The sequence below is a fragment of the Romboutsia sp. 1001713B170207_170306_H8 genome (assembly GCF_015550495.1).
Classification (GTDB): domain Bacteria; phylum Bacillota; class Clostridia; order Peptostreptococcales; family Peptostreptococcaceae; genus Romboutsia_E.
On sequence record NZ_JADNAX010000001.1, the window covers coordinates 230,687 to 461,372 of the forward strand.

The window sequence follows — 230,686 nt, forward strand, 5'->3', positions numbered from 1 at the left end:
AGGATAATCATGGATATAACTTTAATATTAAAAGTTGCAGGTGTAGGAATATTAATATCGGTGCTTAACATGGTTTTAGAGAAGGCAGATAGGAAAGACTGGGCAACTTTTACTAACTTAGCAGGTGTAATTATAGTTTTAGGAATAGTATTAACTGAAATAAGTGATTTATTTAATACTGTTAGAACAATGTTTCAGCTTTACTAAAGAGGAGGGATTATCTTGGAAGTAATGCAGTTAGTAGGTATTGCTATAATTTCTACAACCCTCTGTTTAGTAATAAAAAAAGATAGACCAGAAATCGCAAATTTTATAGCTATAATTACAGGTGTAATTATATTACTATCTGTAATATTTAAATTAAACTTTATCATAGAGGGAATACAAGATTTAGCTAATAAAGCGAATATACCCAATATGTATATAACTTTAATAATAAAATTAATTGGTATTGCATATATTATGGAGTTTGCTATTCAACTTTGTAATGATTGTGGAGAAAAAAATATAGCATCAAAGTTAGAGTTTGGAGGAAAAGTGATAGTTATGACTATGTCATTCCCTATACTTTTATCAATAGTAGAAATGATATTAAATATAATACCATAGGAGAATGATTACTTATGAAAAAAAATAAATTAGTTATTTTTATTATCTTATTTATTGTATTTAATACATTTACAATGTGTTTTGCACAAGATAATGAAAATAGTGAGGATTACAAAGGAGCCCAAAGCAGTATTGATTCTTATATAGATAATCAACTTAGTAATATAAATATAAGTGAAATAGAAAAATATATAAGAGAAGATGTTGCGGTTCAAAATATAGATTTAAAACAATTTGTAAAAGGCCTAATTAGTGGAGAAAATAATATATTAGATTTATTTGATAAAGATAAAATCGTATCTACAATATTTAGTGAGTTTAAAACGAGTTTAAGAGTAGCAACTATAATTTTAGTACTAGCTTTATTATCTTCTATATTAAAAAGCTTAGAAAACTCATTTTCATCAGGAGATATAAGCAAAATAACAACTTATATTATATTTATTACTATGGTATCTCTTACTTTGATTGGATTTAAGGATGTCTTAAGTATTTGCTATAAAACTATAGATAACACAATCGAGCTAATGCAAGTATTAATGCCAATATTAATAACATTTCTAACTTTAATGGGATTTTCAATAACATCAACAGCTTTAAACCCAATATTTTTAGGTGGAGTAACTTTAATAAATATTATTTTTAAAAAGTTTATGTTTGCATCTATAACAATAGCATTTTCAGTTCTAATAATAAATAATTTATCAAAAAGTATAAAGTTAAATAAACTAGCATCTTTCATAAAAAATATAAATATAGTTACTATAGGAGCTATGTTTACTGTGTATTTAGGATTAGTATCTATTCAAGGAATATATGTAACCAGCTTTGATAAGTTTAGTGTAAAAACAGCTAAATTTGCAATTGGAAATTTTATTCCTGTAGTTGGAGGATTTGTATCAGATTCAGTAGATATATTACTATCTTCATCTCAACTTATAAAAAATGTTTTCGGAGGAATAGGACTAGTTTTATTAGTTGGTATTTGTTTAATACCAATTATAAAAGTATTATCAGTAATAGTGGTATATAAGGCAGCTGCAATTGTAGTAGAGCCTGTAGGTGAAGATGGAATGTCTAGTTTTTTGAATGATGTATCAAACTTAATGATTATAATGCTTGCTTGTGTAATTGCTATTATGATTATGTTTTTTGTTACTGTTGCAATACTAACATCAATAAGTGCAGTAACTCAATAGGGGGGAACTTTATGATGGAAGGTTTGAAGTCGTGGATTATAACAATTTTGATAGGTGCATTTATAGTAGGTATAGTCGATATGATATTACCAAAATCTAAAATGAAACCATATATAAGTGTTGTAGTAAATTTTATATTTGTATTTATAGTTATAACTCCCATAATTAATTTTTTCTCAGGAAACACTTCTTTAGAAGATAAAATCTTAAAGGTAATGAGCGACTATAATAAAGAATATTTAGAAAGTAGCAATAATCTTGCAAGTAAAAGCGGAACTAATAGTTTAGTTAATGGATATGAAGATGGGTTAAAAGAAGTGTTAAAGTTAAAGCTAGACGAATATGGATATGATCTAGAAGATATAGAGTTTGACGGATCGGATATTAGTAATATAAAACTAAAAGAAAAAAATATTAGTAATAAAAGTGAAAAAGAGGACATACAATCTAATGAAAAAGAAAAAACTGAACAAGTATTTAACGAAGATGAAGGTGATAAAAAAGAATTAGAAGGAAATCTAAAAGAAGATGAACTTAAAGAAGACTTAGTCAAAATACTTGATGTTTCAATTGAAACTATAGAAATTGATTAATAGGGGTTGAGTAAATGTTTAAAAACTTAAATGAAAAAGATAAAAAAAAGATATACTCTCTATTATCTTTGGGAATTATTTGTGTACTAGCTTTAATAATAATATCTTGTATTCCTGATAATAAAAATATAAGCGACAATAATGATACATCACAAGCACAAGAGCCAAATACACAAGAAGTAAAATCTAGTGAAGAAGAAGATTTAGAAAAAAAATTGCAAAAAATATTATCTAAAATTAGTGGAGCTGGAGACGTAGATGTAATGATCACATTTGAATCAAGTGAAGAACAAGAACCAGCATATAATAGCAATACTACAACTGAGACAACTCAAGAAAAAGACTCTCAAGGTGGTGAAAGAACAGTTACAACTGAAAGTGAAAATAAAACAATCATAACTTCAAGTTCAAATACTCCAATTATATTAAAGACTAACGAAGCTAAAGTTAAGGGTGTAATAGTTGTTTCAAGCGGAGCAACGGATTCTAAAGTAAAAGAAACGCTTTATAGTGCAGTCCAAACAGCATTACAAATACAAGGGCATCAAGTTGAGATTTACTCAAAATAAATAAATATATATATAACCGGGGGGATAAAAATGAAATTTAATTATAAAAACAGAGGATTTGTAGTAATAACATTATCAGCTATGTTAGTTGTTGTTGGGGTGGCAAATTATCAACTTAGCAAGAAGTCAGCGTTAGGTGTTTCAGAAGAATTTAAAGCTTATGAACAAGCACAACTAGATAAAAACTCAGATAAGAGTGATAGTACAGAAGTTGATATAGTAGATAGTAATTCAATTAAAGAAAGTGCTGATACTACGGATACTAATACTAGCCAAGTTGAAGAGAAGGTAACTGAAACAAGTAAAGAGATAGAAGAACAATTAACATCAGAAGCAAATATGCAAAAATCTTCATACATATTAGACATGAAAATGACTAGAGAAAAACAAAGAAATGATTTAGCAGAAGACTTAAATGAAATGATAAACAATCCATCAACATCAGAAGAAACAAGAAAAGAAGCTTCTGAGATGAAATTAAAATTAGTTAAAGATCAAGAAACTGAATTAAAAATAGAAAACTTGTTAAGCACAAAAGGATTTGAAAATGCTTTAGTATACATAAATGATGATGTAGTAAATGTAGTCGTAAATGAAAATGAATTAGAAAAAGAAGATGCAGCTAAAATATTTGACTTAGTAGCAGAACAATCTGGTGTAAAATATGAAAATATAAAAGTAATGAATAATAAAAGTGAATAATATTATGTAAAAAATCATATTGATTAGAAAAATAATAAAGTGGTTAATATATAAATATATTATAGTTGAAAATAATCCTCAGAATTTACTGAGGTTTATTTTCTTGCAAAGTTTAATAGTATTTGGTATTATAAATATAAAATAGTTCCTTAAATAGGGGGTAAGTATTTATCATGGAAAATAATAATTTTGGACAAGTTAAAATATCTAATGATGTAATAGCTACTATAGCAGGCCTTGCTGCACTAGAAGTTGAAGGCGTAGAGACTATCACAACTTTTACGGACAAACTATTAAAAAACAATAATGGTGTAAAGATACAAATAGAAGACGAGGACGTTAACTTAGATATAATGGTATTAATAGATTACGGAATATCAATACCAGATATAGCTTTAAAGATACAAGAAAATGTAAAAAATACTGTTGAAACAATGACAGGATTAAAAGTTTCTCAAGTAAATATACATATTCAAGGAATTAGCTTCAAGAAAGAAAAAACTGAGCTAGAAGAAGCAAGGAAAGAAGCAAAGATTGCAAAAAAAGAAGCTAAGAAAGAAGAATCTAAGAAAAATTAATATGGACCCTCTGAAAAATCAGAGGGTTTTTTATTGCAAAACGTATATAATAAAGACTGAAGGAGGATTTGACTGATGAAAAAAGAAAATATATCAAGAAAAGTAACTAGTAGAGAATATACAATGAAATTAATCTACCAAACTAGCATAACAAAAGAGGACGTAGAGGATTTAGACATGTTAGTTGATCAATTCATAGAAAATAATGAAGAATACATCTTAAATAGATATGAGGAGTTAAGACTACAACACTCAAACAATCCAGAGTTATGTTTAGATGGTATAAATATAGACGAAGCAATAGATAAAGAATACATAAAGAAAATATGTGTAACATTAGAAGAAAAAAATGAAATGATAGATGCTTTAATTAACTCTAATGCAAAAAACTGGACGGTAAATAGAATAGCAAAAGTAGACTTAGCTATATTAAAATTAGCTATAGCTGAAATAATTGCAATAGATGATGTACCACAAAAGGTTTCTGTAAATGAAGCGATAGAACTTGCAAAAATATACTGTGATGATAAATCTCCTAAATTTATAAATGGTATATTAGGAAGCGTTATAAGTGAACTTGAAGCAAAATAATATAATAATCGGAATTGATACTAGCTGCTATACAACTTCTATAGCAGCTATATCTTTAGATAAAGAAGTAATATTTAATAAAAAAATAATGCTTAAAGTTAAAGATAATTCAAATGGATTAAGGCAAAGTGAAGCTGTTTTTCAGCATATTAACAATTTAGGTGAAATAAGCAGTGAAATAAGTTCTATAATTGAAAAATATAATGTATGTGGTATATGTGCATCAACAAAACCAAGACCAGTAGAAAAGTCATATATGCCTGTTTTTACTGTTGGTAGTAATTTTGGAAGATTATTTAGTACCTTAAATAATTGTCCTTTTTATGAAACTACTCATCAAGAGAATCATATTGAGGCAAGCCTTTTAACTAATATGATTAAAAATAAAAATAAGTTTTTATCTGTACATATGTCTGGAGGAACAACTGAAATTCTTTTAATAAATAATAACGGTTTAAATTATGATATAGAAATAGTTGGTGGAACTAAGGATGTAAGTTTTGGACAGCTTATAGACCGAATCGGAGTTAAAATGGGATATAAGTTTCCAGCAGGAAAATATTTAGATGAAAATGCTATGAATTGTAATGAAAGAATAGAATATGGACTAAAGACATCTGTAAAAGAAGGATATATGAATTTATCTGGTATAGAGAATCAGATAAATAAAATTATAAATGATTATAACCAAGAATATATAAGTAAATTATTATTAGATACTATATCTAGAAATATAATAAAATCTATATTATATATAAGCCAAAAGTGCAATGTAGATGAAGTTGTGTTTGCAGGTGGAGTATCTGCAAGTAAATATGTATCTAATAAGGTTAAAAATGAATTAAGGAAGAATAAAATAGAATCATATTTTACTAAAAGTGAATATTCAACTGATAATGCAGTAGGATGTGCAATAATAGGTTTAAAAAACTTTTACTTAGGAGAGTAGATATGAAATTAAGAGCCTTAGATATAAGTGAAGCAAATTCATATATAAAAAGAATTCTAATAAATGACCCAATATTATATAACCTTAAAGTAAAAGGCGAAATATCAAACTTAAAAATACATAGCAGTGGAAATGTGTATCTTTCGTTAAAAGATCAAAACTCTAAGTTAAACTGTGTTATATTTAAAAATAATTATGATAAAAGTATGGATTTACATGATGGTATTAAAATAATTGCTAGTGGATACATATCTGTTTATGAAAGAGATGGATCTTACCAATTATATATAAACTCAATTGAAATAGAGGGAGTAGGAAATCTTTATATAGAATTTAATAAATTAAAAGAAAAATTAAGTAAAGAAGGTTTATTTGATCATAGATATAAAAAAGCCATACCTAAAATACCAAAAGCAATAGGTGTAGTTACTTCTCCTACAGGCGCAGTAATAAGGGATATAATAAATGTTATAAAAAGAAGGTATCCTAAAATTGATATAAAGCTATATCCAGTAAATGTACAAGGAGCCAATTCTGCAAATGATATTTGTGAAGGAATTAAATTTTTTAACAATATGAAAAATGTAGATACTATAATTGTAGGTAGAGGTGGAGGATCAATAGAAGAACTTTGGTCTTTTAATGAAGAAATCGTTGCTAGAGAAGTGTTTAATTCTCAAATACCAATAATATCAGCAGTAGGACATGAAACAGATTTTACAATATGTGACTTTGTATCTGATATGAGAGCTCCGACTCCTTCAGCAGCAGCAGAAATAGCAACCCCATCTTTAAATGATTTAGAGTTTAAATTAAATAATATAAAAAATAGAATGAATAAATCTTTAAATAGCCAGGTTCAAATAGATAAACATAGGTTAAATTCAGCCTTTGAAAAGATAAATAATTACCTAGAATCATACATAATAAAAGATAATATTATACAATTAGACAAAATATATGATAAAATAAATTTTGAAGTCGAAAATAATCTTAAGTTTGAGAAGCAAAGATTAGCTAATACTGGAGCTATACTTCATAACTTGAGTCCGCTATCTACAATAGATAGAGGATATAGTATAGTTCAAAAAGAAGGTAAAGTTATAAATAGCATTAAAGAAGTAAAATTTAAAGATGATATAGATATAATATTAAAAGATGGAAATGTAGAATGTATTATAGAAAAAATAATAAGTAAAAAAGAGGTATAGATATGGATTTAACATATGAACAAGCTTATACAAAATTAGAAGGAATTTTAGAAAAGCTAGAGTCTAAGGGTGCAAGCTTAGATGAATCATTAAGTTTATATGAAGAAGGAATAAGTCTTTATAAATATTGTAATAAATTACTGGAAGATGCTCAATTAAAAATAAGTAAATTTAATGCCCTAGGAGTAGAAGAAGACTTAGATATGAGGGAGGAATAAGTATGGAATTCAAAGAGTCTCTAAAAGAAAAATCTAAATATATAGAATCTTTATTAAATGAATATATGCCAAAAGAAGAAGGATATCAAGCAACTATAATGAAAGCTATGAACTATAGTTTAAAAGCTGGTGGAAAAAGATTAAGACCAATTTTAACTTTAGAGGCTTGTAAAATAGTAGGAGGAAATGAAGAAGATGTACTACCATTTGCTGTAGCTATAGAAATGATACATACTTACTCACTAATACATGATGACCTTCCAGCCTTAGATAATGATGATTTAAGAAGAGGAAAACCTACTAATCATAAGGTTTTTGGAGACGCAATGGCAGTTCTTGCTGGAGATGCACTTTTAAATTACGCTTTTGAAGTAATGTTATCTAATTCAATAAATAAAGAAAATCCACAAAAATACTTAAGAGCAATTAACGAAATTGCAAAAAGTTCGGGTATACACGGTATGATAGGTGGACAAGTTGTAGATGTTGAAAGTGAAAATAAGACAATATCTAAAGATAAATTGGATTTTATCCATTTAAATAAAACTGCTGCGATTATTATTGGATGTATGAGGGCGGGTGCAATAATAGGTAATGCTAATGCAGAAGAATTGGAAAAAATAACTAGATATGGAAGGAATATAGGATTATCATTCCAAATAGTTGATGATATATTAGATATAATTGGCGATGAGTCTAAGCTTGGTAAACATGTAGGTAGTGATATAGAAAATCATAAGTCAACATACCCATCAATACTAGGGTTAGATGAATCAAAATTAGTTGCGAAACAACTTATTGATGAAGCTAAAGAAAATATTAAAGGTTTAAAAGAAGACAGTGGATTTTTAGATGGTTTGGCCGATTATATCATAGATAGAGAGTATTAAGGAGGAAAAATGAACTTTTTTTCAGAAATTTTTAGCAACAAAGTTTTAGGCATAAGTATATTCGCTTGTTTTTTAGCTCAATTCATAAAAATATTTACAGGAAAATCAAAACGTATAGATCTAGCTAGAATACTTACATCTGGAGGGATGCCGAGCTCTCATAGTTCTTTTGTAACAAGCTTGGCAACATTAGTTGGGTTAGAAAGAGGATTTAACTCTACAGACTTTGCAATAGTTGTAGTATTTGCTTTAATTATAATGTATGATGCATCTGGAGTTAGAAGAGCAGTAGGAAAGCAAGCAACAATATTAAATCAAATAGTAGATGATGTACATCATGGAAAACATATTGAGCAAGAAAAGCTAAAGGAGTTGATAGGACATACTCCTGTAGAAGTATGGATGGGGGCTATATTAGGAGTATTAGTAGCTCTAGTGATGGCATAAAATTGAAAAAAATAAGTTTATATGATATAATTTCTAATGTTTTATAAATAAGTTATAAAATGAATATATCTTAGGCAATAATAAGATATATTCATTTTTCTAACTACATAGAAACTATATGTGTTATTTGGTCTTCTATGGAAGACTTTTTTATATATAAGGGAATTATAAAAAATAGTATAAAGTATTTATTAGTTATAAATAATCGGTTTTATAAAATAAATCAAATAAAAGGTGAAGGTAAATGTATAAATATTTAGATAAAGTAAACTGTCCTAAAGACATAAAAAGCATGACAAATGAAGAACTAGATATACTTGCTAAAGATATAAGAAAATTTTTAGTTAAGTCAGTTTCTAAAACTGGAGGACATTTAGCATCTAATTTAGGTGTAGTGGAATTAACACTGGCTCTTCATAAGGTTTTTGAAAGTCCAACAGATAAAATTATCTGGGATGTAGGACATCAGTCTTATGTACATAAAATCCTTACAGGAAGAAAGGATAGTTTTGATACATTAAGACAATTTGAAGGCTTAAGTGGTTTTCCGAAGGAAGTAGAAAGCCCTCACGATATATTTGATACAGGTCATAGTAGTACATCTATTTCAGTAGGTTTAGGAATCGCATGTGCAAGAGATATAAAAAAGGAAGATTTTAATGTGATTTCAGTTATAGGAGATGGTTCAATAACTGGAGGTATGGCTCTTGAGGCTTTAAACAACTTAGGTTATTTAAATACAAACATGATAGTAATACTTAATGATAATGAGATGTCAATAGATAAAAATGTAGGAGCTATGTCTAGATACCTATCAAGTATAATAAGAAATTCAACTATGAATAAGGTAAAAGATGAAGTAGAAAAAATATTCACGGTTACATCTGCAGGTAATTTAATATATAAAACAGCAAGCAAAGTAAAAGATAGTATTGTAAGTCAATTTACACCACAACAATGTGAATTATTTGAGGCTATGGGAATAAAATACTATGGACCTATAGATGGACATAATATTAAAGAACTTACTGAAATATTAAATAAAGCTAAAAATAAGCAAGGTCCTGTTTTGCTTCATGTAATAACTAAAAAAGGTAAGGGCTATAAATATGCAGAAGAACAGCCGGATAAATATCATGGTGTTTCAAAGTTCGATATAAAAGAAGGTGTAAAACCATCATCGACCAAGTCTATATCTCAAGCTGTTGGTGAGAAGTTAATTAATATGGCAAAAAAAGATAATAAAATTGTAGCTATAACTGCTGCAATGCCATCAGGTACAGGGTTAGATTTATTTGAGAAAGAATTTCCAAATAGATACTATGATGTAGGCATTGCAGAACAACATGCCGTTACATTTGCCTCAGGACTAGCAAAAGAAGGAATGAAACCTTATTTTGCAGTGTATTCAACATTTTTACAAAGGGGATTTGATCAATTAGTACATGATGTATGTATAACTAAAAAAAATGTTACTTTCTTAATTGATAGAGCTGGTTTAGTAGGAAATGATGGTGAAACTCATCATGGAATGTTTGATTTAAGTTACTTAAATATTGTTCCTAATATAACTGTAATGGCTCCTAAAGATAGTAAAGAATTAGAACTAATGATGGATTTATCTTTAGAAGTTAATGGACCTGTTGCAATAAGATACCCAAGAGGAAATGCTTATTACCTAAATAAAGGAGAATATAATAATTTAAAAGTCGGAAAGTATGAAGTTATAGATGAAGGTGAGGATATAGCTGTATTAGCAATTGGAAATATGGTAAAGCATGCATTAGAAGCAAAAGAGTTGCTTATAAATGAAAATATAAATCCTACTATAATTAATGCTAGATTTTTAAAGCCTATGGATGAAGAATTACTTCATAAAGTATGTAAAGAACATAAAAAAATAATAACAATTGAAGATAATACATTATCCGGTGGTTTTGGAAGTAGAATAAATAACTTTATTATAAATAATAATTATGATGTTAAACTTGAAAATATAGGAATTAATGATACCTTTGTAGATCAAGGTAATTCAGATAAGCTGTATGAAGCAGTAGGTTTATCACCAAAATGTATTGCTTCTAGAATAAAAAAATTATAGTGTGGAAGGTAGTTTTATGAAAAAAAGAATAGACGTATTATTAGTAGAGCAAGGATTTTTTGAAAGTAGAGAAAGAGCAAAGAAAGCTATAATGGCAGGTCTTGTTTTTGTAGATAATCAAAGATGTGATAAAGCTGGTGTAGATGTAAAAGAAGACGCCAAAATAGAAGTAAAAGGCAATCCTATACCTTATGTTAGTAGAGGTGGATTAAAGCTTGAAAAAGCAATGAAAAACTTTGGACTAACACTAGATGGAAAGGTTTGTATGGATATAGGTGCATCAACAGGAGGATTTACAGATTGCATGCTTCAAAATGGTGCGACAAAAGTATTCTCTATAGATGTTGGATATGGTCAGCTTGCTTGGAAATTAAGACAAGATGAAAGAGTTGTTTGTATGGAGAGAACAAACATAAGACATGTTACTATAGAAGATACAAAGGAATTTGCAGATTTTGCATCTATAGATGTTTCTTTTATATCTTTAAAATTAGTTTTACCTAAAGCTAAAGAATTAGTTAGACCAGGAGGTCATGTAGTTGCTTTAATAAAACCACAATTTGAAGCTGGAAGAGAAAAGGTCGGGAAAAAAGGTGTTGTAAGAGAAAAGTCTACACATATAGAGGTAATAGAGATGATATCTGAGTTTGCAGTGGGAATAGGATTCTCTATATTAGATTTAGATTACTCACCTATAAAAGGTCCAGAAGGTAATATTGAGTACTTAATATACTTACAAAATTCAAATGATGGATATGAGTTTAATAAAGAAGATTATGATAAAAAAGTATTAAAAGTAGTTGAAGATTCTCATAATTTAAATAAATAAAAATTATACTTAAATAAAGGGGGATTTTAAAGTGATCCTTGAATTGTATATGAAAAATTGTGCCTTAGTAGAAGAATTAAGGTTAATAATTGATGAAAATTTAAATATATTAACGGGAGAAACTGGTTCAGGTAAATCCATAATAATAGATGCTCTAGGTTTATGCTTAGGCGAAAAATATGATAGATCGTTTTTGAGAAAGGGTACAGAAAAAGGAATCGTTGAAGCTATATTTTCTTCAGAGAGTGTTCACTTAAAGGGTGTTCTTGATAAATATGATATAGAGCTAGATGAAGATAATTTACTAGTTATAACTAGAGTAATATATAGCGATGGAAAAAGTGTAGCTAGAGTTAACGGTAGAACTTTAAAGCTATCAGTTTTAAAAGAAATTGCAACTACTCTAATAGATATTCATGGTCAACATCAAAATCAAGCTTTATTTAATAAAGAAACTCATTTACAATTTTTAGATTTATTTGGTGAAAATGAATTAATAGATTTGAAAAATGAGTATAAGGATATGTATCAAGAATACACTAAAGTTAGACAAGCTCTTAACAATTTAACTGAAAATAAGGATGATATGCAAATACAAAGAGAAATAGACTTATTAAAGTTTCAGATAAATGAAATTGAGTCAGCTAATTTAAGCAAAGATGAGTATGAAGATTTGCTTAAGCAAAGGGATGTATTTAGAAATAGTGAAAAAATATATAGTAATTTAAACTTAAGCTATCAACATTTATATGAAGGTAGTGTAAATGCTGTAGATTTAATAGGTAATGCATCTAAAGAATTAAGTTCTATTTCGGAATATGATAAAGTATTAAGTGAATATAATGAAAATGTTGAAAGAATAATGTACGAACTACAGGATATATCTAGAGAAATAAGAAATTATAAAGATAGCATAGATTTTGAACCATATGAATTAGAGCAAATAGAAATAAGAATAGATGAAATTAATAATTTAAAAAGAAAATATGGAAACTCAATAGAAGAAATATTTGATTTTTATGAAAAAACTAAAGATAGATTAAATGAAATTTTAAATAGAGATGAAAAAGTGGATCAACTAAAGAAAGAAATACTTAAACTTGAAAAAATACTTAAAAATAAAGCTGAAAATTTAAGTATAGCTAGAAAAAAAGTTGCGTCAAATTTAGAAGAAGTACTTCTAGTAGAGTTAAAAAGTTTAAATATGAAAAATGTAGTATTTAAAGTTAACTTTGAGGATTGTAACTTTACTTCAGAAGGTAAAGATGATGTGGAATTTATGATATCATTTAACCTTGGAGAAGATATTAAGCCAATATACAAAGTTGCATCTGGAGGAGAAATGTCTAGATTTATGTTGGCATTTAAAACTATATTAGCAGATATAGATCAAATAGATACATTAGTATTTGACGAGATAGATACGGGTATAAGTGGTATAGCAGCGCAAATAGTAGGTGAAAAGTTATCACAAATAGCTAGGAAAAAACAGATAATTTGTATAACTCACTTACCTCAAATAGCAGCAAATGCAGATACTCATTATTGTATAGAAAAAAATACATCGAATGAAAGAACATTTACAAGTATAAGAAAACTAGATCATATCCAAAAACGTGATGAAATAGCTAGACTTATTGCAGGTAGCAATATAACTGAAAAAACAATAGAACATGCCAGTGAGATTATAGAATTGGCAAAAAAATAAGGAGTATTAGATACTCCTTATTTTTTATAATTTAAGTTATAAAATAATCAGTATTTGCATAAAAATTTACAATTAAGGAACTATAAAAACATAAATAGAAAATTTAGGAGAATACAAATGTTAGATGTGAAAAAAAATATTAAGTTTATATGTCGTACTCTATTTATGTTTTTTATTATAGGCATCTTAATGTATTTTAGTACGAATAGTGAGAATTTAAGTATAGAAACTATAAATGCTCTAAACAGTGATATTGATAAAAAATACGTATATCCATTAGGTAATGTTGTTGGTATTAGAGCAAGTACAGATGGAGTTTTAGTTATAGGATACGAAGAAGATGATATTGAGTATATAGGAGGGCTTAAGATTGGAGATATTATAAATAAAATAAATGGTGAAAATATTGATAATAGTCGCGATGTATCTAATATACTTAATAATTTAAAGGCTGATGAAATAAAAGTAGGATTTATAAGAAATAATGAATATAAGGAAGAAAATATTAAAGTTAAATATGAAGATAATACATATAGATTAGGATTATGGGTTAGAGATAAGGTTTCAGGCATAGGTACTATGACCTTTTATGATCCAAGTAGTGATACTTTTTTTGCAATAGGTCATGCTATTACAGATGTAGATACGAATAAACTTTTAAAAATAAAAGAAGGATATTTGTATAATGCGAATAATTTAGATATTATAAAGGGAAATTTACAGACAGTTGGTAAAATAAATGCAGAATTTGATTTAAGTCAAGCAATTGGTGAATTTAATAATAACTCTAATTTTGGAATTTATGGAAATTTATTAGGAAAGGCAAAGGTGAATAGTAATATAATAGAACTAGGAAAAGAAGAAGATGTAAAAATTGGAGATGCTGTAATTCTTTTCGAAGATGAAAATAGAAATATAAGAACATATGATATAGTAATAGAAAAAATAATATCTAATAATAGCTTAGATAGAGATATGGTGATAAAGGTTACTGATAAAGACTTGATTAATTATACAGGTGGTATAGTTCAAGGTATGAGTGGAGTTCCAATAATACAAAATAATAAACTTATAGGCAGTATAACTCATGTTTTTAAGAATAATCCGAAAAAAGGATATGGCATTTTTATAAGTGAAATGATACAATGAAAAATAGAAGAGAAAATTTAAATTATTATGAAGGATTATAATTTTACTATGTCGAATTATATTTTAGAATAAAAATAGATTTTCTGTAGGTAAAAGAGAATGTTTTATTAATGGGGGGAATTTTAGTGAACGAAAAAATAAAAATAGTTTTAGCTGATGATAATAAAGACTTTTGTCAAGTTTTAAAGGAATATCTATCAAATGAAGATGATATAGAAATCTTAGGGATTGCTAAGGATGGAATTGAAGCATTAGACTTAGTTAAGAGAACACAACCAGATTTATTAGTACTAGATGTAATAATGCCACATTTAGATGGATTAGGAGTTATAGAAAAATTAAATGCAATGGACATACCAAAAATGCCAAAAATAATAGTTCTATCTGCAGTTGGTCAAGATAAGATAACTCAAAGTGCTATAAATTTAGGTGCTGATTACTATATAGTAAAACCTTTTGACTTTGTAATATTTATAAATAGAATAAGAGAGTTAGTATCTAATAAGACTGCTCATATAGAGCCTAAATCTAGAGTTAATAGCGATATACAAATGACTAGAAGTGATTTTGTTAAAAATTCTGGGAACATAGAAACAGAGATAACTAATATAATACATGAAATAGGTGTACCAGCTCATATAAAAGGATATTTATATTTAAGAGAAGCTATAAAAATGGTAATAGACAATGTTGAACTTTTAGGAGCAGTAACAAAAGAATTATACCCAAGTATAGCTAAGAAGTTTAATACTACACCAAGTAGAGTAGAAAGAGCTATAAGACATGCAATAGAAGTTGCATGGAGCAGAGGTAAGGTAGACACAATAAATCAATTATTTGGTTATACTGTACATAATACAAAAGGAAAACCAACAAACTCAGAATTTATAGCTATGATTGCTGATAAATTAAGATTAGAACATAGTATGGTAAAATAATTTTATATATTTAGACTAAATAAGCCTTCTCATAAAAGAAGGCTTATTTTTTAGTATAAAGCATAAAATAAGTGTAGAAGTGTTAGTAAAATATTTAAATATTCCATATAATTAATAACATTAAATGAAAATCAAGGAGATATAAAATGGAAATTTATTTACCCCAAAAAGTTAAATTTATAATAGATAAGATGTATGAAAATGGATATGAAGCATTTATAGTAGGGGGATGTGTAAGAGATAGTATACTTGGAATAAAGCCTAATGATTATGATATAACTACCAATGCCCAGCCAAAAGATATAATCAATATCTTTAAAGATTTTAAAATTATAGATAATGGTATAAAGCATGGTACTGTAGGAGTTATAATAGATAAGGAAATATATGAAATAACTACTTATAGAATTGAAGGTGAGTATGAAAATAATAGAAAGCCTAAAGATGTAGAATTTACTACAAATATTTATGAGGATTTAAAAAGAAGAGATTTTACTATAAATGCAATAGCATATAATGATAAAGTAGGAATAATAGATAAATTTGATGGAATAAAAGACTTAAGAAGAAAAGTAGTACAAACAGTGGGAAATCCAGATGAAAGATTTAATGAGGATGGATTAAGATTAATAAGAGCTATAAGATTTAGTAGCAAATTAAACTTTACAATAGAAGAAAAAACATTAAAGAGCATATATAAAAATGCTGATATTATAAAAAAGATAAGTAAGGAAAGAATTACAGAGGAATTTTCTAAGATGGTTTTAAGTGATAATCCTCAAAATATAATTCTTTTATATAAAACTGGTATATTTAAATCAATAGGAATTTATTCATACATTAGTGAAAATGGATATAAAGAGTTTGAATCTAGCTTAAATTTATTAAAGTTTTGTCCAAATAATTTAGTAGAAAGAATGGCAATGTTAGAATATATAATTAAGCAAAATAAAGTTCCTTCAAGAAGCATAATTAATACATTAATTTATTCTAACAAATTTAAAGATGAATGTGGAAATATGGTTAATTATATGTTAATGGAATATGATAACATAGATTCTGTAAATATAAAATTAATTTTAAATAAAGTTGGTCCAAAGCTTTTACTTAAAGCTTTAGAATTAAAAAAGGTATTTTATAAAAATAACTTATATAATACTAAGAGCAATTCTAATATAAAAGAAAAAAATTTTATATTAGATAATATTATAAATAGAGTTATAAAAATAGAACAAAATAAAGAGTGTTATAAGTTAAAAGATTTAAATATTAACGGAAGGGATTTAGAAAATATTGGATATAGAGGCAAAGAAATAGGTGAGAAATTAAATATATTATTATCTAAAGTTATGTCAAATCCAAAATTAAATGAAAAAGAAATTCTTATAAATTTAGTTTAATCTGTATATGAAATATTAAGGTATTGAATATAAAAATGATAAATGTAAAATTTAATAAATGAGTATATAAAAATGTACGAATTTTAGCTAGTGTATAAAAAAATGTTAAAATATTTCTTTTATTGATAAATAATGCTATAATGTAATTTGATTTTAAAAGATATCGGAGGTTAAAATATGAGAGTCGAAGCCCCTATTAAGGTAGATAGAAAGACTAAAAGGCTTGCGAAAAGACTTACCGGAGGAGAAATTGCAGTAATAAATCACATGGATATCGATGAAGTTGCTGCCAACTCTTTAGTAGAAGGAAAAATTAAGCTAGTTATAAATGCAGCACCATCTATAAGTGGTAGGTACCCTAATAAAGGGCCAGGAATATTAACTGAAAAAAACATACTGATAGTTGATAATATAGGTGAAGAGTTATTTAATGAACTAGAAGAAGGTCAGGTTATAGAAGTTATAGATGGGCAAATTTATAAGGATGGAAAACTTGTAGGAAGTGGTGAACTTTTAGATAAAAAAGCTGTTTCACAAAAAATAAAATTAGCATATGAAAACTTAGGAGTTGAATTAGATAAGTTTATAGATAATACAATCGATTATGCAAAAAAAGAAAAAGGATTTATTTTAGGAGAAGTAGAAATTCCGAAAGTAAAGACTGACTACAAAAATAAACATGTCCTTATTGTTGTAAGAGGTCAAGACTATAAAGAAGATTTAAGTGCAATAATATCTTATATAGAAGAAATGAAACCAATACTTGTAGGAGTAGATGGTGGAGCTGATGCTTTACTTGAATTTGGATACACTCCAGATGTTATTGTTGGAGACATGGATAGTGTAACAGATGAAGCCTTAAAAAAAGCAAAAGAAATAGTTGTACATGCATATACTGATGGTAGAGCACCAGGACTAAAAAGAGTTCAGGACTTAGGATTAGATGCTATAGTTTTCCCAGCTCCAGGTACAAGTGAAGATATAGCTATGCTTACAGCATATGAATATCAGGCAGAACTTATAGTAGCTGTAGGAACTCATTCAAATATGATAGACTTCCTTGAAAAAGGTAGAAAAGGTATGGCTAGTACTTTTTTAGTAAGATTAAAAATAGGATCAAAACTTATTGATGCAAAGGGTGTTAACTTATTGTATAGAAGCAGATTAAAGCTAAAGTATATATTTGCATTAATATTAACAGCTTTATTTCCAATATTAATAGTTGCATCTTTTTCACCGAGTGTGAAACAATTTGTACATTTAATGCAGCTAAAGTTTAGGTTATTACTACAAATGTAGGTTTAGGAGGATTAAGATGCATATAAATATGAAGTATTATATAGTAACAATAGGTGCTATATTCATATCACTAGGAATAGGTATATTAGTAGGTTTTAATTTAAATTATGATCAAGAATTAAGTAAACAACAAGCTCAAATAATAGATGATTTAGATGCTAAATTTGAAGATTTAAGAAAAAATAATAATGAATTAGAGGCACTATTAAAAGATACAAATGCAGAATATGATGAATTAGTAAATTATATTAATAATAATTCAGACAAACTAATATCAGAAGAACTAACGGATCAAAATATAGGTATAATATCTATAAATAATAATATAAATAACGAATATATAGAAAATTGTATAGGTAAAGCAAATGGAAATATAGTATTTAATATAAATTTAAATAGTAATATAACAGATAAAACGACTTTAAAAGAAATATCAACTAAGCTTGGTACAGAAATTAATAGTACAGAAGAATTAATAGCTTATATTTCTGATTGCTTAAAAGATGATAATTCAAAAGAAACATTAGAATATTTACAAGAATTAAAAGTTTTAGATTTAAATAAACTAGAAGATAATTATAGTGCATATACATCAGTAGTATTAAGTTCTGATGGAAATGCCAAAGATAATGAAGCTCAATTTGAATCAATAGACAAATTATTAATAGAAAAATTAAGAGAAGAAAAGAAAAATTTAGTTGCAGTAGAAAGTTTAGATACTAAAACATCTAATATAAAATTATATTCAGATAATAAAGTTACTACAATAGATAATATAAATCAAGGTAGTGGTCAACTAGCATTAGTGTTAGTTCTAAAGGATGGAAATGTTGTAGGCGATTTTGGAGTATCTGATACGGCTACAAGTTTAATACCATATAAGAAATAAGAAGGAGAGATAACTATGAATCCTTACATAAGTATAATAGTACCTGCTTATAATGAAGAATCTAGAATAAAAAATACATTAGAAGCTATAAAGAATATAAAAGAAATAAATGAAATAGTAGTTGTAGATGATGGATCAAGCGATAATACTACAAAAGTAGCATCAGAAGTTAACAGTGAAAAAATTGTAGTATTAAAATTAGATAAAAATAAAGGTAAAGGATATGCATTAAACTATGGTCTTAAAATAGCCATGAAGAATGCAGATATTATAGGATTTTTAGATGCAGATTTAGGTAGCTCAGCAAGTGATGTAAAAAAACTTATAGACCCTATATTAAATGATGAAGCTGATGTAGTAATAGCGAAATTCCCACCTGCAAAGAAAAAAGGTGGATTAGGATTTGTAAAGGGCTTAGCAAAAGATTCTGTATTTGAAATGACAGGTGTAGAATTAGACGCAACTTTATCAGGGCAAAGGTTATTTAAAAAAGAAGTTTTAGAAAAATTTAATGAGATACCATTTGGTTATGGTGTTGAAGTTGGTATGACCATAGATATATTAAAATATGGATATAAGATAAAAGAAGTATTAGTTAATATGACTCACAATGAAACTGGAAGAAATTTAAAAGGGTTTATTCATAGAGGAAAGCAATACTACCACATAAAGAAAGTTCTAAAGCAGAAAAAGAAAGAATGGAGGTAGTTAATTTTGAATAATTATATACTTTATATAGTATTGTTTTTAGTAGGTTTAATAGGTACATATGCTATTATTCCTTTATTTAAAAACTTACTTATAAATAGCAATGTTGTTAGACCAAATTATAAAAAAGATATGATACCTGTAAGTATGGGTATTGTATTTTTACCAATGATTATTATAAATAGTATAATACTAATTTATTTTACTAAAGATCCTAGAAATTTATTATATGTATTCGTATTTATATTTGGAATGATATCAATGTTCTTTGCAGGTATATTAGATGACATTATAGGGAATAGAGATGTTAGTGGATTAAAAGGACATTTCAAAAGTCTTTTTAAAGGAAATCTAACAACTGGAGGATTTAAAGCTGTATTTGGTGGATTTATAGGTATTTTAATATCATTATCTATTTCTAAGAGTATACCAAATATAATTATAAATACTCTAATAATAGCTTTATCAACAAATTTAATGAATTTATTGGATTTAAGACCAGGAAGAGCTATAAAAGTATACTTAGTAATTATAATATCAATATTTATAACACTTACAGGATATATAAAGGTTTTACCATTACTTATACTTCCTAACGTATTAGCTTACTTTAATTTTGATTTAAAAGCGAAGGCTATGATGGGAGATACAGGATCAAATGTGCTTGGAATATCTATAGGTATACTAATGGTATTTGGATATTCTTTTAATATTAGGATTATCTGGTTAGTATTTTTAATTTTAATACATTTATTAACTGAAAAATACTCATTAACTAAAATAATAGAGAATAATAAAATTTTAAACTTTATAGATAAGTTAGGAAGGTAATCTTATGATAAGTAAAAGAATTGGTATAGTGGAAGAAATAATTGATAAAAGTGAAAATATAGATGATATAAGAGTTAATATAAATGGAAATATCCAAAAAGCATATAATTATCCTAAAATGAGTGGAGAAGTTAATGTAGGAGATGAAGTTATATTAAATACAACTGCTGTGGAACTAAGTTTAGGAACAGGTGGTTACCACTTCGTTATATCTAACTTAAATAATATAGAATCAAGCTTTACACCAGGTGGACATATTATGAAATTGAGATACACACCATTTCAAGTAAAAGTTGATTCAGTAGAAGAACAAGAAAGTAAATATCATGACTTAATAGAAGGTTTTAAAAGCTTAGATAATATGCCTGTTGTGGTAGGAACTTTACATAGTATGTTAACTCCATTTGTAGCATCTTTTAAAAGAAATAATCCTAATAAAAAATTAGTGTATATAATGACTGATGGAGCAGCACTACCTATATATTTAAGTAAAAATGTAGAGTCTTTAAAAAATAAAAAATTAATTGATGCAACAATAACTATAGGTAATGCATTTGGTGGTGACTATGAATGTATAAACATATATACGGCTTTAATAACTGCAAAAGAAGTATTAAATGCAGATGCAGTGTTTGTTAGTATGGGACCAGGGATAGCTGGAACAGGAACAAAGTACGGATTTACTGGTATAGAACAAGGTCCTATTTTGGACGCTGTTAAAAAACTAAATGGAAATCCAATTGCAATTCCTAGAATTAGTTTTGCCGACAAAAGAGAGAGACACAAAGGAATATCTCATCATAGCATTACAGTTTTAGACGACATTGTAAATGTGAAGGTGAATATACCTATAACTAAATATGGTGATGATAGCCTAGATAGAATTAAGGAGCAAATAAAGAGTAATAAATTAGATAGTAAGCACAACATAGTATATATCAATAACGATAGAACTAAGGAGGATCTAGAGTTCTTTAATCTAAAAGTAAGAAGTATGGGAAGAAATTATGATCAGGATAAGGAGTTCTTCCAAGCTGCAAGTACAGCAGCATATTACTTAATGGAGGTTTGTTATGATAGAGGAAAAGACTATTAGTAGTGACAGGGTATATACGGGGAAAACAATTAGTTTAAGAGTGGATACTGTAGAAGTACCGAACAGAGGTTACCAAAAAAGAGAAATAGTTGAACATAATGGGGCTGTAGGCATAGTTGCTATAACTAATGATAAAAAAGTTATATTAGTAAAACAATTTAGAAAAGCTATAGAAAAAGAATTATGGGAAATTCCCGCAGGTAAAATCGAAATAGGTGAAAATCCTAAAGAATGTGCTATTAGAGAATTAAAAGAAGAAACAGGGTATAGTGCAGAAAACATAAGATTAATTCATAAGTTTTATACATCTGCAGGATTTTCTAACCAAAAAATATATATTTTTTTAGCAGAGAATCTTATACCTGGAGATACAAATTTCGATGAAGATGAAGTTATAGAAGTTAAAGAATTTGATATTAATGATGTATATAATATGATAGAAAGAAATGAAATTGAAGATGCAAAAACTTCAATTGGAGTGTTAATAACAAAAGAATTAATATAAAAGGAATAACCTCCTCTTCTCTTACATAGTATTTTGTAGGATACAAGAGGAGGTTATAAATTTGAGAAGAACGTATGGAAGAAAAGTTTATTATGAGGAACTTAATAAGAAAATAATATTAGTTGGGATTTTATTTGTAGTATTCGTTATTATTGGGACATGCTTAAATAAAGTGTTACCAGGGTATGAAAACTCTATTAATGAATCTGTTAAATCTATTGAGAGATATTATAGCTCTAGAGAAAGCATAGTTATTAAAGATGTTATATTGTCAAATTTAAAATTAGACTTTAAATTTATGTCTATAATAGGTATACTTAATTTATTGGTAGTAACATTTCCAATATCAATTTTAATTTTTATGCTAAAAGGAGTATCAATAGGCTATACTATAAATAGCTGTATATTATTTTTAAAATATAAAAGTATAAAAGTTTTATTTGTAATTCTAATTAAGAATTTTGCATTAATTCCTGGTGCAATTATGCTTTTATTAATCTCATTTAATTATGCAAAAGAATTTATTAAAGCATTTAAAACTAATAATAAAAATAGCATGATATTTTTATTAAAACGATATTTATTAAATTTAATAATAATAATAATAGCTACATTATTTTTACAAGTAATATCAAACTTGATATTTATTAATATCTTACAATTCCTAGTCAAATAAAAGGAGTTTACCATGGACGTCGTAAAGGAATACATAAAATATATAAAAACTAAAAAAAAATTATCTGAGAATACTGTAGCATCGTATTTTACAGATATAAAAAAATATGTAGAATATTTAAATAGTAAAAATATAAATTTAGAAAATGTAGGGGAAAATGATATCATAGCATATTTGATAGAATTAGAAAGATGTAATATATCTGTATCAACTATATCAAGAATGATATCATCGATTAAATCTTTTCATGAGTATTTATTTTTTTATGGAAATAGTGATAATGACCCTGCTAGAAATATAAAAAAACCAAAGGTAAAAGTACAAAATGTAGATGTTTTAACTGAAGATGAGATTGATGCTTTATTAAATTTTACAAAGCTAGATACTCCAAAGCAAATTAGAGACAAAGCTATATTTGAAGTTTTATATGGAACTGGAATAAAAGTATCTGAACTAGTAGAAATGAATATGGTGGACTTTGACTTAGATATTGAATATATATATTGTAATTCTGGAAAGAATCAAAGAGTTATTCCTATTCCAGATATAACCAAAGTATATTTAGAAAAATATCTAAAAGAAAGCAGGCCTAAATTAGCTAATGAAAATGAAGATGCTTTATTTGTTAACTCTTTAGGAAATAGATTTACAAGACAAGGTCTTTGGAAGATTATAAAAAAATATGCAGTACAAGCTAATATAAATAAAAATATAAACCCTAGCATGCTTAGACACTCATTTGCAATTCATCTTTTAAATAATGGTGCAAATATAGCTGTGGTTAGTAAAATATTAGGGAATTCAAATTTATCAAGTTTACAAAGTTATATAAATCATATAAATAAAAACATTAGAAAAGAAATGAAAGAAAAACATCCTAGAACATAAGCTATGAAGGAGGACTAAAAATGAATAGAGTAATATGGATGGTAATTGATAGTGTTGGTATAGGAGCACTTCCTGACTCTGAAAAATTCGGAGATAAGGGTGTAAATACTTTAGGAAATATAGTAAAAGAGTGTAATGATATAAGTATCCCTAATTTAAGAAAGTTAGGTATAGGAAATATAGATGGAGCAGATTTTATAGAAGATGAAATAGAACCAATTGGAGTTTATGGAAAATGTGCAGAATTATCTCAAGGTAAAGATACTACAACTGGACATTGGGAAATGACGGGAGTATTAGTTGAAACTCCTTTTAAAACATTTGAAAATGGTTTTCCAAAAGAGATAATAGATGAATTTGAGGCTAGAACTGGAAGAAAAGTAGTTGGAAATAAGCCTGCTTCTGGAACAGCTATATTAGATGAGTTTGGTGAGCATCAAATAAAAACAGGTGATGTTATAGTATATACATCAGCAGATAGTGTATTCCAAATAGCTGCAAATGAAGAAGTTATACCACTAGATGAATTATATAAAATGTGTGAGATAGCTAGAGAAATAATGATGGGAGATAATGCAGTTGCCAGAGTAATTGCTAGACCTTTTATTGGTAAAAAAGCAGGCGAATTTACAAGAACTTCTAACAGAAGAGATTATTCTTTAAATCCATTTGAACCTACAGTATTAGATAACATAAAAGAATCAAATTTAGATGTTATAGCGGTAGGAAAGATAGAAGATATATTTAATGGACAGGGTATAACTGAAGCTGTACACACAGATGATAATATGCATGGTGTGGATGAAACTATAGGTTATATTAAAAAAGAAAATAAAGGTTTAATATTTACTAATTTAGTTGACTTTGACTCTAAGTTTGGTCATAGAAGAAATGTAAATGGATATAAAGAAGCATTAGAAGAGTTTGATAGAAGAATACCAGAAATAATTGGTGCCATGAAAGAAAGTGATATACTTATAATAAATGCAGATCATGGAAATGATCCAACTTATAAGGGTACAGATCATACAAGAGAATATATACCACTACTTGTATATGGAAAAAATATAAATAAAAATGTTAATTTAGGTATAAGAGATAGCTTTGCAGATATAGGTGCAACAGTTACTGATATATTAAATGTTAAAATGCCTAAGGTAGGTAAAAGTTTCAAACAAGACATAATGAAATAAAAATTGGAGGACATACAAATGAAAAACATGTTTGATAAGGTACAAGAAAGTGCTAACTTTATAAAAGAAAAAACTAGCATAAATCCACAAATAGGATTAATTTTAGGATCTGGATTAGGAATACTAGCAGATAAAATAGAAAATCCTGTAAAAATTAACTATAATGAAATACCAAACTTCCCAGTTTCTACAGTAGAAGGACATGCTGGTTGTTTAGTTTTAGGAACGCTTGAAGGAAAGCAAGTAGTTGCTATGCAAGGTAGATTCCACTATTATGAAGGATACTCTCAAAGAGAAATAACTTTCCCAGTAAGAGTTATGAAAGCTTTAGGAGTGGAAACACTTGTAGTAACTAATGCTGCTGGTGGGGCTAATAAAGACTTTAAACCAGGAGATTTAATGATAATAAAAGATCATATAAACTTAAGTGGTAGCAATCCATTAGTTGGACCAAATGATGAAAGATTTGGACCAAGATTCCCTGATATGTCAACAGCATATCAACCAAAAAATGTAGAATTAGTAAAGGAATGTGCTAAAGAATTAAATATGGAAGTTCAAGAAGGTGTTTATGCATTCTTCAGTGGGCCAACTTATGAAACACCTGCAGAGGTAAGAATGGCTCAAATTTTAGGTGCAGATGCAGTAGGTATGTCTACAGCTCCAGAAGTTATAGTAGCATCACATTCGGGAATGGAAGTTGTTGGTATATCTTGTATAACTAATATGGCAGCAGGTATACTTGATCAACCTCTTGATCATGAAGAAGTTATAGAAACTACTCAAAAAGTAAAATCAGAATTTTTAAGTTTAGTTAAAAAAGTTGTTAATAAAATATAATAGAAACTATAAAGCTCTAATATTAGTTTAAATACTAATATTAGAGCTTATAGTTATTAATAGACCATAGAATTTTAGGAGAGTAATATGAGAATTTACGATATAATAAGGAAAAAAAGAGATAATCATGAACTTACTAAAGAAGAGATAGAGTTTTTTGTTGACAAATATTCAAAAGGCGAAATACCAGATTACCAAGCATCTGCTTTATTAATGGCTATTTACTTAAATAAAATGAACAAAGATGAAACTGTTTATCTTACAGAAGCTATGATGAATTCTGGAGATGTAATAGATTTATCAGAAATAGAAGGTATAAAAGTTGATAAGCATAGTACTGGAGGAGTTGGAGATAAAACTACAATTGCTTTAGCGCCATTAGTAGCAGCATGTGGTGCTCCAGTAGCCAAGATGTCAGGAAGAGGACTAGGGCATACAGGAGGGACTTTAGATAAGCTAGAATCAATACCTGGATTCTCAATAGAAATGGAAGCTAAAAAATTCATAGATTCTGTAAATAAACATAAAATAGCTGTATGTGGACAAACTGCAACTATAGCAGTAGCTGATAAAAAGATGTATGCTCTTAGAGATGTTACTGCAACAGTAGATAACATATCTCTTATAGCTGCAAGTATAATGTGTAAAAAATTAGCATCAGGAGCTAATGCAATACTTTTAGATGTTAAAACTGGTGATGGAGCATTCATGAAGACTTTAGATGACTCATTTGATCTAGCTAAAGCAATGGTTGATATAGGTAATGGAATGAATAGAGAAACTATAGGTATGATAACTGACATGGATGAACCATTAGGATTTGCAGTAGGTAATTCATTAGAAGTAATAGAAGCTATAGAAACATTAAAAGGGAATGGACCTAAAGATTTTGTTAATTTATGTGAAACTCTAGGTGCATATATGCTAGTTTTAGCTAAGACGGTGGATACATTTGAAGAAGGTATAGAAAAAATAAGAGAAGCAATAAGCTCAGGTGCAGCACTTGAAAAATTAAAAGTATTTATAGAAAATCAAGGTGGAGATAAAAATGTTGTAGATAACTATTCATTATTCCCACAAGCAAGTATAAAGGTTGAAATTAAATCTCCAACAAATGGATATATAAGTAAGATAGAAGCAGAAGAAGTTGGAGTATCAGCAATGATTTTAGGTGCAGGTAGAGAAACTAAAGAAGATATTCTTGATTTATCAGCAGGTATAATACTTAAAAAGAAGGTAGGAGACTATGTAAATGAAGGTGATATACTTGCTACTATGTATTTAAATAAAGAAGAAAAGTTAGAATCAGCTAAAGAAAGATTTATAAATGCATATACAATAGTAGATGAAAAAGTAGAGCCTAAAAAATTAGTTTATGGTGTAGTAACAAAAGATGGAATAAAAAAATTCTAGATAATTGATTATAAGAAGCCTAACGTGTAAAAAATAACGTTAGGCTTTTATTATTATATAAACCTAAAATATATTTCTTCGACAAATTTATTGAAAATTTTCATGCTTAGATTTATAATATAAAGGATATAAATATATATGAGGAGTAGATTACCCATGAATTTAAAAGATAATAGACTAAAAATAGTAGGGATAACTTCTATTATATTGGTAATTATTATAGGGGCTTTTGTAATTTATGAAATTGGACCTTATAATAAAAGTAATAAGAAAAATATAGTCGTTGATATACCAACTGGTTCAACATTGAGTGATATATCAGATATATTATATGAAAATAAATTAATTAAAAATAAAGTATTATTTAAAGTTGTTGTTAAGTTGAGTAATGATGCCCAGTCTATAAAAGCTGGTAAGTACTTAGTAAATCAAACATATTCTAATAAAGACATATTAGAACTTTTAGTTTCTGGAAAAATTTATAATGATGGCATAAAAATAACTATACCGGAAGGATCTACATCTAAAGAAATAGTTGACATTCTTATAAATAAAAATATTGGAGAAGAGTCTAAGTATGAGGATTTAATAAATAATCCTTCAAAATTCTATAGTGAATATAACTTCTTAAAAGAAGATGATATAAAATCATTAGAAGGTTTTTTATATCCAGATACCTATTATTTTAAAGAAGAAGATAGTGAAGAAAAAGTAATATCAACTATGCTTTCAAGATTTAATAAAGAATACACACAAAAGTTAGTAAAAAGACAAAAAGAACTAAATATGACTTTACAAGAGGTTATAAATATTGCATCTATAATTGAAAAAGAAGCTGTATTAGATGAAGATAGACCATTGATAGCAAGTGTATTTTATAATCGATTAAAAATAGACATGCCTCTTCAATCAGATGCAACTATACAGTATATATTTGATGAAAGAAAAAAGATTGTAACTTATGCAGATTTGAAGATAGATTCTCCATATAATACTTATATAAATAGAGGATTACCACCTACACCAATTTCAAGCCCAGGTATTAAGTCAATAAAAGCTGCCTTATATCCTGAAAAAACAGATTATCTATACTTTGTTGCAAAAATAGATGGTGGAAATAACTATAGTACAAATTATGAAGATCATCTAAAGTATGTTCAAGAATATAAAGATGCAAGAGATAAACTACAAAAAGAAGATGATAAAAATACAAGTACAAATTAACGTAACCAATTAGTTTTGATTTAATGCAAAGTTTATGGATTATGCCTTATATATTAAGGCCTAATCCTATTAATTTATAAGGAGTGAATTTAATTGAGTAATATAGTAAACGATTTAGTAGAAGAATATATAAGAACTACTTTGAAGGATAAAGAAGGTTTATTAAGAGAATTAGAAATTTATGCAGCTGAACATAATGTACCAATTGTACATAAAGAAGTTTCGGACTTATTAAAAGTATTATTAAAAGTAAATAAGCCAAATAGAATATTAGAAGTTGGATGTGCAATAGGATATTCTTCTATACTTTTTGCAACAACAGTTGGACAAGACGTAAAAATAACTACTGTTGAAAGAAATGAAGCTATGATAGAAAAGGCTAAAGAAAATATTAAAAGGGCTGGATTTGAAAATAATATAACTATATTAGAAGGGGATGCAGAAGAATTATTGGCAAATGTAGAAGGTGAATTTGATATGATATTCTTGGATGCAGCAAAAGGTCAATATAAGTTATTTTATGATATGATTATAGATAAATTAAAGGTTGGAGGACTTTTAATATCTGATAATATATTATACAAAGGAATGGTCGCACATGATGACTTTGTAGTTAAAAGAAAAAAGACTATAGTAAAGAGAATGAGAAATTATCTTGATTATATATGTAATTGCGATTACTTAAGTACATCTTTAATACCAATTGGAGATGGTGTAGCGCTTAGTTATAAAGAAAAATAGAAAGGTGAACAAATATTATGATAAATAAAGTTGAATTACAAGCCCCCGCAAGGGATTTAGAAACATTAAAAATAGCATTAGAAGCCGGTGCAGATGCTGTATATATTGGAGGAGAATCTTTTGGAATGAAAACATCATCAAAAGATTTTACAAAAGAGGATATAATAGAAGGTGTAAATTTTGCTCATGAGAGAGGTAAAAAAGTATATGTAACTATAAACTTACTTCCTCATAATCAAGATTTTATAGGATTAGAGAAATACTTATTAGAACTAGAAGAAGCTAATGTAGATGCATTAATAATTTCTGAGCCTGGAGTCTTAGAAACTATAAATAAAGTAACGCCAAATATGAAGTTATATTTAGGAACTCTAGCAAATGTAAACAATTATGCAACAGCAAATTTCTGGTATGACTTTGGGATAAGACGAATAGCGGTATCTAGAGAGTTATCTCTTAAAGAAATACAAGGAATAAAAGCAAATATACCATTTGATATGGAAGTTGAAGCATTTGTACATGGTGGAATGTGTATGTCATATTCTGGAAGAAAATTATTAACAAGTTATATATCTACAAGAGATATAAATCTTTATTCAGAAGATAAGAAATATAACTTAGTAGAAGAAAAGAGACCTGGAGAATATTGTCCTGTTTATGAAGATGAAAATGGAACATTTTTCTTTAGCTCAAGAGACTTATGTATGATAGAATTTATACCAGAGCTTATAAAATCAGGATTAAGTAGCTTTAGTATAGAAGGTAGAAAAAAAGATGCTGATTATATAGAAAATGTAGTTAAAGCATATAGAAAAGTAATAGATTCATTCTATGAAGATCCTGAAAATTATAAATTTGATGAATCGATAATGAATGAAATAAGAAAAGGTAATAAAAGAGAATATACGACAGGATTCTATCTAGATGAAACTAAAATTTATGATGAAGAGTATTTTAAAAGTATAAAAAAATAATTTAGACATAGATTATGTATCACATGTTAAGGAGAGAAATAAAAATGAAAACTAATAAGAGACCACTTATAATTGGAATAACAGGAGGAACAGGATCTGGAAAAAGTACAGTATGTAAATCTATAATAGAAAATATACCAGAAGAAAATATATCTGTTTTAGAACAAGATGCTTACTACAAAGATCAAAGTCATCTAAGTTTTGAAGATAGATTAAAAACTAACTATGATCATCCGCTTTCTTTTGATAATAAACTTCTTATACAACATATAGAAGAATTATGTGAAGGTAAGAGTATAGAGAAGCCGGTGTATGATTATGAAGTTCATACAAGAAAATTAGATGAAACTATAACGATAGCTCCAAAAGATATAATTATAGTAGAAGGTATAATGATATTAGAAGATGAAGCATTAAGAGATAAATTAGATATAAAAATATACGTTGATACAGAAGATGACATAAGAATACTTAGAAGAATTCAAAGAGATATAAAAGAGAGAGGTAGAACTGTAGACTCAGTTATAGAACAATATTTAACTACAGTTAAACCAGCGCATGATCAGTTTATAGAGCCATATAAAAAATATGCGGATATAATAATGCCAGAAGGTGGTCATAATCAAGTTGCTATAGATATAGTAATATCAAAAATAAGAAGTGAATTAAATTTAACATACTAAAATAAGTATTAACCCCTTAGAATTTGTCAAAAATGATAAATATCTAAGGGGTGATTTTATGTCAAGAATAAAAGGTCCATTATCTATAAAAAGTAGAAGTCGCATAAAGAGTGTATTCTTAATTAGTTTGATAATATATGGCTTTTTAATTTATAGGATCTCATATATATCAATATTTAAAGGTGAAGAATACTCTAATAGAGTAGAGCGCCAAAGTACTGAAAAAGTAAGTTTAAATAGTGGAAGAGGTATAATTTATGATAGAAATAATGTTAAACTTACTGATACAGAAAAAGAAACAGTTTTGCTAATTCCTAATAAAATTTTAAGTGGGGATCATGATAATATAAACTTAATAAAAGAAGCAACTAATCTTAGTGATGAAGATATATACAAAGCTGTTCAAGATCAACTATTGTCTAACATAATAGAGATTGAAGTAGATAAAATTAATAAAGATAAAACTGAAGATCTTGAACAACTTGGAATAATAATAGAAGAAAAAACTATAAGATACTCTGATAAAAATCTTTTAACTCACACAATTGGATATTTAAAAAAATTTGATCAAAGTGCCCAAAGTGGTATAGAAAAAAATTTAGATGATATTTTAAAAGATAATAATGAAGAATATGTTTCTGTATTTAAAGCAGCTGATTCTGGGAAGAGTCAAGGTTTGGATATTTTAGATGGAAGTATAAAAACTGTAAAAGATAATGATACAGATAAACATATAAAACTTACAATCGATTCTAAAATACAAAAAATAGTAGAAGATGTAGTTGATAAAGAATCTAATCCAACAGCAGTTGTTATATCGGATATTGAAACAGGAGAGATACTATCTATATGCTCAAGACCTAATTATAATCAAAATAATATAGCTAATTATATTAATAGTACAAATAGGGAATTGGAGAATAGAGCTATATCAGTAACGTATCCACCAGGTTCGGTATTTAAATTAGTTGTATTATACGCTGCTTTATCAAATGGGATTATAGATGATAGTTATACGTATAACTGTACAGGTAAAACTACTATAGGTGATACTGAAGAAATACTGCACTGTCATAAAGCTGATGGTCATGGAATAGAATCATTAGAAGATGCATTTGCAAATTCTTGTAATCCGGCATTTTTAGATATAGCTATGAAAGTTGGTAAAGAAAAAATAATAGAGGCAGTGAAAACACTTCATTTAGATGAATCTGTAGGAATTGGATTAGAAGAGGAAGTATCATCTAATATACCTGATGAAATTTCTATACGAAATTTGGCTATAGGTCAAGCTGATATAGAATTTACACCTATACAAATAAATCAACTAACACAAATAATTGCTAATAATGGTACTTATAAGCCCTTATATATGTATGATAGTATAATTAATAATGATAAAAATATTATAAAAAAATTCCAAAATTCTAAGAGTGAAGAAATTATATCACCATATATAATGACAAAAATAAAAGAAATTATGAAATCTGTTTCAAAAGATGGAACAGCTAAAGAGCTTAATGACCTAGATAGTGGATGTGGAGTTAAAACAGGAACAGCTCAAAGTAGTCTTAATGGTGTTTCTATAACACATGGATGGATTACAGGATTTTATCCAAGTGATAATGCTAAGTATGCAATAACTGTCTTAGTAGAAGGAACAGAGAATGAAAGTAAATCAGCAATACCTATATTTAAAGAGATTTGTAATAAAATAAATAAGTAATATTTTAAAGAATAGTAAACTTACTCATCCTTGAAACATATAATTTAAAATGATATATGGTTAAAAAGGGGGGAGGCAGTTGACTATTCTCAAATCATTTGAAAAACCATTAACCCCTGAAGAAGAAGTATACTATTTAACTAGGTTTAAGCTAGAAAATGACGAGTCAGCTAAGGAAGTATTAATTGAAAGGAACATGAGATTAGTAGCTCATATAGCTAAGAAATATAACAACTCTACAGAAGATCAAGATGATCTTATTTCTATAGGAACAATAGGACTGATAAAAGCTATAGAAACATATAATGTAGAAAAAGGCACTAGATTAGCAACATATGCATCTAAATGTATTGAAAATGAAATTCTTATGAATATTAGAACTAATAAGAAGAATAAGTTTCAAGTATCACTTCAAGATCCAATTGGAATGGATAAAGAAGGTAATGAAATTAGTTTAATTGATGTTCTTGGAACAGATATCGATTATGTTGTAGATCAAGTTGAACTAAAGGTTGAAATAAGTAAACTTTATGAAAATCTAGAAAAAATTTTAACTGATCGAGAAAAAGAAATAATCAAGTTAAGATATGGTTTAACGACATCGGGTTATAAGACGCAAAGAGAAATTGCTCAGAAACTTGAAATATCTAGGTCTTATGTTTCTAGAATAGAAAAAAGAGCATTAAAAAAACTTAGAAAAGAACTTAAAACAGAAAAAAGCCTTGAATAAGGCTTTTTTTTGCTTTAAATCAAGAATTGACAAATTATTTGAAATCATTGTGCTAATATTACATATATATTTATAAATATTGAGTTTTAAAAAATATATAACAATATTTATTTTTTTTACTTATTATATGAAATAAAACTAAAAAATAATACTTAAATTTTATAAGGTGGGAATGAGGATGAACTTATATGAATATAGAGAGGTACTAAGTTTATTAAATACTATAATATTAATTTCTATTGCCACTCTATCTATAGGAAGATGTTTTTTGAATAAAAGTATAATATTTATGATAGTATCTTTAATTTACTGTGTAGAAGTATGTGTAAATATCTATATAGGCATGCAGTCTATAAATAAAAGTAAATTGTACATAATTGCTGCTATTTTTATAATAAAAATATTGATGATTATATTATTTTATAAGAAGATAAATTTTAAATTATACTTAAATTTTATTATAGCTATAGGATATTTATTTTCTATAATATCATTAAGTGCTAGTTATGAATTAAGTTTAATAATCAGTATTATATCAAATTTATTATTAATACATTTAGGAGTAATAAACAATATAAAAAAACTAAGGATAAGTGTAAGCAAAAATAAACATAAACTAAAGCTTAATAAAAAATACATATCGAAGTCAATCAAGGAAATAGAATCAGAATCTAATCTAAAACAGAATCTCAACGAAAAAGTAATGACATTAAACTGTAAAATAGAAAGTACAATTGAAGCTTTGAATATACCTATATTTGTATTGAATAGTGAATTAGACTATATATATGGAAATAAAGAATTTGAAAAGTTTTTAAAAGAAGAAGATATTAAACTAAAAAAAGAAAATGTATTAATAAGCTTTAAAGAAAAGTTAATTAATTTCGATGATATGTTAAACAATATAAATTTTGCTAATCATGAGATTAATAATATAGTAAAACTTAAAACCTACGATAACAAAATTTTTAAATTTACTTGTAATTTAGACATTATAAATGATAGAGAATTAAAAATATGCTTATTAGAAGATATAACCAAAGATATAAATATAAAAAATGAATTAAAAGAAAGTGAAACGAAATATAGGAAGCTCATGGATATAATTAATGATGGTGTAATAATTCATAGTATAGACACTATTAATTATTTAAATGATAAGGCATTAGAATTATTTAATATAAATAAAAATATGGATAAAGTGCTTCTAATAGATGATATAAAAAATAATATAATTAAAAAACATAGAAAAGAATTTTTACAAAATATAAACTTAGTAAAGTGTGGGAAAGAAGAAAAATCAGTTTGCAAAATAGAAACTGAGCATGGAAAAATTATTGAGTTTATAACAACACATATAACTTTAAATAATACAAATATGATGTTAAGTATAGCTGTAGATATTACAGGATTAGAAGAAGTTAAAAATCAATTAGAAGAAAGTGAAAAAACATATAAATTGCTTTTGCAAGCTCTTCCAGAAGGTATAGTAATAATAGATAAAAAGACCAAACTACACATATATAGAAATAGGTCTATGATAAAAATATTAAAGTCAGTAGGAGCAGACAAGTTTAATGAAATTATAAAAGAATATATTGATAATGGCGACTATGGAAAGTTTAAGAGATTTCGTCTAGACAATGATGAAAATGCAGATATTTCTATAGCTATAACTGATTCTAAAGAAGATAATAATCTTGTTTGTGTTGCGAGTATGCTTGATGATGAATATAGAGCAGAGCAAATGAAGGAAAAATTAAATGAAATGAAAGATAAGTATAAATTTAAAACAGAATTCTTATACACAATGTGTAATAATTTAAAAAAACCTATTAATACAATATTCGAAGTTAATAAGATTTTGCAAAATAATGAATCAAGAAAAGAATTTAAATATATAGACAATTACTCTAGAGTTGTTAGACAAAATTCTTATAGATTAAAAAGGTTACTAAATAATATAGATGAAATAAGTAAGATTGAAAATGGAACCTTAGATATGAATTATAGTAGATGTGATATAGTTAAATTTATAGAGAATATAGTTAGGCTATCTAGAGAATACGCAAAGTATAAAAATCTAGAAATATTATTTATAACTAATATAAAGAAAAAAATAATATTAATAGATAAAAGTAAAATAGAAAAAATTATTTTAAATTTATTATCTAATTCAATAAAATTTACAAACAGTAATGGAAAAATAATGGTATCAGTTAATACCGATAAGGATAATATAATTATTTCTGTAGAAGATACTGGAGTTGGAATACCAAGTGAAAAAATCGATACTATATTTGAGAACTTTGAACAAGTTGATACAACTCTATCTAGAGGTGCTGAGGGAACTGGTGTAGGATTGGCATTAGTTAAGCAGTTAGTAAAAGCGCACAATGCTAAGATAAATGTATATAGTAAGGTAGGTTGTGGTAGTAAATTCGAAGTCATATTAGATAACAATAAAGTTATTGAGTTAAATGAAGATAAAGGCAAAATAGATAAAAGTACAGATATAGAAAATATTGATATAGAATTTTCGGATATATACTTTGACTTGGGTTCGTGATGATTATTAATTAAACTAGAAGGGGAAATGGGATGTGTAGATATTTAGATATAATTAATGTATCAATTTTTCTTACAAGTTTATACATATTGAGCAGTAATTTAGTGAAAGGTCAATATAAAAATATAATTTTTCAGTCAGTTATGCTTTTAAGTACAGTTTTATTAAAGTTGTATAATATTTTAAATAAAATTTCATTTTATAGAAGCGTTAGTAACTTAATAGTACTGACATTTTTAGTAAATTTAGAACTTTATAAAATACATAATAAGTATAAGGACATTGTATTAGCTCTAAATTATTCATTGATATTGATATCATTATTTTTACCATACTATATAAATGATAATTTATATAGTATGGTTATAAATATTTACGTCTTAATAACTAACTTGTATTTATTTTCTATTTATATATTTAATGAAAAATTTCATATAAAATACATGCTTCATTTTATGTATATTATAGGTATATTTTTAGAATTAATTTTAAAAGAAAATATGTTAATAGAAAATATAAATTCAATACTAGTGTTGGCTTGTAGTATTTATATTTTAATGTATATTTTTAAAGTATATGTAAAATTATATTACGATAAAAGCGTAGATATTATTAGTAAGTTAAATAGATCAAACATAAATATTAAAATTCATGATGAAAAATTAAATATGAAGAAGTCTACTAATAAAAATACAAGTGAAATGATAGTAAAAAAAGAAAATATATTAAATTTAATGTTAAAAGGCTCTCAAAAAACTATGTTTTTAATAGATAATGAAGGTTATATAACTAACGAAGATAGTAGTTTTTATGATATATGGAATGAATATATTAATTACGAGTATAACATTAGTTTAGAACTTTTTTGTAAAAATAGTTTTGCTCATGATGATAAACTTATATATAATATTGAAAAATCTAGAAGTAGCTATAGAGAAATTGAAACTGAAATTAAAGATAAGAATGGTAGGACTTTTACTTGTAGATCTATACCAGTTAAACTAAATAACAATTCAACGGGTGTTATTTGTATAATGAAAGATGTAACTTCTAGAAAACAAATAGATATGAAAATAAAAGACAATGATACTAAGTATAAAAAGATAGTAGATAATATGCCTTACTCTGTTCTTATAGCTAATAAAGATGAGATTATATATAATAATAATAAAAGCGAATATATTGATTTTAATCAAGAAAATATAAAAAATATAATATTAGGTCAATGCTCAAGTGAAGAATTATACTATACGTATAGCGATGGTATAGATACTTATTTAAATATAGATAAAGTAAATTATATTGAAGGTGAGGAGTACAGAACACTATTTGTAATTAGAGATATAACTAGCTATAAAAATTTATTAAAAAAATTGGAGAGAAGTAAAAAGAAATATGAATCATTAGTAAATATAATTCCAGAAGGAATATATGTTTTAGATTTTGATAGTAAAATGCTTAAGTATGCAAATAAAGCATTTTTCAATATGATAGGAAGCAAAGAGATAACAAATGTAGATATAGATAGCATAAACAAAAATATGATTATGACTTCAGGAAGTATAAATGGTAATGTTAAATATAAAAGAGATACTCTAAATGATCAACATGGAAACGAAATTAATATAGAATGTGGTGGAATGCTTTTAGATATAAATAAAAAAATAAAAATGATTGGTATAGTTAGAGATATTACAGAACAAATAAAAGCAGAGTTAATAGAAAGGGAAATCGAAGAAAAAGAAAAGTTAAACAAATCTAAAAATGAATTTTTTATAAATATGTCTCATGAGTTAAAGACTCCACTAAACTTAATACATTCAAGTAATCAGCTAATTGAGGTTGTTTATAAAAATGAGTTGAAAGAGAATAACAATATTGAAGTCTTAAATACAATAGAGATTGTAAAAAAACATGTAAACATACTTATGGGATTAATAGATAATATGATAGAACTTGCTAAATTGCAGTCTAATTTTCATGAATTTAAAAAAGACTATTATAATATAGTTGATATATCAGAAGATATTGTAGATGAGTTTAGTGAATTTATAGATAAGGAAGATGTAAATATAGTTTTTGATACAGATGAAGAAGAAAAAATAGTAAACATAGATATAGATGATATTGAAAAAGTTATATTAATATTATTATCTATTGTTATTAAATATTCTATGAAAAAAAGTAACGTTGTATTTGAACTAGGTACTAAAAAAGATTTTATAACTATCATGATTAAAAATAGTGATAAATATGATTATGATAAGTATATTAAAAATAGTGAAAATAAAATTGTTGAAATGAGTATTACATTAGCTAGACTAATTATAGAATTTTATGGAGGTAACCTTAATATAAAAGTAGGTCCTCGTAATATGGAAATAGTTATTGATATAAAAAGAGTTCACGAAGACAAAGCCTATAAAACACGAGATAATTATAAACAAGATGGATTTGCATATTTAGAATATAAGAAAATGTGCAGTTTTTAAAATATTAACGTATTGTATAATTTAGTGATAAATTGATAATAAATGATAGATAGGAGATATAATGAAATGAATTCAAAAACTAAAACTTTTTGCTTACTAGGCCATCCAGTAGAACAAAGTTTTTCACCGAATATACATAATTATTTATTTGATAAATACAAAATAAATAATGTATATGTATGCTATGATGTAATTCCTAGTGAAATAGAAAATGCTATTAAAGGAATTAAAGCATTAAATATACTTGGATGTAATATAACTATACCTCATAAAGTTGAAGTTATAAAGTACTTAGATGAGATAGAAATAAATGCTAAATTAATAGGGGCGGTAAATACAATAAAAAATGAAGGTGGTAGACTAAAGGGATATAATACTGATGGAAAAGGATTTGTAAAATCAATTTTAGATAAGGGCTATGATCTAAAAAATAAAAAAATAATGATAATTGGAGCTGGAGGTGCTTGTAGGAGTATTGCTGTGGAATTAGCATCAAATGATGTAGAATCTATAGAAATAAGAAATCGTAGTAAAGAAAAGGCATTAGAAATTATAAATATAATAAATAATAATTTTAATACAAAAGCGACTCTATCAAATGATACTATAATGGAAGATAACTTAGAACATATTGATATATTGATAAATACAACACCTATTGGAATGGGCAATGATGAATGCCCTATAAATCAAGATATTGTAGTTAATAAAAAAATGTTAGTTTGTGATATAGTCTATAAGCCACATGAAACAACATTTATTAAATGGGCATTGAAAAATAAGCTAAATGTTGTTTATGGAATAGACATGCTAATAAATCAAGGCCTAGAAGCATTTAATATATGGACAGATATAAACACAACAATAGAAGATAAAAATCAAATAAATGAAATTTACTTAGATAGTATAAAGTAAAATATTATTATAAAGGATTTGATTTAATATTAATAAAAAAATAATAAATGAAAATAAAGGGTTTGCACTGATAGAATGTATAATAAGTCTATTAGTTATGATGTTAATAGTAAACCTTATAGCGATATCTTTGCAAAATAGTTATAAGTTTGCTGAGAGTAATAAAAATACCATAGAAATGGTTAATATAGCGGAAAGTTATATTAATGATAAAAAGGAAATAATAAAAAGTACTAAAGAAATTAATAAGTTACAAGAACAAAATCAAATTGGAAAATATAAAATAGAGTCTACTATTAAAAAAGATGAAAATATTTATAGATGCTATAAGCTTAATGTTAAAGTAACTTATCAAGATAAAAACTTAGAGGTAAGTACATATGTTACAAAAAAATAATGGATCTGTTTTAATAATAACATTGATTATATTTTCATTAGTGAGTACAATTTGTTTCATGTGCACTAGCTTAGTATATAGTAATATTAAAATTTCAAGTTTAGAGATTAAAAACTTAAAACTTAAAGAAGACTCACTTAGTGCTATAGAAGTAATTTACTCAAATATGTTAGAAGAAGTTGAAAATGCTATAGATAGTACCGAGAATTCAGATGAATTTATAAATTATTTTAAATATGATAACTGCAGATCATTTATATTAAAGTCAAAAGATATTTCTAAGAGTGATTTAGATAAAGTTTTGGTTGAATTAACTAATAAGACCCCATTTGGAGAAATTAATAAATTGGAATTTGATTTAAAAACAATAGCTACTCGAGGTTCATATAAGAAAGATATATTAGTTAAAATAAGGATAGATAATCCTTGGTCTAAAGTTAATCTAATTCAAGATGAAGAAAAAGAAGATTTAAATGTGTATGATTTAATAACTATATATAATTATGAGGAATTATAAAATTATGAAAAGAGAAGGCGTGTAACTTTAATAGAATTAGTTATAACTATTAGTGTAATTATTTTAATTTGTAGCATATGTATACCAAAATTTAATTTATATAACTATGAAATTAACTCATTTGCAAAACAATTATGTAGTGATATAAGATATGTTAAACATAATAATATGCTAGGAAATTTAGATAGTTTTGTTTTGATGTATAAAGACGGTTCAAATAGTGGGTACATATTAGTCGATAATGGAATTCAAGTAAAAGAAATTTATGTACCCAAAGATGTAAATATTAGTTGGCCAAATAGAAAAATTTATTTTAGAAGAGATGGAACTCCAAATCCTACTGGAGGTACTATAAAAGTATTTGATGGTGATGTATCTAAAGAGATAACTATAGTTCCGGTTAGTGGAAGAGTCCTTTTAAAGGAAGGACAATATGAAAAATAAAAAAGGATACTTATTGATAGAAAGTATAGTAGCATTATCAATAGTAGCAACGATAATATTAGTATTAACTTCATTATTAATAGTTTGTATTGATGCTAAAACTAAAATAGAAGATAAAGTAGAACTTCAGCAGCAAGGACTAGAAATTAGCAAACATATAAAATCAACAATAGAAAAATCAAAAGGTATAATAGGTATTGAACTTGATAATTTAGAAGAAGTTTATGAAGATAGTATGCATTATAATAGTGTAAAATCAATAAAGTGTAAGTACAAAGATAATAACGGAATTATTAATACATCAGTTAAAAATAAAGAAATTAGTTTTAAAAAAAATACAAATAAAATATTTATAAATACTCTTAATTTAGCGAGTCAAAGTGAACCTGGAGGGTATGAAATTGGTGATTATGTAGAATGTATATATGTAGGAGATATAGATGATAAGTCTATAAATATAAAATTAAAATTAAACAAAAATAATGAAGTATACGAAACTAAATTTAAAGTACATATAAGAAATTATGAAGGGGGATTATAATTGAAACTTATACTAATAGGACTTATGGGATCAGGAAAAACAACTATAGGAAAAGAGTTATCTATAAAATTAGGATATAAGTTTATTGATATGGATGATGAAATAGAAAAAAGTGAAGGAATGACTATAGTAGAAATTTTTGAAAAATATGGAGAAAAAAAATTTAGAGATTTAGAAACAGATTTGCTAAAAAAAATAATTTTACAAGATGATGTAATTATTTCAACTGGAGGAGGAATAATTAAGGAAAAAATAAACCGTGAGTTGTTAAAAGAACAAGAAAATGTAATTTTTTTAGATGGGAATATAACTACATTAATAAATCACTTATCCTTTGAATGTGAAAAACGACCTTTACTTAAAAATACAGATGATTTATATAAAAAAATAGAAGAACTTTTAAAAGAAAGATATGAAAAATATAAAGAATCTTCTAGAATAAAAATAGATATAAATAATAAAAATATAAATGAAGTAGTTAGTCAAATACTTGTTTATACCAGATAATATATGATATTATTATATAGTGATATAATGGTAATCAAAAGTTATTCGACTAGTATAAAATTTATATAATATAACTTGACAAGATTACAATAGAATATATAATTGAAAAAGGTAAGGTGATTAAATTATAAGCAAAGGCTTTAATATAGACATTTAGCTAAATTAAAAAATAATTTTTGTTTATAATAATAGATAAGTAAATCTAAGCGTCACCAAAATATATTCATACAATAAATTTATTATTATGGAGGAACCCAAATGGTATCAGCAAGTGATTTTAGAAAAGGTGTTACTTTCGAAAAAGATGGACAACCTTGTTTAATAGTTGACTTCCAACACGTTAAACCAGGAAAAGGTGCAGCTTTCGTAAGAACTAAGTACAGAAACTTAAAAACAGGAGCAATAAGAGAAGAGGCTTTCAACCCAAGTGATAAATTCCCTAAGGCTCATATAGAAACAAGACAAATGCAATACTTATACAATGATGGTGAATTATACTACTTCATGGATGAAGAAACATATGATCAAATACCATTAAACTATGTACAAGTAGAAGATGCTATAAAATTCTTAAAAGAAAATGAAGTAGCTACAATAAGATTCTACCAAGGTCAAGCTTTCCAAGTTGAAGCTCCAAACTTTGCAGAGTTAGAAGTTGTAGAAACTGAGCCAGGAATAAAAGGAGATACTGCAAGTAATGTAACTAAAGCAGCTACAGTTGAAACAGGTGCAGTTGTACAAGTTCCTTTATTCATAAATCAAGGAGATAAAATCAAGATAGATACAAGAACTGGAGAATATTTATCAAGAGTTTAATCTTTTTATGTATATAAAAGCTTATATATCTCAATAATAGAGATATATGAGCTTTTAATGTATATAAAGAAAGGAAGGGGTATCCATGAAATATTTATATGAAGAAGTTGCATACCTAAAAGGTCTTGCAGAAGGATTAGAAATAAGCAAAGAAACAAAAGAAGGAAAAATCATACATAAAATAGTAGAGGTATTAGAGAGCTTTGCTGATGCTATAGTTGATTTAGAAGAAGAACAAGCAGATCTTATAGAGTATGTAGAATCAATAGATGAAGATTTAGCTGATATGGAAGATGATATATACGAAGATGAAGATGTTGAAGAAGAAAATGATGAAGACTTTAGCTATGTTGAAATGGAGTGTCCTAACTGTGGAGACTTAGTAGATATAGATGAAGATTTATTATATAATGATGAAATAGATATAATTTGTCCAAATTGTCAGTCTATAATATTATCTTCTGATGATGAAGATGATAGTTATATTGAGAATGAGGAACCATGTGATTGTGGATGTAATCACCATGAAGAATAATTAGTGAACTGAATATAAACTAAATTAATTACCTATGAAGCTTATATAGTTTCATAGGTTTTTGCGTATTATAAAGAAAATTTTAGTTTTGCAATAGTTTAAAAAAAATAGTACACTATAATCTAGAGATAATATACTCGGAGGTCGTATTATGAGAATAAGTAAAAGAATTTTAGATAATATATGTAAATTTGAAGAAAATATAGATTATAAATTTAAAAATAAGGAATATATACTAGAGGCCCTTACTCATAGTTCATATTCTAATGAAAATAAAAAATATAACTTTAATGAAAGGCTTGAATTTTTAGGAGACTCTGTACTAAGTATAGTAATTAGTGACTATTTATTTAAGAATGAACAGGATTTACCTGAAGGAGAACTTACAAAATTAAGAGCGAGTATAGTTTGTGAAGAGTCTTTAAGTGAAGTTGCAAATAACATACGATTAGGTGAATTTATGTTACTTGGTAAAGGCGAAGAAGCAACTGGAGGTAGAGAAAGAATATCAATACTTGCAGATGCATTTGAGGCTGTTATAGCATCAATTTATTTAGATGGATCTATTGAAGATGCTAAAAAGTTCATATTAAATCATATGGAAAAGATTATTTCTGATGCTAGAAGAGGGAAAATATTTAGAGATTATAAAACTCATTTACAAGAAGTATTACAAGGTAAAGGGGAAAGTAATATTTGGTACAAGTTGGTTGATGAAAAAGGACCCGATCACAATAAGAGGTTTATTATGGAAGTTGGTATTAATCAAGATGTATTAGGTGTGGGAGAAGGTAAGAGCAAAAAAGAAGCAGAACAATTTGCTGCAAGAGTAGCCTTAGATAAAATTTTATAGAATTATAATAAAATTGACATAATAGTGCAAAGGATGATGATGATGAAAAAAAGAATAATACCTATATTTGTACCACATAGAGGTTGTCCTCATGATTGTATATTCTGTAATCAAAAAAAGATAACAGGAGTAAGTACTGATGTTACAAGTGAAGAGGTTAGAAATATTATTGAAGAATACTTGCCTACTATAGATAAAGATGCAAGTGTGGAAGTTGCATTTTTTGGAGGCAGTTTTACTGCAATAGATGAATATATACAAAATGATTTATTGTCAGTAGCAAAAGAATATGTAGAAAAAGGATTAATACAAGATATTAGAATGTCAACAAGACCGGATTGTATAAGTGAAGATATTTTAAATAGATTAAAAACATACAAGGTAAGTATAATTGAACTTGGTGTTCAATCAATGGATAAGAATGTATTAATAGATAGTGTTAGAGGTCATGATACAGAATCTGTAATAAATAGCGCAAAACTAATAAAGAAAAGCGGAATTAAGTTAGGATTACAAATGATGGTTGGACTTCCATCGGATAACGAAGAAAAGTGCTTAAGTACGGCTAAGAAATTTATAGAACTTGAGCCAGATTGTGTGAGAATATATCCGACATTAGTTGTTAAAGATACAGGTCTTGAAATACTATTAAATAAAGGTGAGTATACACCATTTAGTTTAGAACAATGTATTAAAATAGTAAAAAAGCTTTTAACTTTATATTATGTAAATAATATAAATGTTATAAGAGTAGGTCTTCAGGCTACAGAGGATATACAAATTGGTAAAGCAGTAGTAGATGGACCACATCATCCAGCATTTAGAGAATTAGCAGAATCTGAGATGATAAAAGATTATTTAACTTATATAGCTAAAGAGAATAAGGTTGAAAAAAATATAATAGTAAAAACCAATAAGAAAAATATTTCTAAAATAGTAGGAAATAAAAAGTCTAACTTTAATTATATGAAAAATGAATTAAATATTAATTTAAAAACAAAAGAAGACGATATTGATATAAATAATTTAGAAATAATATTAGATGATCATAAGTCTATAAAGATAAACATGAATGACATATACAGTAGTTTATATGATATTTATAACCTTTAGTTTTATTGAAGGGAGAGATCGGTTTGTACTTAAAAAGATTAGAATTAAAGGGATTTAAATCCTTCCCTACAAAAACTGATATAGTTTTTAAAGAAGGTGTGACAGCAATAGTTGGTCCCAATGGAAGTGGAAAAAGTAATATCTCAGATGCTGTAAGATGGGTATTAGGAGAGCAAAGTGTAAAAAGTCTTAGAGGTGAAAAATTAGAAGACGTTATCTTTGCAGGGACAGACACTAAAAAGCCTATGAACTACTGTGAAGTTGCACTTACTATAGATAATAGTGACAATCAGTTAGATTTAGAGTTTAGTGAAGTAACAATAAAAAGAAGAGCATATAGAAATGGAGAAAGTGAGTTCTTTTTAAATAATAAATCTTGTAGATTAAAAGATATAAAAGAAATACTATTAGATACAGGTATAGGTAAGGACGGTTATTCTATTATAGAACAAGGTAAGGTAGATGAAATACTTAGTAATAATCCTGTAAATAGAAGAAAAGTATTTGATGAAGCTTGTGGTATATCTAAATACAGATACAAAAAGCAAGAAGCAGAAAGAAATTTAAAAAGTACTAAAGAAAACTTAGAAAGAATAGATGATATATATATAGAAATTGAAAATCAACTAAAGCCGCTATTTAATCAACAATTAAAGGCAAAAAAATATATAGATCTTAAAGAAAAGTTAAAAACAATAGAAGTAAATAGTTTTATAAAAGAAATTGAAGACTTAGAACAAGAGTTAAAAGAAGTAAATAAGCATAATGAATTACTTGAATCTCAATCTTGTGAGATAGAAAAAGAAAAGTTAAATATTGAAAATAACTTTAATCAAACTAATAAAGATATAGAAGAAATGGATGAATCTATAAACAAATCTATAGATTATATAAATTCTATTAAATCAGTAATATCTCAAAAAGACTATGAAATAAATCTTATAAATGAGAGAATTAAAAATTTTAGTAGTGAAATTGAAAGAAAAAATAAAGAAGCAAGTGATGTAAAAGAAAAGTTAAGTGATGATAAGTTATCATTGCAAAACTTACAATCGCAAAAATTAGAAAAAGAGAATCAAATAAGTAAATTAGAAGAATCTATAAAGATTATTGAACTAAAAAATACTAATAAAAAAGTAAGTATAGAATCTTTAAATAATAAAATAGAGAATTTAAAAGATGATATAATAAACTTATTAAGTAAAAAGCAAGATGCAAGTAATAAGCTTTCAACTTTAAATGCTAATAAAGAAAATATTAATTCTAGAAGTGAAACTATAGATAGTGATATAAATGAATTAAGTGAAAAATTAAATGATAAAAAATCTGAATTAGATAAATTAACATTAAAACTTAACTTAGAAAACAAAAAAAATGATGACTTAAAAGAAGAAATACAAAGTTTAAATTTAAAGTTAAAAGATCTAGTTGAGAAAAATAATAATTTTGAACGTAAGATACAAAATAATATGTATAGTTTAAATGACTATAAATCTAAACTTAATATATATATAGATATGGAAAATCACTATGAAGGATTTAATAGAGGTGTTAAAGAAGTTTTAAAGAATAAAAGTTTACAAGGTATATATGGAGCATTAGGGCAAGTAGTAAGTGTTGATGAAAAATATGAAAAAGCTATAGAGGCAGCACTTGGTGCATATATGCAAAATATAATTACCAAAGATGAACATAGTGCTAAATTTGCTATAAACTATTTAAAAAGTAATAATCTAGGTAGAGTTACTTTTTTACCTATGAATATAATAAGATCTAATAAGATTGATACAAGAAATATAAGATCTAGTACTAATTATATAGGTGTTGCTAGTGATTTAATTTCATATGATGAAAAATATAAAAATATACTAGAAAATATATTAGGTAGAACTATAATAATTGATAATATAGATAATGGAATAAAGTTTGCTAAAGAGACTAACCATAAATTTAAGATAGTAACTTTAGATGGTGAAATACTAAATCCAGGAGGCTCACTAACTGGAGGAAGCTTAAGAACTAATGGGAATATACTATCAAGAAAAAGGCTTATATCAGAGTATACTGAAAAAATAAAGTCTATGAATATAGAAACAGAAAATTTAGTAAAAACAAAAGAAGAAGTTGGAAAATCAATAATTGAAACTAGAGAAACTATTGAAATATGTAAGTTAGATTTATCAAATATAGAAAAAGATGTGATTTTATCAAAATCAAATATAAGTAGATTAAATGATGAAATAAATACACTACAAGAAAATAGTAATAAACTAGAAAGTGAAAAATCACAACTTGGATCTTACTTAAATGAAACACTAGAAAAAACTAATTTTATAAATAGAGAAATATCAGATATAGATAATAGACATAATGAAAATAAAAAACAGATAGCATTACTAAGTGAAGAATTAATTAATAATACTAATTCATATGAAGAATACAAAACTGAATTTGATGAGCTTAATTTAGATTTAGTGAAATATAAACAAATGTATCAAGGATTGATTAAAGATATAGAAAGAATAAGTAAAGAAAATAAAGAATATGAAGAAAAAGTAAAGATACTTGAATCTTCATCAAAACATCAAGAGAAACAAATTCTAGAATTAGAAGAGAATATTAAGTTAGAGCAAAATGAAAAAGAAAACTTAAATAATCAATTAAAACATAGTAATGAAAGTCTAGAAAATAAAAAGATATTAAAAGATGATTTAAAACAAAAGTTAGATGAATTTAACAAAGAATTAAAATCAGCAGATAGAAAGTTTATTGATTTAAAAGAGAGTTTATTTAAATTACAAGGAAAGTTTGAAAGATTAAAGTCATCAAAGGAAACGTATATAAATAAGCTTTATGAAAACTACGAATTAACTTTTGTACAAGCAGTAGAATTTAAAGATGAAAATGTAGTTATAGATAAAAAACTTTTAGAAAGTTTAAAAAGAGAAATTAGAAATTTAGGTAATGTAAATGTAGATTCTATAAAAGAATATGAAGAAGTAAAGGAAAGATATGATTTTTACAAAGAGCAAAAACAAGATTTAGAAGAATCTATAGAGGTCATAGAAAAACTTATAGCTGATTTAGAAGAAAATATGAAGATTGAGTTTGAAGTCAAATTTAATGAAATAAATGAAAACTTTAAATTTGTATATAAGAGGCTATTTGGTGGAGGACATGGTGTACTTACTATTTTAGATAAAGATAATATATTAGAAAGTGATATAGAAATAACAGCTCAACCACCAGGAAAGAAGATGAAAAACTTAAGTTTATTATCTGGAGGAGAAAAAGCACTTACTGCAATAAGTATATTATTCTCCATATTATTAGCTAAACCAACTCCGTTTTGTATATTAGACGAGATAGAAGCACCACTTGATGATGCGAATATAGCTAGGTTTGGAGACTTTTTAAAAGAATTAGCTCAAGATACTCAATTTATAGCAGTTACTCATAGAAGAGGTACTATGGAAGCTGCAGACTATATATATGGAGTAACTATGCAGGAAAAAGCAATATCTAAAGTTATTAGTTTGAAATTAAAAGAAGCGGAAGAACTAACTGATATTATATAAATATGGTAGGTAGTTAATGCTACCTACTATATAAAATTCAATTTATTTGGAGGAAATATAAGTGTTTAAAAAAATATTTAAGTTTAGTAAAAAAAAGCAAGAAGAAATAAAAGAGAATGAAGAAATAGTAGAAAACTTAGAGAATAATGAAGATGTACATAATGATGAAATAACAATAGATACTGTAAATGAAAATGAATTAGAAAATGAAGATAAAGTTTTAGATGAGGTTTTTAAAACTATAAAGGAAGAAGCAATAGAAGAAGTAAAAGAAGATATAAAAGAGCCAGAAACTATAAATAATATAGAAGAAGCAAAAAATGTTATTGAAGAATCTAAATCAAAAGAAGAACTTAATGAAGTAAAAGAAGCTATTGAAAATATTGATGATAATAAAGAAGAAATAAATAGTGAAGATGAAGTACAAGAATCAGTCATAGAAGATTCTAAGGAAGAAAAAGTTAGCTTATTTAATAGATTAAAACAAGGATTAACTAAAGCAAAGCAAGGAATAACTGACAAAATAGATACAGTATTAAAGTCATATAAAAAAGTAGATGAAGAATTATTAGAAGACTTAGAAGAAGTATTAATAACTGCAGATGTTGGTGTTAATACAACTATGGACATAATAGAAAAATTAAGAGATGTAATAAAGTCAAAGGGAATAACAGACCCTCAAGATGTTAGAGGTGAGTTACAAATAATAGTAGAAGAAATACTTACTTCAGATAATTCTAAATTAGATGTAGAACACTCTCCAACTATAATACTTATGGTAGGTGTAAATGGAGTTGGTAAAACTACTACTATAGGAAAGCTTGCTAACAGATATAAGTCAGAAGGTAAAAAAGTACTTTTAGCAGCAGGAGATACATTTAGAGCTGCAGCAATAGAACAGTTAGAAGTATGGGCAAATAGAAGTAATGTGGATATAATAAAACATCAAGAAGGTGCAGACCCAGGTGCTGTAATATTTGATGCTATAAAAGCAGCTAAAGCTAGAAGTGTAGATTTATTAATCTGTGATACTGCAGGAAGATTACATAATAAAGCCAACTTAATGAATGAATTAGGAAAAGTATTTAAAATAGTAGATAGAGAATTCCCAGAAGCTAAAAGAGAAGTTTTATTAGTAGTAGATGCTACAACAGGACAAAATGCAGTGTCTCAAGCTAAAACATTTAAAGAAGTAGCAGATATAACTGGAATAGTACTTACTAAATTAGATGGTACAGCAAAGGGGGGAGTTGTATTAGCAGTTAAATCTGAAGTTGATGTTCCAGTGAAGTTAATTGGTGTTGGAGAAAGTGTAGAAGACTTACAAGATTTTGATGCAAAAGCATTTTCAGATGCACTATTTGGGAATAATTAGCGTATAAAAATAAATGTTGACAACATATAAAATTTAATATAAAATACAATGTGTAAAGTAAATAACCTTTACAGTAAATCACTTAGGAAGTGAATAAATGAATTTAGAGAAGATGATTGAGATTGGGTTGTTATTTCAGCAATATAAGGAATTATTGACTGAAAAGCAAAGAGAAATTGTATCTTTATATTATGAAGAAGATTATTCTCTGGGGGAAATAAGTGAAAATTTAAATGTATCAAGACAGGGTGTGTATGATACATTAAAGCGTTCAGAAAAAATCCTGAGAGATTATGAGGACAAGCTTAAGTTAGTTTCGAAACTTAAAGAACAGGAAGAATTTGTTAAGCTTGTACAAAATAAAATTGTTGACATTAAACAAGATTTATTGCAAAATAGAGATTGTGCTAATTTAATCCCTAAGCTAGAAAATGTAGAAGATATATGTAGGGAGATGTTAAAATGATATTTGAAGGATTATCAGATAAACTACAAGGTGCACTTAGTAAATTAAAATCAAAAGGTAGACTTACTGAAGATGATGTTAAAAGTGCAATGAGAGAAGTTAAATTAGCTCTTTTAGAAGCAGATGTTAACTTTAAGGTAGTTAAAGATTTTGTTAAAACAGTTCAAGAAAGATGTGTTGGGCAAGAAGTAATGCAAGGATTAAATCCTGCACAACATGTTATAAAAATAGTAAATGAAGAGCTTACAAGTTTAATGGGTGATGTTCAAAGTAAAATAATGATATCACCAAAGCCACCAACAATAATAATGATGGTTGGTCTTCAAGGTGCTGGTAAAACTACTACATCAGGTAAATTAGGTGGATACTTTAAAAAACAGGGTAAAAGACCTTTACTAATAGCAGGCGATATTTATAGACCGGCAGCTATTAAGCAGTTACAAGTTGTAGGTGAAAAATTAGATATACCAGTATTTAATATGGGTGATAAAGAAAGCCCTGTAAATATTGCAAAAGCAGGATTAAGTCATGCAATTAAAAATAATCATGATTTAGTTATAATAGATACAGCTGGTAGACTTCATATTGATGAAGCTTTAATGGATGAATTAAAGTCGATAAAATCGGAAGTTAAGCCACATGAAATACTTTTAGTTGTAGATTCTATGACAGGCCAAGATGCAGTTAATGTATCTGAAAGCTTTAATGAAGCACTTGGAATAGATGGAGTAGTTTTAACTAAACTAGATGGTGATACTAGAGGTGGTGCTGCACTTTCAATAAGAGCAGTAACTAAAAAGCCTATTAAGTTTATAGGTATGGGTGAGAAGTTAGAAGATTTAGAACCTTTCCATCCAGATAGAATGGCATCTAGAATATTAGGTATGGGTGATGTCCTAAGTCTAATAGAAAAAGCACAAGAAAACATAGATTTAGATAAAGCTAAAGAATTAGAGCAAAAGATCAAAAAACAAGAATTTGATTTTGAAGATCTACTACAACAAATGGAACAAATTCAAAATATGGGTCCTCTTGATAAAGTGTTAGGCATGATACCAGGTATGGGGAATATAAAAGACCAGCTTGGTGATGTTGATCTTAATGGAAAAGAAATGAAGAGAAGTAGAGCTATAATACAATCAATGACACTAGAAGAAAGAAGAGATCCATCACTATTAAATGCTTCTAGGAAAAAAAGAATTGCAAAGGGTAGTGGTACGAGTGTACAAGATGTAAACAGAATGATAAAACAATTAAATGAAATGAAAAAAATGATGAAGATGTTTACAGGCTCACAAAAAAGCATGAAGAAAAGGGGCGGTTTTGCCGGACTTCCTTTCTTTAAATAAATAAAAAGACAAAAAATATTCGGAGGTGACTGTAATGGCAGTTAAAATAAGATTAAAAAGAATGGGATCAAACAAAAAACCTTTCTACAGAATAGTAGTTGCGGATTCTAGATCTCCAAGAGATGGAAAATTCATAGAAGAAATAGGATACTATAATCCAGTTTCTCAACCAAAGCAAATAAAAATAAACGATGAGAAAGCTGTAAAGTGGTTATCAAATGGGGCTCAACCAACTGATACTGTTAAAACTTTATTAGTTAACAACGGAGTAATGGAAAAATTCGAAGCTTCTAAGCAAGCAAAGTAATTCATTAAATAATAGTAGAAGCCTATATTAGGAGATGAAATATATGAAAGAGCTAGTGTTAGATATAGCTAAAGCTCTAGTTGATAATCCTGACGAAGTAAAGATTGAAGAAACTATAAAGAAAGATGAAATAGTCTTAACTCTTAGAGTTTCTCAAGATGATATGGGTAAGGTTATCGGTAAGCAGGGCAGAATAGCTAAAGCTATAAGAACTGTCATAAGATCTGCTGCAAATAGAGAAAACAAAAAAGTTTCTCTTGAGATAGTATAGAAGGATTAGGTATATACCTAGTCCTTTTTGCTTATAATACAAAATAAAACGTAATTTTCTCGAAAGCAAGGTGGAAGATATGAGCAAAAAATTAACACATTTTAAAGTTGGTAAAATAGTTAATACTCAAGGTTTAAAGGGTGAAGTAAGAGTTTATCCTTTTACTGATGATATAAATAGATTTGATGATTTAGATACTTTTTATTTAGACAAAGATTTTGATACCAAATGGAATGTAGAAAGAGTTAGATACAAGGGTAATCTTGTAATTATGAAGATAAAAGATGTAGACTCTATAGAAAAGGCAGAAATATTAAGAGATAAATTTATATATGTATCTAGAGAAGATGGAAGAGATCTTGATGAAGAAGAATATTTTATAGCTGATATGATAGGACTTGAGGTATTTACTGTAAACGGAGAAAAGGTAGGAACATTAAAAGATGTTCTTCAATATGCTGCTAATGATGTATATGTTGTTAAAGGTGATGAAAAAGAATATTTAATACCTGCTATAATGAAATTTGTTCCAACTATAGATATGAATGAAAGAAAGATGATAATAGACCCTATTAAGGGAATGTTAGACTAGGTGATAAAATGAGATTTCACATAATGACCCTTTTCCCAGAAATCTTCAATTCTTATATGAATGAAAGCATAATGAAAAGAGCTGTTGAAAAAGGGATAATAGAAGTTTATATATATAATATTAGAGACTTCTCTAACAATAAACACAAAAAAGTAGATGATTATCCTTTTGGTGGAGGAGCAGGGATGCTTATGACACCACAACCTATATATGATACTTATAAGCATATAGTAAATACTCATGATATAAAAGAACCTAGAGTTATTTATTTAACGCCAAAAGGAAAGGTACATAGTCAAGAAATAGCTAATGATATGTCAACTAATGAAGATATAATACTTCTATGCGGTCACTATGAAGGCATAGATCAAAGAGTAATAGATTTAATAGTAACAGATGAGATATCTATAGGAGATTATGTATTAACAGGAGGAGAGCTTCCTGCACTCATATTAATAGATTCTATATCAAGACTTATACCAGGAGTTCTTAGTCAAAATGAATCTTTTGAAGAAGAATCATTTAAAGATAATTTATTAGAATATCCTCATTACACAAGACCAAGAGAATTTATGGGACTTAAGGTTCCAGATGTTTTACTTTCTGGAAATCATAAGAAAATTGAGCAGTGGAGATATGAAGAGTCATTAAAAGTTACAAAGGAAAGAAGACCAGATTTGTACAAAAAGACTTGTAAGAAATAAAAATATATAGTATAATCAATAATGTCGAAAAATACGGGCGTTCCTCTGCTACTTGGTCAGTATTAAGAACGTCTATGATACTAGGAGGAAAAAATGAACGAAATATTAAGATCATTAGAACAAGAACAATTAAGAAACGATGTTCCTAACTTTGGACCTGGGGACACAGTAAAAGTACACGTTAAAATAGTTGAAGGAAAAAGAGAAAGAGTTCAAGTATTTGAAGGTGTTGTATTAAAGAGACAAGGTGCTGGAGCTAGAGAAACTTTCACAGTTAGAAAAATATCTTTCAACGTTGGAGTAGAAAGAACTTTCCCAGTTCACTCTCCAAAATTAGAAAAGATAGAAGTAACTAGAAGAGGTAAGGTAAGAAGAGCTAAATTAACTTACCTAAGAGGTAGAGTTGGTAAAGCTGCTAAGATAAAAGAAGCTAGATAATTAGAGACTTTACTATAAATAAAAGAGTTATTTAGGTGATTTAATCACTTGAATAACTCTTTTTTCATATAAGTATGCAGATTATAAAAACTTAGTAAAGTCAAAATATATATTCATATAATGGAATAGTAAGTTTAAAATATGAAAACCATAGAGATAATAGATAGTATTACAATTATTATCATATAATCAAAGATTATGATATAATGAATAAGTTCGATATAAAAAAATAGTTAAATGAAGGAGTGATATTCATGGCAAGAGGAGACAAAATGAGATCTGATTACGAGGATTATCTTGTAGATGATAATTTACATATAAACTGGTATCCTGGTCATATGAAAAAGACTAAGGATTTAGTTAGAAATAATTTAAAGTTAGTAGATGTAGTTGTAGAGCTTTTAGATGCGAGAATTCCATATAGTAGTAAAAATCCAGATATAGATAAACTTGCAGGAAATAAACCTAGAGTAGTTATCTTAAACAAGAGTGACTTAGCAGACAAAAATAAATTAAATAGATGGATAAATTACTATAAACAACAAGGTATAAAAGCTATACCTGTAGATACTATGAAAGGTTCTGGGCTTAATAAGCTAATTGAAGAGTGTAAAAATGTTACTAAGGATAAAATGGATGCTCTTAAAGAAAAAGGAAGAAAAGAAAGACCGATAAGAATAATGATAGTTGGAGTTCCTAATGTTGGTAAATCCTCTATAATAAATAAATTAACAGGAAGAAAAAGTACAGTGACTGGAGATAAGCCAGGTGTAACAAAGGGTAAACAGTGGGTTAGATTAAAAGGTAACCTAGAACTACTAGATACACCAGGTATACTTTGGCCAAAGTTTGAAGATCAAGAGGTGGCTTTAAATCTAGCATTCAGTAGAGCTATAAAAGATGAAGTTCTTGATGTAGAAACTTTAGCTTTAAAGTTAATAGAAAAACTTATAATTATAGAACCAGAAAAATTAAAAGCTAGATATAAATTAGAAGAACTAGGTGAAACTGGACTTGAAACTATGGATATGATAGGTCGTAAAAGAGGATTTATAACAGGAAGAAAAGAGTTAGATTATACTCGTATAGCATTTACTGTTTTAAATGAATTTAGAGAAGGAAAAATTGGACTAATAAGTTTAGAAGTTCCAGAAGACATAAAATAAATTAAATATAGGTTATATTAAATATAAGTTAAATACCCATAGGTTAATTATATTTAATATAACCTTTTTTATTTAAAAAGTATTATATTTTACAAAAAAATACAAATAAACTAAAATTTCTAATATGATTGACAATTTAGAAAATAAAATATATAATGAATTGAAATTATAAATTTGATATGAAATATTAGGAGGCATTATATGCGAAATATAAAAGATATAATGGTGGTAGGATTTGCATTATTTGCCATGTTCTTTGGAGCAGGTAACTTAATTTTTCCACCATACTTAGGATTAGTATCAGGATCCAGTTGGTTAACTGGATTTGCAGGGTTTGTATTAGCTGATGTAGGATTAGCTTTATTAGCAATGCTTGCAGCTGCAAAATGTAATGGAGAAGTAAGTAAAATTTTATCTAGATCAGGAAAAATATTATCAATAGTTTTAGGTTGTGCTATTATGGTTTGCTTAGGTCCGCTTTTAGCAATACCAAGAACTGCAGCAACTACATTTGAGATGGGAATAGCTCCTTTATTTGGAGGGTTTAATCCAGTTATATTCTCAATAATATTCTTTGTATTAACTTTATTACTTACAATAAAACCTTCAAAAGTTGTTGATATAATAGGATTAGTGTTAACACCTGCATTATTAATAGCATTAGCTGTATTAATAATATCAGGAATAGTTAGTCCATTAGGAGATATAAGTTCAACTTCTATGATTGAAAATGTATTTGTTGAAGGTATAAATCAAGGATATCAAACTATGGATACGTTAGGAGCTGTAGCGTTATCTACAGTTATAATAGCGACTATAGCTAATAAAGGATATAAAGATGAAAAGTTAAAAGTTAAGTTAACTTTACAAGCAGGGATTGTTGCGTCAATAGGATTGTGTTTAGTTTACGGAGGACTTGCATATTTAGGGGCAACAGTATCAAAAATATATGGTGTGGATGTAGTTCAAACATCTTTAATTGTAAATATAACAAGTTCATTACTTGGGCAACCAGGTAAAATAATTCTTGCTTTAATAGTAGGTCTTGCATGTTTAACAACGTCAGTAGGTCTTACATCAGCAACAGGGCAATATTTTACAAAACTTACAAATGGAAAATTAAAGTATGAGTTAGTGGTTATAGTGGTTTGTATATTTAGTGCTATAGTATCTAATTTTGGGGTAAGTACAATAATACAATTCTCAGCGCCAATACTAAGCTTAATATATCCCGCTACAGTAACATTAATAGTACTAACATTATTTGGTGATAAGATTAAGAATAATAATGTATTTAAATTTGCAACTTATACAGCATTAATAGTAAGTTTATTAACCGTTGCCAATGATTTTAATATAAGTATACCATTTGTTTTAAAATTACCTTTTGCATCTTTAGGATTTAACTGGATAGTACCAGTTGTTATAGCTGGTATTGTAGGGAATTTTGTAAGAAGTAAAAAGGCAAAATATAATAAATTAAATAGAGTAGCATAAATAAAAATGTGTCTAAGTATTTAGACACATTTTTTTATTTAAATAAATATATATAAAATGATATGAGTATCTAAATTTATTAAAAAGCTTATAATAAGTTTGAAAAATATACAAATTTTATAATAATTTTATATAATAAAATAATTATGTTAAAATATACATACAACATATATTAAGGAGAAACAGATGAAAAGTAAAAGTGTAAAAGAGATAAAAGAGATAGTTGATAATTTGGAAGTTGATAAATACTTAGAGTATATAGATATATTAAGAAATGATGAAAGAAAATCTGTACAAAACTTAGCTCTTAAATTAGCTAAAAAATTAGATAATATAAGAAAAGAAGAGGAAAGATTAGAAAAAATAAATTTATATGAAAATGAAGGATATGAAAATGGGTATCTTTATATAGGTGGGATAGATGAAGCTGGAAGAGGTCCTTTAGCAGGCCCTGTTGTAGCAGCTGTAGTAGTTTTTAGAAAAGGAACTAAGATAGAAGGTATAAATGATTCTAAGAAACTAAGTGAAGCCAAAAGAGACGAATTATTTGATATTATAAAAAGTGAAGCACTTGATTATGGAATAGGAATTGTTAACAATGAAGAAATTGATGAGTTTAATATATTAAATGCTACTTATATGGCAATGAAAAAGGCCTTAAATTGTTTGAAAAAATCACCAGATTACTTATTAGTTGATGCGGCTACAATACCAGGTATAGATATAAAACAAAATCCGATAATAAAGGGAGACTCTAAATCGATATCAATAGCAGCAGCTAGTATATTAGCAAAAGTTACAAGAGATAGTATTATGTATAAATATGATGAAATGTACCCTGAATATGGTTTTAAAGGGCACAAAGGATATGGAACAAAGGAACATTATGAAGCTATAGAAAAGAATGGAATAACCCCAATACACAGAAAAAGCTTTTTAAAGAATGTGTTATAATATATTAGAAAATGTATTTTAGTAGATTTAAATAATTTGGGGGAATGATGATGGATTATAAAGAAATGTTAAAAAATGCTAGAGAAAATCTAAATGGAAGTTGTAAGGTCTGTAAAGCATGTAACGGAGTGGCTTGTGCTGGTGAAGTACCAGGTATGGGCGGAAAAGGAAGTGGATCTTCTTTTATAGAAAATTTTAAGAGTTTAGAAAATGTAAAAATAAATATGAGAGTGATACATAATGTAACAAACCCAGATACTTCTATTGAATTATTTGGAAAAACTATGACCTCTCCGATATTTGCAGCTCCAATAACTGGAACTACTTTAAACATGGGTGGTAAACTTACTGAAAAGGAATATATAACTCCTGTAGTAGAAGGATGTATAGATAGTGGAGTTTTCGCTATGGTAGGTGATACAGCTGTTGATTCTTTCTTAATGGATAATCTTGAAGTTTTATCTGAAAATAATGGAAATGGGATTGTATTTATAAAACCATGGGAAAATAAAGATATAAAAAGAAAAATAAAATTAGCTGAAGAAGCTGGAGCATTTGCTGTTGGTGTAGATATAGATGCTTGTGGACTAGTTACTTTATCTATGCATGGAAAAACTGTTGTAGCGAAATCATTAGAAGACATAAAAGAATTAAAAGCATCTACAGAACTACCATTTATATTAAAAGGAATTATGACAGAAGAAGATGCTATTATGGCTGTAGAAGCAGGTGTAGATGCTATAGTTATATCTAATCATGGTGGTAGAGTATTAGATTGCACTCCAGGTGTAGCAGAAGTATTACCTAAGATAGCTAAAGCTGTAAAAGGAAAAGTAACTATTTTGGCTGATGGAGGAATTAGAACTGGTGTTGATGTTTTAAAAATGATAGGTCTAGGTGCAGATGCTGTCCTAATAGGAAGACCTTTTGTAACTGCATCTTTTGGTGATGGAAAAGAAGGTGTAATATCTTATATAAGTAAGATAAAAAGTGAATTAGAATCTACTATGATATTAACAGGATGTAAGAATATAAAAGATATTGATTCTAAGGTTATATATAAAGATTAAACTTATATACTATTCATTCTAAGAAACACAACATATGATAATGTATAAGATAAAGACGTCTACATTTATTTAGGGAATGTATGCGTCTTTTTTATATATGTAGAAGTATATAAGTATAATAAGTGTGGAAAATTTAAACGGGAAAATAATATAAGAATTTGATAGAAAGTACGTTATGCACTCTTGATCAAAAAATGGACTATTAGAAATATCAATAGAAAAAGCTAAAGGAATATAGTTTTGAGACATTAAGATATCTGGATGATGGGATATATTAGCTTGCCTAGCAGGTATTGCATATGTAAAATATTAATAGATAATAAAATATGATATCATCTAAATAAAGATAGTAGAAATATTATAATTAAACTTAACAACTAAGCAATTAGGAGGAAAATAAATGAATTGGAAATATACTCAGCCGGTAGAAATTGAATTTGGGAATGGTAAGATTAAAAATCTAAAAACATTGATTAAAGATAGAGGATATAAAAATGGATTATTGGTGAGTAGTAAATTTTTAGTAAAAAATAATACAGCATCAAATATAATAGAAGAATGTGAAGGGTTAATAATAGATATCTTTTCGAATATACAACCAAATCCTACTATTGAAAATGTAGATGAATGTGCAGAACTAATAAAAGATAAGAATATTGAGTTTATAGTAGCATTAGGAGGAGGTAGTGTTATAGATTGTGCGAAAGCATCAGCTACAATATGTTTAACTAATGATTCTATAGCAAAATATCATGGCACAGGAATTGAGGTACCAAAAGAACATATTCCATTATTTGCAATACCGACAACTTCAGGAACAGGATCGGAAGTAACTTGTGTTTCTGTTATAACAGATGAAAAATTAGGTAAAAAGGCTCCTATAGCATCAAATGGATTTTATCCGGAAGTTGCAATAATAGATCCAGAGTTAACATATACTGTTCCATCTAATATAACTGCATCAACAGGAATTGATGTATTAAGTCATGCATTAGAAGGATTTTGGAGTAAAAATCATCAACCAATATGCGATGCATTAGCATTACACGCATGTGAACTTGTATTTGAATACCTACCAAGAGCATGTGAAAATCCTAAGGATTTAATAGCTCGTGAAAAGATGTCTGAGGCATCATTAATAGCTGGATTAGCATTTTCTATACCAAAAACTACATCATCTCATGCTTGTTCATTTCCTTTAACTAATATATACAATATACCTCATGGAGAAGCTTGTGGATTAACTTTAGATTATTTTACAAGAATAAATGGAAAAAATGACAATGGAAGGCTAGATAAATTTGCAACTAAACTTGGATTTAATGATAGTTTTCATATGGCAGATGCAATATATGAACTAAAAAAGAAAATAGGTCTTTTGAGAGATTTAAAGTATCTTAATCTTTTAGATGATCAAATTGATGAACTAGTCAAGAAAAGTAATCATCCTAATTTATACAATAATCCAGTTGAAATTACAGATGATATGCTTTTAGAAATGTATATTAGTTTAAGGTAGTATAAACTATTAATACAAAATAATCCCTATAGAACAAGGTTATTTGTCTATAGGGATTATTTTTATTCAAAAGGATTATTGACAATATGTATTACGTCAGAAGTATTTACTAAAGAAGATGTATTATTATAAGATTCTTCTACTTTATTTTGAGATAAATTTTCCATTGTATTTAAAGTTACTTCATCTTCTATAGGAATTACTTCATAAACTAATTTAGAACCTGATGTATATTTATTAACCCAAGTAGGTATACAAGTAACCTTACTTACATAAGCTTCTTCATCTATGCTATCTTTAGTTATATCTATCGTTACCATTAACCCATCTTCCGTATAAGATGAGCCTAAAAATTCTCTTCTTTGATTACTAATTAAATTTCCTAAAGAGTAAAGAACTAAAGTATCATTATCTCCATCTGAAGATTTTAGTGTATCAACAGGCTGAACAACATGAGGATGGGAACCTATTATTATATCAACACCTTCATCACATAGCATTTGAGCAAGTTTGGATTGAAAATCACTAGGTGTTCTTTGATACTCATTTCCCCAATGTAGTATAACTATTTGCATATCAGTATTTTCTAATTTAGATAAAGTAGAATTGATAGTATTAAAAGCACTTTCTACATCTGTAGAGCTAAATACATTGGCCTTATCTTTGCAATCTTCTGATATTTGTATACCATTTAGATATTTATTTGAGTTTTTTATATCTCCATAGGAATAAGATGTTATTCCTAATTTTATACCATTAACTTCTTTTATAATATAGTCATTATCATCAACGTTACTTCGAGTACCAACTGTATCAAATCCTAAATCTTTTAAAACTTTAAGTGTTCTTTCAAATCCCAATGTACCTTTATCAAAAGTATGATTATTTATTGTTGATATTATATCCAAACCAGTATTTTTTAGAGCATCAGCTAAAGCATCTGGAGTATTAAATGTTGGATAAGAACTATAACCTATACTATCTCCAGCTAATGTTGTTTCTAAGTTAGCAATACTTAAATCAGAGCTTTCTATGTACTCTTTTATATACTTAAAATTGTTATCAAAAGAATATGTATTAGTAGAAGAATCATATTGAGCTTTTAGTTGTGGTGAATGAGCCATAACGTCTCCAACTGCAGTAAGTGTTAAGTTAGTTTGTTCAAATGTACTGGTATTAGATTTTGTATTTGTAGATTGTAAACTTATTTCATTATCTTTACTACTAGAGCATCCTATAAATAAAAATAGACATAATGAAATTGAAATTGTTAGTATAATTAACTTTATCCCCCGATATAAATCAATTTTCCTATTCATCAAAATTATCCCCCTTTTAAAATTTTATCCCCTGATATAAATAGTATATAAAATAAAGAAAATTTCAACAAAAACATAAAATTTGTATACTTATAGTTTCTATTGACAATAATTACAAAAAATTAAAGATAGGAGTAAAATATGAATAATAAAGAAAAAGGTGATTTGGGGGAAAATATAGCATTAACTTATCTTTTAAAAAATGGAGCCCGGGTAATAGAAAAAAATTATAAGATAAAAAGTGGAGAGATAGATATTATAGCGAATATTGATAATGAATTAGTTTTTATAGAAGTTAAGTCAAGGTCTAGCATAAAGTATGGTTATCCGTCGGAGTCTGTTAATATAAAAAAGATTAGAAAGATATCTAATGTAGCAAGGTACTATATTTTTATAAATAAATTATACGATATTCCAATCAGATTTGATGTTATAGAAGTTTACTTTAATGAAAATAAAATTAATCATATAATAAATGCCTTTTAGGAAAGGAAGTAAAATGCTAAGTATAATTAATTCAAGTAATATTATTGGCATAGAAAGTTTTTTAACAAAAGTAGAGGTTGATATAACAAATGGAATACCATGTTTCAATATTGTTGGATTACCAAGCACAGAAATTAGAGAATCAAGAGAAAGAGTAAAATCTGCAATTATAAACAGTGGATATAAGTTTCCTAACTCTAGGATAGTAGTTAATTTATCTCCTGCTGATATGAAAAAAGAAGGTTCATTTTTAGATTTATCTATATGTATAGGCTTACTTAGAAATTGTATAAAAAAGAGTGATGAATACTTAATAGAAAGTATGTTTATAGGAGAGTTGTCATTAGATGGTAATTTACGAAGGGTTAGAGGTATATTGCCGATAATTATAGGAGCGAAAGAGTGCAAAATAAAAAGAGTATTTATACCAGTTGAAAACTTTAGAGAAAGCATATTTGTAGATGGAATAGATATAATACCTATAAAAACGTTAAATGAATGTATAGATTATTTAAATAACAATATGACAATTATTAATAATAAATTAGATTATATAAACAGTGAAGATATTAAGTATGATGAAGATTTTAAAGATGTAAAAGGAAACTACTTTGTAAAAAGAGGAGCTGAAATTGCAGCGGCAGGAAATCATAATTTGCTAATGGTTGGTCCTCCTGGTTCCGGAAAAACTATGATAGCAAAAAGGATAAGGACAATATTACCAGAAATAGATAAAGATGAAATTTTAGAAGTTAGTAAAATTTATAGTGTAGCAGGACTTATAGATAAAGAGATTGGAATTGTAAAAGAAAGACCATTTAGATCACCTCACCATACTTCAACCAAACAATCTTTAATAGGCGGAGGGAATAATCCTAAACCTGGAGAAGTAGTATTATCTCATAGAGGTGTATTATTCTTAGATGAAATAGCTGAATTTGATAGAAGAATACTAGAAACATTAAGACAGCCAATAGAAGATAAATATATAAATATATCTAGAGTAAAATATAGTGTAAGTTATCCATGTAACTTACTTTTAATCGGTGCAATGAACCCATGTCCCTGTGGGTATTATATGTCTGATAAAGAATGTAATTGTAAGCAATATGAAGTTAATAGATATAAAAATAAAATATCGGGTCCATTATTAGATAGATTTGATATGTTTGTAGAAGTTAATCAAGTTTCTTTTGACGATTTAAAAACATGTAAAAAATCAGAATCTTCAAGTGATATAAAAAAGAGAGTTGAGAATGCAAGAAAGATACAATATAAAAGATTTAAAAATGATATTATAAAAACTAATAATGAAATAAAGTCATCAAAAATAGATCAATATTTTGAAATGGATAATGATGCTATTAATGTAATCAGATTAATATTTAATAGATATAAACTAAGCAATAGAAGTTATACAAAATTATTAAAGATGGCTAGGACTATAGCGGATTTAGATGAATCTTTAATTATAAATTCAAGCCATATAAATGAAGCTTTTTCATACAGAAAAGCATACTATACGTATTTTGGATAGAGGTGTAATGTGGAAAGAAGAGATGCATATTTATGGCTAAAATCTATAAGTGGAATAAGTACAAAAACTATAGAAAAAATAAAAGATGAAATTGGAAATGTAGAAAATTTGATGGACTTTTCGGATAAAGAAATATATACTTTAAAAAATATAAATTTAAATATTAAGGAAAATATAGTAAAATATAAAAGCAATTCATATTTAGAAAAAATAAAAGAAATATTATATAGAAGAAATGTTAAGTATATTTGTATAGATGATAATAAATATCCATATGATTTAAAAAATATTTATAATCCACCATTACTAATTTTTTATAAGGGGAATTTAGATATTTTAAATAATAATTTGAATCTAGCTATGGTTGGATCAAGAAAACCTACTAGATATGGTATTAGCTGTGCGAAAAATATAAGTAAACAATTATCAGACTTAGGTATAAATATAATTAGCGGTCTAGCTATAGGAATAGACTCTTATTCTCACATGGGCTGTATTAATGGAAAAGGAAATACTATTGCAGTTTTAGGATCTTCAGTTGATAATCCTTTACCAAAACAAAATATAAATTTAGCCAATAAAATTATAGAAGATGGTGGACTCGTTTTATCTGAGTATAATGTTGATTCTGCTGTAATACCATCAAATTTTTCTAGCAGAAATAGAATTATAAGCGGATTAAGCAAAGGAGTTATTGTAGTTGAGGCGGCACAAAAGAGCGGAGCTTTGATAACCACAGAATTTGCTTTAGAACAAGGTAGAAATGTGTTTGCAGTTCCTGGAAATATTAACTCTGAGATGAGTAGAGGATGTCATAAGATAATTAAAGAAGGTGCTAAATTAGTAGAAGGCTTAGAAGACATAATAAGTGAATATAATATAAGTTGTATTAAAAAAATGAATTTGGTGAAAATTATGATAATATAGGGTTAAGCGAGGAAAGTGTTATCATAATTGACGCTATAAAAAATAATGGTGGCTTGCAAATTGATGAGATTTGTGATTATACTGGTATGGAAATAAAATATGTAAATACAGTTTTAAACGAATTAACATTACGAGACATTGTAATAGAAGGAAATAACAATACATACAGTTTAAATGTATAAATAAGATAGATAGTGGGGGTGTGTGCTTTAAAATGGCAAAAACATTAGTCATCGTGGAATCGCCAGCAAAAGCTAAAACAATAGAGAAATTTTTAGGAAAGAGTCATTATACAGTGAAGGCGTCGGTAGGTCATGTTAGAGATCTACCTAAAAGTAAATTAGGAGTAGATATAGAAAATAACTTTGAACCTCAATATATAAATATAAGAGGTAAGGGCGATGTTATCAAGGAGCTTAAGAAAGAAGCTAAAAAATCAAAACAAGTATATCTTGCGACTGACCCAGATAGAGAAGGAGAAGCTATATCTTGGCACTTAGCTCATATATTAAATATAGAGGAAGATAAAGATTGCAGAATAGAGTTTAATGAAATAACTAAAGATGCTATAAAAAAAGCTATAAAAAATCCTAGAAGTATAAATCTAAATATAGTGGATGCTCAGCAAGCAAGAAGAGTACTTGATAGATTATTAGGATACCAAATAAGTCCAATACTTTGGCAAAAAGTAAGAAAAGGTCTTAGCGCTGGTAGAGTTCAATCCGTAACAACAAAATTAATTTGTGATAGAGAAAAAGATATAAAAGCTTTTATACCAAAGGAGTACTGGACAATAGATATAAATGCAAAAACTCACGATGGTGAAGACATAGTATTTAAATTCTACGGTAAGGCGAATGAAAAGCTTGAACTAGAAAATGAAGAATCTGTAAATAATATTTTAAAAGAAATAGAAAATAAAGATTTAATTGTTGAAAAAATAGAGTCTAAATCAAGAAAAAAGGCTGCTCCTAAGCCTTTTACAACAAGTGTACTTCAACAAGAAGCTGCGAATAAGTTATCATTTACAACTAAAAAAACTATGATGATAGCTCAAGAACTATATGAAGGTATAGATGTAGAGGGAGAAGGTACAGTAGGTCTTATATCATATATTAGAACAGACTCAAAGAGAATATCTGATGAAGCTAAGCAAAAATCTAAAGAATATATTTTAGATGAAATAGGAGATAAGTATTATAAAAATGCCACAGATGAAAAAAAACAAGGAAAAGAAAAGAAAAAGGTTCAAGATGCTCATGAGGCAATTAGACCGACATCTGTTTATAGAACTCCAGAAAGTATAAAGTCTTCATTAAGTAAAGATCAATTTAAATTATACAACTTAATTTGGAGAAGATTTGTGGCTAGTCAAATGGAGGATTCTGTGTTTGATGTTTTAAATGTTGAATGTAAAGTAGGAGATTTTATATTTAAAGCTACAGGGTCAAAAATGAAGTTTGATGGATATACAAAAATTTATAATTTTACAGAAAGAGAAGATAAAATACTTCCTGCTATAAAAGAAAAAGATACATTAAATATAGAAGAGTTTCTTCCAAGTCAACATTTCACTCAACCACCTGCTAGATACACAGAGGCAAGTTTAGTTAAAACCCTAGAAGAATTAGGAATTGGTAGACCGAGTACTTATGCTCCTACAATTGCAACTATACTTAATAGAGGCTATGTTGAAAAACAAGGGACAAGTTTATATCCAACTGATTTAGGTATAATAGTAACAAATATACTTGAAGAAAATTTCCAAAAATTCATAGATGTTGATTTTACAGCTCATATGGAAAATGAACTAGATAACATAGAAGAAGGAAATACAGCGTGGAAATCTGTGGTAGCTGAAGTATACGCACCTTTAAAAGAAGCAATAGAGACAGCTATAGCAAATGTAGAAAAGGTTAATATGGATGAAGAAACAGATGAAATATGTGAACAGTGTGGATCTAATATGGTTATAAAGTATGGAAGATTTGGTAAGTTTATGGCTTGTAAAAATTATCCTGAATGCAAAAATACGAAGCCACTTGTAAATAAAATTGGTGTTAAATGCCCTGAATGTAAGGATGGAGATATAATACTTCGAAAATCTAAAAAAGGTAAAGCCTTTTATGGATGTTCAAACTATCCTGAATGTGACTTTGTATCTTGGAATAAACCAACAGGTGAATTTTGTAAGGAATGTGGATCATATATGATTGAAAAAGTTACAAAATCAGAAACAAAAAATGTGTGCTCTAATAAAGAATGTAAAAAAGTAGAAGAAAAAAGTTAGAAATTTGAACAAGTTGAATGAAAAGTCTAATTATATTTTATATTGAAAAACCTTTCATTTTATGATAAGATTCTTATTGCACAAATTTTGAATTTAAGTATTTGTTTGTATAAAACAAATTTTAAAAGATATAAATAAAGGTTATTTAAGGCCGATATTTCATGAGGAGATGATTGTAAATGGCGAGCGAAGTATTACAAAAAACGAGAAGAATAAATAAAACATTACAAACAAGTGGTGGAAGTAGTGTTTCTTTTGAATTACTAGCAGGATCTTTAGGAGAAGTTCTTAATGCAAATGTATACGTATTAAGTTCAAAAGGAAAAATATTAGGCCTTTACCTTAATGATGAGGCTGATAGTTCTGTAGTAGAAGAAGAAGATACTAATCAAAAAATGTTCCCTAAGGAATATAATAAAAGTTTATTAAAGATAAATGAAACTTTAGATAACTTAACAGGAGAAGAAGTTCTTAAATTATTCCCAGATGAGCATGGTAGACTTGAAAAGTATACAACTATAGTTCCAATATTAGGTAGTGGTCAAAGATTAGGTACTTTAGTGCTATCAAGATATAATGATAATTTTACGGATGATGATTTAGTTATATCTGAATATAGTGCTACTGTAATAGGATTAGAAGTACTAAGAGCTCTAAGTGAAGAATTAGAAATTGAGATGAGAAAGAAGGCTGTAGTTCAAATGGCTATAGGAACATTATCTTACTCAGAGTTAGAAGCTGTAGAGCATATATTTGATGAATTAAACGGAAAAGAAGGTTTACTTGTAGCAAGTAAAATAGCGGATAGAGTTGGGATAACTAGATCTGTAATAGTTAATGCCTTAAGAAAATTTGAAAGTGCAGGAGTTATAGAGTCTAGGTCGTTAGGTATGAAAGGTACTCATATAAAGATACTTAATGATAAACTTATACCTGAATTAAAAAAAGTTAAAAATTCTAACTAATAAAATTGTCACAAAAAGAAGGTATCTAGAACTAGATACCTTCTTTTTGTATAAAATTAGGAGGTAAAATGAAGCCATTAGCAGATAGATTAAGACCACAAAATATTGAAGATATGGTGGGGCAATCACATATAATAGGCGAAGGTAAGGTTTTAAATAAAATTATAAACAATAAGTCAATACCAAATATGATTTTATATGGACCACCAGGTACTGGGAAGACAACATTTGCAAATATAATTGCAAATGCAACAGGTAAAAAATATGTTAAGTTAAATGCTGTAAATTGTGGAGTAAAGGAAATTAAAGAAGTTATAGAAGCAAGTAAACAAGATTTATTTTCATATAATGGAATAATTCTAATGCTTGATGAAATACAGGCTATGAATAAAAAGCAACAGCAAGCATTATTAGAAGTTATAGAGGATGGATCAGTAACTTTAATAGCAAGCACAGCAGATAATCCTTATTTTGTTATATACAAAGCAATATTGAGTAGAAGCTCAATATTTGAATTTAAAACTATAGAAAAAGAAGAGATATTTAAAGGATTAAAAAGAGCGGTTGGAAAAATTAGCGATTTATATTCATATGAAAAAATTAATATAGATGATGATGCATTAAAATGCATCTCTGAAATTTCTAATGGAGATATGAGAAGTGCTTTAAATAAACTTGAGCTAGCATTTAATTTAGGGATTGATATAAGAAGTAATAGCGTAAATGTAACTGTAGATACGGTAATAGAATCCTCTAGTGAAAAAGGTTTAAGTTTTGATAGGGGAGGTGATGATGGATATTCTATACTATCAGCATTTCATAAATCATTGAGAGGGTCAGATGAAAATGCCGCAATACATTATTTAGCTAGATTAATAAAATCAGAAGATATGCAAGGAATTACAAGAAGGCTATTATGTGTTGCAAGTGAAGATGTGGGACTAGCTGTACCTCAAGCTATAACTATAACACATGCTTGTGTTTCAGCTGCTTTGCAATTAGGGTTCCCAGAAGCAAGGATACCTTTAGCTCAAGCAACAATATATTTGGCCCAATGCCCAAAGTCTAATTCTGTTATTAATGCAATAGATTTGGCTTTATATGATTTAGATAATATTGAAACTGGTGATATACCTATACATCTCAAAGATGCTCATTATTCAGGAGCTAAAGATTTAGGTAGAGGTGTAGACTATAAATATCCTCATAACTACCCAAACAATTATGTGAAACAACAGTATTTACCAAATACTATAAAAGATAAGAAATACTATAGTCCAGGCGAAAATAAAAATGAACAAGCATTTAAACATTATTGGGAGAATTTAAAAAAATAGACTATAATAAATATTAGGGAGATAAACTAATAATAAAAAATTAAATTATTTATTTGTTTGAGTATTGTATCAGGGGGAAATTTTATGATTATAAAGCTTGATTCTTCTTATCATAATAAGGTTATAAAATATTTAGAAAGAGAATCTGAGTTTAACTTATTAACGATAGGGGATATAGAGAGATACGGATATGATAACTACTTTTTAAATATATGGGCAGATATTAATAAAAAAGGGGAAATTGAAGGTATACTTGTTAAATGTTTTGAATTTATTATCTTTTATGCCTATGATAGATTTGATGTAAATGAATTTGCAGATTTAATTAGTAGTATGGATTATTCAGAGATAAGTGGGAAATCAGAAGCAGTAGATAAATTAGCATATAAGATAAATTTAAGAAAAAGTAGGAAAGTTAAATTTTGTAAACTTGAAGATAAAGAGTTGTTAAAAGAAGACAATGTGAATATAAAGGTAAAAAAAATGAAGTTTAGACATTTAGGAAAAGTAGCTAAATTGTATGAAGCTATTGATGAGTTTGAAAATACTACTGTAGATAATCTTAGAAATGGACTAAAAACAGGTAGAGGTTACTTTATTGAAGTGGATAAAAATATAGTAGCAATGGCTAAAAGTACTGCAGAAAATAAAAAGTATGCAATGATAGTTGGAGTAGGAACTCATCCAAACTATAGAAATAGGGGCCTTGCTACAAAATGTATAGTAAAAATATGTTCAGAATTATTAGATGAAAATAAAACACCATGTTTGTTTTATGATAATGAGAAAGCAGGCGCTATTTATCATAAATTAGGATTTAAAAAAATAGGAAATTGGAGTATTTATTACAAATAGCAAAAATTAGATTGAATTTAGAATGTAAATATATATATTATATTTTATATAAGTAAAAAATTAACAATGACAGGGGGAATTCAAATGTATAACATTGGAATTGATGTAGGAGGAAATAGCATAAAAGCTGGTCTAGTTGAAGATGGTATGATAACTATTAGATCTACAAAAGAGGTTAGCATGCTTACTGGATTTGATGGGATAATTGAAATCATAAAGGATGTTGTAAATAGTATACTAATTCAAAAAAATATAACTATAAATGAAGTAGAAAGTATCGGTATCGGTATACCTGGAGTTGTAAATAAACAAGGTTGTGTAAGTTGTGTAAACTTAGGCATGAAAAATGATCCATTAGAGAATAGAATAAGAGAAATATTTCCGAATACAAAAATTGTAGTTGAAAATGATGCTAATGTGGCTGCATTTGCAGAATACAAGTATGGTAGCATGAAAGGTTATGACACTGGAGTTATGATTACTCTAGGTACTGGAGTAGGGGGAGGTATTATTATAAATGGAAAACCTTTCTCAGGAGCTCATGGCATAGGATCAGAGATTGGACATATTATATTAGATTCTAATTATTATACTTGTAATTGTGGAAATAATGGATGTTTTGAAACTTTTTGTTCAGCAACAGCTATAATAAAATATGCTCAAAAATTAATTAAAGAAGGTGAAAAATCTATTATTATTGAAATGGCTGAAAATAATATGGATAATATAAATGCAAAAGTGGTATTTGATGCATATAGGGAAAAAGATATTGTAGCGATAAAGGTAATCAATAGATTTAAAGAGTATTTAATAAAAGGAATTTTAAGCATAGTTCACTTTATTGACCCAGAGATAATATCAATTGGTGGTGGATTATCAAACTCAAGTGATATTATTTTAGAGGGGTTAGAAGAAGAATTAAATAAAAGAGCAATATATAATGGTAATGGAGTTTCAAAAATAGTAATTGCAGAGTTTAAAAATGATGCGGGAATTTTAGGGGCATCTGCTTTATAAAATCTATAATGGAAAACTAACTAGTGAATAGCCTGATAATGCTATTTACTAGTTTTTTTAATTCATACAAAAATACTATGTTTTAAATCTTGACAAAAATACTAGGATATAATACAATAATTTTAAAGTTAATTCCTACTGAAACAGTATGATTTAGATTTCAGTATAGAAGGTGATTGAATATGAAATTATCTACTAAAGGTAGATATGGATTAAAGGCAATGTTTGAATTATCTATAAGTCAAAGCAAAGGTCCAGTACCACTTAAGGTAATAGCAAACAACCAGAATATATCGGAACAATATTTAGAACAGATTTTTTCTAAGTTAAAAAAATCTGGGATAATAAAAAGTGTAAGAGGTGCACAAGGTGGGTATCTATTAGCTAAGGATGCAAAAGACATTAGTGTAGGAGAAATATTAATAGCACTTGAAGGTCCTGTATCTCTATCTGAATGTGTACTAGATGAAGATGTATGCGAAAATTCAGGTACTTGTGTAACAAAGATAGTTTGGGAAAAGTTAAAAAAGGGTATAGAAGATGTTATAAACTCAATTACCCTACAAGATATGATAAATGATTACGACAAAAATAGATTTTTAGATAATGATATAACTAAATTGATATCAAAAGATAGGGAGTGTAACTAAAAATGGAAAAAAGAAGAATATACATGGATTATTCTGCAACTACTCCAGTTAAGAAAGAAGTAGTAGATGCTATGATGCCTTACTTAACTGATTATTTTGGAAATGCATCAAGTTTCCACTCATTTGGTAGAGAAGCAAAAGAAGCGTTAGATAAAGCAAGGAGTCAAGTTGCTTCACTTATAAATGCTAATCCAAATGAGATATACTTTACAGCTGGCGGAACAGAAAGTGATAACTGGGCTATAGAAGGAGTTGCATTTGCAAATAGAAATAAAGGAAATCATATAATAACATCAAAAATAGAACATCACGGTGTACTTCATCCATGTGAGTATCTAGAAAAGCATCATGGATTTGAAGTTACTTATTTAGATGTAGATTCAGAAGGTAGAGTTGATTTAGAACAATTAAAAAACTCTATAAAAGATACAACTATATTAATAACTATAATGTTCGCTAATAATGAAATAGGTACTATACAACCTATAAAAGAAATAGCAGAGATAGCTAAAGAACACAAGATAGTATTCCATACAGATGCTGTTCAAGCGGCGGGTAACATTCATATAGATGTAAAAGAATTAGGTGTAGATTTAATGAGTATGTCATCTCATAAAATATATGGGCCTAAAGGTATAGGAGCTTTATATATTAAAAGAGGCACTAAACTTCATACATTTGTACATGGAGGCGCTCAAGAAAGAAGAAAAAGAGCAGGTACTGAAAATATACCAGCAATAGTTGGTTACGGTAAAGCTGCAGAGTTAGCTAAAGCTAATATGGATAATCATATAGAAACATTAACTAAGTTAAGAACTAAGTTAATAGATACTATATTAGAAAAAATACCTCATACAAGAATAAACGGAAGTTTAACTCATAGGTTACCAGGGAATGTAAACTTTGGATTTGAGTTTATAGAAGGTGAAGGAATACTATTATTATTAGATATGTTAGGTATAGCTGCATCAAGTGGCTCAGCATGTACATCAGGATCATTAGATCCATCACATGTTCTTATGGCAATAGGATTACCTCATGAACTTGCTCATGGGTCACTTAGACTTTCAATTGGAGATTTTACAACAGAAGAAGATATAGATTATATAATAGATAATTTACCTAAGGTTATAGAGAGATTAAGAAGTATGTCACCTCTTTATGAATCTTATGTAAGAGAACAACAATTAACAAAATAATAAATTAAACGGAATTTTTAAGGAGGATATAATCATGCAATATACTGAAAAAGTTATGGATCATTTTATGAACCCAAGAAATGTTGGACAAATAGAAGATGCAAGTGGTGTTGGAGAAGTAGGAAATGCTAAATGTGGAGATATAATGAGAATATATCTTGATATAGATGAAAACCAAATAATACAAGATGTTAAGTTTATGACATTTGGATGTGGATCAGCTATAGCTAGTTCATCAATGGCTACAGAAATGGTAAAAGGTAAAAGTGTACATGAAGCTTTAGAAGTAACTAATAAAGCAGTTGCAGAAGCTTTAGATGGTTTACCACCAGTAAAGATGCACTGTTCAGTATTAGCTGAGCAAGCTATAAAAGCTGCATTAATAGATTATGCTAAGAAAAATAATATACACATACCAGAATTAGATGGTGTAGTTATAGATGATGATCATGATCATCACCATGATATAGATGAAGATGAAGAATAAGAAATAGTTTAGATAATAAATTATAAGTGGGAACTTGGGCTGGAATAAAAATCTACATGTAATGTAGATTTTTATATCCAGCCTTTCGCTTTAATATAAAAATGATGTTAAGATATATTTGTGATTATATAAATATAAGAGTATGAAGTAAGTTTATACTTTTAAAAAATGTACAAAGTAGATATAATATAGAGAATGAGGTGATTTTTAATGAGCAAAAAAAAGGTAATGATAGGTATGAGTGGTGGAGTTGATAGTTCTGTTGCTGCATACTTATTAAAGGAACAAGGCTATGATGTAATAGGAGTTACTATGAAGTTATGGCAAGATGATGAAGATGACGATATAATTGAAAATGACGGAGGATGTTGTTCATTAGCTGCAGTAGAAGATGCAAGACATGTAGCTCAAAAAATAGGTATACCTTTTTATGTACTAAACTTTAGAGAAGTATTTAAGGAAAAGGTAATTGATTATTTTATAGATGAATATTTAGAAGGAAGAACTCCGAATCCTTGTATAGCATGTAATAAACATATAAAATTTGATGATTTTTATAAGAGAGCTAGACAAATTGGATGTGATTATGTGGCAACAGGTCATTATGCTAAGATTGAGAAAGATGAAGAAACAGGTAGATATTTACTTAAGAAATCAGTTACTGATAAAAAAGATCAAACTTATGCTTTATATAATATGACACAAGACCAACTAGAACATACATTGCTTCCTATAGGTGATTATGAGAAAGAAAGAGTAAGAGAGATTGCTAAGGAGTTAGGATTTGACGTTCATAATAAACCAGATAGTCAAGAAATATGCTTTGTAAAAGATAATAACTATGCAGGATATGTAACAAAGCATGCTAACAAAAGAATAGAAGAAGGATTCTTTGTAGATACTAAAGGAAATGTATTGGGAAAACATAAAGGAATCGTACATTATACTATAGGACAAAGAAAAGGGCTTGGAATTGCTTTTGGTAAGCCTATGTTTGTTGTTGATATAGATCCAGTAAAAAATACTGTTGTATTAGGGTCTAATGATGATATCTTTAAAAAAGAGCTTATTGCAAAAGATGTTAACTTAATAACTATAGATGAGATAAAAGATCCTATAAGAGTACAAGCTAAAGTTAGATATTCAGCTAAACCATCTGAAGCTACTGTGTATAATAATGGAGATGGAACTATAAGAATAGTATTTGATGAAGCACAAAGAGCTATAACTAAGGGACAATCAGTTGTTATGTATGATGGAGATAAAGTTGTTGGCGGAGGAATTATAGTTAAAAGTTTATAAAAAATATATTGATTAATTTTGCAAAATTTAGTAAGATAACTATATATGAAGTCAAAAATAAAATTAATTAAAGACATTGAAAAGAAATAGTAAATTATTTGAAGTCTTACAGAGAGAGGGAATTGGTGGAAACCCTTAGAATAGAATAATTGAAGCAGTCTTGGAGTTACAACTTGGAAATTAAGTATAAGTTGTCGGTAGTTACGTTATAACTAAGGTTTTCCGAAGATATCATAACTTTTTATGATAATTAGGGTGGTACCGCGAAATAATCTCGCCCCTATAGTTTTTTATAGGCGCGAGTTTTTTTATATTTAAATTTAAATAAATAATTTGATGTTTTAAATATAAAAATATAAACACAATTAATATTTATAGGAGGAATTTAATATGCAAAAAATGGGATTAAATGAAATAAGAAGTAAATTCTTAAACTTCTTTGAATCTAAAGGACACTATGCTGCAAAAAGTGCTTCTTTAGTACCACATAACGATAAAAGTTTATTACTTATAAACTCAGGAATGGCTCCTTTAAAAAATTACTTTGCAGGAGTTGAAGTTCCACCAAGTAAGAGAATGACTACTTGTCAAAAATGTATAAGAACTGGAGATATAGAGAATGTAGGTAAAACTGCTAGACATGGTACATTCTTTGAGATGTTAGGTAACTTCTCATTTGGAGATTACTTTAAGAGAGAATCTATAAGATGGGGATGGGAGTTCGTAACAGAGCATTTAAATATACCAGAAGATAGATTATGGGTAACAGTATACGAGAATGATGATGATGCTTTTGATATATGGTCAAAAGAAATGAACTTCCCAACTGAAAGAATAGTTAGACTTGGAAAAGACGATAATTTCTGGGAAATAGGTACAGGACCGTGTGGACCATGTTCAGAGATATACTTTGATAGAGGAGAAGCATTTGGATGTGATAATCCAGATTGTAAACCTGGATGTGATTGTGATAGATATTTAGAGTTCTGGAACCATGTTTTCACTCAATTTGATAGAGATGAAGAAGGTAACTATGGACAACTTGAGCACAAAAATATAGATACAGGTATGGGTCTTGAAAGAATGGCTTGTATAATGCAAGATGTTGATAATATATTTGAAGTAGATACAATAAGACAAATAATAAGTGCTATAGAAAAAGTTGCAAATGTAGAATATGGTAAAAATGCTAAAACAGATGTTTCAATAAGAATAATAACTGACCATATAAGAGCTGTAAGTTTCTTAGTTGCTGATGGAGTTTTACCATCAAATGAAGGAAGAGGATACGTTCTTAGAAGACTGTTAAGAAGAGCTGCTCGTCATGGTAAATTATTAGGAATAAAAGAAAACTTCTTATATAAATTAGTTGATGAAGTTATAAAAGTAAGTGGAGAAGCTTACCCAGAATTAGTAGAAAAAGAAAGCTATATAAAGAAAGTTATAAGAATCGAAGAAGAAAAATTCAATGAAACTATAGATCAAGGTAGTGAAATATTATCTTCTTATATAGAAGAGTTAAATAAAAATAATGAAAAAACTTTAAGTGGAGAAAATGCATTTAAATTATATGATACTTATGGTTTCCCAATAGATTTAACTAAAGAAATATTAGAAGAAGTTGGTCTTGATTTAGATGAAGATGCTTTTAATGAAGAAATGAATAAGCAAAGAGAAAGAGCTAGAAGTGCAAGAGGAAATATGGACGGTGAAAGTTGGAAAGAAGATCCATTATCTAAATTAGATGAATCTGCATCAAGTAGCTTTGAAGGATATAATGATTTAACTTTAGTTGGAAAAGTTAATGCTATAGTTATGGATGATGAAATAGTAGAAGTTGCTAAAGAAGGAGATAATGTAGCTATAGTATTAGATCAAACTACATTCTATCCAGAAGGTGGAGGACAAGCAGGTGACTGTGGAATACTTTCTAATGATAACGTAGTAATAGAAGTAATAGATACAAGAAAAGGCGCTAACAATACTATAAAACACATAGGAACAGTTAAATCTGGTGAAGTAAAAGTAAATGATGAGTTAACTACATTAGTAAATAAAGAAATAAGAATGGCAAGTGCTAGAAACCATACTGCAACTCACTTATTACACAAAGTATTAAAAGAAGTATTAGGAGAACATGTTAATCAAGCTGGTTCTTTAGTTAATTCAGAAAGATTAAGATTTGACATAACTCACTTTGAGGCTATATCAAAAGATGAATTAAAAGTTATAGAAGAAAAAGTAAATGATGCTATACTTGATTCTTTAGATATAAATTGTGAAAATATGGGTATAAATGAAGCTAAAGAAAAAGGAGCTACAGCTCTATTTGGCGAAAAGTATGGTAAGGAAGTAAGAGTTGTATCTATGGGAGATTTCTCTATAGAGCTTTGTGGAGGTACTCACTTAAAAAATACATCTCAAGTTGGTATGTTTAAAATAATATCTGAAGGTGGAGTTGCTGCAGGAGTAAGAAGAATAGAAGCAATAACAGGAAGATCAGTTTATGAGTATTTAAAGGAAAGAGATGCAATTATAAATGAAGTATGTGTTAGCTTAAAAGCTAAAGAAGATAATTTAACACAAAGAGCATCTCAAATAGTAGATGAAAATAAAGCTTTAGCAAAAGAACTACATGAAATAAAGGCTAAAATGAGTTTACAATCAGCTGATTCTATATTAGATTCTAAGATAGAAATAAATGGAGTAAACTTAGTAACAGCTAAATTTGAAGGTATGGATATGAATACTTTAAGGGAAACAGCTGATAGCTTAAGAGATAAATTAGCTTCAGGTGTTGTAGTTATAGCAAATATAGCAGATAATAAAGTTAACTTTATTGTAACAGCTACTAAAGATGTACTAGAAAAAGGAATACATTCAGGTAATATAGTTAGAGAAGTTGCACAAATAGCTGGTGGAAAAGGTGGAGGAAGACCTAACATGGCTCAAGCTGGTGCAAGTGATGTAAGTAAGGTAGAAGAAGCTTTAAATTATGCAGGAGAGGTAATAAAATCTCAAGTAAAATAAATTTACTTTAAAGGGGGATTTACTTTGGATAAGAATCTAGATTATACTGTTAAATTCGAATGTGTATCTGAAGATAAAATGAGTGTTGGGGATACTATAGATTTTGTATATAAAGCATTAATAGAGAAAGGATATGACCCTATAAATCAAATTATAGGGTACATTCTTTCTGGTGATTCAAGCTATATAACTAGCCATAAAAATGCAAGATCAATAATAAAGAAATTTGAGAGAGATGAAATACTTGAAGAGGTAATTTCTTATTATTTAAAAAGAAAGTAGGTCAACTTCATGAAAAAAAAGATTGCATCGTTGTTAATGGCTATTATGATATTGGTATCTTTTATGCCAATAAATAGTTATGCAAATGGAAGTAATAATAAAGTTCAAGGAAAAGTTATATTTATTAATATGAATAGAACTAGCCTTGCAAGTATGCTACAAATATCTTCTTTAAAAGAAGAATTAGATAATAGAGGTTATATTGGTCTTATGAATATCAGAGGTGATAAGGGAACTGATGATAGAAGATCTTTAGCCACTATGGGTGCAGGTAGAAGAGCAAATGTGAGTACAGAAAGTTTTATAAATTTTAGAGAATCAAATGACAATTCTAGCAAGGTTTATGAAGCTTCTACAAATGCAAAAGCTAAGTCAATAAATGATTTAACTATTAATAGATCGTTAAATGAAAATGCTGAAAAAGGTGAATATGGAGCTGTATTAGGTTCTTTAGGACAGACTTTATCAGAGAATAATTTAAAAACGGCTTTAATAGGAAATAGTGATACTATAGAAAATGAAAATTTAGTTAGAAATAGAAATCTTGGATTAGTAGCTATGGATCAATATGGTCGAATCGATGCTGGTAATATTGATAACATAAATATAGAAGATTTATCTATGCCTTATGGTATAAGAACTGACTATAATAAATTATTAGAAGAAACTAAAAATCAGTATAAAGAAAGTGACGCTATATTTGTAGATATTGGAGATACATATAGACTTGATAAATATAGACTAAATTTAAATGAAGCTACATATAGTGCTACAAAGTCAAAGATACTAAATTATATAGATGAATACTTAAAAGAAGTATTTAGTATTGTAAATGAAAATGATACTATATACATAGTAAGTGCATTCCCTAGTGATATAGATTATTTAAATAGAAGAAGGCTATCTCCTATAATTAAGCTATCAAATGAAGGTAAGGGACTTTTAGCTTCTGCTACAACTAGAAGAGATGGAATAGTTGCTAACCTAGATATAGGAGTAGATATTTTAAATGAATTTGGATTAGAAAATGAGGATATGGTAGGTAAAAGCTTTACTACAATTGATAAAGATGATAATACTACATACTTATTAGATGAATATGAAAAAATAGTTTCTATATCTAATATAAGATCAACTATTATAAATACTTTTGTTGGTGTTGTGTCTGTATCATGGGTAATAGCTATGTTTGCAGTTTTATTTAGAAACTATATACCAAATAAAGAAAAAGTATTTAAAGTATTAAAGGAATTTATAAAACTTGGTTTTATACTTCCATTAGCATTCTTAGTTGTTGGAATATTTAATTTTAAAACACAAGTTTCAATATCATTAGGTATAACTGGCACAACTATATTACTTTATATTTTAGGAAGAATATTATTTAAAGATGATATAAAACATATGGGATTCTTTGCAGGCATTACAATACTAGCAATATCTATGGATTGTGTATTTGGAACGTATTTAATGAAAAATAGTATAATGAGTTACGATGCAATAATTGGAGCTAGATACTATGGTATGGGAAATGAATATCAAGGTATAGCTATAGGTAGTGCAATTTTCGCACTTGCAGTATTACTTCAATATAGAAAGATTCCAAAATGGTTAGCTGCAGTTGCATCAGTATTAACACTATTAACTACAGCATCACCAAGTATGGGTGCTAATGTAGGAGCTGCAATATCTGAATGTGTTGCATACTTAGTATTTTTATTAATAATATTTGATGTAAAATTAGACTTTAAAAAGGTATTTTTAATATTACTTGCTGCAGCAGGTGTAGTATTTGCATTTGCGGCATTTGATATAATTTCTGGAAGTGAATCTCACTTATCAGGATTTGTAAAACAAATTTTAGCTAACGGTCCAATAACTATAATACAAACATTCTCTAGAAAGATTCAAATGAACTTAAAACTAGCAAAAACTACAGTATGGGTAAATATATTACTTGTAGGAGTAGCAATTGTAGGTATTATGATATTTAGACCATCTAAGCATTTTAGAAACTTAGCTAATAAGTACAAGTATATATTTGATAGCTTTATTGCCACATTAGTAGGATGTTTTATAACGCTATTAGTTAATGATTCTGGTATAGTTGCGGCAGCCACAGCATGTATTTATATACTTATACCTTTAATAATAATAAGTATAAATATGATTATATTTGAAGATGAAAAATAAATAAGATCGAGCTGATATAAAATCAGCTCGATTTTATTTACTTGAAAATTATTTGCAAATAGATACACTTATAATATAAAATAAGATATGAATGTTTTTAAATTAAATAGGAAGAATAATTTAAATAAATGATAAGAAATATTTAAAAGTCAAAGGAGACAAATAATGCTAGACGGAAGAATTATGGGATTAGATATAGGAGATAAAACTATTGGTGTTGCTGTTAGTGACTTAATGGGAATGACTGCTCAAGGTGTAAAGACAATAAGAAGAGTAGGAAAGAAAAAAGATATAGAAGAATTAAAAGCTATAATAAAAGAAAGGCAAGTTAACAAAATTGTATCAGGATTACCTAAGAATATGAATGGTACACTAGGCCCACAAGGTGAAAAAGTTATAAAGTTTTGTGAATTAATAAAAGAAGAAACTGGTTTAGATATAGAGTTTTGGGATGAAAGATTGTCTACTGTTGCAGCAGAAAGATCTTTAATAGAAGGTGATGTAAGTAGACAAAAAAGAAAAAAAGTAATAGATATGTTAGCAGCAGTAATTATATTACAAGGATATCTTGATTCAAAAAGTTTTTAGTAAAATGTATATAAATTTATAGATTTATGATATATAATATAAATAATAAATAATAATTTGAGGTGAAACAAATGCAAGAAAATATAATCAACTTAATCGACGAAAATGGAGTAGAAAGCCAATTTGAGATAATATTAACTTTAGAAGCAGAAGAAAAAGAATATGCTATATTAATGCCTGTTGAAGATGAAGAAGCAGAAGAAGCTTTAATATTTAGAATAGACGCAGATGAAGAAGGAGAAATATTAGTTCCATTAGAAAATGATGATGAGTATGAAACTGTTGTTGCAGTATATAATGCAATAATGGAAGAGGAAGGTTTAAACTTCGACGAAGACGAACAATAAAATTTAGTAAAAAACCTACTTAATTTTTGATTAAGTAGGTTTTTTATTTTTGATTTATAATAAAATAATCTATTTGAGAATAATATGAGTGCTTTTCTTGCTTAAATTTGTAAAAATAGGGTAATAATATTATCATACGAGCACTTTAAATAGAATATTAAATTTAGAAAGGTTATTCTCAATTGAAGATTAAATTGACGATTGAAGTTTTAAAATCTTGACAATACCATAAATATTAGATAGAATTTTTAATAAGAATTATCAATTGAAAAATAAAAGGGTGATATACATGAAGAATATAATGGAAGAGTTAAAAGAAAAGCTAAAAGAAACAGGCTTTAAAATTACTCCTCAAAGACGAGCTATAATAGAGATATTGTTAAAACATGAAAATGAACATTTAAGTAGTGAAGAGATATACGATTTAGTAAGAGTTGATTGTCCAGAAATAGGGTTAGCAACAGTATATAGAACTATGCAACTACTAGATGAGATAAATGTAATATCAAAGCTTAATTTAGATGATGGATGTGTTAGATATGAAATTAGTTTAAATGAAGAAGATTGCCATCACCATCATCATCTTATATGCGGTAATTGTAACAAAATAATAGAAGTAAAAGAAGATTTATTAGATAGTATAGAAAGTGAAATACAATCTTTATACAAGTTTAAAATAGTAGACCATGATGTTAAGTTTTATGGTTTATGTGAAGAATGTAATAAAAATATAAGTCCTGAATAAGGACTTATATTTTTATTACAGAATAAAATATAAAAAATATTAATACAAATATAATTAACATTTCTAAGAAGTTACTAAAATGACCACCAACCTTTAAACTTCCTATAGAAATTTTTTTATTACTTAGTGGATAAAAAAGAGGAACTCCTTGTCTAGTAAATAAATCGCCTAAAAATATATGACTTGAGTAACTGATAGTTCCCCAAAATGATAAATTGTATATATTAGTTAGTAGTTCAATTTGTTTAAGGAGTAAATATAAAATGGTGATTGCTAGAACACTATGAGATACGCCTCTGTGCTTAAACCATGGGAAAATACCTAGCATTATAACAAATAGAACTATAAAAATTTTTGTTTTGACTAAATAAAGACAACCCCCCAGTAATAGAAAAGTCAAAGATAAAAATAACTTTCTTAAAAATTTATGGCTAAGTTTTGACTCTATTATAAATATTGAAATAAAAGTTATAATAGAACTTAAGTAAAAATTATTATTTATTTTTAAGGAAAAAAAGAATATTACTATATTTATTGTATATATTAATGATTTATATAAAAACTTAGATACATTTTTTTTGATAAATAAGTTTGATATTGTAGAATTAGGTTCATCTAAGTCTGGAAGTAATGAAAAAATAGCTGAAACTATAATTGAAAATATTGTAATAGGTATTTTAAAAATTAATGATGCTTGTATGGATGCTAAGACGCCTATAGCACAATGTGTTCTACCACGCATAAATCCTCCTATATAAATAAGTTAATATACTCAGAGAATATCAAAATAATTTGCTTTTGTCAAAATAATGAATTAAATGTATTTTAAATATTACTTAAAATATAACAGGATTTGTGGTACAATGATAATAACTGGTAGAGTTCGTGATTTGATATTATAAATTTAATGTAAAGATAGATTGGAATAAGAAAATTGAATAGACAGAAGGAGATGGTGCAATTGTTCAAGAAGAACACTAATAAAATTAAGGTAGCAGCCTTAGGTGGACTTAACGAAATCGGCAAAAATATGACCGTTATTGAATATAAAGATGAAATAATTGTAATTGATGCGGGGTTAAGTTTTCCAGAAGATGAAATGTTAGGGGTAGATATAGTTATACCGGATATAACTTATTTAGTAAGAAATAAGGATAAGATAAAGGGTATATTTATAACTCATGGTCATGAAGACCACATAGGAGCGCTTCCATATATACTTAAAAAATTAAATGTACCTGTATATGGATCAAGACTTAGTATAGCTCTTATACAAGTAAAATTAAAAGAGCATAAACTTAATAACGTTAAGTTAAATGTTGTAACTCCTAGACAAATAATAAAATTATCGAATATGGACGTAGAGTTTATAAAAATGAATCATAGTATACCAGATGCATTCTCTATAGCCGTACACACAGATCAAGGGATTATATTCCATACAGGAGACTTTAAGGTTGATTTAACTCCAATAGATGGAGATGTTATGGATATGCATAGAATTTGCGAGTTAAGTCAAAAGGGAGTTCTTTTAATGTTAGCAGATAGTACTAATGTCGGTAAAAGTGGATATAGTATGTCTGAAAAGACTGTAGGAGCAGGACTAGATGATTTATTTAGAAAAGGAAGCGATAGTAGAATTATAGTAGCTACATTTGCATCTAATATACACAGATTACAACAAATAATAGATATGGCTGCAAAGTTTGGAAGAAAAGTTGCAGTATCAGGTAGATCTATGGTAAATGTTGTTGGTGTAGCAAAAGAATTAGGTTATTTAGATGTTGAAGATGATATGATAATTGATTTAAATGACATATCAAAATATCAAAATAATGAGTTAGTAATAATAACTACAGGAACACAGGGAGAACCTATGTCTGCTCTTGCGAGAATGGCATGTTCAGAACATAAGAAAGTTGAAATAAAAAAAGGTGATTTAGTAATAATATCAGCTCATCCAATACCAGGAAATGAAAAATTAATATCTAAAGTTATAAATTTATTATTTGAAAAAGGTGCAGAAGTTGTATATAATGACATAGCTGATATACATGTATCAGGTCATGCTTGTCAAGAAGAATTAAAGCTTATGCATAGATTAGTAAGACCTAAATACTTCATGCCAGCTCATGGTGAGTATAGAATGTTAAAAAAACATGGAGAACTTGCACAAGAACTAGGTATGTCTGAAAAGAATGTATTTGTTATGCAAGTAGGGGAAGTATTAGAATTAGATAGAAACAATGCATCTGTGACAACACGTATACCAACAGGTAATGTATTAGTTGATGGCCTTGGAGTTGGAGATGTTGGGAATATAGTATTAAGAGATAGAAAACATTTATCAGAAGATGGATTAATGATAGTTGTTGTAACTATATCTAAAGAAGATGGAAAAGTTTTAGCTGGTCCAGATATAATATCAAGAGGATTCGTTTATGTAAGAGAATCGGAAGATTTAATGGATGGAGCTAAAAATATAATAAAAGATGTTTTATTTGAATGTGAAGAGAAAAATATAAAAGAGTGGGCTTATCTTAAAAATAATATAAAAGAAAATTTAAAAGAATACTTATATCAAAGAACTAAGAGAAATCCGATGATACTTCCTATAATTATGGAAGTATAAATAGAAATAGGCATAGATTAAATCTATGTCTATTTTTTTATGGTAATATATCATAAATTTAAGTAATTAAAAATAGAATATATAATACTAGGAGTTCATTTGTAGGAGGTATTTATGAGTGTATATGAAAGTGCTACAAAGCTAGCTAGTGAGATAAAATTAAGCGAAGAATATAAATCATTTAAAAAAAGCATGAATGAGCTTAAATCAGACTCTAAAAGTGAAAGCTTACTAAAGGAATATAAAATGAGCCAAATGGAGTTACAAAGAAGTCAGGTTCAAAATAAATCTTTAGATAAAAAAATAGTTAGAAAAATTGAAACTATAGAAAAGAAAATAAAAAAAAATAAAAAAGTATATAATTATTTAAGAGATGAGCAAGTTTTAGTTAATATGATGAATAATATTAATATAATACTGTCGGATGCAGTAGACAAAGATTATAAATAAACAAAGGAAGTGAATCTTGATGAAAATATTAATTATGAAAGTAAACCTTAGAGCTAGTTGGGTACATTCATTAAAAGAAAAAAGAATGGTAGTAAAAAGTATTATAAGTAAACTTCAGAATAAATTTAATATATCTGTTTGTGAGGTTGAAAATCAAGATTTACATCAAAGAATAACGATTGGTATATCAAAAGTTGACTTATCATACAGTCAATGCGATTCATCTATAGAATATATAGTAAGATATATAGAAGAAAATACAGATGCAGAAATTATAGATATAGAGGATGAAATAATAAATTATTAAAAAAATCCGTGTAATTTAAGAAAATTTTATTAAGTTACACGGGTTTTTTGCGTTAATTTAGTGAAAAATAAGCATATAAAATTTATATAGGAGGATATAATATGGAAAATAGAAAAATTAATAAAAATGCAAAAATAGCATTAAAACAAGTAAAATTTGAAATTGCAGCTGATTATGGTATGAATCAAGAGGATGTATTTGATATCATAGAAAATGCAAAGTCTAATGGAGTTTTAAGTAGATATTTTAGCGAATTAGAGAATAAAAAGGATTTAGTAAGTAGATTATGTAATACAACAAGTCAAATACCCCCTAGTCATTTAGAATAAAAAATAGTAACGGTGAAAGACTAATCTTAAATACAAATTAAGAGGTGACATATATGAAAAAAATATCTAGTATTATACTAGCTATGGTACTTATACTTACATCAAGTAGAATATCCTTTGCAAATGGAGACAATACAAATATAAGTATATCATCTAAATCAGCAGTCTTAATGGATGTAGGTAGTGGACAAGTACTTTATGAAAAAAATTCACATGAAAAACTACCTCCAGCTAGTGTTACTAAGGTTATGACAATGCTATTAATTTGTGAAGCCCTAGACAGTGGAAAAATCAAATTAGATGATCAAGTACAAGTAAGTGAGGTTGCATCTGGGATGGGAGGAAGCCAAATTTTCTTAGAACCAGGAGAAACTCAAAGTGTAGATACTTTACTTAAAGGAATAGCAGTAGCATCTGCTAATGATGCTTGTGTTGCTATGGCAGAATATATAGGAGGCAGTGTAGAGTCTTTTGTAGATATGATGAATAATAAAGCTAAAGAGTTAAATATGAAAGATACTCATTTTGCAAACACAAATGGATTACCAATAGATAACCATTATACTTCTGCATACGATATAGCTATAATGTCTAGAGAACTTTTAAAACATGATATAATAAGTAAATATCTAACAACATGGATGGATTCAGTAGTAGTAGGTAAAAAGCAAGCTACAATAGGTATTGCAAATACAAACAAGCTGATAAAACATTATCAAGGAGCTACTGGTGTTAAAACTGGTTTTACACAACAAGCAAAATATTGTTTATCAGCATCAGCTAAAAGAGGAGACACACATTTAATAGCAACAACACTTGGAGCGGAAACATCACAAGAAAGATTTAAGGATGCCTCAAGTCTTTTAAATTATGGATTTGCTAACTATGAAAGTGTAAAACTTTGTTCTAAAGATGATAAAATATCAACTTTAACTATGGAAAAAGCAGAAGATGATAAAATAAGCTTAGTTGCTAAAGAGGATTTATCTGTACTTATTAAAAAAGGTGAATCAAAAGAGTTTACAAAAAAAATAAAAGTATATGAAGATAGAAAATTACCTATTAAGGAAGGTACAGTTTTAGGAGTTGTAGAGGTTTACAAGGGAAAGGATAAAATTGGAAAAATTGAATTAGTTAACAATAAAGATATAAATAAAGCTGGTTACTTAAAAATGTTACAAAGAGTTATAGATAATATGTTATAAAATTAACAAAAAATAAATTAAATAAAGGTAGTGTAATTTAAAATAACTTTAAATTACACTATTTTTTGCGATAAAAAAATAGTAATTTTTAGAATAATTAGAAAATAACTTAAATTCAAGAAATAATAGAACTTTAGGAAGCATTGTCTAAAAAATAACAAAAAACTGTTGACTAAAATGGGAAAATTTATTAATATAGTCTTGCAAGGGTTTTCCTTGCAGAGGAGTTATAATATTTTAGGGAAATATTTTAGGAGGAGTAATTATGAAAAAGAAGATTGGACTAGTTCCAAAGTTGATCATGGGTATTATAGCAGGTATACTTATAGGTCAATTTGCACCAGAAGTTTTTGTAAGAGTATTAGTAACAATGAGTAGTTTATTTTCAGCATTTTTAAAGTTTGTTATACCTTTTATAATAATAGGATTTGTAACAGCTGGTATAGCTGACTTAGCTACTGGAGCAGGTAAGTTATTAGGAATAACAACAGGTATAGCATATGGATCTACAATAATAGCAGGTATTATAGCATTTACAGTTGCATCGACTGTGTTCCCATCGTTTATAGATCCAAGTGTTGCAAGTAAGATTGGAGACCCAGAAGCAGGAATGCTATCGCCATTTTTCACTATACCATTAAGTCCAATGGTAGATGTAACAGCAGCAATAGTATTTGCATTTACAATGGGACTAGGAATATCAGCTTTAAGAAATAAAGGTAAGGGAGAAACTTTATTTAATATATTCCAGGAATTTCAATCTATAGTAACAATGACTTTATCTACAGTTATAATACCATTACTACCTATATATATAGCAGGGACATTTGCTAATATAACAGTTGCAGGACAAGTATGGAGTATACTAGCTGTGTTCTGGAGAGTATTCTGCATAGTTATACCATTACACTTATTATACATATCATTCCAATTTATAGTAGCTGGAATTATAGCGAAGAAAAATCCTTTTGTTATGATAAAAAATCAAATACCAGGATATCTAACAGCAGTAGGAACTCAATCTTCTGCAGCTACGATACCTGTAAATGTTGCTTGTGCTGAGAAAAATGGTGTAAGTAAAAGTATAAGAGAATTCTGTGTACCTTTATGTGCAACTATACATTTATCAGGTAGTATAATATCTGTTACATCATTTGCAGTAGCAGTACTTATGATGAATAATATGGATAGAGGCGTATCAACACTACTACCATTTATACTAATGTTAGGTATAGCTATGGTAGCAGCACCAGGTGCACCAGGAGGAGCTATAATGAGCGCATTACCATTCCTTCCTATGATAGGTATACCATCTGATGGTGGATTAGCAAGTTTAATGATAGCTTTATACTTAACTCAAGATAGTTTTGGAACTGCAGCGAATGTATCTGGGGATAATGCAATAGCTGTAATAGTAGATCATTTTAATAATAAATTAAATAAAAATAAAGTGAAAAAAAGGGTATCTTAATTAAGAGTACAATTGGGGGATTAAAATAAGAAAAGCCTATTTGAGATAAATTTATCTTGAATAGGCTTTTTTCGTATACATGAATTTAGTATAAATTATTAAAACTTAAGTGAATTTATAAATATTTTGATTATATGTTTAGACATGTTATAATAGTAGTATTAAATATAAAAATAGGAGAGATAAGGCATGAGTTTTTTCAGCAATATATTAGTTATGTTAGTGGCTGTTGCGATAGCATTGTCAGTTCATGAGTTTGGTCATGCAGTTGCAGCATATTTACTAGGTGATAATACTGCAAAGGCATATGGAAGATTAACACTAAATCCAGCTAAACATATAGACCCAATAGGATTAATAGCTTTATTAGTTTTTCATATAGGTTGGGCAAAGCCTGTACCTGTTAATCCAAATAACTTTAAAAGTTATAGATGGGGAAATGTTATAGTATCATTATCTGGAGCAATCGGTAATATACTAGCAGCTATAGTTGCAGTAATAGTTATGAAGAATTCACATATGTATGCAATATATGCTATTGCATCTAAAACCCTAGCATTCAATGTAGCATTTGCAGCATTTAATTTACTTCCAATACCACCTCTTGATGGATGGGGAGTTATATCAGGATTTATACCTTTAAAATGGAGTGAATTTGTTTATAAGTATGAAAGCTATGGTCAATTAATACTATTACTTGCTATATTTACAGGTACTTATACTATAATATACTCACCTATATATAATGTAATAGCAGGTATAGTAGGGATATTTATATAAGTAATTAAATCTTAAGAGGTAGCTAAATGAAATATAACATACATTTACAAGTTTATGATGGTCCACTAGATTTACTTTATGATATGATATCTAAACAAAAAATAGATATAAAAGACATATCTATAATAGAAATAACTAGACAATACTTAAGTTATTTAGAAATGTTAGATAAGATGGACTTAGAAATAACTAGTGAGTTTATAACCATGGCATCAAAGCTTCTTCAAATAAAATCAAGGTACTTATTATATAAGCAAAAAGATGATGAGGAAGAAGAAGATCCAAGATTAGAATTAATGGAAAAGTTAGAAGAATACAAAAAATATAAATTAGCGGCAGAAGATTTAAAAACTAATGTAACTGATTTAAGTGAAGTATTCTATAGAAAAAAAGAAGAAATAGTAATAGATGAAAAGATAGATCTTGAGGATATATCAATAGATGCAATAAAAATGATCCTTCCATATATCTTAAAAGTAAAAACTACAACTGAAGATATTGAAGATAAGGATGAAAGATTAAATAAAATTGTAAAAGGAAGAATTGTTTCTGTTGAAGAAAAGATGGTATATATAAGGGAAATTATTAAAGAAAAAAATAATATTCATTTTACAAAAATAATTGAAAATTGTGACAAAAATGAGATAATAGCAACTTTCTTATCAATATTAGAACTTATAAAAGCAAAAGAAATAACAGTAGAACAAGACATATTCTTTGACGACATTTTAATTAAAAAAAGCGCGGAGTGATAAGATGAGACGTGAGGATATAAAGCATATTATAGAATCAGTAATGTTTGCATATGGAGAACCAATTAGTATAAAAGAGTTAAACTCTATAATAAATGAAGAACTTTCTCCAAAAGAAATAGAATATATGTTACATTCTTTAAAGGAAGAATATAAAGAAAGTAATAGAGGTATTCAGATTATAAAACTAGAAAGTAAGTACCAGATGTGTACAAATAAAAAATATGCAGACTATATAAAAAAAGTCCTTGAACCTAAGAGAAAGAAAACTCTAAGCCAGGCAACATTAGAAACTTTGACTATTATAGCCTACAAGCAACCAATAACAAAGGTTGAAATAGAGGATATAAGAGGTGTAAAGTGTGATAAGGTACTTCAAACTCTTTTAGAAAACGAACTTATAAGAGAAGCAGGAAGGCTAAATAAAATAGGAAAGCCTATAATATATAAGACTACAGACGAATTTTTAAAATTAATTAATATAGAGAGATTAGAAGATTTACCTCCTATAGAAAATTATGAAAGTATTGAGATTCAAAATATAAATGAATAATTAGGAAATAGCTTAAAACTAAAATTTAAGCTATTTTTTTATGCAATAAATTCTTATAAAAAGTATATATAAGTACATTTTAGAAAATAATAGTAACATGAAATATAATGAACTATTTAATATTTATGTAGTTATAATTTTAATACTTTCAATTATATATATCATTTATAAATCGAAACTTAATATAATATTCTCAATAGATATACATAATAGTGATTTTTTAATAAATTTAAATATAAAGTATTTATTTAACTTATTAAATATTAATATACAAATATATCCCCCTAAAAAAAGAAAAACTAAAAATAAAAAAAGAAATAGTAAAAAAGAAAAGGAGAAAATTAAAAATAATAAATTTAAGCTTTTGAAAAATGACATAGTAGGTATTTACATATTAGCAAAGCATATAAAACTAAAGGAATTCTATTCAGATATAAGATTTGGAAGTGAAAATATTTATTTTACTTCATTTATATACGTATTTATAAATAGCATTTATGGAATCTTAATAAATATAATACAACCACAAAAAGTATATTTAAATTGTAGTCCATGTTTTACAGAAAGTTATGCAAAAGTAAATATAAAAATACATATAGCTCCTCATATAAAAGAACTAATTAAAATAGGTAGAATTTTGTTTAAAATTTATAGAAATAATAAGGATGGTGTTAATAATGAGAGCAACAGGTTCAATACAAAGTCTTATGGAAACAACTCTTGAAACAATTAAAGGTTCTATAGATGCTAATACAATAGTTGGTGATCCTATACAAGCAGAAAATACTGTAGTTGTACCTATTTCTAAGGTGACTATAGGCTTTGGTATAGGTGGAGGTGAGTATTCAAAAGGATACGATAAAAGAAATGATAGTAAAGTTGATAGAGAAATAAATGACACTAATTTTGCTGGAGGAAGTGGAGGAGCTATTTCTGTTCAACCAGTTGCATTTGTAGTTGTAGAAAATGGAGAAACTAGACTTATGAGCCTAGATGATAATATAAACTTAGTAGATAATATATTGACTATTACACCTAAAGTTATAGAGAAAATACAAAAAATATCTAAGGACAGAAGTAGTAAGAATGATAAAATAAATAAAAAATAAATTTAATTTAAAAAATACTTTTTATAGAGTATAATAAAATAGTATAATGACATCTATAAATGAAATTTAGATAATTTGGCACTGGGGTGAGTATATGTCTGAAATAAATTTAGCACAACTGCTTTTACAAGACGTTGAAATATTTAATAATATGTTGAAAAATATTAACAAAGAAAGATCTAGAGAAACTAAAACATTCACAGAAAGACAATTTTTTGTTATGTTAAAAATATATAAACATAAAAAGATGGAGCTCAAAAACTTAAGTAAAGAACTAAATGTATCTACATCTAGTTTATGTATCTTATTAAATAAATTAGTAGAACAAGGTTATGTTTATAGAAAAGAAGATAGTAAAGATAGAAGAAATACTTTTTATGGAATAACTGATTTTGGAGAAGAAACTATTAATATAGAAATGCAAACAATATCTTTAATAATAGAGTCAAAGTTTAAAAAGCTAGATTTACAAGATAAAAGAATTTTAATAGAATCTTTACAAAATATAAAAAGTATTGCTGATAAGTATATACTAGTAAATCAATAGATTAAATATAAAAGGATTATGTTGAAATTATTATAAATTTAAACATAATCCTTTTATATTTAGTAATATACAATAGTAAAAAAAAGTAAAAAATAAGTAAAAATAGGAAATCGTTATTGTAATGATAAATTCTATATGTTACTATGAAATTAATTAAAATGAGATAATTGTTAGGGGGAAATATAGTGATAAAAGTCAATGAATCAAGTAAAATATTTAGTTTAAATACTAAAAATACCCAATATGTTTTTGGAATAGATAATGAAGGTCTACTAAGACATTTACATTGGGGGAAAAAAATAAATAATGAAGATGAATTAGATATTGAAATATTAAATGAAGTTTCAACAAATGATCCAGTATATGAAATTACTCCAGAGGAGTTTCCTGTATACGGTGGATTAAGGTATAAAGAGAACTGCCTAAAAGTTAAGTTTGCTGATGGTACTCGTGATATAGTCTATAAATATGAAGGTTATGAGATAGATAATGATAAATTAATAATTAAATTAAAAGATAAATACTATAATTTAATTATTAATTTATATTATAAGGTTATAGAAAAGCAAGATTTAATAGAAAGATGGGTATATGTAAGTAATAATAGTAATGAAGATATTGTTATAGAAGAGATATATAGTGCGCAATTACATATACCATATGAAAACTTAAGATTTTCAAATACTCATGGTCACTGGGCTGCAGAACAACAAAAATTTACTCAGAACGTTAGCTATGGTAAAATATATATAGAAAATAGAAGAGGTATATCTGGACATAATCATAATCCATACTTTATACTAGATAAAAATGCAACAGAAACAAGTGGAGAAGTATTTTTTGGAGCACTTAGATTAACAGGTAATTTTAAAGGTATAATTGAACAAACTGCTTATGGAGAAACCTTAGTGCAAATGGGATTAAACCCATATGATTTTGAACTAAGTTTAAAATCAAAAGAAAGTTTTACAACACCATCTATAATTTGTGGTTATAGTGATTGTGGATTTGAACGAATGAGCCATAATTTACATAATTTTGCAAAAGAAAATATTTTAAGAAAAGGTCTTAGACCTGTTCTTTATAACTCATGGGAAGCTACAGAGTTTGATGTTAAATGTGATGAACAAATTAAACTTGCAAAGGTAGCTAAAGAAATAGGAGCAGAACTTTTTGTAGTGGATGATGGTTGGTTTGGAGAAAGAAATGGAATACATAATGGTTTAGGCGATTGGTATGTAAATGAGGAAAAATTCCCTAATGGTTTAAATCAGCTTATAGAAGAAGTTAAAAACTTGGGAATGAAATTTGGTATTTGGGTAGAACCTGAAATGGTAAATCCATTATCAAAGTTATATAAAGATAACCCTGATTGGATATATAGTTTTGATAATAGAGAAAGAACTACTTCAAGAGGTCAGTATGTATTAAACATGACTAAAAAAGAAGTTAAAGAATATGTGTATAATACGTTAGATGAATTATTATCTAATTATGATATAGATTATATAAAATGGGATGCTAATAGACCTATATCTGAGCCTGGTGCTAAAAATTTAGGTGATAATGAGAAAAACTTATGGTATGAACATATACAAGCAGTATATGATATAGTTAAAAATCTTAAAGAGAAACATAAAGATGTTTTATTTGAAGCATGTGCATCTGGTGGAGGAAGAATTGATTATGGTATACTAGGTATATTTGATGATTTTTGGACAAGTGATAATACTGATGCTTATGATAGGTTATTTATACAACATACTTACTCTCAAATATATCCAATAAAAGCTATGAGATCTTGGGTTACAGACTGTCCTAACTTCTTATCTCAAAGAATAATACCTTTAAGATTCAGATATCATAGTGCGATGATGGGAACATTAGGTATTGGATCAAATATATTAAAGTATAGTAAAGATGAAATTGAATTATCTAAAAACATGATAGAAGAATATAAAAACATACGTCATATTGTTCAAGATGGTGATTTCTATAGGTTAGAAAATACATCAGAAAATGACTATCATAACTTTGAATATGTAAATGATGATGAAGCTTTATTATTTGTGTTTTTACCTCAAAGTAAAGTAGGACATAGACCAGTTAGAATAAGACTTAGAGGGTTAGAAGAGGATAAAATGTATGAATTTAAATATAATGGTGAAATGATAGTTAAGTCTGGAGCTTATTTAATGAACTATGGTTTAAAAATACATTTAAGAGGAGATTACCAAAGTGAATTAATTTACTTAAAAAGGAGGTAGTTAAGTGGCTACGTTAAAGGAGATTGCTAACGCTGTAGGGGTGTCTGTAGGAACGGTGTCTAGAGTTTTAAATCACGATAGCACTATAAGTGTTGGAGATGATACTAAGATAAAAATATTTGAAGTAGCAGAAGAAATGCAATATAAAACCTTAAAACAAAGGAAAACAAGTAGTAAGATAAAAAATAATAAGCTTAGAGTTGGTATTGTTGAAATGTATAATCATAGTCAACAACTTCAAGATCCATACTATCTACTTCTTAGAAGTGTTGTAGAGAAAGAATGCTTTGATAATGAAATAGAAGTTGTTAATTTATATAAATATGATGAAAATGAGTATAGATATATAAGTGAAGAAATTCTAAATGGAATAATTGCTATAGGAAAATTTACTAAAAGTGAAGTTTCTATGCTTAATGATATTTGTGAAAATATAGTATTTTTAGATTCTTCTCCTGATGAGCAGATGTATGACTCTGTTAAGGTGAATTTTAAGTTAGGAACACAAAAAGCTCTAGACTATTTAATAGAACTTGGACATAAAGAAATTGGGTATATAGGAAGTTCTAAAACACTAGATGACAAAAAAGAAAAAAATCTTGATAATAGATTAAAATTCTTTATGGAATATACAAAATCTAAAGGACTATACAAAAAAGAGTATATATTAGATACAAGAGAAATGACTGCAATGGATGGATACGAGGTTGTTAATAACTTTATAGAAAATGGCGAAAATATGCCGACTGCATTTTTTGTAAGTACAGATACCATTGCAACAGGTGTATTAAAAGCTTTATATGAAAATAACATAAGTGTACCAGATGATGTTAGTATAATAGGATTTAATGACTTAATTGCATCTCAACATACTATACCACCGCTTACGACAGTAAGAGTACATATAGAAAATTTAGCAAGTGCATCAGTAGATTTGATTTTAGAGAAGATAAATAAAAATAGAAAATACTGCAAAAAAGTAATAATACCAAGTGAGCTTGTAATTAGAGATAGTACAAATACAGTAAAAGTGAATATAGACTAAAAGGTGGATAACATAATGGATAATATATCAAGTGAAATATTATACAAAGATGGATTTTTTAAAGGAAATAATGATTTAGATATATACTATAGAGGTTATGCTGTCAAAGAAAGTAAAGCAACCATAATAATATCTCATGGATTTTGTGAAAGTGTAGAGAAATATAGTGAACTTATTAGATTTTTTAATGAAAACAACTTTTCAGTATACGCATTAGACCATAGAGGACATGGAAAATCAGGTAGGTTAGGTATAGATAAGCATCAGATTAATGTAGAAAAATTTAATTTTTATATAGATGATTTTAAAATATTTTTAGATACAATAGTTTTAAAACATTTAAAAGATGAAAAGTTATTTTTATTTGCTCATTCTATGGGTGGAGGAATAGGTGCATTATTTCTAGAAAGATATACTGATTATTTTGATGCAGCTATATTAAATTGTCCTATGATGGAAATTGAAACTGGAAACTATCCTCCTATATTGAGTAAGATATTATCAAATATTATATGTAAAATAGGTAAAGATAAACAATATATATTTGGTCATGGTCCATTTAGTAAAAAATCAGATTTAAATTCCTCTGGAACTAGTTGCGAAAAGCGATATAATGAATATTTTAATAAACAAATAAACTATGAACATTTGCAAACATCAGGAGGATCTTTTAATTGGCTAAATCAGTCTTTAAAAGCAACGAACCAATTGATAAAAAAAGATAATGCAAAGAAGGTAGAGATACCAGTATTATTATTTCAAGCTGGAAGAGATACCTTTGTTAAGCCAGGAGGGCAAAATAAGTTTGCTAAGTTTGCTAAAAATTGTACACTAATTAAGATAGATGACGCAAAACACGAGATATATTTTGAACAGGATAGAATTCTGAAACCTTATCTAGAAAAAGTTATTGATTTTTATAATAAAAACTTAAGTGTATAAAATAATAAATACGTAAAAAAAGAGTAGTAGTTTTAGTTATTTTAACTAATAATTATTACTCTTTTTTTATATTAAAAAACTTTATGTATTTAATTATTATAGTAAATCATGTTTAATATATACAATAATACATATTATATACAATATGTAGATGTGGTAAAATTTACAAATACGTCTTTTATTTAAGTATAATTATACTTAAATAAAAGAAATAATATATAAAAATAAAAATATGATGAAAAAAATATAGAAAAAATTTACTGAAAAGTATAGCAAATGTTTTCCTTTTCTGTTACTATATATATGAAAACGATTACTAATCGAAGGGGAGATTGAATATGGGTAAATTAACATTTAAAGAAAAATATTCTTATGGAATAGGAGCGTTAGGGAAAGACTTAGTATATGCAATTGTGTCTACATATTTAATGATTTACTTTACAGATGTTGTTGGTCTAAAACCAGCATTTGTAGGGACACTTTTCTTAGCGGCAAGATTATGGGATACAATAAATGATCCTATGATGGGTATGATAGTTGATAATACTAGGACGAAATGGGGGAAATTCAGACCTTGGATTTTTATAGGTACAGTATTAAATGCAGTAGTTTTAGTATTTTTATTCAGAAAGCCAGATTTAGAAGGAACTTCATTATATGTTTATTTTTCAGTAATGTATATACTATGGGGAATGACTTATACAATAATGGATATACCATACTGGTCAATGATACCAGCATTATCAAGAAATAAAGAAGAAAGAGAAGAGATTTCAGTTATACCGAGAATATTTGCAAGTACAGCTTGGTTAATAATAGGAGCACTTGGTATTTGGATAGTAAAAGTACTTGGTGGCGGAGATGCAGTTAGAGGGTATGGTAAGTTTGCATTTATAATAGCTATTATATTTGTAATTTCAAGTTTAATAACTTGTATCAACGTAAAAGAGAGAACTGAAACACCTAAGAATGCAGAAAAAGTAACATTTAAGCAAACGTTAAACATAATAAGAAGAAATGATCAATTAGTAGTATTTATAGGTATAGTTTTAGGTATGAATTTAGTAATGCAAATTTCAGGAGGAACGGCTATATATTACTTTAAATATGTAACAGGAGATGAAAATTTATTCTCATTCTTTACTACATTTGCAGGTTTAGCTGAGATAGCTGGATTAATGTTATATCCTATTTTAACTAAAAAAATAGGAAGAGAAACAGTATTTAAAATAGGTGGGATATTACCAATAGTAGGATTTATACTATTATTAGTTGCAGGATACATAGCGCCACAGAATATAGTATACATAGCTATATCTGGAATTGTATTGAAATTAGGAAGTGGATTATTATTAGGTTCTACAACTGTAATGCTTGCTGATGTTGTTGACTATGGACAATTTAAATTAGGAACTAGAAATGAAAGTATAGTATTCTCTGTACAAACATTATTAGTTAAGTGTGCATCAGCTGTAAGTGGATGGTTAGTAGGAGTAGGTTTAGATATGGTTGGATATGTTGCAGGTGCAGAGCAAACTGCAATGACTATATTAGGTCTAAGATTCTTAATGGTAGGTGTACCAATAATATCAGCAATAGTTATGTGTACTATATACGTGTTTAAGTATAAATTAAATGGAGAATATCATGATAATATATTAAAATCTTTATCTAATAAAGAAAGTGAATTAAACATGGCAGAGTAATAAATGGAAAGAAAAAGATTTCATATATTTAAAAATGTATGAAATCTTTTTTCTTTTAATAAAATCATAAATATAAAAGAAAAGTAAAAATAAGTATAAAAAATAAAAATTTTACTAAAACTATTTACAAAGAAAAGTATATTTTATATTCTTTAGATAAGAATGATAATTAAGGGGGATTTAGTATGTATTTAGGTGTAGATTATTACCCAGAACACTGGGATGAAAATATGATAGATGATGATTTGAATAATATATTAGAATTAGGTTCTAATGTAATAAGAATAGGTGAGTTTGCATGGCACATGATGGAGAATGTAGAAGGAAACTATGACTTTACATACTTCGATAGAGTTATAAAAAAAGCGAAAGAGAAAAATCTTAAAGTTATATTTGGAACGCCAACAGCAACTATGCCAGCATGGTTAGCAAAAAAATATCCTGAAGTTTTATCTGAATTTGAAGATGGAAGTAAAAGAGTTTTTGGAGGTAGAAGGCAATATTGTTTTAATAGTAGAGTTTATAATCTTTACTCAGAAAAAATAATAAGAGCTTTAGCTAGCCATTATAAAAATGAAGATCAAATAGTAGCATGGCAAATAGACAATGAGTTTGGGCATGAAGGTAGTGATGTATGTTACTGTAATGAATGTAAAAGAGAATTTAGAAATTATTTAAAAGAAGAATATAATAATGATATAAATAAATTAAATGAAATTTGGGGGACTATATTTTGGTCTCAAACATACAACGAATTTGATGAAATACCAGTTCCAGTTAAGACTATAACGACTCATAATCCAAGTCTTCGTATGGAATGGGAAAGATTTAGATCAGTAAGTATTGAAAAATATGCAAAGATGCAAGTTGAATTACTAAAAGAAATATTAGGCGAAGACTGTGTAGTACTTCATGATTTCTCTGGAGGGTATTTTGATAAAAGTTATGATTTCTCAAAGGTAGCTAAACATATTGATGTAGTAGCTTATAACAATTATCCAGTTTGGGGAGGACAAGCACAACCAATACCTCCATATGAAATAGCCTGTGGACTTGATTTTATGAGAGGTGCTAAAAAGCAAAACTTCTGGATAACTGAAGCTATAATGGGAGCTCAAGGTCATGATGTTATAGGATATCTTCCAAGACCAAGACAAGCTAAAATGTGGTCTTATCAAGGGATTGCTCATGGATGTAGCTCACTTATGTATTTTAGGTATAGAGGAGCTACAAAAGGTGCTGAGCAGTATTGTTATGGAATACTAGACCAGGATAATACTAAAAGAAGAAAGTTTTACGAAGTTCAAAGTTTATTTAATGAAATGAAGGAAAATGAAGAATTAGTTGAATCAAAAGTAGAAGCTAAGGTTGCCATAGTATATGATTATGAATCAATGGCATCCTTTAGAATTCAACGACAAAGCTTTTTAATGGATTATAAAAATGAAGTATATAGAATGTATAGACCATTTTATGAAAATAATATAAATATAGATGTTATACCATCTGATTCAAGTTTTGACGAATATGATATTTTATTAGTTCCAGTTATGATAGTTCATAAGCCTGAGGTTCAAGCTAAGATGAGAAAATTTGCAAAAGAAGGGAAAACTGTAGTATTAAGCTTTAGAAATAGTGTAAAAGATTATTATAATAATTTAACGTTAAATGAATTTAATCCAACTAATTTTACTGACTTTATTGGAGGATATGTTGAAGAAATTGAATCATTCCAAGGAGAACAAAAAATAACAGTTAGTGGAGTTAATGAATTTAATGGTATAAATGGAACTGCTACAGTGTTTAGAGATTTAATCAAAACAACTTCTGCGAAAACTTTATTTAACTATGATGATGAGTTCTTTCCAGGATTAGCGGCAATAACGTTAAATAATTATGAGGGTGGAAATGTTTATTACATAGGTTCTGGTGTTGATGAAACTATAATGGATAAATTAGTTGAAAAAATATTATCTGACTCTAATATAGAGGTTATAAAATCTCCTAAAGGAGTAGAAGTAGTAAAGAGAACAGTAAATGATGAAGTTAAATATTTTATTATGAACCATACTGATAAAGTTCAAACTTTAGGAAATATAAACTTAAAGCCATATGATGCTTTATTAGTTGATAGCATATAGAAAAAAGTAGGTACTAGTTAAGCTAGTACCTATATTATTATATATAGATATATAAAATAATATTTATATATATTTAAGTTTATATTAAAGTATAGTATATATAATATTAAAAACATTTAATATAATTATAGTTATATTAAATTGTGGATTTAAAAAGAATATTAACAGATTTATATAAATATAGAATATTATAAAATTTGGAGGATGAAATGTTAGAGGTTATAAGAAATAGACGTTCTATAAGAAAATATAACAATAAAAAAGTAGAAGAAGAAAAGGTAAAAGAAATTTTAAAAGCTGCTATGCAAGCTCCATCATCAAAAAATTCAAGTCCATGGGAATTTATAATTGTTGATGATAAAAATTTAATCGAAAATTTATCTAAAACACATCATAGGGCTAAGCATATAAATGGAAGTCAAGTCTGTATAGTAGTATTGGGTAACAAAGAAAGGTTTATAAAGGCTGGAAAGTGGATACAGGATTTAGGCGCATGCACTCAAAATTTACTTTTAGAGGCTGTTAATCAAGGATTAGCATCATGCTGGGTTGGAGTATTTCCTAAAAATAAAAGAGTTGAGTATGTAAGATCAATTTTAAATTTGCCAAATAAGTTTGTTCCATATGCATTAATTCCTTTAGGATATAGTGATGAGAAGGTTGAATTTATAGATAAATTTGATGAAAGCAAAATTCATAGAAATTTATATAAAGGTGTGTAAATGGAAAATATTCAAGTATTTAAGGATATTAAAGATGAAAGTAAGATTGAAATTAGCAAGATATTAAGTGAGCGGGTTTTAAAAAGAAAAGAAATTTTATTCAATGAAAGAGATGAATTAGATAAGTTATATTTTTTAAAAGACGGAAAGATATCTATTTTTAAAATGAATGAAAGTGGAGAAAGAAAAATAATATTTATTCTTAAAAAAGGTGAGATGATAAATGAGATACTTATAGATAATATAAAAACATCCTCTATAGGATGTGAAGCATTTGAAAAATCAACTATATTAGAATGTAAAACTTCTGATTTTATAAAAATTATGAAAAATGACTTTAACCTTACTAAAAATATTATGCTTCATATCCAAAATAAAAATAGACGTTTATATAGACAAGTTAAAAATTCTATTTCAATTCGTATTGATAAAAAATTGGCAGCTAAACTCTATCGATTGGGAAGAGAATTTGGTATTGAAAAAGGAGAATGGACTCTTATCAATATGAATCTAACAATTACTTATATAGCAGATATGTTAGGATGCAAAAGAGAAAGTTTATCTAGAGCGATGAAAGTATTGCAAGATGAAGATTTAGTAAGGGTAGATGGTAAGAAAGTATATGTTAGAAAAGAAAAACTTTCTACATATTTTAAAACGACATAATATATGAGCTACTTTGTAACTGATAGTAAATATTTAAATTGTATACTTTATTATTGGTTATGGAGTGGCTTTTTATTTTACAAATTGTGATATTTATCACAGACTTTTTATAAGTGAAGATGTTAATATTTATTTAACAAAGTCTAGGAGGAATATCTATGAAAATAAGATTAGATAAATCAAGTTTTGATGATGGATTAAAATTATTACAGTCAGAGTATAAAATACTAGCTCCTGTAACGACATCATTCAAAGGAACTTATTCAGATACGGATTTAACGAAATATGAAGAAATTAATAGTATAGATCAAATTGATTTTAATAAGAAATCAAATTTCTCAGCAAAAGAAGTTATACTTCCGATAAACCAAGTTCTTTTTTATTTTACTGAGAAAGAATATAAGGAAAGTGAAGTAGAAGATAAAAAATTACTTGTATTTTTAAGAGCATGTGATTTAAACGGAGTAAAAAGATTAGATGAAATATATCTTAATAATGGAATTGAAAAAGATTATTATTATAAGAGAATAAGAGAAAAAATAAAGTTTATTCTTATAGGATGTAAAGAAAGTTTTAGAAATTGTTTTTGTGTAAGCATGGGATCTAATAAAAGTGATGATTACTCAATTGGGTTAAGTATAAGAGAAAATGAAATATACTTAGACATAAAAGATGAAGAGCTTAATGTATTTAAAGGTAAAGAAACTGATTTTGTAATTGATTATGTTAAAAATAACACAATATCTGTAGAAATACCTGATAATTTAGAGTCTATAGCCATAGCTAAACATCCAATGTGGGATGAATATGATTCTAGATGTATAGCTTGTGGTAGATGTAATTTTGTATGTCCAACATGCTCATGTTTTACAATGCAAGATATTTTTTATAAAGAGAATGAAAATGTAGGTGAAAGAAGACGAGTATGGGCATCCTGTCAAGTTGATGGTTATACAGATATGGCAGGAGGGCATTCTTTTAGAAAAAAACAAGGAGAGAGAATGAGATTTAAAGTTATGCATAAAATACATGACTTTAATAAGAGGTTTGGGTATCACATGTGTGTAGGTTGTGGAAGATGTGATGATGCTTGCCCACAATATATATCATTTTCTGAATGTATAGATAAAGTAAATGAAGCTATATCAGTGAAAGAGGAGGTAAAATAAATGAATCCATATATACCAGTTTCTTCAAAAATAATAGACATAATAAAACATACAGATATAGAGTGGACATTTAGGGCTAGATGCAATACTGAAAACGTGCTTCCTGGAAAGTTCTATGAAATATCGATACCTAAGTATGGAGAAAGTCCTATATCAGTTTCAGGATACGGAGAAGATTATATAGACTTTACTATAAGAAATGTGGGTAAGGTTACAAGTGAATTATTTAATTATAAAGTTGGAGATGACTTTTTTATAAGGGGACCTTATGGAAATGGATTTGATATAAATCTATATAAGGGAAGAGAAGTTATAGTTGTTGCAGGTGGTAGCGGATTAGCTCCTGTAAGAGGAATCATTGAATATTTCTATAATAATTTATATAAATGTAAAAGTTTTAAATTAATAGCGGGATTTAAGTCTGAAAAAGATATATTATTTAAGGATGATATAAGAAAATGGAACGATAAATTAGATGTACTAATAACAGTGGACAGTGCAGAGGACAGCTACTCTGGAAATATAGGATTGGTAACTAAGTATATACCTAATTTAGATATAGAAGATATTGATAATACTTCAGTAATAGTAGTAGGACCTCCTATGATGATGAAGTTTACAGTAGGAGAGTTTTTAAAACGAGAATTAGATGAAAGTAATATATGGGTTTCTTATGAAAGAAAAATGTGCTGTGGAGTAGGTAAATGTGGACATTGTAAGATGGATGATACGTATATATGTATAGATGGACCTGTGTTTGACTACTCTTATGCTAAAAATCTTATGGATTAGGAGAAGATGTTATGATAAGAGATATAAATACTAAAAAAGTAATGAAGAATGCCTATAGAATTACAAAAAATAAATATGAAACTTCTCTTAGAGTTAGAATACCAGGAGGTTGTGTTGATCCAGAAAGTTTAATGATAGTGTCTAAGATAGCAAATGAGTATGGAAATGGTCAAGTTCATATAACAACAAGACAAGGTTTTGAGATACTTGGTATAAGTATGGAAGATATGGATGAAGTAAATAAATTAATTCAACCAGTAATAGATAAGATGGATGTAAATCAAGAGGAGAAAAATAAGGGATACTCAGCAGCAGGAACTAGAAATATATGTGCTTGTATAGGTAATAAAGTCTGTCCAAAAGCACAGTATAATACAACTGAATTTGCTAAGAAAATAGAAAAAGCAATATTTCCGAATAATTTACATGTAAAGGTAGCATTAACAGGATGTCCAAATGATTGTATAAAAGCTAGAACGCATGATTTTGGTATAATTGGAATGACATTACCTTTATATGATAAGAATAGATGTGTATCATGTGGAGCTTGTGTAAAAAAATGCAAAAAACTTTCTACAGGTGCATTAAAAATGGAGAACTATAAAATTATAAGAGATCATGATAAATGTATTGGATGTGGAGAATGCGTACTTAATTGCCCTACATCAGCATGGACTAGAGATTCTAAGAAATATTATAGATTAGCTATAATGGGGAGAACAGGAAAGAAAAATCCAAGATTAGCAGAAGATTTTTTAATATGGGCAGACGAAGAGTCTATAATAAAAATAATACGTAACACATATAAGTATGTTACTGAATATATAGATACAAATGCACCAGGTAGAAAAGAGCATATTGGATATATTGTTGATAGAACTGGATTTATGGAATTTAAAAAGTGGGCACTAGACGGAGTAGATTTAGAGGATATAGTTAAAGTAAGCGAAAATATTTACTGGAATGGAATAAGATATTAATAGATTTTTACTTATACAAAAATACCTTAAGAATATAATTTTTTCTTAAGGTATTTTTTATTTGGTTAGATTAACGAAAGTAAAAAAATATACAAGTAAAAATAAGTAAAAAACTAAATATTTTTACTAAAAATGGTGAAAACGTTATTGTAAGCCTTTATTTACTGTGTTATGATTATATCATAATAATAAATAATTGGAGATAAAGGGGAGGTAAAAATGAAAAATAGAATGTTAGAAATGTTTACTAAAGTTTATGGTGAAAGAGAAGGATTAAGAGTATTTTTCTCACCAGGTAGAGTTAATTTAATTGGAGAGCATACTGATTATAATGGGGGAAATGTATTTCCTTGTGCATTAAGCTTTGGTACATATGGAGTAATAGCTTTAAGAGATGATAAAAAGGTTAGAATGTATTCAGATAATTTTAAAGATTTAGGAGTTATAACTTTTGATATAGATGAATTAAAAAATGAAAAATATCATGATTGGGCCAACTATCCAAAAGGCGTTATAGATGTATTAAGAAAGCATGGTTATGATGTAAAGCAAGGATTTGATATGGTTGTATTTGGAAATATACCAAATGGAGCAGGGTTATCATCATCCGCATCCCTAGAACTTTTAATGGCTGTTATGATGGATGAAATATTTAAATTTGACATAGATAGAGTTAAATTAGTAAAATACTGTCAAGAAGCTGAAAATAATTTTATAGGTGTTAACTGTGGCATAATGGATCAATTTGCTATAGGTATGGGAAAAGAAAAAAGTGCAATATTATTAGATTGCAATACTTTAAATTATAAGTATAGCAAAGTAGACCTAAAAGATGAAGTTATAATAATAGCTAATACAAATAAAAGAAGAGGATTAGCTGATTCTAAGTATAATGAAAGAAGAAGTGAGTGTGAAACTGCATTATCTGAACTTCAAAATAAATTAAATATAAGATCTTTAGGAGAGCTTACTGAAGAAGAATTTGAAGAAAATAAAAGTCTTATAAAAGATGAGTTAAGAATAAAGAGAGCTAAGCATGCTGTATATGAAAATCAAAGAACATTAAAAGCTGTAAATGCTTTACAAAATAATGATATAGAGACTTTCGGAAAGCTTATGAATAGCTCACATATATCTTTAAGAGATGATTATGAAGTAACTGGAAAAGAGTTAGATACACTAGTTGAATTAGCGTGGAACCATCCAGGGACTGTAGGCGCTAGGATGACTGGAGCTGGATTTGGTGGATGTACAGTATCTATAGTAAAAAAAGATATGCAAGATGATTTTATAGAAACTGTAGGAAAAGGATATAAAGATGTAATAGGATATAATGCAGATTTCTATGTTGCAAATATAGGAGATGGAACTAGAGAAATATAAATATATATTTAAAGTTAATGGAGGTAAAAATATGATATTAGTTTGTGGTGGTGCTGGTTATATAGGTAGTCATGCAGTAAGACAACTTATTGATAGAAATGAAGAAGTTATAATTGTAGATAATTTAGAAACAGGTCATAAGGATGCAATACATCCAGATGCTAAGTTTTATAATGTTGATATAAGGAATGAAGAAGAATTAGACAGAGTATTTGCTGAAAATAAAATAGATGAAGTTATACATTTTGCTGCAAACTCTTTAGTAGGAGAAAGTATGACAAATCCTCTAAAATATTTTAATAATAATGTTCATGGAACAGAAATACTTTTAAAAGTTATGATAAAACATAATGTTAAGAAAATAGTATTTTCTTCAACAGCAGCAACATATGGAGAACCTAAAAATATACCAATACTTGAAACTGATCCAACTAATCCAACAAATGCATATGGAGAAACTAAGCTAGCTATGGAAAAGATGATGAAATGGGCAGATGTTGCTCATGGAGTTAAATACATATCTCTTAGATACTTTAATGTAGCTGGAGCACATGTAAGTGGAGAAATAGGAGAAGACCATAGTCCAGAAACTCACTTAATACCATTAATACTTCAAGTACCATTAGGTAAGAGAGAGTTTATTTCAATATTTGGTGATGATTATGATACTCATGATGGTACATGTATAAGAGATTATATACACGTAACAGATTTAGCAGATGCACATATACTAGCTGTTCATAAGTTAAGAGAAGGTTGTGATAGTAACATATATAACTTAGGCAGTGGAAATGGATTTACTGTAAAAGAAATGATAGAAGCAGCAAGAAAAGTTACAGGGCATCCAATACCTGCTAAAGTATGTGAAAGAAGAGCTGGAGATCCTGCAAAACTTGTTGCAGCATCTCAAAAGGCAAGATGTGAACTTGGGTGGGAACCTAAGTTTGAAAATGTTGAAGCAATGATATCTTCTGCATGGAATTGGCATCAAAATCATCCAGATGGTTTCTTAAAATAAGACATTTTAGGGGTGAATATAAATTTCTTTCATGCAACGAAAGGTGTTGTAATTGTCAGTGAATTTATATTTCACCCCGTTTGATTATTTATTAAAAATAAGTTTGAAGTGTATTTTAAAGGGGGAAAGATTATGAATATTAATATATATATAGAATTTGAAAGGCTTGTTAATTATGGATTAAGACATAATTTATTTGAAGAAGAAGATAAGACTTATATAAGAAATTCTCTTATAGAACTTTTTAAATTAGATGAATATATATTTGAAGAAGTGGATGATGAGAATTTAGAAAATGTCACTCCTATACTTAATAATATATTGGATTATGCATTTGAAAATGGTATTTTAGAATCTAATTCATCTGTATATAGAGATTTATTAGACACTAAGATAATGAGTTTACTTATGCCTAGACCTTCTCAGGTTATAAAAGAATTTAAATGTAAATATAAAGACGACAAAAAAAGTGCAACTGATTATTTTTATAACTTAAGTAAAGCATGTGATTATGTTAGAACAGATAGAATTGCACAAAATATGACGTGGAAGACGTCTACAGAATATGGAGATATAGATATAACTATAAATTTATCTAAGCCAGAGAAAGATCCTAAGGCTATAGCAGCAGCTAAAAATATGAAAAGTGCATCTTATCCAAAGTGTTTATTATGTAAAGAAAATGTAGGTTATGCAGGAAGAGTTAATCATCCAGCTAGACAAAATCTAAGAATAATACCTTTTAATTTAAGTAACGAAGAATGGAATTTACAATACTCACCATACTCTTATTATAATGAGCACTGTATTGTATTTTCAAGCGAACATGAACCAATGTTTATAAGTAAAAAGACTTTTGATAGAAATCTAGAATTTGTTGAAAAATTCCCTCATTACTTTATAGGATCTAATGCAGATTTACCGATAGTTGGAGGATCTATACTTACTCACGATCACTATCAAGGCGGAAGATATGAGTTTGCTATGGCAAAAGCTAAGGACGTATTTACATTTGATATAAAGGGATATGAAAATATAAAAATATCTATGATAAAATGGCCTTTATCTGTTGTTAGAATAAGTGGAGATGATAGAAGGGAACTAAGTGAATTAGGAGAAAAAATCTTAAGTCATTGGAAGAATTATTCTGATAAAGAAGTAGATATACATGCTTATACGGATAAAACACCACATAATACTATAACTCCAATAGCTAGAAAAAGAGATAATAAATTCGAGTTAGATTTAGTATTGAGAAATAATAGAACTAGTGAAGAACATCCAGATGGAATATTCCATCCTCATAAAGAGCTTCACCATATAAAGAAAGAGAACATAGGACTAATAGAAGTTTTAGGACTTGCAGTATTACCAGCAAGATTAAAAGATGAATTAGCTAATATAAAAGAATGCTTACTAGATGATTCTAAGGCCAATATAGTTGAAGATGATGATAATTTAAGAATACATTTAGAGTGGTTTAATGAAATAAAGTCAAAATATAATGAAATAAATAAAGATAATATTGATTATATAATAGAAGATGAAGTTGGATTAGTATTTAGCAAAGTATTAGAACATTGTGGAGTTTTCAAATGGGATGATGATGGGAAAAAAGCAATGGAAAAATACATGAACGATTTAAAACTATATGTAGAAAGTTTAGTAGGTGAAATGTATGAAATGTGTTAAAACTTTACTAAAAACTGTAGATAATAAAGATATAATTGCATATAATGTAAAATTTCCAAGTGGATTTGAATTTGAAATATTAAATTTAGGTGGAATTATAACTAAAATAAAAACCCCAGATAAATATGGAAATATTGAAAATATAGTAGTTGGATATAAGAATATAGAAGATTATATTATAAATCCTTTTTATTATGGAGGAATTATAGGAAGAACATCTGGAAGGATTTGTGAAGGTAAAGTTATAATTGAAGGAAAAGAGTACCAATTAAATAAGAATTACACTATGCATCAGGGACATGGTGGAAATATAGGATTTAGTCATAAGATATGGAATGTAGATGTTATAGAAGATAATGACAATGTAACTTTAAGATTTATATCAAAGTCTTTAGATAGAGAAGAAAACTATCCTGGGAACTTAGATGTATGTGTTACTTTTAAAATATATGAAGATTACAAAATAGAGGAAATATATGAAGCTATAAGTGATAAAACAACTTTAATTAACATGACAAACCACAGTTATTTTAACTTAAGTGGAGATATAAAAAGAACTATTACACAATGCAATCTTAAGGTAGATAGTGATGAAATATTAGAATTAGATAATACTTGTGTTCCAACTGGTAAAAAATTAACTGTAGATAATACACCATTTGATTTTAGAAATTTAAAAAACATTGGAAAGGATATAGATAATGATCATGAACAAATAAAGATTGGTAATGGTTATGATCATGTATTTTTATTAAATGATGGAAAATCTATTTATATAGAAGAACCTATATCACAAAGAACAATGACTATAAATACAAATCAAGATTCTGTTGTTATATACACTATGAATTATGATGATGAACTAGTATCCTATACTGGAGAGAAAGCTAAGAGACGATATGGAATATGCTTTGAAACTCAAGCTCCACCAATAGGTAGAAATATGTGCTTTATAGAAGATTCTATAGTAAATAAAGATGAAAAATATATACAAAAAACTACATATACTTTTGATATAAAAAAATAATAAAAAAGAGCTATGGTATAAATAAATTATACCCTAGCTCTTTTTTATTATTTTTAGTTAAAACTAGATTCATCACTTTTAAAAAAGTAAAAAGGTATATAAATAAAAGTTGTAAGACCTACAAAGATAAAAATACTCAAAAGATTAGAACTAGAGAAGCTATATGTGTAGCTTGCACCAAGTACTTTATTTAAAAGATATATAAAAGAAAAATAAATTGTACAAGCAATTAAATTATCTTTAATAGCATGCTTATTAAGTTTGAATTTTCTAACCTGCACCATATATACATTAGAATATAGTAATAGCATATTTGCGAAAATATACACTAGATGAAGAAAGTTAGGAAAATCATAAGGTATATATTTAAAGAATATTAAATTTCCTATAGAGCAAACTAAACTCCAAGAAAAATATACATTAAATAATTGATACTGCTTAAAAAATAAAATTGCTATGCAAATATATTCACTAAACCTACAAATATCTATAGGTAGAGAATCTAATGAAGAATAATTATTCATAGAAATATTAAATGCTTGTTCAAATAAAATTTCTAAAAGTATTAGTGTACATATTACTTTTTCAACAATGTGAACATAAGGTAAAAGATTTTTAGTTAACTTTGGGCAAAAATATAAGAATAATGCAAATAACAAAAGCACAGTAAGATGATTTTTTGAGAAAATAAAATTATTAATCATACTAATATCTCCCATTAAAAAATTACATTTATTATATTAATAGTATTCTAAATTTATATGTAAAATCCCTATATACATATTATATTTTCTTATAAAAATAATAGAATATAAAATTTAATGTAAGTAACAAAAAATAGCTTATCTAATAAATTAATAATATACGAAAGTTAGATAAATCATTTATAAGGAAGTGGATAATTTGAATAAGGGGAAAAATAGGGCTTGTATTGATTGTGGCAGCCAATATTGTCCATGTCATCTAGCATACTCTGGTGACTGTATTAAATGTAGTTTGTTAAGAGGAGAAAAAACTTGTGACTGCTTATGGCAGGGTATTTGTGTGTATAATGAAGTACAACATAATAAAAAAGAATCGTTGATAAATGAGAGAAAAGAATATTTATGTGAGATAAATAATAAAGAAGAGCTAAAAGATGGAATTTATTTACTTGAAATTAATATACCTAAGAATTTAACTGAAGAACTAAGTAAGGTAGGAGCGTATATTTTATTAAAGGATAAAGGTAAAGAAAATTTAGCTTATAATACACCGATATCTGTAATGGATGTAGATAAAGAGAATAAATTACTTAAAGTTGTTATAAAAAAGGCAGGAATAAAAACGAAAGCTTTACTAGATTCTAAAGAAGTTATTGTTAAAGGACCTTATTTTAATGGTATTTTTGGAGTTGAGAAAATAAATAATATTAAATCCTCTAATTGCTTAGTCGTATTGAGTGGATTATCTCAAGTTAATTCTATTAATGTCATAAAAAAATTACTAAAGAATAAAAATACAGTAGAAGTATTTTATAATAAGAACTCAACTATATTAGATGTAGTTATAGAAACATTAAATAATATGGGTGTTAACATTCATATTATAGATATAGAAGAGGATAAGAATTTTATTCAAGACTATATAAAACGTAATAATGTAAGCCTTATTTATAGTGGTGGTAATAATAATTTTAATAAAAAAATAAAAGGCTTAGTTGATGATGTAAGTAAGGAAATTACGTTAGCTATATCAAACAATAATTTGATTTGTTGTGGAGAAGGAATTTGTGGTGCATGTACAATTAACTTAAATGGAGAGAAAATTAAAACTTGTAAAACACAAATTAATAGTAAAGACTTCTTTCAAATTATGTAGATTATAAGATGAAATTTTGATTAGGGGGAGATTAGATGGCTACAGTTGTTGTTATAGGCGGTGGCTGGTCTGGATGTGCAGCTGCAATAGGTGCAAGAAAAGCTGGTTGTGATGTTATCTTGCTAGAGAAGACAGATCTATTATTAGGGCTTGGTAATGTTGGTGGAATTATGAGAAATAATGGTCGATATACTGCAACAGAAGAATGTATAGCTTTGGGCGGAAGTGAATTATTTGAAATAACAGATAAATACACTAAACATAAAGGTATAGATTTCCCGGGACATGATCATGCAAGTATTTATAATGTAACTAAAATTGAAAAGCCTGTGAGGGATCTAGTAAGGAATATGGGAATAGACGTAAGATTTTTTAGCAGAGTTGTTGATGTAGAAGTAGATAATCCAATACTAAGAGCTATAGAGCTTGAAAGTGGAGAAAAGATTTATGGTGATGCGTTTATTGATACAACTGGTTCATCTGGACCTATGGGGAATTGCACTAAGTATGGAAATGGATGTGCAATGTGTATATTAAGATGTCCTTCATTTGGAGGAAGAGTTAGTGTAACGGCTAGATGTGGTATAGAAGATATGATAGGAAGAAGAAATAATGGAGACTATGGTGCTTTTAGTGGTTCTATGAAAATATTAAAAGAATCTCTAAGCGAAGAAATACAAAAAGAGTTAAATGAAAAAGGATGTGCTGTAGTTCCTTTACCACAGGAACTTAGAAATTCAGAAAAACTGGATATAAAAGTATGTCAGCAATATGCTCTTCCAGCATTTTCTGAAAATATAGTTCTTATAGACACTGGTCATGCCAAATTGATGTCACCTTTTTTTAACTTAGAAAAATTAAGAATGGTTCCTGGATTTGAAGGAGCTCTTATAGTAGATCCATATTCTGGAGGTAAAGGTAACTCTATTAGATATATGGCTGTATCACCTAGAGATAATTATATGAGGGCAAAAGGTATGAAAAATTTATTTGTGGCTGGAGAAAAGTCAGGATTTTATGTAGGCCATACAGAAGCCATATGTACAGGAAGTTTAGCAGGTCATAATGCTGCTAGATACTGCAATGGAATGTATTTACTTCAACTTCCTACAAACTTATTAATTGGGGATTTTATTGCATATTCTAATCAAGAAATGCACAAAGATGATGGTGATAAAAAGAGATTTACATTTGCAGGAAGTTTATATTTTAATAGAATGAAAGAACTTGGTTTTTATACAGTTGATGTTGATGAAATAAGAAAAAAAGTAAAAGAAGTTGGACTTGAAGATATATATAATAAAAAAATAATTAAATAAGCTAAAAGGTGTAGCTAAGTTGCTACACCTTTTATATTAAATCCAATTTATATTAGGTGATTTTCTTGGTACTGTTCTTTTATATTTAACATCAGGATATCCTATTACTAAGCAAGATATTATTTCATTACTATTTTGAACACCAATTAAATCTAAAATTTCTTTATTATCTTGAGCGGCAATTAATAAAAAGCCACTAAAAAAAGTTCCTAGACCTAAAGCATCAGTCATAAGCTCCATATTTGAAGATGCTAGACCACCATTAATAGGTGTTGGTGAAGTTACGAATATTGCAAGTGGAGCATTAAAAAATAATCTATCATTATTTTGAGGATCTTTTTTATATTGCTCATAACTATATAACCACATATTAGCATATCTTTTAAGATGTTCTGTTTCCGGTGTTAGATTAGATAGAATATATTTTCCTTTTTTCTTTAGGCTTTCATAGGCCAAATCTCTCAACTTATTAATGTTTTTAGTGACTACAGTATAAGATACATCCTGGCTATTTGTTGAAGTTTGAGTGTATCTTCCGGCATCAATAATCTTATTTATTTTATCTTTTTCTACTTCTTTACTCTTAAATCTTCTAATACTTCTTCTAAATTTTATGAAGTTTAAAAGATTTTCAGCATCTAATGAAAAAGTTTCTTTATTATATGGTATTACTTCGTTCATGTTATAATCATCAGTAGATACTGCTTCTACTGGACAGATGGCAATACAGTGACCGCATTTTATACATCCTTCATTATTGATGTTTGCCTTTTTTTCTTTTAATGAAATAACACAAGCAGGACAATCTTTAATACACTGCATACAAGCTATACATTTATTTTTATCTACTTTAAACATTTAATTATCTCCTTCTAAGTTTATTTAATCCAAGATATAACATAAGTTAATTTACTATCTATATTATTTTTATTAGAATCAATTGATATGAATTTACCACTTATATTTTTTTCAATAGTACTTAAGTGAAAATGACAAAGTGCAATTCCAATATCAATTCTAGTTAAGTTTTTGCTATTAGTTAAATAAAAATGTATATTATCGTTATCTTTTAATACTCTCCAAGGCTGTTTATTTAAAGCTGATGGTGCTAGTCTTAGCATTTTTAGAGGCTCAAAATATTCCTCTGAGTTACTTTCTTCAAGTGGAGTATAGAAGTTTTGATCAAAGAAAATTTCTGAAAAATTTTTACGTTTTTTACTATTATCGCCAAATAAGCTTGCTATAAATGATTTTCTACCACCCTCATAACCTACAGGAGAAATTATTGGAAGTATTTCTCCATTTTCTAAATTAATGGCTTTTGCAAATTCACCTTTGTTGAAAGTGCCACCAAGCCAAACTGTACCTAATCCTAGAGAGGTACAATATAATATAACTTTTTCTAAAGTATATCCAAGGGCCATTAAAGATAAATCATCATCATAACAAGCAGCTGCTAAAAAATAATTTGCACCTTTTATAACACCATAAGTACCAAGTTTTAGATCTTTATTAAAGCTATCTTTTTTTATTAGTTTTATTCTTATATCCTTATTAAAAGGATTATCTACAGTCCTAATATAATTTTCTATTTTTTCTATAATACTTTCAGATAGAGGTAAGTCTTGGTAGTTTCTAACTGAGTGTCTTAGATTTATTAATTCACTTATTGATTTACTATAGATATTTTTCATAATAGATTTACTCCTTAAATTTTATTTGACATTTATATTTATAAAATTTATACTTTTTTTTAACTAAATGAAAATCTAATATATAATAATGTGATTATAGCACTATATACTTAGATGTGTCTAATTCGAATTATTTATAAAACGATAACTAAAAGTTATAAAAAAATTCAAATAAGATATATTATTAAGAAATCATATATAAATAATACTTAAACTATTAAGAGATAAAAATAAGGAGATTATATGAATTTACAACAATTAGAGTATTTTAAGGTAATATCTGAAACTAAAAATTTTACAGTAGCATCGAGCATATTATCTGTAAGTCAGCCGGCCTTAAGTAAATCAATATTAAAGTTAGAAGAAGAGTTAGAAGTATCTTTATTTGAAAGACAGGGGCGTAACATAAAAATTACTAAGTTTGGAGAAGTATTTCTGAAATATGTAAACTCGGCATTAAGGGAAATTGAACAAGGAAAAGAAATAATTAATGATATGAAAAGGTCAGATGAAAAAATAATATCTATTTCCTCAACTCATTGTATTGGAGCAACATTTATCCCATTATTAATAAGTGATTTTTTTAATAATAATTTTCAGATAAAATTTAATATTAATAATCAATCAACAGAAGATATTTTAAAAGATTTAAAAAGTGGGAAAATAGATTTTGGTTTTTTTGAAAGAATGTGTGATGCCCATCAATACCCCGAGATAGAAAGTATATTAGTAAGAAAGGAAGAGTATGTTTTAATAGTTCCTAAAAACCATCATTTAGCAAATAAAGAGGAAGTTTATTTAAAGGACTTAAAGGAAGAGTATTTTATAGTTTATAATAATAAATTACATGATGAAAAGGTATCATATTCTGACTTGATTGGATATACTCCTAAAATATCTGCAGAGCCTAGTGAAGGGATAGTACTTGCAAGTTTAGTAGCAGCTGGTGCAGGTATTGCAATAATTTTAAATACACCTATGATTAATACAAATAAAATATCAGTTATTAAGATTAAAGATGATATAGGATATAAGAGTATTTATATGGCATGGAATAAAGAAGTATATATTTCTAAAATTAAAAATGAATTTAAAAATTATGTATTAAATCTAAAATAACTACCATTGGTTAAATATTATATGAATAAAAAAGAGAGTTTAAAATGTTAGTTACTAATTAATTTAAGCTCTCTTTTTATATTTAAATTAAATTTATAACTTCATCTAGAACTTTTCCAATTGAATCATTTATAACTAAATTAGCTTTATAATCATAAGGAGTTTTACTTTTATTTATTAAAACAATATTTTTACCATTAAAGTAATTTATAAAGCTGGCAGCTGGATATACAACTAAAGACGTTCCTCCTATGATCAATAAATCAGAGTTACTTATTGCTGAAATAGTCTTAGATATAAGCTCATTATCTAAGCTTTCTTCATAAAGTACAACATCTGGTTTAATTATTCCCCCACAATTATTGCAATATGGTATGACTCCATCTAAAGATAGCATATCTTTAAGATTAAAAAACTTATTACAATTGGTGCAATAGTTTCTATGTATAGATCCATGAATTTCTAATACATTTTTACTTCCAGCCATTTGATGTAAACCATCAATATTTTGAGTTATAATAGCTTTCAACTTTCCTGTTTTTTCTAGATTACTTAAAGCAAAGTGAGCTTTATTTGGCTTAGCATTTATATATACAAGCTTATCTTTATAAAATTTATAAAAATCATAGGGATACTTAGTATAAAAGGTGTGAGATACAAGTTGTTCAGGAGTAAATTCTTTATTTAACTTCTCGCTGAATAAACCATTTGAACTTCTAAAGTCTGGGATATTTGATTCAGTAGATACACCTGCACCACCAAAGAAAACAATATTATTACTCATCTTTATCATATCTGATAATTTTTCTATACTCATATAAACATCTCCATATTAAATTAAATTTATTAGTATGATTTAGTTATATTTTGATTTTATGCTTTCATAAAATAATTATACTAAAAGAATATTTTAAAAAGTAGATAAATGTAATTAAATATTATAATTTTTTAATAAAAAAAGGTAAATGATGTTGAAAAGGTAAATATAGAATAAGAAAGTTATTTTAGAGGATGTGGTTATTTATGAATATTAGAGAAGGTGATTATCGTATGTTTGAGATATACGCAAGGGAATATAAAAAAAGAGTATCAGGTGAACTACCAGATAAATTAGATTATTTAAAAGTAAAAATGATGGAAATAAGTGATATACTAACTCCTTACGTAATAGAATTTTGTAAACTAGATATAGAATTTAAAGATAATGCCGATGAATTACCAGACCCTATTAAATACTTTATACAAAATGGTAAGATATTGAATCCTTATGAATACGTAACTAATACGAAGTGGGAAGGGTATTGGAAAAGATGTACAGGTAAAGATTTAGATTATTTTATATCATACTTAGAATATCCAATAATTTATCCGAATCATGAAAATTACTTATCTCATGGAAAAAATATAATAAGTATATTTAAATCTGAAACAGGATTTGAAAAAGTTCCTTATAGTATAACATGTGCTGAAAAATTAAATGAAAAATATTTTAAATAGAATAATTTGTCATCATTTACCAAAATGTATAATTATACTATAATAGTAAATATAATTAAACTTTAGAGTAATATATCTTAGAAAAGAGGGAGCAGGTTTGAGAAAAAGAATTGCTTTAGCAACTTTAGCGATGGTACCATTTTCTGTTTCTCATGCAAATGAAGCAGAGTTAGTAGGAATTGTTACAGCAGAGACTTTAAATATTAGAAGTGGACAAGGATCTAACGATGAAGTTTTATTTACAGTAAAGAAAGGTGATAAAGTAACTATTATTGAAACATGTAATGGATGGCATAAAATCCAAAATGATGAAGGTAAAGAAGGATGGGTTTCATCGTCATATATAAGCCTATCAGAAGGAATATATGAGGAAAGTACATCTAGATCTTCTACTATTCAAAAAGAAGTTAATACCAACGGATTGAATATGAGAAGTGGACCATCAACAAGTTACAGATCAATTACCAAGATTAATAAAGGTACAAAGGTAGAAGTAATATCAGAGAGTAATGGATGGAGCAAAATAAAATATGATGGAAGAATAGGATATGTATATAGCACTTATTTAAGTGATATAGAACCATCATATACTAATACTACTACTAAAACAGTAAATACAGATTCATTAAATGTAAGAAGTGGACCATCAACTTCATATTCAATTGTTGGAAAAATTAATAAAGGTACAAAAGTAGAGGTAATATCAGAGAGTAATGGATGGTCAAAGATCGTATATAATGGAAAAGAATGCTATGTATCTAGCAGATATTTAGATGAGGAGTCTTATAATTCAGGAAATACAGATAATGAAATAATTACAACAAAAATAGTAAATACAGATTCATTAAATGTAAGAAGTGGACCATCAACTTCATATTCAAAGTTAGGAACACTATCAAAGGGAAGTAAGGTAGAAGTAATATCAGAAAGTAATGGATGGTCAAAGATCGTATATAATGGAAAAGAAGCGTATGTATCAAGTACTTACTTAAGTGATAATACATCAAATGATAACAATACAGGAAATGATACGAATACATCAGTAGAAATAAAAATAGTAAATACAGATTCACTAAATGTAAGAAGTGGACCATCAACTTCATATTCAAAGTTAGGAACATTATCAAAAGGAAGTAAGGTAGAAGTAATATCAGAAAGTAATGGATGGTCAAAGATCGTATATAATGGAAAAGAAGCGTATGTATCAAGTACTTACTTAAGTGATAATACATCAAATGATAACAATACAGGAAATGATACGAATACATCAGTAGAAATAAAAATAGTAAATACAGATTCACTAAATGTAAGAAGTGGACCATCAACTTCATATTCAAAGCTAGGAACATTATCAAAAGGAAGTAAGGTAGAAGTAATATCAGAAAGTAATGGATGGTCAAAAATAACTTATAATGGAAAAGAAGCATACGTATCAAGTATGTACTTAAGTGATGCAAGTAATGATTCATCAGATAGTTCTTCAAGTTCAAATGGAATTATATCAGGAGTAGGAACATTTACTAATTTACAATTAAATTATACATTTGAGCAGCACTTAGCAAAACAAGTAGAAGTTGCTAATTCAGGATATAATAAAGCTCCAAATGGTACTAAAGCAACAAGAAGTCAAATAGAAGAAAAATTAAATCCTAGTAAAATACTATCATCAAGTTCTTATGGTAAGTTACAATTTTTAAGAATTGATAGATATACAGAAGGTATTACAGCTAGTGAATTAAATCAATTTTTAAATAGTAATGTATCATCAACTAATGTTTTTTATAATAAAGGACAACAGTTTATAGATGCAGCTAAAAAGTATAATATAGATGTAATGTATTTTGTTGCTCACTCAATGTGGGAAACTAACTATGGAAAATCTACACTGGCAAAAGGTCAAATATTAACTTCTTATAAAGGTCAACCGTTGAGCTCTCCAGTTACAGTATATAATTTCTTCGGAATAGGTGCATTTGATGGAAGTGCAAACTTATCAGGAGCAGAAACTGCTTATTTAAACGGATGGACAACTGTAGATGCTACAATAGATGGTTCGGCTAAATGGGTTGCTGCTAATTACATACATAGGTCTGCATATAATCAAAATACTGTATATAAAATGAAATGGAATAATGGAACACATCAATATGCAACAGATATAAATTGGTGTAATGGAATTGCAGGAATTATGAATAAATTAATTGGTTATTATGATGACCAAAGTAAGCTATTATACGAAAATTTATTATATAAATAAAAGGTAAAGGGGTATCTTCTTAGTAAGATACTCCTTTAATATTATGCAAAATATCTTCTATATTTGAAGAAAACGTCTATATTATGCTCTTTAACGATATTTTTTAAATTTCCATAATTATAAGTAGCTAAAGCATATTCTCTTATATTATTAAAAATAACTTCTTCTTTTGGGCTATTAAATTCAATAATAGTTTTTCCTATATCCCAAGCTCTAGATTCTCTATTTATTAGGTTCTTTTTTAAATCAATAACATACATTTCTAAATCTGATGGTAAATTATCTTTATAGAAATCTGCATCCGTAATATCTATATCATACTCAATTAATTTATCAACTATATTAGATAATATATCAGCATATTCAGATTTGGCAAGAGATATATCAGGATCTAGTATATGACCGACTTCATGTGAAATTATACACTTAGCAATTATGCTTATATTAAATGGTGTAATTGCTATATTTTTATTGTTTGAAGATTTTATAAATGAAAAAAAGTTAAAACAAAAAGATAAGAATCCTTGTCTAGATGCTAATACAAGTCTAAGTTTAGGCAAAGCACATATAGGTATGTTTCCAGATCGTGAATAGTAAAGATGAACTTTTTTATTTATATTAAGTTGCTTTATAGTTTTTTTAAATAACTTTTTTTCGCCTAGTTCTGAATAGCAGAGTATAATTTTTCTGAAATCAAGAATATCCGAAGCATTCATTTAAACACCGCCTTAATATAAAAGTCTATTTTACTCTCTAATACATAATATTAAAAAATATATATTTGTAGCTAATCCAAATTACTTTTAATATTAAAAATTTAAATTGTTCTAAATGTGTAATTTTAAGCATAAAGGGTATGATTAGAAAATAGATATTTAACTATATTTAATATATTACTTTACCTATGATATAATATTAATTCAAGAAAGGAGAGAGCTATGGACTTAGTAAAAGATTATTTAGAGAAATTAGAAATTAATAACACGATTTTGGCAAAACAAATGAAAGATGTTTATATACAAAAAGTTGTTTATTTTAAAGAAGATAAAATAGTGTATTTTTACTTAACATCAAAAGACATAGTATCTTATGAATTAATAGATAAGTTTAGAGAAGAATTAAAAGATAGCTTAGATTATTTTAAAGATATAAGAATAAAAATTAGATACACTGGTTTAGATAGAAAAAGTAATAAGGATATTATAAAAAGATACTGGAATAACATATTATTCATATTGAAAAGCCTTTGTCCAGCTATAGAGGGATGGTATAAGAAAGTAGAATATATGTGCTTAGATGATGTATTAAAAATAAAACTACCTAAAGATTTATTTTATGAAAAATTAATGAGAAAAAATATAATTCATGTACTAAACACAGTGTTAAGTGAAGAATTAGGAATTCATTTAAACATAGTTTTAGAAAGAGCTATAGACGAACGTGTTAGTGTACAAAAAATAATAGAGAGAACAGATAGAGAGATTGAAGAGAAAATAAGAAGTTTAGATTTTAATAGAAAAGAAGAGATAGAAGTAGAGGAAGAGGAGTATGTTATAAAACCTGAGGTTGATGAGCATTTAATTTACGGTGAAAATGTGAATGTAATAGTTGAGAATATTTCTAAATTAAATGTAAATTCAGGTACAACAGGTATCGTAGGTGAAGTTTTTGATATAGAAACAAAAGAACTTAGAAATGGTAAAATATTATTAATATTAGCAGTAACAGACTATACAAGTTCTATAAGTTGTAAGCTTTTCCTAAATGACATAAATAAAGATAATGTACTTAACCAAATAAAAAAAGGATCATACTTAAAAATTAAAGGGGATATAATTTATGATACTTACCAAAGAGAAATAAGTATGACAATAAGTGGTATAAGAAAAGAAGTAAAAGAGGAAAGACAAGATTTAAGTGAAAATAAAAGAGTAGAACTACATGCTCATACTCAGATGTCTTCTATGGATGCTGTTTGTAATGTTAAAAAATTAGTAGAAAGAGCAGCAAAGTGGGGGCATAAAGCTATAGCTATAACAGATCATGGTATAGTTCAAGCATTTCCAGATGCTATGAGTGCTGCTAAGTCTAACGGAATAAAGGTTCTGTATGGTGTAGAAGGATATCTAGTAGAAGATGACGCACTAATAATAGAAGAACCTAATGAAAAGCCACTATCTCAAAGTTTTGTAGTATTTGATATAGAAACTACGGGGTTTTCTAATGTTAATGATAAAATAACTGAAATCGGTGCAGTTAAGATAGAAAATTTCAAAGTGGTAGATAGATTTAGTGAACTTATAAATCCACAAAAAGATATATCTTATAAAATACAAGAGTTAACAGGTATAACTAATGACTTAGTTAGAGATAAGCCTACTATAGAAGAAATACTACCTAAATTTATGGAGTTTATAGGTGATAGTGTACTTGTAGCTCATAATGCGGAGTTTGATACTGGCTTTATATCACAAAAGTGTAGAGAGCAAGGAGTAGAATATAATAGTAAAAGTATAGATACTTTGATGCTTTCAAGAATTTTATTACCACATTTAAAAAGATTTAGACTAAATATAATAGCTAAAGAACTTGGAATACCATTACTTAATCATCATAGAGCTGTAGACGATGCGGAAGCTACTGCTCATATATTTTTAAAGTTTTTAGAAATGCTTGAGAAAAAGGGAGCAAAAACTTTAAAAGATGTAAATAGTGTATTAGGAAAAATAGATTATACAAAATTAACTACAAATCATATAACATTAATTGCTCAAAATTATACTGGGCTTAAAAACTTGTATAAAATCGTTTCAGATGCTCACGTAAATCATTTCTACAGAGCACCTAGAATACTTAGAAGTGTTTTAAATGAGCATAGAGAAGGTATAATAGTAGGTTCTGCATGTGAAGCAGGTGTTATTTATCAAGCAGTTAAGAAGAATATATCTGATGAAGAATTAGAAAAAATTATAGATATGTATGATTATATAGAAATAATGCCTATAGATAATAATAAGTTTATGATTGATAAAGGGGAAGTTAATGATAAAGAGGAACTTAGAGATATAAATAGGAGATTAGTTGAAGTTTCTAAAAAATTTGGTAAAATTCCTGTAGCAACTGGAGATGTCCACTTCTTGGATAAGCATGAGGCCATACTTAGAAGAGTTTTAAAGTATTCTCAAGGATTTAAACTTGATGATGAAGAAACTTATTTACATTTTAGAACTACGGATGAGATGTTAGAAGAATTTAGCTATTTAGGAGAAGAATTAGCTTATGAAGTGGTTGTTGAGAATACAAATAAAATAGCAGATATGGTAGAAAGTATAAAACCAATACCAGATGATACTTATCCTCCAGTAATAGAAGGTTCAGATACAGAATTAAGAGAGATGTGCTATGAAAAGGCTGAAAGAATTTATGGAAAGCCAATACCTGAAGTCGTTATAAATAGACTAGATAGAGAGCTAAATTCTATAATAAGCAATGGATATGCAGTTATGTATATTATAGCTCAAAAGCTAGTTACAAAATCTCTTAGCGATGGATACCTGGTTGGATCAAGAGGGTCAGTTGGATCATCTTTTGCAGCGACAATGAGTGATATAACAGAGGTTAATCCTTTACCAGCTCATTATATTTGCGATGACCCAGAATGCAAATACTCTTACTTTTTTGAAATAGGTGAATATGGTTCTGGAGTAGACTTACCAGATAAAGATTGTCCAAGATGTGGTAAACCACTTAGAAAGGATGGTCACGATATACCTTTTGAAGTTTTCCTTGGATTTGAAGGAGATAAAGAACCTGATATAGACCTTAACTTCTCAGGTGATTACCAACCAGTAATACACAAATATACAGAAGAGTTATTTGGTGAGGGATATGTTTATAGAGCAGGAACTATAGGTACGGTTGCTGAAAAAACTGCTTTTGGTTATGCAAGGAAATATATTGAAGAAAATAATATAAATGTTCCAACAGCAGAAGCATTAAGACTTGCAAATGGATGTACTGGGGTTAAAAGAACATCAGGACAGCATCCAGGTGGTGTTATGGTTATACCTCACTACAAGGATGTGTATGATTTTACTCCTATACAATATCCTGCAAATGATACAAGTTGTGGAGTTATAACAACCCATTTTGATTATCACTCTATAAGTGGTAGAATATTGAAACTTGATATACTTGGACACGATGCTCCAACAATGATAAGAATGTTAGAAGACTTAACTGGAATAGTTGCAACAGAAATTCCTCTAGATGATCCAGAGACAATGTCTTTATTTACATCAACAAAAGCATTAGGAGTAACTCCTGAGGAAATAAACTGTCCAATTGGATCACTTGCAATACCTGAGTTTGGTACAAAATTTGTTAGACAGATGCTTCTTGACACAAAGCCAACAACATTTGCGGCTCTTGTACGTATATCTGGACTTTCTCATGGTACGGATGTTTGGCTAAATAATGCCCAAGACTTAGTAAGGGATGAAATTGTTGGGATAGACGAAGTTATATCAACTCGTGATGATATAATGAACTACTTAATATTTAAAGGGTTAAAGCCAAAGTCAGCCTTTACTATAATGGAAAATGTAAGAAAAGGTAAGGGACTAAAACCTGAACATATTGAAGAAATGAAGGCAAATAATGTTCCAGATTGGTATATAGGATCATGTCAAAAAATAAAGTACATGTTCCCAAAAGCCCATGCAGTAGCTTACGTTATGATGTCTTTTAGGCTTGCGTATTGTAAGGTACATTATCCAGAAGCATTTTATGCTACTTATTTTTCTACGAAAGCAGAAGACTTTGATGCAGACTTGATTGTAAAGGGAATTGATGCTATAAGAGAAAGGATAAAAGAAATTGAAGAATTAGGGAATGATGCTTCAACAAAGGAAAAAAACATGCTTATAGTTTTAGAAGTTGCATATGAAATGTATGCAAGAGGTATAAAAATAGTTCCAGTAGATATTTATAAATCGGATGCTAAACTCTTCCAAGTTCCTGGCAAAGGATTATTACTACCACCAATGATAGCTTTACAAGGTGTTGGAGAAAATGCAGCAATTCATATACAACAGGAAAGAGAAAATGGTGAATTTATATCAAAAGAAGATTTAAGAAAAAGAACTAAGATATCTAAAACTGTTATAGAAACTCTTACAAATCATGGTTCATTAGAAAATATGAGTGATGAAAATCAATTATCATTATTTTAATAGATTATATATGCTAAATAAAAATTTGCAAATAAAACTATTCTATGATATAGTAGTATATAAAATAGTATATTTAGCAAAAACTAAGAGTGAGACAGTAGTGCTCACTCTTTTGTTTTAAATACTATAACTTACAACTGAATAGGAGGAAATCATATGAAAAAAAGCATAGAAGCTACAATAGAAGAATTAGTTCAACCTATAATTGACACTAATAACTTTGAACTTGTAGATGTAGAATATGTAAAAGAAGCTGGAGAATATTATCTAAGAATATATGTAGATAAAGAGGGCGGAATATCTTTAAATGAATGTGAAGTAGTTAGTAGAGCACTAAGTGAAATCTTAGATGTAAAAGATCCTATAAAAGATAACTACTATTTAGAAGTATCATCTCCAGGACTTGATAGACCACTTAAAAAAGACAAAGATTTTGTTAGATATCAAGGTAGAGATGTTGAAATAAAACTATATAAGCCGCTAAATGGTTCTAAACAATTAGAAGGTGAGCTTATAGGATTAACTGAAGATAAAAATATAAAAGTTATAATAGATAATGAAGAAGTAGAATTTAATAAAAAAGATGTTGCACTTATTAGACTTGCAATAAAGTTCTAAGGTTATTACATTAGGGAGGCAAAGTGATGAATCACGAATTTATAGAAGCATTAGATGAATTAGAAAAAGATAGAGGTATAGATAAAGATATTCTTATAGATACTATAGAACAAGCTTTATTAACAGCGTATAAGAAAAATTTTGGTTCAGCTCAAAATGTAAGAGTTGAGTTTGACAGAGAAAAAGGAGATGTTAGAGTATTTTCTCAAAGAGTTGTAGTAGATGAATCTGATTTATATGACACATTCTTAGAAATAGAATTGGATGAAGCTAGACAAATAAATCCAAACTATGAATTAGGAGATATAATAGAAAATGAAGTTACTCCTAAAGATTTCGGAAGAATAGCAGCTCAAACAGCTAAGCAGGTAGTTGTTCAAAGAATAAGAGAAGCTGAAAGGGATATAGTATATAATGAATTTATAGAAAAAGAAAATGAAATAGTAACTGGAGAAGTTGCTAGAGTAAGCAAAGGTTTAGTTTATGTAAACTTAGGTAGAATAGAAGCGGTTATGACGCCAGCAGAACAAATACCTCATGAATCTTACAAAGCAGGACAAAAAATAAAGGTATATATATTAGAGGTGAAGAAAACTAATAAAGGACCTCAAATAGTAGTATCTAGAAGTCATCCAGGTTTAGTTAAGAGATTATTTGAGTTTGAAGTTCCAGAAATATTTGAAGGAATAGTTCAAATAAAATCATTATCTAGAGAAGCTGGTTCAAGAACTAAGATGGCGGTTAAGTCAATAGATGAAAAGATAGACCCAATTGGAGCTTGTGTAGGGCCAAAAGGTTCAAGAGTAAAAAATATAGTTGATGAGTTAATAGGTGAAAAGATAGATATAATAAACTACAGTGAAAACCCAGCTGAATTTATATCTGCAGCTTTAAGTCCATCAAAGGTTGTAAGAGTAGATGTAAATGAAGAAGAAAAATCTGCTTTAGTAGTAGTTCCTGATTACCAATTATCACTTGCAATAGGTAAAGAAGGTCAAAATGCAAGATTAGCTGCTAAGCTTACTAACTGGAAAATAGATATAAAAAGTGAATCTCAAGATACTCAAGATAACGAATAGTAGGGAGGGATATCTTTGCAAAAAATAAAGAAAGTACCTCAAAGAAAATGTATAGTTTGTCAAGATAGAGACTCTAAAAAAGAGCTTATGAGAATAGTTAAAAATAAAGAAGGCGAGATTTTTATAGACATAAGTGGAAGAGCTAATGGTAGAGGTGCATACATATGTAAAAGTGTAGAGTGCTTAGAAAAGGCTATAAAGACAAAAGCTTTAAATAGAGCCTTTAAAATGGAAGTTTCTGATGAGGTATATGAAAAATTACTTGCAGAGTTAAAATCATATGAAAAGTAATGAAGAAAAAATATACTCATATTTAGGTCTTGCAACAAGAGCTGGAAAAATAGTTTCTGGAGACGACTCAACTTTATTAGAGTTAAAAAGAGGAAATGTAAAATTAGTAATAGTTGCAGAAGATGCATCAAATAATACTAAAAAGCTTTTTAAAGATAAAAGCTCATATAGAAATATACCTTATGTATATTTCTCTAGTAAATTACAATTAGGTTTATCTATAGGAAAAGCACCAAGAGCAGTAATCGGTGTTAAAGATGATGGATTTGCCAATAAGTTAGTAGAACTTTTAAAATAAAAAATTCAATAGGGGGTGATCTTGTGTCAAAAACAAGAGTATACCAAATCGCAGAAAAGCTAGGAATATCAAATGAGGATGTAATAGCTAAATTAAAAGAATTAGAAATAAGTGCAGAAAATGAAAATAGTGAAATAGACAATGATGATGTAGAGTTATTAGTTGAATTAGTAGGTGAAGAAGCAGTAACACATGATGGTCCTACAGTAACTATAACTGGAAAATTAACAGTTCAAGAAATAGCAAATGCTTTAGAAGTATCTGCATCAGAAGTAATAATGAAGCTTATGAAAATGGGAACTATGGCATCAATAAACCAAGAAGTAAGTGAAGAAATAGCTTCTTTAGTAGTTAAAGAATATGGATACACATTATTAACTTCAACAGAAGATGAAGAAGAAGAGCAATTAGAAATAGATGCTTTAATGGAAATAGAGGAAGATAAAGAAGAAGATTTATTACCAAGACCACCAGTTGTAACCGTAATGGGACACGTTGACCATGGTAAAACTTCTTTACTAGATGCTATAAGATCAACTAATGTAACTAGAGGAGAGGCAGGAGGAATAACTCAACATATAGGTGCTTCTGAGGTTTCAGTAAATGGTCAAAAAATAGTATTCTTAGATACACCAGGACATGAAGCTTTCACATCAATGAGAGCTAGAGGAGCACAAGTAACAGATATAGCAATACTTGTTGTTGCTGCAGATGATGGAATAATGCCTCAAACAATAGAAGCAATAAACCATGCTAAAGCAGCTGAAGTACCATTAATAGTAGCTATAAATAAAATAGATAAGCCAGATGCAAATCCTGATAAAGTTAAGCAAGAGTTAGCTGATCAAGGATTATTAGTTGAAGACTGGGGTGGAGAAGTTATAGCAGTTCCAGTATCAGCTAGACAAAAAACTGGTATAGATACATTACTAGAAATGATATTATTAGTTTCAGAAATGGAAGAATTAAAAGCTAATCCTAATAAAAGAGCAGTAGGTACTGTTATAGAAGCTCAACTTGATAAAGGAAGAGGACCAGTTGCTACAGTTCTTGTTCAAGGAGGAACTTTAAATGTTGGAGATCCAATAGTTGCTGGACTTGCAAGTGGTAAGGTAAGAGCAATGATAAACTCTAAAGGAAAAAGAGTAAAAACAGCAGGACCTTCTACAGCAGTAGAAATATTAGGTTTATCTGAAGTTCCACAAGGTGGAGATCAATTTGTTGCTGTTCCAACTGATAAGATAGCTAGAAGTGTTGCTGAAAAGAGACAACAAATAGCTAGAGAAGAAATGTTAAAATCTAACCAAAGAATGTCACTTGATGACTTCTTCTCTCATATGAATGATGGAGATGTTAAAGATCTTAACATAGTTATAAAAGCAGATGTTCAAGGTTCTGCTCAAGCAGTTAAGCAATCATTAGAAAAATTATCTAATGAGGAAGTTGCAGTTAGAGTAATACACTGTGGTGTTGGTGCTGTAACTGAATCAGATGTTATGCTTGCAGCTGCGTCTAATGCAATAATAATAGGATTTAATGTAAGACCTGTTCCAGGTGCTGAAGAAATGGCTAAGAAGCAAGCTGTTGATGTAAGAACATACACTATAATATACAAGGCTATAGAAGATGTTCAAGCAGCTATGACAGGTATGTTAGATCCAGAATATAGAGATGAAGATACAGGAAAAGCTGAAGTGAGAGAAATATATAAAATATCTGGTGTAGGTACAGTAGCTGGATGTTATGTAACTAGTGGAAAAATATTCAGAGGTTCTAAAGCTAGAATAGTTAGAGATGGAATAATAGTCCATGATGGTGAACTTGCTGCACTAAAGAGATTTAAAGATGATGTAAAAGAAGTTAACAATGGTTACGAATGTGGTATGAGCTTCGTAAATTATAATGATTTAAAAGAAGGCGACATAATAGAAGCTTATATAACTAAAGAAGTAGAAAGAAAATTAAAATAGTAAAAGAAGGTCGATATTATGGCATCATATAATAGAACAAGAAGAATAGCAGAAGAAATAAGAAAAGTAGTAAGCAGTATGCTTATTAGTGGCATAAAAGATCCTAGAATAACTTCTATGGTTAGTGTAACCGATGTAGAAGTTACTAATGACTTAAGCTATGCATATGTATATGTAAGTATATTAGGTGGAGACGAAGAATCGACTTTATTAGGACTTAAGAGTGCTGTAAATTATGTAAGAAGAGAAGTAAGTAGAAATGTAAAACTTAGACATACTCCACAAATTATCTTTAAGGTTGATGATTCAATTAAAAAAGGTATGTATATGGATAATCTTATAAAACAAATAAGTTCAAAAGATAATCAAGAACCTATATGTAAGGATGAGGAATATGATAAGTAATATTGATAATATTATAAAATATATAAAAGGAAGTAACGACTTTGTCGTTACTTCTCATATTAGTCCAGATGGTGATAATATTGGATCAACTCTTGGTATATACTATTCTTTAAAAATATTAGGTAAGAATGTGTACTATGTATTAGATGATAATGCACCTTCAAATCTTAAATTTTTAGTAGAAAATGTAACTAAGTTAAGTTCAATAGAATTCAATGACTTAAATATAAATGAGTTTAATTTAATAGCATTAGACTGTGGAGATAAATCTAGAGTTTGCGTAAGTGAAGAAATAAAAGAAAATGCAAAAACAATAATCTGCATAGATCATCACGCAAGTAATGATTCTTATGGAGATTTAAACTATATTGACGTAAATGCTTCATCAACTAGTGAATTAGTATACAATATTTTAGTTAGACTAAATGAACTAGAAAATATGAGTATAATAAATGAAGATATAGCAACAGCTCTTTATACAGGTCTGGCAACAGATACTGGTAATTTTTCTTATTCAAGTACACATCCAAGTAGCTTTGAAATGGCTAAAAATTTATTATTAGCAGGAGCTAAGAGGGATAAAATTATTCAAAATGTTTTCCAAAGTAATTCTTATAACTACTATAAATTGCTAGGAGAAGCATTAAATACTTTAGATATAGTAGATAATAAAATAGCATGTATAAGTTTAACTATAGATATGCTACAAAGAAACAATATAAGTTTTAATGATGTAGATGGTATAACTACATACACAAGAGATATAGAAGGTGTAGAGGTTGGAATTCTTTTAAAACAAAAGAAGGAAAATGAGGTTAAGGTTAGCTTAAGGTCTAAAAACTATGTAAATGTAAGTAAGATTGCTCAATCATTTAATGGTGGAGGACATATAAGAGCCGCAGGTTGTACTATATATGATACTGTAGAAAATGCTAAAGAAAAAGTTCTACAAGCAGTTCTAAAAGAAATTTAAGGTGATTTTAATGAACAAAATAATAAATATATTAAAACCTACAGGCATGACATCTCATGATGTAGTTAGCAGAGTTAGAAGAATTTTAAATACTAAAAAAGTTGGCCATACAGGTACCCTTGATCCAGATGCATCAGGGGTACTACCTATATGTATAGGAAAAGCTACGAAGGTAAGTGAATTAATACTTAATAAAGATAAATCATACATTTGCGAGCTTACATTAGGAATGACAACTGATACATATGATTCTTCAGGAAGTATAGTAAAAAGAACAGAAGATTTCAAACTAAGTAAATATGATATTGAGAAAGCTTTTGAAACTCAAAGAGGAGAGATTGAACAATTTCCTCCAATATATTCAGCACTGAAAGTTAACGGTAAAAAAATGTGTGATTTAGCTAGAAGTGGAAAAGCTGATGATATAGTTATAAAATCTAGAAAAGTAAACATAAAAGAATTGAATATACTTAGTATAAATGATAGGAAAATAATGTTTTATGTTAAATGTTCTAAAGGAACTTATGTAAGGAGTATTTGCCATGATATAGGGGAATTTTTAGGCTGTGGAGGTCATATGTCTTTCTTGCTTAGAACATCTTCTGGTAGATTTAACTTAGAAAATTCAATTACATTAGAAGAACTAGAAGAATTTAATACTAGTGGAACTTTAGATAAACATTTATATGATATAGATTATGTTCTAAATAATTTTAAATCAGTGACATTAAAATCAAGTGCATTAAAGTACTACAGCAATGGTGGTATAATTGATAGTAAACGATTTAGTACTGATGGAATAAATGAAAATGATGAATTTGTAAGGGTTTATAGTGATGGAAACTTTTTAGGTGTAGGTAAATTGATAAAAGATAATAAGATTATAAGTCTAAAAAGTGATAAAATATTTATATAAACTATAATTCTAGTGGGGAAATCATTATGGATATTGTTAAATCTATATGGGATGTAGAGAATTTAGGCGAAAGTGTTGTCACTATAGGTAAATTTGATGGTCTTCATAATGGCCATAAAGTTCTGATAAAAAAAGCAGTACAATGTAGCAAAAAAAGAAGAATAAAAAGTGTTGTTTTTACTTTTGAAAATCATCCAGCTAACTATTTTAGAAATCATAGTGTGAAAAACATTATACGTGATAAGGATAAAATGGAAAAATTAAGCTATTTAGGTATAGATATTGTAGTTAATGTACCCTTTGATGAGGAAATGACAAAGATATCTGCAGATGATTTTGCAAAAAAGATACTTAAAGAAAAATTAGGAGCCAAAAAGGTAATTGTAGGACATGACTTTACCTTTGCTAGAAATAAAGAAGGAAATGCAAAATTATTAAAACTCTTAGGTGCTAAGTATGATTTTAAAGTTGAGGTAGTTAATCCTGTAAAAATAAATAATATAAGAGTAAGTAGCACTTATATAAGAAACTTAATAGCTGAGGGAAGTGTAAATAAAGTGAAAGAGTATTTAGGACGTAATTACCAATTAGAGGGAGAAGTAATAAAGTCTAAGCAACTAGGAAGAACTATAGGATTTCCTACTGCAAATATGAAAATTGAGGGTGAAATGCTTATTCCTAAATGCGGTATATATGCAACTAAGGTTTACTTAGATGAAAAAACCTACTTTGGAGCAACTAATATAGGGTATAACCCAACTGTAAATGGAGATAATCTATCTGTAGAGACTAATATACTTGATTTCAATGAAGACATATATGGAAAATTTATAAAAATTGAGTTTTTAGAAAGAATTAGAGATGAAAAAAAGTTTAATTCTTTAGAAGAGCTGAAATCTCAGTTAAAAATTGATACAAATTATATTTATGAAAAGTATATTTGCAAAAAATAAATTTATATGATAGAATAAGTAAGTAAATTAACCATTACTCAGCATTTGAACACTCCAATCAATGCTTAGTAATTGGCGATTTAATAAAATTTTATGGAGGTAACTCAAATGAACAAAACTGAAATAATCAAAGAGTTTGGAAGAAAAGAAGGAGATACTGGTTCTCCAGAAGTACAAATAGCTTTATTAACAGCTAGAATAAACGAATTAAACGGTCACTTAAAGACTCACAAAAAAGACCACCACTCTAGAAGAGGTTTATTAAAGATGGTTGGTAGAAGAAGAAACTTATTAGCTTACTTAAAGGAAAAAGATCTTGAAGGATACAGAACTTTAATAGCTAAATTAGGATTAAGAAAATAATTATATTTTCTATATAGAACAGGAAGGCATTGGCCTTCCTGTTTTTGCTTAAAATAATAAATTTAGTATAGTATATATGTTTTTAATTAATACAAAATATAGATTTATAAAATTTTAAATAGATTTGACTATGATAGCATAAAATAATAAATAGATATGTAAGAATGCAAAATTCATGAATAAATAGTATAATTAATAAAGAAGTATAAATACAAATTATATGAACTATGATTATATTTAATCTAAGGAGTAAATAATTAAAAAGGTATAAAATATAAAAAAATAATATATGCTTTATTTTAGGAGGAGATATAGATGAAAATAAAGTTAATTTGCGATAGTTTATGTGATGTCCCTAAAGATTTGGTAGAAAAATATGATATAGATGTGATTCCTTTAAATATAATACTTGGAGATAAAGAGTATAAAGAAGGTATAGACATAAGTAATGAAGAGTTTTATAAAAGGATGAAAGAGAAAAAAGAAGTTCCAAAAACATCACAAGCTACATATATTCAATTTAAAACTGCTTTTGACAAATATAAAGATGATTACTCTATAGTATGTATAAATGGTTCTTCGAAATCATCGGGTACTTATCAAAGTGCTGTAATGGCTAAAAATGATACAGAAGGAGATATACATGTATTTGATACGTTAACATTATCTCTAGGAAGTGCCCAATTTGTTGTTAAAGCATGTGAATTAATAGAAAATAATAATGAAATAACTCCACAAGAACTAATAGAGGAATTAGAAAAGTTAAGAGATTCAGTAAGTTTATTATTTGTTCCAGATACACTTGAATACTTACAGAGAAGTGGAAGAGCATCATTAGCAACTGCAACTATAGGTAATATGTTAAAAATAAAGCCTATATTTACAGTAGAAGATGCAAAAATATTTATACTTACAAAAGTAAGAGGTAAAAAACATGCTATAAATGAATTGATAAAGTTAACTATAGATAAGTATGATACTTTAGAAGATAAGAATGTAATAATTGGTTGTGGCGATAATGTAGATGATTTTGAGAAATTAAAAGAAGAAGTTAACGCAAAAATAAAATGCAAGAATCTGTATTTTACTAGAGGTGGAGCTTGTATATGTTCTCATACTGGACCAGATATATTTGCAATTAGTTGTTCTTATTAAATGATTAATTTTATATTAAGTAGCAAATACTATACAAAAGTATATAGTTTAGTATCTAAGAAAATACAATAAAAGTCATAAAATGAGTTTTGTATTGTTAATTTATAGTATTTTTGATAAGATATTAGTTAAGATATAAAAGCGGTTTTAGTGAAAGAGGAGGTACAAGCATTAATGTTTGAACATAAAATTTTCAAAATGGATTTAGCAGGAAGAGAACTTTCTGTTGAAATAGGAAAAATATCAGAGCTTGCTGCTGGTAGTGCTATACTTAAATACGGAGAAACTATGGTTATGATTAACGTATCTAAATCAGCAAAGCCAAGAGATGGTATAGATTTCTTCCCACTAAGTGTTGATTATGAGGAAAGATTATATTCAGTTGGTAAAATACCAGGTGGATTTTTAAAGAGAGAGGGAAAGCCTTCAGAAAAGGCAATACTTACTTCTAGATTAATAGATAGACCAATAAGACCTTTATTCCCAAAAGGATTTAGAAATGATGTACAAGTTGTTGCTACTGTACTTTCAGTAGATCAAGATTGTACTCCTGATATAGTAGCGATGATAGGTTCATCTGTAGCCTTATCTATATCTGATATACCATTTAATGGTCCAACTGGTTCTGTTTTAGTAGGATTAGTTGACGGTGCGTTAGTAGCTAACCCAACTGCAGAGCAAAGAGAAAAGAGTTCTCTTCACTTAGTAGTATCAGGTACTAAAGATGCAATAATGATGGTTGAAGCTGGAGGAGAAGAAATACCTGAAAGCTTAATGTTAGAAGCTATATTATTTGCACACGAAGAAATAAAGAAAATAGTATCTTTCATAGAAGAGATAACTTCAGAAGTTGGAAAAGAAAAAATGGAAGTAGAATTACATAAAGTTGATGCTGAGGTAGAATCTGCTGTTCGTAATTTTGCAACTGATAAAATGAAAGAGGCAGTAAGAACTGTTGAAAAACTTGAAAGACAAGAAAAAATGGATGCAGTAAGAGAAGAAACTCTTGCTCATTTTGAAGAAATAGTAGATGAGTTTGGATCAGATATAGAAGAAGTTCTTCAATCAATAATAAAAGAGTCTGTTAGAATGCTTATAACTCATGAGCAAGTAAGACCAGATAACAGAAAATTAGATGAAATAAGACCAATATGGTGTGATAATGGATTTATACCAAGAGCTCATGGTTCTGGATTATTTACAAGAGGACAAACTCAAGTAATGACTATAACTACATTAGGTGCTTTAGGAGATGTTCAAATACTAGATGGTTTAGATGAAGAAGAAAATAAAAGATATATGCATCACTATAACTTCCCAGCATACAGTGTTGGTGAAGCTAGACCATCAAGAGGTCCAGGAAGAAGAGAAATAGGTCATGGTGCATTAGCTGAGAGAGCATTAGTTCCTGTAATACCTTCAAAAGAAGAATTCCCTTATGCAATAAGATTAGTTTCTGAAGTATTAAGTTCAAATGGATCAACATCTCAAGGTTCGGTTTGTGGATCAACATTATCATTACTAGATGCAGGTGTTCCAATAAAAGATATGGTTGCAGGTATTGCAATGGGTCTTATAAAAGATGAGGACAAAGTAGCTATACTTTCAGATATACAAGGTATGGAAGACCATTTAGGAGATATGGACTTTAAAGTTGCAGGTACTGAACATGGTATAACAGCTATACAAATGGATATAAAAATAAATGGTATAGATGAAAATATATTAAGAGCTGCACTTGATCAAGCAAGAGTTGGTAGACTTCATATATTAAATGAAATGAGAAAAACTATAGATGCTCCAAAGCCACAATTATCTAAGTATGCTCCTAAGATAATAACAATGAATATAAATCCAGATAAGATAAGAGATGTTATAGGGCCAGGTGGTAAGGTTATAACTAAGATTATCGATGAAACTGGTGTTAAGATAGATATAGAACAAACTGGTGAAGTATTTATAGCAGGTATTGATCAAGAAATGATAGACTTAGCACAAAAACTAATAAATGACATAGTTGCAGAAGCCGAAGTTGGTAAGACTTATAAAGGGAAAGTGACTAGAATAACTACATTCGGTGCTTTTGTTGAAATACTTCCAGGTAAAGAAGGATTACTTCATATATCTCACATAGCTCATGAAAGAGTAGCTAAGGTTGAAGATGTTCTTAATATTGGAGATGAAGTAGAAGTTAAGGTTACTGAAATAGACGAAAAAGGAAGAGTAAACTTATCTAGAAAAATTTTATTACCTAAGCCAGAAAGAACTGAAAAGAAAGAAGAAAAATAAATAAATAATAAAAAAAAGATTAACTTTTCTTAGTTAATCTTTTTTTTATTATAGTTTATATTTGCATAAATAGGACAATTATTTAATAAGATTAACTAAGATATAATTTGTACATATTTTAGGGGGAATCTTAGATGTTAATAATGGTGGCTAATAAGAAGAAACTAAAGAAGATAGGCATAGGAGTTTTAGTTATATTGCTTATTATAGGAGGAGTATTTTGGGGGATGAAAAGCAGTATAACTCCGACTTTTAACTTTAATGATCTAGCTGACTTACCTTACGAAAGAGGAACTAAAGCTAATAGTGGCTACGTTGCAATTACATGCAACGTAGACCTTGGCTGGGAAGATGAATACATAGAGTCGATATTAGATACTCTAAAAAAAGAAGATGCAAATATAACATTTACTATAACAGGTAAGTGGGCAGAAAATAAAAAAGAACTTTTACAAAGAATGATTTCAGAAGGTCATGAGGTTGGAAGTCATGGATATAAACATTTAGACTATGCTAAGTTAAGCTATGAAGAAAATTTAGAGCAGATGAAAAAAGCTGAATCTATTATAGAGGAAATTACAAATCAAGAAATTAAATTTTTTCAAGCTCCAGCAGGTTCTTTTGGCGAAGGGACAATTAAGGCAGCTAAAGAGTTAGGATATACAACATTTAAATGGGATGTAGATACAATTGATTGGAAATACAGAGAGGAGCCTGATGTGATAATAAACAGAGTAAATAAAAAGGAAATTAAAGATGGAAGTATAGTACTTATTCACCCTACAAAGGCAACCACACAATGTTTAGATGATATAATATCTATTATAAGGGGAAAAGGACTTAAAGTAGGTAGATTAATGGATATTTTTTAATAACTTAATTTTTATTGAATAAATAAACCTACTAAACTATAATGAAATACATATACTTATTTAGATTTAGAACTAAAGTTTAACCAATAAATAATAGTCTATATAAAATATTGTTACAAATGGAGGATGATATGTACAAAGTAAAAACATTAGAGAATGGACTTACAATAATAGGTGAAGAAATACCTTATGTGAAATCAATATCTTTAGGAGTATGGATAAATGCAGGATCAAGAATTGAAGATAATAAAGTGAGTGGAGTATCTCATTTTATAGAACATATGTTATTTAAAGGGACAAATAAAAGAAGTTCAAAAGATATTGCAAGTGAAATTGATAATTTAGGTGGTCAAATAAATGCTTTTACAAGCAAAGAATGTACATGCTACTATGTAAAATTACTAGATGAACATATAAATATAGGGTTAGATATATTAAGCGATATGATACTAAACTCTAAGTTTGATGAAAAAGATATAGATAAGGAAAGATCAGTAATTTTAGAAGAACTTAAAATGTATGAAGATTCACCAGAGGACTTAGCTTATGATATGTTATTAGAGCACATTTATAAAGATGATGGACTGGGAATGAATATATTAGGTAATAGAAAATCCTTAGATTATATAAATAGAAAAGAGTTATTAGAATATTTTAATAAATATTATGTACCTAATAATTCAGTAATATCAGTATCAGGAAACTTTGATTTTGATACTATGTTAGAAAAAATAGAAGAAAAATTTAAAAGTTGGAAAAGCAAAGATGTAACTATAGAGCTAAAAGAAGCTACATTTAATTCTTGTCATATAGCTAAAAATAAGGATACAGAACAAGTGAACTTAACAATGAATTTAAAGGCTATTGGATTAGAGGATGATGATGAAGTATATGCATTAGCTGTTATAAATAATATATTTGGAGGTAGTATTAGCTCTAGATTATTCCAAAAAATAAGAGAAGAAAAAGGGCTAGTATATTCTATATACTCAGCACAAAGCTTATATAGAAAATGTGGAGAACTAGGGATTTTTGCTAGTATGAGTAATGAAAATTTAGAAGAAGTATGTGAAATTATAAAAAATGAAATAAAAGACTTAAGAGAAAATTATTTAACAGAAAAAGAAATACATGAAAGTAAAGAGCAATTAAAAGGTAGTTACTTATTAGGTTTGGAAAGTACAGGAAGTAGGATGATGTCTATGGGAAAATCAATGCTACTTGTAAATAAAGTAAAAACTACAGATGAAATTTTAGAATGTATAAATAATGTAAACTTTGACAGTATAAAAAAGGTTATAAACAAAGTATTTGATTTGAGTAATCTTGGAATTTGTATAGTCGGCAGAGATGTAGAGGATATAAAGTTGTAATTAATAAGTTTAGGGGGGATAAGTATGAATTTATCTGAAATTGCAGGGAAAGAAATTGTTAACCTAGTTACAGGGGAAAGACTAGGTGTAGTTGGTGAATGTGACCTTATAATAGATGAAACAACAGGAAAAATATTGGCATTATTAATACCAAAAGAAAAAGGCTTTTTTGGACGAAAGAAAGAAGGCTCAGTTCTAGAAGTACCTTGGAGAAGCGTAAAAAAAATTGGTAACGATATGATAATTATAGAATATGATGGAGTATATTAAATGTAGTTATTAGGGGGGAATATATGGGAGTATTAGTACAAAAATTTGGTGGAACATCAGTAGAATCATATGAAAAAATGAAAGAGGTTGTTAATATAATAAAAAGCTATAGAGAAAAGGGGAATGATTTGGCAGTAGTTGTATCAGCTATGGGAAGAAAAGGTGCACCTTATGCAACAGATACATTAATAGATTTATGTAAAAATGTTAATGAAAAAGCATCAAAAAGAGAACTAGATCTTATAATGTCCTGTGGAGAAATAATATCTGGAACTATTTTGTCAAGTATGTTAGAAGGTGAAAATATACCATCTATATTTTTAACAGGAACTCAAGCTGGAGTAATAACAACGAATTCTTACTCTAATGCTAAGATAAAAAAAATAAACTCACAAAGAATTGAAACAGAATTATCTATGGGAAAGGTAGTTGTAATAGCTGGATTTCAAGGTAGTACAGAGGATGGAGATGTAACTACTCTAGGTAGAGGAGGGAGTGATACATCTGCAGTAGCAATAGGTAAAGCATTAGGAAGTAAGAAAGTTCAAATATATACTGATGTAGATGGAATAATGACAGCAGATCCTAGAGTAGAGCCTGATGCAAGAGTGATAAAATTTATAGAATATGAAGAGGTTTTTCAAATGGCAGAGCAAGGTTCAAAGGTAATACATCCAAGAGCTGTAGAGCTTGCTAAAAAGGCTGATATAATACTAGAAATAAAAAACACATTAAATCCAGAGTATGAAGGAACTAAGATTGGTTCAATTAAAAACCTACAACATGGAAATCAAAGTTATGAGGAAGAAGAGGGATTTATATCTACAGTAGCTCATAAAAATAATATAGCTCAAGTAAAAGTAAAATCTTGTGAAGATGTATTTTCTAGAATACTAAATGAAATGGAAGATAAGAAAATAAATATGGATATGATTAATTTTTTTATAGAAGATAAGGGATTTGCTATTAACAAATCAGATGTAGATGTTGTTGAGGAAATACTTAAAAAGAACTCAGTACAATATGAGATAAACAAGGATTGTGCAAAGGTTACTTTATTAGGTAGTAAAATAACTGAAACACCTGGAGTTATAGCAAAGATTATGAGAGGTTTAACAAAGATTAATATAGAATTACTTCAGTCATCTGACTCTTATACTTCTGTATCTTGCTTGGTTAAAGAAAAAGACATGGTAGAAACTATTCATATTATACATAATCTTTTTTATAAAAATGAAGATTAGATAGTCTCAAATTAAAAAGAATATACTAGTTTAGTATATTCTTTTTAATTTGAGACTGTTAGCATATAAAGAATAAAATATTATTGACAGTGGTAAAATTATTCAATAATATTTTATATTGATAAAATAATTATATAGAAGACGTATATGGAATTATCAAAAATATTAAATAAAAAGTTATCTTTATTATCATTAACATGGCCAATATTTATAGAGCTGTCATTACAGCTATTAGTAAATAATATTGATCAGGTAATGTTAAGTAGGGTATCTGATAAAGCAGTAGCAGCAGTTGGAAATGTAAATCAAATAATGAATGTATTAGTAATAACTTTTAGTGTGGTAACAATGGCTACAACAATACTTGTATCTCAGTACTTGGGAGCGAAGAATCATAGTAAAGTATCTGAAATCTATACAGTATCTATTTTTACTAACTTTATATTTGGTATAGCATCAGGAATTTTATTATTTATATTAGGAAGTTATATACTTAATTTAATTAAACTCCCAAATGATTTGATTAATGATGCAAATATATATATGAATATAGTTGGAGGGGGATTATTTTTACAATCGCTATTTTTAACTTATTCAGCTATATTTAGAAGTAATGGTTTGATGAAACAAACTATGTATATTTCTATATTAGTAAATATACTAAATATAATTGGTAACACTATCTTACTAAATGGGTATTTCGGACTACCTAAGATGGGAGTAGATGGTGTTGCAATTTCAAGTGTAATGAGTAGGTTTATAGGAGTTGTTATAATAGCATATATTTTTAAAAAGGAAGTAAATGGTGAAATTTCATTAAAATATATTAGACCATTCCCGAAAGATACTTTTAAGAAATTAATAAATATAGGTATTCCATCAGGAGGAGAAAATATATCATATAATATATCACAGACAGTAATTTTAGCCATAGTAAATACCCTTGGAACAACTATTGTTACTGGTAGAACTTATATAGGTATTATAGTAATGATTTCATATTTATATGCAAATGCAGTATCTCAAGCAAATCAGATTATAGTGGGACATTTAATTGGAGCTAAAGAAGAGGATGAAGCTTACAAATGTGTATTAGATACTCTAAAAAAGGCAATGCTAGTTACTTTAATTGTATCTGGTTCAATATTTATTTTTAGTGACTATATTTTAGGAATATTTACTAAAGATATAACAATACTTAGACTAGGCAAACACATATTATTTATAGATATTTTCTTAGAACTAGGAAGATCTATTAATATGGTAACGATAAGAGGAATGCAAGCTGCAGGAGATATAAAATTTCCTGTAATGGTGGGAATAATATCTATGTGGCTAATATCGGCATTATTTTCATACATATTTGCTATACAATTTAATATGGGATTATATGGTGTATGGCTAGCTATGGCTATGGATGAAATTTTAAGAGGAATAATATTTTATAATAGATGGAGAAGAGGTAGTTGGAGATCTAAGCTTGTAATGTAATTATTATATAAATCAAGCATTAAAGTATGAATTTTTTACAAGGATTTGGAAAAAATAAAAATAATAATGCTTGAGAGGAGAATTAAAATGAAATTTAATGAAGATAATATTGAATATAATAATTACATAAACAAAAATATGGATAATTATAATTTAGAAAAAGATACTGTGGATATAGAAAAAATAAATTCTAATTTATTAATGCAAGATCAAAATAATAACAATAACAATAATAATAATGCAAATGATAATGAAATGGAAGATATAAAGCAAATGGGAATTCCACAAATTCCAAATCAACCTAAGAAAGATATACAGTGTATTACAATAATAGGAGAAATAGAAGGACATTTTATAGGAAATCCACAAAAAAAAGCTACTAAGTATGAACATATAATTCCAATGTTATATTCGGTAGAAGAAAATCCAGATATAAAAGGTGTACTTGTAATTTTGAATACAGTTGGAGGAGATGTAGAAGCAGGTCTTGCTATGGCAGAGCTTCTAAATAGTGTATCTAAAAAAATAGTAACACTTGTATTAGGTGGAAGTCACAGTATAGGCGTTCCTCTTGCAACTGCAGGAGATTATTCATTTATAGCTCCAACTGCTACTATGATAGTTCACCCAATTAGAACAAATGGATTAGTAATTGGTGTAAATGAAACATTTGAATATTTTAAAAAGATGCAAGAGAGAATTGTTGAGTTTATAACTAGAACATCAAAAATAGAACGAGATGAATTAGTTAAATTAATGCATGCTAAAGATGAATTAGTTAGTGATGTTGGTAGTGTTCTTATAGGAAAGGAAGCTGTTGACTGTGGTATAATTGATGAAGTTGGAGGACTTAAAGAAGCACTAGCTAAACTAAAAGAACTAATAGCAGAAGATGATAAGAGCAAAGAAAATAAATAAGTTTGTTTAAATAATACAATATATGATATAATTAAGTAATATAAGTATAAGTATAAGTATAAGTAGAAAGTGTTAGTGTTTAGGCATTAACACTTTTTATCGATTAAAGAACCTATAATTTATCAGGGTAGAGATGATTTATAAAAAGTAAGAGGTGAGATGAGTGGCAAAGAAAAAAAGCAAAAAGAAAAAAGATAAAGACCTAGGATTTAGAGCAGAGTATCATAATCTAGTTACAATATTTGTAGGTATATTCTTATTATATAGCTTAAATTCTGCTTCTATGGGATTAATAGGAAACTTTATGCAGAATATATTTAAAGGCCTATTTGGAGGATTATCATTTACAATACCTTTTATAGTTATTATTGCAGGTATTCTTGGATTCTTTGAAGGAAATGAATATGTTTATAGATTAAAGAATAGTAAAATGTACTATATTATAGTAACATTTGTATTTGTATTTTATGGATTATTAAATGCTAGAACTATACCTGTAGATTCACCATTTAAATCCACAATGATTAGTGATGTAATGCAAATGGGAGTAAATGGAAATGGAACTGGACTTATAACTTCTACTATAGCATATTATATAAAAGCAATCTTTGGTATAACTGGAGGATGGCTAATTAGTATATTTGCATTATTATTATGTGTAATGTTTACATTTAATATATCAATACAAGATTTTATATCGAATGTAAATTTTGGAAGCAAAGGAAGTAAAAAAACAAAGCTAAAAGGCAAGAATTTAAAAGAAAAAGTTTCAAATTTAAAACAATCTGCTTTAGACATGATAACTGATGAAGTAGATGATAGTACTATGGAACAAACTATGATAGAAGAAAAGAAACCAAGTATTTTTAAAGGTATTATTGATAAAAACAAACAACATAAAGCTAACAATGAGCAAAAAGAGCCAGCATTAAGTTTAGAAGATGATGTAGATGACAAGACTATAAAAATAGTAGGATTTAATAAAGCTGAAGATGATTATTTAGAAATATTAGAAGTAACTCAAACTGGTTCAGAACTTGATGTATTAAAAAATCTTCAAGGTTCTAAAACTGAAAATTTATCTAAAGAAACTTATAATTTTGATAAAACACAAAATATTGAACGTACTCAGCCAATAAACTTAGACATGGATTCGGTATCAAAATATGAAAATTATAAAAAACCTGGATTTGACCTATTAAATAAGTTTGATAAAAAAAGTGATGAACACGGAAAGAAAAAAGTACTAAAAAATGCGTCATTATTAGAAAAAACACTATCTGATTTTGGAGTTGAAGCTAAAGTAAATCAAGTTACAGTAGGACCTACAATAACAAGATATGAAATTCAGCCAAGCCCAGGTGTAAAGGTAAGCAAAATAGTAAACTTAACTGATGATTTAGCACTTAGTTTAGCTGCAAAAAGTATAAGAATAGAAGCACCAATACCTGGTAAGAGTGCAATCGGTATAGAAGTACCAAATGAAGAAAGCCAAATGGTAGGATTAAGAGAAGTATTAGAAAGTGATGAATTTAAAAACTTTGAATCACCACTTGCAATGGCTTTAGGTAAGGATATAGGAGGAAAACCAATCATAGCAGATATTGGAAAGATGCCTCACTTACTTATAGCAGGTTCAACAGGTTCAGGTAAAAGTGTTTGCGTAAATACGTTAATAAATAGTATATTATATAAATCTAATCCAGATGAAGTTAAGTTTTTACTTATAGACCCTAAAGTGGTTGAACTAGCAAGCTACAATGGAATACCTCATTTACTAATACCTGTTGTAACTGATCCTAAAAAAGCTGCTAATGCTTTAAACTGGGCAGTCACAGAAATGAATAGAAGATATAAATTATTTGCTGAAAATCAAGTAAAAGATATAACAAGTTACAATGAAAAATGTGAAGAAAAATTACCTAAGATTGTAATAATCATAGATGAGCTTGCGGACTTAATGATGGCTTGTGCAAATGATGTAGAAGATTATATTTGTAGATTGGCACAAATGGCAAGGGCTGCAGGAATGCATTTAATTATAGCAACGCAAAGACCATCAGTAGATGTAATAACGGGTGTTATAAAAGCAAATATACCATCTAGAATAGCATTTGCAGTTTCATCACAAACAGATTCTAGAACAATACTTGATTTAGGTGGAGCAGAAAAGTTGTTAGGTAAGGGTGATATGCTATTCTATCCATTAGGTGCTGCTAAACCTGTAAGGCTACAAGGAGCATTTATATCAGAACATGAATCAGAAAGAGTTATAGATTTTATAAAAAATCAAGTAACTGAAGAAGTAAAATATGAAGATGATATAATGGATACTATTTCAAAATCAGTTTCTATAAAATCGAGTGATGAAGATGACTTATTAGCAGACGCAATAGAGTTTGTTGTGAATAATGGTCAAGGTTCAGCATCTATGCTTCAAAGAAAGTTTAAAATAGGATTTAATAGAGCAGCTAGATTAATTGATTCTATGGAGGAAAGAGGTATAGTTGGACCAAGTGAAGGAAGTAAACCTAGAAAAGTTTTAATAACGAAGGAAGAATTAGCTAATTTAGAAGGTGAATAAAATTTGAAGACAATAAATATAGAGGACGCTTTAAAGCTTAAAAATACAATTTTTATAGATGTAAGAACAGAAAAAGAATATGAGGATGACCATATCTTAAATGCTCATAACATGCCATTATTTAGTAATGATGAACATCATGAAATAGGAACTATTTATAAAACTCAAGGTAAACATGAGGCTATAGATAGAGGATTTGATTTTGTATCACCAAAGCTAAAGGATATGTATAGAGAGGTTAAAGAATTATCAAAGCAATACGAACATGTAATTATATATTGTGCAAGAGGCGGAATGAGAAGCGGAAGTTTTGCTAACCTATTAGCTTCTATTGGAATTGATATATATAAACTTGAAGGTGGATATAAATCATATAGAAACTATGTAATAGATTATTTAAGTAATGTAATGAAGAAAAAACAATTCATAGTACTTCATGGTTTAACTGGAGTTGGAAAAACAGAATTGTTAGTAGAACTAGAAAAAAATAATATTGATGTAGTTGATTTAGAACAAATGGCAAAAAATACAGGCTCTGTATTTGGATTTATAACATTTGATGAAAAACCACCAACACAAAAAACTTTTGAGGCTAGAATATTTAATGCATTGTATTACTCTAAAACAGACTACGTGTTTATAGAAAGTGAAAGTAAAAGAGTTGGTCATGTACTAGTACCAAATGAAATTTATGAAGGAATAATAAGAGATGGATACCACATACTTATAGAATGTGATATAGAAGATAGAGTAAAAAGACTTTGTAAAGATTATATTTATGATAGAGATGAAGGAAATATAGATATATTAAGAGAATGTATAGGTAGATTTAAAAAAAGACTAGGGAATAAAAAAGTTGAAGAGTATTTACAAATGTTAGAGGAAGAAAAATATGAAGAGCTTGTAGAAAAGTACTTAGTTGAATACTATGATCCATTATATATGCATTCTGTACAGCAATATAAATATAATGAAGTGATTCACTTTAAAGACATAAATGATACAATGAAAGAATTAATTAATTTTCATAAGACAGCAAGAAAAGGAGCAGAAGAATGTTAAAAATAGCACTTGAATCATTAGGTTGTTCAAAAAACTTAGTAGACGCAGAAATAATGATGGGTATCTTAAATAAAAAAGGATACAAATTAGTAGGAAATATGGAAGAGGCTGATATAGCTCTAGTTAATACTTGTGGGTTTATAGAATCAGCAAAGCAAGAATCTATAGAAACAATAATTGAAATAGCACAGTTAAAAGAAACAGGAAACTTAAAACTTCTTGTAGTAACAGGGTGCTTAGCTCAAAGATATTCAGAAGAGTTAAAATCAGAAATACCAGAAATAGATGCAATAGTTGGAACAGGAAGCTACCAAAATATAGATGAAATTGTTGCAGGACTTGAAAAAGAAAATAAAATAGTAAGCTTAAATGATATAGAGTTCGCATTCAATGAAGAACTTCCAAGATATGTTTCAACACCAAGTTACATGGCATATTTAAAAATAAGTGAAGGGTGCGATAAACATTGTACTTATTGTATAATACCTAAGTTAAGAGGTAAGCAAAAAAGTAGAAAGATGGAAGATATATTGGCTGAAGCAAGAGATTTAGCATTAAGAGGTGTTAAAGAACTTGTAGTAATAGCACAAGATAGTACAACTTATGGAACAGATATATATGATGGAGAAGCTAAATTACCTCAGTTATTAGAAGAATTAGCTAAGGTAGAAGGTATAAAATGGATAAGAATAATGTACTCATATCCAGAATCAATAACAGAGGAATTAGTTCAAGTTATTAAAAAGTATGATAACATATGTAATTACTTTGATATGCCAATACAACATGCAAGCAACAAAATACTTAAATTAATGAATAGACACACAACTAAAGAAGATATATTAGCAAAAATAGAAATGATAAGAAATAATATACCTGATGCAACATTAAGAACTACAATAATAACTGGTTTCCCAGGTGAAACAGAAGAAGATTTTGAAGAATTATTAGAATTTGCTCAAATCGTCAAGTTTGATAGACTAGGAGCTTTTGCATACTCAAGAGAAGAAGGAACTGCAGCAGATAAATTACCAGGCCATATAGAACAAGAAATAAAAGAACAAAGAAGAGATAGACTTATGATGTTACAACAAGGAATATCTCAAGAAGTTATGGCAACTAAAATAGGTAAAACATATGAAGTTCTTATAGAAGAGCAAATCGAAAAGAATGTTTATATGGGAAGAACAGAAGGTGATGCAGAAGAAATAGATAGTATAGTTTATGTAAAGTCTAAAAGAAGTCTTAAGCCAGGCGAATTCGTAATGGTAGAGATTAATAATGCATTAGAGTATGATTTAATGGGAGATGTAATAAATGAACTTGCCTAATAAATTAACATTATTTAGGATATTTTTAATACCTGTATTAATAGTAGTAATGCTACTTAATATACCAAGTAAATTTTTAATTGCATGTATAATATTCATAGTAGCTTCTATAACTGATGCTATGGATGGGCACATTGCTAGAAGTCGCAACTTAGTTACTGACTTTGGTAAATTTATGGACCCACTTGCAGATAAACTATTAGTTATATCAACACTAACTTGTATGATAGAAGCAGGGTTAGTGCCAGCTTGGATGGTAATCATAATAGTTTCTAGGGAGCTTACTGTAAGTATATTAAGAGCCATAGCAGCAGCTGACGGTAAAGTTATAGCAGCAAGTGGTGGAGGAAAATTAAAAACTATAACACAAATGATATCTATAATAGTTTTATTAATAGGTGCAAACTTTAATAATACTTTATTATTAAATATAGGTTTTGTGTGTATATTAATTGCTACATTGCTTACATTATATTCTGGATGGGAATACTTATATAAAAATAAAGAATTATTTATGGAAAGTAAATAATAAAATACCTTGAAGATATTTTTCTTCAAGGTATTTTATTATTTAGAAAACTATATTTTAAAAGTCTCATATAATTCAATTGGCAGATTATCAGGATCATTAAAAAATGTAAATCTGCACTGAGTGACTTCGTCTATTCTTATATTCTCAGTAGGTATACCATTGTTATTTAAATAATCTATAGCTTCACCAATGTCATTAACTTCAAAACATAAATGTCTAAGTCCACAGGCCTCAGGATAGCTTGATCTTTTAGGTGGATTATCAAAAGAAAAAAGTTCTAATTGGCAATCTCCTACTTGTAAATCTAGCTTATATGAGTTTCTATCTTTTCTATAAGTTTCATTTATAATTTTTAAACCTAAAATATTTACATAAAAGTTTTTTGACTTTTCATAATTTGAGCAAATTATAGCTGTATGATGTATCTTATTTAATTTCATAATACCCCCTATGAATAACTTTATATAATAATTGTATATTTATATTTTCATAGATTCAATTGAAAGTTTAAATATATAGCAAAAAATTAAAATTATGATTATTGAATAAGAATAAGATGGTAAGAAGGTTTCAACATACTCTTATAAATTTTAGGGAATATTAAAATTTATAGATTAAATTAGTATAAAAGATTATAAAAGGGTTTATAAATGAAATAAGTATGGTAAAATTTTACTATCAACGTTTGTTGAATTATAGTGAAAAATAGGTCTATATATTAAATGAAGAAATTTGACTAGAAAGATGTAATAAGGTATAATTATATACGAACAAATGTTTGATGATAAGAATTTAATTTAATATTTAATAGATGAAAGGAAGAATATAAATATGAGTATTGAACAAGAAAAGCTGAAAGCCCTTAACCTAGCTTTAGGGAAAATTGAAAAAGACTTTGGTAAAGGTTCAGTAATGAGACTTGGAGAAGCGACATCTATGAATATAGATGTTATACCAACAGGTTCAATTGGACTTGACATAGCTGTTGGTATAGGGGGACTTCCAAAAGGTAGAATAGTAGAAATATATGGACCAGAATCTTCAGGTAAAACAACAGTTGCTCTTCATACTGTGGCAGAAGCTCAAAAACAAGGTGGAATAGCGGCATTCATAGATGCAGAACATGCACTAGATCCAGTTTATGCAAAAGCATTAGGAGTAGATATAGATAACTTAATAATATCTCAACCAGATACAGGAGAACAAGCACTAGAAATAACAGAAGCATTAATAAGAAGTAATGCAATAGATATAATAGTAGTTGACTCAGTTGCGGCATTAGTTCCAAGAGCTGAAATTGAAGGGGATATGGGAGACTCTCACGTTGGTCTTCAAGCAAGACTTATGTCTCAAGCACTAAGAAAACTAACAGGATCAATAAAGAAATCTAACTGTGTTGCAATATTCATTAACCAATTAAGAGAAAAAGTTGGTATAATGTTTGGTAATCCTGAAACTACTACAGGTGGTAGAGCACTTAAGTTCTATTCATCAGTAAGACTTGATGTTAGAAAAATAGATACTATAAAACAAGGTGATAAAGTTTTAGGAAGTAGAACAAGAGTTAAGGTAGTAAAGAATAAAGTTGCTCCACCGTTTAAACAAGCAGAATTTGATATAATGTATGGAGAAGGTATATCTAAAATAGGTGACTTATTAGATATAGCAGCAGACATAGATATAGTTAAAAAGTCTGGAGCTTGGTATAGCTATAATGATATAAAACTTGGACAAGGTAGAGAAAATGTTAAAAAGTTCTTACAAGATAATATGGATTTAACTAATGAAATAGATACAAAAGTAAGAGCTCATTATAAGTTAGATGAGGCAAAAGATAATGCAGCAGATCATGAAGACAACGAAAGTATAGATAACTTTGAAGAATAAAAAATCAATACCTCCTATTAATCCTATTAACTTGACATAAGCTAGAAAAAATAATAAAATTAAGTAAGGATAAATTATGTAAAATAATTTTCTAATAGAGTATGAAAATGTACTCTATTAGACATATATAAGAAGATTATTCTTTGAATATAGTTTATTATGTAGCATAGTTTACTTAATAATAAAATTTTGAAGTTGCAAAGGTGACATTTTGGGATTATTACAAAGGAGGTGGATGTCATAGAAACGATAGCAATAGGCGTAGTAGCGGTGCTTGTTGGTGTTGGAGTTGGATATTTTGTAAGAAAAAATATTTCTGAAGCAAAAATTGGTCAAGCAGATCAACTAGCTAAAGAGATTTTAGATAAAGCAGAAAGAGACTCAGAAACATTACAAAAAGAAAAGCTATTAGAAGCTAAAGAAGAAATTCATAAGTTAAGAACAGACGTAGAAAGAGAACATAAGTCTAGACGAAACGAATTACAGAAATTTGAGAATAGATTAGTGCAAAAAGAAGAGGCATTAGATAAAAAATTACAAAATTTAGAATCTAAAGAATCTAATCTTAATGAAAAATTAAAAGTGGTTCAAACAAAAGAAGAAGAAGTTGAAACTATAAAGAATCAACAACTAGAAAAATTAGAAAGCATATCAGGTGTAACATCAGATGAAGCAAAGGAAATTATATTATCCAAAGCAGAGAGAGAAGTTAGACGTGAAATGTCTATAATGATAAAAGAAATAGAAACTCAAGCTAAAGAAGAAGCTGAGAAAAAATCAAGGGAAATTATAGGTTATGCCATCCAAAAGTGTGCAGCAGATCATGTTGCAGAAACTACTGTAACAGTAGTTAACTTACCTAATGATGAAATGAAGGGAAGAATCATAGGTAGAGAAGGTAGAAATATAAGAACTCTAGAAACAGCAACTGGAATTGATCTTATAATAGATGATACACCAGAAGCAGTAATTTTATCTGGATTCGATCCAATAAGAAGAGAAGTTGCAAGAATTGCACTTGAAAAACTTATAGCAGATGGTAGAATACATCCAGCTAGAATCGAAGAAATGGTAGAAAAAGCTAGAAAAGAAGTCGATAATATAATTAAAGAATATGGGGAACAAGCAACTTTTGAAACCGCAGTTCATGGATTACATCCAGAATTAGTTAGATTATTAGGTAGACTTAACTATAGAACTAGTTATGGACAAAATGTATTAAAACACTCTATAGAGGTAGCTCATATAGCTGGTATAATGGCGGCTGAAATTGGAGCTGATGTAAAATTAGCAAAAAGAGCTGGTTTACTTCATGATATAGGTAAAGCAGTGGACCATGAGATGGAAGGAACTCATGTAGAAATAGGTATGGATTTACTTAGAAGATATAGGGAATCTAAAGAAGTAATACATGCTATGAGTACTCACCATGGAGATTATGAGCCTCAAACAATAGAAGCTGTATTAGTAACTGCAGCAGATGCAATATCTGCAGCTAGACCAGGAGCTAGAAGAGAAACTCTTGAAGCATATATTAAGAGATTAGAGAAGTTAGAGGAAATAGCTAACTCATATGAAGGTGTAGAAAAATCATTTGCAATACAAGCTGGTAGAGAAATTAGAATAATGGTTAAGCCAGAAAATGTTTCAGATGAAGGAATACACTTACTAGCCAGAGAAATGACTAAGAGAATTGAAGATGAGCTTGAATATCCAGGTCAAATAAAAGTTAGTATAATAAGAGAGACTAGAGCAATAGAATATGCAAAATAAAATGAAACCTGTTTTAAGATAAGAAATCTTAAGACAGGTTTTTTTATTAATATTTAGTATTATAAATATAAGAATTAAACATAATAAGTAATAATTTATATATGGACGGAGAGGTTAAAGTTATGTTTAAGATTAAAATTATTTTTATAGTTATAGTATTTTTAATCGGGAGTACAATTAAAATAAATGGATATGAAGTTAATGATAATACATTAATACTAGGTGGAACTTATATAAAAGAAGATTGCACAACATGCGAGTTTGATGTAAGAAATGAAGAAGAGTTTTCTAATTTAGAAAGATTTTTTAGACCATCAAACATGCCAATATTAAATGATAAAAGAGAAAATGAACTATATAATTTTTATGGAAATAATTATATGAATATAACTTTACCAAAAGAACTTATGAAATCACCAGAAGATACTATAATAAATTACTTTAGTGTACTTAGAGAAGCTGCAAATCCTACTGAGGATACTAATACAGGTTGTGGAAGTTTAGGTGATACCAAAGGACCTTATCCAGTAGCATATAATTTTCTATCTAGTTCTTATAAGTTAAAGTATTCTTATAATGAGTATTTAAAATCATTTGAAAATAAATTACATATTAATTTAATTAAACTAAATAAGGTAGACTCAGAGGAAGAGGAATCTAGTGAATTAAAGTATTTTGTAGAGCTAGAGGTTATAGAAGGCTCAAAAGAAAAATTAGGTTTATTTGCTTACTACTATGGATATATTTATTTAGAAAAAGAAGGTCATACATATAAAATTAAAGATATGGAGTACTTAGGTGAGAATTATTTATGTGCACCTTATCATGGTTGGAAATATGATGCAAAATCATTTATAGAAATTGAATATAGAGATTGGTGTTCACTAGTAGATGGAAATATAGAGATTACACAAGATGGATATAAAAAAAAGGCATATTTTAAAGATAAAAACAAAAATGAATATTATGTTCTATTTTACCAATTAACTAATGGTGTAGATATAAAGATAGCTGATTATAAAAATAATAAAAATAATAAGTGGGAGTTAATACATATATATCCTGAGAAATGCTTAGATAAGAAAAAGAATAGATAGTGATAAGAAGACAAAATCTTTAAAAAAAGAATGAAGAGAGTTCATTAAATTAGTATAGATATACGAATCTAGTACTAGAAAATGAACTCTTTTTTTATAATTAAGATAAAGCTTTAAGAGCATCTATATTAAGAATTTTTATCTTTCCTCTATTAATTTCTATAATTTTATTTTTCTCAAATTTTTTTAGTATTCTACTTACAGCTTCCCTTGCAGAACCTAAATGATTTGCAATAGATTCATGAGTTATATAAAGAACATTAGAATTTGTAAAATTGGATTGTTCTATTAGTAAATTAGAAATTCTTGAGTCTAAACTAAAAAAAATAGCCTGTTCTAAAACACCCATAACATTAGATAACTTATCTTGAGTTAGATTAAGTAAAAAGTTTAACACATGAGTATTAGACTTAGATAATTCATTAAAAAATGAACTATCAATAATAAGCGCTAAAGATTGCTCTTCTGATTCTAGATTTACATCATATGTAATATTTTTAAATGCACAGCCAGCAGATAATATGCAGATATCCCTTTCAAGCAATCTAAAAAGGGTTAACTCTCTTCCTGATGGAGCAGATATAAAAGCTCGAAATTGACCTGAGATTGTTATTAAAACTCCAGTACAAGTAGAGTTTTTATTGTGAACTAGTTCCCTTTTTTTATATGATGATAAATAACTTTTAGACATTAAGTCCTTAATTTCTTCAGGTGATAAATTATTGTAAAAAGATAAATTTTCTTTTAAAATTTCAATTTTATCTATATCCAACATAAATTCCTCCAATCAATATTATTTATAGAAAAATGTGTATATTAATAAATATACATATTAATATACACATTAGTTTAATATTTATAAACTTATTTTTTTATAATAGACTTAGGCAGTAGGTATCCACCTAACATAAATAATATTACAACTATAAATAATCCTATGAAGCCTATATTAAATACTGATGGATACTTAGGAGATAAGTTAAATAAAGTCATATTTCCTAAATTAAATCCAGATATAAGTCCTCTTTCATTTAAATATCCATATGATATTGAGAAAGCAAAGGCACTAAGTAATCCACAAAGGATTGTACTTATAGCTTTTTTAAAATTACTACCACTTGCTGCACCTACACAAGTTCTAGAACAAGTACCAGCAACACCAAATAATAGTCCAAATATAATTCCTCCTATTATAAACCTTGTATTTAAAGTTTTTATATCCAAGTGACTTATATCGAAAATACCTATATAGTTAGCAATAGATAGTAACACACTTGGAAGACCTATAGCGAATAGTGTAATCTTTACTAAATCTAAGTCTTCTAATCTTAACATTGCTAATAATTTTCTAGGGTTAGTAGCACCAGCTTTATATAATGCATATCCAAAGAATGAACCTAATATTATACCAAGTAATATTTTTATATTGTAATCTCCTTAATTATAATTTATTTTTACTTATTATTGCTGTTGGAATTGCAACGGTAAATACTACAGCTGCAAATACATAACCGCTTATACTAGATTGCATCATACCCATCATCATATGTCCATTTGTACATCCACCAGCAAATCTTGACCAAATAATAGAAAAATCTTTCTATAAACATAGTTACATATCTTCATAGAAACCCTTTATTTGCGTTAATATTGCATTTATAGTTTGTTTCTTCGTAGGATTCATTATTTAATTTTAATGCTTATTTAATATAACAAATTACAAAAATAAACTCTGTGACTTTATCATATAATGAATTGATATTTTAATATAAAAATAAAGAAAATGGATTTAAATGATAAATAAAAACTATTTGACATTATAGTTTACATAGAATATTCTAGTAATTAAGGCAAGGGAAATGATATTATAGACTTCATTTCCCTATTTTTTTGAAGATTATTTAATTAATGTAGTAAGGGGAGTAAGTATATGGGTGAAAGAGAAATATTTTTAAGATTATTATTAGCATTAGTAGTAGGTGGAGTAACAGGTATAGAAAGAGAAAGATTAAATAAATTTGCAGGATTTAGAACCCATATACTAGTATCTTTAGGTTCTTGTATATCATCAATAATTTTACTCGAATTATTTTTACAGTATAGTGGTACTGCTAATTTAGATCCAGCTAGGTTATCAGCACAAGTGTTATCAGGGATAGGTTTTTTAGGTGCAGGAACAATACTTAAAACATCTAGCGGTGTAAAAGGATTGACTACAGCTGCTGGAATATGGTCTACAGCTTGTATAGGAATAGCTATTGGATATGGATATTACTTTCTTGCCTTAGTATCTTGGATATTTTTGATTATAGTACTATATGCGCTACAATATATGGAGATGTGGCGTAAAAGACAAAAAAGTATAAATATAATTATTACAATGAATGAAGGTATGTCTATAGATAAGCTAGTAAAGTTACTATGTGATATGAGTAAGAATGATATAAATTTTTCTATGGATAAAAATGATAATACTTTGATATTTAAACTAAAATTAAGTGATGATAAAAGTATAGATCATATTAAATTGCTAGAAGAAATATCAAAGATAAATGAGGAAATTTCTGTAAAGTATGTTTAAAAATTAACTAGTGAATATTTTATTGACAGTAAAAATAATATTAAGTATAATTTAATTAAATCAACAGGAAAACGTTTGAAGGAAAAATTAATAATTGGGCGAAGAGTAGAGAGAGCCTCCTATACAAATATAAATAGTGTAGGGGGCTCTCTATATTTTTTCAAAAACTAATATAAATATGGGGGTAAAAGTATGTATGATATAGCAGTAATAGGAGCTGGTATAACAGGTAGTGCCATTGCAAGAGAGCTATCTAAATATGATATAAATGTTATTGTAATTGAAAAGGGAGTTGAAGTATGTCAAGGAACAACAAAGGCAAATAGTGCTATAGTACATGGTGGATTTGATGCTAAAGAAGGAAGTTTAAAGGCTAAATTAAATGTTAGGGGAAATGAGTTATATCCACAGTTATGTAATGATTTAAGAGTAGAATTTAAGCAAATAGGATCTTTGGTATTAGCATTTAATGAAGAGGAGAAAAAACATCTTGAATCTCTTTATAAAAGAGGATTAATAAATAACTCTAAAGGTCTTAAATTATTAACTGGAGAAGAAGTAATTTCTATAGAGCCAAATATTAACAAAAATGTAGTTGGAGCTTTGCTTTGTGAAAGTGCAGGTATTGTTTGTCCATTTAACTTAAATATAGCACTTATGGAAAATGCAATAAATAATGGTGTAGAATTGAAACTTCAAAGTGAAGTATTAGATATAAAAAAAGAAGATGATATATTTAATATAAAGACATCGCAAGGAATTATAAAGTCTAAATATGTAATAAATGCGGCAGGAGTGTATGCTGATAAAATAAACAATATGATAGGAGGAAATGAATATTATATAATTCCTAGAAAAGGTGAGTATAAGATACTTGATAAATCAGAAGGAAAGATTGCAAATCATGTATTATTCCAATGTCCAAGTGAAAAAGGAAAAGGAGTATTAGTTACTCAAACTGTTCATGGAAACTTAATGATTGGTCCAAATGCTAACGAAGTTGAAGATAAGGAAGATATAACTACAAGTAAAAATGGTATACAAGAAATTGTAGAAGCGTCTAAAAAAACAATTGAAAATATAAACTTTAGAAAAACTATAACATCATTTGCAGGACTTAGAGCAACATCATCTACAGGAGATTTTTGTATATTTGCATCAGATATATCTAAGAACTTTATAAATGTTGGAGGTATTGAATCACCTGGATTAGCATCAGCACCAGCTGTTGGCGAATATGTGATAGAGATTTTAAAAGAAGAAGGATTAGAATTAGAAACAAAAGAAAACTTTAATCCAATAAGAGAAAAGCATAAGGCGTTTTCACAAATGAGTATAGAAGAAAAAAATGAATTAATAAAAAAGGATGAAAGATATAAAAAGATTATTTGTAGATGTGAAAGTGTAACAGAAGGTGAAATAGTAGATGCTATAAATAGACCTTGTGGAGCAAGAACTGTAGATGGAGTTAAGAGAAGGGTTAGACCAGGTATGGGAATATGTCAGGGTGGATTTTGTGGACCTAGAGTAATAGAGATTTTATCAAGAGAATTAAATGTACCTGTTGAAGAAATATTAAAGGATTATGAAAATTCTAATGTGGTTTTAGGAAAAGTAAAAGAATTAAGGGGTGATTTAGTTGAGATATAATATTGTAATTATAGGTGGGGGACCAGCAGGACTGGGAGCAGCAGTTGAAGCTAAAAAAAATGGTATAGAAAATGTTCTTATAATAGAAAGAGATAGAGAACTTGGTGGAATACTTAATCAGTGTATACATAATGGCTTTGGACTGCATGAATTTAAGGAAGAACTAACAGGACCTGAGTATGCAGGTAAGTTTATAGAAATGGTAAAAAAAGAAAATATAGATTACATGCTAAATACAATGGTACTTAATATAAATGAAAATAAATCAATAGAAGCTATTGGAGAAGATGGATTAATAAATATAGAAGCTGATGCTATAGTTTTGGCAATGGGATGTAGAGAAAGAACTAGAGGAGCTATAGATATTCCCGGATATAGACCAGCTGGAGTATACACCGCAGGGGCAGCTCAAAGACTAAGTAATATGGAAGGATATATGGTAGGAAAAGAAGTAGTTATTTATGGATCAGGAGATATAGGTCTTATAATGGCTAGACGTATGACTTTAGAAGGTGCTAAGGTAAAAGCAGTTGTAGAAATAAATCCTCACTCAAGTGGTCTTACTAGAAATATAGTTCAGTGTCTAGATGATTTTAATATACCTCTAAAACTAAGTACATCTATAAGTTATATAGATGGAAAAGAAAGGGTTAGTGGAGTAACTTTATCAAAGCTAGATGAAAATAGAAATCCAATACCAGATCAGGATGAATTTATAGAATGTGATACAGTTTTATTATCAGTAGGATTAATACCAGAAAATGAGCTAAGTGTAGGTGCGGGTGTAAATTTAGATATGAGAACTAGTGGACCTATTGTTAATAATACAATGTCAACTAATTTGGATGGCGTTTTTGCTTGTGGAAATGTTGTTCATGTTCATGATTTAGTTGATTTTGTTACAAAGGAAAGTAGAATAGCTGGTAGAAATGCAGCTAAGTATTGTCTAAGTAAGTTAGAAAAAAATGATACAGTGAGTACTGAAGCTGGAGAAGGTATAGGGTATATAGTACCTCAAAATATAGATACATCAAATGATGAAGATGTTAATTTATTTATGAGAGTAAGAAATATATATAAAAATAAAAAGCTCGTTGTAAAAAGCAATAATGAAATTATTTTAGAAAAGAAAAGAAAACATATGATACCATCCGAGATGGAAAGTATTAATATAAGTAAAGATTTATTAAAAAATATTACAGGCAATATATCTGTAAGTGTAGAGGAGGCTTAAAATGAGTTTAGAAGAAGTTTTAGCTAAAAAAGAACTTACATGTATAGTTTGTCCAATGGGATGTAAGTTAAGTGTAGAATGTTTAGGAGACGATTTTAAAGTAGAAGGGAATAATTGTAAAAGGGGAGAAAAGTATGCAAAAGAAGAGCTTACAAACCCCAAAAGAGTTATAACTACCACTGTAAAGCTTGGAAATTCGTATTTGCATTTACTTCCAGTTAAAACAGAATCATCAATACCAAAAAATTTGATGTTTGAAGTAATGAAAGAACTAGATAAAATAAAAGTAGATGCTCCGATAAAAGTAGGAGATATAATAATAAAAAATATACTAAACACAGGTGTTAATATTGTAAGTGCAAAAACTGTAGAAAAATTATAAATGTCGTTATAGGAATAAGATGTAAATTATTTTTACATCTTATTTTTATTCAAGATACAGAATATAATGTAAAAGGAACTCTCTGTAGATATAGTCATATAATAATATTGAGTAATTTTTAGAATTTTTATGGGGGACATTGATATGAAAAATCAGTACAATGAATGTGGGATTAAAAAATTAAGCCCTTATTATGTATCAGATGTATGTAGTGGACATATACAAAATAATGAAAATAAATATTATAGAGGAAAATCAGAAGTTGTAAAACTCAAAAGAGGAGTAAATTCTGTTGTTACATTGAAAAATCCTAAAAATTCAGAGGTTATTGTATATGTTAATAATACTATCGTAGCTAATATATCAGATGTAGTAGTTACTGAAAATATATACTATTCGGCAAGTGCGACGGGTAATTTAATCAAATCTAATAATATAATATCAAGTAATGCACCTTATGGAAAAAATACAAAAGCTCATAGTGAAATATATTATGGAGAAGATATAAAAATAAGCAACGGAGTAAGTACACGAACATCGATGATACTACCGTATAGTAATTTACTAGGAGATGATAGTGGATCGGTAATACTGTATCCAGGCATGGAGGTTGTTATTGAACTTTATTTATCTGATTCTACTAAAGAAGGAGAAGGAATTGTATCGTTTATATGGTGGGAAGAACCTATAAAAATAGTAGAGGGTGATTAGAAATGGATAAATCATATCCGTATTATATTGCAGATATAAGTAGTGGATATATACAAAATAAACAGCAAAAATACTTTAGAGGTAAAACTGGAGTGATTAAGGTCAAACCAGGACTTAATGCAGTAGGTGTTTTATCTAATCCAATAAACTCTGGTGCTAAAATATATGTAAATAAAGTATTAGTAGCAAACTTATCAGATGTTCCTTTTGTTGAAAATGTATACTATCAGTCTGGACTAAAAGGAAACTTATTTGAATCATATAATATAGCATCAGGTAATAAAGGTGATAAAAAAGATTTAAAAAAATTAGGCAAAATATATTATGGCGAAGATATAAGTATAATTGAAGGAATAAGTCCAGAGACTTTTTCTGTTGGTCCATATCAGAACTTTAAAGGGAATCCATCGGGTTCTGTTATATTATATCCAGGTATGAACTATATAATAGAGGCATATATAATTAATACTCAACAAAGTGGAGGTTGTATTATGTCTTTTGCATGGTGGGAAGAAATTATCTAAATGTATTAGATTATAATTATATGGCATTATTTATAAAAATAAATAAAAAGAATGGGAGCATAAGAGCTCCCTATTTTAATTTTTAATATCATTTTTAGAGTTCTCAATCAAAACACTTTTGGCTAAATCTATAAAATATCTTTCAGCAATGTTTAAATAAGAATTGTTTAAATATAAAACAGCAATATCCCATTTTATAGGTGTATTTTCTAAATGAAATAAATCAAAATCATAAATAGCTTTAGTAGTATTTAAAATCATTTCAGAAACAAAACAAACTCCAAGGCCAGACGTTGCTAATCTAAATGCAGTAGCAGTATTAGAGGTTTCTAAAATAACATTTGGTTTAAAATCAAAAAAATTAAAAAGTCTTTCAGTTAGATTTCTTATTCTGTGATTTCTTTTAGTTAGTATAAAATCAACATCTTTAAGCTTGTTTATATCAATCACATTTGAGGTGTTGGGAAGTAAATAGTCTTTTCCTAAATACCCCTTTTTAGATGCAAGCATTACTTTTTCTTCGTATAGAACCTCACAGGTTATTTTCTTATTATTACTTGGTAGAGATGTGAAAACTAAGTCAACCTTCCCAGAAATTAAAGATTCTTCTAAGAAGTTAGAGTCTCCTTCTATAATTTCAATTTCAATACCTGGGTATTTTTCTGAAAATCTAGGTAATATAAAAGGTAGTACATATGTACCTCTTACAGACGGTATACCTAGAGTTATTTTTCCTTTTTTCATATTTGAAATATCACTAAATTCTTTTTTTAGATTATGTTCTAATCTTAGAATTTCTTTTGCTGTTTCAACATATCTTTCACCAGCATAAGTAAGTGAAATTGGATTAGTAGTTCGATTAAAAAGTTGAACTCCTAAATCTTTTTCGATATTTGATACTATATTACTTAGTGATGGTTGAGATATAAATAGATGTGATGCGGCTTTTGAAATACTTTTTAGTTCAGCGATTGTAATAATATATTTTAATTTTTTAGAATTCATCAAATCCTCCTTTATATAAATTACTAATCTAAATTATATTTAACTTTTATAAAAATATAAATACATTTATTTAGATGGAAAACATTTATACATACATTTTTTTGTATGAGGAATATATAAATTTATATATTTTACATTATAAGTATTTAAGTTTACTATGAAAATATAAGTTAAAATAATTAAAAATAATATTTATATATTAAATAAAAAGGAGCGGATTAATGAATTATAAGATTGTATTAATAAAAGGGGATGGAATAGGTCCTGAAATAAGTAAGGAAGCAGTAAAGGTATTAAATACAATTTCAAATATATATAATCATAATTTTAAAATAGAGGAAGTAGTTGGTGCAGGAGAAGCTGTAGATAAGTTTGGAGATCCACTACCGAAGGAAAGTTTAGAAGCTTGTTTAGAAAGTGATGCTGTAATAATAGGAAATGTAGGAGGAAGTAAGTGGAATTCTGTATCATTATGTAAAAAACCAGTAAAGGCAATTTTAAAAATAAGGGAAGCTCTTAATTTAACTTCTAATTTAAGACCAATAACATTAAATCAAAACTTAAAAGAATTCTCTCCATTGAAAGATAATATAATTTCAAGAGGTATAGACATTCTTATTGTAAGAGATTTGGCTGGGAGTGTAATTTGTGGGGAAAAGAAATCTTATACAGGTAAATTTGGTAGAGAAGCAAGTGACTTAGAATATTATAATGAAGAAATAATAAAAAAATCAGCAAATAGAGCTTTTTCTTCTGCTATTATAAGAAATAAAAAAGTTTCAAGTATAGATAAATCTAATATATTAGCAAGTTCTAAACTTTGGAAGGATGTAGTAAATGAAACATCAAAAAATTACCCTAATATAAAAGTTAAGCATCATCTTGTGGATACTGCAGCTATGGAAGTAATATTAAATCCGGATAAGTTTGATGTTATACTTACTTCTAATATGTTTGGTGATATACTTGCTGATGAACTTAGTCAAATAACAGGTACAGCAAGTATGCTACCTTCAGCTGAAATAGATTCTAACGGTAAAGGACTATTTACACCAAATCAATTACATCATCCAGATGAAAGTATAATAGGAAAGAATAAAGCAAATCCGATTGGACTTATATTATCAGTTGCACTTATGCTTAGATATTCATTTAAGTTAGATGATGAAGCTAATATTATAGAAAAATCAATAGAAGAAGTTATTAATAGAGGATATAGAACAGAAGATATTTACAGTGAAGGTACAAAATTAGTTGGAACAGATAAAATGGGAGATTTAATTTGTAGTTGTATAAAAGAATCAAATAAAAATAATTATAATATGAGAAAAATAGCAATGTAAACTTAAAGTAGTGGCAAGATTTTATTAATAAAATCTTGCCACTACTTTAATTATTATATATTAAGGTTTCAGTATAATCATCAACATTTATAAGATGTATTTCAATATTGCTAAAGTCAATATCACCACTATTATAATTCATAGGAACATAGTAATGAGCCAGATTTTTTTCCTTTAAGTTATTAACTTTTTCAATAAAGAAAATATCTTCAAAATCATTAGATTTAAGTTTTACAATATAATTATCTTCATTTAATTTAGTGTTTTCTGTAAAGAAATAAAGGAGTGCTTTATCATCTTCAACAAGTAAACTCTTTAGTTGAATATTAAATTCATTAAACTCTATTTTCTTATTAATATTATAATATTTAGATAGATTATTTTCTGTATCCGATTTTAATAGAGCATTATTAAATACTAATTTTTTAATATTGTTAGTATTAGATGACTTGATTAGATACTCTATTTTAAGAGAGTTAAATGATTTGCTCAGAGGTATAAATATAGAAGTTACTTCTCTTTTAAATTCAGATAAATCATTTTCACCCAAAATAATTTCGTTACAATTAGAATTATTTAAAATTATTTTAGGAATTACTTTAGCTGTATCCTCAGATATTTGAGATCCATCTAAAGTTTCAACAGTATACTTAGTTAGTAGATAATCTTCATATAATGTTGAATTTATAATATCTATATTGTAATTTTCGATTTCCATAGCAGTAGACATTATACTTTTAGTGTTTAATTTATAAAATATGATAAGAAAAACGCTTATTATAGGAATAAGTATTAAAGTTAGCTTTGATATTTTCATTTTACCCCCCTGATTAATGAATAATATATGTATAAATATATTATATAATAGAAAAAGATAAAAAATATAACAATTAGATTTACATTTTATTACAAAAATATATTTAATATCTGTTAAAAATATATATTTAAATGAATGTAAATAGAAATTATATTTTAGATATATACTTAAATAAATATATACGTAATATGTTAATTTACAATACTGTAACATTGTTTAGATTGATATGAAATAGCATAACTGATATTATAAATTTATCATAGATAATAGGGGGTAGTTATGAATCAAAATACAGATAAATTTGAACTATTATGTCAAGGAGACAGCAGAATATTAAAAATAAATGCAAATAGAGGAGATATTTTTAGAGTGGAAGCAGGATCTATGGTAGCTATGACTCCAACATTTGATCTTAAGGTTAAGGCAGGAGGCATAGGCAAAATGCTTGGTAGAGTTATGTCAGGAGAGTCTGCATTACTTCAAGAGTACAAAGCAATATCAGATGGAGAAATACTACTAGCTCCTACGATGTCAGGTGATATAACAAAGGTAGAATTAGATGGAAGTAAGCAATATAGAATAAGTAATGGAAATTTTCTAGCATGTACTGAAGGAATAACATTAGAAACTAAAGCTAAAGTAAAAGGTATATTTGGTAGTGGAGAAGGTATATTTGGATTAAGAACTGTGGGATCAGGTACTTTATTTGTAAATTCTTGCGGTTCTATATATGAGATAAATTTAGGTATAGGAGAAGAATATATTGTAGATTCAAGTCATCTAGTATTATGGGAAAATGATATGGAATTTTCTACAGAGTTAGCTGGAGGCGGATTGGCATCATCTTTTCTAAGTGGTGAAGGATTTGTTGCTAAATTTAGAGGTCCAGGAAAAATTTGGATTCAGACTAGGAAACCCATAGTAGTACCAACGAATGGATAAATTTTAATTGTATATTATATCTAACTGTAATAGATTTAGTCTTATTGACAATGCAAAAGATTATTATATTTAGTTTAGAAATAATATATTTGCAGTAGCATATTTGATACAAAACCAAGATATAAGTATAAAGATACTTGGATGTAGTGCAGGCTCATTAATTTTTACTTAATTCCCTAAAAGTAGATTAAGTTGATAAAAAAGAAAGTTTTTGTGTATAAGACAACATAAAGACTTTCTTTTTTTATGTTAACTTTAAAAACTAAATCGAATTTTTATGAAATAATACTAAAAATAAAGTTAATATCTAGAAGGCTATTTAATGGTAAGTAGAGAAGATTAAGTAATGTTTTTATATAAAGTAAACACTAATAATATTATTCATATAGTATACAAGGATAAGGTGTTTAATTTAATAAGGAGAGTAATTAATGAAAAATAGTATTAAAATAGTATCTATGTTGATTATAATACTTATAGTATCTGTATCTAGTTCCATTAACCATAGATTTAAAGGTGATTTAATTTCTGATAGAGTTTATGAACTGTCTTATATAGAAAAAGAAGAAGGGATAGAATTTACAGATATTGATTTTTATGATGAAAATATTATAATAATTTCTTCTTGTGATATAAAGAATGATAAAACTGGATTTAAAGCATATGATTTAAGTACAGGACAGCTTATTTATCAAGACTGGGTAGATTTTATATTTTATCCTAAAATAATGAAATTTGAAGATAGTTCTTTTGCCTTATATGATATGTCAAACTTTGTTTTATATGAGAAAATAGAAAGCAAACCTACTTTAGAGAAATATCTAGATAATAGAATAGTAGAAAATGAAAATGATGTAGAAAATTATATATTTTATTCTAAGGATAAGTACTATATGACAAAAGAGGCTATATTATATAAAGTTGATTTTAATGGTGAAAGAGAAGTTTTAATAGATTTATCAGAAGAATACGATAAAATATGTGCGAGTGTTCTAAATGATAAATTATTACTAATTCAGTGCTTAAATTCAAATCTATATGAAGAAAAAACACTTATCTATAATAAAGTTGATAAAAGTATTTATGAAGATGAAAATATAAGTAACACTATGCCTTATATATATAAGGATACTACAGTTGTTCAGCATTATAATACTAGCAATATAGATATATATTCATCAAAAGATAAAGAATATATGTATTCTATTAGCTTAGAAAATCCTAGCGATAAGGAAATGATACTATTTGCAGATAGTAATTTTATAATGACATATGAATATGAAAATAATAATCTAGATAAAGAAAATTACAGGATATATTCCATTGAAGATGGTGATTTAATATATAAAGAAAAATTATTTACAGAATCAGAGTATACTTATAAATTCGGAGCATTCTCTGACAATAAAGACGTTGCTATAATAGGTTTAAATGAATATCAAGAATGTGATATTGATATAGCAAATACACAATTTTTACTTATAGATATGAAAATTTAAATACATTAGAAAAGAAAGTAAGTAATTATAATGATGCAGAAGAATTAGTAAAAAGTATGAATGAAAAGTATAATGTAGATATATTTATAAAGGAGGATGCAATAGGGAATTTTCCAGATTTTACAGGAGAGGTGTTAAAAAATGAAGATAATATAATAGGAGCATTAAGGGGAATAGATGATGTTTTATCAAAGCTTCCAAGAGGATTTATAGATGAACTTTGCAGTGAAATTGATGAAAATTCATTGACAGGAGTCAATATATATATAACTGGAAAGTTAAGTTCTAATGCAGATGATGCAATAAGTAGTCCAGTAGGTTATGCATATAGTGATAATGATTTAAAGAGAAACTGCATTGTATTAGATGGAGAACAATCTATGTTTAATATAAAATATAATATGCAACATGAGTTAATGCACATTATTGATAATAGGATAAGTAAATATAGTGATGATTTTCAATCATGGAATAATTTTTTAATTAATGATGCTAAGTATAATTACTCTTATATTGGATATGAAAATGATTATTCTAATACAGTGGTTGATAGTGATTCAAGTGAAGGTATTTGTTTTATAAATACATATTCTAAAACTTATCCTAATGAAGATAGGGCAGAAATATTTAAATTATTATTTTATGATGGAGATGAAATACCTAGTGAATTAAGTTATCCCATAATAAGAGAAAAGGCATATTATATTTGTAGAGTTATAAGAGAAAACTTTAAATCTGTACAATCAGAAGATAAGGTATACTGGGAGAGATTCAAGTAAATATATGCAACTTAAGGAGCAGATTATGATATTTAAAGACATTAGTATAGACTCTAAGCAAGAAATTGATAAGTTTACTTTAAAATCAAATAGAGACTCTTGTGATTTTAACTTTACTACATTGTATATGTGGAAATATGCATATAATACAAAGTATTATACTGATGAAGATTTTTTGCTAATACTCGAAGAACATGAAAGTAATGAACTAGATATATATGTGTTAGCAATGTTAGATAGTATTTATAAGGCAGTTGATTTTGTATTAGATTATTTTAAATATGAAAATAGAAGTATATATTTAAAGGGTATAAGTAAAAGTGAAGTTTTATATTTACAGGATAAATATAAAGGACAATTTAAATTTAATGAAGATAGAGATTCATTTGATTATATATACTATGCAAAGGATTTGAAGGAGTTAAAAGGAAGAGGAAATAGAAAAAAGAGAAATCATATAAATAGTTTTGTGAAAGAATATAGTGGAAGATATGAATATAAGCTTCTTAAAAATGAAGATTTTAAGGAATGTTTAAATTTTATGAAATTATGGTATATAAATAAACAGTTTAAAGATGAATTTGATATTAAAATGAAATATGAATTTATGGGGGTAAAAGATATTTTATATAATTATGATAAGTTAAAAGATATATTAAAAATAGCAGGTATTTATATAGATGAAACTTTGCAAGCATTTACAATTGGTGAAAAATTAAATAATGATATGGTATTAATTCATACAGAAAAAGCTAATACTAATATAAGAGGTCTTTATACGTTTATAAATCAGCAGTTCTTAATAAATGAATTTGATAATGAAGGTTTTGTAAATAGAGAAGATGATATGGGAATAGCGAATATTAGAGAAACAAAGATGTCTTATCATCCGTGTAGATTTATAGAAAAGTATATAACTAAAATCATATAAATATACTAAACATAAATTGTAATAATTAGGATAGACTTGGAAATAATAAATATAAAAATAAAAGATGTGCTTAATTTAAGCACATCTTTTTACTATTAAAATATACCATTTAAAATAAGAATAAAAATATTTATTTATCAAATAAAATGTAAATTATATTCTAGAAAATAGTAATGTCAAAATAACAGTAAAATACTATAATTATTATTAGAGAACTTATTTTAAAAGCAGAAGAGAGGGGTTAATATGCTTGAACTTAAAAACGTATCTTTTAAGATTGAGAACAATGAAGGTAAGACAGAAATAGTTGATAATATCAGTTTTTCTGTTAAAGATGGAGAAATAGTAGTTATAACAGGTCCTAACGGTGGAGGAAAATCAACACTGGCTAAGCTTATAATGGGAATAGAAAAGCCAAGTAGTGGACAAATATTATTTAATGAAATTGATATAACTAATAGGAGCATAACAGATCGTGCAAAACTTGGAATTGGATATGCATTTCAACAACCACCAAAATTTAAAGGGGTTACTGTCAAAAAGCTTTTAAAGCTTGCAGCGTCACAAAATATAGAAGAAGAAAGATGTTGTCAATACTTATCATCAGTAGGATTATGTCCTAAGGAGTATATAAATAGGGAAATAGATTCATCTTTATCTGGAGGAGAGCTTAAAAGAATAGAGATAGCTTCGCTTATGGCTAGAAATCCTAAGCTTTCAATATATGATGAACCAGAAGCAGGTATAGATTTATGGAGCTTTTCTATGCTAGTAGATACTTTTGAAGGGTTTAGTGAAAATAAAAATCAAGGAATAATTATAATTTCACATCAAGAAAGAATTATAAATTTAGCTGATAAAATTATAGTCATTGGAGATGGAAGAATACAACATAATGGAACAAAAGAAGATATACTACCCTTATTAGAAGTTGATATAAATAGACAATGTGGTTGCAAGGGAAGAGAGGTGGCAATTACTCATGAATCAAGATACTAAAGATCTATTAAAAACTATTGCAGATATATCAGATACACCAACTGGTGCTTTTAATATAAGAAGTAATGGTAAGGGAGTGCAAAGACACTGTACAGAAAATATAAATATTATTCCAAAAGAAGATAAGCCAGGTATAGATATAATTGTAAAGGAAAATACGAAACACGAGAGTGTTCATATTCCTGTAGTCATAACTGAGTCAGGTTTAAATGATTTAGTATATAATGATTTTGAAATAGGGCAAAACTCAGACATACTAATCATTGCAGGTTGTGGAATTCATAATGATGGACATGCTAAAAGTCAACATGATGGTGTTCATACTTTTAATATAAAAAAAGATGCAAAGCTTAAGTATGTCGAGAAACATTATGGAGAAGGAAAAGGAGATGGAGAAAGAGTATTAAATCCAACAACTATAGTTAATATGGAAGAAAACTCTTACTGTGAAATGGAAATGGTACAAATTGCAGGTGTAAATTCCACTATAAGAGAAACAACTGCAAATCTTGCAAAAGGAGCAAAATTAGTAGTAATAGAAAAGCTGATGACGCATGATAATCAGATTGCAGAATCAAATATGACAGTATATTTAAATGGAGAAGATGCAACTGTTCAAGTAATATCTAGATCTGTAGCAAAAAATAATTCACAACAAATATTCCATCCAGCAGTTGTTGGGAATGATAAATGTAAGGCACATGTACAATGTGATTCTATAATAATGGATCAAGCTAAGGTAAGATCTGTACCTGAAATAGCTGCAAATCATACTGATGCACAGATGGTACATGAGGCAGCTATAGGTAGAATAAATAATGAGCAGCTTATAAAATTACAAACTTTTGGAATGGATGAAGAAGAAGCAGAAGGTGTAATTGTTGAGGCATTTTTAAATTAAAAGATAAAGAAAAAGTCTAACTCTTTAATTTAGAGTTAGACTTTTTCTTTATCTAGGCATAAAAGTTTCACAGCTTGCATCATGTGCATTAATTTTAACTGATTCAGCCTTGCAATATTTATTATCATTATAAGTACAGTTAACTGCATCACATTTTATATCATCTGGTTTAGTGCAGTTACAATTAGTTGAGTTAGTAAAAGAAGAATTATGACCACTTACAAATGTTGAACAATAAGTATTTGATGTAGTTGTTGCACTTTTACCATCTACATTTATTTTACCAGCATAGCAATTACCAGAATTATTATATCCACAATTAGTTGCGGAACAATTTAAATTTGACATATTATTTACCTCCTAATTCTTTAATCACAATTTATTATGTGAAAAAATAAGAAAATTATAGTATTACATTTAATTTATTTTTGGTAAATATAGAATTCATTATTAGGAGATTATCATATTAGCAATATAAAATGGTAATAATAATAAAAACTAAGAGAAGGGATGACTTTTTTATGTTAAACAAATTAGCAAAAAATCAGTATGTGAAATTAGTAAAATCAAATGGTAATGCAAAAGAAGTAGAATATGGAGTAGTATTAAATGAACATGGAGATCAATACGATATAATAAGTGTTGGATTTGAAAATAAAGATGGCCACTTTTTAGCATATCCGCCAAATGTGGAAAACTTAGTTCAAACATATACAACTAATGAAGGAACTATGTTTGATGAAGTTAAAGAAAATCAAGTAAGAAGAGCAATGCATGTATGGATAGAACAAAATTATAAATTATAAAATAAGGGGGAAGTATATTACTTCCTCTATTTTTATAATTGTTGAGAATTGACTTAAGTTAATTTTATGAATAAGGAATATGGCAAAAATTAGATTAAAATGATATAATTTTATTATAAAATAAAGGGGGAATCAATGTGAGCCAATACGTAAATATTAACTCTCAACTAGATGCATTAAAGTTAAAAGAAGTTGAAAAAACCTTTTACCAAAATATACAAGAGAATATTAATATAGTTCCTAAAGTTACTCCTTTTAAAGGGATTAATACAGATTTACTTTATATAAAAGATAATCAAATTTTATTTATAAAGTTTATGGATACTACAGAGGATTTATACTTTATTCTAGAAGAAGAATTACTAGAAGTTATGAATGAAGAATATGAATCTATGAAATTAAAGATGAATCAATTTAATAAAAATATAAATTATAATTATGTATTTATTATGCCTTATGTAGAAATAGAAGATAGCTGTGGATTTGATGATTTTGTAAATAATAATATTATAGATAAAAATAAATTAGAGAAAATAAAGGAAGACAAAAGTAACCTTGATAAATATTTAAAAGGAATAAATAATGAAGTAGAATTAAATTTATTATTATTAGATATATGTCCAGAATATTATTTGTTAAATAATAGACTACATATTAATGATAAGTTTAAGAAAATTTCTTTTTATAATGATGAATATAAATATAGTGCTGCAATGTTAGAAAAAGAACAAATTGAAAAGGCTATTTCAGTATATTATGGAAACACCATATTTAAGGGTGGTTCAGGAAGTGGAAAAACATCAATTATGTTAGCTCGAGCTATAAAATTAGCAAGAGTATATCCACATCATAAGTTTTTGATATTTACTTATACAAAGCAACTTAGAAATGAATTGATAGAAAGTTTGAATCTTCTTTATAAAGACAATAATAACTTAGAAGTACACACATTTAGTTCATTTATTTTTAAGTTAGCTAAGAAATATAATTTAGTTGTAGATTATAATATGTTGAAAACTGATTATGAAAAAGCTTTTAATAACTTAATAAAACAAGCTAAAAACATAATAAAAAATAAAAATATGTTTAAAGGAATTTTTATAGATGAAGTAGAAAGTTTCTCTAATAATGAAGTAGAGTTTATAAGAGAATTTTTATACAAATCAAAATATATATTTAATGTATTTTACTGTGAAAGCTTAAATATATCGAATCATTTAAATATATTTAAGCCAGCTTTTACAAACTTAGAATTTGGACAAGAAATAATATTAGATAAAAACTATAGGCAATCAAAAGAGCTAATTGAATTTACAAATAAGTTTGTAGAAAATTCAAATGAATATATAAAAGTGCTTAGACCTAACTTAAATAAAGAAATATTTACAAGGACTAATCCTGTACTAAAAGAAGGTAAGGTAGTAGATATAGTAAAAGTAAGTGATTTAGATGAGCAATTAAGTGCTATACTTTGGGAAATTGAATATTTTACAAAACAAAAAGGATTAGATTATTCTGATATTGCTATAGTATATCCATATAATAAAAAAAGGTTGAAAAATGGAAAAACTATATACTTCCAATATTTAATAAGAAAGGCTTTAGAAGAAAGAGAAATAGAATATATTTATGCAGAAGATACTCTTACCAATTTAAGTAAAAAAAGTGGAGTGACAATATCAAATATATTTTCTATTAAAAATTTAGAGTATAAGGCTATAATTTTCTGTGAATTAGAGATGTTATATAATCAAACTATAAATGATAAAGAACAAGATTATCAAATAAATGATTTTGTGGGGGATTTAAATAAAATATATTTAGCAATAAATAGAGCAACTGAATATTTAAGTATAATAACGACTTTGAATGAAGATGGTAGTGATTTAATTAAATTACTAATTAATTCTAGACAATAAAAATAGAAACCTGGCAACCAATTGATGCTAGGTTTCTATTTTTAATATTTATACCATAGCAGCTCCAGTGAAATAGAAGTATCCAAGAACTATTATACCAAGAACAATTCTATAGTATCCAAATGCTTTGAAGTCATGTTTTTTAATATAGTCTAATAAGAACTTAATTGCAAATACAGAAACTACAAATGCAACTATAGAACCAGTAGCTAATAGTACCCATTCAAATCCACTAAAGCTAAATCCTGCTTTTAAAAGTTTAAGTGCACTAGCACCAAGCATTGTAGGAACAGCTAAGAAGAATGAAAATTCAGTAGCAACAAATCTAGATGTACCAAGAAGTACAGCACCTATTATAGTAGACCCAGATCTAGATGTACCAGGTATAAGGGCCAAGCATTGGAATAGACCAATACCTAATGCTAACTTATATGTAAGTTGACTGAAGTCTGAAACTTTAGGCTTTTTGTTTCTATTTTCTAGCATTATCATTATAACACCATAGACAATAAGAGCTATAGCAACTGTAGTTGGGTTGAAGAATAATTCATCGATTTTATCTTCAAATAATACACCAATTACACCTGATGGTATTATAGCAACGATAACTTTTGCCCATAAGCTTAATGTTTCACTCTTTTGAGTTTTAGTTTTTGATGAGTCGAATGGATTTAATTTCTTAAAGAATATCATAAGTACAGCAAGGATTGAACCAAACTGAATTACTACTAAGAAAGTACTTACAAAAGTCTTAGATTGATTTAGTTGAAGGAATTGATCAACTAATATCATATGACCTGTACTACTTACTGGTAACCATTCAGTTATACCTTGGACGATACCTAAAATAATAACTTTAAGAATTTCGAAAAATTCGTTCATATTTTATTACCTCCAAATAAACATTAGCCCCATTTAGTTAATAAGTGGATGCTTTTTATAATTTACACTTTTAATTGTAAAAACACTAAATAAAAGTATATCAACAATAAGAAATATATTCAAGATAAAAGAAAAAATGTTATATTTATAGTAATAGAAATAAAGGAGGATTTATGGATAATAACACTATTTTAAGTGAGAAGGAGTTTTATATATTTAATAAGTTTTCAGAAAAACTTAATCCTGCGACTAAACATGATTATTTATCAAAAGTAATATTAATGAAAGTTTATTTAGAAGAAAAAGACTTACTTGATGTTAATAAATATGATTGTCACAATTTTATTGAATATGTAAAAGATAGTTATGCAAAATCTACAAGTGAGAAGATTTATAGTTATTTACATAGTTTTTATAATTTTATGCATAAGAATAAGTATATTGAAATTAACCCATTTACTTATGTAAAAAAGCCAGAAGTAAGTAGAATTAAAACTAAAGATGATGTACTTAGCATTCAAGAAATAAATCAACTTGTAGAAATACTCCCTAAATTAAATATAAGAGATAGAGTAATAATGATATTTTTAGCAACAACAGGATGCTTACTAAACGAGCTTGTTAACTTAAAATGGAAAGATTTACTTATGGATGAAAAAAATAATACATATGTAAGATTAGGGAAAGGCAAGAAAGAAAGAGTAGTTAAGCTTCATCCTTATTGTTTTAAATTGATAGAGGATTATAGAGATTACTCTGGTTTACCAGAGGTTATACTTCCTAGTGAAGGCTTCGTATTTACGACTCAAAAAAGCAATTCTATAACAGATAGAAATGTAAGATTAATAGTTCATAAAGCTTTAGATTTAGCAGGTCTTCCTCAGTATTCAGCTAAAGATTTTCGACACTCATATGCAGCTATAAGCTTAAGACTTGGAGCAGATGAAGAGGATATTAAAAATCAGCTTGGATGGAGTGACAAGTACTATGCTATACGATATAAACATGTACTAAATTTTGTGGATAGTGAAAGTATAGATTATTTATCTAATAGTGAGCACTTAAGTATAAATAAGAAATAAATAAAAGAGATTGAATTTTGATTAAAATTCAATCTCTTTTATTTATTTAATTTTCATTAGAATTATTAGTCTCATATATATTATCACTTGATGTATGAATTTGTTCATGTAAATGGGTATTTTCTTCTTCTAGGTTATTAATTTTTTCTTTTAGATCTTTATTTTCTTCGGTTAAGCTTGTTAACTCTTTAGAGGAGGTATTTTTATTACTATTACAAGCACTACTTTCTAGCTCTTTTATTTTAGATTTAAGTCCACTATTTATTGATTCTAAAGCTTCATTTTCTCGTACTAAGGCATCATACCTATCTTGAAAATTACTACTTTCAATACTAATTTTATTATTATAATGTACAAGAAATATAACAGTTAAAATTAAGCATATAAATAATGAAATAAATAAGTAAGTAAAAACTTTTTTTATCTTAGAGATACTTTTCATCTTTTACCTCCAACCCTATAAACATATTTTATAATATGATAATTATAATCGAAGTTATGATAAATGTAATTATTTTTATTATTGTTATTCTTAATAGAGTGAGATTTATATGATTAAATTTGAGAATATATATAATTTGATTTATATTCATAATATTTAGAAAATATAGTTAGAAAACTAAATAAAAGGGTATCTAAAAAGTATAAAAATAAATAAAGATTAAAATGAAATAATAAATTGATGTAAATTATATAAAATATAAGAATACTAGGAGGTTAAGATATGAGAATAGAGATTTTTGAAAAAAGTGTATATGGTATTAAAGGATTAGTAAGTTCTAGTAATGATATAGATTTAATAAAAATGAGTAAATATATAGAAGATTTAAATAAAGAATTTGATTATTTAGAAATAAATAGGTATGAAGTTATAGAAAAACCAAGATACATTAGTTCTCTTATGAATATTAGCAATAATAAAGAATTTATAGTAAGAAACAAGTCAGTAAGTTCGTTAACTAGTATAAATACAAATAATTCAATAATATTAAGTAATAAAAGTTTACCTATAATATTAATAGATGGAGAAATAGTTAAATGGGGAGAATATCCAAATATTATTGAGCTTAGAGAAATTATATCTTCATTAAAGCAGAAAAAAGTTAACTGTATATAAATTAAATTATTAATAGTTAAATATATAAAATGGCCATATCTAATTAGATATGGCCATTTTATATTATCTGTTATATTACCTAAATTTGTCGAAATGTACCATTTAAAATTATTCAAAATTATGGTATAAATAAATATAGTTAAATTACTTATAAGAGATAAGGAGAATATGATGCAACTTACATTAGAAAATAAATCAGACAGCAATGTAAAGAAAAGTAAAAAAATTAAATTACCGACAGCATATACAATATTATTTTCTATTATAGTTATAATTGCTATTATAACACATATTATACCAGGAGTTATTCCAGCTACAATATCAGATGTAGTTATGGCTCCTATGAATGGTCTAAAAGATGCTATAGATATATGTGTATATGTACTTTTAATGGGAGGATTTTTAAATATAGTAACTAAAACAGGAGCACTTGATGCTGGTATTGGTGAAATAGTAAAAAAACTAAATGGAAAAGAACTTTTATTAATACCAATATTAATGTTTATATTATCATTAGGTGGTACAAGTTTTGGTATGGCAGAAGAAACTTTAGCATTTTATGCTTTAGTAACTGCTACAATGATGGCAGCTGGATTTGATTCATTAACAGCTGTTGCTACAATATTGCTTGGAGCTGGAGTAGGTGTTCTAGGCTCTACAGTAAATCCATTCTTGGTAGCAACAAGTGTAGATTCATTAAAAGGTGTAGGAGTAGAAGTGAATCAAGCTATAGTTATGGGAATTGGAACAACACTTTGGGCATCATCACTTTTAATATCTATATACTTTGTAATGAAATATGCAAAAAAGGTTAAAGATAATAATGCAAATTCATTATTATCAAAAGATGAATTAAAAAATTCTAAAGAAGCTTTTTTAGAAGGTAAAGAAGATGTACCGGAATTTACAACTAAACGAAAAATAGTTATGGCTATATTTGCAGTTGCATTTATAGTAATGGTACTTGGAGTAATACCTTGGGAGAGGTTTGGAATAACAATATTTTCTCATACAGATTTTCTAACTGGAGTATCTCTAGGTAATTGGTGGTTCAGTGAATTGGGTATGTGGTTTGTACTTATGTCTATATTAGTAGGATTAGTATATGGATTTAAAGAAAAAGATATAGTATCTTATATAATTGAAGGTGCAGGAGATATGGTCGGAGTAGCACTTATAATAGGTATATCAAGAGGTGTATCTGTTATAATGTCTAGTACAGGACTTGACGCACAAGTTTTGAATAGTGCATCATCTGCATTAAGTGGTATGTCTCCTATATTATTTACAAATGTTGCATTTTTAATATATATTGCACTATCATTCTTAATACCATCAACATCAGGACTTGCAAGTGTATCTATACCAATATTTGGAGCTTTAGCTCATAAATTAGGATTCTCACCAGAGTTAGTTATATCTATACTTGGTGCAGGTTGCGGACTTGTAAACTTAATAACACCAACATCAGGAGTTGTAATGGGTGGTCTTGCAATAGCTAAAGTTGAATATGGTACATGGATTAAATTTGCTACTAAAGTAATAGTATGTATATTTATATCATCAGCGATTATACTATCAGTTGGAATGATGTTATTATAAAAAAATAGACTATCTTAAAATGAAACTTTGTTTTAAGATAGTCTATTTTTTATAAATTTAAAATAATTATTGACTATCCACATACTGGATAGTTTAAGATAAACAGTATGATTAAAAGAAAGGATGGTAGTTTATGAATACAGAAAACATACTAGGAACAGATAAGATATCTAAACTATTTATAAAATTCTCATTGCCAGCAATTATAGCCATGGTTATTAGTGGAATGCAAACTATTATAGATGGAATATTTTTAGGTAATTTTGTAGGAGCAAATGCAATGGCTAGTGTAAACTTAGTTCAACCATTTACACAGCTAATTATAGGAAGTAGTATGATAATAAGTATAGGTTGTTTAAGTTTTATAGGTAGAACATTAGGAGAAGGAAAAGTCGATGAAGCTAGAAATATATTTAAAACTTCTTTTATAATTATGATTATTACATCTTTGATAATAACTACAATTGGAGTGATTTTTAATAAGAATATAGCTATAATTTTGGGAGCAAATAGTGTATTACTAGAAAGTGTATCTTTATATATAAAGACATTGGCTATGTTTGCAATTCCTATGTCAACTATGTTTTTATTTGGATTTGTGGATAGAGCAATAGAAAAGCCAGAACTTTACTTAAAAGGAAGTGTGCTAAGTGTTTTTACTAATATAATACTTAACTACCTGCTTATAAAGTAATTACAATTAGGTATAAAAGGAGCAGCTATTGCAACAGGAATGTCTTACTCAATAGCTATTTTGGTAGTTATAATGCCTCTATTAAAGAAAAGTACAGTAGTAAATATATTTAAAGGTAACTTTGATAAGTCTACAATATGGCCAGTTATATATAATGGGTCATCAGAAGGTGTAACTGCAATAGCTATTGCGACAACTGCTTATGTTTTTAATATGGCTTTTATGAAGATAGCTGGAGAAATAGGAATTGCAGCATTTACAAGTATTAGCTATATTTCACAATTTGGAACATTAATAATGTTTGGTATATCTGATGGTATAGGTCCAATAGTAAGTTATAACTATGGATACAAAGAATTTGGTAGAGTAGAAGAAGTATTAAAAATTTCTTATAAAGTTACTCTATCTGTAGGTATATTTTTATTTTTTGTATTATTCTTATTTGGTAAGAATTTAGTTGGTATGTTTGCAGGTGGAAATAAAGATGTATTAGATATGGCTATAGAGGGATCTAAAATATATGCATGTACATTTTTCTTTAATGGATTTAATATAGTTTACTCTGGGTATTTTACTGCAATAGGAAAAGCTAAAGAATCTATAGTAATATCTGCATGTAGAGGCATAGTATTTATTATAATTGGTATATTTATTTTACCTATGATATTAAATTTAAATGGTGTATGGTTAACAATTCCATTTGCAGAGCTAATGACATTTTTAGTTGGAACAAAAATGATGAATATAAATAAATTTACAAAGAAAGTAGAAGCCTTAGTTTAGAAATACAAAACTGAACTAAAAGTAAAAAGAACTTGTTATCGTTCGGATATTCTTGTATAATAAAAAAGTAAAATAAGATTTTAAGGACGGTGCTAATAATTATGATAGATAACAAATACACTACTTATACTAACCCATTAACAGATAGATATTGTAGCAAAGATATGAGTTATATATTCTCTCCTCAATTTAAATTTTCGACTTGGAGAAAATTATGGGTTGCTCTTGCAGAAGGTGAACATGAACTAGGACTTAATATAACGAAAGAGCAATTAGATGAATTAAGAGCAAACGTAGATAATATAAATTTTGAAGAAGCAAGAAAAATAGAAAAAGAAGTTAGACATGATGTTATGAGTCATGTTAAAGCGTATGGATTACAATGTGATAAAGCAAAAGGGATAATACACTTAGGTGCTACTTCAGCTTATGTTGGAGATAATACAGATGTAATACAAATGACAGAAGCGTTAAAACTTATAAGAGTTAAATTAGTAAACTTAATTAATAATTTAAAAGAATTCTCATTAAAATATAAAGATATGCCAGCTTTAGGATTTACTCATTTCCAAGCAGCACAACTTACAACAGTAGGTAAAAGAGCTACATTATGGACTCAAGATTTAATAATTGACCTTGAAGATTTAAACTTTAGAATAGAAAATATGAAACTGAGAGGAGTAAAAGGTACTACTGGAACTCAAGCTAGTTTCTTAAATTTATTCGAAGGTGATCATGATAAAGTTAAAGAATTAGATAAAATAATATGTAATAAAATGGGATATAAATCTTCATATGCAGTAAGTGGACAAACATATACTAGAAAGTTAGACTATCAAGTAATAAGTATATTAAGTGGAATAGCTCAAAGTATGCATAAAATGACTAATGATATAAGACTTTTACAAAGCTTAAAAGAATTAGAAGAACCATTTGAAAAAAATCAAATAGGTTCATCAGCTATGGCATATAAAAGAAACCCAATGAGAAGTGAAAGAATAGCTTCTTTATCAAAATATATAATAAGTGAATCTTTAAGCCCAGCTTTAGTTGAAGCTACTCAATGGCTAGAAAGAACATTAGATGACTCTGCTAATAAAAGACTTGCAATACCTCAAGCATTTATGGCTGCAGATGCTATTCTTGAAATAGGAATAAATGTAACAGATGGATTAGTCGTATATGAAAATATGATATCTAAGAGAATAAATGAAGAACTACCATTTATGGCTACAGAAAATATACTTATGGAAGCTGTAAAAAGAGGTGGAGATAGACAAGAATTACATGAAGTTATAAGAGAATTATCTATGAAAGCAGCATATAGAGTTAAGCATGAAGGAAAAGATAATAACCTTATAGATTTAATAATAGATAGTAATGCATTTAATATGAGTAAAGAAGAAATATTATCTATAATGAATCCTAAAAACTTTATAGGAAGAGCTCCAGAGCAAGTTGTAGATTTTGTAAATGATGTTGTAGAACCTGCAATAGAGCCATTTAAAGAAAGTATAGGAATAGATGTAGATTTACACGTATAAATTAAAACAAAAGGGGCCTTATGAGTTAATCTCATTAGGTCTTTTTATGCTTGTAAGAAATGATAGTGAAAAGTATAATAATAAAAGAAAATTTTATAATCAACATTAGGAGGAATTAATATATGCCACAAATTAAAATAAGAGGAATTCATGAAAATGAAATATGTAAAATAAGTGAGAAGATGATAGATGAATTAGTAGAGGCAGTAAAATGTCCAAGAGATTATTTTGAAATAGAATGTATAAAGTCTATAGCAATTAGAAATGGTAAGATAGCAGATGTATATCCTTTCGTAGAAGTTGCTTGGTTTGATAGAGGCCAAGAGGTGCAAGACAGAGTAGCTAAAATAATTACAAACAATATAAGAGAAAATTTAAGTATAGAAAGTATGGATTTAGCTTTTACAGTTTTTGAAAAGAGTAAGTATTATGAAAATGGAGAACACTTTTAAATAAAGTTTAAAATATATGAATTAAAATGATATTTAATGCAAAAAGTAACCCTATAAAACTAAGGAGGGAGACTTATGGCAGAAAATAACAATAATAAGAAACTAACTTTAATAGCATTAATATTAATGATATTTACTTCAGTATTTGGTTTTGCTAATATGCCTAGAGCATTTTACTTAATGGGATATGCAGCAATACCATGGTATTTATTAAGTGCTATATTATTTTTTATACCATATGCATTTATGATGGCTGAATATGGAGCTGCTTATCAAAATGAAAGTGGTGGTATATATTCCTGGATGGAGAAATCTGTAGGAGCAAAATATGCTTTTATAACTACTTTCATGTGGTATGCGTCATACATTGTTTGGATGGTAAATGTATCATCTTCTATATGGGTTCCTTTATCTAATGCAATATTTGGATATGATAGAACTTCTGAATTTGCATTATTTGGATTAAATGCTACCAAAAGTTTAGGTATATTAGCCGTTATATGGATTATAGTTGTAACCTATATATCAACAAAAGGTGTAGAACAAATAAGAAAAATAACTTCTATTGGAGGTTCAGCTATAGCATTGCTAAATATAGTTTTATTAATTGGTGGTTTAACTGTATTGTTATTAAATAAAGGAAGATTAGCTCAACCGATAGAAAATGTAGTAAGAAGCTTTACTTTCTCACCAAATCCAGCATATCAGAGTTTAATAAGTATATTCTCTTTTCTAACATATGCAATATTTGCATATGGAGGACTTGAAGCTCTAGGAGGACTAGTAGACCAAACTGAAAATGCTGAAAAAACTTTCCCTAAAGGTGTAACTATAGCAGCGATAGTTATAGCAGTTGGATATTCACTTGGAATACTTGCATGTGGTCTATTTACTAACTGGAATAATGTATTATCTGTAGAAGGTGTTAATATGGCTAATGTAGCATACATATTAATGCAAAATCTAGGATATGAGCTAGGTATTGCACTTGGTATATCAGCAAATACTTCACTAACTATAGGTTTATGGATAGCAAGATTTACAGGATTATCTATGTTCTTAGCTTTAAGTGGAGCATTTTTCACATTAACATATTCACCATTAAAGACATTAATACAAGGATCTCCACAAGAAGTATGGCCAGGTAACTTTGCAAAACTTGATGAGGGGATGCCTAAAAATGCCATGAAAGTTCAAGCTACTATAGTAATAGCACTTATAGTATTAGTATCTTTTGGAGGAAAAGGAGCGGCAGAATTTTTCTCACTACTAATAGCAATGACAAATGTAGCAATGACAATACCATATGTATTTTTAGCAGCTGCATTTCCTGCATTTAAGAGAAAACAATTAAAAGGTGAAGTAGACAAGCCATTTTTAGTTTATAAAACTTATACAACGGCACTAGTAGCTACTGTTATAGTAAGTATAGTTGTAACTTTTGCTAATATATTTTCAATAATAGAACCTACATTTTCTGGTAAAACTTTAGATACAATAATGATGATAGCAGGACCTGTTATATTTGCTGTAATAGCATTTGTATTGTATACAAATTATGAGAAAAAGCACATAAAAAGTAAATAAATAATAAAAAATAAAGAACTTATTAAATTTAAATTTAATAAGTTCTTTATTTTTTATTTGGTAGTTTAAAAATAGCTTATATTATTGATAATTTAAGGGAAAACTATTGTATTTTGGATAATTTTAATGTAAACTATTAATTGTTAAAAAGTTAATAAACTAAACATCTGGGGTGATTATATTATGAAAGGTATAGTATCAAATACGATAGGTTTTATTTCAAAAACGTTTCCAGCGTTATATTCAAGTTTCTACTTAGATTATTTAAAACAATACTGTAGTATATATGACGTGAATAAGACACAGCTAAGAGCATTAGTTTTTGTAAATAATAATGGACCAATAAGTATGACAGATCTATGTGCTAAGTTAAACATAGAAAAGGGGAGTTTAACAAGCATGGTAGACGATTTAACTGATAAAGGATATGTTGTTAGGGATAAAGATATTTCTGATAGAAGGAAATATTTAATAACTATAACGGAAAGTGGTAAAAATGTTGCTTCTGATTTTATGAATAAGTTAAGTAATAGTTTAGAAGAAAAGCTTTTCAAATTAACAGAAGAAGAGCAAGATAAGTATATGGAAGCAATAGGAACATTACAAGCTATTCTTAGTAAACAAGAATTAAGTTAGCCATTAAATTAAAAAAACTGTAGTTAACAAAAAGAAATATTTACTAATTGTTAACTACAGTTTTTTATTTTATATATTCCTCTAATCCTTCTTTTAATATTTGGGCTGCTCTTTTTAAGTCTTTTTCATTTAAAATATATGCAAGACGTATTTCGTTTTTACCTAAGTTTTTAGTTGAATAAAATCCTTCAGCAGGGCATATCATGACTGTTTCGTTATTTCTATTGAACTTACTTAACATCCAAATTGCAAAATCTTCAGCATCTTCTATAGGAAGTTTTGCTAAAATATAAAAGGCTCCATGTGGTTTTTTACAAACTACACCATTTACCTTCATTAATTCATTATATAAAACGTCTCTTCTTTTATTGTACTCATCCTTTATATTATTAAAGTATGATACAGGGGTATTATATAAATCTACAGCACCTATTTGATCAAGGGTTGATACACAAAGTCTACTTTGGCATAGTTTTAATATTTGAGAAATTAAATTTTTATTTTTTGAAGCAATAGAACCTATTCTAGCGCCACAAGCACTATATCTTTTTGAAATACTATCAATTATTATAACTCTATCATTTACTTCATCTATATTCCCAAAACTTGTATATATAGAATCATCATATATAAATTCTCTATAAACTTCATCGGATATTATCCATAAATTATGTTTTAAAGCTATTTCAGATATCATTTTTACTTCATCTTTAGTATAAACTGTTCCAGTTGGATTGCTAGGATTAGTTAGGAGTATTGCCTTGGTATTTGAATTTATCTTTGAAGTTATGTATTCTTTAGACGGAAGCCTAAATCCATCTTCTGCTGTTGTTGTAATAGGTACAATATTAACATTTGCCGCTTGAGTAAATCCTAAATAATTAGTATAAAATGGTTCTGGAGTTAAGATATTATCATTTGGATCACAGACTGCCATTATAGCAAATAGCAAGGCTTCACTTCCACCATTTGTAACTAATATTTCATCTTTATCAAATTTAATATCATAATTTAGATAATAATTTTGAATTGCAGATACTAATTCGGGTATACCTTGAGATGGGCAATATTCTAAAACATCGTTATTGAAGTTTTTAACAGCATAAAAAAAGTCGCTGGGTGTTTTTATATCAGGTTGCCCAATATTTAAGTGATAAACTTTGATACCATTTTTTTTTGCTGCTTCTTCAAAAGGTGATAGCTTTCTAATAGGAGAGGATTGCATAGAGCTAACCCTTTTTGAGTAATTCATAAAAAAACCCCCCTTTAAATAAAATTTTACTTAAGTTTAATAGTAGCAGATATAGATATAAAAATCATTATAAAGTAGATATATGCTAGTATTAGGATAGTGTATAATTTAAATGAAGTTTATAAAAAATTTATATTTAAATTATAGCTTATGAGTAAAGAATAATATTGATAAAATTTATATATTCAAGGTATGTAAAAAATGAATTATAATAAGTTTAATAAGTCATTATAATCAAGAGGTGTGAATATGAGAGAACTTAGAAGAGATCCTATTACTAATGATATAGTTGTACTTGCAAAAAATAGAAATAAAAGACCTATGGATAAAGTCAAATTTCAAAATGATATAGAGACTAAAGAATCATATATAAAAAATTGTCCTTTTTGTAGAGGGAATGAAAAGCATACAGAAAGATCTACATTTGAAATAATAGGAGCAGATGGATGGTTAGTAAGGTCTGTTTATAATAAGTTTCCTATAGTTGAGCCATGCTCAGATGAAATTTATGGGGAACATGAGGTTATGATTGATACAAATAGACATAATGGTAGTTTTTATAATATGAGTGAGAAAGAATTTTTATACTTATTGAAGATGTATAAAAATAGATATATAAGTTTATCTAAAAATATTAAAGTAAGATATGTAAGTATTTTTAAGAACTTTTTGAGAAGAGCAGGAGCATCATTAAATCACCCTCATTCACAAATTATATCTTTATCTATAATACCACCTGAGGTAGAGAATGAAATTAATATATCTAAAAGATATTATGAAAAATATAAAATGTCATTATATCAAAATATTATAGAGGAAGAAATTAAGTATGAAAAAAGAATTATACATGATAATAAAGACTATTTAGTCATGGTTCCTGAGATAAGTAAATATGGTGGCGAGATACGAATTTTATTTAAACAGAATACAAGATTCGAAAATATTAAAGAAAGTGATTTAAATGAATTAGCTATTATTTTCAAAAAATTATTTAGAAATATATATATAGTGCAAGGATATAACCCTTTTAATATATGTATACATACACATCCTATTAATGGAGAAGATCATGATCACTTTTATCCTCATATACATATAATCCCTAGAAAATATAGCTTTGGAGGGTTTGAATTAGCTACGGATGTTTATGTATCATCTATAGATGCAGATAAATTAGCACAAAGTTTGAAGTTTACATAGTAAAAGCTACCTAAATTAAAAATGGTAGCTTATATTATTATATTAAAGGTATGATTATAATAATATAACTTAGGGTATCTTAAATAATATAAATAAAAATACATAAAATGACAAAAGTTAAATTAATATGATAAAATTAAAATCAATTAATAAACTAAGGAGGAACATATGAAATTTATATCGTGGAATGTTAATGGTATCAGAGCTTGTGTAACAAAAGGATTTTTAGACTTCTTTAAAGATGTAGATGCCGATATATTTTGTCTTCAAGAAACTAAGCTTCAAGAAGGTCAAATAGATTTAGAGCTAGAAGGATATTATCAGTACTGGAATTATGCTCAGAAAAAAGGATACTCAGGAACTGCAATATTTACTAAAATAAAGCCTATAAGTGTATCATACGGAATAGATATAGAAGAACATGATAATGAAGGTAGAGTCATAACTTTAGAATTTGAAGATTTTCATTTTGTAACAGTCTACACTCCAAACTCACAAAGTGAATTAAAAAGATTAGATTATAGAATGAAGTGGGAAGATGACTTTAGGGAATATTTATTAAAATTAGATAGTAAAAAGCCTGTAATAATGTGTGGAGATTTAAATGTAGCTCATAAAGAAATAGATTTAAAAAATCCTAAGACTAATAGAAAAAATGCTGGATTTACTGACGAAGAAAGAAACAAATTTACAGACTTCTTAAATTCTGGATTTATAGACACTTATAGATATTTTAATCCAGATAAAACAGATATATATTCTTGGTGGTCTTATAGATTTAAAGCGAGAGAAAAGAATGCAGGTTGGAGAATAGATTATTTCTGTGCATCAAAAAAATTAGAGGACAGATTAGTTAGTGCAGATATACATACAGAAGTACTAGGGTCAGATCATTGCCCGGTAGAATTAGTTATAAAATAAAAAAGGTTTCACTTAAATAAGTGAAATCTTTTTTTTATAGAATAAATTATTAATAACATGAATAATATTTATAGTGATAAGATCATGATCGTGAATAAAGTATGAAAGTATTTTTAAGGGGGATATCAAAATGAACTTATTAGATTTAAGAAGCAAACTAGAAAAGGGTAAAGAATTACAAGGTGAAGTAGTATACATAAAAGAAGATAATCTTATATCGGGAATAGACTCAGTGTATAAAAATCAAGAGGATAAAAGCGTGGTTTTATTAAAGTCTAAAGAAGAGACAATAAAGGTAGATCATCTACTTGAAATATTAAATGAAATATATGCTTTAGTAGGAGATGTAGAAGTTTTTACTTCTGATAGAGAATTAAGTAGAGATATAAGTAAAAAAATACAATCTGTAGAATTTGCACAATATGAATTAGTAAAAATGTTATTTATAAATGTATAATATTGGCGAAAATTCTGTATATATATTGTTATTATACAGAATTTTATGATACACTAAAAAATATGATATTTATATAAAAAGACCTTAGGGTCTTTTTTATATTTTAATATAGACTTTATAAATAATTCAGTTAGGGGAAATATATGAAAAAAGTATTTGGAGTATTATCTATAATAAGTATAGTTTTTATTGGGGCGAATTTTATATCAAATAAAGCTGATTACAGAATTGAAGCTGAAAGTAAATCATCAAAATATATTGATATTTCAAAAAAAGTAAATGATGAAAGTAATGATATAAAAATTACACAGGAATATATAGAAGGTGTACAAGCTTTATTTGTAAATGATATAGTAGTAGTAAATAAAGAGTTTGGACTTCCAAAAGATTATAGAGCACCAAAAGAATTAGAGGTAGAGGCCTTAAATGCAGCTGAAAATATGATAAAAGATGCATTAAAAGAAGGTATTATTATAAATATTAAAAGTGGATATAGGTCTTATAAAACACAAGAAGCATTACATGATTATTATGTAAAGAGAGATGGCAGTAAAGCAGCTAAAAGATACTCTGCAACTCCAGGGCATAGTGAGCATCAAACTGGACTAGCATTTGATTTTACGACTAGTAATACTCGTAAATCGATTGGAACGTGGTTTACAGATACTCAACAAGCAAAATGGTTATATGAAAATGCATATAAGTATGGATTTATAATAAGATATCCACAGGGAAAGGAAGATATTACTGGATATCAGTATGAATCATGGCATTATAGATATGTAGGATATGAACATAGTAAGAACTTTGTAATGAATAACTTAACATTAGAAGAATATTTAGGATTAGACTAAATTTAAGAGGTGATTTATAAAATGAGTGAATATGGAAATTTACAAAAAGTTAAAAATGGAAAAAGAACTTACGCAATAACACCCCATATACCAGGAGGATTTGTACTTCCAGAAACTCTTATAAAAATAGCAGAAGTAGCTAAAAAGTATAATGGTGTATTAAAGATAACTTCGGGTCAGAGAATACTTATAACGAATCTTAGACAAGAGGATTTAAAGGATATTTGGAATGAGTTACAAATGGAGCCGGCAGTAAGGGTACAAAATTCATTAAAAAATGTTGAAATATGCCCAGCAAATTATTGTAAGAGATCAAAATATTCTACTATAGGTATAGGCATGAAAATAAGTAAGAACTTTCATGGTATGGAGTTACCATGCAGAACAAAGATAGGGGTTGCTGGATGTAGAAATGCATGTGCAAGTGTCTATGCAAAAGATATTGGTGTAATTGTAGATATAGATGGTAAATTTTTTGTAACAGTAGGTGGTAGTGCAGGATTTTATCCAAGACCTTCTGATATAGTAACAAAGGGCTTATCAGAAAAAGAAGCGTATAACTTAGTAGAAGTAATACTAAGTTATTATAAAGAAAATGCTAATCCAGGAGAAAAACTTGGAGATTTTATAGATAGAATTAGTATAGAAAAATTTAGAGAATATATACTAAAAATAACTAATTTAAATATAATACTATAAGAAAAGTCTAGTTATAAAAATAGAAAAATTTTATGACTAGACTTTATTTGCATGAAAAATGTTTTCCTTTGAAGAATATAAATACTTTATGTTATAATAAGTGTAAACTATTAACAATGAATTAGGGAGCGATATACATGAATATAATTGATATAGCTAGACTTGCTGGAGTATCAAAATCAACTGTGTCTAGATATTTAAATGATGGATATGTAAGTGAAGAGAGTAGAAAAAAGATACAAGAGGTAATAGATAAAACTGGTTTTGTTCCATCTACATATGGTAAAACATTAAGGACTAAAAAAACTAATTTAATTGGAGTAATATTACCTAAAATAAGTTCAGAGACAATAAGTAAAATAGTTGGTGGTATAAGTGAAGAAATATCAAATGATGATTATAATATTATACTAGGTAATACTGATTTAAATATAGAAAAAGAAATTGAATACTTAAATATATTTAGAAATAAGAATGTAGATGGTGTAATTTTTGTAGCTACTATAATAACAGAAAGACATTTAGAGATAATAAAGCAAATGAAGGTTCCAATAGTTATTGTAGGACAAAATATTGAAGGGTATCCTTGTGTATATCATAGTGATTATGAAGCTGCATATGAAATGACTAATTATTTAATAGAGAATAATCACAAAAAAATAGCATATATAGGAACTAATGATGAAGATATATCTACTGGAATAAATAGAAAGAATGGCTTTATAAATTGTTTAAAAGATAATTCTATAATATGTGATAAAAGTTTAATAAAAAATGCTAATTTTTCTCAACAATATGGATATGAAATGACAAGAGAACTTTTAAAAATCAACAAAGATATTGATGCAATATTCTGTGCAACATATACAATGTCATTAGGAGTATTATCATATTTAAGAGAACATAACATAAAAGTACCAGATGAGATTAGTTTATGTGCAATAGGAGATTCTAAGTTTTCAAATTTAATAACACCAAGTATAACTACTGTACAATACTTTTATAAAGAAAGTGGTATAAAGAGCACAAAGATGCTATTAGACATATTGAGTGGAAGATGTAAAAAAGAAAATTTAGAATCTATTAAGTTAGGATATAATTTTTTAAAAAGGGATAGTGTAAGACATAAATAATATTTATAGATATAAAATTTATGAAAATGTTTACAAAAGTCCTTACTAATTATATAATTTAATTATAATTTAGCCATATAAAATTAGTTATTATTCACAGAACAGAGTATTATAATAAGATATCATAAAGAATTATTTAACAAAATGAATTACTTATAGTAAAAATTTATTATCAACGTTAATATTTAATTATAAATTATTTAGATTGTAAATTATAGTTTTGTTAAATAGGGGATGTAAGATATAATATTAAATCGTAAGGGAACGTTCCCTTATGATTTATATGGGAACGATACCTCAAGTTGTAATTCTATGTTTTAGGCATAAAAACTGATTAAAAAAAATAATAAAAAAAGGAGAGATGTATACATGAACTACAATGCAGTAGCAAAAAGCATTTTAGAAAACATAGGAAATAGTGAAAATATAGAATCTGCAGCTCACTGTGCAACAAGGCTTCGTATAGTACTTAGAAATGAGAGCCTTATAAATAAGGATGCAATTCAAAATATAGATGGAGTTAAAGGCGTATTTATAACAGCTGGACAGCTTCAGATAATATTTGGAACAGGAATTGTAAATAAAGTTTTTGAAGAGTTTGCTAAAATAGCAAATATAAAAGAAGCAACAAAAGAAGAAGTTAAACAAGTTTCTGCGAAAAAAGGTAGTCCATTAAAAAGAGCGATACGTACATTAGGAGATATATTTGTTCCAATATTACCAGCAATAGTTTCTTGTGGATTAATGATGGGAATAGTTGAAGCTTTAAAATTCTTAGCTTCTAGTGGATATGTAGATATAAATACAAGTGGATCACTATTTGTAATGTTAGATTTATTTAGTAGTGCCGCATATAATTTTTTACCAATATTAATTGGATATAGCGCTGCAAAAGTATTTGGTGGAAATGTTTATTTAGGTGCAGTTATAGCTATGATAATGATACATCCAAGCTTACAAAATGCGTGGACAGTAGCAAGTGAAGGTGTACAATCTACTCAATCAGTTTGGTTTGGACTTTACAGTATAGATATGATTGGTTATCAAGGACATGTAATACCAATAATGATAGCTGTATATGTTATGAGTGCAATAGAGAAGAAACTTCATAAAATAGTACCAGAAATGTTAGATTTATTTGTTACGCCATTAGTTACTGTGTTTGTAACAGGTTATTTAACTTTAACTATAATAGGACCAATATTTGTTGTTTTAGAAAATGGAGTTTTAGATGCAGTACAATGGCTAATACAAATACCTTATGGAATTGGTGGATTCATAATGGGTGGAGTATATAGTACAACTGTTGTTGCAGGGCTTCATCATATATACAATATAATAGATTTCGGGCAATTGGCGCAATTTGGGTTTAGCTATTTTGTTCCTATTGCTTGTGCAGCTAACATATCTCAAGGTGGAGCTGCATTAGGGGTTGCTTTAAGAACTAAAAATCCAAAAACTAAAGCATTAGCATTGCCAGCGGCATTAAGTGCATTACTTGGTATAACAGAACCAGCTATATTTGGGGTTAACTTAAGGTATATGAGACCGTTTGTTGCAGCAGCAATAGGTTCAGCATGTGCGTCTTTATATGCAGCTGTAGTAGGATTAGGTGCAACAGGTACTGGTGTAACAGGGATATTTGGAATACTTCTTACTTTACATGCTCCTTTACATTATGCAATATTGTTTGCAATTGCATTTTGTGTATCATTAGTTTTAACTATGATATTTGGTATAAAAGAAGAAGAATAGCATTATAAAAAATCTAAACATAATTATGTTTAGATTTTTTTATTTTAATGAAAAAATGAAATTTAATAAAATATTTTGAAAATGTTTACAATATTAAAGTGGTAATATATAATCAAAAGGTGGGAACGATACCATAAAAATATTACTTAGTTATGAATTTAATTTATATAGAACAATATATTAAAAAGGAGGTTGTATATGAGTATTATAAAAAGAGAACTTTCAAAAGTACTTGAAGTTTACAAGAGTTATGAAAAAACAAAAGTTGATAAAGATGAGTTTAGATTGAAGTTTCATTTAATGCCTCCAATAGGTTGGCTAAATGATCCTAATGGATTATGTCAATTTAAAGGGGAGTATCATATATTTTATCAATATTCACCATTTGAAGTTAAAGGTGGAATAAAGTTATGGGGTCAATATGTATCTAAAGATTTAATAAACTGGGAAGATAGAGGGGCAGTAATTTTTCCTGACACAATTTATGATATTCATGGTGTTTATTCAGGAAGTGCATTTATAGAAGATGATAAAATAAACTTTTTTTATACAGGAAATGTAAAACACTTAGGAAATCATGATTATATATCTTCTGGTAGAGGTCATAATACAATGATGTTTACAAGTGAAGATGGAATAAATTTTAGTGAAAAAAAAGTTTTATTAGAAAATATAGATTATCCACAAAATATGACTTGTCATGTTAGAGACCCTAAAGTATTAAAAAAAGATAATAGTTATTATATGGTATTAGGAGCTAGAGATAATACAGATAAGGGATGTATATTATTATATAAATCAAATAATTTAGAAGATTGGAATTATATAAATACAATAACTACTAAGGAAAAATTTGGATACATGTGGGAGTGCCCAGACTTAATAAAGCTAAAGGATGTTAAGAATGGAAATATCAAATACATGTTATCTATGTCACCACAGGGTATAAGAGAAGATGGATATAAGTATAATAATATATATCAAAGTGGCTATTTCTTAGGTGATATGAATTTTGATAAAGGAGAATTTACCTTTGGAGAATTTGTTGAACTAGATAGAGGTTTTGACTTCTATGCTCCACAAACTTTTGTAGATGAAAAAGGAAGAACTATACTAATAGGATGGATGGGTCTTCCAGATATAGAAAAAGATCACTATACAAATCCAACAGATATAAATGGATGGATGCATGCATTAACTATGCCTAGAGAATTAATTTTTGTAAATAATAAATTACTTCAACTTCCAGTAAAAGAAATTGAAAAGTTAAGAAAAAATAAGATTACAAATTATCTAAATAATATACAAGAATTTAGTGAGTTAAAAGGCGATGTTTATGAACTTGAAGTTAAATTTAATAGTGAAATCGATAACTTTGAATTAAACTTAAAATCAGACTGTAATATAAAATATAATAATGATGAAAAATTAATAAAATTAAGCTTTAAAGAAAGTGGATATGGAAGAAGATTAAGAGCAGTTAAGATTGATAGGCTAGAAAGTTTAAGAATATTTGTAGATAAATCTAGTGTTGAAATATTTGTAAATTACGGAGAAGAAGTATTTACAAGTCGTATGTATTGCAAAGAAAGAAATAATGATATAGAATTTAAGGGTAATTTAAATGATATAAAAATTAATTTATACGAATTGGGAGAATATAAATATGTATAAAATAATGACCATTGGAGAAGCATTAATAGACTTTATACCAAATAAAAAGAATTGTATGCTAAAAGAAGTTACAGAATTTGAAAGGATTGCAGGGGGAGCACCAGCTAATGTTGCAGCTGCAGTTGCAAAACTAGGTGGAAACGCATACTTTGTATCACAATTAGGAATGGATGCTTTTGGAGATCATATAATAGATGTTCTTAATGATGCAAGTGTCAATACAGAATATGTATTAAGAACGAATAAAGCTAATACAGGGCTTGCTTTTGTTTCTTTAAAAGAAGATGGCAATAGAGATTTTTCATTCTATAGAAACCCAAGTGCTGATTTATTACTTGAAGAAAATAATATAGAAGAAGATTGGTTTTTAGATTGTGGAATATTACATTTCTGTTCAGTAGACTTAGTTGAGTCGCCTATGAAGTATGCTCATAAAAAAGCTATAGAACTTGCTAAAAAAAATAAGGCAATAATAAGTTTTGATCCAAATGTAAGGTTACCACTTTGGAAAAATGAAAATGATTGTAAAAATGTAATTCTAGAATTTTTACCTTTATGTAATATAGTTAAAATATCTGATGAAGAATTAGAATTTATAACAGGTATAAAAGATGAAAATAAAGCACTAGAAAACTTATTTGTAGGTAATGTAAAGGTAGTTATATATACAAGAGGAGCTAATGGAGCTCTATTTATAACAAAAAATATGAATATTATAGAAAGTAATGGATTAAAAGTAGATGCAATAGATACTACAGGAGCAGGAGATTCTTTTATAGGGTCATTTTTATATCAATTAGGTAGAGAAAATGTAACTGTAGAAAATATAGATAAATTAGATGAAAAAATAGTAAAAGATATGTTAGATTTTAGTAACAGATATGCTGCAGACACAACTACTAAAAAAGGTGCGATAGCAGCTATGTGTACATTAGAAGAAATAAAATAATAAATACAGAGGAGAATGAAAATGGGATTATTTGATTTTTTTAAAAAGAAAAAAGATGTGGTTGTAGAAGATAAAAACACAGTAGAATTAAAAGGAATAGTATGTCCGACAAATGGAGAAATATTAGATATATCTGAAGTTCCAGATGAAGTATTTTCTCAAAAAATGATGGGGGATGGGTTTGCTGTAAAAACTTCTGATGGAGTTTTTGTTTCACCAATAAGTGGTACAGTAGAAATGGTATTTGATACTAAGCATGCAATAGGATTAAGAAGCAATGATAATGTAGAAATGCTTATACATATGGGAATAGATACAGTTAATTTAAAAGGTCAAGGATTTGAGGTATTTGTAAAAGCAGGAGATAAAGTAAAAGCAGGAGATAAGCTTGCTAAAATGGATGTTAAATATGTTCAAAAAAATGCTAAATCAGATATAACTCCAGTAATATTTACAGCATTAGAAGATGGAAAGTCTTTAAAAGTTATTAAAGGAGATGCTAAAGCTAAAGAAGAAAATAGAATAGAATTAGTTTAGTATAAAGAAAAGGCGAAAATTATTAAAGTTTTCGCCTATCTTTTTTTATAATTTACTTTAGAATCTTTAGCTTCTGTTAAAAATTGATTTGTTTTGCCCATTTTATATGCTAAATCTATTATTTTTTTCTCTTCTTTTGTTAAAGAGCGTTCTAAAATTTTTTCAAATTCACTAAATAATTTATCGTAATTAACTTCTTTTTTTGATTTTCTTTTAGATTGTGATGGCTTTACGGGAGTATAAATGTACACATCTGGAACTATGCTTGGATTATTTATTTTTATGAATACTTGAGCAGTATAATAAGCATCATTTAAAGCATTATGATAAGATTTATCTTGATTTAATCCAAGTATTGAAATTGCATTTTGAAGCCCTATGCTTTTACCAGAAGGATTATTAAAATATTTAGATGCATGTTCTTGTATATTAATATAATTTTTTGGTAAAGACTTTGATGGTAAATCATAATAACTTACATTCCTATATAATTCTTTTAAGTCAGCAGTACCCCAAACACCGAATACAGCTTTCTTAGAAGAAATAAATTTTTTGAACTCTTTAAATACTTGAGGGAAACCTTGAGCATTTTTTACATCATCCTTAGTAATGCTAGTCATTTTTTGTATGAAAGGATGAATATCTTTATATATCTCAGGTTTTACATAAGCATTAAAAGTATCTATCATATTAAAGTTAGAATCCAACTTAATTGCACCTAATTGTATTATCTCAAAAGGACACCTTTCGTTAGATACAGTTTTATTAAGAGATCTATCAAAACCTTGATTAAACTCTAAATCAAATACTATATATTCCATAGCTTTCTCTCCTAAATTTCTTTGCATTTTATTAATAATAAAAAAGTTTTTATATTAATAGTATACCCTATAATAATAAAAATTTGAAATATAACTATCAAAAGAACAACAAATATAACTAGAAAAGTTGTATAATAGATAGATGAAAGAAATGAATAATAAAAATATTGCGAACTTTTAAACTCTAATATATAATATTGTAAAGAATAAAACGAATAAAAATATACAAAATAAAATAAAAAGTAGCATAAGCGCATCTTAAGGGGGAGTTATCAATGAGTAAATTACTACATGTAATAGAAAAAGAAAGATTTGACGCAAATGAATTAAAGTCTTTGCTTAAAGAACACAAACACATAAAATTTGTTTCATTAGTAGGTGTTGATTTGGGAGGAAATGCAACTGATGAAAAAATACCTATGGAACTATTTTTAGATGATATAGAAAGTTTCTTATCATCAGCAGTTCAAACTGATGGATCAAGTGTTGAGCTTTACGAAATAGCAACTTTAAATAATGCTAAAGTTGACTTAATGCCAGATGAAAGTAGTAGATGGTATGTTGATTATAACTTAGAACATATAGATGAAGAAACTAATTTACCAATAGGAACATTAAAAATACCTGCTTTTTTAATACACGATAACAAAAAGGTATGTTCAAGGGGAGTGCTGCAAAAAGCTGAAACTTATTTTAAAGAATCACTTTTAGAAATATTTAATGAATATCCTCATATGATAAACAACATAGGAATTAAAGATGTAAGTGAAATTGATACTATATTATTAACTTCTGCTACTGAATTAGAATTTTGGGTGAATACTCCAGAAGATAAAGCAGATCTAGAAGAATTATCAGTATCTCAAAGTTTAAAAGAACAATATTGGAAAAGAACTCATGGTTTAATAAGAACTTGTTTAGAAAAAACATTAATAACTCTTCAAGCTAAAGGTATATGTCCAGAGATGGCTCATAAAGAAGTTGGAGGAATACAAAGTACTATAAGTATAGATGGTAAAACAAATCATGCTATGGAGCAATTAGAAGTGTCTTGGAAATTTGCATCACCTCTTCAAGCTGCAGATAATGAACTTGTTGTAAGAGAAGTTATAGAAGATATATTTACATCAAATGGTTTAGAGGTAACATTTAAAGCAAAACCAATACATGGTGTAGCAGGCAGTGGAAAACATACTCATGTAGGTGTAAGTGCTAGGTTAAAAGATGGAAGTCTAAAGAATTTATTTGCACCAATAGATATGAAAGATGACTATTTAAGTGAGATTGGATATGGTGCATTAATGGGTATACTTAATAACTATGAAGTATTAAATCCATTTGTAACATCAACAAATGATGCTTTTAATAGATTAGTGCCAGGATTTGAAGCTCCTGTTTGTATAGTTACTTCACTAGGTCATACATATGAAATTCCATCAAGAAATAGATCTGTACTTGTAGGACTAGTAAGAGATGCAGAAAATCCAAAAACATTAAGATTTGAGTTAAGAGCTCCTAATCCATTATCAAATGCTTACTTAGTAATAGCTGGATGTTATCAAACAATGTTACATGGTATAAAGGCTGTAGCAAAAAGTAAACTTACAACTAAAGAATTAGAAAAAGAATTATCAAAAGATATAGGTGAAGAAAGTTTTTACTTAGATAAAAATAGAGCTTATAGAGATGAAAATGATGTATTTGAACACTATACTCAAGAAGAGTTAAATGAAAGATTTTCAGTACCACCAGCTACAGTATATGAAAATGTAAGAAACTTAGAAATATATGAAGAAAAATTAGAAGCATTAAAACAAGGGGATGTATTCACTGATAAAATAATAAATTCATTTAAAGTCGGATCAATAGATAAATGGAAAAAGGAATTAGAATATAGAATAATAAAAACTTATTCAGCAAGAATAAGAAATTATGTAAAATTACATACAAAAGAAAACATGGATGCATTAGATGAAGTTATATGGAATTCAATATCAGATATTAAATTCAATGTAATGAAAGATACATTAACAAGAAAATCTTTATTTACTCAAATAAGAGATGCTATCGAAGGTGAAGACTATGAAACTGCATCAAAATTACAATTAGAATTAAAGAAAAATATGGTTGAAGTAAGAAAACTATATATGCAATATAAAAAGAATATATATTAATTTTATTTAGAAAATGACTACATTAAATTTTGGTTTTAATGTAGTCATTTTTACATTGAATACAATAAAGTGAATAAAACTTACATAATTAGTCTATATTAATATATAGTTGTAAAAGGAGGATAAAAAATGGATGAAAATTTTAAGAAAGTGATATTACATTTATTTGTATCACTATTATTAGTCATGTCCGTTAGTATTAATAAAATGTCTTATGCATTTGGAGAAGAAAATAAGTTAGATATGTTAATAGAGAATAAACAAAAGCAAAGTTATTTAAAGGCTAAAATAGATGAATTAAATAATAGATTAGAATCAAAGAAACAAGAATTGAAAAATGATGGACAAGATGATTTAAATGATGATAATGAATTAGAAATTGTAAAATTGAGTTTTATACAAGAAGATAGTATATCAGATGAAGAAGAAGCGATAAAATCTGATATAAATAATATGGAACAAGAAAAAGAAACTTTAGGTAAACAATTACAAGATGAATTAATTGAAGGCGTACAATTAGAAAAATGTTTAGAAGAAGAAGCAGCAGAGAAATTATCATCAGAAGGTATAGACTTTATAAAAGGAATATGGCCTTTAAAGGAATATAAGGACATAAGCTCAGGGTATGGGTATAGAATACATCCTATAACTAATATAAAAAGCTTTCATAAAGGAATAGATATACCAGCACCACAAGATACTGATATATTAGCAATTGATGATGGTATAGTTAGTTTTTCAGGATATCAAAATGGATATGGAAATGTAGTAAAAATAAATCATTTTGATGGTAAAACAACTATATATGCACATAATAATTATAATATAGTTCAAGAAGGCGATATTGTAAAGCAAGGACAAGTTATTTCAAAAGTTGGTACAACAGGAGACTCTACAGGAAATCATGTTCATTTTGAAGTTAAAATAAAAGGTGAAAATATTAATCCAATAAACGGAGTAACAAAATAGTTAATTAAGAATATAAGGCAAAGTAATAATACTTTTAGCCTTATATTTTTTTATCAAAAATATAATTATAGGGGTGAAATTTTTAGTAATTAAAAGCATATAGATTAATATGAGATAAATTTGATAGATAAAAAGTTCTGACAAGTTAAAGTCAAACTTTTATTTTTATATAAAATAAATGCTAAAAACTAAGTTTAAAATTATTGCTAGAGGAAGTGATAAAAATAAAACGTAAATTATTAATTGATTTTACAATCTATATAGCATCGCCTATAATTTTATATTATATAAGTGGAATGAACAAATTTGGTTCTTACGTTTTTTATTTAATATTAGCAGGAATTTGTTATACTTCATATACAAAATATAGACAGAATAGAGTGAGTGTATCAGGATTAAGTATAATGATAGCAATGACATTATGTATTTATTTTTCAAAATATCACAAATCAGGAATAGAAATATATACTTATATAACTTATTTAATTGGCTTATGTGCTGGGGTTATATTATTATTAAATTTATTTAACAGAAATATTTTTAGTCAAATTTATTCAGATATTTTAAATACAAACTCCAGTAGAAATTTACAAATAAATACTATTATAAGAAAGAGAAAACTAGAGAATGAATTTGATTTTTTGACAAGTACTTTAATACTTCAGCTCCTAGTATCAATATTTATAAGATTTTATTCAATTATAAACTATGGAATTTTAGGTTATAACAATGGATATAGCATTGAAATATTAAGTTTAATAACATTTAGTGGAATAGAATTATACACAATATATAAAATTATTTTAAAAACAGCAGTAGATAAATCAATTTCAAATAAAAGTAGTATTAATGGTAAAAATGAAGGAATAGTTATAAATTTAAATAAATATAAAAAAGTTAATAAATAAAAATAAAAGGTGCTAAATTAGCACCTTTTATTTTTCAATACTTTTATCTTCTATTAATTCACATATATAATTATATATATTTTCAGGATGAATAGTTTTCTTAAAGTCGACTATATTTTCTAACATAAATTTAATTATTGAATTAAACTTATTAGATACTATAGATTCAAAAATTTCTTTAAGATCTTCATCATCATTATAAATGATTCCAATACCTTTATCTACAATAAACTTAGCATTTTCAATCTCTTGACCAACCTTAGGTAATTTTACAATTATAGGTGTCTCTGAGTGAATTGCCTCAAATAAAGTAGCACCACCTGGCTTTGTTAGCATTAAATCATAATCTTTTACTAATTCATGCATATTTGTGACAAAACCAAGAACTTTTACATTACTTAAAGGTTTTTTTTCTGTTAGGTTTTCGTAAAGTTTTTTATTCTTTCCAGCAACAATGGTAACTTCCAATATATCTTTATTAATGCCTACAAAGTTATCTATCCAATGCATAAAGTTCTCATCAAAATCAAATAATCCACGACCACCGCCTAGTAAAAGTAGTCTATATTTTCCAGGTATATATTTCTTTTGAGAAACATTAAAGTTTTTATTTATAGGTACACCTGTAACTTTAATGCTATTAGGTGTAATACCTTTACGTACCAATCTATTTTTTATTTCTTTACTAGGAACAAAATACATATCTGTATTTGGATAAATCCATTCTAAACTATCAACAACATCAGTAATAACTGTAATGCATGGAATAGGATCATGTTTAAGATTAAAGTTATATACACAAGATGCAGCTAAGGGGAATGTAGATATAATTAAATCAGGATTTATATCTAGTATGTACTCTGATAATTTTGGTGTATATATAATATGAGAAATATCATACTTAGGATTAAAAGATTTCTTTAAATAGTAGTAGTAATTATAAAGCTCAGGCATATACTTTGTATTTTTCTCATACATCTTGACCATAGGTTTATTAATTCTAGGTAAGCTAGCATTTATAAAATTCTGTATTACTATATTATAATTATCATCATGTTCATTTATGTAATCTTTAATTGCATTAGCAGCACTTATATGACCTGCACCAAATTGTGCTGTTAAAATTAAAATAGTTTTATTTTTTTTTTCTAAGCTCAATATATCACCTCTATAAAGACCGTATTTATTTATTTATTTTATTTATAGTATTATACCGTATCACATTCAATATAAGCAATGATATAAAATTTATTATTTAAGGAGGATATATAATTTTAAGGTTGAAAAGTTAGTAAGAGGTGATTTTAATGGAAGGAATAGATAAAAATAAAAGTTATGAGAAAGATGAAAATGACTCCTTATATATTTTAAAAATGATTTTTTACTCAATAATTGGAATCATAATTTTTTTCATACCTATAAATATAAATAATCAAACTCAAACTATGTTATATCATATATCTGATTTAATTCAATTAAATTATAGAGAGTTTTTGAAAATATATATAATATTATTTATGATAATAGGTAGTATAAAATCATTTATAGATAATAAAAATAAAATTTATTTTTCTTTTAGAATTTTAAGTGTAATTATATTATTAAATGTATTTTATGGTAATAATTATATATTCTTTCAAAATGATAATACACCATTAATAATAAAGGATGTAGTTTTAAATTTAATAACAGTTTTGCCAATAAGTGCAGTATTTATGCCATTTATATTAGAGTATGGATTATTAGAAATTATTGAATCCTATTTTCATCCTATTATGAAAAAATATTTTAAGATAAGTGGAAAAGCATTAATAATCATATTTATATATTTATTTACAGATTGTTTTTGTGGATATTATATGACTCATTTGATGTACTCTAAAGGAAAGCTTAGATTAAATGAACTATACACACTACTAATAAATTTTTCAACTATGTCATTTTATATGATGAGTTATACATATTCAGAATTGAACTTAAATAGTAAAAGTTTTATCTTAGTATCATTATTAATATTAATAATAAGTAATATGGTTTTATGCAGAATATATCCATTAAGTAAAATAAAGAAATCATATTATGTAAAAACAAATTATAAGGAAAGTATACATAAAAAGGATAAATTTAAAAAGGGAATAAATAAGCATTTAGAAAATAAAGAGAATAGAAATATATTTGAATATATAATAGAAAATTTAGGACATGTATTAAATTTAAATATGAAATTAATATCTAATTTAATAGTAGTGTTTTTTCTAGGTGATTTACTTTTTAATAATAATTCAGTAATAGAATTTCTTAGTCAAATATTTTATCCAATAATAAGTACAGTTAAATTTCCAGATACCTCACTGATTAGCAAATCTATAATAAGAAGCCTTTATAATTCTATATCAACTATAGATTTAATAAACTTTAGCATTTTATATGATACAAGGTTCATAATAGGAATATTTTCTGTTATTATTGGTATATCTTTTACAACAAATTTAACATATATATACAGTGCTAATATAAAAATAGATAAAAAGTATTTTATAATTATGTATTTTGAAAAAGTTGCATTAACTATATTACTATATTCAATAATATATTATTCCTATAGGGGTTACATTATATAGTTGTATGAATATAATAAATTAGGGAAAAGGAAGACTTATAATACATGGAGGTAATATGAACAACAATTTATTATATAGATATATATGTGAAGTTTTAAGTATTCCAAGTCCCAGTGGATATACAAAGCAAATTGAAGAATATATAGTAAATTTTCTTAAATCTTTAGATGTAGAATTTAAAGTTGGAAATAAAGGCAATATATTAGCTACGATAGAAGGAGAAGAAAATAATTTTACTACTACTTTTTCAATTCATGTAGATACCTTAGGAGCAATCGTTAAAGAAATAAAAGAAAATGGACGATTAGGAATAAGTTTAATAGGTGAGTACGTAATTAGCTCTGTAGAAGGTGAAAATTGTATAATTTACACAAGAAATAATAAAAAATATGAAGGAACATTACAAAACATAAAACCGTCTATTCATATATATGGAGAAGATGCTAATAAAGTTGAAAGAACTGTAGAAAACTATGAGATAATAATAGATGAGGAATTATATTGCAAAGAAGATGTAATTAAATTAGGTATAGATGTAGGTGATATAGTATCCTTTGATACAAGAACGAAAATAACAAGTTCGGGATTTATTAAATCAAGATATTTAGACGATAAAGCAGCTTTAGGTGCAGTTTTATATATTATAAATTATATAAAATTAAACAAAATAAGTATAAAAAATACTATAAATTTTTTATTTACAAATTACGAAGAAGTAGGACATGGAGCATCTTCACTTATACCTGAAAATACAAAAAATTTAATTGCAATAGATTTCGGATGCCTTGGTGATAATCAAAATTCTACAGAAGATAGCGTTAGTATCTGTAGCAAAGACTTTAACGGGCCATATGATTATGAGCTTATAAGTTATCTTGTTTATTTATGTAAAGAAAATGATATTAGTTATAGATTAGATATTTATGAAAACTATTGTTCAGATGCAATATCAGCTTTGAGTACCGGGATAGATGCAAAATTTGCTTTGATAGGACCAAGTATATACGCATCACATGGATATGAAAGAACTCATATAAAATCTATTGAAGAGACTATAAAATTAATACTAAAATATATTATAAAATAGGCGTTATTAATACGCCTATTTTATTTACATATAAATAGATTTATTTAATTTTAAATATAACTTGATTATAATAAAATACTATATTTTTAATTAAATTAAAAGACGAAAAAGTTAATATATTGTAAAAAAATAGAAAAAATCATAATGATATGGTATAATGTATAAAAACTAATACAATGAGGGATGCTTATGAATAAATTATTAAAAACTATATTTTTAAGCACTACTATTTTGTTCAATACAGCATGTACAATAAGTGATAGTAATATAAGTGGCATAGATGACTTAGATAAAACTAAAATAGCTAAATTTTCTAGTGAATCAAGTAACTTAATAACTATACCTATCCAGATCGACTTTGATGATCCTTCAAAAATAGTTGAAGTAAAGTGTAGTGAAAATGATAGTATAGAAGAAAAAGTGAATTTAGTATTAGATACAATATCTAAAGAATGCTTTAATAGTCTTCCTATAAAGGGAGAGATTGTCGGAAATAGTGTAGTAGAAATAGAGTTAAATGAGTATGATGAAGAATCAAAAAAAATATCGTGGAAAAGAGATTATTTAAATGAATATACAAAGGATTATACTATAAATATTATAGTACAAAACTTAATACAAGATACTTTAAAGACAGAAACTTATAATATTAAAGATGTTAGAGTATACTATGATGATAGACTAATTACATTAAATTAAATAAAGTAAAATAAAGGGAATGACTCAAAATGTGAGCATTCCTTTTATTTATTAAAAATTTACTTAATAAAGTCATTTAATATTATTTCTTCTTCACTTTCAGTATTAGGAGTACTTATATTATCATCAACATCTATAGAGTCATTAGCTAAATATGTTGCAACAGATAATATACCTATACCAGCAAATAATTTTAATTGTTGTTTTCCTAAATATTTAAATGCGGGAAATAAAACTTTTCTAGCTTTAGGGCTAACTAAAGTTGCAGCAGATAAAACTACACCTGATGCAATTAAAGTAGATAAAACAGGATAATTTGAAACAAACTCTGAAGTACCATTACAGCTTTTACAACAACATTCACTTAAGTCGTCTTTCATATTTTTAAATTGATCAGAAGTCATAAAATCACTCCAATACTTTAAGTTTAGTAAAGCCTTGTTTATAGATTATGTAATAAATCAAATTTTATAATTCATAAAATATGTTAAAGTAAAAAATTAAAAAACAAAAAATACCTTAAATTAGTAGAGAATACACAAAAGATAAATAATTAGTAACCAGTTTAATTTGCTTTCATATAATTATATTAAACAACATAAGTAATACTTATGTCATTTTAAAAATACAGCAAAGGGGTTTTGACATATTATGAGAAAGAAAAAAAAACAATCTTGTTCATGCACTCCTCAAAACAATGCTTGTAATCAAGTTAAACAATGTAAAGTAGCAGACACATGTTCAAGTAATTTATGTAATCCATGTAAAAAACCAGTTAAAAAATACGTAGAAGATTTATGTGGGGATTATGAAATAACATGTGTAGATAAATGTGTTAATTTAGCTAAAAAAGCAGAGGAATTATTTGAAAAAGCATTAGAGTATGATTGCAAAGCTACAGAAACTTATAATCAAGCAAAGGAATGTGAGCAATCTGCTAAAGTATTACAACAAAAAGCTAATAATTTATTACAAAATTCAAGTTGTACTGAAAAAGAAGCAAAAGCAGCAGAGTGCAAAGCTAAAGAATTAATGGAAAAAGCAGAAGAACTTGCTGCTAAAGCTAAATGTTTGTATAAACAGGGGAAAGAAATACAACAGGAAGCTGAAGCTAATTGTGAAAGTGCAAAATGTCTATATGAAAAAGCACAATCTTATAACGAACAAGCTAAAGAATTATATAATCAAGCAATGAAATGTGATGAAAAAGCATTAGAATGCTATAAAAGTGCAGGAGAAAAAATTAAAGAATACGAATCTAAATCTAAAAAATGTGAAGATATGATTAACAAATGTGAAAATAAATTAGATGAATGTGATAAGAAAGTAAAAGACTCAAAATGTATGAAACCGATAGAAAAATGTATGAAACCAGTAGAAAAAGTTAATTATTGTACTTCACCTAAACCAAGTTGTTCTTGTAAATATGAAGAGTATGATTATACATGTAATCCACCTAAGAAAAAAACTTGTGGCTGCAAATCTATGAATAATTGTGAATATAAACCTATGAATAATTGTAATAACATGAATACAACAACTAAATCTAAACAATCAGATATAATGTACGTTGAAGATTGTGACCTTTGTTCAGGTAATTTATGTTCAACTTATGTTAGCCCAATGTATGATATGACACCAATGCAATGTATGGGAAATATGTGTGATAAATATCCATCATTAGATATGCCATATATAAATACCGTTCAAGATATGAATACAATGCAATATATGAACACTATGCCATATATGAATACAATGCAAGATATGAATGATATGTGGATGAATTATTATATGTATATGCAAAATATGTACATGCAAAATATGATGCCTTTTGATGAAATGTAGTAAAAAATTTATATAGTATATAAATAAAAAATAAGGTAAGTTATTATTAAATAGCTTACCTTGTTTTTGTTTTAAATGTAATAAAAATGCACAATATATTAACTTTAATAGTATCACATGAACTGTAAAGGTTAAAAATAAATATTGGTATGGATATATAATTTTTATTAATATATAATATACGTAGTATTAAATAGAATTTTAATAATTAATATATTTGAAATTAAATTCAAGGAGGATATAAATGAAAAAGATATATATATCGATGATGACAATACTAATAAGTATAATGATGATAGGATGTAAAGACAATAAAGTAAGTAAAGAAGATTTAGGTAATAAAGAAGAAAAAGTAAAGGTATATGCAACTATATTTCCACTATATGATTTTGCCAGAAACATAGGAAAAGATAAAATAGATTTAAATTATATAGTACCACCATCAGGTGAGCCACATGACTATGAAATAAGTGCTAAGATGGTTAAAGATATACAAAATTCAAATATACTTATAAAGAATGGACTAGGAGTAGATGCTTTTGCAGATAATATAGCTTCTGAATCAGATAACTTGAAAATAGTAATAGCAAGTGATGGCGTAGAAAAGCTTAAGTATGATGAAGAAGATCATAGTGAAGAAGAAAATGTACATAAACATGGAGAATATGATCCTCATGTGTGGTTAAATATTAATAATGCAATAAAAGAGTGTGAAAACATAAAAAATATGCTTATAGAAGTTGATAATGAAAATAAAGATTATTATGAAGAAAACTACAATAATTATATTAAATCATTAAAAGATTTACAAGACAGCTACGATAGTAACTTAAAGGATGTAAAAGGTAAAAGTTTATTAGTTTCTCATGGTGCATATGGATACTTATGTGAGGAATATGGGTTAAATCAAATTTCTATAACTGGAGTAAGCCCAAATCAAGAACCATCTATAAGTAAAATAACTGAGCTTACTGATTATGCAAAGTCAAATAATATAAAGTATATTTTATTTGACGGACTTGTAAACCCAAAGGTATCTCAGACAATAGCAAGTGAAGCAAAGATAGATACAGCAATTTTATATTCCATAGATGGTATAACTAAAAATGATTTTAATAATAATGAAGATTATATATCATTAATGGAAAAAAATTTAGAGACACTTAAAATGGTTTTAAAGTAGGTAAATAATTATGGTAAATATAATAAATTTTAAGAATGTAAGTTTTGGATATGAAGACAAAACTGTACTAGAAAATGTTAACTTCAATGTAAATCAAGGTGATTATATAGGAATTATAGGTCCAAATGGATCAGGAAAGACAACTTTATTAAAACTTATAATAAACGAGATCAATCCAACTAAAGGAAAAATAAAAATACTTAATAAAGATATTCAAAATTTTAATAATTGGGAAAAGATAGGATATGTAAATCAAAAATCAAATTCATTTACATCATCTTTTCCAGCCACAGTTACAGAAGTTGTAGCAATGGACTTAGCTCCTAAGATAGGTTTATTTAAAAGAATAAAGAAAAAACATTTAGAAGAAGTATATAAGGTCTTAAAACTAGTAGGTATTTATGAGTTTAAAGACAGGTTAATAGGTAGCTTATCAGGAGGACAGCAACAAAAAGTATTTATATGTAGAGCTCTTATGAGACACCCTAAAATATTAATACTTGATGAACCAACAGTTGGTATTGACCTAAATGGTCAAAAGGAGTTTTATGAAATTTTAAAGAAGCTAAATGAAAAATTAAATCTTACTATAGTTATAGTGTCTCATGATTTATTTATAGTAAAAGAAGAAGTAAAGAAAATTGCAGTAATTAAAGATAAAAACATTAAGGTAATAGATAATATAGATGATAATGTAACAAAAAATACATTACTAGACCTTTTTGAAATGTAAAAGGGAGGTAGTATCTTGGAAATTTTTCAATATGATTTTATGATAAGAGCATTAATTTCGGCTTCAATAGTAGGGTTAATATGCCCACTTATGGGAATGTTTATAGTTTTAAGGAGATTGTCACTAATAGGAGATAGCCTATCACATATAGCCCTATCAGGTATTGCAGCATCTACCTTATTTAATTCAAATCCTATAGTAGGCTCATTAATAGCATCATCTTTAGCAGCACTTGTAATTGATAGATTAAGAACTAGTTTAAAGGAGTATGCAGATTTATCAATTGCTATAATAATGGCATTAGGAGTAGGTATATCTGGAATATTAATGAGTTCTTCAAGTGTTAATTTTGATTTATTCTCATTTATGTACGGAAGTATAGCAACGGTAACTAAAGAAGATATAGTTATAATAATGATAACTGCAGTAGTGGTAGTAGTATTTATAAATTTATTTTTTAAAGAATTAGTATATATTACATTTGATGAAGAAAATGCTAGACTGTCTAATATACCAGTAAAAATGATAAACTCAGTATTTATGATTTTGGTGGCAGCAAGTATAACTATGACACTTAGAATAGTAGGAGTATTATTAGTTTCATCCTTAATAGCTATACCTGTGGCTACAAGTTTAAAAGTAGCTAAAAGTTTTAAACAATCAATTTTTTATGCGATTTTATTTGGAGAAATATCAATACTTAGTGGGGTAATAATATCATTTTATATGGATGTTGCACCAGGTGCAATTATAGTTATAGTTAGTATATTACAGCTTATAATAGTTACTTTACTAAAAAAAATAACAAATAAAAATAAAATCAAAAAAGTAATAAATAAAAAAATGGCCTCAAAATAAATTTATTTTGAGGCCATTTTTTTATTTATTTTATAAGTTCTTTTTCTATTGTCTTATAAAGTCTTTCCATCATAAGGTTAAAATTTTTAGTGGCTTCCATATAATTTGATATAAGTGGTAAATTAAAAAATGTATCATATTCTCTATCTAACTTTTCTAATTTTGCAGATAAATCTTCTTTACTAGATCTAGAGTAAATTGCATTTTTTTTATTAAGATAAGAGTCAAATTGTCTTTTTAAAGATCTATTCTTATCAATATCCATTTTACATTTATTCATATACTTAAACTCATTAGTATTTTTTATATAAGCTGCAAACTCTTTTGCTTTATGATTAATATCCATTATAATATACCTCCTATAAATTTGATATATTATATTTTATAAGGTTATAGATGTATATAGAACATTTAAGTAAATTTCATAAATAAAACTGTGTCAAAAATATAGATTATATAATATTATATAATGTAGCAAAACAGACAAGATGTAAATTTGACAACGTGTAAATTAAGCTACAATTATATATAAGACTATATTGATATTAAGTCACCTAGGAATATTTCAAACATTACACCATCGTTTCTATCAGTGTTAAACTGAGATGTATAGTTTATTGTTTTGTATATAAAGTTAGTTGATGTTTTTACAGCAAATTCTAAATCATAGTTATTAGTCAATAATCCACACACAATAGATGTAAATATATCTCCAGTACCACTATAAGAACGATTGTTATATTTTACAGCTGTAAAGTATGATTTATTTTTAGCTTTGTTATAAGCTAAATTGATAATATTATCATCTTCTATAATACCGGTAATAATTATATTTTCTGGGCCTAAACCAGATAAATCTTTAGCAATCTCAATTAGTTCATCTCTTGAATAGTTATCATGATATTCTTTATCTGTTAGAATACAAGCTTCTGTTAAATTAGGAGTTGTTAAAGTTGAAATCTTTACTAACTCTTTTATTTTATTGCACATTTCTTTAGTAAATGTAGGATATAATTCTCCATTATCACCCATTACTGGGTCTACAACTACTAAAGAAGTTTTATTTTCTTTTATAAATTTAGACACTATATCAATTTGTTCCATAGAACCTAAAAATCCACTATATATACAATCAAAATTAATCTTTAATCTATTCCAAACTTCTTTATATTTATCCATCTCATTAGTGAAATCTAAGAATGTAAATTCTGGATAATTTGTTTGACTAGAAAGTATAGCTGTTGGAAAAGGGCAACACTGAACTTTTAAGGCTGAAAGTATAGGTATTGCCACAGTTAAAGAACATCTACCAACTCCTGATAAATCATTTATAGCTGCTACCTTTTTTAGCATAATACTCCTCCATAAAATTAAAATTATAAATATATATTACTATTAAAATACAGAAAAAAATATAATTTAAGGATAAATAAATATAAAAATTTTAATGTATCAATACAATTAACAATAAATAAAATTTTTTAACTATTAATTGGACATAATAAGATAAATAAATTCTATATCAAAATGATGTACTAATCGTTGGGAGGTGCTTTGTTTGAAATTACTCAAAAATAAAAATGAGTACATCAAAAAAATATGGATATGTTTATTCTTAACAATATCATTAGGAGTAGGTGTATTTATAAGTAAGGGTGTATATGATAAGATGGCATATAATAATAAAAACATAGAAGAAGAGGTGTTAGAAGCTAGCTCATTAGACACAGATACTAACAACGCAGAAAGTAATGAACAGTATCAGGTATTACTAGAACATTTATTTGACTATAGGAATAAAGCCATATTAGATCAAGATACAGATATACTAAAAGAATTATATGATACAAATAAAAAATTTGGATTATGGGCATATGAACATGAAGTAAAGAAAATGAAATATATAGAAAATTGGTCCAATAAACAAGGTGTAAATTTTAATGATATTAAAACTAGAGTAGTTGTAAAGAAATTTAAAGAAAAAGAAGAAGACTTATATGGAATAATTTGTACAGTATCTACTGAGTATAAGTATTCTTATGAAAATGAACCAGACGTAACCAATATGTTTAGAATTGGTACATATCATTATTTAAATGTTGTTATTAGAGATGATCAATATGTAATAGTAAAAGAGTGGTACACAGACCCTTTTGAGGATTCATTAAATTTAGATAATATTGATACAGTTGAAATTGAAAATTATATAAAAAATCATGAAAAAGTTGAAGTTCAATTAACTAATGAACAACAAAAAGCTATAAACTATGCTCACCAATATTGTGGAGCAGCAGCAGATGAAGAGTATGGTTTTAAATATAATAAAAACTATAGAGATTTTAACCCTGAAGGTGGAGACTGTGCAAATTTTGCATCTCAAATACTATATGAAAGTGGTAGATTTAAGAAAAATGATACATGGAATTTCAATGGCAAGGATGGAACAAAAGCATGGGTAAATGCTCAAGGGTTTAAAAATTATATGATTTATAGTGGAAGAGCGCAGTATATAACAAAAGGAGCTTATAATGATGTCTATAAAGAGGCATATAATTTACGCCCAGGTGATATTGTAGGATATGAAAAGGGTGGAAGGATAACTCACGTTTCAACTGTAACAGGATTAGATTCTAAAGGATATCCTTTAGTTACATGTCACAATACTGATAGATATTTAGTTCCTTGGGACTTAGGCTGGAGTAATAAAGACATTAAATTTCACTTGATTAAGGTTAATTACTAAAAATGTTTTCCTAAAAGATGGAGTGCACTAGAATGGCTTGTTTACTAGCTTCTAGCCATTTTATAAATCATGTATAAAACTAATAATATTTGACAATAATGAGCATATATGGTAAAATTACAATAAAGCTAATTTAATTTTAGCTGAACAATTGTGTGTTTTTTAGGAGGATTTATTAATGAAAACTGGTGTAGTTAAATGGTTTAACAACGAAAAAGGATTTGGATTCATATCTGTAGAAGGTGAAGGAGATGTTTTCGTACATTTCTCAGCTATACAAGGAGATGGATACAAGTCTTTAGAAGAAGGACAAAGTGTACAATTTGACGTAGTTGAAGGAGCAAAAGGTCCTCAAGCTTCTAATGTAGTTAGATTATAATTAAAAATTCATATATATTAGTTTTATTGCTATAATTCTAGTAGTATGTGAGAAAGCCGCTATATAGCGGCTTTTTACTTTTTAAATATTTATAAAGTTTTTACTAAACCTATATCATCTATAAATTTAAATTCTTTTTCATTTAATAATACATCATATAATTCTTCAGAAGTATATTTACAGAAATTATCTATACATTCTTCTAAAGAATCTTCTAGCTTATCAAATTCATTATACATATCAAATGTTGCAGCAAATTTTTCCATATCACTTCTTAACTCATCTATATCAACTAAAAACTCTATCCATGAAGAGTCTAATTCTTTATTTAAAATCATAGATTTAAACTTAGGCAATAATTCTGACTTATTTTTTATAGGTATTATTATTTCTTTCTTTTTATTTTCACTATCTATAAACTCAGATATATCATCGGCCATAGATAAAAGATTATTTTCTACATAGTTAAAGAAGTCTTCTTTATTAAATTCACGATGAATATTATCTGTAAATAATTCTTCCATACTAGATTGCCATAATCTTAATGCGTATATGTTAGCATTAGCACTTTTTATAGGATTACCTCTATAGTCATATAGTTTAGGATAAGAATAGTTGAAATGTTTTGCTATTTCTACTCTGAAAAAATATCCAGCATCATCCTTTGGCATTAAATTTATGATAAATTCATCTAAATCGCTACCTAAGTATACATGAGTAGACTTAAATATGTTAATAATATTATTTAGGTTGTCTTTATTTATAATCTTAATGTTGTTTTTTAATGCAATATTATAGATTTTATTTTCATAAACTTTATTTAAAATATTTTTTAATTCAGTATAATAATCATAAGTATATATCATGTCGTTCCTCCTAAAATGAATATATAATATTTATACCCAAAAAAAAATATTTAAAATAAAAATTTAAATAAAATACTAAATATGATAGAATTAATATGTAAAAGAAAATAAAAAATATGTTTTTATAAATAAATGTATATAAATCCTTATATTACATATTTGGAGGTGTAGTGTAATGAACATATTATTTTTTTTAACACCTAAAAGTGAAGTTGCATATATATATGAAGACTACACAATGAGGCAAACTTTAGAAAAAATGGAATATCACAGATATTCTTCTATTCCTATTATAAATAAGGAAGGGAAGTATGTAGGAACATTAACAGAAGGGGATTTACTTTGGACATTAAAAAATGACTTTTCACTAGATATGAAGTCAATAGAAGACATACCAATTATGAGTATTAAAAGACGTAAGGATAATGCCCCTGTATCTGTTGAAGCAAATATAGAAGACTTAATTTCAAAATCTATGAATCAAAATTTTGTTCCAGTAATAGATGATAATGAGACTTTTATAGGGATAATAAAAAGAAGAGACATAATTGATTATTGCTATCATAAGATGAATATACAAGAAGGTAGCAAGACAAAATAAGAAGATAATAATTAAAAATTACATAATATAAATAAAGCCTAGTAAAATTTACTAGGCTTTATTTATATTAGATATTAGTCGTTGAATTTAACCATATCATTGTATTTAGTTTTTAAATCATTGTATTTGTTAGTGTAAGCTTCACTTTGTTTTTGGTAAGTTAAAGCTTTTTCTATTTCGCTTTTAACTTCTGCATATTCAGATTGCCCACCTTGTTGTCTATCTTCTAATTTTATTAAGTGATATCCAAATTGAGTTTTAACTGGTCCAACTACTTCACCTTTATTCATAGTGAATACAGCTTCATCGAATTCAGGAACCATTTGTCCTCTTTCGAAAGTACCTAAATCTCCACCAGCATCTTTTGATGGGCAAGAAGAATGTTCAGTTGCAGCAGCCTCAAAAGTAACTTCTCCAGCATTTATTTTATTTAATAAATCACTAGCTTTTTCTTCATTATCTACTAATATGTGTTTAGCAGAAGCTGTATCAGGCTTTACAAATCTGTCTTTATTAGCATTAAAGAAAGCTTCTTTTTCTTCTTCTGTTAAAGTAACACTAGTTAAAACTTTGTTCATAGCATATTGCTTTAACATATTTTCTTTAACTCTTTCTAATTCAGCTTTGAATTCAGCGTCTTGATCGAAGTTGTTTTCCTTAGCTTCTATGTATAATAATTCTTGGTTAACTAAATCTTCTAGTATTTGCTTTTTTCCTTGATCAGAGTTGAAGTGAGCTGCTTGATAAGGATCTAATCCTCCTAATATTGCCTCAACATCTAAATTAGTTATTTCTTTTTCTCCAACTTTAGCTAAAACTTTTTTTTCCATAATTATTGACTCCTTTATATGTATTCATTATTAATATTAGCCTTTAATATAAATAATATCAAAAAAAATTTGATATGTCTAATATTTCCAGTATAAGTAAAATATTAGTAAAAGATTGCTATTGAAATTAATAGTAGAGATGATATTATTCCAACTACACCTTCTTCATTTTTAAATTTGAATACCATTTTACAAGAAAAATAAAAATAAACAAATATTGAAATGAATTTTAAGTATAATAATGTAATATTAGTTGGAAACAATAAAAAATTAGAAAGCGTTAGTATATAAGAAGTAGAGGTACTTAATCTATACCATAAATTTATATCTCTTAACTTTTTTTCTTTTGTATAATATAAGATTATAGCAATTATATAAACTAGACCACAAAATGTATAAATTGAAAAGAGTATATACTCAATATATTTATTTTGTATAAAAATCCATTTATAGCAAATTATTGGCCAAAATAACAATGTTAAAAATCTAAAATACTTTTCAAAAATTAAATCTATTTTCAATTTATCACATCCCTTACATTTACATTAATATTAATAATATATAAATAAATTAAAGCATATATTTATATTAAATGCTAGATTTATATTATATTTTATATCATTAATTAGATTTTTTTAACATAAATTATATACATAGGGGGGGTTATATGTATAGATATTACACTAAAGGTGTATGTTCATCTTCTATATTATTAAATATAGAAGATGATATATTAAAAGATGTTGTATTTGAAGGTGGATGTGCAGGAAACTTAATTGCATTAAAAGAATTAGTTGAAGGCAAAAATATAGATGAAATCATAGATAAATTAGAAAACATACCATGTAAAGATAGAGGAACGTCTTGTCCAGATCAGCTTGCAACAGCACTTAAAATTTATAAAAAATATGTAGATAAAGAAGATGAGTAGCTACATAAAAAAGAGTGTCCTTAAAGGCACTCTTTTTTGCATATATATGATTAATATTATTGCTTATTAACTAATATAGCTATCTTTTCATCTGGATTGTAGCTTATTTGGATTAATTGATTTTTTCTAACATGCTCTAAATCTTCTCCACCGTAAGCTATTTGTAACTTAACAGGTAATTTACCTTGCTTTATTATTGCAACATATTCTTTTTTACCTTTTTTCTCTAAGCTTATTAAGTTACCTACATAAGGTTTAAAGTTTTGGTACTTTTCTCCAGATTTTTTTATGTAGAAATAAGATGCAACTGCTATTAATACATTTATACCGAATATTAACCAACCATTGATATCTGCAACCGCACCAACTATGATTAATACTAACATGATTACTATAGGTAAAATTGCTTTTTTCATTAATAATTTCCCCATAACCTCATTAGCTTTTCTCTCTGGTTCACTCATAGTTTTTGATCTAGCAAATGATTCAGCGAATTTGTCTTTTAAGCCCATATTGACCTCCTAGTTTAAATAAATGTTTGATTATAATAACGTTTTAGGATTGAAACTAAAAATTTATGTTATTAATATTATGTTCAATCTCTACATTTAAATTTACAATATGCAAATGAAAATACATTAAATATTTTATCATAAATTATAAGAAATGAAAATAAATGAAATTGAAATCTTTAGAAAATATTAAATTTATATTCTAAATTAATATAAAATTTAAAAAATTCATTATAAATATATCTATTATAATTAAATTTACGTATATATTATCATAATAAAGGTAATAAAAATTTAATTATAATAAGATTTTAAATAATATATTTTATCATTTTATGTTAATATATTATGAATAGATAATAAATAATGAAATGTTACTTTTAAGGAGGACATATACATAATGGCAAAAAAATATATAATGGCATTAGATCAAGGTACAACTAGTTCTAGGGCCATATTATTTAATGATAAAGGTGAAATAGTAGAGACTGCACAAAAAGAATTTACACAAATATATCCTAAGCCAGGATGGGTAGAGCATAATCCAATGGAAATTTGGGGATCACAAAGTGGTGTTATGAGAGAAGTTATAGAAACTGCAGGGATTACTCCAGATGAAATAGCAGCTATTGGAATTACAAATCAAAGAGAAACAACTATTCTTTGGGATAAAAATACAGGCAAACCAGTCTATAATGCCATAGTATGGCAATGTAGAAGAACATCGGATATATGTAATGAATTGAAGTGTAAAGGCTTAGAAAATATAATAAAGGATAAGACAGGCCTTTTAATAGATGCATACTTCTCAGCTACAAAGGTAAAATGGATACTTGATAATGTAGAAGGTGCTAGGGAAAAAGCAGAAAATGGAGAACTATTATTTGGTACAGTAGATACATGGCTTATATGGAAATTAACTCATGGGAAAGTTCATGTAACTGACTATTCTAATGCATCAAGAACTATGATGTATAATATAAAAGAATTAAAATGGGATGAGGATATATTAAAAGAATTAAATATACCTAAATCTATTCTTCCTGATGTAAAACCATCAAGCTATATATATGGACATACAGACTCACAAATGTTAGCAGGAGCGCAAATTCCAATATCAGGATGTGCAGGTGACCAACAATCTGCATTATTTGGACAAACATGTTTTGAAGAAGGTTGTGCAAAGAATACTTACGGAACAGGATGCTTTTTACTAATGAATACAGGTGAAAAATTAGTTAGGTCTAATAATGGACTTATAACAACTATTGCTTGGGGTATTGATGAAAAAATACAATATGCCCTAGAAGGAAGTATATTTATGGGGGGAGCATCAATTCAATGGCTTAGAGATGAGCTTAGAATGATAAAAAATGCAAAAGACAGTGAAGAATATGCAACTAAAGTAAATGATACAAATGGAGTATATGTAGTTCCAGCATTTACAGGGCTTGGAGCACCTTATTGGGATATGTATGCAAGAGGAACGATACTAGGACTTACAAGAGGAGCTAAAAAAGAGCATATTATAAGGGCAACATTAGAATCTATAGCATATCAAACTAAAGATGTAATAAATATAATGGAACAAGACTCTAATATTAAAGTAAAGAATTTAAAAGTTGATGGAGGTGCAAGTAGTAATAATTTTTTAATGCAATTCCAATCAGATATATTAGATATAAATATAGATAGACCAGAAATAACAGAAACAACAGCATTAGGAGCTGCATATCTAGCAGGGCTAGCAGTTGGATTTTATAAAAATAAAGATGAAATAACATCAAAATGGAAAGTTAAAAAAGAATTCAACCCAAATATGAAAAGTGAAAAAAGAGAAAAGCTATATAAAGGATGGAATAAAGCAGTATCAAGATCCCTACAATGGGCAAAAGAAGATGAAGAATAATATTGATATAACTACTTAAGGCAAAGGGTTAATGAAAAATATCCTAGTCATTTGCAGCATCTTTCCAGCTGCATGACTAGAATATTTTCATTACCTCCTGCCCAAAGAGCTTATATTAAAAATAGTATTTTTACTACTTAGTAGCTGCTACTATTGATATCTCAACTAATAAACATTCTCTAGCCATTTTAGCTTCTACACAAGCTCTAGCAGGTTCATGTCCATCTTCAACCCAATTATCCCAAACTGAGTTCATATCAGCAAAATCATTCATAGATTTTAAGTATATTGTAGCAGATAATATATGATTTTTATCTGAGTTATACTTTTCTAGTAAATTTTCTATTTTACTTAATACACCGATAGTTTGTTCTTTAACATCACCTTCAGCATGAACTTGACCAGATAAATAAATTGTATTGTTATGTACTACAGCAGAACTCATTCTACCATTATTTTCATATCTTTTGATTTCCATAAAAAACCTCCTAATGTTAAATCATTTTTGTGTAAATAAAATTATAATACAAATTAGTATATTAATCTAGACTGTATAAATTGAAAATATACTATAATAACTTTGTAGGGGTAAATAATATAATTTTATTGTTGTATTATAGAAAAGGGGAATAGATATGAAAAAAGTAAAAGTTGCAGTAGTAGGTGCAGGAGTAAGAGGGACTTATGCATATGCTCCGTATATTTTTGAAAATCAAGAAGTTTGTGAAATAGTGGCTGTAGCAGAAACTAAAAAGGGAAGACGCGATTTATTTTCTAAGAAGTATAATTTAAAAGAAGAAAATGTATTTGAAAGTGCAGAAGAACTTTTTGAAAAAGAAAAAATAGCTGATGCAATAATAATAGCAACTAATGACGATAGACATTTTAATCTAGCAAAGTTAGCTTTAGAAAAAGGATATCATGTTCTTTTAGAAAAACCTATGGCTAATAGTTTAGATGGATTAGTACATATAAAAGAGCTAGCAGAAAAATATACTGATAAAGTATTTATGACTTGTCATGTGCTAAGATATACAGAGTTTTTTAAGAAGTTAAAAGAAATAATAGATAGTAAGGAATTAGGAGCGCTAGTAAGTATACAACATAATGAAAATATAGGTTATTTTCACTTTGCACATAGTTATGTAAGAGGTAACTGGAGAAATAGTAGTGATACAGGACCTCTAATGTTGACTAAAAGCTGTCATGACTTAGATATACTATTATATCTTACAGGAAGTAAATGTAGAAAGATTGCCTCATTTGGAAGTTTAAAACATTTTAATAGTGATAACTTTAAATTAACTATGAGTGAAAGTTGTTATAGATGTAGTGAAGAAGAAAATTGCCCTTATTCATGTAAAAAAATATATTTAGAAAATGAAAGAATGATGAATAATGCAGTACATATAAATCCAACAAAAGAAAATCTAGATACAATTTTAAAAAAAGGTCCATATGGAAGATGTGTATATAGATGTGATAATAATGTAGTTGATAATATGGTAAGTATTATAGAGTTTGAAAATGATGTAACAGCAACATTTAACTTATCAGCATTTACTAAAGAATGTACTAGGACTATAAAACTTATGTTTACACATGGTGAAGTTGGTGGTAATTTTAAGGAAAATGAAATACGAATTAAAAAGTTTGGAGATATAAAAGAGGAAGTATTAAAGCTTGGTAAAAATGATTTAAGTCATGGTGGTGGAGATAAAAATCTTATTAAGCATTTTATAGATTTAATTATAAATGAAAAGATTGATAATAGTATTAATGAATCTATAGAAAGTCATATAATGGCATTTGCATCAGAGTATTCAAGAGTAAGTGAGCAGGTTATATATATAGATGAATTCTTAAAAGATGCAATAGACATGACAAGCGAAATAGAAGATACTTTATTTTAAATAAAAAAAAGTAAGTTATAAAAATTAGCTAACTAAGACCTATTTTATAACTTACTTTTTTATTTATTTATCATCTTCGCTAGAGTCTTTATTTTTTCCTATATCAAATACGTCTACGCATTCTGATAATAGATAAGATAATATGGCAAATAATATTTCTGTATGTGTAGGTATGCTTATAGAATTCATAAATAAATCTATAATATTTACAGTGATAAAGGTTAGTAATATATCAATTAAAGATTCAATAATCTTATAAGCTTTATAAGGTAATTTATTTACATACCTAAAAATATCTAAAAAAGAAGTACATAGAAAATCTATAGGACTTCCAATTAAGAAATAAATCGCAAAAAATAGTATTACAGAGCCAACTGATTTATATTCAAAGCCTAAAAAAGACAAAAATCCAATACCTACAAAGGTAAATATTACAAACGATATTCCGAAAAATACTATAAAAAATAAAATCAAAGAAAGGATTTCAAAAAAAGGAATTTTATATTTTTTATTTATTTTAATCACTCCTCAAGTCTAACTATACTATATAATAGTTTACTATAAATGGAAGAGAAAATTACATAAAAATATTAAAAAGTTTAAATAATTTATATGAATAACAACATTCTTAAAACTTCATAGTAATCATTACTTTCAAATAATATAGTTTGAGAATCTACTGATTTCACATTAGGATAAAAAGATGCTTTAAAAGCTTTATAGTGTTCTTTATATTTAATTTCGACTTTAAAATGTTTTGGTAGCTTTATTAAATGTCGAGATAAGTCTCCTGATAGAGCTTCTTTCACACCTAGTTTAATGTTTTTTAGAGCAAGGTATGGATGTATTGATATAGAACTATTACCAATTCCTTTTGAAACTGGAACTGTAATTATGTTAGGGGTTAACTGTTTTGCATGACGGCATAACATTTCATCTCCACTTAAAAAAGCAACAGGGACATTATAATATAAACTAGTATAAGAATTGATTGTAAATTCAGAAGCTATAGAATCATTTATTTTTATATATTCAAATTGAGTATCTAAAGTATGAGAAAGTGGATTTCCATTAAATGTAGCAGGGCTATGATATCCTATAAACAAGGATGCGTCAAAGCTTTTATCTATACCAGCCATCATAACATGAGGGTCTTTCGTCCATCCTCGAAGAATTTTTATATTTTCAGGTAATTTCATTGGGTTAATATTTCGGCCACTATCATGAGCATCTTTAATTAATATATCACTTTTTTCAATTTCATTTATTCCAAGATAAGCAGCATTAACTTCTTGAGTCATTTGTTGTTTACTATATGTTGATAAATTATGTTCAAGTTCAGTCTCATTCCAATCTACAATACCGCAAGTACCTTCAATATCAGCGCTTATATAGATCTTCATAATATACCTCCAATTCTTAAAAATTAAGACTATATTAGTAATATCATCTTAATTTAAAGTATAGAATATTTATGACCAAATATAAACTAGTAATTAAATAAGGGAGGAGTAAGGTTTGAATATACCTAAAAATCTTAAAAAAGGTGATACTATAGGAATAATCGCTCCATCTGGAGATTTAAGAGAATATACAATTAATGAAATTAAATTAGGAATTGAAAGTTATGGATATAAAGTTAAAATAGGTAAGAGTTGTTATTTAACTTATAGAGGATACTTAGCAGGTAATGATGAAATAAGAGCTTCTGATTTAGAAAATATGTTCTTAGATACTGATATAGATGCAATAATGTGTCTTCGAGGAGGATATGGGACTAGTAGAATATTAAACTTGATAAATTATGATATAATAAAAAATAATCCTAAAGTATTTATAGGGTTTTCTGATATAACAGCACTTCATATAGCATTTAATAAAAAGTGTGACTTAGTAACATATCATGGAATTATGGCAAATACAGTTAACAAATGGGATGATTTTTCATATAAATCCTTAATTGAGTGTATTAATTTTAAAGATGAATTAATACTTAAAAATCCTTGTAAAGATTCAATAAAATCTTTATATAAAGGTAAAGCCAGTGGCGATATAATTGGTGGTAATTTATCTATGATAGCTTGTAGTTTAGGCACAGAATATGAAATTGATACAATGGGCAAAATATTATTTATAGAAGAAGTTGGAGAATATATATATAGAGTAGATAGATTATTAAACCATTTAAGTTTAGCAAAGAAATTTGATGACTGTAATGGAATCATATTTGGCGATTTTAATGATTGTAGAAAAAGTACTAAACAAGATTGTGACCTTATTGATTTATTAGTTGAAATTGCTAATAGATATAAAAAGCCAACTTTATATAATATTAAATCAGGACATTGTAAGCCTATGGTGACAATTCCTTTTGGCATTAAGTGTAAAATAGATGCAGATGAGTGTAGTATAATATTTAATAAAAAATAATTTAAAATAAATTTATTATAAAAAGATATGAATATATATTTATTTGTCTTAAGTATGATATAATCTTATACAAGTAAAACTTTTGCTAGGAGGAATAGATATGTCTGATGATAGAATAATCGATTTTAATGAACTAAAAAATAAAGTAAAAGATACAGATGTAGATAAATTTGAGCAATATATATATAATTTATATTTTTCTGTGATGGATGGAAGCATGAGTATGTCTGAATTTTCTAGAAAGATATTTGATTATATGAAGGATAATAATATATCACAAGAGAAGTTTATGAATATACAAAAAAAATTCATGGAGAGATATGGAATGGATCCGAACGAAGTTGAAAATCAATTAAAAAGCTTTGGTATAGATCCATCTACAATAAATATGGGAAATTTAGATCCTACTAATATGAGTGAGGATCAATTAAATAATATAAAAAAAGCTGCAGGGTTCTATGAAAGATATGGAACTAAAATACAACCTAAAAGTTGTATAAGTGCTACTATAAAAAATGACACTAATGATATTAATATAGTTATAGATCAAGAAAAAGTTATGCTTTTTAGTAATAAGAAAATAAACTTAATGGATGCAGAGTTAAATGAGTTTTTATTATCATACAAAAACATGTTTAATAATAAAATAAGAGTTGTACTTTGTGAAAACTACACAGAATATGATTATTAATAAAAAATGGATGAACCATAAAGTTCATCCATTTTTATTAATCTATTACAATATTTTTAACAACTTTAATTCCATTTTGAATCATACTGTTTAAGAAAACAATATTTGATAAATCTCCACAGTGTACATTAGGAATATCATATGTATCTACTAATTCAACTGGAACAATAATATTTTTATTAATGTTATTATGAATAAAATAAGTTTTTAAGGTAACTGCAAATTGATATATACATATATCTGTACAGTCTCCAACTATTATTATATTATCTACACCATCAAAGTTAATTTCACCTAATGCAAAAAATCCATTAGTAGAGTTTTTAGGTAATATCTGAAGATTTTCTATAGATTTTAATTCATCTATTACTTCACTTTCAGTATCATTTTCTAGACAGTGAATAGGGTAATTAGAAAATTCTAGGCAATCTTCACTGTGAGTATCGCTAAAAGCAACTAATCTATGTAATCTAGAAGAAAGTTTTTCTGTAATATTTGAAATAGGATTAATAAGAGCTTCTATTCTAGGTGAATATAAAGCACCTCCTTTTGCAAAGCCATTATTCATATCTATTATAAATAACTCAGTTTTACTAAGATCTATTGTAGATATATTTAAATTTGGTAAATTATCTAAGTTATTTTTTAATATTTCTAATTCTTTTAATAAGTTATTCATAGTGCACCCCTTTTTATTTTCATTTATTTTTCATTTATATAGATATATAATACACTAGAGTAAATACTAGTGTAAATACAGTTAAGATTTATTTGTATAAAAATATAAGCAAATTAAATAAAAAAAGGCTATATTTTATATAAAATATAGCCTTTTTTTTATTTAATTATAAGTTTTGCAACTACTGTTATTATTGGTAGAGCTATTGCAGTTCTTATTAAAAATATTACGAATAAATCCTTTAATTTAAGTGGAATATCAGATTTTAATATAACTGCACCAGTTTCAGTTAAGTAGATTAATTGAGTTATAGATAAAACACCTATTATAAATTGTGTTACAGGACTTATATCAGATCCAGATACCATTATTGATGGTAAGAACATATCTGTAAATCCTACTAAAACAGCAGGAGCAGCAGCACTAGCATCAGGTATTTGAAGAAGTTTTAGTATAAATACTACTGGTATTGATATTATGTTAAAGAATGGAGTGAATTCAGCTACGATTAAAGCTAAAGTTCCCCAAGCCATAACTAAAGGAAGCAGTCCTAAATACATATCTATAACAGTTTTACATCCGTTTACTAATATGCTTTTTACTGTTGGAGCATTTTCAGCTCTCTTCATTGCTTTTTCAAAACCAAATTTAAAAGTATTAACACCTTCGGGAATAATATCTTCTTTTAAATGAGGTACATTGTTATAAGTTTTATCATTAAATCCTTTCAATGGATATATACGAGGCATAATTAAAGCACAAGCTAATGATGCTAAACATACTGTTCCATAAAAAGGAACAAATAATGGCATAAATCCAAGTTGATCAGCTATTACCGTTGAGAAAGGTAGTGATACTAATGAGAAACAAACTGATATTATAGCAGCTTCTTTTGCCGTATAAAACCCTTGTTTATATTGAGTATTAGTTATCATAATTCCTAAAGTACCATCTCCTAACCAAGAAGAAACAGCATCAATTGCAGAACGACCAGGAACTTTGAATAAGTTATACATAAACTTAGATATTACTGTACCAAATAAATCCATAAGACCAAAGTCAACAACTAGTGGTAATAAAAATCCTGATACTAAGAATATTGCAAGAAGACTAGGAAGTAAACCAATCATAGTAGCACCAGTTAATTCTGATTTTATAAACTCAGGTCCTACATTAAATAAAGTCATAGTTATAAATATTGCACCAAGTATTCTACATATTAACCAAAATGGTGAAACATTTAATAAATCTCTTAAAAATTCATTTTTTATATTTATAAACTTGCTAAGTATAGATAATATAGCTGATGTCACTATTACAACTAAAGCAATACTTTCTAAATAATTAGCTCCAGCTATTTTGATAAGTTCAGCTAAGAATCCTATACCTATATTGAAAGATGATAAACCTTCTAAAGGAACAAAACTTCCATAAGGCATTGGTATAACAAATAAAAATAGTCCTAATAATGATGGTATTAAAAACTTAAATAAATTAACATTTTTTGATTCAACATTAGATTGAATTGTTTTTTCCATAATAATTTCCTCCTAATTAATAATTATAAATAAAAACGATTAAATTCTATTTTGCAAAATAAATTAATTCTTTATATTAAAAAAGTCCCTTGGTTATAAAACCAAGAGACGAAATATCCGCGTTACCACTCTCATTGTCAAAATTATGCAAATTATAATTTTAACCACTCAAATCTCTTAAGGCGAGATGACCTATTATCATACTAATAATTTCAAATAATATTCTCCAAAGCTCTCTTCAATTAAACTTCAATGCTAAGCTTCCACCATCCTTAGCTCTCTATAAAATTCATTTAATATACTCTCTTTTTCACAGAATTTAAAATATTGACTTGTTAGATATTAATATAAAATAATTGGTATAAAAAGTCAACATTTTATTTGAAAAATAATAATGTTTTAAATTTTCCATATAAATATTTATATTTATGAGATGTTAAAAAACAGTTGATTATTCTAAGTATTTAATGGTTTATAATTACTATTTATAAATTAATTCCTATTTATATAAATCAGTCTATAAGTAAAAACTATAAGTGATTTAATTAAATCATTTAAGGAGGAAACACCCATGAAAAAAGGATTATTACCAGTAGCATTAGGAACTTTAGTAACAACAGCAGGCATAGTTATAGACTGTAATCAAAGTAAGTGCCAGATGTGCAAAGGAAATGATTACTTAAGTTTAACGGGAACTTTTCTTTTAGGATTAGGAGTGGCACATATATTACTTGGTGGTATAGATATTGTAAAAGAATAATTAAAAAAATAAACAAGATAGATATATAAACTATCTTGTTTATTTTTTTTATGAAAATTGTTAATTTGATAAAATAAAATTCATATTAATAATTGTAGTAACATAAATAAATTAAAAAAATAAAATATATTATGATTAATAGCTTAAAATGGGGGCGAACATATGGCTATAAATAAGATGTTTAAAGAAATGTTTAATGAGCAAAAAAGGAAAAAAGAGTTAGAACATCAAAAAGAAGTTTTAAAAAAAGCTTTAGAAGAGCAAGGATCTATGATTAATGAGTATGACAGGGCAATGGAGCTTTTAAAAATGAAAGAGTATAAGAAAGCTATACCTATTTTAACTAAGTGTGCAGATAATAATAATACTGGAGCACAATATGAACTTGGAAGACTTTTAAAAGATGGAATAGGAATAGAAGTTGATAAAGTAAAGGCCAAAAAATATTTAATAAGCTCATATAAAAATGGATATAAAAAAGCCGGTGCCCTACTAAGAGAGATGAATCATAAGGATAATGAAGTTTGTAAAAAGATAGTTGATATTGAATATGAAAAGATAAATAGTAATTTGGGATATACAATAGATATGCCTAAAAATTGGATTAAATTAGAGTCAAAAAATAAAGAATGCTTTGATACTATAGCCATTGACAAAGTAGATGGAGATGTTATTTTTAACATTAAAATGCAAGTATTCTTAATAGAAATACCTAATAACATGTCATACTCTGTGAATTTAGATAGAATAGCAAACAATATGGGATGTATTGAGTCTGTAAGTTTTAACAATGGTCATTGTGAAGGAAAATTAATTTGCGGAGAAGGATTAGATGGAACTTGTAACTATATATTTATAAGCAAGGGTAGTAAGGGGGTATATGATTTAAGAGTTATAGTTGATAAGTATCTAGATCCTGTTTATGAAGAAGTAATAGACCATATAATTTACAGTTTTGATATAGAAGATAAAATAGATGAATAAATTGAAATAAGGTTGAGCTTTGAAAGTTTATTTAAAGCTCAACCTTTATCTTTAATATTTTATTCTTCTAAAGAATCTTTAGTGAAGTACTCATCTTTATCCATTAATATATGTCCACTTTCATACTCTTCATCATCAACTAAAATTTTAAATTTATCTAAATTAAAGTTTTCTATATAAGTTTTTGCAACTGAATTAAGCATCATGGATTCAAAACCACTGCCTAAGTTAAAGTTATAAAACTCTTTGGATAAATTAAGAACACCTACAAGATTATCTTCTTGATCTTCAAATGTAGAAAAGCTTTTTACACTAGTATTAGAAGTAACTACATCTTCATTTTTTAATTCTTCTAAAATAGATTCAGAAGATATTTCATTTACTTTTACTTTTTTATTAACTATTGAGTCACTATCAATATCTGATACATATATATTTGCGAAAACTTCTGATGAATCTTCATTGTTACTAGTTATGTAATCAGGTGAAATTACTTCTAAACTAGAAGATTTATTTTCTGTTGAATCATTAGTAGTTGTAGTTTCTGTAGATGCTTTATCTTTAGAGCATGCACAAAATAGTAGCATACAAGAAAAAATGAGTATAAAAGAGCATGTATATTTTTTCATTAAATTACCTCCTTAATTATCTAGTTAAATAACTAGGCTAGTATCAGAATATGATATGAAGTGTTTAGATATGATAGATTAAAGAAAATAAAAGATATTATAATAAGCATTAAGCAAGCTATAAAACTATAGTGTGTCAATTTGGATACAAATCTTGTATATAAATTGGAATATATCTCAATAAGGTGTATACTAACTTTAAAAATAAAGACATAAGGGAAAAATACAGCATTAGATTGCGCAGTTTATATTATTGATAAAATGACTGAAAATGTATTTTTCATTTACGATGATAGAGGTATAGATATATTCAAATAATAGTAGATTATAAAAAAGAGTAATAAAAAAAGCTATTTAAGAATGCATTAATATAAAAAAATAGCAACTATATATGATATTAAATATCAATGATAGTTGCTATTTTTATATTAATTTTTAGAATTAGCTATTTCTTCAGCTAAGTTATTTAAGTATTCCCATCTTTCATACTTATATTCAAGCTCTTTTTCAAGATTTGCTTTTTCATCAAGTATTTCTTGAAGCTTAGTAAAGTTTGTAGCAAATTTAGAAGTACTATTATCTAATTCTTCAATCTTACTTTCTAGTTTTGCTATATCATCATCAATAGTATCAAACTCTCTTTGTTCGTTATACGAGAATTTAAGCTTTTTATCATTTTTAGGTTTTTCTTTCTTAACTTCTTTAGGAGTTTCTTCTTTTCTTTCGGAGTTTTGAGCTTCTTCAAATTCAATTCCTTGAATTTCTTTATATATTAAATAATCACTATAGTTACCTGTGAAGATATGGATGTTACCATTTCCTTCATAAGCAAATATCTTATTACAAATTCTATCTAAGAAATATCTATCATGTGAAACTGATATAACAACACCTCTAAATTCATCAAGATAATCTTCTAATCTGTTAAGTGTTTCTATATCTAAATCATTTGTAGGTTCATCTAGTAAAAGGACATTTGGAGCACTCATAAGAGTTCTAAGTAAATGTAGTCTACGTCTTTCTCCACCTGATAATTTTCCAATAAGAGTGTATTGCATAGTTGAGTTAAATAAGAATCTTTCACACATTTGAGATGAAGATATTTTAGTTCCATCAGCAGTTTCTATATAATCACTTGCTTCTTTTACATAATCTATAGCTCTCATATTTAAATCCATATGAGCATCATCTTGTGTAAAGCATCCTATTTTAACAGTTTCACCAATTTCTATAGTACCACTATCAGGAGCTAACTCACCATTTAATATTTTTATAAGAGTTGACTTACCTTGTCCATTTTTACCGATTATACCGATTCTATCATGACGAGCAAGAGTATATTCTAAATTATTTATTACAGTTTTATCTTTAAACTTTTTAGAGATATTGTGTATTTCTATTATCTTATTACCAAGTCTAGAAGAACCAACTGATATATCCATTTTCTCATCAGGAGTTATAACTTCTCTATTTGTTAACTCTTCAAATCTTTCAAGTCTAGCTTTTTGTTTAGTAGTACGAGCACGAGCCCCTCGTCTTACCCAAGCTAGTTCTGTTCTTATAAGATTTTGACGCTTTTCTTCCATACTAGATTCTATAGCAAGTCTTTCCATCTTTCTTTCTAAGAAAAGAGAATAGTTTCCATCATAGCTAAATAATCTACCTTTATCAAGTTCTATTATTCTATTAGTAACTCTATCTAAGAAATATCTATCATGAGTTATCATAAGAAGTGATGCCTTAGAACTATTTAAATATTCTTCTAACCAATCTATAGTATCATTGTCTAAGTGGTTAGTAGGCTCATCAAGTATTAATAATTCACAAGGCGTTATAAGTGCAGAAGCTAAAGACACTCTTTTTCTTTGACCTCCAGACATTGATTTTATTTTTTGATTAAAATCACTTATTCCAAGTTTAGTAAGAACAGCCTTAGCTTCACTTTCTAAATCCCAAAGATTAAGCGCATCTATTTTTTCTTGTAATGATAAAAGTTTATTATTTAAATTTTCATCAAAAGAAGTATTTATCTTTTCTAATACATCTTGATATTCACCAAGTAATTTCATTTCAGCTGAAGTACCTTTAAATACTTGTTCAAGAACAGTAGCCTCCTCATCATAATCAGGATTTTGAGGTAAGTATTCAACTCTAACCTTATTAGCTTTAGTTATAGTACCGCTTTCTGCTTCTTCAGCACCAGCTATTATTTTTAAAAGTGTAGATTTACCAGTACCATTAACACCAATTAAACCTATTTTTTCACCTTCGTTTATTCCAAGAGATATGTCTTTAAGTAAAGTCTTTTCAGAATAACTCTTGCTTATGTTTTCTAATGTCATTAAATTCATATACATCACCTTTAGTTATAATTTTACTTTTATGTTTAATTATTTATATTTTTTTTAAAATGTTGATAATCAGGGTTTTTCCAATATCCTCCCCATGTCCATCCTCTTTTTACAAATGCATTATAACATGGGTCATTTTCTACTATCATACCCGTTATAAGATTATTTCTATCAATAAACTTAGTAGCAGTAGTTGGGTTAACCTTATTTGTAGAAGTATTTACATGAGGATTATATAAAGGATTAATATCAATTGCAACACCTTTACCATGATTAGATATTTTATCAGTTCCTGCAATTGTTCTATAGCAAAATGAGGAAGTGTTATTATCCTGCATAGAAAGTTCATCATCAGCATTATATTCGTCTATTAAGTTTATTTTTTCAATTGGATATTTTGCTTCATAAAGCTCCTTAAATATGTCTACAACTTCAGCTGCAACTTCCTTATTTACAATCATTTCTCCAATATGAGTTTTATCATCAAATCCATAGTATGATAACTTTAGATAAGATAAAGATTCAAACTTTATAGGTTCATCTTCAGGCATAGAACATCCTATCATTTTTTCTTTTATTTCAGATGGAATATCAGAATAAGAAAATATAGGTTCTTTATTTACATTTAAAGTTTCTTCTTTAGTGATATTAGAATCATCTAAAGTTATTTCCTTACTTTCACATCCAACTAAATTAATTAATATAAATAAAAATAATATGTATTTAATTTTATTTAGCAAAGTATCCTCCTTAATTTATAGATATTACTTAAAATATATACTAATATAAAGTTAGTATATATTTTAGAAACACTACCTTAAAACAATATAGTATTAATTATAACCTATAATGTAAATTTAATCTAATAGTTAAAATTAAGATTACAAATAGATAAAATAAGCAAGCTAGGAGTGAAAAAATGAAGTTTTATATATCTCAATTAGATGAAAACAAAAAAATAATACCAATAATAGAAAAGTACGATGTAGGTCTTGAAATAGTTCAGTTTTCAAATCCATTTATATTAGATAATAAAGAAAAATTTATAAAAGAATATAAAAATGAGTGGGGAAGCTTATTAAATGAAATAGATATATCAATACATGGACCATTTGCAGATTTATCATGTGGAAGTAGGGACAGTATAATAGCCAGTATAACTAAAAAAAGATTTGAACAAGGCTATGATGTAGCAAAACAATTAAATGCTAAAAAAATTGTTTATCATAATAGTTATGTTCCTAAGCTTTATACATATGAAGAATGGATTTATAATGCTGATAAGTTTTGGAATGACTTTTTTATAAATAAAGATGATAATATAGATTTTTATTTAGAGAATGTTTTAGAGTATGATACTGTTCTTATTAAAAGGATTTTAGAAAATATAAATAAGAAAAATTTTAGTGCATGTTTAGATATAGGTCATGCTAATGTTTATTCAGATGTTAGTATAAATGATTGGATAGAAGAGTTAGGTAGTAAGATAGGGCATATGCATATTCATAATAATTATGGAAAAGAAGATAGTCATTTAGGAATAGATAAAGGGAATATAGATGTTAGAAATATTATTAGTCAAGTAGAAGATAAAAATAGTGATGTTAGCATTTCCTTGGAAATAGTGGATACTAATGATCTAAAGGAAACATTAAACACTTTATATGAAGAAGGTTTTATAAAAAGGAGGGATTGAAAATGGAAGATAAATCTATAAAAATAATGTGGGAAAATTATTTAAAATCAATAGGTGAAACTATTGAAAATACAGATAAAACATACGAAGCGTGGCATTTTTGTAATGATAAAGAAACTGCAAATAAATTAGCTGATTTAGTTATTAAAGGCATAAAAAGAGGAACTACATCAGTTTATAAATTTTACGAAGTAGAAAATGAAGAAATACCAAAAGAAGGTACACACAGCATAATTACAAATTGGGACGGAGTAGCAAAATGTATTATAAAAGATAAAAAAGTATATGTACGTCCATTTAAAGATGTAGATGAAGTTCTTGCAGGAATAGAAGGTGAAGGAGATAAATCAATTTCTTACTGGAGAGAAGTGCATATAGAGTGTTTTACTGAAGAATTAAAAGAAATAGGAATTGAATTTAATGAAGATATGCTTGTAGTTTTTGAAGAATTTGAAGTTGTATATAAGTAATTTTGTGAGGTGTTAATTAGTGCAAGATTATAATAAAGCTATTAAGTATTTATCAAAAGATAAATTAAGTAATTGTGCATTATTACAAGTATTAAAACGTAATACTGCTAATATATTAAAAGCAGAAGAAGATGGAGTACTTTTGTTTGATGAAGTTAGTAATGCCTATATGTTAAGTGCTGAAAATACAGAAAAAATATTTGAGTGTCTTAAAGGTTTAGAAAACTGTTACTTATTTTATGTAACAGATAATTGCTTTGTGAAATATTTACAAAAGCTATATAACTTAGATGAAATTTTAATATGTAAACAATTTATATATGAAGATGAGCATATAGTTGATTATGATAAAAATCTTGATATAAGAGAGCCTTCTAGTTTAGATATGGATATAATTAAAAAGAATTATGATAAGATTACAGATGAAGAATTAGAAGAAATTAATAAGTTACATAATTTATATGTAGGATATGATAAGTCAAAAAATATGGTGGGGTTTATTGGGAGTCATTTAGAAGGGAGTATGGGGATTTTAGAAGTGTTTCCTCAGTATAGAAGAAATGGATATGCTAGTGAGCTTGAAAGATTTATGATTAATGATTTTATAAGAAAAGGTATGATACCATTTTGCCAAGTTGAGGTAAATAATGAAAAATCTATTAGATTGCAGAGAAAACTGGGGTTAAAGGAAAGTGAAAAAGTGGTGTATTGGTTAAGTGATAATTTAGAAGTGAAATTTAAAATTACAGATGAAATAAAAGAAGATAAGTAAGAGATTTTTAAAGCTATAATTTCAATGAAATAACTTAACATTATGAGCACATATATTTCTCATATACTTTTTATCTAACTATCAACTTTATACTATAATAAATTTATATAAAATTGTATAATTTAATTATAAATTAATAAAACAAGGAAGTGATTATATTGAAGACAAGCTTACTAAGCCCTAAGATAGATTTTGTATTTAAGAAAATATTTGGTTCAGAA

At 27.2% G+C, this 230,686-nt stretch carries 229 protein-coding genes and 2 other annotated features (1 of these 231 only partly in view); of the genes, 197 read left to right on the forward strand and 32 right to left on the reverse strand.

The genetic code is table 11. The annotated features are described in order from the left end of the window. Window positions 1–9 precede the first annotated feature (9 nt). From spoIIIAC to I2A66_RS01410, 62 genes are all read left to right on the forward strand, one after another. Window positions 10–207 (forward strand): stage III sporulation protein AC, encoded by a 198-nt coding sequence (spoIIIAC, locus tag I2A66_RS01105; RefSeq protein ID WP_122638302.1) that lies wholly within the window; start codon window positions 10–12, stop codon window positions 205–207. A 24-nt stretch (window positions 208–231) separates the two neighbouring features. Then, entirely contained in the window at window positions 232–609 is a 378-nt protein-coding gene (spoIIIAD, locus tag I2A66_RS01110; protein ID WP_243113296.1) for a stage III sporulation protein AD, read from the forward strand. Between the two features lie 14 nt (window positions 610–623). Then, complete coding sequence (gene spoIIIAE, locus I2A66_RS01115) at window positions 624–1,808, forward strand: stage III sporulation protein AE (protein ID WP_122638300.1); 1,185 nt, start codon at window positions 624–626, stop codon at window positions 1,806–1,808. A gap of 11 nt (window positions 1,809–1,819) precedes the next feature. Beyond that, window positions 1,820–2,401 carry a stage III sporulation protein AF gene (locus tag I2A66_RS01120; RefSeq protein ID WP_122638299.1) on the forward strand — a complete coding sequence of 194 codons (582 nt, stop codon included), beginning with the start codon at window positions 1,820–1,822 and terminating at the stop codon, window positions 2,399–2,401. 14 nt (window positions 2,402–2,415) lie between these two features. After that, on the forward strand, window positions 2,416–2,970 hold the full coding sequence (locus I2A66_RS01125) for a stage III sporulation protein AG (protein ID WP_147515569.1): 555 nt from the start codon (window positions 2,416–2,418) through the stop codon (window positions 2,968–2,970). 30 nt (window positions 2,971–3,000) lie between these two features. Then, entirely contained in the window at window positions 3,001–3,672 is a 672-nt protein-coding gene (locus I2A66_RS01130) for a SpoIIIAH-like family protein (protein ID WP_147515568.1), read from the forward strand. Window positions 3,673–3,845: 173 nt separating this feature from the next. Beyond that, window positions 3,846–4,250, forward strand: coding sequence for an Asp23/Gls24 family envelope stress response protein (locus I2A66_RS01135; protein WP_122638296.1), 405 nt, complete (start codon window positions 3,846–3,848; stop codon window positions 4,248–4,250). Between the two features lie 75 nt (window positions 4,251–4,325). Then, window positions 4,326–4,841 (forward strand): transcription antitermination factor NusB, encoded by a 516-nt coding sequence (gene nusB / locus I2A66_RS01140; RefSeq protein WP_122638295.1) that lies wholly within the window; start codon window positions 4,326–4,328, stop codon window positions 4,839–4,841. Beyond that, on the forward strand, window positions 4,822–5,790 hold the full coding sequence (locus I2A66_RS01145) for a Kae1-like domain-containing protein (protein WP_243113288.1): 969 nt from the start codon (window positions 4,822–4,824) through the stop codon (window positions 5,788–5,790). The genes nusB and I2A66_RS01145 overlap by 20 nt, the downstream gene beginning before the upstream one ends. 2 nt (window positions 5,791–5,792) lie before the next feature. Continuing rightward, window positions 5,793–7,001 (forward strand): exodeoxyribonuclease VII large subunit, encoded by a 1,209-nt coding sequence (gene xseA / locus I2A66_RS01150; protein ID WP_122638294.1) that lies wholly within the window; start codon window positions 5,793–5,795, stop codon window positions 6,999–7,001. Between the two features lie 2 nt (window positions 7,002–7,003). Further along, entirely contained in the window at window positions 7,004–7,219 is a 216-nt protein-coding gene (gene xseB, locus I2A66_RS01155) for an exodeoxyribonuclease VII small subunit (protein WP_122638293.1), read from the forward strand. Window positions 7,220–7,221: 2 nt separating this feature from the next. Continuing rightward, window positions 7,222–8,109: a polyprenyl synthetase family protein gene (locus I2A66_RS01160; RefSeq protein ID WP_122638292.1), complete on the forward strand. Its 888-nt coding sequence runs from the start codon at window positions 7,222–7,224 to the stop codon at window positions 8,107–8,109. A gap of 9 nt (window positions 8,110–8,118) precedes the next feature. Continuing rightward, window positions 8,119–8,556, forward strand: a complete 438-nt coding sequence (locus tag I2A66_RS01165; protein ID WP_122638291.1) for a divergent PAP2 family protein — start codon at window positions 8,119–8,121, stop codon at window positions 8,554–8,556. Window positions 8,557–8,800: 244 nt separating this feature from the next. Then, window positions 8,801–10,657, forward strand: coding sequence for a 1-deoxy-D-xylulose-5-phosphate synthase (gene dxs, locus I2A66_RS01170; RefSeq protein ID WP_195250809.1), 1,857 nt, complete (start codon window positions 8,801–8,803; stop codon window positions 10,655–10,657). Between the two features lie 16 nt (window positions 10,658–10,673). Next, window positions 10,674–11,486: a TlyA family RNA methyltransferase gene (locus I2A66_RS01175; protein ID WP_122638289.1), complete on the forward strand. Its 813-nt coding sequence runs from the start codon at window positions 10,674–10,676 to the stop codon at window positions 11,484–11,486. Between the two features lie 31 nt (window positions 11,487–11,517). Continuing rightward, a complete protein-coding gene (gene recN / locus I2A66_RS01180; protein WP_330615435.1) occupies window positions 11,518–13,194 on the forward strand; it encodes a DNA repair protein RecN in 1,677 nt (558 codons plus the stop codon). Window positions 13,195–13,311: 117 nt separating this feature from the next. Then, complete coding sequence (locus I2A66_RS01185; RefSeq protein ID WP_243113287.1) at window positions 13,312–14,343, forward strand: SpoIVB peptidase S55 domain-containing protein; 1,032 nt, start codon at window positions 13,312–13,314, stop codon at window positions 14,341–14,343. Window positions 14,344–14,453: 110 nt separating this feature from the next. Then, window positions 14,454–15,281 (forward strand): sporulation transcription factor Spo0A, encoded by an 828-nt coding sequence (spo0A, locus tag I2A66_RS01190; RefSeq protein ID WP_122638287.1) that lies wholly within the window; start codon window positions 14,454–14,456, stop codon window positions 15,279–15,281. 146 nt (window positions 15,282–15,427) lie between these two features. Next, window positions 15,428–16,681, forward strand: coding sequence for a CCA tRNA nucleotidyltransferase (locus tag I2A66_RS01195; protein ID WP_147515565.1), 1,254 nt, complete (start codon window positions 15,428–15,430; stop codon window positions 16,679–16,681). Between the two features lie 177 nt (window positions 16,682–16,858). Continuing rightward, complete coding sequence (steA, locus tag I2A66_RS01200) at window positions 16,859–17,980, forward strand: putative cytokinetic ring protein SteA (RefSeq protein WP_147515564.1); 1,122 nt, start codon at window positions 16,859–16,861, stop codon at window positions 17,978–17,980. A 16-nt stretch (window positions 17,981–17,996) separates the two neighbouring features. Beyond that, window positions 17,997–18,869 (forward strand): copper transporter, encoded by an 873-nt coding sequence (locus I2A66_RS01205; protein WP_122638284.1) that lies wholly within the window; start codon window positions 17,997–17,999, stop codon window positions 18,867–18,869. Between the two features lie 15 nt (window positions 18,870–18,884). Further along, a complete protein-coding gene (locus tag I2A66_RS01210) occupies window positions 18,885–19,577 on the forward strand; it encodes a glycosyltransferase family 2 protein (protein WP_122638283.1) in 693 nt (230 codons plus the stop codon). Window positions 19,578–19,583: 6 nt separating this feature from the next. Then, window positions 19,584–20,408, forward strand: a complete 825-nt coding sequence (locus tag I2A66_RS01215) for a glycosyl transferase (RefSeq protein WP_195250811.1) — start codon at window positions 19,584–19,586, stop codon at window positions 20,406–20,408. A gap of 4 nt (window positions 20,409–20,412) precedes the next feature. Next, window positions 20,413–21,504 (forward strand): DUF3866 family protein, encoded by a 1,092-nt coding sequence (locus I2A66_RS01220; RefSeq protein ID WP_147515563.1) that lies wholly within the window; start codon window positions 20,413–20,415, stop codon window positions 21,502–21,504. Further along, on the forward strand, window positions 21,482–22,009 hold the full coding sequence (locus I2A66_RS01225) for an NUDIX hydrolase (RefSeq protein ID WP_122638280.1): 528 nt from the start codon (window positions 21,482–21,484) through the stop codon (window positions 22,007–22,009). Before I2A66_RS01220 ends, I2A66_RS01225 begins: the two co-directional genes overlap by 23 nt. A 61-nt stretch (window positions 22,010–22,070) precedes the next feature. Continuing rightward, window positions 22,071–22,685: a hypothetical protein gene (locus I2A66_RS01230; RefSeq protein ID WP_122638279.1), complete on the forward strand. Its 615-nt coding sequence runs from the start codon at window positions 22,071–22,073 to the stop codon at window positions 22,683–22,685. A gap of 12 nt (window positions 22,686–22,697) precedes the next feature. Next, window positions 22,698–23,573 carry a tyrosine-type recombinase/integrase gene (locus I2A66_RS01235; RefSeq protein WP_122638278.1) on the forward strand — a complete coding sequence of 292 codons (876 nt, stop codon included), beginning with the start codon at window positions 22,698–22,700 and terminating at the stop codon, window positions 23,571–23,573. Between the two features lie 20 nt (window positions 23,574–23,593). Continuing rightward, complete coding sequence (locus I2A66_RS01240; RefSeq protein WP_122638277.1) at window positions 23,594–24,766, forward strand: phosphopentomutase; 1,173 nt, start codon at window positions 23,594–23,596, stop codon at window positions 24,764–24,766. 18 nt (window positions 24,767–24,784) lie between these two features. Further along, window positions 24,785–25,606, forward strand: a complete 822-nt coding sequence (locus I2A66_RS01245) for a purine-nucleoside phosphorylase (RefSeq protein WP_330566153.1) — start codon at window positions 24,785–24,787, stop codon at window positions 25,604–25,606. Window positions 25,607–25,693: 87 nt separating this feature from the next. After that, the gene (locus I2A66_RS01250; RefSeq protein ID WP_147515560.1) at window positions 25,694–27,019 is read left to right on the forward strand and encodes a pyrimidine-nucleoside phosphorylase; all 1,326 of its coding nucleotides are present in this window, start codon (window positions 25,694–25,696) and stop codon (window positions 27,017–27,019) included. Between the two features lie 156 nt (window positions 27,020–27,175). Continuing rightward, window positions 27,176–28,243 (forward strand): endolytic transglycosylase MltG, encoded by a 1,068-nt coding sequence (mltG, locus tag I2A66_RS01255; RefSeq protein WP_122638275.1) that lies wholly within the window; start codon window positions 27,176–27,178, stop codon window positions 28,241–28,243. 93 nt (window positions 28,244–28,336) lie between these two features. Further along, a complete protein-coding gene (locus I2A66_RS01260; RefSeq protein WP_122638274.1) occupies window positions 28,337–28,984 on the forward strand; it encodes an O-methyltransferase in 648 nt (215 codons plus the stop codon). Between the two features lie 17 nt (window positions 28,985–29,001). Beyond that, the gene (locus tag I2A66_RS01265; RefSeq protein ID WP_207734707.1) at window positions 29,002–29,958 is read left to right on the forward strand and encodes a peptidase U32 family protein; all 957 of its coding nucleotides are present in this window, start codon (window positions 29,002–29,004) and stop codon (window positions 29,956–29,958) included. Window positions 29,959–30,002: 44 nt separating this feature from the next. Beyond that, window positions 30,003–30,641 carry a uridine kinase gene (gene udk / locus I2A66_RS01270; RefSeq protein WP_122638272.1) on the forward strand — a complete coding sequence of 213 codons (639 nt, stop codon included), beginning with the start codon at window positions 30,003–30,005 and terminating at the stop codon, window positions 30,639–30,641. 58 nt (window positions 30,642–30,699) lie between these two features. Next, window positions 30,700–32,367, forward strand: a complete 1,668-nt coding sequence (locus I2A66_RS01275) for a peptidoglycan D,D-transpeptidase FtsI family protein (RefSeq protein ID WP_147515558.1) — start codon at window positions 30,700–30,702, stop codon at window positions 32,365–32,367. A gap of 79 nt (window positions 32,368–32,446) precedes the next feature. Next, window positions 32,447–33,097, forward strand: a complete 651-nt coding sequence (gene sigK, locus I2A66_RS01280; protein ID WP_147515557.1) for an RNA polymerase sporulation sigma factor SigK — start codon at window positions 32,447–32,449, stop codon at window positions 33,095–33,097. A 178-nt stretch (window positions 33,098–33,275) separates the two neighbouring features. Beyond that, window positions 33,276–35,666, forward strand: coding sequence for a PAS domain-containing sensor histidine kinase (locus I2A66_RS01285; protein ID WP_195250813.1), 2,391 nt, complete (start codon window positions 33,276–33,278; stop codon window positions 35,664–35,666). A 32-nt stretch (window positions 35,667–35,698) separates the two neighbouring features. Continuing rightward, window positions 35,699–38,158: a PAS domain S-box protein gene (locus I2A66_RS01290; protein WP_195250815.1), complete on the forward strand. Its 2,460-nt coding sequence runs from the start codon at window positions 35,699–35,701 to the stop codon at window positions 38,156–38,158. Window positions 38,159–38,224: 66 nt separating this feature from the next. Beyond that, on the forward strand, window positions 38,225–39,073 hold the full coding sequence (gene aroE, locus I2A66_RS01295; RefSeq protein WP_243113285.1) for a shikimate dehydrogenase: 849 nt from the start codon (window positions 38,225–38,227) through the stop codon (window positions 39,071–39,073). Window positions 39,074–39,170: 97 nt separating this feature from the next. Further along, window positions 39,171–39,470 (forward strand): hypothetical protein, encoded by a 300-nt coding sequence (locus I2A66_RS01300; RefSeq protein ID WP_147515554.1) that lies wholly within the window; start codon window positions 39,171–39,173, stop codon window positions 39,468–39,470. Then, window positions 39,454–39,987: a hypothetical protein gene (locus I2A66_RS01305; protein ID WP_147515553.1), complete on the forward strand. Its 534-nt coding sequence runs from the start codon at window positions 39,454–39,456 to the stop codon at window positions 39,985–39,987. Before I2A66_RS01300 ends, I2A66_RS01305 begins: the two co-directional genes overlap by 17 nt. Window positions 39,988–40,155: 168 nt before the next feature. Further along, entirely contained in the window at window positions 40,156–40,431 is a 276-nt protein-coding gene (locus I2A66_RS01310; RefSeq protein ID WP_124097553.1) for a hypothetical protein, read from the forward strand. Next, the gene (locus tag I2A66_RS01315) at window positions 40,421–40,972 is read left to right on the forward strand and encodes a type II secretion system protein (protein WP_122638262.1); all 552 of its coding nucleotides are present in this window, start codon (window positions 40,421–40,423) and stop codon (window positions 40,970–40,972) included. Before I2A66_RS01310 ends, I2A66_RS01315 begins: the two co-directional genes overlap by 11 nt. Beyond that, window positions 40,973–41,479 carry a shikimate kinase gene (locus tag I2A66_RS01320; RefSeq protein WP_122638261.1) on the forward strand — a complete coding sequence of 169 codons (507 nt, stop codon included), beginning with the start codon at window positions 40,973–40,975 and terminating at the stop codon, window positions 41,477–41,479. It abuts the gene before it with no gap. A gap of 258 nt (window positions 41,480–41,737) precedes the next feature. Further along, window positions 41,738–42,295 carry an elongation factor P gene (gene efp / locus I2A66_RS01325; RefSeq protein WP_122638260.1) on the forward strand — a complete coding sequence of 186 codons (558 nt, stop codon included), beginning with the start codon at window positions 41,738–41,740 and terminating at the stop codon, window positions 42,293–42,295. 85 nt (window positions 42,296–42,380) lie between these two features. Then, on the forward strand, window positions 42,381–42,830 hold the full coding sequence (locus I2A66_RS01330; RefSeq protein ID WP_122638259.1) for a CD1247 N-terminal domain-containing protein: 450 nt from the start codon (window positions 42,381–42,383) through the stop codon (window positions 42,828–42,830). Window positions 42,831–42,981: 151 nt separating this feature from the next. After that, a complete protein-coding gene (rnc, locus tag I2A66_RS01335; protein WP_122638258.1) occupies window positions 42,982–43,683 on the forward strand; it encodes a ribonuclease III in 702 nt (233 codons plus the stop codon). Between the two features lie 42 nt (window positions 43,684–43,725). After that, complete coding sequence (locus I2A66_RS01340; RefSeq protein ID WP_122638257.1) at window positions 43,726–44,796, forward strand: elongator complex protein 3; 1,071 nt, start codon at window positions 43,726–43,728, stop codon at window positions 44,794–44,796. Between the two features lie 23 nt (window positions 44,797–44,819). Further along, complete coding sequence (gene smc / locus I2A66_RS01345) at window positions 44,820–48,374, forward strand: chromosome segregation protein SMC (protein WP_195250817.1); 3,555 nt, start codon at window positions 44,820–44,822, stop codon at window positions 48,372–48,374. Between the two features lie 61 nt (window positions 48,375–48,435). Then, a complete protein-coding gene (gene ftsY / locus I2A66_RS01350; RefSeq protein WP_122638255.1) occupies window positions 48,436–49,749 on the forward strand; it encodes a signal recognition particle-docking protein FtsY in 1,314 nt (437 codons plus the stop codon). 97 nt (window positions 49,750–49,846) lie between these two features. Then, a complete protein-coding gene (gene ylxM, locus I2A66_RS01355) occupies window positions 49,847–50,215 on the forward strand; it encodes a YlxM family DNA-binding protein (protein ID WP_122638254.1) in 369 nt (122 codons plus the stop codon). Next, window positions 50,212–51,564, forward strand: coding sequence for a signal recognition particle protein (ffh, locus tag I2A66_RS01360; RefSeq protein WP_122638253.1), 1,353 nt, complete (start codon window positions 50,212–50,214; stop codon window positions 51,562–51,564). Before ylxM ends, ffh begins: the two co-directional genes overlap by 4 nt. Before the next feature lie 34 nt (window positions 51,565–51,598). Then, entirely contained in the window at window positions 51,599–51,871 is a 273-nt protein-coding gene (rpsP, locus tag I2A66_RS01365; protein ID WP_122638252.1) for a 30S ribosomal protein S16, read from the forward strand. Window positions 51,872–51,914: 43 nt separating this feature from the next. After that, window positions 51,915–52,142: a KH domain-containing protein gene (locus tag I2A66_RS01370; protein ID WP_122638251.1), complete on the forward strand. Its 228-nt coding sequence runs from the start codon at window positions 51,915–51,917 to the stop codon at window positions 52,140–52,142. Window positions 52,143–52,221: 79 nt separating this feature from the next. Continuing rightward, the gene (gene rimM, locus I2A66_RS01375) at window positions 52,222–52,734 is read left to right on the forward strand and encodes a ribosome maturation factor RimM (RefSeq protein WP_122638250.1); all 513 of its coding nucleotides are present in this window, start codon (window positions 52,222–52,224) and stop codon (window positions 52,732–52,734) included. 8 nt (window positions 52,735–52,742) lie between these two features. Continuing rightward, window positions 52,743–53,438: a tRNA (guanosine(37)-N1)-methyltransferase TrmD gene (gene trmD / locus I2A66_RS01380; RefSeq protein ID WP_122638249.1), complete on the forward strand. Its 696-nt coding sequence runs from the start codon at window positions 52,743–52,745 to the stop codon at window positions 53,436–53,438. 93 nt (window positions 53,439–53,531) lie between these two features. Further along, window positions 53,532–53,876, forward strand: a complete 345-nt coding sequence (rplS, locus tag I2A66_RS01385; protein ID WP_122638248.1) for a 50S ribosomal protein L19 — start codon at window positions 53,532–53,534, stop codon at window positions 53,874–53,876. Window positions 53,877–54,148: 272 nt separating this feature from the next. After that, entirely contained in the window at window positions 54,149–55,042 is an 894-nt protein-coding gene (gene ylqF, locus I2A66_RS01390) for a ribosome biogenesis GTPase YlqF (RefSeq protein ID WP_122638519.1), read from the forward strand. A gap of 201 nt (window positions 55,043–55,243) precedes the next feature. Then, window positions 55,244–56,539 (forward strand): branched-chain amino acid transport system II carrier protein, encoded by a 1,296-nt coding sequence (gene brnQ, locus I2A66_RS01395; protein WP_195250818.1) that lies wholly within the window; start codon window positions 55,244–55,246, stop codon window positions 56,537–56,539. Between the two features lie 186 nt (window positions 56,540–56,725). Next, entirely contained in the window at window positions 56,726–57,493 is a 768-nt protein-coding gene (locus I2A66_RS01400; protein WP_147515548.1) for a ribonuclease HII, read from the forward strand. 50 nt (window positions 57,494–57,543) lie between these two features. After that, window positions 57,544–58,563, forward strand: coding sequence for an alpha-hydroxy-acid oxidizing protein (locus I2A66_RS01405; RefSeq protein WP_122638245.1), 1,020 nt, complete (start codon window positions 57,544–57,546; stop codon window positions 58,561–58,563). A gap of 400 nt (window positions 58,564–58,963) precedes the next feature. After that, window positions 58,964–60,082 (forward strand): iron-containing alcohol dehydrogenase family protein, encoded by a 1,119-nt coding sequence (locus tag I2A66_RS01410; protein ID WP_122638244.1) that lies wholly within the window; start codon window positions 58,964–58,966, stop codon window positions 60,080–60,082. Window positions 60,083–60,144: 62 nt separating this feature from the next. Here I2A66_RS01410 and I2A66_RS01415 read toward each other — a convergent pair whose 3' ends face one another. Then, window positions 60,145–61,401: a CapA family protein gene (locus tag I2A66_RS01415; protein WP_195250819.1), complete on the reverse strand. Its 1,257-nt coding sequence runs from the start codon at window positions 61,399–61,401 to the stop codon at window positions 60,145–60,147. A 141-nt stretch (window positions 61,402–61,542) separates the two neighbouring features. Here I2A66_RS01415 and I2A66_RS01420 point away from each other — a divergent pair, with 141 nt between their 5' ends. The 19 genes from I2A66_RS01420 (at window position 61,543) to I2A66_RS01505 (ending at window position 81,638) form a co-directional block, all read left to right on the forward strand. Beyond that, window positions 61,543–61,887 (forward strand): YraN family protein, encoded by a 345-nt coding sequence (locus I2A66_RS01420; RefSeq protein WP_122638242.1) that lies wholly within the window; start codon window positions 61,543–61,545, stop codon window positions 61,885–61,887. A 13-nt stretch (window positions 61,888–61,900) separates the two neighbouring features. Continuing rightward, complete coding sequence (locus I2A66_RS01425) at window positions 61,901–63,424, forward strand: YifB family Mg chelatase-like AAA ATPase (RefSeq protein ID WP_195250820.1); 1,524 nt, start codon at window positions 61,901–61,903, stop codon at window positions 63,422–63,424. Window positions 63,425–63,433: 9 nt separating this feature from the next. Continuing rightward, window positions 63,434–64,351 (forward strand): DNA-processing protein DprA, encoded by a 918-nt coding sequence (gene dprA / locus I2A66_RS01430; RefSeq protein WP_243113284.1) that lies wholly within the window; start codon window positions 63,434–63,436, stop codon window positions 64,349–64,351. A gap of 53 nt (window positions 64,352–64,404) precedes the next feature. After that, the gene (locus tag I2A66_RS17350) at window positions 64,405–64,533 is read left to right on the forward strand and encodes a hypothetical protein (RefSeq protein WP_279309960.1); all 129 of its coding nucleotides are present in this window, start codon (window positions 64,405–64,407) and stop codon (window positions 64,531–64,533) included. Between the two features lie 32 nt (window positions 64,534–64,565). Beyond that, window positions 64,566–66,641, forward strand: coding sequence for a type I DNA topoisomerase (gene topA / locus I2A66_RS01435; protein WP_147515544.1), 2,076 nt, complete (start codon window positions 64,566–64,568; stop codon window positions 66,639–66,641). Window positions 66,642–66,820: 179 nt separating this feature from the next. Next, the gene (gene codY, locus I2A66_RS01440; RefSeq protein WP_122638239.1) at window positions 66,821–67,606 is read left to right on the forward strand and encodes a GTP-sensing pleiotropic transcriptional regulator CodY; all 786 of its coding nucleotides are present in this window, start codon (window positions 66,821–66,823) and stop codon (window positions 67,604–67,606) included. A 68-nt stretch (window positions 67,607–67,674) separates the two neighbouring features. After that, entirely contained in the window at window positions 67,675–68,943 is a 1,269-nt protein-coding gene (locus tag I2A66_RS01445; protein ID WP_122638238.1) for a replication-associated recombination protein A, read from the forward strand. 84 nt (window positions 68,944–69,027) lie between these two features. Next, window positions 69,028–69,798 carry a GNAT family N-acetyltransferase gene (locus I2A66_RS01450; RefSeq protein ID WP_122638237.1) on the forward strand — a complete coding sequence of 257 codons (771 nt, stop codon included), beginning with the start codon at window positions 69,028–69,030 and terminating at the stop codon, window positions 69,796–69,798. An 84-nt stretch (window positions 69,799–69,882) separates the two neighbouring features. Beyond that, window positions 69,883–70,815 carry an ROK family protein gene (locus I2A66_RS01455; protein ID WP_122638236.1) on the forward strand — a complete coding sequence of 311 codons (933 nt, stop codon included), beginning with the start codon at window positions 69,883–69,885 and terminating at the stop codon, window positions 70,813–70,815. 182 nt (window positions 70,816–70,997) lie between these two features. Next, window positions 70,998–71,465: an RrF2 family transcriptional regulator gene (locus I2A66_RS01460; RefSeq protein ID WP_122638235.1), complete on the forward strand. Its 468-nt coding sequence runs from the start codon at window positions 70,998–71,000 to the stop codon at window positions 71,463–71,465. 2 nt (window positions 71,466–71,467) lie between these two features. Then, window positions 71,468–72,664: a cysteine desulfurase NifS gene (gene nifS / locus I2A66_RS01465; protein WP_147515543.1), complete on the forward strand. Its 1,197-nt coding sequence runs from the start codon at window positions 71,468–71,470 to the stop codon at window positions 72,662–72,664. 34 nt (window positions 72,665–72,698) lie between these two features. After that, window positions 72,699–73,151 carry a Fe-S cluster assembly scaffold protein NifU gene (gene nifU, locus I2A66_RS01470; protein ID WP_122638233.1) on the forward strand — a complete coding sequence of 151 codons (453 nt, stop codon included), beginning with the start codon at window positions 72,699–72,701 and terminating at the stop codon, window positions 73,149–73,151. A gap of 210 nt (window positions 73,152–73,361) precedes the next feature. Continuing rightward, a complete protein-coding gene (gene mnmA / locus I2A66_RS01475; protein ID WP_122638232.1) occupies window positions 73,362–74,453 on the forward strand; it encodes a tRNA 2-thiouridine(34) synthase MnmA in 1,092 nt (363 codons plus the stop codon). Between the two features lie 67 nt (window positions 74,454–74,520). Then, window positions 74,521–74,738: a binding site (T-box leader), on the forward strand. Window positions 74,739–74,843: 105 nt separating this feature from the next. After that, complete coding sequence (alaS, locus tag I2A66_RS01480; RefSeq protein WP_122638231.1) at window positions 74,844–77,483, forward strand: alanine--tRNA ligase; 2,640 nt, start codon at window positions 74,844–74,846, stop codon at window positions 77,481–77,483. A gap of 24 nt (window positions 77,484–77,507) precedes the next feature. After that, window positions 77,508–77,765 (forward strand): IreB family regulatory phosphoprotein, encoded by a 258-nt coding sequence (locus tag I2A66_RS01485; protein WP_122638230.1) that lies wholly within the window; start codon window positions 77,508–77,510, stop codon window positions 77,763–77,765. A gap of 9 nt (window positions 77,766–77,774) precedes the next feature. Further along, window positions 77,775–79,958: a hypothetical protein gene (locus I2A66_RS01490; RefSeq protein ID WP_147515542.1), complete on the forward strand. Its 2,184-nt coding sequence runs from the start codon at window positions 77,775–77,777 to the stop codon at window positions 79,956–79,958. A gap of 165 nt (window positions 79,959–80,123) precedes the next feature. Continuing rightward, window positions 80,124–80,546, forward strand: coding sequence for a Holliday junction resolvase RuvX (gene ruvX, locus I2A66_RS01495; RefSeq protein ID WP_122638228.1), 423 nt, complete (start codon window positions 80,124–80,126; stop codon window positions 80,544–80,546). Window positions 80,547–80,617: 71 nt separating this feature from the next. Beyond that, entirely contained in the window at window positions 80,618–80,893 is a 276-nt protein-coding gene (locus I2A66_RS01500) for a DUF1292 domain-containing protein (RefSeq protein ID WP_122638227.1), read from the forward strand. A 289-nt stretch (window positions 80,894–81,182) separates the two neighbouring features. Continuing rightward, entirely contained in the window at window positions 81,183–81,638 is a 456-nt protein-coding gene (locus I2A66_RS01505) for a Fur family transcriptional regulator (RefSeq protein ID WP_147515541.1), read from the forward strand. A gap of 4 nt (window positions 81,639–81,642) precedes the next feature. Here the strand turns inward: I2A66_RS01505 and I2A66_RS17755 are convergent, their stop codons facing one another. After that, entirely contained in the window at window positions 81,643–82,380 is a 738-nt protein-coding gene (locus tag I2A66_RS17755; RefSeq protein WP_122638225.1) for a metal-dependent hydrolase, read from the reverse strand. 210 nt (window positions 82,381–82,590) lie between these two features. On the opposite strand from I2A66_RS17755, the gene I2A66_RS01515 reads away from it, so the two are divergent. The 26 genes from I2A66_RS01515 (at window position 82,591) to I2A66_RS01640 (ending at window position 109,323) form a co-directional block, all read left to right on the forward strand. Then, window positions 82,591–84,270 (forward strand): ribonuclease J, encoded by a 1,680-nt coding sequence (locus I2A66_RS01515; protein ID WP_195250821.1) that lies wholly within the window; start codon window positions 82,591–82,593, stop codon window positions 84,268–84,270. A 114-nt stretch (window positions 84,271–84,384) separates the two neighbouring features. Beyond that, window positions 84,385–84,720 carry a YlbF family regulator gene (locus tag I2A66_RS01520; RefSeq protein ID WP_122638223.1) on the forward strand — a complete coding sequence of 112 codons (336 nt, stop codon included), beginning with the start codon at window positions 84,385–84,387 and terminating at the stop codon, window positions 84,718–84,720. Between the two features lie 19 nt (window positions 84,721–84,739). Beyond that, window positions 84,740–85,027 (forward strand): DUF503 domain-containing protein, encoded by a 288-nt coding sequence (locus I2A66_RS01525; protein ID WP_122638222.1) that lies wholly within the window; start codon window positions 84,740–84,742, stop codon window positions 85,025–85,027. A gap of 101 nt (window positions 85,028–85,128) precedes the next feature. Beyond that, entirely contained in the window at window positions 85,129–85,356 is a 228-nt protein-coding gene (locus I2A66_RS01530) for a CD1290 family small acid-soluble spore protein (protein WP_147515539.1), read from the forward strand. Window positions 85,357–85,409: 53 nt separating this feature from the next. Beyond that, window positions 85,410–86,561 carry a D-alanyl-D-alanine carboxypeptidase family protein gene (locus I2A66_RS01535; protein WP_122638220.1) on the forward strand — a complete coding sequence of 384 codons (1,152 nt, stop codon included), beginning with the start codon at window positions 85,410–85,412 and terminating at the stop codon, window positions 86,559–86,561. Window positions 86,562–86,826: 265 nt separating this feature from the next. Beyond that, a complete protein-coding gene (locus I2A66_RS01540) occupies window positions 86,827–88,032 on the forward strand; it encodes a dicarboxylate/amino acid:cation symporter (protein ID WP_122638219.1) in 1,206 nt (401 codons plus the stop codon). A gap of 189 nt (window positions 88,033–88,221) precedes the next feature. After that, a complete protein-coding gene (locus tag I2A66_RS01545; RefSeq protein WP_122638218.1) occupies window positions 88,222–88,812 on the forward strand; it encodes a site-2 protease family protein in 591 nt (196 codons plus the stop codon). Between the two features lie 26 nt (window positions 88,813–88,838). Then, the gene (locus I2A66_RS01550; protein ID WP_122638217.1) at window positions 88,839–89,564 is read left to right on the forward strand and encodes a segregation and condensation protein A; all 726 of its coding nucleotides are present in this window, start codon (window positions 88,839–88,841) and stop codon (window positions 89,562–89,564) included. 4 nt (window positions 89,565–89,568) lie between these two features. Next, window positions 89,569–90,117 carry an SMC-Scp complex subunit ScpB gene (scpB, locus tag I2A66_RS01555; RefSeq protein ID WP_122638216.1) on the forward strand — a complete coding sequence of 183 codons (549 nt, stop codon included), beginning with the start codon at window positions 89,569–89,571 and terminating at the stop codon, window positions 90,115–90,117. 364 nt (window positions 90,118–90,481) lie between these two features. Further along, window positions 90,482–90,841, forward strand: coding sequence for a DUF2953 domain-containing protein (locus I2A66_RS17040; RefSeq protein WP_243238626.1), 360 nt, complete (start codon window positions 90,482–90,484; stop codon window positions 90,839–90,841). Beyond that, the gene (gene ytfJ, locus I2A66_RS01565; protein WP_164488935.1) at window positions 90,795–91,226 is read left to right on the forward strand and encodes a GerW family sporulation protein; all 432 of its coding nucleotides are present in this window, start codon (window positions 90,795–90,797) and stop codon (window positions 91,224–91,226) included. Before I2A66_RS17040 ends, ytfJ begins: the two co-directional genes overlap by 47 nt. Window positions 91,227–91,320: 94 nt before the next feature. Then, a complete protein-coding gene (locus I2A66_RS01570; protein WP_147515537.1) occupies window positions 91,321–91,773 on the forward strand; it encodes a MarR family winged helix-turn-helix transcriptional regulator in 453 nt (150 codons plus the stop codon). A 185-nt stretch (window positions 91,774–91,958) separates the two neighbouring features. After that, complete coding sequence (locus I2A66_RS01575; protein ID WP_207734708.1) at window positions 91,959–94,040, forward strand: alpha-galactosidase; 2,082 nt, start codon at window positions 91,959–91,961, stop codon at window positions 94,038–94,040. Window positions 94,041–94,044: 4 nt separating this feature from the next. Then, window positions 94,045–95,085: a LacI family DNA-binding transcriptional regulator gene (locus I2A66_RS01580; RefSeq protein ID WP_122638213.1), complete on the forward strand. Its 1,041-nt coding sequence runs from the start codon at window positions 94,045–94,047 to the stop codon at window positions 95,083–95,085. A gap of 15 nt (window positions 95,086–95,100) precedes the next feature. Next, window positions 95,101–96,027 carry an alpha/beta hydrolase gene (locus tag I2A66_RS01585; RefSeq protein ID WP_122638212.1) on the forward strand — a complete coding sequence of 309 codons (927 nt, stop codon included), beginning with the start codon at window positions 95,101–95,103 and terminating at the stop codon, window positions 96,025–96,027. A 338-nt stretch (window positions 96,028–96,365) separates the two neighbouring features. Next, window positions 96,366–97,733, forward strand: coding sequence for a melibiose:sodium transporter MelB (gene melB, locus I2A66_RS01590; protein ID WP_147515536.1), 1,368 nt, complete (start codon window positions 96,366–96,368; stop codon window positions 97,731–97,733). Window positions 97,734–97,918: 185 nt separating this feature from the next. Further along, window positions 97,919–99,874: a beta-galactosidase gene (locus I2A66_RS01595; RefSeq protein WP_147515535.1), complete on the forward strand. Its 1,956-nt coding sequence runs from the start codon at window positions 97,919–97,921 to the stop codon at window positions 99,872–99,874. Window positions 99,875–100,083: 209 nt separating this feature from the next. Next, entirely contained in the window at window positions 100,084–100,596 is a 513-nt protein-coding gene (locus I2A66_RS01600) for a nitroreductase family protein (RefSeq protein WP_147515534.1), read from the forward strand. After that, on the forward strand, window positions 100,597–101,262 hold the full coding sequence (locus tag I2A66_RS01605) for a Crp/Fnr family transcriptional regulator (RefSeq protein ID WP_122638208.1): 666 nt from the start codon (window positions 100,597–100,599) through the stop codon (window positions 101,260–101,262). A gap of 158 nt (window positions 101,263–101,420) precedes the next feature. Beyond that, on the forward strand, window positions 101,421–102,431 hold the full coding sequence (gene asrA, locus I2A66_RS01610) for an anaerobic sulfite reductase subunit AsrA (protein ID WP_122638207.1): 1,011 nt from the start codon (window positions 101,421–101,423) through the stop codon (window positions 102,429–102,431). Beyond that, window positions 102,432–103,223, forward strand: a complete 792-nt coding sequence (gene asrB / locus I2A66_RS01615; protein ID WP_122638206.1) for an anaerobic sulfite reductase subunit AsrB — start codon at window positions 102,432–102,434, stop codon at window positions 103,221–103,223. Window positions 103,224–103,234: 11 nt separating this feature from the next. Then, window positions 103,235–104,203, forward strand: coding sequence for a sulfite reductase subunit C (gene asrC, locus I2A66_RS01620; protein ID WP_122638205.1), 969 nt, complete (start codon window positions 103,235–103,237; stop codon window positions 104,201–104,203). Between the two features lie 219 nt (window positions 104,204–104,422). Next, window positions 104,423–105,586 carry a galactokinase gene (locus I2A66_RS01625; protein ID WP_122638204.1) on the forward strand — a complete coding sequence of 388 codons (1,164 nt, stop codon included), beginning with the start codon at window positions 104,423–104,425 and terminating at the stop codon, window positions 105,584–105,586. Between the two features lie 31 nt (window positions 105,587–105,617). Further along, window positions 105,618–106,604, forward strand: coding sequence for a UDP-glucose 4-epimerase GalE (gene galE, locus I2A66_RS01630; RefSeq protein ID WP_122638516.1), 987 nt, complete (start codon window positions 105,618–105,620; stop codon window positions 106,602–106,604). A gap of 132 nt (window positions 106,605–106,736) precedes the next feature. Next, the gene (galT, locus tag I2A66_RS01635) at window positions 106,737–108,296 is read left to right on the forward strand and encodes a UDP-glucose--hexose-1-phosphate uridylyltransferase (protein WP_122638203.1); all 1,560 of its coding nucleotides are present in this window, start codon (window positions 106,737–106,739) and stop codon (window positions 108,294–108,296) included. After that, the gene (locus I2A66_RS01640) at window positions 108,283–109,323 is read left to right on the forward strand and encodes an aldose epimerase family protein (RefSeq protein ID WP_122638202.1); all 1,041 of its coding nucleotides are present in this window, start codon (window positions 108,283–108,285) and stop codon (window positions 109,321–109,323) included. Before galT (I2A66_RS01635) ends, I2A66_RS01640 begins: the two co-directional genes overlap by 14 nt. Before the next feature lie 53 nt (window positions 109,324–109,376). Here I2A66_RS01640 and I2A66_RS01645 read toward each other — a convergent pair whose 3' ends face one another. Then, window positions 109,377–110,027 carry a TMEM164 family acyltransferase gene (locus I2A66_RS01645; protein WP_122638201.1) on the reverse strand — a complete coding sequence of 217 codons (651 nt, stop codon included), beginning with the start codon at window positions 110,025–110,027 and terminating at the stop codon, window positions 109,377–109,379. 199 nt (window positions 110,028–110,226) lie between these two features. Between I2A66_RS01645 and I2A66_RS01650 the strand changes: the two genes are divergently transcribed. Together I2A66_RS01650 and I2A66_RS01655 are read left to right on the forward strand one after the other, a co-directional pair. Continuing rightward, on the forward strand, window positions 110,227–111,183 hold the full coding sequence (locus I2A66_RS01650) for a hypothetical protein (RefSeq protein ID WP_195250822.1): 957 nt from the start codon (window positions 110,227–110,229) through the stop codon (window positions 111,181–111,183). A 35-nt stretch (window positions 111,184–111,218) separates the two neighbouring features. Further along, window positions 111,219–112,502 (forward strand): FAD-dependent oxidoreductase, encoded by a 1,284-nt coding sequence (locus I2A66_RS01655; RefSeq protein WP_122638199.1) that lies wholly within the window; start codon window positions 111,219–111,221, stop codon window positions 112,500–112,502. A 36-nt stretch (window positions 112,503–112,538) separates the two neighbouring features. On the opposite strand, the gene I2A66_RS01660 is transcribed toward I2A66_RS01655, so the two are convergent. Together I2A66_RS01660 and I2A66_RS01665 are read right to left on the reverse strand one after the other, a co-directional pair. Next, window positions 112,539–113,360, reverse strand: coding sequence for a nitroreductase family protein (locus I2A66_RS01660; RefSeq protein WP_195250823.1), 822 nt, complete (start codon window positions 113,358–113,360; stop codon window positions 112,539–112,541). Between the two features lie 20 nt (window positions 113,361–113,380). Beyond that, window positions 113,381–114,196, reverse strand: coding sequence for a nitroreductase family protein (locus I2A66_RS01665; protein ID WP_122638197.1), 816 nt, complete (start codon window positions 114,194–114,196; stop codon window positions 113,381–113,383). Window positions 114,197–114,439: 243 nt separating this feature from the next. On the opposite strand from I2A66_RS01665, the gene I2A66_RS01670 reads away from it, so the two are divergent. Next, the gene (locus I2A66_RS01670) at window positions 114,440–115,315 is read left to right on the forward strand and encodes a LysR family transcriptional regulator (protein WP_122638196.1); all 876 of its coding nucleotides are present in this window, start codon (window positions 114,440–114,442) and stop codon (window positions 115,313–115,315) included. Window positions 115,316–115,397: 82 nt separating this feature from the next. Here I2A66_RS01670 and I2A66_RS01675 read toward each other — a convergent pair whose 3' ends face one another. Then, entirely contained in the window at window positions 115,398–116,132 is a 735-nt protein-coding gene (locus I2A66_RS01675) for an NAD-dependent protein deacylase (RefSeq protein WP_122638195.1), read from the reverse strand. Window positions 116,133–116,338: 206 nt separating this feature from the next. Here I2A66_RS01675 and I2A66_RS01680 point away from each other — a divergent pair, with 206 nt between their 5' ends. Beyond that, window positions 116,339–116,812, forward strand: coding sequence for a hypothetical protein (locus I2A66_RS01680; protein ID WP_122638194.1), 474 nt, complete (start codon window positions 116,339–116,341; stop codon window positions 116,810–116,812). Window positions 116,813–116,909: 97 nt separating this feature from the next. Then, on the forward strand, window positions 116,910–119,069 hold the full coding sequence (locus I2A66_RS01685; protein WP_147515530.1) for an SH3 domain-containing protein: 2,160 nt from the start codon (window positions 116,910–116,912) through the stop codon (window positions 119,067–119,069). 41 nt (window positions 119,070–119,110) lie between these two features. Here the strand turns inward: I2A66_RS01685 and I2A66_RS01690 are convergent, their stop codons facing one another. Next, complete coding sequence (locus I2A66_RS01690) at window positions 119,111–119,785, reverse strand: hypothetical protein (protein ID WP_122638192.1); 675 nt, start codon at window positions 119,783–119,785, stop codon at window positions 119,111–119,113. Window positions 119,786–120,007: 222 nt separating this feature from the next. Between I2A66_RS01690 and I2A66_RS01695 the strand changes: the two genes are divergently transcribed. The 23 genes from I2A66_RS01695 (at window position 120,008) to pgsA (ending at window position 147,287) form a co-directional block, all read left to right on the forward strand. Next, on the forward strand, window positions 120,008–124,303 hold the full coding sequence (locus I2A66_RS01695; RefSeq protein ID WP_122638191.1) for a PolC-type DNA polymerase III: 4,296 nt from the start codon (window positions 120,008–120,010) through the stop codon (window positions 124,301–124,303). A 156-nt stretch (window positions 124,304–124,459) separates the two neighbouring features. Then, entirely contained in the window at window positions 124,460–124,921 is a 462-nt protein-coding gene (gene rimP / locus I2A66_RS01700; protein ID WP_147515529.1) for a ribosome maturation factor RimP, read from the forward strand. Between the two features lie 26 nt (window positions 124,922–124,947). After that, window positions 124,948–126,000: a transcription termination factor NusA gene (gene nusA / locus I2A66_RS01705; RefSeq protein ID WP_122638189.1), complete on the forward strand. Its 1,053-nt coding sequence runs from the start codon at window positions 124,948–124,950 to the stop codon at window positions 125,998–126,000. Window positions 126,001–126,015: 15 nt separating this feature from the next. Next, window positions 126,016–126,291 carry an RNase P modulator RnpM gene (gene rnpM / locus I2A66_RS01710; protein ID WP_164488934.1) on the forward strand — a complete coding sequence of 92 codons (276 nt, stop codon included), beginning with the start codon at window positions 126,016–126,018 and terminating at the stop codon, window positions 126,289–126,291. Beyond that, window positions 126,281–126,589: a L7Ae/L30e/S12e/Gadd45 family ribosomal protein gene (locus I2A66_RS01715; RefSeq protein ID WP_122638187.1), complete on the forward strand. Its 309-nt coding sequence runs from the start codon at window positions 126,281–126,283 to the stop codon at window positions 126,587–126,589. The genes rnpM and I2A66_RS01715 overlap by 11 nt, the downstream gene beginning before the upstream one ends. Window positions 126,590–126,612: 23 nt before the next feature. Then, window positions 126,613–128,559 (forward strand): translation initiation factor IF-2, encoded by a 1,947-nt coding sequence (gene infB, locus I2A66_RS01720; protein WP_195250825.1) that lies wholly within the window; start codon window positions 126,613–126,615, stop codon window positions 128,557–128,559. A gap of 18 nt (window positions 128,560–128,577) precedes the next feature. Then, window positions 128,578–128,964: a 30S ribosome-binding factor RbfA gene (gene rbfA, locus I2A66_RS01725; RefSeq protein WP_122638185.1), complete on the forward strand. Its 387-nt coding sequence runs from the start codon at window positions 128,578–128,580 to the stop codon at window positions 128,962–128,964. After that, window positions 128,945–129,937: a DHH family phosphoesterase gene (locus I2A66_RS01730; protein ID WP_122638184.1), complete on the forward strand. Its 993-nt coding sequence runs from the start codon at window positions 128,945–128,947 to the stop codon at window positions 129,935–129,937. The genes rbfA and I2A66_RS01730 overlap by 20 nt, the downstream gene beginning before the upstream one ends. 10 nt (window positions 129,938–129,947) lie before the next feature. Next, window positions 129,948–130,853: a tRNA pseudouridine(55) synthase TruB gene (truB, locus tag I2A66_RS01735; protein ID WP_195250827.1), complete on the forward strand. Its 906-nt coding sequence runs from the start codon at window positions 129,948–129,950 to the stop codon at window positions 130,851–130,853. 26 nt (window positions 130,854–130,879) lie between these two features. Next, window positions 130,880–131,806 carry a bifunctional riboflavin kinase/FAD synthetase gene (locus I2A66_RS01740; RefSeq protein ID WP_122638182.1) on the forward strand — a complete coding sequence of 309 codons (927 nt, stop codon included), beginning with the start codon at window positions 130,880–130,882 and terminating at the stop codon, window positions 131,804–131,806. Between the two features lie 108 nt (window positions 131,807–131,914). Further along, window positions 131,915–132,169 (forward strand): 30S ribosomal protein S15, encoded by a 255-nt coding sequence (rpsO, locus tag I2A66_RS01745; RefSeq protein WP_122638181.1) that lies wholly within the window; start codon window positions 131,915–131,917, stop codon window positions 132,167–132,169. Between the two features lie 315 nt (window positions 132,170–132,484). Continuing rightward, the gene (locus I2A66_RS01750; RefSeq protein ID WP_122638180.1) at window positions 132,485–133,324 is read left to right on the forward strand and encodes a DegV family protein; all 840 of its coding nucleotides are present in this window, start codon (window positions 132,485–132,487) and stop codon (window positions 133,322–133,324) included. A gap of 174 nt (window positions 133,325–133,498) precedes the next feature. Next, window positions 133,499–135,613 (forward strand): polyribonucleotide nucleotidyltransferase, encoded by a 2,115-nt coding sequence (locus I2A66_RS01755; protein WP_147515524.1) that lies wholly within the window; start codon window positions 133,499–133,501, stop codon window positions 135,611–135,613. Between the two features lie 134 nt (window positions 135,614–135,747). Continuing rightward, window positions 135,748–136,485 (forward strand): polysaccharide deacetylase family protein, encoded by a 738-nt coding sequence (locus I2A66_RS01760; protein ID WP_122638178.1) that lies wholly within the window; start codon window positions 135,748–135,750, stop codon window positions 136,483–136,485. Window positions 136,486–136,616: 131 nt separating this feature from the next. Next, the gene (locus tag I2A66_RS01765; RefSeq protein ID WP_122638177.1) at window positions 136,617–137,858 is read left to right on the forward strand and encodes a M16 family metallopeptidase; all 1,242 of its coding nucleotides are present in this window, start codon (window positions 136,617–136,619) and stop codon (window positions 137,856–137,858) included. A 24-nt stretch (window positions 137,859–137,882) separates the two neighbouring features. Next, window positions 137,883–138,128 carry a YlmC/YmxH family sporulation protein gene (locus tag I2A66_RS01770; RefSeq protein ID WP_122638176.1) on the forward strand — a complete coding sequence of 82 codons (246 nt, stop codon included), beginning with the start codon at window positions 137,883–137,885 and terminating at the stop codon, window positions 138,126–138,128. Window positions 138,129–138,151: 23 nt separating this feature from the next. Continuing rightward, window positions 138,152–139,372 carry an aspartate kinase gene (gene dapG / locus I2A66_RS01775; RefSeq protein WP_147515522.1) on the forward strand — a complete coding sequence of 407 codons (1,221 nt, stop codon included), beginning with the start codon at window positions 138,152–138,154 and terminating at the stop codon, window positions 139,370–139,372. A gap of 147 nt (window positions 139,373–139,519) precedes the next feature. Then, window positions 139,520–140,863: an MATE family efflux transporter gene (locus I2A66_RS01780; RefSeq protein ID WP_195250831.1), complete on the forward strand. Its 1,344-nt coding sequence runs from the start codon at window positions 139,520–139,522 to the stop codon at window positions 140,861–140,863. Window positions 140,864–141,064: 201 nt separating this feature from the next. Further along, window positions 141,065–141,781, forward strand: a complete 717-nt coding sequence (locus I2A66_RS01785) for an ATP-dependent Clp protease proteolytic subunit (protein ID WP_147515669.1) — start codon at window positions 141,065–141,067, stop codon at window positions 141,779–141,781. Between the two features lie 163 nt (window positions 141,782–141,944). Continuing rightward, a complete protein-coding gene (locus I2A66_RS01790) occupies window positions 141,945–144,365 on the forward strand; it encodes an FtsK/SpoIIIE family DNA translocase (RefSeq protein WP_122638173.1) in 2,421 nt (806 codons plus the stop codon). A 3-nt stretch (window positions 144,366–144,368) separates the two neighbouring features. After that, complete coding sequence (gene mnmH / locus I2A66_RS01795; RefSeq protein ID WP_147515521.1) at window positions 144,369–145,427, forward strand: tRNA 2-selenouridine(34) synthase MnmH; 1,059 nt, start codon at window positions 144,369–144,371, stop codon at window positions 145,425–145,427. Beyond that, complete coding sequence (gene rimO, locus I2A66_RS01800; protein ID WP_122638171.1) at window positions 145,421–146,758, forward strand: 30S ribosomal protein S12 methylthiotransferase RimO; 1,338 nt, start codon at window positions 145,421–145,423, stop codon at window positions 146,756–146,758. Before mnmH ends, rimO begins: the two co-directional genes overlap by 7 nt. Next, window positions 146,745–147,287, forward strand: coding sequence for a CDP-diacylglycerol--glycerol-3-phosphate 3-phosphatidyltransferase (gene pgsA, locus I2A66_RS01805; RefSeq protein ID WP_147515520.1), 543 nt, complete (start codon window positions 146,745–146,747; stop codon window positions 147,285–147,287). The genes rimO and pgsA overlap by 14 nt, the downstream gene beginning before the upstream one ends. A 50-nt stretch (window positions 147,288–147,337) precedes the next feature. Here the strand turns inward: pgsA and gloA2 are convergent, their stop codons facing one another. Beyond that, on the reverse strand, window positions 147,338–147,730 hold the full coding sequence (gene gloA2 / locus I2A66_RS01810) for an SMU1112c/YaeR family gloxylase I-like metalloprotein (protein ID WP_122638169.1): 393 nt from the start codon (window positions 147,728–147,730) through the stop codon (window positions 147,338–147,340). 391 nt (window positions 147,731–148,121) lie between these two features. Between gloA2 and recA the strand changes: the two genes are divergently transcribed. From recA to I2A66_RS01825, 3 genes are all read left to right on the forward strand, one after another. Then, window positions 148,122–149,177, forward strand: coding sequence for a recombinase RecA (gene recA, locus I2A66_RS01815; RefSeq protein WP_122638168.1), 1,056 nt, complete (start codon window positions 148,122–148,124; stop codon window positions 149,175–149,177). Window positions 149,178–149,408: 231 nt separating this feature from the next. Continuing rightward, entirely contained in the window at window positions 149,409–150,950 is a 1,542-nt protein-coding gene (rny, locus tag I2A66_RS01820) for a ribonuclease Y (protein ID WP_122638167.1), read from the forward strand. 122 nt (window positions 150,951–151,072) lie between these two features. Then, entirely contained in the window at window positions 151,073–152,047 is a 975-nt protein-coding gene (locus I2A66_RS01825; RefSeq protein ID WP_147515519.1) for a hypothetical protein, read from the forward strand. Window positions 152,048–152,147: 100 nt separating this feature from the next. Here the strand turns inward: I2A66_RS01825 and I2A66_RS01830 are convergent, their stop codons facing one another. After that, the gene (locus tag I2A66_RS01830) at window positions 152,148–152,822 is read right to left on the reverse strand and encodes a Crp/Fnr family transcriptional regulator (protein ID WP_207734709.1); all 675 of its coding nucleotides are present in this window, start codon (window positions 152,820–152,822) and stop codon (window positions 152,148–152,150) included. Window positions 152,823–152,911: 89 nt separating this feature from the next. Continuing rightward, window positions 152,912–153,382, reverse strand: a complete 471-nt coding sequence (locus tag I2A66_RS01835) for a YeeE/YedE thiosulfate transporter family protein (protein ID WP_207734710.1) — start codon at window positions 153,380–153,382, stop codon at window positions 152,912–152,914. 595 nt (window positions 153,383–153,977) lie between these two features. Here I2A66_RS01835 and I2A66_RS01840 point away from each other — a divergent pair. The 6 genes from I2A66_RS01840 (at window position 153,978) to I2A66_RS01865 (ending at window position 159,129) form a co-directional block, all read left to right on the forward strand. Beyond that, window positions 153,978–154,628, forward strand: coding sequence for an MgtC/SapB family protein (locus tag I2A66_RS01840; RefSeq protein WP_195250833.1), 651 nt, complete (start codon window positions 153,978–153,980; stop codon window positions 154,626–154,628). Window positions 154,629–154,820: 192 nt separating this feature from the next. After that, window positions 154,821–156,278: an NAD(P)/FAD-dependent oxidoreductase gene (locus I2A66_RS01845; protein ID WP_122638162.1), complete on the forward strand. Its 1,458-nt coding sequence runs from the start codon at window positions 154,821–154,823 to the stop codon at window positions 156,276–156,278. Beyond that, entirely contained in the window at window positions 156,268–157,512 is a 1,245-nt protein-coding gene (locus I2A66_RS01850) for an NAD(P)/FAD-dependent oxidoreductase (protein WP_195250835.1), read from the forward strand. The genes I2A66_RS01845 and I2A66_RS01850 overlap by 11 nt, the downstream gene beginning before the upstream one ends. Before the next feature lies 1 nt (window position 157,513). Further along, window positions 157,514–157,894: a DUF1667 domain-containing protein gene (locus I2A66_RS01855; protein WP_147515516.1), complete on the forward strand. Its 381-nt coding sequence runs from the start codon at window positions 157,514–157,516 to the stop codon at window positions 157,892–157,894. Between the two features lie 144 nt (window positions 157,895–158,038). Then, on the forward strand, window positions 158,039–158,605 hold the full coding sequence (locus tag I2A66_RS01860) for a DUF6143 family protein (protein ID WP_147515515.1): 567 nt from the start codon (window positions 158,039–158,041) through the stop codon (window positions 158,603–158,605). A 2-nt stretch (window positions 158,606–158,607) separates the two neighbouring features. Next, window positions 158,608–159,129, forward strand: coding sequence for a DUF6143 family protein (locus I2A66_RS01865; RefSeq protein WP_122638158.1), 522 nt, complete (start codon window positions 158,608–158,610; stop codon window positions 159,127–159,129). Window positions 159,130–159,204: 75 nt separating this feature from the next. On the opposite strand, the gene I2A66_RS01870 is transcribed toward I2A66_RS01865, so the two are convergent. After that, window positions 159,205–160,134, reverse strand: a complete 930-nt coding sequence (locus I2A66_RS01870) for a LysR family transcriptional regulator (protein WP_122638157.1) — start codon at window positions 160,132–160,134, stop codon at window positions 159,205–159,207. A 221-nt stretch (window positions 160,135–160,355) separates the two neighbouring features. On the opposite strand from I2A66_RS01870, the gene leuB reads away from it, so the two are divergent. Beyond that, a complete protein-coding gene (leuB, locus tag I2A66_RS01875) occupies window positions 160,356–161,477 on the forward strand; it encodes a 3-isopropylmalate dehydrogenase (RefSeq protein ID WP_122638156.1) in 1,122 nt (373 codons plus the stop codon). A 46-nt stretch (window positions 161,478–161,523) separates the two neighbouring features. On the opposite strand, the gene I2A66_RS01880 is transcribed toward leuB, so the two are convergent. Beyond that, window positions 161,524–162,294 carry a hypothetical protein gene (locus I2A66_RS01880; protein WP_122638155.1) on the reverse strand — a complete coding sequence of 257 codons (771 nt, stop codon included), beginning with the start codon at window positions 162,292–162,294 and terminating at the stop codon, window positions 161,524–161,526. A gap of 279 nt (window positions 162,295–162,573) precedes the next feature. On the opposite strand from I2A66_RS01880, the gene I2A66_RS01885 reads away from it, so the two are divergent. From I2A66_RS01885 to I2A66_RS01910, 6 genes are all read left to right on the forward strand, one after another. Beyond that, window positions 162,574–163,236, forward strand: a complete 663-nt coding sequence (locus tag I2A66_RS01885) for a TIGR00266 family protein (RefSeq protein ID WP_122638154.1) — start codon at window positions 162,574–162,576, stop codon at window positions 163,234–163,236. A 431-nt stretch (window positions 163,237–163,667) separates the two neighbouring features. Beyond that, complete coding sequence (locus I2A66_RS01890; RefSeq protein WP_195250837.1) at window positions 163,668–164,735, forward strand: hypothetical protein; 1,068 nt, start codon at window positions 163,668–163,670, stop codon at window positions 164,733–164,735. A 56-nt stretch (window positions 164,736–164,791) separates the two neighbouring features. Further along, complete coding sequence (locus tag I2A66_RS01895) at window positions 164,792–165,514, forward strand: hypothetical protein (protein ID WP_195250839.1); 723 nt, start codon at window positions 164,792–164,794, stop codon at window positions 165,512–165,514. Window positions 165,515–165,539: 25 nt separating this feature from the next. Next, entirely contained in the window at window positions 165,540–166,445 is a 906-nt protein-coding gene (locus tag I2A66_RS01900; RefSeq protein WP_147515511.1) for a DUF2156 domain-containing protein, read from the forward strand. A gap of 246 nt (window positions 166,446–166,691) precedes the next feature. Continuing rightward, window positions 166,692–167,444, forward strand: coding sequence for an ABC transporter ATP-binding protein (locus I2A66_RS01905; protein WP_122639610.1), 753 nt, complete (start codon window positions 166,692–166,694; stop codon window positions 167,442–167,444). Continuing rightward, a complete protein-coding gene (locus I2A66_RS01910) occupies window positions 167,428–168,345 on the forward strand; it encodes a SufB/SufD family protein (protein ID WP_122639609.1) in 918 nt (305 codons plus the stop codon). The genes I2A66_RS01905 and I2A66_RS01910 overlap by 17 nt, the downstream gene beginning before the upstream one ends. Window positions 168,346–168,393: 48 nt before the next feature. Here I2A66_RS01910 and I2A66_RS01915 read toward each other — a convergent pair whose 3' ends face one another. Further along, window positions 168,394–168,693, reverse strand: coding sequence for a DUF1540 domain-containing protein (locus I2A66_RS01915; protein ID WP_122639608.1), 300 nt, complete (start codon window positions 168,691–168,693; stop codon window positions 168,394–168,396). Between the two features lie 173 nt (window positions 168,694–168,866). Between I2A66_RS01915 and I2A66_RS01920 the strand changes: the two genes are divergently transcribed. Together I2A66_RS01920 and I2A66_RS01925 are read left to right on the forward strand one after the other, a co-directional pair. Further along, window positions 168,867–169,151, forward strand: a complete 285-nt coding sequence (locus I2A66_RS01920) for a hypothetical protein (protein WP_124097561.1) — start codon at window positions 168,867–168,869, stop codon at window positions 169,149–169,151. A 137-nt stretch (window positions 169,152–169,288) separates the two neighbouring features. Continuing rightward, window positions 169,289–171,070 carry a UvrD-helicase domain-containing protein gene (locus I2A66_RS01925; RefSeq protein WP_147515509.1) on the forward strand — a complete coding sequence of 594 codons (1,782 nt, stop codon included), beginning with the start codon at window positions 169,289–169,291 and terminating at the stop codon, window positions 171,068–171,070. 48 nt (window positions 171,071–171,118) lie between these two features. Here the strand turns inward: I2A66_RS01925 and I2A66_RS01930 are convergent, their stop codons facing one another. Beyond that, window positions 171,119–171,952, reverse strand: coding sequence for an undecaprenyl-diphosphate phosphatase (locus I2A66_RS01930; RefSeq protein ID WP_122639605.1), 834 nt, complete (start codon window positions 171,950–171,952; stop codon window positions 171,119–171,121). A 173-nt stretch (window positions 171,953–172,125) separates the two neighbouring features. Between I2A66_RS01930 and I2A66_RS01935 the strand changes: the two genes are divergently transcribed. Beyond that, window positions 172,126–173,034 (forward strand): tyrosine-type recombinase/integrase, encoded by a 909-nt coding sequence (locus I2A66_RS01935; protein ID WP_122639604.1) that lies wholly within the window; start codon window positions 172,126–172,128, stop codon window positions 173,032–173,034. A gap of 46 nt (window positions 173,035–173,080) precedes the next feature. On the opposite strand, the gene I2A66_RS01940 is transcribed toward I2A66_RS01935, so the two are convergent. Next, window positions 173,081–173,476, reverse strand: a complete 396-nt coding sequence (locus tag I2A66_RS01940) for a hypothetical protein (protein WP_122639603.1) — start codon at window positions 173,474–173,476, stop codon at window positions 173,081–173,083. Between the two features lie 282 nt (window positions 173,477–173,758). Between I2A66_RS01940 and I2A66_RS01945 the strand changes: the two genes are divergently transcribed. The 8 genes from I2A66_RS01945 to I2A66_RS01980 all read left to right on the forward strand — a co-directional run bounded on the left by I2A66_RS01945 (window position 173,759) and on the right by I2A66_RS01980 (window position 181,449). Continuing rightward, window positions 173,759–174,151 carry an arsenic metallochaperone ArsD family protein gene (locus tag I2A66_RS01945; protein ID WP_147515508.1) on the forward strand — a complete coding sequence of 131 codons (393 nt, stop codon included), beginning with the start codon at window positions 173,759–173,761 and terminating at the stop codon, window positions 174,149–174,151. A gap of 171 nt (window positions 174,152–174,322) precedes the next feature. After that, on the forward strand, window positions 174,323–175,753 hold the full coding sequence (locus I2A66_RS01950) for a YfcC family protein (RefSeq protein ID WP_122639601.1): 1,431 nt from the start codon (window positions 174,323–174,325) through the stop codon (window positions 175,751–175,753). A gap of 133 nt (window positions 175,754–175,886) precedes the next feature. After that, a complete protein-coding gene (locus tag I2A66_RS01955) occupies window positions 175,887–176,447 on the forward strand; it encodes an MATE family efflux transporter (RefSeq protein ID WP_195250841.1) in 561 nt (186 codons plus the stop codon). Between the two features lie 39 nt (window positions 176,448–176,486). Next, window positions 176,487–177,230, forward strand: a complete 744-nt coding sequence (locus I2A66_RS01960; protein ID WP_195250843.1) for an MATE family efflux transporter — start codon at window positions 176,487–176,489, stop codon at window positions 177,228–177,230. A gap of 101 nt (window positions 177,231–177,331) precedes the next feature. Continuing rightward, the gene (gene purB / locus I2A66_RS01965) at window positions 177,332–178,774 is read left to right on the forward strand and encodes an adenylosuccinate lyase (protein ID WP_122639598.1); all 1,443 of its coding nucleotides are present in this window, start codon (window positions 177,332–177,334) and stop codon (window positions 178,772–178,774) included. 122 nt (window positions 178,775–178,896) lie between these two features. Continuing rightward, window positions 178,897–179,226: a DUF1904 domain-containing protein gene (locus I2A66_RS01970; RefSeq protein ID WP_122639597.1), complete on the forward strand. Its 330-nt coding sequence runs from the start codon at window positions 178,897–178,899 to the stop codon at window positions 179,224–179,226. Window positions 179,227–179,301: 75 nt separating this feature from the next. Then, the gene (gene yjeM, locus I2A66_RS01975) at window positions 179,302–180,813 is read left to right on the forward strand and encodes a glutamate/gamma-aminobutyrate family transporter YjeM (RefSeq protein ID WP_122639596.1); all 1,512 of its coding nucleotides are present in this window, start codon (window positions 179,302–179,304) and stop codon (window positions 180,811–180,813) included. A 183-nt stretch (window positions 180,814–180,996) separates the two neighbouring features. Further along, window positions 180,997–181,449, forward strand: coding sequence for a MarR family winged helix-turn-helix transcriptional regulator (locus I2A66_RS01980; RefSeq protein ID WP_147515505.1), 453 nt, complete (start codon window positions 180,997–180,999; stop codon window positions 181,447–181,449). 64 nt (window positions 181,450–181,513) lie between these two features. On the opposite strand, the gene I2A66_RS01985 is transcribed toward I2A66_RS01980, so the two are convergent. Further along, on the reverse strand, window positions 181,514–182,701 hold the full coding sequence (locus I2A66_RS01985) for a pyridoxal phosphate-dependent aminotransferase (protein WP_147515504.1): 1,188 nt from the start codon (window positions 182,699–182,701) through the stop codon (window positions 181,514–181,516). Between the two features lie 249 nt (window positions 182,702–182,950). Here I2A66_RS01985 and galT (I2A66_RS01990) point away from each other — a divergent pair, with 249 nt between their 5' ends. The 10 genes from galT (I2A66_RS01990) to I2A66_RS02035 all read left to right on the forward strand — a co-directional run bounded on the left by galT (I2A66_RS01990) (window position 182,951) and on the right by I2A66_RS02035 (window position 192,880). Further along, window positions 182,951–183,901: a galactose-1-phosphate uridylyltransferase gene (galT, locus tag I2A66_RS01990; RefSeq protein WP_122639593.1), complete on the forward strand. Its 951-nt coding sequence runs from the start codon at window positions 182,951–182,953 to the stop codon at window positions 183,899–183,901. A 168-nt stretch (window positions 183,902–184,069) separates the two neighbouring features. Next, window positions 184,070–184,822, forward strand: coding sequence for an exodeoxyribonuclease III (locus tag I2A66_RS01995; protein ID WP_147515503.1), 753 nt, complete (start codon window positions 184,070–184,072; stop codon window positions 184,820–184,822). A 130-nt stretch (window positions 184,823–184,952) separates the two neighbouring features. Next, window positions 184,953–185,279 (forward strand): hypothetical protein, encoded by a 327-nt coding sequence (locus tag I2A66_RS02000; RefSeq protein WP_147515502.1) that lies wholly within the window; start codon window positions 184,953–184,955, stop codon window positions 185,277–185,279. A gap of 143 nt (window positions 185,280–185,422) precedes the next feature. After that, on the forward strand, window positions 185,423–186,133 hold the full coding sequence (locus I2A66_RS02005; protein WP_122639590.1) for a M15 family metallopeptidase: 711 nt from the start codon (window positions 185,423–185,425) through the stop codon (window positions 186,131–186,133). Between the two features lie 21 nt (window positions 186,134–186,154). Then, window positions 186,155–186,832, forward strand: coding sequence for an NAD(P)/FAD-dependent oxidoreductase (locus I2A66_RS02010; protein ID WP_122639589.1), 678 nt, complete (start codon window positions 186,155–186,157; stop codon window positions 186,830–186,832). A 137-nt stretch (window positions 186,833–186,969) separates the two neighbouring features. Then, a complete protein-coding gene (locus I2A66_RS02015) occupies window positions 186,970–187,965 on the forward strand; it encodes a LacI family DNA-binding transcriptional regulator (protein WP_147515501.1) in 996 nt (331 codons plus the stop codon). A gap of 369 nt (window positions 187,966–188,334) precedes the next feature. Further along, window positions 188,335–189,720 (forward strand): PTS transporter subunit EIIC, encoded by a 1,386-nt coding sequence (locus tag I2A66_RS02020; protein ID WP_147515500.1) that lies wholly within the window; start codon window positions 188,335–188,337, stop codon window positions 189,718–189,720. Between the two features lie 198 nt (window positions 189,721–189,918). Then, window positions 189,919–191,394 (forward strand): glycoside hydrolase family 32 protein, encoded by a 1,476-nt coding sequence (locus tag I2A66_RS02025; RefSeq protein WP_122639586.1) that lies wholly within the window; start codon window positions 189,919–189,921, stop codon window positions 191,392–191,394. Continuing rightward, on the forward strand, window positions 191,387–192,343 hold the full coding sequence (locus I2A66_RS02030; RefSeq protein WP_122639585.1) for a carbohydrate kinase family protein: 957 nt from the start codon (window positions 191,387–191,389) through the stop codon (window positions 192,341–192,343). The genes I2A66_RS02025 and I2A66_RS02030 overlap by 8 nt, the downstream gene beginning before the upstream one ends. Window positions 192,344–192,364: 21 nt before the next feature. Then, window positions 192,365–192,880 carry a PTS sugar transporter subunit IIA gene (locus tag I2A66_RS02035; protein ID WP_122639584.1) on the forward strand — a complete coding sequence of 172 codons (516 nt, stop codon included), beginning with the start codon at window positions 192,365–192,367 and terminating at the stop codon, window positions 192,878–192,880. A gap of 35 nt (window positions 192,881–192,915) precedes the next feature. Here the strand turns inward: I2A66_RS02035 and I2A66_RS02040 are convergent, their stop codons facing one another. Next, entirely contained in the window at window positions 192,916–193,701 is a 786-nt protein-coding gene (locus tag I2A66_RS02040; RefSeq protein WP_122639583.1) for a 3'-5' exonuclease, read from the reverse strand. 275 nt (window positions 193,702–193,976) lie between these two features. Here I2A66_RS02040 and I2A66_RS02045 point away from each other — a divergent pair, with 275 nt between their 5' ends. The 3 genes from I2A66_RS02045 to I2A66_RS02055 all read left to right on the forward strand — a co-directional run bounded on the left by I2A66_RS02045 (window position 193,977) and on the right by I2A66_RS02055 (window position 197,752). Beyond that, window positions 193,977–195,875, forward strand: coding sequence for a glutamine synthetase (locus tag I2A66_RS02045; protein WP_195250845.1), 1,899 nt, complete (start codon window positions 193,977–193,979; stop codon window positions 195,873–195,875). Window positions 195,876–196,004: 129 nt separating this feature from the next. Further along, on the forward strand, window positions 196,005–196,844 hold the full coding sequence (locus I2A66_RS02050) for a M23 family metallopeptidase (RefSeq protein WP_195250847.1): 840 nt from the start codon (window positions 196,005–196,007) through the stop codon (window positions 196,842–196,844). Window positions 196,845–197,140: 296 nt separating this feature from the next. Beyond that, window positions 197,141–197,752: a hypothetical protein gene (locus I2A66_RS02055; RefSeq protein ID WP_207734711.1), complete on the forward strand. Its 612-nt coding sequence runs from the start codon at window positions 197,141–197,143 to the stop codon at window positions 197,750–197,752. Between the two features lie 27 nt (window positions 197,753–197,779). Here I2A66_RS02055 and I2A66_RS02060 read toward each other — a convergent pair whose 3' ends face one another. Then, window positions 197,780–198,910, reverse strand: a complete 1,131-nt coding sequence (locus I2A66_RS02060; protein ID WP_147515496.1) for an MGDG synthase family glycosyltransferase — start codon at window positions 198,908–198,910, stop codon at window positions 197,780–197,782. A gap of 149 nt (window positions 198,911–199,059) precedes the next feature. On the opposite strand from I2A66_RS02060, the gene I2A66_RS02065 reads away from it, so the two are divergent. From I2A66_RS02065 to I2A66_RS02075, 3 genes are all read left to right on the forward strand, one after another. After that, the gene (locus I2A66_RS02065; protein ID WP_195250849.1) at window positions 199,060–200,373 is read left to right on the forward strand and encodes a hypothetical protein; all 1,314 of its coding nucleotides are present in this window, start codon (window positions 199,060–199,062) and stop codon (window positions 200,371–200,373) included. Window positions 200,374–200,428: 55 nt separating this feature from the next. After that, window positions 200,429–201,460 (forward strand): M42 family metallopeptidase, encoded by a 1,032-nt coding sequence (locus I2A66_RS02070; RefSeq protein WP_122639576.1) that lies wholly within the window; start codon window positions 200,429–200,431, stop codon window positions 201,458–201,460. A gap of 189 nt (window positions 201,461–201,649) precedes the next feature. Further along, the gene (locus I2A66_RS02075) at window positions 201,650–202,159 is read left to right on the forward strand and encodes a hypothetical protein (protein WP_147515493.1); all 510 of its coding nucleotides are present in this window, start codon (window positions 201,650–201,652) and stop codon (window positions 202,157–202,159) included. A gap of 59 nt (window positions 202,160–202,218) precedes the next feature. Here I2A66_RS02075 and I2A66_RS02080 read toward each other — a convergent pair whose 3' ends face one another. Continuing rightward, window positions 202,219–202,563, reverse strand: a complete 345-nt coding sequence (locus I2A66_RS02080; protein WP_122639574.1) for a hypothetical protein — start codon at window positions 202,561–202,563, stop codon at window positions 202,219–202,221. Between the two features lie 247 nt (window positions 202,564–202,810). Between I2A66_RS02080 and I2A66_RS02085 the strand changes: the two genes are divergently transcribed. The 4 genes from I2A66_RS02085 to I2A66_RS02100 all read left to right on the forward strand — a co-directional run bounded on the left by I2A66_RS02085 (window position 202,811) and on the right by I2A66_RS02100 (window position 206,781). Next, entirely contained in the window at window positions 202,811–204,007 is a 1,197-nt protein-coding gene (locus I2A66_RS02085; RefSeq protein WP_195250851.1) for a hypothetical protein, read from the forward strand. 244 nt (window positions 204,008–204,251) lie between these two features. Further along, window positions 204,252–205,190 carry a metal ABC transporter solute-binding protein, Zn/Mn family gene (locus tag I2A66_RS02090; protein ID WP_122639572.1) on the forward strand — a complete coding sequence of 313 codons (939 nt, stop codon included), beginning with the start codon at window positions 204,252–204,254 and terminating at the stop codon, window positions 205,188–205,190. 10 nt (window positions 205,191–205,200) lie between these two features. After that, a complete protein-coding gene (locus I2A66_RS02095; RefSeq protein WP_147515491.1) occupies window positions 205,201–205,923 on the forward strand; it encodes a metal ABC transporter ATP-binding protein in 723 nt (240 codons plus the stop codon). 15 nt (window positions 205,924–205,938) lie between these two features. Continuing rightward, entirely contained in the window at window positions 205,939–206,781 is an 843-nt protein-coding gene (locus tag I2A66_RS02100) for a metal ABC transporter permease (RefSeq protein WP_207734712.1), read from the forward strand. Between the two features lie 25 nt (window positions 206,782–206,806). On the opposite strand, the gene I2A66_RS02105 is transcribed toward I2A66_RS02100, so the two are convergent. Together I2A66_RS02105 and I2A66_RS02110 are read right to left on the reverse strand one after the other, a co-directional pair. Beyond that, the gene (locus I2A66_RS02105) at window positions 206,807–207,127 is read right to left on the reverse strand and encodes a YlbF family regulator (protein WP_147515489.1); all 321 of its coding nucleotides are present in this window, start codon (window positions 207,125–207,127) and stop codon (window positions 206,807–206,809) included. Between the two features lie 188 nt (window positions 207,128–207,315). Beyond that, the gene (locus I2A66_RS02110; RefSeq protein ID WP_147515488.1) at window positions 207,316–208,134 is read right to left on the reverse strand and encodes a pyridoxamine kinase; all 819 of its coding nucleotides are present in this window, start codon (window positions 208,132–208,134) and stop codon (window positions 207,316–207,318) included. 196 nt (window positions 208,135–208,330) lie between these two features. Between I2A66_RS02110 and I2A66_RS02115 the strand changes: the two genes are divergently transcribed. Together I2A66_RS02115 and I2A66_RS02120 are read left to right on the forward strand one after the other, a co-directional pair. Continuing rightward, complete coding sequence (locus I2A66_RS02115; RefSeq protein WP_334294987.1) at window positions 208,331–209,524, forward strand: amidase domain-containing protein; 1,194 nt, start codon at window positions 208,331–208,333, stop codon at window positions 209,522–209,524. Between the two features lie 178 nt (window positions 209,525–209,702). Continuing rightward, the gene (locus I2A66_RS02120) at window positions 209,703–209,903 is read left to right on the forward strand and encodes a cold-shock protein (RefSeq protein WP_122639566.1); all 201 of its coding nucleotides are present in this window, start codon (window positions 209,703–209,705) and stop codon (window positions 209,901–209,903) included. Window positions 209,904–209,992: 89 nt separating this feature from the next. Here the strand turns inward: I2A66_RS02120 and I2A66_RS02125 are convergent, their stop codons facing one another. Further along, complete coding sequence (locus I2A66_RS02125; protein WP_122639565.1) at window positions 209,993–210,769, reverse strand: hypothetical protein; 777 nt, start codon at window positions 210,767–210,769, stop codon at window positions 209,993–209,995. Between the two features lie 175 nt (window positions 210,770–210,944). Between I2A66_RS02125 and I2A66_RS02130 the strand changes: the two genes are divergently transcribed. Next, window positions 210,945–211,370: a CBS domain-containing protein gene (locus I2A66_RS02130; protein ID WP_122639564.1), complete on the forward strand. Its 426-nt coding sequence runs from the start codon at window positions 210,945–210,947 to the stop codon at window positions 211,368–211,370. A gap of 74 nt (window positions 211,371–211,444) precedes the next feature. On the opposite strand, the gene I2A66_RS02135 is transcribed toward I2A66_RS02130, so the two are convergent. Then, window positions 211,445–212,200, reverse strand: a complete 756-nt coding sequence (locus I2A66_RS02135; protein ID WP_122639563.1) for a peptidylprolyl isomerase — start codon at window positions 212,198–212,200, stop codon at window positions 211,445–211,447. A gap of 667 nt (window positions 212,201–212,867) precedes the next feature. Here I2A66_RS02135 and I2A66_RS02140 point away from each other — a divergent pair. Beyond that, window positions 212,868–213,131 carry a TIGR03905 family TSCPD domain-containing protein gene (locus tag I2A66_RS02140; protein ID WP_122639561.1) on the forward strand — a complete coding sequence of 88 codons (264 nt, stop codon included), beginning with the start codon at window positions 212,868–212,870 and terminating at the stop codon, window positions 213,129–213,131. A 56-nt stretch (window positions 213,132–213,187) separates the two neighbouring features. On the opposite strand, the gene I2A66_RS02145 is transcribed toward I2A66_RS02140, so the two are convergent. Next, complete coding sequence (locus I2A66_RS02145) at window positions 213,188–213,643, reverse strand: hypothetical protein (protein WP_122639560.1); 456 nt, start codon at window positions 213,641–213,643, stop codon at window positions 213,188–213,190. Between the two features lie 400 nt (window positions 213,644–214,043). Between I2A66_RS02145 and glpK the strand changes: the two genes are divergently transcribed. Beyond that, window positions 214,044–215,552, forward strand: a complete 1,509-nt coding sequence (glpK, locus tag I2A66_RS02150) for a glycerol kinase GlpK (RefSeq protein ID WP_122639559.1) — start codon at window positions 214,044–214,046, stop codon at window positions 215,550–215,552. Between the two features lie 133 nt (window positions 215,553–215,685). Here the strand turns inward: glpK and I2A66_RS02155 are convergent, their stop codons facing one another. Then, complete coding sequence (locus I2A66_RS02155; RefSeq protein WP_195250853.1) at window positions 215,686–216,030, reverse strand: RidA family protein; 345 nt, start codon at window positions 216,028–216,030, stop codon at window positions 215,686–215,688. 157 nt (window positions 216,031–216,187) lie between these two features. Between I2A66_RS02155 and I2A66_RS02160 the strand changes: the two genes are divergently transcribed. Further along, window positions 216,188–217,465, forward strand: a complete 1,278-nt coding sequence (locus I2A66_RS02160; protein ID WP_147515485.1) for a Gfo/Idh/MocA family protein — start codon at window positions 216,188–216,190, stop codon at window positions 217,463–217,465. 63 nt (window positions 217,466–217,528) lie between these two features. Here I2A66_RS02160 and I2A66_RS02165 read toward each other — a convergent pair whose 3' ends face one another. Then, window positions 217,529–217,990 carry a regulatory YrvL family protein gene (locus I2A66_RS02165; protein ID WP_122639556.1) on the reverse strand — a complete coding sequence of 154 codons (462 nt, stop codon included), beginning with the start codon at window positions 217,988–217,990 and terminating at the stop codon, window positions 217,529–217,531. 83 nt (window positions 217,991–218,073) lie between these two features. Then, complete coding sequence (locus I2A66_RS02170; RefSeq protein ID WP_195250855.1) at window positions 218,074–218,868, reverse strand: M55 family metallopeptidase; 795 nt, start codon at window positions 218,866–218,868, stop codon at window positions 218,074–218,076. Window positions 218,869–218,983: 115 nt separating this feature from the next. Here I2A66_RS02170 and I2A66_RS02175 point away from each other — a divergent pair, with 115 nt between their 5' ends. Then, window positions 218,984–219,895, forward strand: a complete 912-nt coding sequence (locus I2A66_RS02175; RefSeq protein WP_195250857.1) for a S66 peptidase family protein — start codon at window positions 218,984–218,986, stop codon at window positions 219,893–219,895. Between the two features lie 100 nt (window positions 219,896–219,995). Continuing rightward, entirely contained in the window at window positions 219,996–220,586 is a 591-nt protein-coding gene (locus I2A66_RS02180; RefSeq protein WP_122639553.1) for a DUF3867 domain-containing protein, read from the forward strand. 37 nt (window positions 220,587–220,623) lie between these two features. On the opposite strand, the gene I2A66_RS02185 is transcribed toward I2A66_RS02180, so the two are convergent. Beyond that, window positions 220,624–221,265: an isochorismatase family cysteine hydrolase gene (locus I2A66_RS02185; protein ID WP_122639552.1), complete on the reverse strand. Its 642-nt coding sequence runs from the start codon at window positions 221,263–221,265 to the stop codon at window positions 220,624–220,626. Window positions 221,266–221,423: 158 nt separating this feature from the next. Then, window positions 221,424–222,803 (reverse strand): YjiH family protein, encoded by a 1,380-nt coding sequence (locus tag I2A66_RS02190; RefSeq protein WP_243113347.1) that lies wholly within the window; start codon window positions 222,801–222,803, stop codon window positions 221,424–221,426. A 101-nt stretch (window positions 222,804–222,904) separates the two neighbouring features. Beyond that, window positions 222,905–223,126, reverse strand: a binding site (T-box leader). A gap of 248 nt (window positions 223,127–223,374) precedes the next feature. Here I2A66_RS02190 and I2A66_RS02195 point away from each other — a divergent pair. Both I2A66_RS02195 and I2A66_RS02200 read left to right on the forward strand, forming a co-directional pair. After that, window positions 223,375–223,563 carry an asparagine synthase gene (locus tag I2A66_RS02195; RefSeq protein WP_122639551.1) on the forward strand — a complete coding sequence of 63 codons (189 nt, stop codon included), beginning with the start codon at window positions 223,375–223,377 and terminating at the stop codon, window positions 223,561–223,563. Between the two features lie 162 nt (window positions 223,564–223,725). Continuing rightward, the gene (locus I2A66_RS02200; RefSeq protein ID WP_147515483.1) at window positions 223,726–224,547 is read left to right on the forward strand and encodes a tetratricopeptide repeat protein; all 822 of its coding nucleotides are present in this window, start codon (window positions 223,726–223,728) and stop codon (window positions 224,545–224,547) included. A 59-nt stretch (window positions 224,548–224,606) separates the two neighbouring features. On the opposite strand, the gene I2A66_RS02205 is transcribed toward I2A66_RS02200, so the two are convergent. After that, window positions 224,607–225,176, reverse strand: coding sequence for a GerMN domain-containing protein (locus I2A66_RS02205; RefSeq protein ID WP_122639549.1), 570 nt, complete (start codon window positions 225,174–225,176; stop codon window positions 224,607–224,609). A gap of 249 nt (window positions 225,177–225,425) precedes the next feature. Here I2A66_RS02205 and I2A66_RS17825 point away from each other — a divergent pair, with 249 nt between their 5' ends. Continuing rightward, window positions 225,426–225,494 carry a hypothetical protein gene (locus I2A66_RS17825; RefSeq protein WP_442970288.1) on the forward strand — a complete coding sequence of 23 codons (69 nt, stop codon included), beginning with the start codon at window positions 225,426–225,428 and terminating at the stop codon, window positions 225,492–225,494. Window positions 225,495–225,604: 110 nt separating this feature from the next. Here the strand turns inward: I2A66_RS17825 and I2A66_RS02210 are convergent, their stop codons facing one another. Both I2A66_RS02210 and I2A66_RS02215 read right to left on the reverse strand, forming a co-directional pair. Beyond that, window positions 225,605–227,527, reverse strand: coding sequence for an ABC-F family ATP-binding cassette domain-containing protein (locus tag I2A66_RS02210; protein ID WP_147515482.1), 1,923 nt, complete (start codon window positions 227,525–227,527; stop codon window positions 225,605–225,607). Window positions 227,528–227,562: 35 nt separating this feature from the next. After that, a complete protein-coding gene (locus I2A66_RS02215; protein ID WP_207734713.1) occupies window positions 227,563–228,267 on the reverse strand; it encodes a M15 family metallopeptidase in 705 nt (234 codons plus the stop codon). 179 nt (window positions 228,268–228,446) lie between these two features. Here I2A66_RS02215 and I2A66_RS02220 point away from each other — a divergent pair, with 179 nt between their 5' ends. The 4 genes from I2A66_RS02220 to I2A66_RS02235 all read left to right on the forward strand — a co-directional run. After that, the gene (locus I2A66_RS02220) at window positions 228,447–229,223 is read left to right on the forward strand and encodes a sugar phosphate isomerase/epimerase family protein (RefSeq protein WP_122639546.1); all 777 of its coding nucleotides are present in this window, start codon (window positions 228,447–228,449) and stop codon (window positions 229,221–229,223) included. 2 nt (window positions 229,224–229,225) lie between these two features. Next, window positions 229,226–229,693 carry an ASCH domain-containing protein gene (locus tag I2A66_RS02225; protein ID WP_195250859.1) on the forward strand — a complete coding sequence of 156 codons (468 nt, stop codon included), beginning with the start codon at window positions 229,226–229,228 and terminating at the stop codon, window positions 229,691–229,693. A gap of 19 nt (window positions 229,694–229,712) precedes the next feature. Further along, window positions 229,713–230,465 (forward strand): GNAT family N-acetyltransferase, encoded by a 753-nt coding sequence (locus I2A66_RS17540; protein ID WP_147515481.1) that lies wholly within the window; start codon window positions 229,713–229,715, stop codon window positions 230,463–230,465. A gap of 158 nt (window positions 230,466–230,623) precedes the next feature. After that, window positions 230,624–230,686: the start of an Rpn family recombination-promoting nuclease/putative transposase gene (locus I2A66_RS02235; RefSeq protein ID WP_122639543.1), read on the forward strand. 780 nt of this gene lie beyond the right edge of the window; only the first 63 of its 843 coding nucleotides appear in the window; its start codon is at window positions 230,624–230,626; its stop codon lies off the right edge, out of view.

Coding starts and splice junctions, on each gene's coding strand:
- I2A66_RS01690 (WP_122638192.1), bottom strand. CDS start 119,785: ATGAATGCTTCGGATATTCTTGATTTCAGAAAAATTATACTCTGCTAT.
- I2A66_RS01250 (WP_147515560.1), top strand. CDS start 25,694: ATGAGAATTTACGATATAATAAGGAAAAAAAGAGATAATCATGAACTT.
- I2A66_RS01935 (WP_122639604.1), top strand. CDS start 172,126: ATGGATAATAACACTATTTTAAGTGAGAAGGAGTTTTATATATTTAAT.
- I2A66_RS01185 (WP_243113287.1), top strand. CDS start 13,312: ATGTTAGATGTGAAAAAAAATATTAAGTTTATATGTCGTACTCTATTT.
- I2A66_RS01760 (WP_122638178.1), top strand. CDS start 135,748: ATGTTAATAATGGTGGCTAATAAGAAGAAACTAAAGAAGATAGGCATA.
- I2A66_RS02000 (WP_147515502.1), top strand. CDS start 184,953: ATGAACTTATTAGATTTAAGAAGCAAACTAGAAAAGGGTAAAGAATTA.
- I2A66_RS02045 (WP_195250845.1), top strand. CDS start 193,977: ATGAGTAAATTACTACATGTAATAGAAAAAGAAAGATTTGACGCAAAT.
- I2A66_RS01275 (WP_147515558.1), top strand. CDS start 30,700: ATGTCAAGAATAAAAGGTCCATTATCTATAAAAAGTAGAAGTCGCATA.
- pgsA (WP_147515520.1), top strand. CDS start 146,745: ATGAACTTGCCTAATAAATTAACATTATTTAGGATATTTTTAATACCT.
- rimM (WP_122638250.1), top strand. CDS start 52,222: ATGAGCAAAAAATTAACACATTTTAAAGTTGGTAAAATAGTTAATACT.
- I2A66_RS01410 (WP_122638244.1), top strand. CDS start 58,964: ATGAATTGGAAATATACTCAGCCGGTAGAAATTGAATTTGGGAATGGT.
- I2A66_RS01120 (WP_122638299.1), top strand. CDS start 1,820: ATGATGGAAGGTTTGAAGTCGTGGATTATAACAATTTTGATAGGTGCA.
- I2A66_RS02125 (WP_122639565.1), bottom strand. CDS start 210,769: ATGATATATACTTATGATTATTATACTGAATTAAAAAATATTTTAAAT.
- I2A66_RS01750 (WP_122638180.1), top strand. CDS start 132,485: ATGAAAATAAAGTTAATTTGCGATAGTTTATGTGATGTCCCTAAAGAT.
- I2A66_RS01205 (WP_122638284.1), top strand. CDS start 17,997: ATGCATATAAATATGAAGTATTATATAGTAACAATAGGTGCTATATTC.
- I2A66_RS01930 (WP_122639605.1), bottom strand. CDS start 171,952: ATGAACGAATTTTTCGAAATTCTTAAAGTTATTATTTTAGGTATCGTC.
- melB (WP_147515536.1), top strand. CDS start 96,366: ATGGGTAAATTAACATTTAAAGAAAAATATTCTTATGGAATAGGAGCG.
- I2A66_RS01305 (WP_147515553.1), top strand. CDS start 39,454: ATGTTACAAAAAAATAATGGATCTGTTTTAATAATAACATTGATTATA.
- trmD (WP_122638249.1), top strand. CDS start 52,743: ATGAGATTTCACATAATGACCCTTTTCCCAGAAATCTTCAATTCTTAT.
- I2A66_RS01860 (WP_147515515.1), top strand. CDS start 158,039: ATGAAAAATCAGTACAATGAATGTGGGATTAAAAAATTAAGCCCTTAT.
- I2A66_RS02160 (WP_147515485.1), top strand. CDS start 216,188: ATGAAAAAAGTAAAAGTTGCAGTAGTAGGTGCAGGAGTAAGAGGGACT.
- rbfA (WP_122638185.1), top strand. CDS start 128,578: ATGGCATCATATAATAGAACAAGAAGAATAGCAGAAGAAATAAGAAAA.
- I2A66_RS01130 (WP_147515568.1), top strand. CDS start 3,001: ATGAAATTTAATTATAAAAACAGAGGATTTGTAGTAATAACATTATCA.
- I2A66_RS02050 (WP_195250847.1), top strand. CDS start 196,005: ATGGATGAAAATTTTAAGAAAGTGATATTACATTTATTTGTATCACTA.
- efp (WP_122638260.1), top strand. CDS start 41,738: ATGGTATCAGCAAGTGATTTTAGAAAAGGTGTTACTTTCGAAAAAGAT.
- I2A66_RS02130 (WP_122639564.1), top strand. CDS start 210,945: ATGAACATATTATTTTTTTTAACACCTAAAAGTGAAGTTGCATATATA.
- ylqF (WP_122638519.1), top strand. CDS start 54,149: ATGAGATCTGATTACGAGGATTATCTTGTAGATGATAATTTACATATA.
- I2A66_RS01865 (WP_122638158.1), top strand. CDS start 158,608: ATGGATAAATCATATCCGTATTATATTGCAGATATAAGTAGTGGATAT.
- I2A66_RS01890 (WP_195250837.1), top strand. CDS start 163,668: ATGAAAAATAGTATTAAAATAGTATCTATGTTGATTATAATACTTATA.
- galT (WP_122639593.1), top strand. CDS start 182,951: ATGAGAGAACTTAGAAGAGATCCTATTACTAATGATATAGTTGTACTT.
- I2A66_RS01755 (WP_147515524.1), top strand. CDS start 133,499: ATGTTTGAACATAAAATTTTCAAAATGGATTTAGCAGGAAGAGAACTT.
- asrC (WP_122638205.1), top strand. CDS start 103,235: ATGATAAGAGATATAAATACTAAAAAAGTAATGAAGAATGCCTATAGA.
- I2A66_RS01370 (WP_122638251.1), top strand. CDS start 51,915: ATGAAAGAGCTAGTGTTAGATATAGCTAAAGCTCTAGTTGATAATCCT.
- I2A66_RS02210 (WP_147515482.1), bottom strand. CDS start 227,527: ATGAATTTAATGACATTAGAAAACATAAGCAAGAGTTATTCTGAAAAG.
- I2A66_RS01160 (WP_122638292.1), top strand. CDS start 7,222: ATGGAATTCAAAGAGTCTCTAAAAGAAAAATCTAAATATATAGAATCT.
- I2A66_RS01490 (WP_147515542.1), top strand. CDS start 77,775: ATGAAAAAAAAGATTGCATCGTTGTTAATGGCTATTATGATATTGGTA.
- recA (WP_122638168.1), top strand. CDS start 148,122: ATGAGTATTGAACAAGAAAAGCTGAAAGCCCTTAACCTAGCTTTAGGG.
- I2A66_RS01840 (WP_195250833.1), top strand. CDS start 153,978: ATGGGTGAAAGAGAAATATTTTTAAGATTATTATTAGCATTAGTAGTA.
- dapG (WP_147515522.1), top strand. CDS start 138,152: ATGGGAGTATTAGTACAAAAATTTGGTGGAACATCAGTAGAATCATAT.
- I2A66_RS01300 (WP_147515554.1), top strand. CDS start 39,171: ATGATGTTAATAGTAAACCTTATAGCGATATCTTTGCAAAATAGTTAT.
- I2A66_RS02200 (WP_147515483.1), top strand. CDS start 223,726: ATGGCTATAAATAAGATGTTTAAAGAAATGTTTAATGAGCAAAAAAGG.
- xseB (WP_122638293.1), top strand. CDS start 7,004: ATGGATTTAACATATGAACAAGCTTATACAAAATTAGAAGGAATTTTA.
- I2A66_RS01665 (WP_122638197.1), bottom strand. CDS start 114,196: ATGAAAAATATCTATAGTAAATCAATAAGTGAATTAATAAATCTAAGA.
- I2A66_RS01600 (WP_147515534.1), top strand. CDS start 100,084: ATGTTAGAGGTTATAAGAAATAGACGTTCTATAAGAAAATATAACAAT.
- I2A66_RS01415 (WP_195250819.1), bottom strand. CDS start 61,401: ATGAATAGGAAAATTGATTTATATCGGGGGATAAAGTTAATTATACTA.
- I2A66_RS02095 (WP_147515491.1), top strand. CDS start 205,201: ATGGTAAATATAATAAATTTTAAGAATGTAAGTTTTGGATATGAAGAC.
- aroE (WP_243113285.1), top strand. CDS start 38,225: ATGAATTCAAAAACTAAAACTTTTTGCTTACTAGGCCATCCAGTAGAA.
- I2A66_RS02070 (WP_122639576.1), top strand. CDS start 200,429: ATGAACAACAATTTATTATATAGATATATATGTGAAGTTTTAAGTATT.
- scpB (WP_122638216.1), top strand. CDS start 89,569: ATGAGACGTGAGGATATAAAGCATATTATAGAATCAGTAATGTTTGCA.
- I2A66_RS01940 (WP_122639603.1), bottom strand. CDS start 173,476: ATGAAAAGTATCTCTAAGATAAAAAAAGTTTTTACTTACTTATTTATT.
- I2A66_RS01455 (WP_122638236.1), top strand. CDS start 69,883: ATGTATAACATTGGAATTGATGTAGGAGGAAATAGCATAAAAGCTGGT.
- I2A66_RS01785 (WP_147515669.1), top strand. CDS start 141,065: ATGCAAGATCAAAATAATAACAATAACAATAATAATAATGCAAATGAT.
- I2A66_RS01845 (WP_122638162.1), top strand. CDS start 154,821: ATGTATGATATAGCAGTAATAGGAGCTGGTATAACAGGTAGTGCCATT.
- I2A66_RS02105 (WP_147515489.1), bottom strand. CDS start 207,127: ATGGATATTAATCATAAAGCAAAAGAGTTTGCAGCTTATATAAAAAAT.
- rnc (WP_122638258.1), top strand. CDS start 42,982: ATGAGAATAAGTAAAAGAATTTTAGATAATATATGTAAATTTGAAGAA.
- I2A66_RS01515 (WP_195250821.1), top strand. CDS start 82,591: ATGGTGCAATTGTTCAAGAAGAACACTAATAAAATTAAGGTAGCAGCC.
- I2A66_RS02035 (WP_122639584.1), top strand. CDS start 192,365: ATGGGATTATTTGATTTTTTTAAAAAGAAAAAAGATGTGGTTGTAGAA.
- I2A66_RS01595 (WP_147515535.1), top strand. CDS start 97,919: ATGTATTTAGGTGTAGATTATTACCCAGAACACTGGGATGAAAATATG.
- I2A66_RS01855 (WP_147515516.1), top strand. CDS start 157,514: ATGAGTTTAGAAGAAGTTTTAGCTAAAAAAGAACTTACATGTATAGTT.
- I2A66_RS01290 (WP_195250815.1), top strand. CDS start 35,699: ATGTGTAGATATTTAGATATAATTAATGTATCAATTTTTCTTACAAGT.
- nusA (WP_122638189.1), top strand. CDS start 124,948: ATGAATCACGAATTTATAGAAGCATTAGATGAATTAGAAAAAGATAGA.
- nifU (WP_122638233.1), top strand. CDS start 72,699: ATGCAATATACTGAAAAAGTTATGGATCATTTTATGAACCCAAGAAAT.
- I2A66_RS01400 (WP_147515548.1), top strand. CDS start 56,726: ATGAAAAGTAAAAGTGTAAAAGAGATAAAAGAGATAGTTGATAATTTG.
- I2A66_RS01545 (WP_122638218.1), top strand. CDS start 88,222: ATGAGTTTTTTCAGCAATATATTAGTTATGTTAGTGGCTGTTGCGATA.
- I2A66_RS02055 (WP_207734711.1), top strand. CDS start 197,141: ATGAACAAATTTGGTTCTTACGTTTTTTATTTAATATTAGCAGGAATT.
- I2A66_RS02170 (WP_195250855.1), bottom strand. CDS start 218,868: ATGAAGATCTATATAAGCGCTGATATTGAAGGTACTTGCGGTATTGTA.
- nifS (WP_147515543.1), top strand. CDS start 71,468: ATGGAAAAAAGAAGAATATACATGGATTATTCTGCAACTACTCCAGTT.
- I2A66_RS01530 (WP_147515539.1), top strand. CDS start 85,129: ATGGAAAATAGAAAAATTAATAAAAATGCAAAAATAGCATTAAAACAA.
- I2A66_RS01330 (WP_122638259.1), top strand. CDS start 42,381: ATGAAATATTTATATGAAGAAGTTGCATACCTAAAAGGTCTTGCAGAA.
- topA (WP_147515544.1), top strand. CDS start 64,566: ATGGCAAAAACATTAGTCATCGTGGAATCGCCAGCAAAAGCTAAAACA.
- I2A66_RS02015 (WP_147515501.1), top strand. CDS start 186,970: ATGAATATAATTGATATAGCTAGACTTGCTGGAGTATCAAAATCAACT.
- I2A66_RS02205 (WP_122639549.1), bottom strand. CDS start 225,176: ATGAAAAAATATACATGCTCTTTTATACTCATTTTTTCTTGTATGCTA.
- I2A66_RS01315 (WP_122638262.1), top strand. CDS start 40,421: ATGAAAAATAAAAAAGGATACTTATTGATAGAAAGTATAGTAGCATTA.
- I2A66_RS01285 (WP_195250813.1), top strand. CDS start 33,276: ATGAACTTATATGAATATAGAGAGGTACTAAGTTTATTAAATACTATA.
- I2A66_RS01235 (WP_122638278.1), top strand. CDS start 22,698: ATGGACGTCGTAAAGGAATACATAAAATATATAAAAACTAAAAAAAAA.
- rpsO (WP_122638181.1), top strand. CDS start 131,915: ATGAACAAAACTGAAATAATCAAAGAGTTTGGAAGAAAAGAAGGAGAT.
- I2A66_RS01950 (WP_122639601.1), top strand. CDS start 174,323: ATGCAACTTACATTAGAAAATAAATCAGACAGCAATGTAAAGAAAAGT.
- spoIIIAD (WP_243113296.1), top strand. CDS start 232: ATGCAGTTAGTAGGTATTGCTATAATTTCTACAACCCTCTGTTTAGTA.
- I2A66_RS02185 (WP_122639552.1), bottom strand. CDS start 221,265: ATGAATAACTTATTAAAAGAATTAGAAATATTAAAAAATAACTTAGAT.
- galT (WP_122638203.1), top strand. CDS start 106,737: ATGAATATTAATATATATATAGAATTTGAAAGGCTTGTTAATTATGGA.
- I2A66_RS01165 (WP_122638291.1), top strand. CDS start 8,119: ATGAACTTTTTTTCAGAAATTTTTAGCAACAAAGTTTTAGGCATAAGT.
- codY (WP_122638239.1), top strand. CDS start 66,821: ATGGCGAGCGAAGTATTACAAAAAACGAGAAGAATAAATAAAACATTA.
- I2A66_RS01905 (WP_122639610.1), top strand. CDS start 166,692: ATGCTTGAACTTAAAAACGTATCTTTTAAGATTGAGAACAATGAAGGT.
- I2A66_RS02180 (WP_122639553.1), top strand. CDS start 219,996: ATGTCTGATGATAGAATAATCGATTTTAATGAACTAAAAAATAAAGTA.
- I2A66_RS01405 (WP_122638245.1), top strand. CDS start 57,544: ATGGATTATAAAGAAATGTTAAAAAATGCTAGAGAAAATCTAAATGGA.
- I2A66_RS01420 (WP_122638242.1), top strand. CDS start 61,543: ATGAATAATAAAGAAAAAGGTGATTTGGGGGAAAATATAGCATTAACT.
- I2A66_RS02085 (WP_195250851.1), top strand. CDS start 202,811: ATGAGAAAGAAAAAAAAACAATCTTGTTCATGCACTCCTCAAAACAAT.
- I2A66_RS01570 (WP_147515537.1), top strand. CDS start 91,321: ATGTCTGAAATAAATTTAGCACAACTGCTTTTACAAGACGTTGAAATA.
- I2A66_RS02075 (WP_147515493.1), top strand. CDS start 201,650: ATGAATAAATTATTAAAAACTATATTTTTAAGCACTACTATTTTGTTC.
- steA (WP_147515564.1), top strand. CDS start 16,859: ATGAGAGTCGAAGCCCCTATTAAGGTAGATAGAAAGACTAAAAGGCTT.
- I2A66_RS01460 (WP_122638235.1), top strand. CDS start 70,998: ATGAAATTATCTACTAAAGGTAGATATGGATTAAAGGCAATGTTTGAA.
- brnQ (WP_195250818.1), top strand. CDS start 55,244: ATGCGAAATATAAAAGATATAATGGTGGTAGGATTTGCATTATTTGCC.
- I2A66_RS02065 (WP_195250849.1), top strand. CDS start 199,060: ATGGAAGGAATAGATAAAAATAAAAGTTATGAGAAAGATGAAAATGAC.
- I2A66_RS02155 (WP_195250853.1), bottom strand. CDS start 216,030: ATGGAAATCAAAAGATATGAAAATAATGGTAGAATGAGTTCTGCTGTA.
- I2A66_RS01240 (WP_122638277.1), top strand. CDS start 23,594: ATGAATAGAGTAATATGGATGGTAATTGATAGTGTTGGTATAGGAGCA.
- I2A66_RS02030 (WP_122639585.1), top strand. CDS start 191,387: ATGTATAAAATAATGACCATTGGAGAAGCATTAATAGACTTTATACCA.
- I2A66_RS01770 (WP_122638176.1), top strand. CDS start 137,883: ATGAATTTATCTGAAATTGCAGGGAAAGAAATTGTTAACCTAGTTACA.
- I2A66_RS01780 (WP_195250831.1), top strand. CDS start 139,520: ATGGAATTATCAAAAATATTAAATAAAAAGTTATCTTTATTATCATTA.
- spoIIIAC (WP_122638302.1), top strand. CDS start 10: ATGGATATAACTTTAATATTAAAAGTTGCAGGTGTAGGAATATTAATA.
- leuB (WP_122638156.1), top strand. CDS start 160,356: ATGAATTATAAGATTGTATTAATAAAAGGGGATGGAATAGGTCCTGAA.
- I2A66_RS01715 (WP_122638187.1), top strand. CDS start 126,281: ATGAAAAGTAATGAAGAAAAAATATACTCATATTTAGGTCTTGCAACA.
- I2A66_RS01520 (WP_122638223.1), top strand. CDS start 84,385: ATGAGTGTATATGAAAGTGCTACAAAGCTAGCTAGTGAGATAAAATTA.
- I2A66_RS01970 (WP_122639597.1), top strand. CDS start 178,897: ATGCCACAAATTAAAATAAGAGGAATTCATGAAAATGAAATATGTAAA.
- I2A66_RS01505 (WP_147515541.1), top strand. CDS start 81,183: ATGAAGAATATAATGGAAGAGTTAAAAGAAAAGCTAAAAGAAACAGGC.
- I2A66_RS01500 (WP_122638227.1), top strand. CDS start 80,618: ATGCAAGAAAATATAATCAACTTAATCGACGAAAATGGAGTAGAAAGC.
- I2A66_RS01625 (WP_122638204.1), top strand. CDS start 104,423: ATGAAAAATAGAATGTTAGAAATGTTTACTAAAGTTTATGGTGAAAGA.
- I2A66_RS02220 (WP_122639546.1), top strand. CDS start 228,447: ATGAAGTTTTATATATCTCAATTAGATGAAAACAAAAAAATAATACCA.
- spoIIIAE (WP_122638300.1), top strand. CDS start 624: ATGAAAAAAAATAAATTAGTTATTTTTATTATCTTATTTATTGTATTT.
- I2A66_RS02225 (WP_195250859.1), top strand. CDS start 229,226: ATGGAAGATAAATCTATAAAAATAATGTGGGAAAATTATTTAAAATCA.
- I2A66_RS02110 (WP_147515488.1), bottom strand. CDS start 208,134: ATGCTAAAAAAGGTAGCAGCTATAAATGATTTATCAGGAGTTGGTAGA.
- I2A66_RS02090 (WP_122639572.1), top strand. CDS start 204,252: ATGAAAAAGATATATATATCGATGATGACAATACTAATAAGTATAATG.
- I2A66_RS01980 (WP_147515505.1), top strand. CDS start 180,997: ATGAAAGGTATAGTATCAAATACGATAGGTTTTATTTCAAAAACGTTT.
- I2A66_RS02140 (WP_122639561.1), top strand. CDS start 212,868: ATGTATAGATATTACACTAAAGGTGTATGTTCATCTTCTATATTATTA.
- I2A66_RS01740 (WP_122638182.1), top strand. CDS start 130,880: ATGGATATTGTTAAATCTATATGGGATGTAGAGAATTTAGGCGAAAGT.
- I2A66_RS01605 (WP_122638208.1), top strand. CDS start 100,597: ATGGAAAATATTCAAGTATTTAAGGATATTAAAGATGAAAGTAAGATT.
- I2A66_RS01640 (WP_122638202.1), top strand. CDS start 108,283: ATGAAATGTGTTAAAACTTTACTAAAAACTGTAGATAATAAAGATATA.
- I2A66_RS01660 (WP_195250823.1), bottom strand. CDS start 113,360: ATGTTTAAAGTAGATAAAAATAAATGTATAGCTTGTATGCAGTGTATT.
- I2A66_RS01645 (WP_122638201.1), bottom strand. CDS start 110,027: ATGATTAATAATTTTATTTTCTCAAAAAATCATCTTACTGTGCTTTTG.
- I2A66_RS01425 (WP_195250820.1), top strand. CDS start 61,901: ATGCTAAGTATAATTAATTCAAGTAATATTATTGGCATAGAAAGTTTT.
- I2A66_RS02195 (WP_122639551.1), top strand. CDS start 223,375: ATGAAAAAAGGATTATTACCAGTAGCATTAGGAACTTTAGTAACAACA.
- I2A66_RS01525 (WP_122638222.1), top strand. CDS start 84,740: ATGAAAATATTAATTATGAAAGTAAACCTTAGAGCTAGTTGGGTACAT.
- I2A66_RS01245 (WP_330566153.1), top strand. CDS start 24,785: ATGAAAAACATGTTTGATAAGGTACAAGAAAGTGCTAACTTTATAAAA.
- I2A66_RS01220 (WP_147515563.1), top strand. CDS start 20,413: ATGATAAGTAAAAGAATTGGTATAGTGGAAGAAATAATTGATAAAAGT.
- nusB (WP_122638295.1), top strand. CDS start 4,326: ATGAAAAAAGAAAATATATCAAGAAAAGTAACTAGTAGAGAATATACA.
- I2A66_RS01535 (WP_122638220.1), top strand. CDS start 85,410: ATGAAAAAAATATCTAGTATTATACTAGCTATGGTACTTATACTTACA.
- I2A66_RS01825 (WP_147515519.1), top strand. CDS start 151,073: ATGTTTAAGATTAAAATTATTTTTATAGTTATAGTATTTTTAATCGGG.
- I2A66_RS01125 (WP_147515569.1), top strand. CDS start 2,416: ATGTTTAAAAACTTAAATGAAAAAGATAAAAAAAAGATATACTCTCTA.
- I2A66_RS17755 (WP_122638225.1), bottom strand. CDS start 82,380: ATGCGTGGTAGAACACATTGTGCTATAGGCGTCTTAGCATCCATACAA.
- gloA2 (WP_122638169.1), bottom strand. CDS start 147,730: ATGAAATTAAATAAGATACATCATACAGCTATAATTTGCTCAAATTAT.
- I2A66_RS01985 (WP_147515504.1), bottom strand. CDS start 182,701: ATGAATTACTCAAAAAGGGTTAGCTCTATGCAATCCTCTCCTATTAGA.
- I2A66_RS01885 (WP_122638154.1), top strand. CDS start 162,574: ATGAATCAAAATACAGATAAATTTGAACTATTATGTCAAGGAGACAGC.
- I2A66_RS01175 (WP_122638289.1), top strand. CDS start 10,674: ATGAAAAAAAGAATAGACGTATTATTAGTAGAGCAAGGATTTTTTGAA.
- I2A66_RS02120 (WP_122639566.1), top strand. CDS start 209,703: ATGAAAACTGGTGTAGTTAAATGGTTTAACAACGAAAAAGGATTTGGA.
- I2A66_RS02025 (WP_122639586.1), top strand. CDS start 189,919: ATGAGTATTATAAAAAGAGAACTTTCAAAAGTACTTGAAGTTTACAAG.
- mltG (WP_122638275.1), top strand. CDS start 27,176: ATGAATTTAAAAGATAATAGACTAAAAATAGTAGGGATAACTTCTATT.
- I2A66_RS02040 (WP_122639583.1), bottom strand. CDS start 193,701: ATGGAATATATAGTATTTGATTTAGAGTTTAATCAAGGTTTTGATAGA.
- I2A66_RS01910 (WP_122639609.1), top strand. CDS start 167,428: ATGAATCAAGATACTAAAGATCTATTAAAAACTATTGCAGATATATCA.
- spo0A (WP_122638287.1), top strand. CDS start 14,454: ATGGGGGGAATTTTAGTGAACGAAAAAATAAAAATAGTTTTAGCTGAT.
- ytfJ (WP_164488935.1), top strand. CDS start 90,795: ATGAGAGCAACAGGTTCAATACAAAGTCTTATGGAAACAACTCTTGAA.
- rimP (WP_147515529.1), top strand. CDS start 124,460: ATGAAAAAAAGCATAGAAGCTACAATAGAAGAATTAGTTCAACCTATA.
- I2A66_RS01135 (WP_122638296.1), top strand. CDS start 3,846: ATGGAAAATAATAATTTTGGACAAGTTAAAATATCTAATGATGTAATA.
- I2A66_RS01540 (WP_122638219.1), top strand. CDS start 86,827: ATGAAAAAGAAGATTGGACTAGTTCCAAAGTTGATCATGGGTATTATA.
- mnmA (WP_122638232.1), top strand. CDS start 73,362: ATGAGCAAAAAAAAGGTAATGATAGGTATGAGTGGTGGAGTTGATAGT.
- I2A66_RS01210 (WP_122638283.1), top strand. CDS start 18,885: ATGAATCCTTACATAAGTATAATAGTACCTGCTTATAATGAAGAATCT.
- I2A66_RS01765 (WP_122638177.1), top strand. CDS start 136,617: ATGTACAAAGTAAAAACATTAGAGAATGGACTTACAATAATAGGTGAA.
- I2A66_RS01920 (WP_124097561.1), top strand. CDS start 168,867: ATGTTAAACAAATTAGCAAAAAATCAGTATGTGAAATTAGTAAAATCA.
- I2A66_RS01445 (WP_122638238.1), top strand. CDS start 67,675: ATGAAGCCATTAGCAGATAGATTAAGACCACAAAATATTGAAGATATG.
- I2A66_RS01945 (WP_147515508.1), top strand. CDS start 173,759: ATGAGAATAGAGATTTTTGAAAAAAGTGTATATGGTATTAAAGGATTA.
- rplS (WP_122638248.1), top strand. CDS start 53,532: ATGAACGAAATATTAAGATCATTAGAACAAGAACAATTAAGAAACGAT.
- I2A66_RS01895 (WP_195250839.1), top strand. CDS start 164,792: ATGAATGAAAAGTATAATGTAGATATATTTATAAAGGAGGATGCAATA.
- rpsP (WP_122638252.1), top strand. CDS start 51,599: ATGGCAGTTAAAATAAGATTAAAAAGAATGGGATCAAACAAAAAACCT.
- I2A66_RS02005 (WP_122639590.1), top strand. CDS start 185,423: ATGAAAAAAGTATTTGGAGTATTATCTATAATAAGTATAGTTTTTATT.
- I2A66_RS02135 (WP_122639563.1), bottom strand. CDS start 212,200: ATGGAAAAAAAAGTTTTAGCTAAAGTTGGAGAAAAAGAAATAACTAAT.
- I2A66_RS01340 (WP_122638257.1), top strand. CDS start 43,726: ATGAAAAAAAGAATAATACCTATATTTGTACCACATAGAGGTTGTCCT.
- dxs (WP_195250809.1), top strand. CDS start 8,801: ATGTATAAATATTTAGATAAAGTAAACTGTCCTAAAGACATAAAAAGC.
- I2A66_RS01835 (WP_207734710.1), bottom strand. CDS start 153,382: ATGTTAAGATTAGAAGACTTAGATTTAGTAAAGATTACACTATTCGCT.
- rimO (WP_122638171.1), top strand. CDS start 145,421: ATGTTAAAAATAGCACTTGAATCATTAGGTTGTTCAAAAAACTTAGTA.
- asrB (WP_122638206.1), top strand. CDS start 102,432: ATGAATCCATATATACCAGTTTCTTCAAAAATAATAGACATAATAAAA.
- I2A66_RS01900 (WP_147515511.1), top strand. CDS start 165,540: ATGATATTTAAAGACATTAGTATAGACTCTAAGCAAGAAATTGATAAG.
- ylxM (WP_122638254.1), top strand. CDS start 49,847: ATGAATTTAGAGAAGATGATTGAGATTGGGTTGTTATTTCAGCAATAT.
- udk (WP_122638272.1), top strand. CDS start 30,003: ATGAAAACTAATAAGAGACCACTTATAATTGGAATAACAGGAGGAACA.
- I2A66_RS01675 (WP_122638195.1), bottom strand. CDS start 116,132: ATGAGTATAGAAAAATTATCAGATATGATAAAGATGAGTAATAATATT.
- I2A66_RS01585 (WP_122638212.1), top strand. CDS start 95,101: ATGGATAATATATCAAGTGAAATATTATACAAAGATGGATTTTTTAAA.
- galE (WP_122638516.1), top strand. CDS start 105,618: ATGATATTAGTTTGTGGTGGTGCTGGTTATATAGGTAGTCATGCAGTA.
- I2A66_RS01695 (WP_122638191.1), top strand. CDS start 120,008: ATGGACTTAGTAAAAGATTATTTAGAGAAATTAGAAATTAATAACACG.
- I2A66_RS01960 (WP_195250843.1), top strand. CDS start 176,487: ATGTCTTACTCAATAGCTATTTTGGTAGTTATAATGCCTCTATTAAAG.
- I2A66_RS01195 (WP_147515565.1), top strand. CDS start 15,428: ATGGAAATTTATTTACCCCAAAAAGTTAAATTTATAATAGATAAGATG.
- glpK (WP_122639559.1), top strand. CDS start 214,044: ATGGCAAAAAAATATATAATGGCATTAGATCAAGGTACAACTAGTTCT.
- I2A66_RS01225 (WP_122638280.1), top strand. CDS start 21,482: ATGATAGAGGAAAAGACTATTAGTAGTGACAGGGTATATACGGGGAAA.
- I2A66_RS01655 (WP_122638199.1), top strand. CDS start 111,219: ATGGCTACAGTTGTTGTTATAGGCGGTGGCTGGTCTGGATGTGCAGCT.
- purB (WP_122639598.1), top strand. CDS start 177,332: ATGATAGATAACAAATACACTACTTATACTAACCCATTAACAGATAGA.
- I2A66_RS02020 (WP_147515500.1), top strand. CDS start 188,335: ATGAACTACAATGCAGTAGCAAAAAGCATTTTAGAAAACATAGGAAAT.
- xseA (WP_122638294.1), top strand. CDS start 5,793: ATGAAATTAAGAGCCTTAGATATAAGTGAAGCAAATTCATATATAAAA.
- I2A66_RS01265 (WP_207734707.1), top strand. CDS start 29,002: ATGATAAATAAAGTTGAATTACAAGCCCCCGCAAGGGATTTAGAAACA.
- I2A66_RS02080 (WP_122639574.1), bottom strand. CDS start 202,563: ATGACTTCTGATCAATTTAAAAATATGAAAGACGACTTAAGTGAATGT.
- I2A66_RS01680 (WP_122638194.1), top strand. CDS start 116,339: ATGAATATTAGAGAAGGTGATTATCGTATGTTTGAGATATACGCAAGG.
- I2A66_RS01730 (WP_122638184.1), top strand. CDS start 128,945: ATGAGGAATATGATAAGTAATATTGATAATATTATAAAATATATAAAA.
- alaS (WP_122638231.1), top strand. CDS start 74,844: ATGCAAAAAATGGGATTAAATGAAATAAGAAGTAAATTCTTAAACTTC.
- asrA (WP_122638207.1), top strand. CDS start 101,421: ATGAAAATAAGATTAGATAAATCAAGTTTTGATGATGGATTAAAATTA.
- I2A66_RS01955 (WP_195250841.1), top strand. CDS start 175,887: ATGAATACAGAAAACATACTAGGAACAGATAAGATATCTAAACTATTT.
- I2A66_RS01450 (WP_122638237.1), top strand. CDS start 69,028: ATGATTATAAAGCTTGATTCTTCTTATCATAATAAGGTTATAAAATAT.
- I2A66_RS01830 (WP_207734709.1), bottom strand. CDS start 152,822: ATGTTGGATATAGATAAAATTGAAATTTTAAAAGAAAATTTATCTTTT.
- I2A66_RS01880 (WP_122638155.1), bottom strand. CDS start 162,294: ATGAAAATATCAAAGCTAACTTTAATACTTATTCCTATAATAAGCGTT.
- ruvX (WP_122638228.1), top strand. CDS start 80,124: ATGCTAGACGGAAGAATTATGGGATTAGATATAGGAGATAAAACTATT.
- I2A66_RS02190 (WP_243113347.1), bottom strand. CDS start 222,803: ATGGAAAAAACAATTCAATCTAATGTTGAATCAAAAAATGTTAATTTA.
- I2A66_RS01915 (WP_122639608.1), bottom strand. CDS start 168,693: ATGTCAAATTTAAATTGTTCCGCAACTAATTGTGGATATAATAATTCT.
- I2A66_RS01995 (WP_147515503.1), top strand. CDS start 184,070: ATGAAATTTATATCGTGGAATGTTAATGGTATCAGAGCTTGTGTAACA.
- I2A66_RS01670 (WP_122638196.1), top strand. CDS start 114,440: ATGAATTTACAACAATTAGAGTATTTTAAGGTAATATCTGAAACTAAA.
- I2A66_RS01550 (WP_122638217.1), top strand. CDS start 88,839: ATGAAATATAACATACATTTACAAGTTTATGATGGTCCACTAGATTTA.
- I2A66_RS02145 (WP_122639560.1), bottom strand. CDS start 213,643: ATGGGCTTAAAAGACAAATTCGCTGAATCATTTGCTAGATCAAAAACT.
- ffh (WP_122638253.1), top strand. CDS start 50,212: ATGATATTTGAAGGATTATCAGATAAACTACAAGGTGCACTTAGTAAA.
- truB (WP_195250827.1), top strand. CDS start 129,948: ATGAACAAAATAATAAATATATTAAAACCTACAGGCATGACATCTCAT.
- I2A66_RS02010 (WP_122639589.1), top strand. CDS start 186,155: ATGAGTGAATATGGAAATTTACAAAAAGTTAAAAATGGAAAAAGAACT.
- I2A66_RS01870 (WP_122638157.1), bottom strand. CDS start 160,134: ATGAATTCTAAAAAATTAAAATATATTATTACAATCGCTGAACTAAAA.
- I2A66_RS01310 (WP_124097553.1), top strand. CDS start 40,156: ATGCTAGGAAATTTAGATAGTTTTGTTTTGATGTATAAAGACGGTTCA.
- yjeM (WP_122639596.1), top strand. CDS start 179,302: ATGGCAGAAAATAACAATAATAAGAAACTAACTTTAATAGCATTAATA.